Source organism: Spirosoma montaniterrae, from assembly GCF_001988955.1.
GTDB classification, from domain to species: domain Bacteria; phylum Bacteroidota; class Bacteroidia; order Cytophagales; family Spirosomataceae; genus Spirosoma; species Spirosoma montaniterrae.
Window position 1 is genome coordinate 2,361,846 of record NZ_CP014263.1, and the last position, 230,686, is coordinate 2,592,531.

At 52.8% G+C, this 230,686-nt stretch carries 205 protein-coding genes, 1 other RNA gene and 2 pseudogenes (2 of these 208 only partly in view); 97 read left to right on the forward strand and 111 right to left on the reverse strand.

Going from position 1 to position 230,686, the window contains the following annotated elements:
* The 6 genes from AWR27_RS10300 to AWR27_RS10325 all read left to right on the forward strand — a co-directional run.
* Nucleotides 1-95 carry the end of a hypothetical protein gene (locus AWR27_RS10300; RefSeq protein ID WP_077131100.1) on the forward strand. Its footprint begins 922 nt before the window's first position, so the window shows 95 of its 1,017 coding nt (coding positions 923-1,017); its start codon lies off the left edge, out of view; its stop codon occupies nt 93-95.
* A gap of 113 nt (nt 96-208) precedes the next feature.
* Nucleotides 209-1,318, forward strand: coding sequence for a glycosyltransferase family 4 protein (locus AWR27_RS10305; RefSeq protein ID WP_077131101.1), 1,110 nt, complete (start codon nt 209-211; stop codon nt 1,316-1,318).
* Nucleotides 1,319-1,325: 7 nt separating this feature from the next.
* A complete protein-coding gene (locus AWR27_RS10310) occupies nt 1,326-2,225 on the forward strand; it encodes a glycosyltransferase family 2 protein (RefSeq protein WP_077131102.1) in 900 nt (299 codons plus the stop codon).
* Nucleotides 2,226-2,262: 37 nt separating this feature from the next.
* Nucleotides 2,263-3,633: a hypothetical protein gene (locus tag AWR27_RS10315; RefSeq protein WP_077131103.1), complete on the forward strand. Its 1,371-nt coding sequence runs from the start codon at nt 2,263-2,265 to the stop codon at nt 3,631-3,633.
* Complete coding sequence (locus tag AWR27_RS10320) at nt 3,633-4,799, forward strand: glycosyltransferase (protein WP_077131104.1); 1,167 nt, start codon at nt 3,633-3,635, stop codon at nt 4,797-4,799. Before AWR27_RS10315 ends, AWR27_RS10320 begins: the two co-directional genes overlap by 1 nt.
* A gap of 20 nt (nt 4,800-4,819) precedes the next feature.
* Complete coding sequence (locus AWR27_RS10325) at nt 4,820-5,968, forward strand: glycosyltransferase (protein ID WP_077131105.1); 1,149 nt, start codon at nt 4,820-4,822, stop codon at nt 5,966-5,968.
* Here AWR27_RS10325 and AWR27_RS10330 read toward each other — a convergent pair.
* The 3 genes from AWR27_RS10330 to AWR27_RS10340 are packed head-to-tail and all read right to left on the reverse strand — an operon-like array spanning nt 5,957 to nt 9,650.
* Entirely contained in the window at nt 5,957-6,814 is an 858-nt protein-coding gene (locus tag AWR27_RS10330; RefSeq protein ID WP_077131106.1) for a polysaccharide deacetylase family protein, read from the reverse strand. The two genes, AWR27_RS10325 and AWR27_RS10330, sit on opposite strands and share 12 nt — an antisense overlap.
* Before the next feature lie 11 nt (nt 6,815-6,825).
* A complete protein-coding gene (locus tag AWR27_RS10335) occupies nt 6,826-7,590 on the reverse strand; it encodes a methionyl-tRNA formyltransferase (RefSeq protein WP_077131107.1) in 765 nt (254 codons plus the stop codon).
* 53 nt (nt 7,591-7,643) lie between these two features.
* Entirely contained in the window at nt 7,644-9,650 is a 2,007-nt protein-coding gene (locus AWR27_RS10340) for a sialate O-acetylesterase (protein ID WP_077131108.1), read from the reverse strand.
* A gap of 145 nt (nt 9,651-9,795) precedes the next feature.
* On the opposite strand from AWR27_RS10340, the gene AWR27_RS10345 reads away from it, so the two are divergent.
* The 4 genes from AWR27_RS10345 to AWR27_RS10360 all read left to right on the forward strand — a co-directional run bounded on the left by AWR27_RS10345 (nt 9,796) and on the right by AWR27_RS10360 (nt 13,446).
* Entirely contained in the window at nt 9,796-10,728 is a 933-nt protein-coding gene (locus AWR27_RS10345) for a glycosyltransferase family 2 protein (RefSeq protein WP_077131109.1), read from the forward strand.
* Nucleotides 10,679-11,293, forward strand: coding sequence for a WcaF family extracellular polysaccharide biosynthesis acetyltransferase (locus AWR27_RS10350; RefSeq protein WP_077131110.1), 615 nt, complete (start codon nt 10,679-10,681; stop codon nt 11,291-11,293). The genes AWR27_RS10345 and AWR27_RS10350 overlap by 50 nt, the downstream gene beginning before the upstream one ends.
* Nucleotides 11,290-12,069, forward strand: coding sequence for a glycosyltransferase family 2 protein (locus AWR27_RS10355; protein WP_077131111.1), 780 nt, complete (start codon nt 11,290-11,292; stop codon nt 12,067-12,069). Before AWR27_RS10350 ends, AWR27_RS10355 begins: the two co-directional genes overlap by 4 nt.
* A 168-nt stretch (nt 12,070-12,237) precedes the next feature.
* Nucleotides 12,238-13,446, forward strand: a complete 1,209-nt coding sequence (locus AWR27_RS10360; protein WP_077131112.1) for a glycosyltransferase family 4 protein — start codon at nt 12,238-12,240, stop codon at nt 13,444-13,446.
* Nucleotides 13,447-13,510: 64 nt separating this feature from the next.
* Here the strand turns inward: AWR27_RS10360 and AWR27_RS10365 are convergent, their stop codons facing one another.
* Both AWR27_RS10365 and AWR27_RS10370 read right to left on the reverse strand, forming a co-directional pair.
* Nucleotides 13,511-14,788: a voltage-gated chloride channel family protein gene (locus AWR27_RS10365; protein ID WP_232326030.1), complete on the reverse strand. Its 1,278-nt coding sequence runs from the start codon at nt 14,786-14,788 to the stop codon at nt 13,511-13,513.
* A gap of 24 nt (nt 14,789-14,812) precedes the next feature.
* Entirely contained in the window at nt 14,813-16,441 is a 1,629-nt protein-coding gene (locus AWR27_RS10370; protein ID WP_077131113.1) for an ABC-F family ATP-binding cassette domain-containing protein, read from the reverse strand.
* A 156-nt stretch (nt 16,442-16,597) separates the two neighbouring features.
* Between AWR27_RS10370 and AWR27_RS10375 the strand changes: the two genes are divergently transcribed.
* Nucleotides 16,598-17,263 (forward strand): DUF2461 domain-containing protein, encoded by a 666-nt coding sequence (locus AWR27_RS10375; protein WP_077131114.1) that lies wholly within the window; start codon nt 16,598-16,600, stop codon nt 17,261-17,263.
* Between the two features lie 107 nt (nt 17,264-17,370).
* Here the strand turns inward: AWR27_RS10375 and AWR27_RS10380 are convergent, their stop codons facing one another.
* From AWR27_RS10380 to AWR27_RS10390, 3 genes are all read right to left on the reverse strand, one after another.
* Nucleotides 17,371-18,873: a S10 family peptidase gene (locus tag AWR27_RS10380; RefSeq protein ID WP_083732812.1), complete on the reverse strand. Its 1,503-nt coding sequence runs from the start codon at nt 18,871-18,873 to the stop codon at nt 17,371-17,373.
* A gap of 104 nt (nt 18,874-18,977) precedes the next feature.
* Nucleotides 18,978-20,459 carry an aminotransferase-like domain-containing protein gene (locus AWR27_RS10385; protein ID WP_077131115.1) on the reverse strand — a complete coding sequence of 494 codons (1,482 nt, stop codon included), beginning with the start codon at nt 20,457-20,459 and terminating at the stop codon, nt 18,978-18,980.
* A gap of 57 nt (nt 20,460-20,516) precedes the next feature.
* A complete protein-coding gene (locus AWR27_RS10390) occupies nt 20,517-22,601 on the reverse strand; it encodes a glycoside hydrolase family 97 protein (RefSeq protein WP_077131116.1) in 2,085 nt (694 codons plus the stop codon).
* A gap of 103 nt (nt 22,602-22,704) precedes the next feature.
* Between AWR27_RS10390 and AWR27_RS10395 the strand changes: the two genes are divergently transcribed.
* The 3 genes from AWR27_RS10395 to AWR27_RS25260 are packed head-to-tail and all read left to right on the forward strand — an operon-like array spanning nt 22,705 to nt 23,989.
* Complete coding sequence (locus AWR27_RS10395; RefSeq protein ID WP_077131117.1) at nt 22,705-23,328, forward strand: pyridoxamine 5'-phosphate oxidase family protein; 624 nt, start codon at nt 22,705-22,707, stop codon at nt 23,326-23,328.
* On the forward strand, nt 23,325-23,852 hold the full coding sequence (locus AWR27_RS10400) for a GNAT family N-acetyltransferase (RefSeq protein WP_077131118.1): 528 nt from the start codon (nt 23,325-23,327) through the stop codon (nt 23,850-23,852). The genes AWR27_RS10395 and AWR27_RS10400 overlap by 4 nt, the downstream gene beginning before the upstream one ends.
* Nucleotides 23,849-23,989, forward strand: a complete 141-nt coding sequence (locus tag AWR27_RS25260; RefSeq protein ID WP_157579190.1) for a hypothetical protein — start codon at nt 23,849-23,851, stop codon at nt 23,987-23,989. Before AWR27_RS10400 ends, AWR27_RS25260 begins: the two co-directional genes overlap by 4 nt.
* Here AWR27_RS25260 and AWR27_RS10405 read toward each other — a convergent pair.
* Nucleotides 23,970-24,656, reverse strand: coding sequence for a hypothetical protein (locus AWR27_RS10405; RefSeq protein ID WP_077131119.1), 687 nt, complete (start codon nt 24,654-24,656; stop codon nt 23,970-23,972). The genes AWR27_RS25260 and AWR27_RS10405 overlap by 20 nt on opposite strands.
* Nucleotides 24,657-24,688: 32 nt before the next feature.
* On the opposite strand from AWR27_RS10405, the gene AWR27_RS10410 reads away from it, so the two are divergent.
* Nucleotides 24,689-25,135, forward strand: a complete 447-nt coding sequence (locus AWR27_RS10410) for a GNAT family N-acetyltransferase (protein WP_077131120.1) — start codon at nt 24,689-24,691, stop codon at nt 25,133-25,135.
* A 4-nt stretch (nt 25,136-25,139) separates the two neighbouring features.
* Here the strand turns inward: AWR27_RS10410 and AWR27_RS10415 are convergent, their stop codons facing one another.
* The 8 genes and pseudogenes from AWR27_RS10415 to AWR27_RS10450 all read right to left on the reverse strand — a co-directional run bounded on the left by AWR27_RS10415 (nt 25,140) and on the right by AWR27_RS10450 (nt 36,021).
* On the reverse strand, nt 25,140-25,991 hold the full coding sequence (locus AWR27_RS10415) for a universal stress protein (protein ID WP_077131121.1): 852 nt from the start codon (nt 25,989-25,991) through the stop codon (nt 25,140-25,142).
* 121 nt (nt 25,992-26,112) lie between these two features.
* Nucleotides 26,113-26,841, reverse strand: coding sequence for a universal stress protein (locus AWR27_RS10420; protein WP_077131122.1), 729 nt, complete (start codon nt 26,839-26,841; stop codon nt 26,113-26,115).
* 72 nt (nt 26,842-26,913) lie between these two features.
* A complete protein-coding gene (locus AWR27_RS10425; protein ID WP_077131123.1) occupies nt 26,914-27,837 on the reverse strand; it encodes an SPFH domain-containing protein in 924 nt (307 codons plus the stop codon).
* 169 nt (nt 27,838-28,006) lie between these two features.
* Nucleotides 28,007-29,470 carry a serine hydrolase gene (locus AWR27_RS10430; protein ID WP_077131124.1) on the reverse strand — a complete coding sequence of 488 codons (1,464 nt, stop codon included), beginning with the start codon at nt 29,468-29,470 and terminating at the stop codon, nt 28,007-28,009.
* Between the two features lie 131 nt (nt 29,471-29,601).
* Nucleotides 29,602-32,717 (reverse strand): annotated as a pseudogene (gene polA, locus AWR27_RS10435) (DNA polymerase I).
* Nucleotides 32,718-32,858: 141 nt separating this feature from the next.
* The gene (locus tag AWR27_RS10440; protein ID WP_077131125.1) at nt 32,859-33,866 is read right to left on the reverse strand and encodes a fasciclin domain-containing protein; all 1,008 of its coding nucleotides are present in this window, start codon (nt 33,864-33,866) and stop codon (nt 32,859-32,861) included.
* 143 nt (nt 33,867-34,009) lie between these two features.
* Nucleotides 34,010-34,978, reverse strand: coding sequence for a fasciclin domain-containing protein (locus AWR27_RS10445; RefSeq protein ID WP_077131126.1), 969 nt, complete (start codon nt 34,976-34,978; stop codon nt 34,010-34,012).
* A gap of 179 nt (nt 34,979-35,157) precedes the next feature.
* Complete coding sequence (locus AWR27_RS10450; protein ID WP_077131127.1) at nt 35,158-36,021, reverse strand: sterol desaturase family protein; 864 nt, start codon at nt 36,019-36,021, stop codon at nt 35,158-35,160.
* A 179-nt stretch (nt 36,022-36,200) separates the two neighbouring features.
* On the opposite strand from AWR27_RS10450, the gene AWR27_RS10455 reads away from it, so the two are divergent.
* On the forward strand, nt 36,201-36,719 hold the full coding sequence (locus AWR27_RS10455) for an acyl-CoA thioesterase (protein WP_077131128.1): 519 nt from the start codon (nt 36,201-36,203) through the stop codon (nt 36,717-36,719).
* Nucleotides 36,720-36,827: 108 nt separating this feature from the next.
* Here AWR27_RS10455 and AWR27_RS10460 read toward each other — a convergent pair whose 3' ends face one another.
* From AWR27_RS10460 to AWR27_RS10480, 5 genes are all read right to left on the reverse strand, one after another.
* On the reverse strand, nt 36,828-37,253 hold the full coding sequence (locus tag AWR27_RS10460; protein WP_077133917.1) for a nuclear transport factor 2 family protein: 426 nt from the start codon (nt 37,251-37,253) through the stop codon (nt 36,828-36,830).
* A 127-nt stretch (nt 37,254-37,380) separates the two neighbouring features.
* Nucleotides 37,381-38,703 (reverse strand): serine hydrolase domain-containing protein, encoded by a 1,323-nt coding sequence (locus tag AWR27_RS10465; protein ID WP_077131129.1) that lies wholly within the window; start codon nt 38,701-38,703, stop codon nt 37,381-37,383.
* 37 nt (nt 38,704-38,740) lie between these two features.
* Entirely contained in the window at nt 38,741-39,235 is a 495-nt protein-coding gene (locus AWR27_RS10470; RefSeq protein ID WP_077133918.1) for a hypothetical protein, read from the reverse strand.
* A 192-nt stretch (nt 39,236-39,427) separates the two neighbouring features.
* On the reverse strand, nt 39,428-40,129 hold the full coding sequence (locus AWR27_RS10475; protein WP_077131130.1) for a class I SAM-dependent methyltransferase: 702 nt from the start codon (nt 40,127-40,129) through the stop codon (nt 39,428-39,430).
* A gap of 101 nt (nt 40,130-40,230) precedes the next feature.
* Nucleotides 40,231-41,388, reverse strand: coding sequence for a glycosyltransferase family 87 protein (locus AWR27_RS10480; RefSeq protein ID WP_077131131.1), 1,158 nt, complete (start codon nt 41,386-41,388; stop codon nt 40,231-40,233).
* 152 nt (nt 41,389-41,540) lie between these two features.
* On the opposite strand from AWR27_RS10480, the gene AWR27_RS10485 reads away from it, so the two are divergent.
* From AWR27_RS10485 to AWR27_RS10495, 3 genes are all read left to right on the forward strand, one after another.
* Complete coding sequence (locus tag AWR27_RS10485; RefSeq protein ID WP_077133919.1) at nt 41,541-42,158, forward strand: LEA/WHy family protein; 618 nt, start codon at nt 41,541-41,543, stop codon at nt 42,156-42,158.
* A 90-nt stretch (nt 42,159-42,248) separates the two neighbouring features.
* Nucleotides 42,249-43,319 (forward strand): DUF6807 domain-containing protein, encoded by a 1,071-nt coding sequence (locus AWR27_RS10490; protein WP_077131132.1) that lies wholly within the window; start codon nt 42,249-42,251, stop codon nt 43,317-43,319.
* 113 nt (nt 43,320-43,432) lie between these two features.
* Nucleotides 43,433-45,004, forward strand: a complete 1,572-nt coding sequence (locus AWR27_RS10495; RefSeq protein ID WP_077131133.1) for a hypothetical protein — start codon at nt 43,433-43,435, stop codon at nt 45,002-45,004.
* Between the two features lie 101 nt (nt 45,005-45,105).
* Here AWR27_RS10495 and AWR27_RS10500 read toward each other — a convergent pair whose 3' ends face one another.
* Entirely contained in the window at nt 45,106-45,501 is a 396-nt protein-coding gene (locus AWR27_RS10500; RefSeq protein WP_077131134.1) for a hypothetical protein, read from the reverse strand.
* 284 nt (nt 45,502-45,785) lie between these two features.
* On the opposite strand from AWR27_RS10500, the gene AWR27_RS10505 reads away from it, so the two are divergent.
* A complete protein-coding gene (locus AWR27_RS10505) occupies nt 45,786-46,478 on the forward strand; it encodes a type 1 glutamine amidotransferase domain-containing protein (RefSeq protein ID WP_077131135.1) in 693 nt (230 codons plus the stop codon).
* Between the two features lie 45 nt (nt 46,479-46,523).
* Here AWR27_RS10505 and rfbC read toward each other — a convergent pair whose 3' ends face one another.
* Complete coding sequence (gene rfbC / locus AWR27_RS10510; protein WP_077131136.1) at nt 46,524-47,069, reverse strand: dTDP-4-dehydrorhamnose 3,5-epimerase; 546 nt, start codon at nt 47,067-47,069, stop codon at nt 46,524-46,526.
* Nucleotides 47,070-47,178: 109 nt separating this feature from the next.
* Here rfbC and pyrF point away from each other — a divergent pair, with 109 nt between their 5' ends.
* The 3 genes from pyrF to AWR27_RS10525 all read left to right on the forward strand — a co-directional run bounded on the left by pyrF (nt 47,179) and on the right by AWR27_RS10525 (nt 50,825).
* Entirely contained in the window at nt 47,179-48,012 is an 834-nt protein-coding gene (gene pyrF, locus AWR27_RS10515) for an orotidine-5'-phosphate decarboxylase (protein WP_077131137.1), read from the forward strand.
* A gap of 62 nt (nt 48,013-48,074) precedes the next feature.
* Nucleotides 48,075-49,370, forward strand: coding sequence for a DUF2851 family protein (locus AWR27_RS10520; RefSeq protein WP_077131138.1), 1,296 nt, complete (start codon nt 48,075-48,077; stop codon nt 49,368-49,370).
* Between the two features lie 108 nt (nt 49,371-49,478).
* Nucleotides 49,479-50,825 (forward strand): transposase, encoded by a 1,347-nt coding sequence (locus AWR27_RS10525; RefSeq protein WP_077130382.1) that lies wholly within the window; start codon nt 49,479-49,481, stop codon nt 50,823-50,825.
* Between the two features lie 11 nt (nt 50,826-50,836).
* Here AWR27_RS10525 and AWR27_RS10530 read toward each other — a convergent pair whose 3' ends face one another.
* The 5 genes from AWR27_RS10530 to AWR27_RS10550 all read right to left on the reverse strand — a co-directional run bounded on the left by AWR27_RS10530 (nt 50,837) and on the right by AWR27_RS10550 (nt 55,644).
* Nucleotides 50,837-52,177, reverse strand: a complete 1,341-nt coding sequence (locus tag AWR27_RS10530) for a Gfo/Idh/MocA family protein (RefSeq protein WP_077131139.1) — start codon at nt 52,175-52,177, stop codon at nt 50,837-50,839.
* 42 nt (nt 52,178-52,219) lie between these two features.
* The gene (locus tag AWR27_RS10535; protein WP_077131140.1) at nt 52,220-52,951 is read right to left on the reverse strand and encodes a 3-keto-disaccharide hydrolase; all 732 of its coding nucleotides are present in this window, start codon (nt 52,949-52,951) and stop codon (nt 52,220-52,222) included.
* 27 nt (nt 52,952-52,978) lie between these two features.
* The gene (locus tag AWR27_RS10540; protein ID WP_077131141.1) at nt 52,979-53,902 is read right to left on the reverse strand and encodes a sugar phosphate isomerase/epimerase family protein; all 924 of its coding nucleotides are present in this window, start codon (nt 53,900-53,902) and stop codon (nt 52,979-52,981) included.
* A gap of 102 nt (nt 53,903-54,004) precedes the next feature.
* The gene (locus tag AWR27_RS10545) at nt 54,005-54,817 is read right to left on the reverse strand and encodes a FecR family protein (protein ID WP_077131142.1); all 813 of its coding nucleotides are present in this window, start codon (nt 54,815-54,817) and stop codon (nt 54,005-54,007) included.
* Nucleotides 54,818-54,984: 167 nt separating this feature from the next.
* The gene (locus AWR27_RS10550) at nt 54,985-55,644 is read right to left on the reverse strand and encodes an acetoacetate decarboxylase family protein (protein ID WP_077131143.1); all 660 of its coding nucleotides are present in this window, start codon (nt 55,642-55,644) and stop codon (nt 54,985-54,987) included.
* 151 nt (nt 55,645-55,795) lie between these two features.
* Between AWR27_RS10550 and AWR27_RS10555 the strand changes: the two genes are divergently transcribed.
* Entirely contained in the window at nt 55,796-56,524 is a 729-nt protein-coding gene (locus tag AWR27_RS10555; protein ID WP_232326031.1) for a cytochrome P450, read from the forward strand.
* Nucleotides 56,525-56,557: 33 nt separating this feature from the next.
* Here the strand turns inward: AWR27_RS10555 and AWR27_RS10560 are convergent, their stop codons facing one another.
* From AWR27_RS10560 to AWR27_RS10570, 3 genes are all read right to left on the reverse strand, one after another.
* A complete protein-coding gene (locus AWR27_RS10560) occupies nt 56,558-57,616 on the reverse strand; it encodes a HaeII family restriction endonuclease (protein ID WP_077131145.1) in 1,059 nt (352 codons plus the stop codon).
* Entirely contained in the window at nt 57,613-58,578 is a 966-nt protein-coding gene (dcm, locus tag AWR27_RS10565; protein ID WP_077131146.1) for a DNA cytosine methyltransferase, read from the reverse strand. The genes AWR27_RS10560 and dcm overlap by 4 nt, the downstream gene beginning before the upstream one ends.
* Nucleotides 58,579-58,657: 79 nt before the next feature.
* Nucleotides 58,658-59,611 carry an alpha/beta fold hydrolase gene (locus tag AWR27_RS10570; protein WP_077131147.1) on the reverse strand — a complete coding sequence of 318 codons (954 nt, stop codon included), beginning with the start codon at nt 59,609-59,611 and terminating at the stop codon, nt 58,658-58,660.
* Nucleotides 59,612-59,682: 71 nt separating this feature from the next.
* Between AWR27_RS10570 and AWR27_RS10575 the strand changes: the two genes are divergently transcribed.
* Nucleotides 59,683-61,374 (forward strand): AMP-binding protein, encoded by a 1,692-nt coding sequence (locus tag AWR27_RS10575; RefSeq protein WP_077131148.1) that lies wholly within the window; start codon nt 59,683-59,685, stop codon nt 61,372-61,374.
* Here AWR27_RS10575 and msrB read toward each other — a convergent pair.
* The 4 genes from msrB to prmC form a co-directional block, all read right to left on the reverse strand.
* Nucleotides 61,358-61,876 carry a peptide-methionine (R)-S-oxide reductase MsrB gene (gene msrB / locus AWR27_RS10580; protein WP_077133920.1) on the reverse strand — a complete coding sequence of 173 codons (519 nt, stop codon included), beginning with the start codon at nt 61,874-61,876 and terminating at the stop codon, nt 61,358-61,360. The genes AWR27_RS10575 and msrB overlap by 17 nt on opposite strands.
* 13 nt (nt 61,877-61,889) lie before the next feature.
* The gene (locus AWR27_RS10585; RefSeq protein ID WP_077131149.1) at nt 61,890-62,864 is read right to left on the reverse strand and encodes an AAA family ATPase; all 975 of its coding nucleotides are present in this window, start codon (nt 62,862-62,864) and stop codon (nt 61,890-61,892) included.
* Nucleotides 62,865-62,915: 51 nt separating this feature from the next.
* Complete coding sequence (locus tag AWR27_RS10590) at nt 62,916-63,335, reverse strand: four helix bundle protein (RefSeq protein WP_077131150.1); 420 nt, start codon at nt 63,333-63,335, stop codon at nt 62,916-62,918.
* Nucleotides 63,336-63,449: 114 nt separating this feature from the next.
* Nucleotides 63,450-64,298, reverse strand: coding sequence for a peptide chain release factor N(5)-glutamine methyltransferase (gene prmC, locus AWR27_RS10595; RefSeq protein WP_077131151.1), 849 nt, complete (start codon nt 64,296-64,298; stop codon nt 63,450-63,452).
* Nucleotides 64,299-64,447: 149 nt separating this feature from the next.
* Here prmC and AWR27_RS10600 point away from each other — a divergent pair, with 149 nt between their 5' ends.
* Nucleotides 64,448-64,828 carry a hypothetical protein gene (locus AWR27_RS10600; RefSeq protein ID WP_077131152.1) on the forward strand — a complete coding sequence of 127 codons (381 nt, stop codon included), beginning with the start codon at nt 64,448-64,450 and terminating at the stop codon, nt 64,826-64,828.
* A gap of 79 nt (nt 64,829-64,907) precedes the next feature.
* Complete coding sequence (gene ribD / locus AWR27_RS10605) at nt 64,908-65,969, forward strand: bifunctional diaminohydroxyphosphoribosylaminopyrimidine deaminase/5-amino-6-(5-phosphoribosylamino)uracil reductase RibD (protein WP_077131153.1); 1,062 nt, start codon at nt 64,908-64,910, stop codon at nt 65,967-65,969.
* On the opposite strand, the gene AWR27_RS10610 is transcribed toward ribD, so the two are convergent.
* Nucleotides 65,942-67,207: an N-acetylglucosamine-6-phosphate deacetylase gene (locus AWR27_RS10610; RefSeq protein WP_077131154.1), complete on the reverse strand. Its 1,266-nt coding sequence runs from the start codon at nt 67,205-67,207 to the stop codon at nt 65,942-65,944. The two genes, ribD and AWR27_RS10610, sit on opposite strands and share 28 nt — an antisense overlap.
* 200 nt (nt 67,208-67,407) lie before the next feature.
* On the opposite strand from AWR27_RS10610, the gene AWR27_RS10615 reads away from it, so the two are divergent.
* Nucleotides 67,408-68,673 carry a 3-phosphoshikimate 1-carboxyvinyltransferase gene (locus tag AWR27_RS10615; protein WP_077131155.1) on the forward strand — a complete coding sequence of 422 codons (1,266 nt, stop codon included), beginning with the start codon at nt 67,408-67,410 and terminating at the stop codon, nt 68,671-68,673.
* Nucleotides 68,674-68,705: 32 nt separating this feature from the next.
* On the forward strand, nt 68,706-69,503 hold the full coding sequence (locus AWR27_RS10620) for a phytanoyl-CoA dioxygenase family protein (RefSeq protein WP_077131156.1): 798 nt from the start codon (nt 68,706-68,708) through the stop codon (nt 69,501-69,503).
* Nucleotides 69,504-69,692: 189 nt separating this feature from the next.
* On the opposite strand, the gene AWR27_RS10630 is transcribed toward AWR27_RS10620, so the two are convergent.
* The 4 genes from AWR27_RS10630 to AWR27_RS10645 form a co-directional block, all read right to left on the reverse strand.
* Nucleotides 69,693-71,000 (reverse strand): site-specific DNA-methyltransferase, encoded by a 1,308-nt coding sequence (locus AWR27_RS10630; RefSeq protein WP_077131158.1) that lies wholly within the window; start codon nt 70,998-71,000, stop codon nt 69,693-69,695.
* Nucleotides 71,001-71,011: 11 nt separating this feature from the next.
* Complete coding sequence (locus tag AWR27_RS10635; RefSeq protein ID WP_077131159.1) at nt 71,012-71,884, reverse strand: bstEII; 873 nt, start codon at nt 71,882-71,884, stop codon at nt 71,012-71,014.
* Nucleotides 71,885-72,059: 175 nt separating this feature from the next.
* An RNA gene (gene rnpB / locus AWR27_RS10640) (RNase P RNA component class A) lies at nt 72,060-72,549 on the reverse strand.
* Between the two features lie 21 nt (nt 72,550-72,570).
* A complete protein-coding gene (locus tag AWR27_RS10645; protein WP_232326032.1) occupies nt 72,571-74,001 on the reverse strand; it encodes a DUF4403 family protein in 1,431 nt (476 codons plus the stop codon).
* Between the two features lie 172 nt (nt 74,002-74,173).
* Between AWR27_RS10645 and AWR27_RS10650 the strand changes: the two genes are divergently transcribed.
* From AWR27_RS10650 to AWR27_RS10660, 3 genes are all read left to right on the forward strand, one after another.
* Complete coding sequence (locus AWR27_RS10650) at nt 74,174-75,538, forward strand: TrpB-like pyridoxal phosphate-dependent enzyme (RefSeq protein ID WP_077133921.1); 1,365 nt, start codon at nt 74,174-74,176, stop codon at nt 75,536-75,538.
* 51 nt (nt 75,539-75,589) lie between these two features.
* The gene (locus tag AWR27_RS10655) at nt 75,590-75,817 is read left to right on the forward strand and encodes a DUF433 domain-containing protein (RefSeq protein ID WP_077131161.1); all 228 of its coding nucleotides are present in this window, start codon (nt 75,590-75,592) and stop codon (nt 75,815-75,817) included.
* A 185-nt stretch (nt 75,818-76,002) separates the two neighbouring features.
* On the forward strand, nt 76,003-77,148 hold the full coding sequence (locus tag AWR27_RS10660) for a hypothetical protein (protein ID WP_157579191.1): 1,146 nt from the start codon (nt 76,003-76,005) through the stop codon (nt 77,146-77,148).
* A 62-nt stretch (nt 77,149-77,210) separates the two neighbouring features.
* On the opposite strand, the gene AWR27_RS25265 is transcribed toward AWR27_RS10660, so the two are convergent.
* Entirely contained in the window at nt 77,211-77,378 is a 168-nt protein-coding gene (locus AWR27_RS25265; RefSeq protein WP_157579192.1) for a hypothetical protein, read from the reverse strand.
* Nucleotides 77,379-77,483: 105 nt separating this feature from the next.
* On the opposite strand from AWR27_RS25265, the gene AWR27_RS10665 reads away from it, so the two are divergent.
* Complete coding sequence (locus AWR27_RS10665) at nt 77,484-77,903, forward strand: Rpn family recombination-promoting nuclease/putative transposase (RefSeq protein ID WP_232326033.1); 420 nt, start codon at nt 77,484-77,486, stop codon at nt 77,901-77,903.
* A gap of 75 nt (nt 77,904-77,978) precedes the next feature.
* On the opposite strand, the gene AWR27_RS10670 is transcribed toward AWR27_RS10665, so the two are convergent.
* On the reverse strand, nt 77,979-79,034 hold the full coding sequence (locus AWR27_RS10670) for a Smr/MutS family protein (protein ID WP_077131163.1): 1,056 nt from the start codon (nt 79,032-79,034) through the stop codon (nt 77,979-77,981).
* 188 nt (nt 79,035-79,222) lie between these two features.
* Here AWR27_RS10670 and AWR27_RS10675 point away from each other — a divergent pair, with 188 nt between their 5' ends.
* The 3 genes from AWR27_RS10675 to AWR27_RS10685 are packed head-to-tail and all read left to right on the forward strand — an operon-like array spanning nt 79,223 to nt 83,099.
* Nucleotides 79,223-81,325, forward strand: coding sequence for an HRDC domain-containing protein (locus AWR27_RS10675; RefSeq protein WP_083732814.1), 2,103 nt, complete (start codon nt 79,223-79,225; stop codon nt 81,323-81,325).
* Nucleotides 81,326-81,331: 6 nt separating this feature from the next.
* Entirely contained in the window at nt 81,332-82,450 is a 1,119-nt protein-coding gene (locus tag AWR27_RS10680) for a trans-sulfuration enzyme family protein (protein ID WP_077131164.1), read from the forward strand.
* 49 nt (nt 82,451-82,499) lie between these two features.
* Complete coding sequence (locus AWR27_RS10685; protein ID WP_077131165.1) at nt 82,500-83,099, forward strand: NAD(P)H-dependent oxidoreductase; 600 nt, start codon at nt 82,500-82,502, stop codon at nt 83,097-83,099.
* Nucleotides 83,100-83,117: 18 nt separating this feature from the next.
* On the opposite strand, the gene AWR27_RS10690 is transcribed toward AWR27_RS10685, so the two are convergent.
* A complete protein-coding gene (locus tag AWR27_RS10690; protein WP_077131166.1) occupies nt 83,118-87,089 on the reverse strand; it encodes a PAS domain S-box protein in 3,972 nt (1,323 codons plus the stop codon).
* 69 nt (nt 87,090-87,158) lie between these two features.
* On the reverse strand, nt 87,159-88,343 hold the full coding sequence (locus AWR27_RS10695; protein ID WP_077131167.1) for a cysteine desulfurase family protein: 1,185 nt from the start codon (nt 88,341-88,343) through the stop codon (nt 87,159-87,161).
* Nucleotides 88,344-88,443: 100 nt separating this feature from the next.
* On the opposite strand from AWR27_RS10695, the gene AWR27_RS10700 reads away from it, so the two are divergent.
* Nucleotides 88,444-89,316 (forward strand): mechanosensitive ion channel family protein, encoded by an 873-nt coding sequence (locus AWR27_RS10700; RefSeq protein WP_077131168.1) that lies wholly within the window; start codon nt 88,444-88,446, stop codon nt 89,314-89,316.
* A 115-nt stretch (nt 89,317-89,431) separates the two neighbouring features.
* The gene (locus AWR27_RS10705; RefSeq protein ID WP_198045128.1) at nt 89,432-91,393 is read left to right on the forward strand and encodes a PAS domain-containing sensor histidine kinase; all 1,962 of its coding nucleotides are present in this window, start codon (nt 89,432-89,434) and stop codon (nt 91,391-91,393) included.
* A 62-nt stretch (nt 91,394-91,455) separates the two neighbouring features.
* Here the strand turns inward: AWR27_RS10705 and AWR27_RS10710 are convergent, their stop codons facing one another.
* On the reverse strand, nt 91,456-92,820 hold the full coding sequence (locus AWR27_RS10710; protein WP_077131170.1) for an enolase C-terminal domain-like protein: 1,365 nt from the start codon (nt 92,818-92,820) through the stop codon (nt 91,456-91,458).
* A gap of 92 nt (nt 92,821-92,912) precedes the next feature.
* On the opposite strand from AWR27_RS10710, the gene AWR27_RS10715 reads away from it, so the two are divergent.
* Nucleotides 92,913-93,749, forward strand: coding sequence for a DUF2490 domain-containing protein (locus AWR27_RS10715; protein ID WP_077131171.1), 837 nt, complete (start codon nt 92,913-92,915; stop codon nt 93,747-93,749).
* A gap of 128 nt (nt 93,750-93,877) precedes the next feature.
* On the opposite strand, the gene AWR27_RS10720 is transcribed toward AWR27_RS10715, so the two are convergent.
* The 4 genes from AWR27_RS10720 to AWR27_RS10735 form a co-directional block, all read right to left on the reverse strand.
* On the reverse strand, nt 93,878-95,281 hold the full coding sequence (locus AWR27_RS10720) for a tetratricopeptide repeat protein (protein WP_077131172.1): 1,404 nt from the start codon (nt 95,279-95,281) through the stop codon (nt 93,878-93,880).
* Nucleotides 95,282-95,396: 115 nt separating this feature from the next.
* The gene (locus AWR27_RS10725) at nt 95,397-96,422 is read right to left on the reverse strand and encodes an NAD-dependent epimerase/dehydratase family protein (RefSeq protein WP_077131173.1); all 1,026 of its coding nucleotides are present in this window, start codon (nt 96,420-96,422) and stop codon (nt 95,397-95,399) included.
* The gene (locus AWR27_RS10730; RefSeq protein WP_077131174.1) at nt 96,403-96,936 is read right to left on the reverse strand and encodes a hypothetical protein; all 534 of its coding nucleotides are present in this window, start codon (nt 96,934-96,936) and stop codon (nt 96,403-96,405) included. Before AWR27_RS10730 ends, AWR27_RS10725 begins: the two co-directional genes overlap by 20 nt.
* Complete coding sequence (locus AWR27_RS10735; protein ID WP_077131175.1) at nt 96,929-97,999, reverse strand: AAA family ATPase; 1,071 nt, start codon at nt 97,997-97,999, stop codon at nt 96,929-96,931. Before AWR27_RS10735 ends, AWR27_RS10730 begins: the two co-directional genes overlap by 8 nt.
* Before the next feature lie 329 nt (nt 98,000-98,328).
* Here AWR27_RS10735 and metG point away from each other — a divergent pair, with 329 nt between their 5' ends.
* The 4 genes from metG (at nt 98,329) to AWR27_RS10755 (ending at nt 103,992) form a co-directional block, all read left to right on the forward strand.
* On the forward strand, nt 98,329-100,380 hold the full coding sequence (metG, locus tag AWR27_RS10740) for a methionine--tRNA ligase (protein ID WP_077131176.1): 2,052 nt from the start codon (nt 98,329-98,331) through the stop codon (nt 100,378-100,380).
* 256 nt (nt 100,381-100,636) lie between these two features.
* A complete protein-coding gene (locus AWR27_RS10745) occupies nt 100,637-101,374 on the forward strand; it encodes a hypothetical protein (protein WP_077131177.1) in 738 nt (245 codons plus the stop codon).
* A gap of 70 nt (nt 101,375-101,444) precedes the next feature.
* A complete protein-coding gene (locus AWR27_RS10750; protein ID WP_077131178.1) occupies nt 101,445-103,205 on the forward strand; it encodes an ABC transporter ATP-binding protein in 1,761 nt (586 codons plus the stop codon).
* Between the two features lie 16 nt (nt 103,206-103,221).
* Nucleotides 103,222-103,992, forward strand: coding sequence for a zinc ribbon domain-containing protein (locus tag AWR27_RS10755; protein ID WP_083732997.1), 771 nt, complete (start codon nt 103,222-103,224; stop codon nt 103,990-103,992).
* Nucleotides 103,993-104,034: 42 nt separating this feature from the next.
* On the opposite strand, the gene AWR27_RS10760 is transcribed toward AWR27_RS10755, so the two are convergent.
* Complete coding sequence (locus AWR27_RS10760) at nt 104,035-104,346, reverse strand: hypothetical protein (RefSeq protein WP_077131179.1); 312 nt, start codon at nt 104,344-104,346, stop codon at nt 104,035-104,037.
* A gap of 52 nt (nt 104,347-104,398) precedes the next feature.
* Nucleotides 104,399-105,688, reverse strand: a complete 1,290-nt coding sequence (locus tag AWR27_RS10765; protein WP_077131180.1) for a hemolysin family protein — start codon at nt 105,686-105,688, stop codon at nt 104,399-104,401.
* 111 nt (nt 105,689-105,799) lie between these two features.
* On the opposite strand from AWR27_RS10765, the gene AWR27_RS10770 reads away from it, so the two are divergent.
* Together AWR27_RS10770 and AWR27_RS25270 are read left to right on the forward strand one after the other, a co-directional pair.
* Nucleotides 105,800-106,555, forward strand: coding sequence for an NUDIX hydrolase (locus AWR27_RS10770; protein WP_077131181.1), 756 nt, complete (start codon nt 105,800-105,802; stop codon nt 106,553-106,555).
* Between the two features lie 150 nt (nt 106,556-106,705).
* Nucleotides 106,706-107,872: a hypothetical protein gene (locus AWR27_RS25270; protein WP_157579193.1), complete on the forward strand. Its 1,167-nt coding sequence runs from the start codon at nt 106,706-106,708 to the stop codon at nt 107,870-107,872.
* On the opposite strand, the gene coaD is transcribed toward AWR27_RS25270, so the two are convergent.
* The 7 genes from coaD to AWR27_RS10815 all read right to left on the reverse strand — a co-directional run bounded on the left by coaD (nt 107,866) and on the right by AWR27_RS10815 (nt 114,221).
* The gene (gene coaD, locus AWR27_RS10785; RefSeq protein WP_077131184.1) at nt 107,866-108,330 is read right to left on the reverse strand and encodes a pantetheine-phosphate adenylyltransferase; all 465 of its coding nucleotides are present in this window, start codon (nt 108,328-108,330) and stop codon (nt 107,866-107,868) included. The genes AWR27_RS25270 and coaD overlap by 7 nt on opposite strands.
* 48 nt (nt 108,331-108,378) lie before the next feature.
* Nucleotides 108,379-109,635: a peptidase T gene (pepT, locus tag AWR27_RS10790; RefSeq protein ID WP_077131185.1), complete on the reverse strand. Its 1,257-nt coding sequence runs from the start codon at nt 109,633-109,635 to the stop codon at nt 108,379-108,381.
* A 92-nt stretch (nt 109,636-109,727) separates the two neighbouring features.
* Nucleotides 109,728-110,195 (reverse strand): pyrophosphohydrolase domain-containing protein, encoded by a 468-nt coding sequence (locus tag AWR27_RS10795; RefSeq protein ID WP_077131186.1) that lies wholly within the window; start codon nt 110,193-110,195, stop codon nt 109,728-109,730.
* A gap of 18 nt (nt 110,196-110,213) precedes the next feature.
* The gene (locus AWR27_RS10800) at nt 110,214-111,467 is read right to left on the reverse strand and encodes a vWA domain-containing protein (protein WP_077131187.1); all 1,254 of its coding nucleotides are present in this window, start codon (nt 111,465-111,467) and stop codon (nt 110,214-110,216) included.
* Nucleotides 111,468-111,575: 108 nt separating this feature from the next.
* The gene (locus tag AWR27_RS10805; protein ID WP_077131188.1) at nt 111,576-112,421 is read right to left on the reverse strand and encodes an AAA family ATPase; all 846 of its coding nucleotides are present in this window, start codon (nt 112,419-112,421) and stop codon (nt 111,576-111,578) included.
* A 3-nt stretch (nt 112,422-112,424) separates the two neighbouring features.
* Entirely contained in the window at nt 112,425-112,985 is a 561-nt protein-coding gene (locus tag AWR27_RS10810) for a hypothetical protein (protein WP_077131189.1), read from the reverse strand.
* A 78-nt stretch (nt 112,986-113,063) separates the two neighbouring features.
* The gene (locus tag AWR27_RS10815) at nt 113,064-114,221 is read right to left on the reverse strand and encodes a M28 family metallopeptidase (RefSeq protein WP_077133923.1); all 1,158 of its coding nucleotides are present in this window, start codon (nt 114,219-114,221) and stop codon (nt 113,064-113,066) included.
* A gap of 171 nt (nt 114,222-114,392) precedes the next feature.
* Between AWR27_RS10815 and AWR27_RS10820 the strand changes: the two genes are divergently transcribed.
* Together AWR27_RS10820 and AWR27_RS10825 are read left to right on the forward strand one after the other, a co-directional pair.
* Complete coding sequence (locus AWR27_RS10820; RefSeq protein WP_077133924.1) at nt 114,393-114,971, forward strand: cupin domain-containing protein; 579 nt, start codon at nt 114,393-114,395, stop codon at nt 114,969-114,971.
* Between the two features lie 122 nt (nt 114,972-115,093).
* Nucleotides 115,094-115,516 (forward strand): OsmC family protein, encoded by a 423-nt coding sequence (locus AWR27_RS10825; RefSeq protein WP_077131190.1) that lies wholly within the window; start codon nt 115,094-115,096, stop codon nt 115,514-115,516.
* Nucleotides 115,517-115,629: 113 nt separating this feature from the next.
* On the opposite strand, the gene AWR27_RS10830 is transcribed toward AWR27_RS10825, so the two are convergent.
* Both AWR27_RS10830 and AWR27_RS10835 read right to left on the reverse strand, forming a co-directional pair.
* Nucleotides 115,630-117,819 (reverse strand): glutamine synthetase III family protein, encoded by a 2,190-nt coding sequence (locus AWR27_RS10830; RefSeq protein ID WP_077131191.1) that lies wholly within the window; start codon nt 117,817-117,819, stop codon nt 115,630-115,632.
* Between the two features lie 120 nt (nt 117,820-117,939).
* Complete coding sequence (locus tag AWR27_RS10835; protein ID WP_077131192.1) at nt 117,940-118,968, reverse strand: glutamine synthetase beta-grasp domain-containing protein; 1,029 nt, start codon at nt 118,966-118,968, stop codon at nt 117,940-117,942.
* Between the two features lie 369 nt (nt 118,969-119,337).
* On the opposite strand from AWR27_RS10835, the gene mtaB reads away from it, so the two are divergent.
* Nucleotides 119,338-120,720 carry a tRNA (N(6)-L-threonylcarbamoyladenosine(37)-C(2))-methylthiotransferase MtaB gene (gene mtaB / locus AWR27_RS10840; protein WP_232326034.1) on the forward strand — a complete coding sequence of 461 codons (1,383 nt, stop codon included), beginning with the start codon at nt 119,338-119,340 and terminating at the stop codon, nt 120,718-120,720.
* A 170-nt stretch (nt 120,721-120,890) separates the two neighbouring features.
* Here the strand turns inward: mtaB and AWR27_RS10845 are convergent, their stop codons facing one another.
* Nucleotides 120,891-123,080, reverse strand: a complete 2,190-nt coding sequence (locus AWR27_RS10845; protein ID WP_077131193.1) for a hypothetical protein — start codon at nt 123,078-123,080, stop codon at nt 120,891-120,893.
* 91 nt (nt 123,081-123,171) lie between these two features.
* On the reverse strand, nt 123,172-123,918 hold the full coding sequence (gene fabG / locus AWR27_RS10850) for a 3-oxoacyl-[acyl-carrier-protein] reductase (RefSeq protein ID WP_077131194.1): 747 nt from the start codon (nt 123,916-123,918) through the stop codon (nt 123,172-123,174).
* 268 nt (nt 123,919-124,186) lie between these two features.
* Between fabG and AWR27_RS10855 the strand changes: the two genes are divergently transcribed.
* Nucleotides 124,187-124,939, forward strand: a complete 753-nt coding sequence (locus AWR27_RS10855) for a phosphatidylinositol-specific phospholipase C/glycerophosphodiester phosphodiesterase family protein (protein ID WP_077133926.1) — start codon at nt 124,187-124,189, stop codon at nt 124,937-124,939.
* Nucleotides 124,940-124,941: 2 nt separating this feature from the next.
* Here AWR27_RS10855 and AWR27_RS10860 read toward each other — a convergent pair whose 3' ends face one another.
* Complete coding sequence (locus AWR27_RS10860; protein WP_077131195.1) at nt 124,942-125,772, reverse strand: DUF2306 domain-containing protein; 831 nt, start codon at nt 125,770-125,772, stop codon at nt 124,942-124,944.
* Nucleotides 125,773-125,874: 102 nt separating this feature from the next.
* Nucleotides 125,875-126,459, reverse strand: a complete 585-nt coding sequence (locus AWR27_RS10865; RefSeq protein WP_077131196.1) for a Crp/Fnr family transcriptional regulator — start codon at nt 126,457-126,459, stop codon at nt 125,875-125,877.
* Between the two features lie 230 nt (nt 126,460-126,689).
* Between AWR27_RS10865 and AWR27_RS25080 the strand changes: the two genes are divergently transcribed.
* The 8 genes from AWR27_RS25080 (at nt 126,690) to AWR27_RS25775 (ending at nt 131,133) form a co-directional block, all read left to right on the forward strand.
* Nucleotides 126,690-126,908, forward strand: a complete 219-nt coding sequence (locus AWR27_RS25080) for a hypothetical protein (protein ID WP_083732815.1) — start codon at nt 126,690-126,692, stop codon at nt 126,906-126,908.
* A 48-nt stretch (nt 126,909-126,956) separates the two neighbouring features.
* Nucleotides 126,957-128,711 carry a GMC oxidoreductase gene (locus AWR27_RS10875; RefSeq protein WP_077131197.1) on the forward strand — a complete coding sequence of 585 codons (1,755 nt, stop codon included), beginning with the start codon at nt 126,957-126,959 and terminating at the stop codon, nt 128,709-128,711.
* A gap of 141 nt (nt 128,712-128,852) precedes the next feature.
* On the forward strand, nt 128,853-129,092 hold the full coding sequence (locus AWR27_RS10880) for a hypothetical protein (protein WP_077131198.1): 240 nt from the start codon (nt 128,853-128,855) through the stop codon (nt 129,090-129,092).
* Nucleotides 129,082-129,411 (forward strand): type II toxin-antitoxin system RelE/ParE family toxin, encoded by a 330-nt coding sequence (locus AWR27_RS10885; protein WP_077131199.1) that lies wholly within the window; start codon nt 129,082-129,084, stop codon nt 129,409-129,411. The genes AWR27_RS10880 and AWR27_RS10885 overlap by 11 nt, the downstream gene beginning before the upstream one ends.
* Nucleotides 129,412-129,425: 14 nt before the next feature.
* On the forward strand, nt 129,426-129,584 hold the full coding sequence (locus AWR27_RS25275; protein WP_157579194.1) for a GMC oxidoreductase: 159 nt from the start codon (nt 129,426-129,428) through the stop codon (nt 129,582-129,584).
* A 235-nt stretch (nt 129,585-129,819) separates the two neighbouring features.
* A complete protein-coding gene (locus AWR27_RS10890; RefSeq protein ID WP_077131200.1) occupies nt 129,820-130,170 on the forward strand; it encodes an iron chaperone in 351 nt (116 codons plus the stop codon).
* Between the two features lie 88 nt (nt 130,171-130,258).
* Nucleotides 130,259-130,561: a PD-(D/E)XK nuclease family transposase gene (locus AWR27_RS25770; protein ID WP_232326035.1), complete on the forward strand. Its 303-nt coding sequence runs from the start codon at nt 130,259-130,261 to the stop codon at nt 130,559-130,561.
* Between the two features lie 248 nt (nt 130,562-130,809).
* Nucleotides 130,810-131,133, forward strand: coding sequence for a hypothetical protein (locus tag AWR27_RS25775; protein ID WP_232326036.1), 324 nt, complete (start codon nt 130,810-130,812; stop codon nt 131,131-131,133).
* A 230-nt stretch (nt 131,134-131,363) separates the two neighbouring features.
* Here the strand turns inward: AWR27_RS25775 and AWR27_RS10900 are convergent, their stop codons facing one another.
* Nucleotides 131,364-133,892, reverse strand: coding sequence for an ATP-dependent Clp protease ATP-binding subunit (locus tag AWR27_RS10900; protein ID WP_077131201.1), 2,529 nt, complete (start codon nt 133,890-133,892; stop codon nt 131,364-131,366).
* 38 nt (nt 133,893-133,930) lie between these two features.
* Nucleotides 133,931-134,614, reverse strand: coding sequence for a WbqC family protein (locus AWR27_RS10905; RefSeq protein WP_077131202.1), 684 nt, complete (start codon nt 134,612-134,614; stop codon nt 133,931-133,933).
* A gap of 134 nt (nt 134,615-134,748) precedes the next feature.
* On the opposite strand from AWR27_RS10905, the gene AWR27_RS10910 reads away from it, so the two are divergent.
* The 5 genes from AWR27_RS10910 to AWR27_RS10930 all read left to right on the forward strand — a co-directional run bounded on the left by AWR27_RS10910 (nt 134,749) and on the right by AWR27_RS10930 (nt 139,092).
* The gene (locus tag AWR27_RS10910; protein ID WP_077131203.1) at nt 134,749-135,621 is read left to right on the forward strand and encodes a lysophospholipid acyltransferase family protein; all 873 of its coding nucleotides are present in this window, start codon (nt 134,749-134,751) and stop codon (nt 135,619-135,621) included.
* A gap of 160 nt (nt 135,622-135,781) precedes the next feature.
* Entirely contained in the window at nt 135,782-137,779 is a 1,998-nt protein-coding gene (gene ispG / locus AWR27_RS10915) for a (E)-4-hydroxy-3-methylbut-2-enyl-diphosphate synthase (protein ID WP_077131204.1), read from the forward strand.
* 108 nt (nt 137,780-137,887) lie between these two features.
* Nucleotides 137,888-138,076, forward strand: coding sequence for a DUF6728 family protein (locus AWR27_RS10920; protein WP_077131205.1), 189 nt, complete (start codon nt 137,888-137,890; stop codon nt 138,074-138,076).
* Nucleotides 138,073-138,429 (forward strand): MmcQ/YjbR family DNA-binding protein, encoded by a 357-nt coding sequence (locus tag AWR27_RS10925; RefSeq protein WP_077131206.1) that lies wholly within the window; start codon nt 138,073-138,075, stop codon nt 138,427-138,429. The genes AWR27_RS10920 and AWR27_RS10925 overlap by 4 nt, the downstream gene beginning before the upstream one ends.
* Nucleotides 138,430-138,537: 108 nt before the next feature.
* Nucleotides 138,538-139,092, forward strand: a complete 555-nt coding sequence (locus AWR27_RS10930) for a tetratricopeptide repeat protein (RefSeq protein ID WP_077131207.1) — start codon at nt 138,538-138,540, stop codon at nt 139,090-139,092.
* A gap of 98 nt (nt 139,093-139,190) precedes the next feature.
* Here the strand turns inward: AWR27_RS10930 and AWR27_RS10935 are convergent, their stop codons facing one another.
* From AWR27_RS10935 to AWR27_RS10975, 10 genes are all read right to left on the reverse strand, one after another.
* Complete coding sequence (locus AWR27_RS10935) at nt 139,191-140,849, reverse strand: FAD-dependent oxidoreductase (RefSeq protein WP_077131208.1); 1,659 nt, start codon at nt 140,847-140,849, stop codon at nt 139,191-139,193.
* A gap of 149 nt (nt 140,850-140,998) precedes the next feature.
* A complete protein-coding gene (locus tag AWR27_RS10940; protein ID WP_077131209.1) occupies nt 140,999-142,141 on the reverse strand; it encodes a thioredoxin family protein in 1,143 nt (380 codons plus the stop codon).
* A gap of 109 nt (nt 142,142-142,250) precedes the next feature.
* Nucleotides 142,251-142,601 (reverse strand): gliding motility protein GldC, encoded by a 351-nt coding sequence (gene gldC, locus AWR27_RS10945; RefSeq protein ID WP_077131210.1) that lies wholly within the window; start codon nt 142,599-142,601, stop codon nt 142,251-142,253.
* 32 nt (nt 142,602-142,633) lie between these two features.
* Nucleotides 142,634-143,848 carry a hypothetical protein gene (locus AWR27_RS10950; protein WP_077131211.1) on the reverse strand — a complete coding sequence of 405 codons (1,215 nt, stop codon included), beginning with the start codon at nt 143,846-143,848 and terminating at the stop codon, nt 142,634-142,636.
* Nucleotides 143,849-144,030: 182 nt separating this feature from the next.
* Nucleotides 144,031-145,329, reverse strand: a complete 1,299-nt coding sequence (locus AWR27_RS10955; protein WP_077131212.1) for a putative HlyD family type I secretion protein — start codon at nt 145,327-145,329, stop codon at nt 144,031-144,033.
* A gap of 2 nt (nt 145,330-145,331) precedes the next feature.
* Entirely contained in the window at nt 145,332-146,354 is a 1,023-nt protein-coding gene (locus tag AWR27_RS26030; protein ID WP_335695419.1) for a peptidase domain-containing ABC transporter, read from the reverse strand.
* A 93-nt stretch (nt 146,355-146,447) separates the two neighbouring features.
* Complete coding sequence (locus tag AWR27_RS26035; protein WP_335695420.1) at nt 146,448-147,536, reverse strand: cysteine peptidase family C39 domain-containing protein; 1,089 nt, start codon at nt 147,534-147,536, stop codon at nt 146,448-146,450.
* Nucleotides 147,537-147,544: 8 nt separating this feature from the next.
* Nucleotides 147,545-147,997, reverse strand: a complete 453-nt coding sequence (locus AWR27_RS10965) for a hypothetical protein (protein WP_077131213.1) — start codon at nt 147,995-147,997, stop codon at nt 147,545-147,547.
* Between the two features lie 214 nt (nt 147,998-148,211).
* Nucleotides 148,212-149,099: an amidohydrolase family protein gene (locus AWR27_RS10970; protein WP_157579195.1), complete on the reverse strand. Its 888-nt coding sequence runs from the start codon at nt 149,097-149,099 to the stop codon at nt 148,212-148,214.
* 94 nt (nt 149,100-149,193) lie between these two features.
* A complete protein-coding gene (locus tag AWR27_RS10975; RefSeq protein ID WP_077131215.1) occupies nt 149,194-150,408 on the reverse strand; it encodes a hypothetical protein in 1,215 nt (404 codons plus the stop codon).
* Between the two features lie 454 nt (nt 150,409-150,862).
* On the opposite strand from AWR27_RS10975, the gene AWR27_RS10980 reads away from it, so the two are divergent.
* Entirely contained in the window at nt 150,863-151,210 is a 348-nt protein-coding gene (locus AWR27_RS10980) for a helix-turn-helix domain-containing protein (RefSeq protein WP_198045129.1), read from the forward strand.
* Nucleotides 151,211-151,228: 18 nt separating this feature from the next.
* Here the strand turns inward: AWR27_RS10980 and AWR27_RS10985 are convergent, their stop codons facing one another.
* Entirely contained in the window at nt 151,229-152,026 is a 798-nt protein-coding gene (locus tag AWR27_RS10985; RefSeq protein ID WP_077131217.1) for a DUF4197 domain-containing protein, read from the reverse strand.
* 115 nt (nt 152,027-152,141) lie between these two features.
* Between AWR27_RS10985 and AWR27_RS10990 the strand changes: the two genes are divergently transcribed.
* The 15 genes from AWR27_RS10990 (at nt 152,142) to AWR27_RS11060 (ending at nt 169,554) form a co-directional block, all read left to right on the forward strand.
* Nucleotides 152,142-153,401, forward strand: coding sequence for a competence/damage-inducible protein A (locus AWR27_RS10990; protein ID WP_077131218.1), 1,260 nt, complete (start codon nt 152,142-152,144; stop codon nt 153,399-153,401).
* 94 nt (nt 153,402-153,495) lie between these two features.
* Nucleotides 153,496-155,139, forward strand: coding sequence for a TldD/PmbA family protein (locus AWR27_RS10995; RefSeq protein WP_077131219.1), 1,644 nt, complete (start codon nt 153,496-153,498; stop codon nt 155,137-155,139).
* Between the two features lie 109 nt (nt 155,140-155,248).
* Nucleotides 155,249-156,604 (forward strand): TldD/PmbA family protein, encoded by a 1,356-nt coding sequence (locus tag AWR27_RS11000; RefSeq protein WP_077131220.1) that lies wholly within the window; start codon nt 155,249-155,251, stop codon nt 156,602-156,604.
* A gap of 15 nt (nt 156,605-156,619) precedes the next feature.
* Nucleotides 156,620-157,033 carry a GxxExxY protein gene (locus AWR27_RS11005; RefSeq protein WP_077131221.1) on the forward strand — a complete coding sequence of 138 codons (414 nt, stop codon included), beginning with the start codon at nt 156,620-156,622 and terminating at the stop codon, nt 157,031-157,033.
* 35 nt (nt 157,034-157,068) lie between these two features.
* The gene (locus tag AWR27_RS11010) at nt 157,069-158,709 is read left to right on the forward strand and encodes a TldD/PmbA family protein (protein ID WP_077131222.1); all 1,641 of its coding nucleotides are present in this window, start codon (nt 157,069-157,071) and stop codon (nt 158,707-158,709) included.
* 111 nt (nt 158,710-158,820) lie between these two features.
* A complete protein-coding gene (locus tag AWR27_RS11015; RefSeq protein ID WP_077131223.1) occupies nt 158,821-160,158 on the forward strand; it encodes a TldD/PmbA family protein in 1,338 nt (445 codons plus the stop codon).
* Between the two features lie 229 nt (nt 160,159-160,387).
* The gene (locus AWR27_RS11020) at nt 160,388-160,615 is read left to right on the forward strand and encodes a hypothetical protein (RefSeq protein ID WP_077131224.1); all 228 of its coding nucleotides are present in this window, start codon (nt 160,388-160,390) and stop codon (nt 160,613-160,615) included.
* Nucleotides 160,612-161,289 (forward strand): Uma2 family endonuclease, encoded by a 678-nt coding sequence (locus tag AWR27_RS11025; RefSeq protein ID WP_232326038.1) that lies wholly within the window; start codon nt 160,612-160,614, stop codon nt 161,287-161,289. Before AWR27_RS11020 ends, AWR27_RS11025 begins: the two co-directional genes overlap by 4 nt.
* A gap of 15 nt (nt 161,290-161,304) precedes the next feature.
* A complete protein-coding gene (locus AWR27_RS11030; RefSeq protein WP_077131226.1) occupies nt 161,305-161,808 on the forward strand; it encodes a GNAT family N-acetyltransferase in 504 nt (167 codons plus the stop codon).
* Nucleotides 161,805-162,422 (forward strand): DUF4159 domain-containing protein, encoded by a 618-nt coding sequence (locus tag AWR27_RS11035; protein ID WP_077131227.1) that lies wholly within the window; start codon nt 161,805-161,807, stop codon nt 162,420-162,422. The genes AWR27_RS11030 and AWR27_RS11035 overlap by 4 nt, the downstream gene beginning before the upstream one ends.
* Before the next feature lie 97 nt (nt 162,423-162,519).
* Complete coding sequence (locus AWR27_RS11040; RefSeq protein WP_157579196.1) at nt 162,520-163,494, forward strand: AAA family ATPase; 975 nt, start codon at nt 162,520-162,522, stop codon at nt 163,492-163,494.
* A 133-nt stretch (nt 163,495-163,627) separates the two neighbouring features.
* A complete protein-coding gene (locus tag AWR27_RS11045) occupies nt 163,628-164,470 on the forward strand; it encodes a DUF58 domain-containing protein (protein ID WP_077131228.1) in 843 nt (280 codons plus the stop codon).
* A gap of 109 nt (nt 164,471-164,579) precedes the next feature.
* Nucleotides 164,580-165,722: a BatA domain-containing protein gene (locus AWR27_RS11050; RefSeq protein WP_077131229.1), complete on the forward strand. Its 1,143-nt coding sequence runs from the start codon at nt 164,580-164,582 to the stop codon at nt 165,720-165,722.
* Complete coding sequence (locus tag AWR27_RS11055; RefSeq protein WP_077131230.1) at nt 165,719-167,959, forward strand: hypothetical protein; 2,241 nt, start codon at nt 165,719-165,721, stop codon at nt 167,957-167,959. The genes AWR27_RS11050 and AWR27_RS11055 overlap by 4 nt, the downstream gene beginning before the upstream one ends.
* 2 nt (nt 167,960-167,961) lie before the next feature.
* A complete protein-coding gene (locus tag AWR27_RS11060; RefSeq protein WP_077131231.1) occupies nt 167,962-169,554 on the forward strand; it encodes a hypothetical protein in 1,593 nt (530 codons plus the stop codon).
* A gap of 29 nt (nt 169,555-169,583) precedes the next feature.
* On the opposite strand, the gene AWR27_RS11065 is transcribed toward AWR27_RS11060, so the two are convergent.
* The 3 genes and pseudogenes from AWR27_RS11065 to bshA all read right to left on the reverse strand — a co-directional run bounded on the left by AWR27_RS11065 (nt 169,584) and on the right by bshA (nt 172,871).
* Nucleotides 169,584-170,231 (reverse strand): sterol desaturase family protein, encoded by a 648-nt coding sequence (locus AWR27_RS11065; protein ID WP_077131232.1) that lies wholly within the window; start codon nt 170,229-170,231, stop codon nt 169,584-169,586.
* Nucleotides 170,232-170,308: 77 nt separating this feature from the next.
* Nucleotides 170,309-171,654, reverse strand: a pseudogene (locus AWR27_RS11070) (NAD(P)/FAD-dependent oxidoreductase).
* Between the two features lie 80 nt (nt 171,655-171,734).
* Complete coding sequence (bshA, locus tag AWR27_RS11075) at nt 171,735-172,871, reverse strand: N-acetyl-alpha-D-glucosaminyl L-malate synthase BshA (protein ID WP_077131233.1); 1,137 nt, start codon at nt 172,869-172,871, stop codon at nt 171,735-171,737.
* Nucleotides 172,872-172,958: 87 nt separating this feature from the next.
* Between bshA and AWR27_RS11080 the strand changes: the two genes are divergently transcribed.
* Nucleotides 172,959-173,834 (forward strand): geranylgeranylglycerol-phosphate geranylgeranyltransferase, encoded by an 876-nt coding sequence (locus AWR27_RS11080; RefSeq protein ID WP_077131234.1) that lies wholly within the window; start codon nt 172,959-172,961, stop codon nt 173,832-173,834.
* Between the two features lie 118 nt (nt 173,835-173,952).
* Nucleotides 173,953-174,324 carry a MerC domain-containing protein gene (locus AWR27_RS11085; RefSeq protein ID WP_077133928.1) on the forward strand — a complete coding sequence of 124 codons (372 nt, stop codon included), beginning with the start codon at nt 173,953-173,955 and terminating at the stop codon, nt 174,322-174,324.
* 99 nt (nt 174,325-174,423) lie between these two features.
* On the opposite strand, the gene AWR27_RS11090 is transcribed toward AWR27_RS11085, so the two are convergent.
* The 19 genes from AWR27_RS11090 to AWR27_RS11180 all read right to left on the reverse strand — a co-directional run bounded on the left by AWR27_RS11090 (nt 174,424) and on the right by AWR27_RS11180 (nt 194,479).
* Nucleotides 174,424-175,527 (reverse strand): cytochrome-c peroxidase, encoded by a 1,104-nt coding sequence (locus AWR27_RS11090; RefSeq protein WP_077131235.1) that lies wholly within the window; start codon nt 175,525-175,527, stop codon nt 174,424-174,426.
* A gap of 14 nt (nt 175,528-175,541) precedes the next feature.
* A complete protein-coding gene (locus tag AWR27_RS11095; protein WP_077133929.1) occupies nt 175,542-176,366 on the reverse strand; it encodes an MbnP family protein in 825 nt (274 codons plus the stop codon).
* A gap of 13 nt (nt 176,367-176,379) precedes the next feature.
* Nucleotides 176,380-176,583 (reverse strand): hypothetical protein, encoded by a 204-nt coding sequence (locus AWR27_RS11100; protein ID WP_077131236.1) that lies wholly within the window; start codon nt 176,581-176,583, stop codon nt 176,380-176,382.
* Between the two features lie 3 nt (nt 176,584-176,586).
* The gene (locus AWR27_RS11105) at nt 176,587-177,960 is read right to left on the reverse strand and encodes a monooxygenase (RefSeq protein WP_077131237.1); all 1,374 of its coding nucleotides are present in this window, start codon (nt 177,958-177,960) and stop codon (nt 176,587-176,589) included.
* A gap of 36 nt (nt 177,961-177,996) precedes the next feature.
* A complete protein-coding gene (nhaA, locus tag AWR27_RS11110; protein WP_077131238.1) occupies nt 177,997-179,310 on the reverse strand; it encodes a Na+/H+ antiporter NhaA in 1,314 nt (437 codons plus the stop codon).
* 13 nt (nt 179,311-179,323) lie between these two features.
* Nucleotides 179,324-179,950: an SCO family protein gene (locus tag AWR27_RS11115; RefSeq protein ID WP_077131239.1), complete on the reverse strand. Its 627-nt coding sequence runs from the start codon at nt 179,948-179,950 to the stop codon at nt 179,324-179,326.
* Between the two features lie 106 nt (nt 179,951-180,056).
* The gene (locus AWR27_RS11120) at nt 180,057-180,512 is read right to left on the reverse strand and encodes a hypothetical protein (protein WP_077131240.1); all 456 of its coding nucleotides are present in this window, start codon (nt 180,510-180,512) and stop codon (nt 180,057-180,059) included.
* 57 nt (nt 180,513-180,569) lie between these two features.
* Nucleotides 180,570-181,481 (reverse strand): hypothetical protein, encoded by a 912-nt coding sequence (locus AWR27_RS11125; protein ID WP_077131241.1) that lies wholly within the window; start codon nt 181,479-181,481, stop codon nt 180,570-180,572.
* A 13-nt stretch (nt 181,482-181,494) separates the two neighbouring features.
* Entirely contained in the window at nt 181,495-182,532 is a 1,038-nt protein-coding gene (locus AWR27_RS11130; protein WP_077131242.1) for a cytochrome-c peroxidase, read from the reverse strand.
* Nucleotides 182,510-183,340 carry an MbnP family protein gene (locus AWR27_RS11135; protein ID WP_077131243.1) on the reverse strand — a complete coding sequence of 277 codons (831 nt, stop codon included), beginning with the start codon at nt 183,338-183,340 and terminating at the stop codon, nt 182,510-182,512. Before AWR27_RS11135 ends, AWR27_RS11130 begins: the two co-directional genes overlap by 23 nt.
* 237 nt (nt 183,341-183,577) lie before the next feature.
* The gene (locus AWR27_RS11140) at nt 183,578-183,955 is read right to left on the reverse strand and encodes a hypothetical protein (RefSeq protein WP_077133930.1); all 378 of its coding nucleotides are present in this window, start codon (nt 183,953-183,955) and stop codon (nt 183,578-183,580) included.
* Nucleotides 183,956-184,056: 101 nt separating this feature from the next.
* Entirely contained in the window at nt 184,057-184,596 is a 540-nt protein-coding gene (locus AWR27_RS11145) for a ferritin (RefSeq protein WP_077131244.1), read from the reverse strand.
* Between the two features lie 121 nt (nt 184,597-184,717).
* Nucleotides 184,718-185,074: a hypothetical protein gene (locus AWR27_RS11150; protein ID WP_232326039.1), complete on the reverse strand. Its 357-nt coding sequence runs from the start codon at nt 185,072-185,074 to the stop codon at nt 184,718-184,720.
* 167 nt (nt 185,075-185,241) lie between these two features.
* Nucleotides 185,242-186,306, reverse strand: coding sequence for a PepSY-associated TM helix domain-containing protein (locus AWR27_RS11155; protein WP_077131246.1), 1,065 nt, complete (start codon nt 186,304-186,306; stop codon nt 185,242-185,244).
* A 132-nt stretch (nt 186,307-186,438) separates the two neighbouring features.
* Nucleotides 186,439-188,769, reverse strand: a complete 2,331-nt coding sequence (locus AWR27_RS11160) for a TonB-dependent receptor (protein ID WP_077131247.1) — start codon at nt 188,767-188,769, stop codon at nt 186,439-186,441.
* A gap of 168 nt (nt 188,770-188,937) precedes the next feature.
* Nucleotides 188,938-191,148, reverse strand: coding sequence for a TonB-dependent receptor (locus tag AWR27_RS11165; RefSeq protein WP_077131248.1), 2,211 nt, complete (start codon nt 191,146-191,148; stop codon nt 188,938-188,940).
* Nucleotides 191,149-191,297: 149 nt separating this feature from the next.
* The gene (locus AWR27_RS11170; protein ID WP_077131249.1) at nt 191,298-191,642 is read right to left on the reverse strand and encodes a hypothetical protein; all 345 of its coding nucleotides are present in this window, start codon (nt 191,640-191,642) and stop codon (nt 191,298-191,300) included.
* A 78-nt stretch (nt 191,643-191,720) separates the two neighbouring features.
* A complete protein-coding gene (locus AWR27_RS11175; RefSeq protein ID WP_077131250.1) occupies nt 191,721-192,365 on the reverse strand; it encodes an HmuY family protein in 645 nt (214 codons plus the stop codon).
* Between the two features lie 2 nt (nt 192,366-192,367).
* Nucleotides 192,368-194,479: a TonB-dependent receptor plug domain-containing protein gene (locus AWR27_RS11180; RefSeq protein WP_077131251.1), complete on the reverse strand. Its 2,112-nt coding sequence runs from the start codon at nt 194,477-194,479 to the stop codon at nt 192,368-192,370.
* 136 nt (nt 194,480-194,615) lie between these two features.
* Between AWR27_RS11180 and AWR27_RS11185 the strand changes: the two genes are divergently transcribed.
* Nucleotides 194,616-195,530, forward strand: a complete 915-nt coding sequence (locus tag AWR27_RS11185; protein WP_077131252.1) for a DUF6607 family protein — start codon at nt 194,616-194,618, stop codon at nt 195,528-195,530.
* A gap of 144 nt (nt 195,531-195,674) precedes the next feature.
* A complete protein-coding gene (locus AWR27_RS11190; RefSeq protein WP_077131253.1) occupies nt 195,675-196,703 on the forward strand; it encodes a hypothetical protein in 1,029 nt (342 codons plus the stop codon).
* Nucleotides 196,704-196,780: 77 nt separating this feature from the next.
* On the opposite strand, the gene AWR27_RS11195 is transcribed toward AWR27_RS11190, so the two are convergent.
* From AWR27_RS11195 to AWR27_RS11220, 6 genes are all read right to left on the reverse strand, one after another.
* Complete coding sequence (locus AWR27_RS11195; protein WP_077131254.1) at nt 196,781-197,962, reverse strand: Nramp family divalent metal transporter; 1,182 nt, start codon at nt 197,960-197,962, stop codon at nt 196,781-196,783.
* 88 nt (nt 197,963-198,050) lie between these two features.
* The gene (locus tag AWR27_RS11200; protein WP_077131255.1) at nt 198,051-198,575 is read right to left on the reverse strand and encodes a Dps family protein; all 525 of its coding nucleotides are present in this window, start codon (nt 198,573-198,575) and stop codon (nt 198,051-198,053) included.
* A gap of 69 nt (nt 198,576-198,644) precedes the next feature.
* Nucleotides 198,645-199,583 carry a sugar phosphate isomerase/epimerase family protein gene (locus tag AWR27_RS11205; RefSeq protein WP_077131256.1) on the reverse strand — a complete coding sequence of 313 codons (939 nt, stop codon included), beginning with the start codon at nt 199,581-199,583 and terminating at the stop codon, nt 198,645-198,647.
* A gap of 60 nt (nt 199,584-199,643) precedes the next feature.
* Nucleotides 199,644-200,102: an META domain-containing protein gene (locus tag AWR27_RS11210; protein WP_077131257.1), complete on the reverse strand. Its 459-nt coding sequence runs from the start codon at nt 200,100-200,102 to the stop codon at nt 199,644-199,646.
* A 43-nt stretch (nt 200,103-200,145) separates the two neighbouring features.
* Complete coding sequence (locus tag AWR27_RS11215; protein WP_077131258.1) at nt 200,146-203,955, reverse strand: hydantoinase B/oxoprolinase family protein; 3,810 nt, start codon at nt 203,953-203,955, stop codon at nt 200,146-200,148.
* 3 nt (nt 203,956-203,958) lie between these two features.
* Nucleotides 203,959-204,711 (reverse strand): DeoR/GlpR family DNA-binding transcription regulator, encoded by a 753-nt coding sequence (locus tag AWR27_RS11220; RefSeq protein ID WP_077131259.1) that lies wholly within the window; start codon nt 204,709-204,711, stop codon nt 203,959-203,961.
* Nucleotides 204,712-204,765: 54 nt separating this feature from the next.
* Here AWR27_RS11220 and nudK point away from each other — a divergent pair, with 54 nt between their 5' ends.
* From nudK to AWR27_RS11265, 9 genes are all read left to right on the forward strand, one after another.
* Nucleotides 204,766-205,359 carry a GDP-mannose pyrophosphatase NudK gene (gene nudK, locus AWR27_RS11225; RefSeq protein ID WP_077133931.1) on the forward strand — a complete coding sequence of 198 codons (594 nt, stop codon included), beginning with the start codon at nt 204,766-204,768 and terminating at the stop codon, nt 205,357-205,359.
* A 60-nt stretch (nt 205,360-205,419) separates the two neighbouring features.
* Nucleotides 205,420-206,814, forward strand: coding sequence for a glycoside hydrolase family 88 protein (locus AWR27_RS11230; protein ID WP_077131260.1), 1,395 nt, complete (start codon nt 205,420-205,422; stop codon nt 206,812-206,814).
* A 49-nt stretch (nt 206,815-206,863) separates the two neighbouring features.
* Nucleotides 206,864-208,303 carry an oxidoreductase gene (locus AWR27_RS11235; protein ID WP_077131261.1) on the forward strand — a complete coding sequence of 480 codons (1,440 nt, stop codon included), beginning with the start codon at nt 206,864-206,866 and terminating at the stop codon, nt 208,301-208,303.
* A 71-nt stretch (nt 208,304-208,374) separates the two neighbouring features.
* Entirely contained in the window at nt 208,375-209,145 is a 771-nt protein-coding gene (locus AWR27_RS11240) for a 3-ketoacyl-ACP reductase (protein ID WP_077131262.1), read from the forward strand.
* Nucleotides 209,146-209,249: 104 nt separating this feature from the next.
* Nucleotides 209,250-210,497: an MFS transporter gene (locus AWR27_RS11245; protein ID WP_077131263.1), complete on the forward strand. Its 1,248-nt coding sequence runs from the start codon at nt 209,250-209,252 to the stop codon at nt 210,495-210,497.
* Between the two features lie 12 nt (nt 210,498-210,509).
* Nucleotides 210,510-211,415 carry a sugar phosphate isomerase/epimerase family protein gene (locus tag AWR27_RS11250; RefSeq protein ID WP_077131264.1) on the forward strand — a complete coding sequence of 302 codons (906 nt, stop codon included), beginning with the start codon at nt 210,510-210,512 and terminating at the stop codon, nt 211,413-211,415.
* Nucleotides 211,415-213,121, forward strand: a complete 1,707-nt coding sequence (locus AWR27_RS11255; protein WP_077131265.1) for a PQQ-dependent sugar dehydrogenase — start codon at nt 211,415-211,417, stop codon at nt 213,119-213,121. Before AWR27_RS11250 ends, AWR27_RS11255 begins: the two co-directional genes overlap by 1 nt.
* 86 nt (nt 213,122-213,207) lie before the next feature.
* Nucleotides 213,208-213,936: a carbohydrate-binding family 9-like protein gene (locus AWR27_RS11260; protein WP_232326040.1), complete on the forward strand. Its 729-nt coding sequence runs from the start codon at nt 213,208-213,210 to the stop codon at nt 213,934-213,936.
* A gap of 45 nt (nt 213,937-213,981) precedes the next feature.
* Nucleotides 213,982-215,811 carry a PQQ-dependent sugar dehydrogenase gene (locus AWR27_RS11265; RefSeq protein WP_077131266.1) on the forward strand — a complete coding sequence of 610 codons (1,830 nt, stop codon included), beginning with the start codon at nt 213,982-213,984 and terminating at the stop codon, nt 215,809-215,811.
* Here the strand turns inward: AWR27_RS11265 and AWR27_RS11270 are convergent.
* On the reverse strand, nt 215,705-216,361 hold the full coding sequence (locus AWR27_RS11270; protein WP_083732816.1) for an RNA polymerase sigma factor: 657 nt from the start codon (nt 216,359-216,361) through the stop codon (nt 215,705-215,707). The two genes, AWR27_RS11265 and AWR27_RS11270, sit on opposite strands and share 107 nt — an antisense overlap.
* A 172-nt stretch (nt 216,362-216,533) precedes the next feature.
* Between AWR27_RS11270 and AWR27_RS11275 the strand changes: the two genes are divergently transcribed.
* The 6 genes from AWR27_RS11275 to AWR27_RS11300 all read left to right on the forward strand — a co-directional run bounded on the left by AWR27_RS11275 (nt 216,534) and on the right by AWR27_RS11300 (nt 225,903).
* A complete protein-coding gene (locus tag AWR27_RS11275) occupies nt 216,534-217,649 on the forward strand; it encodes a FecR family protein (protein WP_077131267.1) in 1,116 nt (371 codons plus the stop codon).
* 185 nt (nt 217,650-217,834) lie between these two features.
* Complete coding sequence (locus AWR27_RS11280; protein ID WP_077131268.1) at nt 217,835-221,308, forward strand: SusC/RagA family TonB-linked outer membrane protein; 3,474 nt, start codon at nt 217,835-217,837, stop codon at nt 221,306-221,308.
* A gap of 18 nt (nt 221,309-221,326) precedes the next feature.
* On the forward strand, nt 221,327-222,886 hold the full coding sequence (locus tag AWR27_RS11285) for a SusD/RagB family nutrient-binding outer membrane lipoprotein (RefSeq protein ID WP_077131269.1): 1,560 nt from the start codon (nt 221,327-221,329) through the stop codon (nt 222,884-222,886).
* A gap of 64 nt (nt 222,887-222,950) precedes the next feature.
* Entirely contained in the window at nt 222,951-224,174 is a 1,224-nt protein-coding gene (locus AWR27_RS11290; RefSeq protein ID WP_077131270.1) for a PLP-dependent transferase, read from the forward strand.
* 13 nt (nt 224,175-224,187) lie between these two features.
* Nucleotides 224,188-225,429, forward strand: coding sequence for an amidohydrolase/deacetylase family metallohydrolase (locus AWR27_RS11295; protein WP_077131271.1), 1,242 nt, complete (start codon nt 224,188-224,190; stop codon nt 225,427-225,429).
* Between the two features lie 15 nt (nt 225,430-225,444).
* Entirely contained in the window at nt 225,445-225,903 is a 459-nt protein-coding gene (locus AWR27_RS11300; protein WP_077131272.1) for a RidA family protein, read from the forward strand.
* Nucleotides 225,904-226,011: 108 nt separating this feature from the next.
* Here AWR27_RS11300 and AWR27_RS11305 read toward each other — a convergent pair whose 3' ends face one another.
* The 4 genes from AWR27_RS11305 to AWR27_RS11320 all read right to left on the reverse strand — a co-directional run.
* Entirely contained in the window at nt 226,012-227,274 is a 1,263-nt protein-coding gene (locus AWR27_RS11305) for an MFS transporter (protein WP_083732817.1), read from the reverse strand.
* An 84-nt stretch (nt 227,275-227,358) separates the two neighbouring features.
* Nucleotides 227,359-228,009 (reverse strand): bifunctional 4-hydroxy-2-oxoglutarate aldolase/2-dehydro-3-deoxy-phosphogluconate aldolase, encoded by a 651-nt coding sequence (locus AWR27_RS11310; RefSeq protein ID WP_077131274.1) that lies wholly within the window; start codon nt 228,007-228,009, stop codon nt 227,359-227,361.
* Complete coding sequence (locus AWR27_RS11315; protein WP_077133933.1) at nt 228,009-229,013, reverse strand: 2-dehydro-3-deoxygalactonokinase; 1,005 nt, start codon at nt 229,011-229,013, stop codon at nt 228,009-228,011. Before AWR27_RS11315 ends, AWR27_RS11310 begins: the two co-directional genes overlap by 1 nt.
* Nucleotides 229,014-229,041: 28 nt before the next feature.
* A protein-coding gene (locus AWR27_RS11320; RefSeq protein WP_077131275.1) for an outer membrane protein assembly factor BamB family protein crosses the window boundary here: on the reverse strand, nt 229,042-230,686 show its 3' portion. The gene runs 581 nt beyond the window's last position; the window shows 1,645 of its 2,226 coding nt (coding positions 582-2,226); the start codon falls outside the window, past its right edge — the gene reads right to left on this strand; the stop codon is at nt 229,042-229,044.

Here is a 230,686-nt window from a genome sequence, read left to right on the forward strand (position 1 = left end):
CCGTGATCTTACGCGGCTGGCGGCATACGCTCGTGCGCTCGTTACGAAACATGGTAAAGTACGTAAATCAGGTTCCCCTTCCTGCCGTTCGGTAAGAGGTTGACGCGGAAGTCAGGAGCGTATCTGGGTTTTATTAATAAAAATCGTACTTTTGCAGACACGATTCTATGAAAAATACAAACGTTACTGTTTGTAGGTTTTCTTTTTCATGAAAGTACTTTACGACCATCAATCGTTCACGGGACTCAGTTACGGGGGCGTTTCCCGGTATTTTTTTGAACTGATGCGTTCGTTCTCGAAACGATCCGACATTGCCTTTGAGTTATCGTTACGATTATCAAACAACGAGTACCTCGATCAGGTATCGTTCAGCAGGCATATGCGCTACCGCAGCCTTGCCCGTTCAATGAATGTTAATCGACTGGCTTCGGCCCTTAATCGGCAGTATAGTCTGAGCCGAATTCGGTCGGGGAATTTCGATGTTTTTCATCCCACCTATTACCACCGTTATTTCCTGAAAGCCATTGGCAATAAGCCATTTGCGGTTACGTTTCACGATGCCACGAGCGAACGCTACGGCGAATTGTATCCCGACCTCGGCGAAGGCTTATACGACGTAAAAAAACAACTAATGCGTCGGGCCGACTGCATTATCTCGGTGTCGGAGTTTTCCAAGCAGGAGATTCTGCGCTACTTCCCTATCGAACCCGAAAAAATCCACGTCATTCATCTCGGCACAAGTCTGGCCGAACAGGCCGCTTCAGTAAATTCAGATCCGGCGTTGGTGCCTTTTTCGTATTTGCTTTACGTTGGCAAACGACCTTTGTACAAAAACTTTAACGGGTTTTTCCGGGCTGTTCAGCCTGTGTTGCAGCAGCACCCCGATTTGCATTTGGTCTGTGCTGGCGGTGGGCCTTTTAGCCGCGACGAGCAGGGTTTGTTTCATGCGGCCCGCTTAGCCAATCGCGTCCATTACCGCCCCGTTACCGATACCGGGCTGATGAATCTGTATAAACATGCCGAGGCATTCGTTTTTCCGTCATTGAATGAAGGATTTGGCATTCCTGTTCTCGAAGCGTTTAGTGGCGGGTGCCCGGTTATTTTGAGCGACCGCAGCTCACTGCCCGAAGTAGCGGGCGATGCTGCCGTTTATTTCGACCCGGAAAACGACGATTCGATAGCGCAGGCCGTTGAACGTGTATTGACTGATAAAGCACTTCAGGATCAATTGCGTCGGCGCGGCACCGAGCGACTTTCGCATTTTTCGTGTGAGAAAACCGCCCGGCAAACGCTGGAGGTCTATCAATCCCTCTGCTAATTCATCCATGACCTCAACTCACGCATCGCTCCAGGCGTTTGTTACGCAGCCCTATCAGCCACAGCCAGCCCTGTCGGCCAACGGGCAGTCGTTCCCGAAACTGACAGTCGTAACGCCCTCGTATAATCAGGCAGTTTATCTGGAACGAACGATCCTGAGCGTATTGAATCAGCAGTATCCGAACATAGAATATTTTATCATAGACGGCGGTTCGACTGATGGGAGCGTCGATATTATCAGGAAGTACGAGCCTTATCTGGCCGGGTGGGTGAGCGAAAAAGACAAAGGACAGACCGATGCTATTAATAAAGGCTTTCGGCTGGCTACCGGCGATTTTGTAGCATTTCAGAATTCCGACGATGTGTATGCGCCCGGAGCCTTCCACCGCGTAGCCGACGCCTGGCGCATGGCTCCCGAAACCGATGTTTTTTTCGGCGATATGTACATTACCGACGAAGAAGACGTTGTTCTGGAAGAAATGCGGGCACCGTCGTTCTGCGCCGAATGCCAGATCTATGAGGGTATGCAGGTGTTTAATCAGTCGTTGTTTATTCGCCGAAGTCGTTTGGAGCAGTTTGGGCTGCTTGACGAGAGTCTGCGTTTTGTGATTGATTATGAGATTATTGCCCGGCTGGGCGTTCAGGCGGGTGTCCGGTTTCGGCATGTTGATGGCTTCTGGGGCGGTTTTCGCATACAACCCGATGCCAAATCGTCGAACATTGCCGCCACGGTGGGCATTCAGGAGCATCAACGCGTGAAAGAACGCTACGAGCCTATGCTTCGCACATCGCTTGGTGCATCGTTCTGGCAGCGATATTGCCGTATCCGTAAATTAATGACATTTGTATTGAAGGGTGAATTTGGCTACGTCCGGCATCGGCTGCAACTGCGGCAGGGGCGGTCGTAACCAACGCGCTTCGCTTCGTTAACCATATTGACTACGCATGAAAAACCTGATCCGAATCCTGCAAGACCTTGACTATATGCGGATGGTAGTAGGCATCTGCATCCTGGTCGATGGGTATCCGCTGATTTTCTTTTTCCGCGAAACGCTCAAGCTGGCTCCGGGTAGTACGGCGTTTACGGCGGCTGTGTTTGCGATGGGCTTAGTGCTGATGATACCTTTTACGGCACTGCGACGGCTCTACCGGCCCAACCTGACGATGTTCTGGATGAGCATTACGTTTCTATCGCTCAGCATTTTCTATATGTACGCCTACAACGGCGTTCCAGGCTTTGAAGATCATGACCGGGAGATGATTTATTATGCCTACACGCTCATTTTCCTTCTGCTGCTCATTAATATTCCGAACGATATTATTCGGGTTTTTATACCGGTAGTAGTTATATTCACCCTATTCTCGAATCTCGGCCTGATTTACGCGCTCATCACTGACCCGACCTGGGCCATTGGGCAGCGGGCCACCATTACGCTCAACAACGGTGATGCTGGTTCAGGCAACCCGCACGCATTCTCCCGGAATGCGTTTATGGGCTTCATCGCCTGCGCTATCTGGCTGGTTCAGCCCAATACTAACGTTCTTTTTCGGCTATTATCGGTATTTGCTGGGGCTATTAATCTGGCGGTTCTGGTACTGACGCAAACCCGGTCGGCTATTGTGGCTCTGATTCTGGCCGCTGTATTCTTTTTTGCGTTCAACGTCAGAGCGGCCCAAATCCGTACCGCCGTTCGGAATTTGGTAAAACCCATTCCGATTTTGATGATGGTTGTGGCGGTTGTCGTCATTATTATGTTCTTCCGAAGGTATTATAGTGTTTATGCTATTCTGGAAGGATACATCGTCGCCTTCGCCGAGCGAAACTTAGAAAATATCTATGCACTGGTCGGAGTAGGCACCAAAGAAGGCTTCCGGGCTACCCTCGATGACTCGGCGGCCAACCGGTCTGTTAGTGCGCAATTTTTTTCCAATGTGCTCGGCGGCCACCTGCACCGGCTGATACTCGGTTATGGATACAAATTTCTGTATCTGGACGTACCGGTTATGGAAGCTTTTGTTGATTTGGGTATTCTGGGTTTTGTGCTGTTCGGGGGCGTAAATCTGCTCACCATGTATTACGCACTCGGTATTATGCGCCGAAATCCGAACCCGCTCTGCACGTTTCTGGCCTACTTCTACATGCTGATTCTGGTGCAGCTATTTACCAATGGCCGACCGTTCGAGATTTCGTTCTGGTTCCCGCTGGCTCTGATGATTCGGTTTATGGGCGTCGATCATTTGTTCCCGGCCCACCTTCAAAATCACCCCGTTCCGGCTCCCACCGAATCTTTTGACGTTGTTCCAAAACCCGCCTGATGCGCATTCTGATTGTTCATAACATCCTGTGGGCGCATTATAAATCGAGCGTTTTTCAGGCACTTCAACAACGTATCGATCAACAGCCCAAAGCGTCGCTGATGGTGTTGCAGATTGCCCGTAACGAACGGTCGCGGGCAGGTTTGGAAACCGCTACCGACAGCTCAACCCCGACGTACTCTTATCGATACGAACTGCTTTTCGACCGGTTTATAGAAGACGTGCCGCTCCGCGAACGAGCGTTGGCACTGCTTGGCCGGGTGCAGGCGCATCGGCCCACGGTGATATTACTGACAGGTTATTACGACCCGGCGCAGTTGCTACTACTATTATGGGCGAAGGCAATGGGCATTCGGGTGATTATGCAGAACGAAAGCACAGCCGCCGACCAGCAACGGGGTGGCTGGAAAGAGCAGTTTAAACGCTGGATTCTGCAACGCTGCGACGGTTTTTTCTGTTTCGGCAACCAGTCGGCTAATTACCTGCTGAAGTTGGGTGTGCAGGCCGATAAAATTCTGCTTCGCAAAAACGCGGTCGATAACCACGCGCTTCGACGTGCTTATGAAAAGGCACTCGTCAGCCGGACAGAACAACAACAACTGTTGGGCCTGCGAGCCAGTAACTTCGTGTTTGTTGGCCGACTGATTCCCGTTAAAAATCTACCTGCTTTAGTCACGGCCTTTGCCGATGCCCTCCAGAAAACCCAGCACTCGGCAAACTGGGGTTTGGTACTGCTGGGTGATGGCCCCGACGCCGATACACTGGCTAAACAGATCAGCGCGCTTGGCCTGGCCAACGCCGTAAAACTCCTGCCCGGTCGGCCCTGGCATCAGGTGCCCAACATACTGGCGTTGAGCAACGTATTGGTGTTGCCAAGTTTGTCGGAACCCTGGGGATTAGTCGTCAACGAAGCGATGGCGTGTGGCCTGCCCGTTGTGGTATCTGACCGCTGCGGCTGCGTACCCGATCTGGTGCTGCCCAACCAAACCGGTTTTGTGTTTGACCCGGCTCAGCCCGAACAGCTAACCCGGCATATGCTGGCTTTTATGAACAACGAGATCGACATAAGCCGGATGAGCCGGGCCGCCCAGGAACGCATTGCGCCCTATGCGCCCGAAGCCGTAGCGCAGGAAATGCTGGCCGGTTTTATGAAAGTCTCAAACTAAGCGGTTATTTCGCGTCAGTTATGCGAATTCTGAATATCTGCGCCTATACCTGGCAAACGGGTGGCCCCCCTAAAATCATCTTCGATCACACGCAGGTTGTGCTGCGGTACGGTCACTCGGTCACGATTCTTAGCCCGATTTCGCCCGGTGAAACGCCCTATCCCGTGCCCGACGGAGCTAATCTTGTGCTTTGTCAGCGAACGCCGGTCATCAGCCAGTATTTTCGGGAGTTTTCGGGCGAACTCTACCGGTATCTGCAACAGCATATCCACGAGTTCGATGTTATTCACTGCCACGGCCTTTGGCATTTCGGTACACTTGCGCCGTTTATGCTCGACCGGCGGGTTGCGAAAGTAATCACTATCCATGGCGTACTCGACCGCTGGACCTACGCCCACAACAACTGGAAAAAGCGCATCATCGATACGCTGGCGCAGAAAGCGTTTTTGCGCCGGGCCGACCTCGTGCAAATCAACAACACCGACGAGCGCGAAGACCTGCTGCGGTATCTCGGCTATCAGCACCCCAACGTCGCAATTATTCCGAACGGGGTGAAAATGAGCGATTTTGTTCAGCTACCGGCAAAAGGTACGTTCCGGCAAAAGTTTGGTTTGCCCGCCAGCAAAAAGCTGGTGTTGTTTATGAGCCGCCTGAACGAGAAAAAGGGTCTGGATTTATTACTGCCCGGCTTCCGCGATTACGTTCGGCAACACCCCGACACGGTACTGGCTCTGGCCGGTTCTGACGATGGCTATAAAGCGGCCACGGAGCAGTTTATTGCCCAGCATAACCTCGGCAACTCTATCAAACTGGTCGGTATGCTCACGGGCGACGATAAAAAAGCTGCCCTCGCCGATGCTGACCTGTTTACATTGCCGTCGTACTCGGAAGGATTTTCAATGGCTGTGCTGGAAGCAATGGCGGCTGGTACGCCCGCGCTGGTATCAGACCGGGTTGGTTTTGGCGAAACTATTCGGCAACACGAAGCCGCCGGATTAGTAGAGTTAACGCCCGAAGGCGTCCGGGCGGGTCTTGAACGAATGCTGGGCGACGATGCCCTGCGGCAGCGTGTCAGTCAGAATGCTACGGCCTTGCTGCGGGCGCAGTACGACATCGACATTGTTGCCAAACAGTTGCTCGACGAATACGAAAAGGTATTACGTTCGTAGAACTTCCCGTTTCGGCACCCGGCTCCAGTCGACGCGCCGGTCGGCTTCGGCCAGGTCGATAAACGGAAACTCGGTGAGCAATTGTTTGAGTTTGGGCCAGCACCCTTTCAGCCCGTAATACGATTTGAACTGCCGCGCACGGCTCAGGCCCGGAATCATCGGCTGGTCGGCGTCGAAATCGCGGGGGTGAAAATACGTCATCACGTAAGGCGACCGGCGCGTGAGTTCGCGAATGGCATGGTATGGCAGCAACCGGAAGTAGCCCCCGCCCGAAAAAATCAAATCCTGCCCCAGAATGCCAGTCGTATTGATCGGAAATTCTTTCAGCAGCGTCCCATCGATGTTAAGCAGTCCGGGTTCAAAGAGGGCCATCGACGCATCGCCCCCGTGTGCGCGTCGGGCCGAAAACACGGAGCAGTCGATTTCGATGCCCTGTTCAAGTAAAATAGGAAACACCCATCGATTGTAGGCTTTAACGGAAAAGCCTGGTGCGCGATACGACCGAATACGCTTGCCGGTCAAATCCTGCAAGTGCTTGATCGACCGCGCCAGATCGTCCTGAAACTCGGCGGGTGTTTGCTCATAAGCCAATTGGTGGGCGTAGGAGTGCGTTGCCACTTCATAACCAGCCGCGTCGATTCGGCGGATTACGTCGGGGTGTTTGTCAGCGACCCAGCCTAAGCAAAAAAACGTAGCCCGGCTATTGGTTTCGTCCAGAAGCTGGAAAATACGGTCCATATTCCGATAAATCCGCGTTTCGTATTGGCCCCACTCCGCTTCGGTGCGTGTTGACGCGTTATCGAGAATATGAAACCACTCTTCTATATCGAATGTGAGAATGTTCACGCGAGGTATATTTAATAAAATTTCTTCCCGGCTTTCAGGAAAGCCTGTACGTCGGCTTTGGTCGGGAAGGTAAAATAGGTCATTTGGGCAGCATCGTTTTCGATGAGTTCGTAGTTGCCCGAATGAATTTTTTCGATAGACTCCAGAATGGCGTCCATGCCCATTTTTTTGGTCACGTCGATAAGTTCGGCCTGACTCCGGTTGCCGATTTCGAGTTTTTTCTGGACCAGAATCGGGCCACTGTCAATGCCCTCATCCACAAAGAAAACCGACACGCCCGTGTGCGTTTCGCCGTTTTTCAACACCCAGAACGACGGCATCAGCCCCCGATATTTGGGCAACAGGGCCGTGTGGAGATTGATGCAACCGTGCGTGGCTACATCTAATAATTTGCGCTTAAAAATCTGATTACCAGCAATTGACACCAGCAAATCGGGTTTATACGCCCGCAGTTTTTCGAGGTTTTCGTCTTTGTTGATGTTGCCCTCAATCTGAATCAGCGGAATATTTCGGTCGGCCAGTGTTTTCCGAACGTTGTTGCGGCTGTCTAATTTCGATAGTACGAATTTGAACCCGTACCGCACAAAAAACGGCAAGCCGAAGATGTCGTAGGTTTTTTTCATCTTCTGACTGAACGTCTCGCGTTTGCCAAACGGCGACACGTCGAAAACCACCGTAGCCACCACTTCGGCGTAGGGCGGTAGCTTTTTCAGCAGATAATCAATATTTTGGGCAAGATAGAACGGGTCGTCCTGCGTCAGAATCACAAGGCGCATAAACAGTCAGAGAGCGATGATGATGGGACAAAGCTACGCAATCTGTCGCAAAGCTACCGAACCAATACTTTTTGGTGCAGCGTTTGTCCGTCGTCGGTTTGCAGATCAGCCATATATAGTCCAGCTTCCAGGTCGGGCAATGGAATCGTCAGCTTCCGCTGCGCTGTACCCTGCCAGCTTTTTACAGCCCGCCCCATCAGGTCGCGCACAACCAACGAAGTGAACATGGCTTTATCGGCCTCGATGTACAACACCCGGTCGGGGGCCAGCGGATTCGGGTACAGCCGCACCAGCGGGGCCACCGGCTCGATTCCCAACACCAGCGGGCGGGCCGTCACCACATTGCTGTAGACCGATTCAGACACGTTACTGAACGACCGAAGCCGGTAAAAGTACGTGCCGAACATATTTGGAATATTCGTATCTGAAAATGAGTTGGCCGTTCCGTTCAGGTTGGCTATCAGCCGAAAATTGGTGGCCGTGCTGTCGGCACGTTCGAGCAGTTGTGTTTGCGCCCCCGCCGATGCCGTCCAGGTCAACTGAATCTGCTTCTCAGACAAAGGCCGGGCAACCAGCGTCGTTACGGTGGCAATGGCGTCGGCTATGGGGACGTTATCGAACGAAAACGCCCGCATCCCACGCGTATTGCGTAGTGTTGGACCGTTGTAGTAGTCATATCGAATGTCAGAAAAATAAGCGGGCAGATAGCGCAATTTGGTGGCCGTAGCGGGTTGTTTCAGCCCCAGCAGCACCCGATTCTGCCGAACCATTCCGCCCGACACCCAATCGGCCTGCCCATCTAAATAGAACACGTCTTTCAGAAAACGCTTAGCCCGAATCGACCCGTCGTTGAAATTATAGAACGTAGTGTCGTTGACCCAGACCATCTGCATCTGCGGCTCGTATTCTATAGTAATCGAATCTTTTCGGGCGTTATAAAACACCTTTCGTATGTCGGGTGAGTTGATTTGCTCGGTATCGGTGGAGCCGTATATATCGCGGGCAATCAGCCGAAACTGTTCATACGCCATTCGCTGATGCGCCAACGGGTCATAGTGTACGCCATCGTAGCCTGGTGTTCCGACGGTAGCAATGGTTTCAACGTTCGGGTAGAGATATTTTGTGCGTCGCTGGAAATCGCGCAGAGCAGCCGCCCCGTCGACGGGAACGTTCAGAATATTGATCTGCCCGACATACATCCGGGCATTCCCGTAATCCTGACGAAACTGATTATACAAGGTCGTGAACTTCGTATCGTATCCTTCGGGTTTGTCGCCAGCTTCGGCTTCGCCCTGTTTCCAGATAATTGCTTTAGCGTGTTTGGCAATGCCGGCCCACTGAGCACGCAGTAGCAACTGCCCGTAAATAGTGGTTGCATCGGCAGGGTTGAGCGGATTACGGGCCGACAGAGCCGCAATACCCGTGCCACCCATGGCTCCGTTTAGTACTACCGTTGGGATGCCATACGTTTGGAGAATGTACCGTTGGAGCGATAAACCCAGCCCACCAACGCTGGCGAACGGCTGCTTGGCCGGATACCAGCGCATCTCGGCTTCCGGGTTCGATGCGCCGAACGGATACATCACGTTTCGCAGGTACTTATCATCGAATGTCCAGGAATAATAATCATCCAGACCGGGCAGAGCCAGCGCGTTCGACTGTCCATGAATGATGTATACGTCGCCACAAACAACCCGCTGTCGCTGCACCACCAGAGTTGAATCGGTGGTGGTATACGCCCAGACTTTGAACTCATACTCAGCAGGTTCAGCTTTGATGACAGTCGACAGGCTGAACGGTTTTTCAGTAGTAGCCTGACTCGTTCCAGTTGGTGTAAGTGTTTGGCTAACCGTGGCCGTAAGAACGCCTTCACGGAATACCTGCACACCTACCCGAACAAGACCGGGTGCCGTAGCTTGTCCGGCAATAACAACCGGAGCCTGTCCGCTGTCATTGCGGGGGTATAATTGTAAATCGCGGGGCAGTTGATTAAATGAAATTTGTCCAACTGCTTCGAAATAACAGAAAAACAATATCAGACAACCGTAAAATCGTTCCACGGGCTTTCCCTCATCTAAAAAAAGTTATATTATTGCATCGCTTTTCAGTTATGTCTTAGTTACGGTAGTAAGTGCACGAATTTAAGATTCCGGCTATACTATACCGAATTAATTGATTTAATGGTTTAACTGGAGAGATAAGCTTATGGCCGACGTATCCGTTATCATCCTGACATTCAACGAAGAGAAACACATTGCCCGCTGTTTAAACAGTTTGTTGCCCTTTACGGATAAACTATTCATTGTAGATTCTTTTTCGACGGATAAAACCGTTGACATAGCTCGTTCAATGGGGGCAGTTGTTGTGCAGAACGCTTGGGTCAATTACGCTACGCAATTCAACTACGGAATTACCCATACGCCGTTTCAGACAACCTGGCTCATGCGGATGGACGCCGATGAATACGTTCTACCTGAACTGGCCGACGAAATCAACCGGCGGGTTGCCGACCTCCCCGCCGACGTTGGGGGCGTGTATATCAAACGGCGGGTAATTTTCTTAGACCGGTGGATGCGCCACGGCAGCTACTACCCTATCTGGCTGCTACGCATCTGGCGACGGGGCGACGGTTTCTGCGAGCAGGTCTGGCACGATGAGCATATCAAACTCTCGAAAGGCAGCTCTATTGAGTTTCAGCACGATTTGGTCGATCACAACCTGAACAACCTGACGTGGTGGACACAAAAACACAATCACTACACCATTCTGGAAGCCATTAACCTGCTCAATTACCAGTATCGTTTCGACAACGCCGAGACGGTGCAGGCCCGGCTTTTCGGTACGCAGGAGCAGCGGATGCGTTTTCTGAAGGAGCGGTATGCGTCGCTGCCGTTATTTACGCGGCCTGTGTTGTATTTTATCTACCGGTATTTTATACGGCTGGGTTTTCTCGACGGCAAAGCAGGGTTGGTCTGGAGCGCGTTGCAGGCACTGTGGTATCGATTTCTGGTCGATGCCAAACTGATGGAAGTTTACCTGCGTGCCGGGCGCGACAAAGAAGCGATTATTGACTATTTTATGAAGGAATATGGCAAAGACCTCAGAGCCATCCGGCCCGCTCCGGTCAAGCAGTCCTGACACAACAACGAGCCGGGGCCGCACCGACCTGTCGCAGTTCGATAACAGTTGGTATCACCCCGGCCCGCGCTGGAAAGTGCTGTTGTGGTTTTTGGTGAATCCAATCACACTGAATAGCTACCTGCCTATACCGGTAGCTGTTAAAGTACTTATTCTTAAGCTTTTCGGCGCAAAAATTGGCCGGGGAGTTATGATCAAACCTGCCGTAAACGTCAAGTATCCGTGGCGGCTTCGGGTGGGCGATTACGTCTGGATTGGTGAAAAAGTCTGGATTGACAACCTCAGCGACGTGACCATTGGCAACCATGTGTGTCTATCACAAGGGGCTATGCTTGAAACAGGTAATCACAATTATCGCCGGTCGGCATTCGATCTCACCACGCAACCCATTACGCTCGACGATGGCGTCTGGATTGGTGCCCGGTCGGTGGTTTGTTCGGGGGTTCAGTGTGCGTCACATGCCGTGCTGGCGGTTAATTCAGTTGCCACCCGTTCGCTGAACGCCTACGGCATTTATCAGGGAAACCCGGCCACTTTGGTCCGACAACGAGACATCAACGCGTGAAAGTATCCATTATAACCGTCGTTTACAACGGAGCCGAACACATTCGGGATTGCATAGAGTCGGTGTTGAATCAGACGCATCCAACTATCGAATATATTATTATCGATGGAAAATCGACTGACGGGACCGTTGACATTGTTCAATCTTACGGCACGAAAGTTGCGCGATTTATCTCGGAGCCGGACAAGGGTCTATACGATGCCATGAACAAAGGCATCCGAATGGCAACCGGCGATGTGGTTGGCCTGCTGAATGCCGACGATTTTTATCGGCATAATCGTGTGATCGCAAACATGGTCGCTTTGTTCGAAAAAACGGGCAGCGACGCTGTTTACGGGGATATGCTCTACGTAGACCGGACCGACACGCAGAAGCTGAAACGCTACTGGCGGTCGGGTTGGTATCGGGAAGGCGCGTTCAAGTGGGGGTGGATGCCCGGCCATTTATCGTTCTTTGCCAAGCGATGGCTTTATGAACAATATGGCCTGTTCCGACTCGATATGAAGAGCGCAGCCGACTACGAATTGCTCCTTCGATTCATCCACAAAAATAAGGCCAAACTGTCTTATATGAATGAAGTAACAATAGTGATGCGGGCTGGCGGAATTAGTAACAGCAGTGTTAAGAACCGTTTACGAGCCAATCGCGATGACAGGTTAGCCTGGGAACTAAATGGGGTAAAACCGTACTTCTTTACGTTATGGCTCAAGCCTTTACGTAAACTAACGCAGTATATTACCAAGCCTCCTGAGTTGCATCAGCGCGATGATCTGTAGCGACAAGGCCGTTTACTCAAATTATGCTTGCCAGTTAGTCAAAACCAGTGATTTTTACGACGAACACACCACAAAACCGCAAATACGAATAGTGTGCGGCTTCGTTCGTGCGATAATCTTCCTGACAAAGCTCTACGGAGCATAGTCGGGCTTTAATCAGCCAACCCTATGAATATAGATCTCTTCATCGCCTTTTTACAAAATAAGTTCACGAGTGATCTGTTTACCCTGAGTTTATACCAGTGTATCTTATCGTTTCTTGTGGCTTGCTTTATATCGGTCGTCGCCATTCCGGTTGTCATCAAGATTTCTGAACTGAAGTCGCTGATGGAGAAACCCGGCGAACGACGTGCCCACACAACCCCAACGCCCACGTTTGGGGGGATAGCGATTTATGCTGCTATCCTGATTGCGTATTTCCTCTGGCCCAGTATCGACCAAACAGACGTGTACCGCACCAATCTATCGGTGGCCGGTATGACGATCCTGTTTTTCATCGGTATCAAAGACGATTTGGTTGGCCTCGATCCGAACAAAAAAATACTGTTTCAGGTCATGGCCGCCATGATTCTGATTTTCTTCGGCAACCTGCGCGTCGATTACCTCTACGGTATCATGGGTTTCCACCATATCGAAGAGGTAATCAGCATTCTGCTCACCTGCTTTATCTTCATTGCGCTAACCAATGCCATTAATCTCATCGACGGTATCGACGGTTTGGCGGGCGGCATTGCTACTATTGCCAGTGCTACTTTCGGCGGCTGGTTTCTGCTGACCGACCATTTCACAATGGCCTGTTTAGCCTTTACAATGGCTGGCGCATTAGTTGGCTTCCTTCGGTTCAACTTCTCGAAGACCAGCAAAATTTTCATGGGCAACACGGGTTCGCTGATTATTGGCTTTATGCTGGCGTTTTTTGCCGTGCGCTTTGTGAACCTGAATGCTTCGTTCCGTTATGAACCAACGGCCTTTTTCAACGCGCCTATTATAGCTATCGTTATCCTGATCGTTCCTATTTTCGACACACTGCGGGTGTTTCTGGTGCGTATTCTGGCCGGGCGGTCTCCTTTTTCGGCTGACCGGAATCACATGCACCACATTCTGCTCGATAACGGTCTGTCGCACGCGGGGGCTACGGCGGTCCTGTGCGGGGTTTCGTTAGTGAATACCGTCTTGTTTCTGCTTTTCCATCGCAACATTTCCAACACGCAGTCGCTGCTGATTCTGGGCGGGCTGTTTGGCCTTTACATGGTTGTCAGCTTTACGCTCAAGATGCGGGTAAAAATCGTGAGTACGCATCCGCGCCGACGCAGAGCCGTACTACGCCGGGAGTTACAAAGCGGCCTGATTGGCAAACGAATCGTCGATTATTTATAGGCATTGACCCTCTCCCGCAGTTGGGTTATTGTGTGTCAGCGGTTAAGAGCCGGTCTGTTTTCATCTACAGGTCGGATAACTTCCGCCCCTGCTGACGCCCCCAGAAAAGGTGTTTGGACTGACCGACGACCTGTGAGCCATAAATACCCCGATGCCCTGAACACAAATAGGCCATTATGCAGGCAATGGCAACATAGGGGCCACAAGCCACACCGAAGAGTTCAAGTGCCATAAGTATGCAGGCTAATGGTGTATTGGCAGCCCCCGCAAAAACGGCGACAAATCCCATCCCTGCCAGCAGGGCTATTGGCAGCGGTATCCAGCAGGCCAGGGCGTTGCCTAATGTAGCGCCCATAAAAAATAACGGTGTTACCTCCCCTCCTTTAAATCCCGCCCCCAACGTCAAAGCGGTAAACAGCAGTTTCATGGCAAAGTCGGGCGGTGGCAGCGGCTGCTCAAAAGCCTGAACAATAACGGGTATGCCCAAACCTATATAACGGGTAGTTCCGATAACCCACACGAACCCGGCTACCACAGCCCCTCCCACTAACGGGCGCAAGGGGGGGAAAGCAATCCAGCGTTTAAATGTGAGGCTCGTAACGTGCGTCAATTTGCCGAATACTATGGCACACCCGCCAAAAGCCACACCCGCCAACGCGGCATAGAAGGCATATTCGGGCGTAAGTGGAGGCACTGTATCGATGTGATAATGGGTATGTCCAACCTGCCACCACCGTGTCACATAATCGGCACCCAAAGCGGCCCCAAAAGCGGGCAGAATGGCTTCATAGCTGATGCGGCCAATTAAAAATACTTCCAGGCCGAACACGGCTCCAGCCAGTGGAGTGCCAAACACAGCCCCAAAACCAGCACTGATTCCGGCAATCAGCACCAACCGGCGGTCGCGGGGGCGCAAACGAAATAATGCGGTGAACTGGTCGGCGATGGCACCGCCCATTTGCAGAGCCGTACCTTCCCGACCAGCCGAACCGCCGAACAAATGTGTACCCAGCGTTCCGGCCAGCACGAGCGGAGCCATGCGGAAACGAATGCGCGTTGCAGGCCGGTGAATGTTGTCTAACAGCAGGTTGTTCCCTCCTTCAACGGAACTACCTACGTAGTGATACAGCAACCCAATCAGGAACCCGCCAACAGGCAGTAATGCAATGACCCAGCTATTCGCTTCCCGCCAGGAAGTCACCCAATCGAGCGATACCAGAAAAAAAGCTGATGCAGAGCCAACGCTAACGGAAATCAGCGCGGTCAGCATCAGCCATTTTGCCACAAAAAAGGGCAATGGAAACAGGCGAATCAGCCGGGCAAGCTGACGATAACGAGCCACTGTGAGAAGCGCGGCAGCCATCATTCAGGCAACCGCATACAACTCCTCACGTTGCTGTTTCACACGAGCGTCGGCAATGAATTCGTCGTAGGTCATCAGTTTGTCGAGGATGCCCGCCGGGGTAATTTCAATCACGCGATTGGCAACGGTCTGAGCAAACTGATGGTCGTGGCTGGTGAACAACACAGGACCTTTGAAGTCGATCAGGCCATTGTTGAGCGATTCGATGGATTCAAGGTCGAGGTGGTTGGTTGGCTCATCAAGGATCAATACGTTTGCTCCCGACAGCATCATTCTGCTCAGCATACAGCGCACTTTTTCGCCCCCGCTCAGTACGCTCGCTTTCTTCAGCGACTCCTCGCCCGAAAACAGCATCCGGCCCAGAAAACCCCGGATGAAACTCTCGTCTTTTTCTACCGAATATTGCCGCAGCCAGTCGACTAAGTTGAGGTCGGTCTGGAAGAATTTATCTTTTTCCGCATCGGTCGGGAAGTACGACATGGTAATGGTAACGCCCCAGCGGAACGTACCCGAATCAGCTTTGCGCTCGCCCGCCAGAATATCGAATAATGCCGACACGGCCAGTCCGTCGCGGCTGTAGAAGAAAATCTTATCGTTCCTGTTTACTGTAAACGACAGGTTATCAAACAGTTTCGTGCCGTCTTCTGCCGTGTAGGTCAGGTTTTCGACACTCAGAATCTGATCGCCGGGTTCACGTTCGGGCTTAAAATTGACGTATGGATATTTCCGCGACGAGGGTTGAATATCTTCAATCGTCAGTTTTTCGAGCAACTTGGCCCGGCTCGTAGCCTGTTTCGACTTCGACGCGTTGGCCGAGAACCGGCGGATAAACTCTTCCAGTTCTTTCCGCTTATCTTCGGTTTTCTTGTTCTGATCCTGCCGTTGTTTCAGGGCCAATTGACTCGATTCGTACCAGAACGAGTAGTTCCCGGCAAAGAGCTTCACTTTCGCAAAGTCAACGTCTACAATTTGCGTACAAACCTGATCTAAGAAGTGCCGGTCGTGCGAGACCACGATCACAGTGTTGTCGAAATTGGCTAAGAAATTCTCAAGCCAAAGACTCGACTCCACGTCGAGGTTGTTGGTTGGCTCGTCGAGCAGCAGAATGTCGGGGTTGCCAAACAGAGCCTGCGCCAGCAGTACGCGTACTTTTTCGGAGCCGTTGAGGTCGGCCATCTGAGCGTAGTGCTGATCTTCTTTGATGCCCAGACCCGATAGCAGCGCAGCCGCGTCCGACTCGGCGTCCCAGCCGTTCATTTCGGCGAATTCGGCTTCGAGTTCGGCTGCCCGTTCGCCATCGGCATCGGTAAAGTCGGCTTTAGCGTAAAGCAGGTCTTTTTCCTGCATGATGTCATACAGGCGTTGGTTGCCCATAATCACCGTTTGCAGTACCGGAAATTCATCGTAAGCCGATTGGTTCTGATTTAGCGCCGACATCCGTTCGCCGGGGCTGATGCTGACAGTACCCGTTTGCGGCTCAATTTCACCCGACAGAATTTTCAGGAACGTTGATTTACCGGCTCCGTTAGCCCCAATAACGCCATAGCAATTGCCCGACGTAAATTTTATATTGACGTCATCGAACAATACCCGCTTACCATAGCGGAGCGAGACGTTTTGTACCGTAATCATGGTGTTGTTTCTCCTTCAGATTGAGCCGCAAAGGTACAAAATTTTACCGGGAAAGGCGAGACGATACGTTGTTCGGCCAACAAATCATATGTCAACAATAGACCACTATTCTTTTGTTGAAATATATTAACTTCGGCTTATCAAACCCATTCGCTCATGCTCCAGCCGACAACACTCCGGTTCCTGACCGACCTCAAAGCCAATAACGAAAAGCCGTGGTTCGATGCCAACCGGCGCACGTATGAAGCCGCCCGCGCCGACGTTGTGCAGCTTACAACGACGCTAATCGACGGCCTCAACGCCAGCGACCCCGACATTGCGGGGGCATCGTTACAACCGAAAAAGTGTATCTTCCGCATCAACCGCGACGTGCGTTTTTCGGCCAACAAATCGCCCTATAAAACCAATTTTGGCGCGTGGTTCAGCAAAGGCAGCAAACACGTAAATGCTGCCGGATATTACCTGAACATTGAACCGGGCGGTAGTTTTGTGGCCGGTGGTTTGTATATGCCCGACGCGCCCCTGCTGGCGGCTATTCGGCAGGAAATCGATTACACAGTTGACGAATTCAATCAAATTCTGACAGCACCAACGTTCACTGCTTATTACGATGGGCTGAACCGCGACGACGTGCTACAACGCCCGCCCAAAGGTTACGCGGCTGATAATCCGGCCATCGAATACCTTAAATTAAAAAGCTTTACGGCCTGGCACCGCCTGCCCGACGACGCCCTGACCCAACCCAATCTGGCTCAACACGTACTGGCAGCCTTCGCAGCCCTACAACCGTTAGTGACCTATCTGAACCGGGCCGTTTCATGAGTGATAAGTGGGCAAACTCATCACTCATCACTCATCACTCATCACTCATCACTCATCACTCATCACTCATCACTCATCACTCATCACTCATCACTCATCACTCATCACTACCTACCGGCTGACTTATAAAAATCGGCAATCACGCGGGTCATCTGTATCAGTGCGGGTTTGTCGATATACATCATGTGGCCGGCCTCGTAGAACGACTGCGTAACGTTCGCTTTCAGGGCTGGGTCGAGCATCATGTGCGCGAAGGTATAGTCGGTAGCGAAGTAGGGTGTTGCCATGTCATAATAGCCGTTACAGACGTGAACTTTCAGATACGGGTTCTTGGTCATGGCCTGCCGCAGCGTTTCGGCGGTGTTCAGGAACTGGTTCTGTACGTTGGCGTAGCTCCAGGGCCGCACCCGCCCGGTCAGGATTTCGTAAGGCAGGTCGTTTTTTACTTTCAGTACCCGGTGCAGGTGGTCGTTGACGGCGGTGGTAAATGGGCCGTAGATCGTGGCGTTGTAGCTGGGGTCGAACTCGTAGGTTTCGCCTGCCCGGTCGTAGTCGGAAGCGATAAATCGACCATCGAGCCGACCTACGGTTTTGCCTTGTTTACGGAGCAACTCTTTCGTAAAGCGGTCGTCGCGGATGCGCAGATTGCAGCGTTGCAGATAATCGGTCGAAAGGCCCGTAAACTTGCTCAATTGGGCGGCCACGGTTTGCCGTTCGGCGGGGGTCAGGCGGTCGCCTTTCATCAGCGCGAGTGTGTAGTCGCCTATGGCGTATTTTTCGACCTCGGCCAGTAGCGTTTTGAGGTCGCTGTAGGCAGGCACCTGTTTGTGATACCAGGCCATCGCTGCATAAGTGGGCAGAAACAGGCTATAGGGCAGTTCGTTGCCGCTGATAAAAAAGTCGCCGGTAGCGAAATCGAGTACCGCCGAGATCAGCACAATCCCATTCAGAAACAGTCCGTGCCGGTCCTGCAAATACCCCGATAGCCCCGCCGAGCGCGTGGTGCCGTAACTTTCGCCCGATAAGAATTTGGGCGACGCCCATCGGTCGTAGCGGGTAGTGTAGAGCCGTATAAAATCGCCAACTGACTGAATATCTTCTGTATAGCCCGTAAATTCTTTTTTATCGATGCCTTCTGCCGGGCGGCTATAGCCGGTCATAACGGGGTCGATGAACACTAAATCGGTAAAGGCCAGCCACGTAAACTCGTTGTCGGCAACGGTATACGGCGGAGCCAGCATCCGGCCATCGTCGCCCATCAGAATGCGTTTGGGTCCGAGCGCGCCCATGTGCAACCACACCGAAGCCGACCCTGGCCCGCCGTTGTAGGTATATGTAATGGGGCGCGTGGCGGGGTTCAGAACGCCATCGCGGGTGTAGGCAACAAAGAAAATATTGCCTTTCACTTTGCCCGTTTCATCACGTTGAGGCAGGTAGCCCGCTGTGGCCGTGTAGTTAATCTTTTCCCCATTCAGGGTAATGGTGTGTTTCGTTATCGACAGGTCTGGGTCGGGCGCATTACCGGAAATAACGGGTTGTTCGGGTCTCTGGGCGAAGACCCAGCCAGCAAAAACACACAGCAGGCAAAGGGTGAGGAATGATGTTTTCATGCAGGTTCTGGAGAAAAACAAATGTACGGAATAAACCCCACCCCAACCCCTCCCCGTTAGGGAGGAGCTTACTCGCGTAAGCTTCTTCAGAAGTAAGTCCCTCCCTAACGGGGAGGGGTTGGGGTGGGGTAAAGCACCCGTTTCAGCACAGCCACGGCCTGTTCCAACTCCTGTTCTGTGCTCGATGCGAAACCAAGCCGCGTGCCATTAAGTTGGCGACCCGGTGGGTTGTGGGTCAGGCCCGATGACAGAAACAACCCGGCCTGACCGGCTCGTTCGACCATTTTCGGCATATCGATGTTCGGGTCGAACTGCGCCCATACGGCCATGCCACCGTCGGGTTTCTGGAATGTCAGCCTGTCAGATAGTTCGGTAGAGAGCAGGTTGCAGAAATAATTGCGCCGGGCATGGTAGGTGCGCAGTGCTTTCCGGAAATGGCGTTTCATGTCGCCATCCTTAAACAGTTGCGCAACGGCAAATTCAAGAATCTGGTCGCCCTGCCGGTCGATGATGCGCCGAAGCCGGGCCAGTTCATCGATCAGAGCCGTGGGTGCTACCACATACCCCACCCGAAAGGCCGGTGCCACCGACTTCGTGAGCGACCCCACATACACCACCATGCCGTTTCGGTCGGCACTTGCCAGTGGCAGAATGGGGCGGCTCAGGTAGTGAAAATCATAATCATAGTCATCCTCCAGAATTGCAAAGCCGTATTGTTCAGCCAGTTGCAACAACCGAACGCGTCGGTCGGCCCGCAGCGTAACGGTGGTGGGGTAATGATGGTGGGGCGTTACATACACCAGCCGCACAGTCTGACGCGCACACAACGCAGCCAACGCTTCTACGTCCAGCCCGTGTTCATCGACTGCCACGGTCAGCAGCGTGGCTCCAGTCTGCCGAATGTTCATAGTGGCTCCGGCCCAAGTGGTTTCGCCCGTTACGGCCACGTCGCAGGGGCGCAACAGCGTTTGGCAGGTCAGATAAAGCCCCATAATACTCCCCCGCCCCACCAGCACATTATCGGGTGTGGTTTGCAGCCCGCGTGTTTCGTTGAGGTGCCGCGACAGTTGTTCGCGCAGGAGCGGGTGGCCTTTCGTATCGGCATAACCAAAATGCTGTTGCGGATTACCCCACCGGAAATAGGACCGGTAGGCACGCGCCAACTCGGCCATCGGTGCCAGCCGAACGTCAGGAAAGCCATCATCTAACGTCAGCCCGCCGGAGTTTATCAGCAATGGCCGGTGCAGCGCGGGGTGGGTTTCGACTGTATAGCCGGGTTGTTGATTAATGGCTGTTTCCGTTTCCGCCAACGGTTGCGGTTTTACCTCCGGCAGGTGCATTGCCACAAACGTCCCACTCCCCGACCGACTTTCGAGCCAGCCCTGTACCAGTCCTTCGTCGTAAGCAGCGACAATAGTTTGCCGGTTTACGCCCAATAAGTTAGCCAACTGGCGCGTACCCGGTAACCGCTGCCCCGCCGATAGCGTACCGGCCTGAATCAACTGATGCAGTTGATCACTGATCTGCACAAACACGGGTGTAGCCGTTGTTTTGTCGACGGTCAGAAGCGTGGCGTAAGGAAGCATGGCTTTAGTGAAAAGTGAAAAAGTGAAAAGTGAGTCAGTATCTGTACTTTTAACTTTTCATTTTTCACTTTTAACTTTTTTAAACCGAATCGCGCAGCCGCCCCCTTTTGTCAGCTTCAAATTCAATACTGACTTACGGGTAACGCGCTGTTTGTCAATTTTATACGCTTCGGGATTTGTATCCCAACCCGCATTGTCAGCATCACGGTAAATGGTAGCTTTGTAGGTATCTCCTGTATTCAGAAACGTGAGCGGAATGGGCAAAACACGGGCATTTTCATCGGTGATGGCCCCCAGAAACCAGTCGTCGGAACCTTTGCCCCGACGAGCTACGGCCACGTAATCGCCCGGCTCGGCGGCAATGTACTGCGTATCGTCCCAATCAACCGGCACGTCGCGGATAAACTGGAACGCGTCCATATACTTCAGGTAATTTTCGGGCAGGTCGGCGGCCATTTGCAGCGGGCTGTAGATTGTTACGAACAGGGCCAACTGCTTTGCCAGTGTGGTCTGAACGCGCTGCCTGCGAGTACTATCGAACTGATTGAGCCGCAGCCGAAACAGGCCGGGGGTAAAGTCCATCGGCCCACCGAGCAGGCGCGTAAAGGGCAGAATAGTGGTGTGTTCGGGGTTGATGCCCAACGTGGGGGCGTTGTTGAACTCGCTGCCCCGCGCGGCCTCGCTCGCCAGCCAGTTCGGATACGTTCGGTGCAGGCCCGTTGGGCGGCTCGACTCGTGCGAAGCGACCATGAGTTTGTACTGTGCAGCTTTCTCGGCCACGCGTTCGTAATGTTTGTTCATCCACTGCCCGTCGTGGTGTTCGCCACGCGGAATAATGCGGCCTACATAGCCCGTTTTCACAGTGTTGATGTTTTTGCTGACCATGTACCGGTACGCATCGTCCATGCGCCGTTCATAGTTCGTGACTGCGCCGGACGTTTCGTGGTGCATAATCAGTCGAACGCCTTTCTGTTTGGCGTAGGCTGTCAGCGCGTCGATGTCGTAGTCTGGATACGGTGTTACAAAATCAAACACATCTTCTTTCCAGTTTCCAAACCAGTCTTCCCACCCTACATTCCAGCCTTCGACCAGCACCCCGTCGAAGCCGTATTGCGCGGCAAAGTCTATGTAGCGTTTTACGTTGGTGGTATTGGCTCCGTGTTTACCACTCGCCAGCGGCCAATCGGCTTTGCCGACATGCATCTCCCACCACATCCCCACAAATTTCTGCGGTTTAATCCACGATGGATCGGCAATGCGGCTCGGCTCGTTTAGATTCAGAATCAGTTTCGACGCCAGCAAATCGGTCGCTTTGTTGCTCACCAATACCGTGCGCCAGGGCGTTTTTGCTGGCGTTTGCAGATACGCTTTATTACCCACCGCATCGGGCACCAACTGCGACCGGAACGTAAGCCGGGCTTTATCGAGCCGCAGGTGCATAACCGGGTAGTTCAGCAAAGCAGCTTCAAAAATGCTGATATACAATCCGTTGGTCGTTTTCATCAACAACGGCGATTGCACGGCATCAGGGCCGATGAGCGATTGCAGGGCAATATCTTTTTCTTTTGCCGCTGCCGGAAGCGGGTCGATTTCGCTGAATTTGGTGGTGTTGTAGAGGTATTCGTTGGTGTCGTAATCGCCCGGAATCCAGAACGTAGTGTGGTCGGCAGTGAGCCGGAACTGCGTGTTTTCATCGGCTACCACAAAATGTTTCAGATGCGGCTGTTCGGGAAATTCGTAGCGGAAACCCAGCCCGTCGTTGAACACCCGGAACCGCACCACCATCTGCACGTTCGAGCCAGCTTTGTCAGCCACGCGCACGGCCAATTCGGTGTATTGATTGCGAATCTGCGCGACCTCGCCCCAGACGGGTTTCCAGGTTTCATCAGCCTTCGCGGAATCGACCGAAACGACCGCGAATCGGTTCAACGTAACGGCGGGTCTGCTGAAGACAAAGCCTAACGACGACGGTGCAATAACCGCTTGATTCTGAAACGTCAGCGCGTAGGTCAACTCCCCAGCCGCATCGGTTTGCACAGTCAGCCGAATGCGCTTATCGGGCGATGATGCGTAGTGGAGCGATTGCGCCTGCACGGCAAACGCGCCAAGACAAAACAGAGCGGTCAGGAAAATGCCTTTCATGAAAGGTTAACTGGTCTATTGGGTTTATCAAAATCGGATGAGTTGACTCGTCCGGCAAGATAAGACATTTGGCAGGCTAACGATTAATGAACGAACCGAAAAAATGACCAGCAACCGCACAACACCCAGCCGGCTTGCCAAACGCGCCAGCTACGAAACCGACACCATCAACGCCATTTTAGACGAAGCCCTATTCTGCACGGTTAGTTATGTGCAAGATAATCAGCCGATGGCAATACCAACCGCTTTTGCCCGAAACGGCGATAAGCTGTACATTCACGGCTCGGTGGGTAGCCACTTTATCCGCAGTATAGAAGATGGTGCGCCCGTCTGCATCACGGTCATGCTGGCCGATGGGCTGGTACTGGCAAAATCGGCTTTTCATCACTCGGTTAATTATCGCTCTGTTGTGATTTTCGCCAACGCCGAAAAAGTGACCGACGATGCCGAACGAATGAACGTCCTCGCGCTTATTACCGACCACCTGATTCCGGGCCGCTGGAACGACCTTCGTCCAACTACCGATTCGGAACTGCGGAAAACCACCGTACTGGCTTTTTCGCTGGCCGAAGCATCGGCTAAAATCCGAACCGGCGGGCCAAACGACGACCCCGAAGACGCGCATTTGCCAACGTGGTCGGGCGTGGTGCCGTTGCATACGGTGCGTGGCACACCTATTCCGCGCGAAGGAGGGGAACATGTATCTTTGCCAAATTATTTACCATGAATTTGACTATTCGCCGGGCTACCTTAGCCGACGCCGAACACATTGGTCTGTTAGGCCGCGTAACTTTTCGGGAAACATTCGGGCCATATTTTGAAAAATGGCCCGACTTAGAAGTTTATCTGAATCAGACATTTAACGTTGCCAAGCTGCGAGGAAGCCTCCAAAAAGAAAACAACGCATTTTGGCTCGCGCTGGCCGATGATCTGCCCGTTGGTTTTGCCAAGCTGAAACGATTTTCGCCCAACCACGCGCTATCGGGTGAGCACCCGGCGCAGTTGCAGAAAATTTACGTTCTTAGCGATTTTCTGGCTCAGAAAGTAGGCATTGCGCTGTACGACGCTCTGCTGAATGAAGCCCAAAATAGCCCGGCCACTGACCTATGGCTGATGTCGTTGAGCGCAAACGAACGCGCCATTCGGTTTTACGAGCGCACGGGCTTTACGGTGGTTCAGCCCGCAAAATTCACTATCGGCAGCCAAATGTTCGATTTTTCGTTGATGAATAAACCGTTGGCAGTAATTTGAACGCTCGTGTTTTCTACTCTACGGCTGGTACGGCTGGTCGGGACATTCGTCCCGACCAGCCGTACCACGACGAGGAACAGATGGCCCTTTGCGTATTCTCTGGTACAGCCCTGATGCTCACCTGCTACGTATTTTGACATCAGCGAAGTAGCCTTCTGTTCCTACGTCGACCCAGAGACCAATGGCTCCTGACGCGTTGCTCCCGTGCTTGAGATCAGTCACGACTAAAGAGGGCTGTTTGGCATCGTTGATAAACAGCTTAGCTTCTTTTCCCATCACTTCGATGCGTAGTTTAATCCATTCGTTCAGGCCCATGTCAGCGTAAGACTCAAATTGGCCCGGTGCTTCTTTCCGCAGGCGGTCAAATTTGTAGTCCGGGTACGAAAAATACTGAATCGAACGATTACGGCGGAGCTGATCGTTGGCCCGTGCGTTGGTCGGGCGCACGTAAATACCTTCAAACTTTGAATTATCCGCGTTGACACGAAAGGCCACGCCAATAAATCCTCGTGCCAATTCGGGGGCATTTTTTAGCAGGCGACTCAAGACGTTCACTTCAATGATCCCGTCTTTGACATCAACGCCAGCAAGTTTTACAAACGTTGGTTCATCAACCGCTTCAATGGTCGAATCTTTGATGACTTTTAGAGCCTGCTTACTGTTAAAGCGTTCGATTGACATCGACACCTGAACCGGTTGAAGCCGGTGTGACGGATCGTTTCGTTTTTTAAATGAAATAGTCTGAGCATAACCCGACATACCGGGCAGCAAACAACTGAGCAGGGTAATGACCGCAATTTTCATCGAAAAAATTAATTCATAAAAGCAAAAAAGTTATGCTTATACGCCCTTATGAACCCACCGATACCGAAGCTCTGATGGGCGTTTTCCGCAAGAACGTACCCCATGCATTTGGCGAAGAAGAAACCGCCGACTATATACAGTTTTTGCAGGATATGCCAGTCAGCTACGTTGTGGCCGAACACGCAGGGCAGCTTGTGGGAGCCTGCGGGTATTTTATTCCTAACGACGGTACGCCCGCCCGCCTTGTCTGGATTTTCAGCGACCCCAATGCCAAAGGATTAGGCACAGGCAGTGCTTTAGTGCGGTACTGTCTCAACGCTATTCGGCAGCAGGCTCCTAACCGGCTCATCGAGTGTCGCACCTCTCAGGTAGCGTATCGGTTCTTCGAGCGGTTTGGTTTCGTACTTCACTATACCAGACCCGACTACTGGGTGCCGGGTCTGGATTTATACTACATGACATTGCCGCCCGTACTGTAGGGCTTCACAGATCGCCCTTCGCCTGATATACCAGCAACGGAATGTGCGAGAGTACCACCATGCGGCCCGTCAGGCTGGGGTTGAGCAGTCCCGACAGAAAATCGCGTTCGCGGGTGGTCATCACCAGCAGGTCGGCGGGATGTTTATCGAGATACTTTTCAATACCGCCCGTTACGGTGTTCGATTTCACGGTATCGACGGGTAGCGGCTCCGGCCCGTACACGGCCTGCAACTGACTGATAATCTCGGCATCGTCGGTTAGGTTAGGCTGGTTTTCGGCCTGCACGTGCAGCACGCGTAGCGACGCCCCGAAAACCCGCGCTAACGCAACAACCTGCCCAAAAACAACCTCTTCATCAAACTCCAGCGGGCTGCTGTATACAATTGTTTTCAGATCCGCCGAGGGCGTTACGTCGTCTTCGCTCGTTGGCACTACCAGCACCGGGCAATGGGCGAATCGGGCTACCCCCGTAGCCGACGTGCCCATGAGTCGGTCGAAAAAACCACTCATCTGGCTGCGGCCCATCACGATCAGATCCGCTTTATGTTCATCGGCAGCGGCCAGAATGGTATCGTTTATGGCCCCGCGTCGCAGGTCAGTGCGGCAACTGACGCCTTCGGTCTGTAGTGTGTCGGCAAGTTCGTTTAGCTGCTCGTGATGCACAGCCGCCGTATCAGCCGCTACCGTTCCCAAACCCAGATCGCCTATTACGGGCATCGACGCATCGGGAACGGGTATAGCCTGTACGTGCAGCGCGACGATATTGGCTCCATACTGTTTTGCCAGCATTTTAGCCCAAACCAGCGCGTCTTTAGACGCATCTGAAAAGTCGGCAGCGAAAAGAATGGTTTTCATGATTGGCAGGATTTTTCGTTAGAAGTCGCCAATATACGCTCCTTACCCGCTCACGATGTTGTGCGTATGTTAACTGTGCAGTTGATTGTGGTCAGTCCTGTTTTGTACAACCACAAGCGCGTTACTTCGGCTGATGATACACGAGTACCGGCACGTCCGATTTTTCGATGAGCGCAGCCGCCCGGTTGGGGTGCAGGAGGCTATCTAAAAAGCCGCCCTGCGGGTAAAGTTCCAGCACGATCATATCGGCAGCCGGGCGTTCCAGTTGATCTTCTGTCAGGTAGATGCGGTGCGCGTCGAAAGCGTCGACAATCGAATCGGTCTGTGTCATCACGTCGTCGCGGGTTGTGCGCGATTGCATGGCGTAGGCCACCGTCCGAATCTGCGCGGGCTTCATTGGCTCGCCTTCGGCGGGCGTCGGTACAATCAGCACGGGGCAGGGCGAACCATCGGCCACGTCGGTAACGGCACTGCCCGCCAACCGGTCGAAAAACGTACTCAGGTCACTACGGCCCATCACAATCAGGTCGGCGGGCAGCAGGCGGGCTACGTCCAGAATCTCGTCTTCAACCGAGCCAATGCGCCAGTCGGTCTGCACCGATAAGCCTTCGTGTTGCAGGCTGGTGGCTACTTGTTCGAGCCGTTCCTGACCAATGCGTTCAACTTCGAGCGAAGCCGTAACGCCTAAGCCGGGGTCGCCAATCGTAGGCAGCGTGGTATCGGGCAAAATGGGCTGATAAACGTGCAGCAGCGTGATGGTAGCCCCGGTTTTACGGGCGAACAGCCGCGCCCAGTTCAGGGCGTGGGTAGCGTTGGTAGAAAAATCGGTTGGGAAAAGTAAGTTGGTCATAACGATAAGTGAAAAATGAAAAGTGAAAAGTTGCTTCCAGAACAATCATTTTTCACTTTTCACTCTTAACTGTTAATTACCAACTGTGTTTAATTTTTGCAGGGCCATGAGCTGTTGCATGTTTTTTTCCATGCTTTCGGTCGAGCCGTCGAGGAAAATAACGTTGCCTTTGCCGTTCTCAGCGAAGTGTTTGATAGCTTCGGTCCAAATCGAAAACAGAATCAGCGACGCATCTAAATTGGCTTCGTTCATCACTTTTGCCGACTCGGCCATACCCTTTGCTACTTCCTCGCGGAACAACGCCACGCCCTGCCCACGCAGTTGCGATGCCGTTTTTTCGGCTTCGGCAGAAATCTTGATGGCGTTTCCTTCGGCTTCGGCGGCTTTGGTTTTGGTGATAAGCAACGCCTGTCCTTCGTTTTCGGCAGCCGCCCGCAGATTGGAAGAAGCTACCACCTGCGCCATCGACCGCATAATTACCTCATCGAACGCAATGTCGTTCAGTTGCAGGTCAGTCAGGTGATACCCCCAGCTTTCGAGGAGCGTATCGAGCTGCGATTTTACGTGTTCGATGATTTCTGAGCGCAGAGCCAGAATTTCGGATTGCCGTTTGGTGGCGACAAAGCTGCGAATCGAGCCTTCGATGGTGCGGGTCAGAGCCTGCATAAACGAGGCTTCGTCGATGAATTTGAAGGCCACGTTTTTAATAGTCTCTTCGCCCTGATTCAGCACCGAATAAACCAGCATGGCTTTGAAATTTACGTTGGCCTGATCGGCGGTGATTGCCTGAAACGCCAGTTCGACCGAGCGGTTTTGAATCGAGATGCGCCGGTACACGGTTTCGATAAACGGAATCTTGAAGTTCAGCCCCGGCCCCATCACCCGCGCATATTTGCCAAAAATGGTAATAACGGCTACCGTACCCTGCTGTACAATTACGACCGACAAAAAGACGAGGACAACCAGCAGAAAGAATAAAATGGATAGGGTAATCATAGTTTTATTTTGTTGAAACGATGGGAAATAATCAGGACACCAACCTACGAAGAAGAATGATGCCCTGCACAAAAACTGTATAATCGGTCAAGAGACCACAACGTATTCAGAACGGGGACGCTACTCAACATCTCCGCCCGGCAAGGCAATCTCAACAGCACATTGCTGCCTATTTCGGCACACCAGCGATCTCGCCCAGTTCCTTTAATTTGGCAAAGCCGTTGGCGTTTTGCGGGTTTAATTCAACTGATTTTTTGTAGTTCTGAATAGCCATCGACTTGTTACCGGCTACCATGTGAGCTTCACCCCGGCTGTCATATACGTTATAGGAGGCAGGGAAAGCCTCAACGTTCAAATCGAAAATAACCAACGCTTCGGTCAGTTTCCCATCGCGCATCAGTTCATAACCGAGGCTGTTGATCTCGTTTTCATTAACGCTGTATGTTTTATCGGCACGCCAGGCGTTAAATTTCTGCTGCGTTTTAGCCACCGGCTCCGACATGACCGATTGCCGTAGCAAATCAGTAATCGGCTTCTTTGGTGGTGCAACGGGCTGGTCATACAGAATGTTGACGATGTTCATCTTAATGGCATCGAGCGGAGCACTACCCGTGTTGTTGAGCAGAACAATCAATTGCCGGTCTTTGGGCATCCGGCTAATTACGGTGTTAAAGCCGTTGATACCCCCTCCGTGCTCAATCACGAGCAGACTATCTTTCAATTGCCCAACGTTAGTTTTCCCAACGCCCCAACCATAGGCATAGTGTGACAGGAAGGGCGTAAACATAATGGCTTTCGACTTGGCCGACAGCAGTTTATCGCCGTAAAGTCCCTGATCCCACAGGTATAAATTTTCTACGGTCGAGTACATCGAACCGGCTGCATACGGAATCGACATATCCAGATACGGCGCGTTCACATAGCCACCATTCCGTTTTTCGTAGCCTGCTGCCCGTTTAGCAAGGAGCGGACTCGCTAAATCATAACCCGTATCGGTCATTTTCAGTGGCGTAAGGATGTTCTCTTTCAGCACTTCGGCGTATGGTTTACCCGTTACCTTCTCGATAATAACGCCCAACAGAAAATAGCCGGAGTTGTTGTAAGCAAACTTTGAACCCGGCTCGAATTCGAGCGGCAGACTGGCAAATTTTTTCGTGAAGGCTTCGGGGGTATACGGGTCCCGGCTGTCTTCTTCAAAAAACTTCGGGAAACCTGTGTAGCTCGGAACGCCGGAGGTGTGAGTCAGCAGATGATGAATAGTGATTTTGTCGCCCGTTGCTTTCGGATAATCCGGCAAATAATCCGTGATTTTCCCATCTATCTTTAGCTTGCCCTGCTCAGCCAACTGCATAATAAGCATAGCAGTGAATTGCTTGGTAATTGAACCGAGCCGAAATTTCGTATCAGGCGTGTTGGCAATGCCCCACTCTATGTTAGCCATCCCATAGCCTTTCTTAAAAATCACCTGCCCTTTTTCGGCCACCAGCACCGCGCCGTTAAACTGACGGTTGGCGAGATATTGGCTGACGAGGGCGTCGATTTTAGCGGCTTTATTCTGCGCCAGCAGCGACGGAGCCAGCACGCACAGCATAATAAAGAGTCCGGCAGACCGGAGAAGAATAGATAGGTTCATCGGTACGTCTGGGAGTTGGTGAAACAAAAAATGGATGCTGCGCCAAGGTACAGCATCCGTTTTGAGATGGATCAAACTATTGTATAATCGGGCTTATTACTGTTTAGAGTGCCTTATAAGCCCGGCAGTGGTCAGTGGGCCAGCAGCCAGTTTTCACCGGTGCCGATGCCGGTTTCCATCTTCACGGCCATTGGAATGGCGTTCTGCATGATGTCGTTGACACGCTCGCGCAATAGCTCGATTTCGTCGCGGTGGGCGTCGAAGACGAGTTCGTCGTGAACGGTCAGAATCATTTTCGATTTTAGCCGCTCCTGAAGCATGAACTCGTGAATCCGAATCATAGCAATTTTCAGCATGTCGGCGGCACTGCCCTGAATAGGCGCGTTCACAGCATTGCGTTCGGCAAACATCCGGTCGGTGACGTTGCGCGAGTTGATGTCGCGCAAATACCGCCGACGGCCCAGAATGGTTTCGGCGTATCCAAAGCCCCGTGCCTTCTCGATGCTTTGGTCAATGAAACCCTTCACCGCCGGGAATTCGGCGAAATAATCGTCAATAATCTGGGCGGCTTCTTTGCGCGGGATTTTGAGCCGCTGCGCCAGCCCGAACGACGAAATTCCGTAAATAATGCCAAAATTGATGGTTTTGGCCTTCCGGCGCATGTCGCCCGTTACCTCGCTCAGCCCAACGTGAAATACTTTACTGGCCGTTTGGGTATGAATATCGACGTTGTTGTTAAACGCATCGAGCATGGTTTGGTCGCCACTGAAGGCGGCCATAATACGAAGTTCAATCTGCGAATAATCGGCAGACATAATGAGAAACTCCGGCCCGCGCGGTACAAACGCTTTCCGGATTTCCTGCCCGCGTGGGGTACGAATCGGAATGTTTTGCAGGTTCGGATTAGCCGACGAAAGCCGCCCCGTTGCCGCTACGGCCTGATTGAACGACGTATGAATACGCCCCGTGCGCTTGCTGATTAGTTGCGGCAGCGCGTCGACGTAGGTGTTTTTGAGTTTAATTAACTCGCGGTAGTCCAGAATCTTACGGGCTATTTCGTGTTCTTCTTCGAGCTTCGACAAAATCTCTTCACCCGTTGCATACTGCCCCGTGCGGGTCTTCTTGGCGTTTTTGTCGAGTTTGAGCTTATCGAACAAAACTTCGCCCAACTGCTTCGGCGAACCAATATTGAACGACTCGCCTGCAATCTCGAAAATCTCCTGCTGCACCTGCCGCATATCGACGTCGAGCGTGGCCGAAAGTTCGGCCAGCGCGCCGGTATCGATGGTGATACCTTCAAGTTCGAGGTCGGTCAGTACGCGCACGAGCGGCATTTCGACCTGATCGAATAGTTTGGTCAGACCATCTTTTTCCAATTTGGGCGCGAAGGCTTGTTTGAGTTGCAGGGTAATGTCGGCGTCTTCGGCGGCATAATCGACCACCTTCTGCATATCGACCTGCCGCATCGTTAGCTGCCCTTTGCCTTTCTTGCCAATAAGTGCCTCAATCTCAACAGGCTGATAATTCAGATACGTCATCGCCATCATGTCCATATTGTGGCGCATTTCCGGCTCGATGAGGTAATGGGCCAGCATGGTATCGAACAGTTTGCCCTGCACCTCCACGCCGTACTTTTTCAGCATCAGCAGGTCATATTTCAGGTTCTGTCCAATTTTTTCGATGTTCGGATTCTCGAATACGGGCTTGAACTCATCAACCACCGCCTGCGCTTCGGTGCGGTCTTCGGGAATGGGTACGTAAAATGCTTCGCCAGACCGGTAGGCAAACGACAAGCCCACTAAATCGGCTTCAACGGGGTCGAGGGCCGTAGTCTCCGAATCGAAACAAAGACTTTCCTGCAAGCTCAGGTAATGCACCAAACTGGCCCGCAGTTCGGGCGTATCGACCAACCGGTAATCGTGCTTGGTCGTCAGAATGGTTTTGCGCCGTTCGGGCTGTACCTCGTCAATTTCATAGTCGGGATACACGTCGAGGTATGCCGGTGATTCGGCAACTTCGGTGCCTGTTGCATCGTCCGTTGTGACGATTTCCGTTGCGGCATCGGGCGTGGCCGCTGGAACCCTCACCCCCGGCCCCTCTCCCTTAGGGCGAGGGGTGCGTCGAGTAGCTGGGCGGCTTCCCCCTCGCCCCCTGGGAGAGGGGCCGGGGGTGAGGGAGAGGAACTATCAAAATCGAACGGCAAATCGTCGGCACCCGATGGTTGCAACGCACCCATATTCGGGAAGGGCAGAAAGGCCGGAGTTTCGTCGCCGGGCGAATCCACGCCGGGCGAGTCGAAGAGGTTCATCTGCGCCGGTGCCGGTGCGCCATTCTGGAACGAAGCGGGTAGCGGCTTTTCATCGTAACCCGCGCCGAGGAGCCGACTTTTCATCTGCCGGAACTCCAGTTCATCGAGCAGTGCTGATAGCCGGGGTTTGTCGTATTCCGTGTGCCGGAGCCGGTCTTCGTCGAAGTCTACCGGCACATCGAGGTGAATGGTTGCCAGTTGCTTCGACAATAGCCCCTGATCAGCAAAATTGATGACGTTTTCTTTGAGTTTTCCCTTGAGCTGATCGGCGTTGGCAATCAGGTTTTCGACGCTGCCGAAGTCGGCGATGAGTTTCTGCGCCGTTTTTTCGCCGATACCCGGAATACCGGGGATGTTATCGACCGAATCACCTACTAAGCCGAGCATATCTGTCACCTGCTCGATGTGTTCGATTTGCCAGCGTTCGCAAACTTCTTTTACTCCCTGCTTCTCAGCGGGTTTGCCCATAAACGCGGGCTTGTAAATATGAATGTGTTCTTCAACCAACTGCCCGTAATCTTTATCAGGCGTCATCATATAGACCTCAAAATCAGCCGCTGCGGCTTTCTTGGCAATCGTCCCGATAATGTCGTCGGCTTCGTATCCATCCATAATCAGGATCGGAATATGCATAGCCTCGATGATCTGCTTGATGTAGGGCGTGGCTACGCTGATGTCTTCGGGCTGCGACTGCCGGGTGGCCTTGTACATCGGAAACTGCTCGTGCCGAAAGGTCTTTTTCGAAGAGTCGAAAGCAACGCCGATATGGGTAGGTTTTTCCTTCTGCAAAACCTCGATCATGGCGTTCATAAAGCCAAAAATAGCCGAGGTGTTTACCCCCCGCGATGAGATGCGGGGCGACTTGCTGAAGGCAAAATGCGCGCGGTAAATGAGGGCCAGCGCGTCTAATAAAAACAGTTTTTTCTGTGGTTTAGCCATTCGCTATAGAGCAGTAATCAATCGGCCAAAGGTCGCGAGTCAGGGGCAAAAACCCTACCCGAAACTTGTTTTCTGACCAAAAAAACGGGGCTGTTGTCTATAAACACAACAGCCCCGCCGGGGTTTTGATTCCTGATTAGCTTATGGTAACAACACCCGGTCGATTTTGTGAATTACCCCGTTGGTGGCGTTGATATCCCGATTTTGCACCAGCGTATTTCCCGAAATGACGCCATTTGACAGCACACGCGATGCATTAGCACCGTTTCCTCGGCTAAGTATGGTAACGTCCTCGCCACTACCCGTTGCTACCGTGAGCGAACCACCACCGAACGTAGTAATGGGGCCGCTCGCCAGCGTGGGCGAGAAAACGCGGGCATTAGCCACAACGTGATTTGTTAGAATAGCCGTCAGCGTAGCTATGTTAGCCGCGTTGATGGCTGCCACGTCGCGGAAACCAGCGGCAACAAAAGCGTCATTTGTTGGGGCAAAAACCGTTAGTGGCGTTGTGCCGCCCAGCGCACCCGTTACGGCAGCCCCACCCCGCACAGCCGCTGCTGCTAAAAGTGACAGTTGCGGATCGTTAGAAGCTAACGCCAAAATGTTCCCTGCCGGTGGCAGCAATACGCGGTCAATGACGTGAATGACGCCGTTTGTAGCCTGTACGTCAGCCGTAACAACGCGGGCGTTATTGACCGACACCGAACCCGAACTGGCTTTAGTGACATAAATCGGCGCACTGCCCGACACCGATGTAGGTACCGCCGTTTGACCAGCCGCAATAGCCGAGGCCGGAATCGAGCCACTCGCTACGTGATAGAGCAGAATACTGGTCAGCGTAGCTACATTAGCCGCGTTAATGGCTGCTATATCACCCAAACCGGCCCGCCGAAAGGCATCGTCGGTTGGCGCAAAGACCGTGAACGGCCCTGTACCCGATAATGTGCTGCCTAAGTTGGCCCGCGTAATGGCGGCTTCGAGAAGAGTGAACTGCTGACCCGACGTAACAACCTGTGCAATGTTTTGTGGGGGCGGAATAGTTGGATTTTCCTCGTCCCAGCAGCCGGAAAGAGTCAGTGAGAGCGTTGCCGCAACAACAGCCAGCAGAGACACTTTGCGCCGAGTCAGCGCGGAGATGTTGGTTAGCATAAGTGTACTTATATGGTTTAATGAAGGAAGTAATAACCAGCAGGCCATTACGGTATTGTTGGCAAAACAGAATCGGGCATTTTTTGTTCAAAATACCCGATTCTGTCTGGAGCGACCCATTACAAATTGAGTCAATGCAGTTATCAGGGCAACAACACCCGGTCGACTACGTGAACAACACCGTTTGTAGCCGATACGTCGGGCAGAATCACCCGCGACGCCGTGCCGCCGTTGCCCCGGCCCGTTACGGTTACGCCCGTACCGCTAACGCCCATCGTTACAGTACCCGTCTGTAAGGTCGTTAGCGACTGTCCGTTTGTCAGTAGCGGTGAATACCCGCGTGCGCTAACAACGTGATAGGTCAGGATATTAGCCAGCGCGGTTGGCGCAGTCCCCTGAACTGTCGACAAAGGGAAACCAGCCGATACGAACGCAGCATCGGTCGGAGCAAAGACCGTTAATGGCCCCGCACCTGTCAGCGCACCACCTAAGCCAGCCCGCGTAACGGCGGCATTCAGAATGGTAAACGTAGCCGTTGGGAACAACGTCGAGACTGTTGTGAGCATAGCTGGTATGTTTCCAAGCGATGGAATCAGAATCCGGTCGATTACGTGAACGACGCCATTGCTGGCCGGCACATTGGCCTGCACCACCCGCGCACCATTGATCGACACCGAACCCGAACTGGTTTTGGTGATGAACGCACTACTGCCCGCCGACGTTTGCACCGACGTGTTAACCGCCGTTGGAATAGCTCCCGACTCGGTTCTGCCCGCCAGCACGTGGTACTGCAAAATAGCACCTACCACACCCGGATCTAAGGCATTAATCGCGGCAGCATTGAAGCCAGCCGCAGCAAAGGCGGCATCGTTAGGAGCGAATACGGTGAAGGGACCGTTGCCCGATAGCGTACCACTCAGCCCGGCCCGCGCTACTGCTGCCCGCAGTATGGTAAACTGACTGTTTGTACTAATTAGTTGGTCTATCGTTTGTAGCGGCTCTGTGGTGTCTTCGTCTTTTTTGCAGGAAGCTACGGTGAGCAGCAAGACAGTGAAAAGCAGCGGAGCCAATACCAGCCAATGGCCCGTCCGAATGGTTTTGATTGTGTACATAAGTCGTTAAACGATTGATTAAGTAAGGCAACTCGCCCAATACGCGACCAAAGGGTGCGTTTCATCCAAACGAGTTGCGTTTTTCTTTTGTTTAACTCATAGTACACAACGCTCAACAAATCTCACGGCTTTCACCGAAAAATCCGCTGAACGGTATAATTCTCATTCCCAAACGCACCTCACGCGGTTTCAGGTTCGGGGCGTTTTTCGCCAACGGGTTCGCGGTATTTCTGGAACGGTATTTTCAGCAGACTGCCGATGTGCGAATGTTCGCGTGGTTCGGGGTGGGTGTCGATGCCGTAGATCAGGTCTTTGCCGGGCATTTCGTGATAGGTGCCAAAGAGCCGGTCCCAGTACGGAAAAATATTGCCATAGTTGGTGTTCGTAACAGGCAACACGTAGTGGTGATGTACGTGGTGCATGTTGGGCGTTACGATAAACCAGCTTAACACCCGGTCGGCCCAGCGGGGCAGTTCGATGTTGGCGTGGTTGAACTGCGATAAAGCCACTGAAATGGCCTGATACATGAAAACCAGCCACATCGGTGCGCCCGTCAATAGCACGCCTACAGTAGTGAACGCGAACCGAATCACGCTTTCGCCGGGGTGGTGCCGGTTGGCGGTAGTAGTGTCTACGTAAGCGTCGGTATGGTGAATCAAGTGAAAACGCCACAGAAACTTCACTTTGTGTTCAACGAAATGCGGCAACCACGCGCCCACCAGATCGAGAAACAGCAGCCCTATAATGGCTTCGGCCCAAAGCGGCAACCGAGCGTCGGACCGTTCAAGCCACTGCAAGAGTCCGACGTTATTCTGCACGGCCCAGTCGCTGGTTCGCAGCAGGATAAACGCCAGCGCAAAATTGACCACGATGGTTGTGAGCGTAAAGAAAATATTGATGCCTGCATGGTGCCATTTTCGGTAACTAAACCGAATCAGCGGCACGGCACTTTCAATCAGCCAGAATACCGTAATGCCGCCCACCAGAATCAAACTGCGGTGCGACGACGGGATATGTTCAAAGTAATTGACGATACGCTCCATGTTTCGCCCTATTTTTTGTGGTTATTCTACAAAGATAACAACACAGCCGTAGCATTGGGTTTGGGCATTTAAATTTTCGGTCGTTGGTTTGTACAGTGAACAACCAACAGCCAACAACCAACATTTCTTGTTGGCCCATTAACTGTTGGTTGTTGGCTGTTAACTGCTAACTGAAAAAGATGCCTCAACCAAAATTTGCCCGCGAGTCAATGACGGTGATGACCGAAATGGTCTTGCCCAATGATACCAATACGCTCAACAATCTGATGGGCGGGCGACTGCTGCACTTCATGGACATTGCGGCTGCCATTGCCGCCCAGAAACACTCGAACCGGATCGTGGTCACGGCTTCGGTCGATAACGTATCGTTTGCCGAACCGATCCGACTCGGCAACATCGTGACAATGAAAGCGCAGGTAACGCGGGCGTTCAGTTCGTCGATGGAAGTATTCATCGAAGTCTGGGCCGAAGACATCCCGGCTGGCGTTCGGGTCAGCACCAACAGCGCGTTCTACACGTTTGTGGCCGTTGATCAGAGCGGCAGGCCCATCGAAGTCCCCGCCGTTGTGCCCGAAACCGATGAAGAGAAAGCCCGCTACGACAGTGCGTTGCGCCGTCGGCAGCTTCGGCTCGTGCTGGCCGGGCGCATGAAAGCGCAGGACGCTACGGAGCTTAAAAGTTTTCTGAACCAGGATTAGCCAAGATTCGCGGGATTAAACAGGATTTTACGCTGCGCTTACCTAATGACATCAAATAAGCGCAGCGTAGAATCCTGTTTAATCTCGTAAATCCTGGCTAATCCTGGTTCAGATAATTCTCAACGACTGCCAGCTTACCAACTGCCATTGTCCGTTTTTCTTCACGTACACGTCGGTATAGCGGAGCTTGAATTCGGTTGGCTTGTTGTCGTTGTTCATTTTCACGGCGCAGATGCCGTTCACAACCGCGGTATTGCCATACAATCGCACATGCTGCTCCAGCGGATCAAGGGCAACGTAGTTCGATTTACCCTCCACGATGTCCTGAATATACGTCTGTTTGCCTTCTGTTTTCCCGTTGGAATGGGTATACACCAGATCATCGGCCAGCAGCCGATTCATTACCTCAGCGTTTTTGCTGACCTGTGCAGCAAAGCGGGCTTTTTCAACGTCCAGAACAGCCTGTTTGTCTGCCGATTGCGCCCAAACGAATTGAGCCAGTAAGCATAGAAAAAAGGAGAGGAAAGTTTTCATCAGAATCATCAGAACCAGGATTAGCCAGGGTTTACGGGATTAAAACAAGATTTTACGCTTCGCTTACTGTTTTCGCAGAAAACAATCTTGTTTTAATCCCGCGAATCCTGCCGGGCCAGCGTTCTGGCTAATCCTGGTTCTGATTGGTAATAGCCTGATACACTAATACTTTGAACTTGTCGGACAGATCGCCGTAGCTGTTTGGGAATTTCTGGGTGTAAATCAGTGCCACGATACCTTCTTTAGGGTCGACCCAGTAAGTAGTGCCAAAGATACCACCCCAGTCAAAACTCCCCTCCGACACGGGCAACCGCGCCGACCCGCGTTCGGTGGTGAGGCCGAAACCCAGCCCAAACTTGTTTTGGCCCTGATATAAATCGCCGATTTGGTTGGTCGTAATCAGCCGCACAGTGGTTGGACTAAGAATTCGTCGGCCATTATACTCGCCCCCGTTTAGCAGCATTTGCAGAAAAACGGCGTAATCCAGCAACGTTGACGACAGCCCTGCCCCGCCCGAAAAATACGAGCCGCTTTGTTTCGGAAAATCGGGGGAAAGGCCGCCCTGCGCGGGTTGCCGCCGGAGTGTTCGGGTGGTATCTTCGGTGTACAGCGTCGTTAAACGGCTGTGTTTGCTGGCAGGCAGGTAAAAGTAGGTATCGTTCATACCCAGCGGCTCAAACAGGCGCGTCCGAAGAAACACATCGAACGACTGCCCCGACCAGATTTCAATCAATCGGCCCAGCAGGTCGTCGTTCAGGCCGTAGGTCCAGCGTTCGCCGGGCTGGTGGGCCAGTGGCAGTGCGGCCAGCGCGGTCATGGCTTCGTCGAGTTTGCGGTCGGGCGTGCCAATGCCGCTTGGAATGCGGTACTTGGCGTAAATGGCGTTCATTTCTTTCGAGCCAATTACCGGGTAGCCAATGCCCGACGTATGCGTGAGCAGTTGCCGAATCGTAATCTCGCGCCGGGCCGGAACAGTTGTGAACGTGGTGTCTTTGTCGTTGAATTTATCGAGTACTTTCGGGTTTTTGAAAGCGGGCAGGTATTTCGAGACGGGGTCATCGAGCAGAAATTTGCCTTCTTCAAACAATATCATGGCTCCAATGCTGGTAATGGCTTTGGTTTGCGAGGCAATGCGGAAGATGGCGTCGCGTTTGAGGGGCGTTTTGGCCTCAACGTCGTCTTTGCCGTAGCCTTTGTGGTAAACAATTCGGCCATTACGGGCAATCAGCACGGCCACACCGGCCTGTTTACCCGTGGCGATGTAGTCGTTCACAACAGCATCGACGCGTTGCAGCCGTTCGGTGCTCATGCCAACGGTTTCGGCAGAGGCTTCGCGCAAGGGCGATGTTGGGGCTAAGCGTCCATTTTTCTGGTATAAAACAGGGGCTACCTGCGCGGTTGCGCCACAAAAAAAACCGGCCATCAGGCCGGTCAGAACAAATACTTTCATGTTGTTACCGGGGGTTTGGAACTGGCACGAAGATACATTATTTCTTAGTTCCAGAAATTTGCTCGGTACGTTTTACAACAGCACCTGTACGCAGCCCCTCAGTAGTGGCAGTAATGGCAACCTGATTTTTCTCCAGCACGCCCGTTGCTTTAAACTCCCCTTCTACCGTTACGCCCAGCACGTTCATCTGGTCTTTGTTGCGGTCAATTACCCTGAACGTAGACCCTTCCAGTTCTGCCGTAACTTTAAGCGGGGTAGGTCGCCCCAGCGACATTTGCGTGTCAATGAGAATTTCTTTCGGATTCGAGCCTTTTGTAATGATGATGGTAGAGGTGCCGGTCTGCGAAGTGCCTTCAAAACCGCCCACATTCAGCGACGACGCAATGCCGCCTTCATACGTACCGACATACTGATCGCGGGGGTCAACGTCGTCGGAGCCGCCCGATTTTTTACAGGCCGTTGTCAGCGTACCAACAACAAGCAGTGCCAATAGCCCGCGATATAGCGACCGACTGGCAGTTGATATAGTCATGGTTGAAATGGTAAATGGGTTATGATTCATGATTTGTCTATCAAACGCCGTGCCGGTTTTTTAAGTATACTGATGAAACACGGATTTGACAGGGGACCACAGATTGAACAGAGTAGACGGATAAACACAGATGTTTGCTTTTGCTCTCCAAAACAGAAATCCGTGTTAATCCGTATAATCTGTGTTCCTCTATCAAAACTCAATCAGCAGGTTTTTACGCTCCTGCTGCAATGTCAGCGGCTCAGGCACAAACCGGGCGTTCATATTCAGGCGTTTGCACATTGCCAGCCAGTCGCGTTCGGGAACGATAAGAAAGCCGTTCTGCTGTCGAATTTTATAGTAGTCCGAAAAACGAAGCCGCACCAGCAGCCGCAGCATCGACAGTAGTTTGCCCTGCCGCAGCGACCGCCCCAGAATACTTAGCACGTCGCCCAGTACGCCTTCTTCCACAATCAGGTCACAGACAAGAGCTTTGGCACCCGGCGCGGCCAACGATTTTATGTTTGCCAGCAGTTGCTCAACTTCAGCGGCATTGCGATAATACTGCACCACGCTCATCACGATAATAGCATCAAACTGCCGCCCGGCCACGGGGCTGAAATCCAAATAATCATCTGCCGAAATATCGTGGAAAAACACGTTTGAGTGTTGCGCGTGTTTAGCGCGGGCAATTTCGTTGTATCGCGTCGAAATGTCCAGACCGTGAATTTCGCCCACCCGATTATACCAGGCGTCTTCGAGATTACCCGGCCCCGAGCCAATGTCGAGTACACGCATCGTTTTCGACAACGGAATATACTGTTCGACCCTATCCAGGAAATAAGCGTAATTGGTCGTCATCGAGTCGTCGAACTCGTTCTTGTTTTGCCAGAAATCCAGCCAGGTTGCAGACATGTCGTTTATTTTTTGAAGAGGAACACAGATTGGGCGGATTGGGCGGATGCACACAGATAGTTGCTTCTGTTCTCCGAAACAGAAATCCGTGTTGATCTGTATCATCCGTACAAGCTGTGTTCCTCTTTAAAATCCGTGTTCCTCTGTAGCATCAAATACAGTACTCGAAACCAGATCAGTACGCAGGGCAGTGCCTTCAGCGCGTAGGGCAACACAAACTCATTCCGCAAAAAGGGCGGAAATACGTCGCTCGGCGACAGTACGGTTAGCACAAAACACGCCACGAGCAATGCCCGGTCGAGGGCGGTTTGCGGGCAAACGAACCACCAGCACAACACACCCGTCACGGCGGTGATGTAGGTTGGCGACTCGGCCACGGGGTTAAAAATTACCTGAAAAATCAGTACCGACGCCAGCAGCAACAGCCGGAACGTCCGTTCATGAAACCGCCGAATGTTCGCATAGACCGTGCAAAACAGCAATACGCCCGCTCCAATTATAGCTGTGCCCGGTATGTCAGGCGAAACAAATACGTGCATAAGTCGATGAATCGAGGTGTTTGCCCACTTATCGTGGTCTGACTTTATCAGCAGTTGTTTCACCCACAGGTCATATTGCCAGAGTAGTTTTTCGGGCGAAGTCAGCAGCAATGGTAGCAGCCCCAACACAACGGCCCAGAGCAGCAGGCTTAGCAGGAACCGGCCTTTCTGCGGATACAGGAGGAATAAGCCACCCGCTACGGCACTGTAAATCTTGATATTAAACCCCAATACGATAAAAAAAGCGGCCCAAAGCGGTTGTCGTTTCTCGAAACTCAGGTAGGCAAAAATCGGTACGGCGGCAATGAGCGGGTTGGTTTGGCTATTGACCAGCGATGTAAACAACTCCTGCAACCCGAACCAGTAGGCAAATACTTTTTGCGAATGCGTTAGCGGCAACCGATATACGGCATACACCCAAACTCCGGCAAACAGAAAATGCCAGAAAAACAGCCCAGCGGAATACGGCAAAGCAAAAACTGGAGCGAATAGCGCAGCAAACGTAGGAGCGTAATGATAATGGTCGGAGTACTCAGCCGGATAGGTTGCGTAGAGACTTTTCCCGTCGAGGAGATGGTAGAGCGAGTGGTAAAAAATCGAATAATTGTTCGATCCTTCCCACCCCACAATCCGAACGCTGGCAAACAGCGTGGCAAGGAAATAAATACCAAAAATCAGCCGATAGTCGCTGAAAATCGACTTTTTGAAAACAGGTAGCATACGGCGTGTACAAGTCCGAATCCGACAGTGATTCAGGAACTTGTCGGCGGGTTCACAAATATACGACTGCTCATAAAAACAACGGCACTGGCTTAAACCAAACTCTTTAGGCTCTGTCTGACGTTTACAGAAAAATGAATCACCCGATTACCATGAAAAAAGGAATTGTTTTGCTGCTGGCCCTGATGCCGCTGTTGTTTAGCCAATGTGGTGTTAACAAGCAAATTTCGCAGGCCAAAGCACTCGGCGATTGCCGGTATACCATTGCTTCGGCAGACAGTGTTTATCTGGCTGGCACCGACATCCGCGAATTTCGGAAAATAGAAGACTTCAACCCCGCCCGCTTTCCACGCATAGCCGCCGGGTTGCTTACCCGCAACATCCCGCTCGACGCCCGAGTTAACATCGACATCACGAATCCAACCAGTCGGCTGGCCGGTATCAATCAGTTGGAATACCGGATTTTGCTGGCCGGGCAGGAGTTGTTCAACGGGTTTCTGAATCAGCGCATCGAAGTGCAGCCCGGTGGCGGGCGTACCCGCGTACCGGTTCGACTCAATACCAATGCCTATCAACTTATCAGCGACCCCAAAACCCGCGATGCGTTTACGCGGCTGGTGCAGAACCTGTCGGGTTCTGATAACGCCCAACCATCGCGACTGACGATTAAAATCAAGCCAACGCTCGATTTGGGCAACAAACAAATCAATTACCCCGGCTATATCACCATCGATCAGGACGTGACCAACAAAATATTGCTCGGAAATTAATCGTAGACAAACGATTACTTACACGCCCAACCCGGTAGAAGTCTACTTGGTTGGGCTTTTTTGGGCGTTTCACTTAAGCAATCGTCGGTTATGCGCGTCGTTTTAGTTTCCGTTCGTTTCGTTGTTTTCCTGCTGCTGGCATCGGCGGCTTCTGCACTGGCTCAGTCGGGTCGCATCGAACTTGTTCACACCGAATCTGCCAAACGCGTTGATGTCTTAGTTGATGGAAAGCCCTTTACGGCTTATATCTATCCCGGCCCCGACGTATTGAAAAAAGCGGTGCTGTATCCAATTCGGTCGGCGGGCGGAAACTTCATTACGCGCGGCTGGCCGCTCGACCCACGACCGGGCGAGCGTGTCGACCACCCGCACCATGTAGGCATGTGGTTTAATTACGGCGATGTAAACGGCCACGACTTCTGGAATAACTCAACCGCTATAGAACCTGGTCATAAAGGTCCATTCGGAACTATTGTTCACACGGGCATTTCGGCTATGAAAAACGGCGCGGGGGCGTCTCCTGCCGAGTTAACGGTAACAGCTAACTGGCTCGACAAAGACGGCAAGGTGATGCTCCAGGAAACCACTACGTTCCGGTTTGGGGCCGGGCCTGACCGGCGTATTATCGACCGCATCACAACCCTTAAGGCCGCAAGCAAAGACGTTGTGTTTAAAGACAACAAAGAGGGCATGATTGCTTTACGCATGGCCCGACAACTCGAACAGCCTTCTAATAAACCCGAAGTATTTACGGACTCGAAAGGAGTAACTACGAACGTGCCAACCATGAATAACGAAGGCGTAACAGGTCAGTATCAGAGCAGTATCGGAACAACGGGCGATGCCGTTTGGGGAACCCGTGCGCCCTGGATGAATCTGACCGGTAGATTGAACAACGAACGCGTTTCGGTTATCCTTATCGACCACCCGCAAAACGTAGGATACCCAACCTATTGGCATGCAAGAGGTTATGGGTTATACGCAGCTAATCCGCTTGGCCCTGCCGTATTTAGTAATGGAAAAGAACAGGCCATGAACTACACGTTGGCTGCTGGCAAAGAAGTAACATTTCGTTACCGGCTTCTGGTACAATCAGGGTCGACCAATACCCAGCAAATTGCAGCAGAAGTTCAACAATTTGCTACCAAAAACAAAAATTAGGTAACATGTAGAATTTGGCATGTTATTTGTCGGCAGAGGAGTTAGGTACACCGATCACGTATCATATCCATATGCCTCTTACAAATTCAACTGCTCATCGCCCGTATCACCTGATGATTATCGTTCTGTTCATCTGTAGTATGGCTGATGGACTCGCACAACCCCGCACCAATATCAATCCGTTAACCTACCGGGCATCGCAGATAGCCGCCCGCCGGGCAGCCGCCATCCCTGACCACCAGATTATTGAGAACGATAAGATACGGGCCGGCATAAACCTGCGCTACGGAGGGTCTATCACCTATTTAGCCTTCAAAGATAATCGGGGCGGGCTGGCAAGCACCGAGAATATGGTCAACAATAATGACCTTGGTCGGCAGGTGCAGATTGCTCTGTACAGCGGCCCATCCGATTATTCGCAACGGGGTGCCTCGGCCTGGGTTGGCTTAGGCTGGAACCCCATTCAGGCAGGCGACACCTGGGGCAACCCGGCCCGCATACTCGACTTCAGAAAAGAAGATAATCTGCTGTATGTCAAATCAGTACCAATGCAGTTTGCCATTAACAACGAACCCGGCGAGGCTACTATCGAACACTGGATTCGGCTGGATGGTAATGCAGTGAAGGTACATTGCCGGGTCGTTATGTTCCGGTCCGACAAAACGCAGTACGAAGCGCGGGGGCAGGAAATGCCCTGCGTATATCTGAACGGTGGCTATCGAAACATTCATTACTACGCAGGCCGGCAACCATTTACGAACGACGGCTTACAAATTGACCGCTATAATGTTCAGACCGAGCGCGATGGTACGCGGGCCGAATTTGGCAACGTTTTCCCAAGCGAACCCTGGATGGCCTCCGTGAACGACAATCAATACGGGGTAGGCTTGTACTACCCGAACATGTATGACTGGACGCGCGGCTACTTCGGCTTCGATTACGGCGGTAATGAACTGGGTGGCGACGCTTCCTACATCGCTGTCAGCAATTTTGAAGTGCTCGACCACAACATTGTTCACGAGTGGGACTATGAACTGATTCTGGGTAGCGTGAGCGAGATTCGGTCCTATGTTTATTCAAAACCGCGTCCGGCAGCAGGGCCTAATTATCGGTTTCTGGCTTCGCGGCAAGGCTGGCATTACTACAAAACGTTTGATACCGGCTGGCCTATCCAGAACAAACTGCACATTCGACTCGACAATCCGAGAAGCAACGAAATTAAATCGCCCTCCGTACTCTGGCGCGGTGCCAGTAATCAGCAGCTTTATCTGCGGGCGGCTTTCAAAACCCAGCAAAAGCGATTTCGCCTAAGCTGGCGCAATCTTGAAGACCGGGCCATCCGAGTCAACGACCCAAACCGGTATCATGAATTTCCGATTGAAAACGATGGGCAGATGCGAACCTACCGAATCGATCTGAGCCAGAACGACAACTGGAAATCGGCACTCGTCAATCAGATTGCCCTGAAAGCCGTAGATGGTGAAACCAACACCGATGGCTGGGTTGAAATCGAGTGGATGGCTCGGTCGGAGAATGGCCCTACCTCCGAAACGCAACAACCCGAACAACCCCCAGTTGTTGTTGGACCACCCATTACAGACGGGCCGGTCGATGAGGGTTGTAAGCCAGGTTGCGTACCGATCAAAGTTGAACGCATCCGCTACGCCCGCGCCGTTCCCAGATAAATCCTACTTATCCTAACCTGTAAAAATCTCAACCGGCTGGCTGACGCTACAAATCTTCGTGCGTTGCCAGCCGGTTGGACGTTATCACCCTAATGAGATTATCAATTCAAATGAACGAGTGCCGAGCGATATACCCGCGCTTCGGTGGCTTCGACCCACGACCGAAGATTGTCGTTTTCCAGCGTTGCCCGGTTCAACTCCGTATCGATCTGACGCAGTAGAAAAAACAATTGATGTACGTGTAACCACTGCTGACGGAGCCGGTTGGCATCAGGCGTGGTTCGGACTTGCTGGCGGGCTTCGCTGGTAAGTTGGCGCAGGCTCATTTTCAAGTGATACCGAAGCATCATCAACCGGCTTGCCATTGGTAGTTCAGACACATGGCGTTCCATATGCGAAATGCCTTTGGCTAACAGGTTGTTGCGATGCTGAAGTTGGTCGGAAACAATCATCCAGGCTTGCTCGGCCCGGAGTGATTCATAGCTTACGGTTTGCATGGCGGTTAGAACGAGTACGGTTGCCGAACAAATATATTCTACTTATCAATACGATAATCTGCCAAACAGTAAATAAAGCAAATATAAATTTGCCCGATTACGTATTTGCCAACTATTCGACAAGTTATTTCTAAATAGGTTTAATATTCTTCCAGCCCAGTTTAAAATAGGTTACGACGCAGGATGTAGTGACGGATGAGCGGTTAACCGGAAACACGCTATATTCGTACCCGATGGCCGGCAGCCACGGCCAAATTGCCCACTCAAAACACGCCGTCGAAAACATGGACCCGATTTATCGCGCGCTCATCGTTTGTACCAATCATACCGACTACCCAACAAAGTCACATAAAACAGGCTTGTGGTTAAGTGAGGCAACGCACTTCTACGATGAACTGGCCGACCGTAACCTGCCTTACGACATTGCCAGTCCTGAAGGCGGTTTTATACCAATCGATGAGAAAAGCCGGGACCGGCGCGATACGGTCGATGAGAAATGGTATAATAACCCTACGTTCCGACATAAGCTTGAACACTCATTACGGCTCGATGAGGTAAACCCTGACGAGTATCAAATTATTTATCTGGCAGGAGGACATGGCACCATGTGGGATTTCCCTGAAAATCAGGTATTGCAAACCCTAACGCGCCGAATCTACGAGAAAGGTGGTATGGTAGCCGCCGTTTGCCACGGCGTCAGCGGATTACTGAACGTAAAGTTATCGGACGGGTCGTTATTAATCGCCAATCGGCAGATAACGGGCTTTTCGACTATGGAAGAAAAATTAATGCGGCTTGATGATGAAGTGCCTTTCCTGCTCGAAGACGCACTCCGTCAGAAAAATGCGCTGTATAGCAAGAGCCTGATTCCGTTTCTGCCGCATATCGAAGTTGATGAACGGCTGATAACGGGGCAAAATCCGCTGTCGGCCCGTAAAGTGGGCCAAAAGGTCATGGAAGAAATGTACGAGAAATAAGGTTCTACGTACTAAGGTACATGTTCTGAGTACGTAGAACAGAATTCAGACAACTTGTTGCGGAAATACCTCGCGCAGATACTTCAGTTCCTGATCTTTATCTGAAACAATCGGACTGTCGATGCCCCAGTTGATATTCAGGTCGGGATCGTCCCAGCGAATGCCCGATTCCGAAGCTTTGTTGTATACGTTCGTGCATTTATAGCTAAAAACGCTGTCTTCTAACGTAACAAATCCGTGGGCAAAGCCTTCGGGAATGTAAGCCATGTTGGCGAGTTTGGCATCGAGCAAAAACGTCTCATACTGACCAAAGGTGGGCGAATCAGGGCGTAGGTCAACGGCTACATCGAGTACTTGCCCGGTAATAACCCGCACCAATTTACCCTGTGCGAAAGGTTCGTTCTGCATGTGCAGCCCGCGTAGGACGCCTTTCACTGAAAACGACTGATTATCCTGCACAAAGTCCATTGGCAGGCCCAGCGACGTGAACAGCGGTTTGTTATACGATTCAAAAAAGTAGCCGCGTTCGTCTTCAAAGACACGGGGAATCAGTTCAATCAGGCCCTTGATGGCCGTTTCCCGAAGTTGCATAAAACAGAGTTAGTCTGTAAACTGTTGGACTTATCGGCAAATTTATGAAACCGCTTTGGTAGTTCGTACTTTTGGGGGTAGCCATTTTTAGTTGGTTCCCGTTTTTGGTATGACGTACTCTGAATTAAGCGAACTTATTTTCCGTAAACAATCGTATCTCTGTGTTGGCTTAGACACCGATCCGCGTAAGCTTCCAACCCATCTGCTCGGCGAATCTGACCCGGTTTTTACGTTCAATAAAGCCATTATCGATGCCACTGCCGACCTCACCGTGGCCTATAAACCTAACCTTGCCTTCTACGAAGCCCAGGGGCCGCGTGGCTGGGAAAGCCTCCAGAAAACGCTCGACTATCTTCCTGCTGACTGTTTTACCATCGCCGATGCCAAACGGGGCGACATTGGCAACACGTCGGGCCTATACGCACGCACTTTTTTCGACCCAACTGCCGCCGGTTTACATTTCGACTCAGTCACGGTTGCGCCCTACATGGGGCAAGACTCCGTGATGCCGTTCTTAGACTATAACCACAAATGGGTTATTCTGCTGGCTTTGACCTCAAACCCCGGCAGTGCTGATTTTCAGCGGCAACCCGTGGCCGAACAGGAGTTGTTCGAGGTAGTTATCGAGACCGCTCAGACCTGGGTTGGCCCTGACCACCACGAACGGCTGATGTTCGTAGTGGGTGCCACACAGGCCGACGAACTGACGCGCATCCGCGCATTGGCTCCGAAAAATTTTCTGTTAGTGCCCGGCGTAGGTGCCCAGGGCGGTTCGCTAACCGACGTGTCGCGCTACGGTCTGACACCCGATGGCGGGCTGTTGGTCAATGCGTCGCGCAACATTTTGTATGCATCGTCGGGTGCAGATTTTGCCGAACGGGCGCGGGCTGAAGCACAATCTTTGCAACGCCAAATGGCCGAACACCTGGCAACCTTACCGTAAACGGTGACTTTGTACACATCGGCTCGTCACAGACAGCAACAGCCTGCTATCTGTTTACCCCTGTGACCGAATCGTTTTTGTACTTCCTGTGGCAATTTCAATATTTCAATACAATTCGGCTGACTACTACCGATGGAGAAGCCGTGCAGGTGTTGCATCCAGGTTTTCGGAACTATGATTCCGGACCCGATTTCACCAATGCACGGTTGCTGATTGGCGGGCAAACCTGGGGCGGTACGGTCGAGATGCATCTGAAAACGTCGGATTGGCTGGCTCATCGCCATCAGCACGACCGCGCTTACGACAATGTGATTCTGCACGTTGTCTGGCAGAACGACCAGCCCACGCTAAGCCAGCGGATCGAACGTACAAACGGCACAATACTGCCTACGCTCGAACTCCACCCGATTACCGACACGGCCCTGATTGACCGGTACGCGCTACTGACCGACTCGCCCGATAGCATACCCTGCGCCGGGCAGTTGCAACGCGTGTCGCCCCTGCGGCTTACGGCTATGCTCGACAAAGCGATGCTGCAACGGCTGGAGCGCAAAGCGGCTGGGGTGCGGGCTGTTCACAACCATACCAACAACGACTGGGAAGAAACAGCTTACCGCTTGTTAGCCAGCAACATGGGCTTCAAAATTAACGCCGAACCCATGACCCAACTGAGCCGGGCCGTTCCGTTGAAAGCCCTGCTGAAACACCGCGACGTGCTCTATCAGTCCGAGGCCATGTTATTTGGCACAGCGGGTTTGCTCGATGCTATAAGCGAACCCGACGAGTATGTAAACAGGCTTCGTCGCGAGTACCGATTCTTTTCAACAAAGTATCAACTGGCCGACCGGCAGCTATCGGCTGTGGCCTGGAAGTGGGGCCGTTTGCGACCCGCCAATTTCCCGACGCTTCGGCTGGCCCAGTTTGCCCGGCTTGTGACAAAGCACGCCAGCCTTTTTTCTTTATTCGTTGGTTCTTCCGACGCTGAAATGCTGTTGAACAGCCTGCAAATCAGCCCATCAGACTATTGGCATACTCATTATCGCTTCGGTAAAGCAACCCTCAAAGGTGCCCCCGCCCTGGGCCGCGCTGCCGCCGAAAACATTGTGATTAACACAGTAGTGCCGCTGCTCGCTGCGTATGCCCACCACCGCGAACAACCCGCCTACCTCGACCGGGCCGTGGCACTGCTCGAACAGCTTCCCGCCGAACATAACCGCCTGACTAAGCAGTGGGAATCGCTTGGTTTAGGTATCCGAACCGCCTTCGACTCGCAGGCGGCCATTGAATTATACAATGAGTTTTGCACACAGAAAAAATGCCTGAACTGCCAGATTGGAGTCGGGTTGATGAAGGGATAAAAATCAAACATGAGTCATCCCGAATTTTAGGGACACTCTGAAAAAAGAACCTCCTTTCTTAGCTTTGAGCATCACCACAACGCCAAAGCCAGAAAGGAGGTCTTTTTTATGGCAACGCCATGCACACAAAATAACAATACGACGCGCGTAAAGTCAACCGCGAATGACTTTCTACAAGCCCGAATACAGCACTATCTCCAACCCATTCAAGACCAGCTACTCCAGCAAATCGACAAGCGACTCGTAGCTACCTTTGCGACCTTGTTTAGCAGCATTCTGCTCTTTCGTAACACGAAGATGGGACTGCTACTGAGTGAGTTAGGAGGCTATATCGCTGGGCATGCCCACGCCCCGGCAGGTACCAAACGCCTAAGCAACCTCTTACGATGCGCCTATTGGGACGCTGCTGTTATCGAGGAGTTTTTCTGGGCCAAGACCCAACGACGCATTGCCCAACTGGCGACTATGGGCAAACGGCCTTTGCTGGTGTGGGATGATAGTCGCATCGAGAAGCCAGAAAGTTGGTTTGTCGAAGGACTTTGTTCAGTCGAAAGTAGCAAGGGGAAACGACTCACCAAGATCAAGAAAGGCTTCTACAAGCCCCCTTCAGCCCGCATCTGCGTGCCGGGCTTTCACTGGACGGGTGTATTACTGGCCGCGCTGGGCGAAACACCCAGTGTGTGCCAGATGAGTTGGTGGACGACGCGGGGCAAGCATAAAGAGGTGGGTACCAACATCATGTTCCGTCTGCTTAGGCAGTTACAGGCCCATCTGCCAGCTTCCGTGCTGCATGTGCTGGATCGGGGCTATGCCAGTAGCTGGACGATTGAGTGGATGAGCCACTTCAAACAGGACTTTCTGGTGCGCTGGAAAAAGAATCACCTACTGACTCACGGCGAAAAAGGCACCAAACAGACCCATCTGCTGGCCCGTAGTTGTGCGCCCCAGAGCCGTAAGCTCCTGCGCGACAAGGAACGTAAGATTACCAAACAGGTCAGTGTGGGTTGGCTGGCCGTTCGTCATGCGGAGCATGAGCTATTGCCTTTATGGTTGCTGGTGGTCCGGGATCGCAGGCATCAGCAACCGCCCATGTACCTGCTCACATCCGTACCCGTCCGGGATGTGCATCAGGCTTGGCTACTGGTACACAGTTACATGCACCGTTGGCAGATTGAACAGGCTTTTCGAGCGGGCAAGGCCGAGTTCGGCCTGGAGTCGCCCCGGCTGTGGTTCTGGGAGAACCGGCTAAAGCTGTTGGGCATAGTCAGTTTAGTGTATGACTTTCTGTTATCGCTGTTACGCCACTGGCCGGATTGGATACCCCTATTTTTGAAACGGTGGGTACCCCGAACAGGCAATCGGCACCGATGCTCGTCGGTGCCGATTTACAGACTGCGGTTAGCCATCTCAAACGCTTTAATGGTGGCCTTCGCCCTCACTCAAAATTCGGGATGACTCATGTTTGATTAACTCACAACCACATCCTGCTTCGTACCGTCCCATGTTACGCGTTTGCCGGTGTGCTGAGCCATTGTCGCCATAATGTTGGCAACTGAGTGGTTGAAACCGGCGCGGGCGGGTGCGTTGGGTTCCTGACGGCTCCGAACACACTCCATCCAGTTACGCATGTGCAGCGAGGTCATCGGGTCGGAGCCGGTGTTGGCACTGGTTTCCATCTTTCCCATTGACTTTAACTCGGTGTCGGCCAGCAGATTCGGCTTCATACCCATCTCTTTGGCAGCCCACTCTTTCAGCCCGCCTTCCGACGTAATCTTATTGGTATCGAGGTTAATCATGCCACCATTCGAGTAGTAGTACTCTTTGGTGCCGCCCGCTTCATTGTGCATCCGGCTCGAATAAAGCACCTGAAACCCTTTGGCTTTGTCATTGTCAGGACCGTAGTCGAATACCGCCGTGAACGTGTCGGGGTTAACCCGGCCATCTTTCCAGACGTATACGCCCCCGTTGGCAACTACCGAACGCGGATGTTCTAACCCGCTGAACCAGTGTACGGTATCAATCTGGTGCGACATCCACTGCCCCGGTATTCCTGACGAATACGGATAAAACAGCCGATATTCCAGATACTTGCGCGGGTCCCATTCTACTTTCGGGCGGTTGAGCAGGTAGCGATTCCAGTCGGTGTCTTCTTTCCGAATTTCGGCCACTAACTTGGGCCGACGCCACCGACCCGGCTGGTTAACGTTCCACGTCATTTCAACCATGCTGATATCGCCAAACTTACCCGACCGGATAAATTCATTGGCCGCGTGGTAATTCGGTGCCGACCGACGCTGCGAACCAACCTGCACAATTTTCTTTGACTTCTCTACGGCTTTCAGGGCCTTACGAGCGTCTTCGAGCGATTCGGCGAATGGTTTTTCAACGTACACGTCGCGGCCCGATTCAACGGCATCGACGCAGTGTAGCGCGTGCTGAAAATCGGCGGTGCTGATAATTACGGCGTCAATGTCTTTGCGTTCGAGCAGTTCGTCGTTGTTGCGAGCCTTGAAAAAGTTGCTGTCGTTCCAGCCTTTGCCTTTCAAAAACGCATCGGCCTCATCGCGACGACGGCTCCAGATGTCTGACACGCCTACAAACGCAAAGTTCATGTCTTTGGCGTGGTTCATAAACGACGGAGCCAGCGACTGCCGGAACCGGTCCGAAAACCCGATAATGCCCACCCGAACGCGCTCGTTGGCACCCACAATACGGGCGTAGCTGCTGGCCGAAAAGCTCATGCCCGGCACGGCCATGCCCAAACCGGCAAGCGCAGATTTTTTAATAAACTCACGACGATTTTCCATGTTGGGAATGTTCTTTTGCCTGAAAAGCAATTGGTTAGAAAATTATAACGTTCTGATTTTCATATTCCTGTAGTACACCCGGTTGCCGTGGTCCTGTAAAAGAATGTGACCTTTGGGAGCTTCCCCAAACCGACCGTGTGCATTATAATCGGGTGCGCTGTATTTGCTCATGGCAACCAGTTCACGAAACTTTTCGCTGCCGCGCTCGTAGTCTACTACTTTCTTGCCGTTGAGCCAGTGTTCAACGTGTGTTCCTTTGGAGATGATACGGCCCGTGTTCCACTCTCCGATAGCGTTGGCCTGCTTGCCCGTGGCCGGAATCAGGTCGTATAGCGAACCGACCGTGCGATTTCCATCACGTCCTTTTTTGGCATCGGGGTGTTTGTCGTCGTCCAGCACCTGAAATTCCAGCCCAAACGCCGACCCCGCCGGTTTCGGCTGATGCTCGACCACAAAATATTTAAGGCCACTATTGGCTCCTTCAGTCAATTTAAAATCAAACGTTATCTCAAAATCAGCATACTCGCCAGTCGTGACAATGTCGCCAAAGCTTTGCGATTCTGAGCCATCAGATTGTTGAATCGTGAGCATACCATCCTGCACCGACCAGCCGCGTTCGGGAAATTTATCGGCATAGGCTCCGCGCCAGCCATTGGTCGTTTTACCATCGAACAGCAGTTTCCAGCCTGCCCGTTTTTCTTTATCGGTCAGCGTGTTTGGCGTCGGGGGTGTATCAACTACAACCAGAAAGAACAAGAACAGGAAAATAGGCATAAGCAAACAGTGTACTATTTACCTCTGTTACAGAAGATGTTTTAGTGTCTTGGTGATGTAATCTTTATTGATTTGCGCGCATTGAGCGGGCGTTTTGTCTTTCTCCGGCACGCCGTCTAATTCAATTACGCCCCAACCGGCAAACCCAATGTCGTCCAACGCGTTAAATACCGCCGGAACATTTACATTACCCCGACCCAGTTCTACGAATCGGTATGCTTTCGGGTCGTTAGGCTTGTCGGGCAGGGGCGACATCGTGTCTTTCAGGTGCAACGCATATAACATGTCTTTGTACTGCCGCACAGCATTTTCGGGCAAGCCGCCCCCCTGCCGGTAATGGGCAATATCGAGCAGCAATTTGCAATACTTGGGGTTCATGGCCTGCACAATCACATCGACTTCTTCGGGCGTTTCGCCAAGCTGATTCATGTGGTTGTGGTAGGCGGCCTGTATGCCCATGTCGGCAGTTTGCCTGCCAATTTCGTTCATCACAGCCGCCAGCCGTTTCAGTTCGTCGGTGGTAGGAGGCCGGTCTTTGGGTCGCACGCTGTTGGTCAACTGAATGGCCGACCCGCCTAATGCTTTTACAAAACTGGCATGGGCCACGTGCATGTCGATGGTACTCTGCTCTTTAGCCGGGTCGATTTCAACATTGCCACTCGAAAACATCGCCAGTTTAAGTTTGTGCTGATCGAGCAGTGCTTTCAGTTCCGACGGTTTGGCTTTGTATGGCCCGAAGGTGTTGGCCCGAAGTTGAATGCCCCGGTAGCCCAGAGCGGCCAGGTCGGCAATGGCCTGCGCGTCGTTGCCGCCCCAGGTAATAGCTGAGTAGGCAATCTGGAGTCCTGATTTTTTGGTTAATCCGGCCCAGCCATCGACACCGGCTGCAAGAGCCAGCGCCGACAGGCCGGTGGTTCGGAGAAACTGTCGTCGGTTTACAGTCTCGTTCATAGAAAAGAAGGGGAGGAATAATCAGTATAAGCCGCTGGCTTACTGATAAATAAGGTTTGCAATGATGTTGAGTTGTACATATAAGCCCGTCGTTTTCGGTTTCTACTTACGCTTGCTGGCGGTAGGTAACTCAAACCGCTGCACCAAACCGGCCATCACCTCTACCGAGTCGCCGGGTTCGAGCCGGATGGGTTTGTGTTGTTTCAACAACAGATTTGCCTGACCTGATTTCAGGCAGACGTGCGTACATTCCGGGCGTTGCCGCACCCGAAAGGCTGTACCAACGGCTTCAATAGTAAGGTCGGGCGTATGCACGCGAAACAGCCGAGCCGATGCTGTGTCGTTGCGATGTTTTACGGAGAAGTCGGCGGTGCCTTCGAGCCACACGGCTCTCGGCGTTTCGTCGCCCCACTGCCGGGCGTAGCGCATTGAACTGTTGCCGTAGAGTGTCACCTGCGAATTGTCGGGTAATCGCAGGTTGCGGGTTTGGCCCGTGGCCGTGCTAACGGTTCGCACCGATTGGTCGGGTCCAAATTGCATCCAGAACGCCCAGCCAATGAGTGAAACAACCCCTACCGTAGCCGCTACGGTTCGCAGGAAGTACCACCAGCCAATAAACCGGCGCAGGTCAGGCTGAAGTGGGCGGATGTCTTCCAGCCCCTGTAACGATTCGCGAATACGCCCCCACACGGTCGATGACTCATGCAAAGAAAGGTCTGTTACCGTCGATTGGGAAGCTGTTAGAATCAGTTGGCGGGCCAGATCGACCGTTTCGGCACGACCGGGATTGTTATGAAGCCACATTTGCCAGTACGCCGATACCTCTTCATCGTCAGGATGCTGAATCCATCGGACAAACAGGTCGTCGAGGGCTAATTCCTCGACCGAGTAGTTCGCGTAGGGCTTTTGGGGCACGGTTTAGGTGTGTTGGAATCTCAGCGTCAAAAACCCGAAAACAACGGGTTCTACTTATTCTACCGGTAGTCACATAAGCCAATAACAATGGTTTTTTGGGCTGCATACGCATCGATTATGCCTTTTCAGCCGTTTATGTCCACATTTTCAGCCATGTAGAATGTTAGTCAGCGGGCTTCCGGCACTGGAAACGTCATCCGAAAATTTTCGACCGACAACACCGCCAACGGTTTGATCTGGCTCAAATCCGGAAAAAATCGTATGTCGGTTTCTACTCCCGACAGTGTCGATAGCCGGGCCGCACCCGACGCCGATGGTCGCGTTAGCAACAGGCCCGGCGGCTCATAACCGGGCCGGTCGAGCCGCTCCTGCATGACCCGGAAGCCGGGCATCAGTTTGGTGGTAATCGGAAAACGTGGCCCCCAGGGTTTGGCCCGCAGGCTCAAAAACGACTGTCCGTTCTGGCTCACCGTTATGGAGCGGCTCCCGTCGGCATTAGTCTCGAACGAAAAATCGGCAAATTCTTTCGGAATGCCCCAGTTCTGGCGTCCGTTCCAGACGCTGTCTTCGCTCGACACGTAGATTTTTGAGATCGAAAAGCTGGTGGTATCGCCAAACCGGAACAGGCCGGGAATAAACAGCAGTTCGCGATACGGCCCCACCGCCGAGGTTTTATAGTCGACCAGCATAACCGTTCCGATCCAGCCCCGGTAAGCGGTCTGCTGATATGGAGCCAGAAACCCCTGCGCCCGCACAAACGGTTCAGGAAAATGCGCGATCAGAATCAGGCCATCGCCGGTTAGAGTCCAGGGTGGAGGAGCAATCATTTTCAGTAAACAGATAGCCGTTAGTAGGCAGTAAAGACGGGTATTGGCGCGGATTACTATAACCGAGGGGTGGGCAGACGGGTTATGTGTATGTCAACGTTAGTCAGGCATGATGAGAATAGGGTTCGTTTGTTGGATAGTTTTGGCATGGATGTCAATCGGCAGACCGGTTTGGGCGCAACAGACCGCCCGGCTTATGGTTTCGCCCGACTCTACTCCGGCCCAACGCCCTACCTCACTGACATTTTCGGCCCAGACCGACCAGCGATTTTTCTATTTTAACGACACCCGCAACAGCGACGACAGACGTGTACCCGTTAATGTTTGGGGTGTTCAGGCCGGTTTTCTATTTCCGCTGAAACGTCCCCGCCCCGGCCTCACCAACGGACGACCGGTGGGTTTTCGGGCGGGCGTCGGTTTTTTCTTCACCAACCAAACCATCGATCAGCCCGGTCTGCTGCCCAACACGTCGGAGTCGATTACGCGCCGATTACGTTATGCCACGCTGAATTATGAGCCGTTTGTGTTCCGCCACAAAACGTTTGAAGTGAGTTTGCCGCTCGAAATTGGCTACGGCTGGTCGCGCTACGAACACACGCACGAACGCCCCAACGAACCCGAACTGGCGAAGGGCCATTTCATTCCGGCGGGCGTGGGCGTCGGGCTGTCGTATATGTTTCCGCATCCGCGCTGGTTTCGGCCTTTGCGCTGGTTTGGCGTCAATTTTCTGGCGGGCCATCGCTTCACGCTCAAACGCGACATTCCGGCCAGCCAGATCAATTACAACGGCTGGTACATGTCAGTAGGCCCGGCGTTTTTTCTGGAAAACTTCACCGCCGATTACAAACGCTGGCGGCAGAAACGGAAGAAGAAGGAGTGAGGGTAATTACCAGAAATCTGCCTACACGAGTGCTTAAACCCAAGCGTCGTCTGTTAGCAGGTTGTAATTCCGCCCTTCATAAAACTGTGTAAACTCAGCGTTATTTGACGCCGGAAACTCGGCTATTATCTGTTCTTTGAGCGTCAGTAACATCTTGTCACCGATTTCCTGACCAAATTTGCCCCTCAATGCTCGTTCGTACCAGATTTCAAGATCATTTTCGGTAATGATACTTTGAATACGGGCTTTCCATCCTATCTGATTGAGAAGCGACACAATCAACGCTTTCTCTCCTGCTTTGCATACAATTACAATACGGTCCGCCGTGACAGAACCCACAATATTTTCTGCCAACTCAGGGGTCAATGACAAGTGTTTTATTTGTATTGCCATTCCAAAGTTGGCATACATATCAAGGCCACGGTCAGCCGCATTTGTAACGCCAACCCGGTAGATTCGGGCAGGAGTGTGCAACAGCCTGTTGTCTGATGACAAACCAACAACCATTTTAGTGAAGTCTTCAAACTCCGCCAAAACATCAGCTTTCTCCTCGTTGATGCTAATAGTTACCGACACTTCCAACGCTTCGACAAGAACCGAAAAAAGAGAATAAACAACCACTTCGTAAATTTTGTCGATGCTTCGCCGTAAGCCGGGGTTGTGCCAAAACAGATTGATAAACTCGAGTATGCTGAATGTACCGCGATCATTTTCGTCGCTGTATTGCAAAGCAGATGACATTTGCGAAAAGCGGTCTGTAAAACGCCGATAAATATACGCTTCGACAATCCCCCCTTTAGCTGCGTTTTCCGCGCCTAAAACAGACAAAACGTGGGGTGGGATGGCATTTTCGTTAAAAATATCATCCTGATAACGGGCTGATGAGGTACTACTGCGGCCTACAAATCTGTTTGTAATCGCATCGCGCCATGCTTTCGACCCATTACGATAACTATTGAGGTTTTGTAGATCGATGTCTTTATGTACCCTATCGCGATGTAGTATTTCTGCTATCTGAATCGGTTTGTACAAATGAACGCGACTTTTTTTGATTAGACTGTCAAGCGCGGCTTTGGCTTCTGCGATGTTCATGCGTCGATTACCTCCAATAAGTTTAGCTGTTTATATTGGGCAGTCCGTTTTTTCAGTTTCCTATTCTTAATAGCTGCCATCATTTGACCGGCTACCGCTTCCATAACCGGAACGGCTACGCTATTTCCGGTCAGCTTTCTCATTGCCTGATAACCGACGACAATTTTAAACGTCTCTGGAAACCCCTGCAATCGTAGCATTTCCCTTGATGTAAGGCGCCTTTTTCCATTCACAAGCAAGTAATTGTATGATGCTCCTGCACGCAACGCACACGAGTACGGCAAAGCCGATATGTTACCTCCTTTGTTTTCATGCCAAATAGATGGCGTTATGAACGTTTTTCTTACTTTCTCGAATCGACTATTTGCTATTTTTTCAGACGCAAAGTAGGAGGTATCTACAGTTTCATCCGGCTCCAAAACAGACGAAAGCGGCTTGTAATACCCTAATGGCTTAGGGAATGTAAACTCTAAATCGTCTTTAAATCCGACAATGATAGTACGTTCTCGTTTCTGTGGAACGCCAAAATCAAGAGCGTTCAAGACTTTGATATGTACAAAATACCCAAGTTCTTCTAATTTCTCTTTTATTACGGTCAGCGTCCGGCCTTTGTCGTGTGATTGTAACTGTTTAACATTTTCCAGCATGAAAGCGTATGGCTTCTTGACACGTAAAATTTCCTCAATGTTAAAAAATAACGTACCCCTTGTGTCAGCAAAACCAAGCGATTTTCCAATAATGCTAAACGGCTGGCAGGGAAATCCACCGAGCAAAATGTCATGATCTGGTATTTCGTCAGGAGCAATTTTGGTAATGTCTCCGTGCGGTAAATGACCGTAGTTGGCTTCATACATTTTCTGCGCGTCGCTGTCCCACTCTGACGTAAAAACACAGTCGCAACCATGAGCCTCAAATCCTAACCTTATTCCGCCAATACCTGCGAACAGATCAATAATTCTCATCTGAATAACCCTAAAACGTTACTTGATCTCATGGCATGTTCTACGTCATGAAGCAGTAAATATAAACCTAAATAAGTAGTTATCGGAGAATCTTCAAAAACGCCCGCACAATCCGGGCCGATTCGTGGGGGCGTTCTTCCATCGGGACGTGGCCCGCGTTGGGCATGATGACGAGCGTGTCGTTGGGCAGGTCGCGCTGAAAGCGGTAGGCGTTTTGAACTGGAATTAACCGGTCCTGCTGCCCCCAGAGAATGAGCGTCGGTTGCCGGATTTGGCCGATGCGCTGCCAGGCCGAATCGGGCGGGGCGGTCATCCGGCTCACAAACGCCCGCCGATTGCCCGTTCGCAGGGCCATGTCCATGTATTGATCGACTAACTGGGGCGTCACGCGGCTGTCGTCGGCATACACGTTTTTCAGGCTTTGTTCAACAATTGAGCGGGGCGTCAGAAACGCAATGAATCGGTTTATGACCGGAATGCGGGCCAGCTGAAACGCCAGCGGTACACTTTTTGACACTGCCGGATAGCCACCCGCATCGACCAGTACCAACCGCCGAACCCGGCCAGGGTGGGCCAGCGCGAACCGCCACGCCACGGCCCCACCCAGTGAATTGCCACCGAGGTCGCACTGCCGAACGCCGGTTTTATCTAAAAATTCGGTCAGAAACCGCACGTAATAATCGCCCGAATAGCTGTTGGTGGCGTTCGGACCGGTCAGGCCATGGGCGGGCAGATCGAGCCGGATCATGCGCCGGTCAGTGCCGAGATCACGCACCCAACCATCCCACGTGAGCAAGCTGGCACCCGTGCCGTGCAGCAACACCAGTGGCACCGAATCGCGGGCGGGCGTTCCTTCGGCGCGGTAATGAACCGATAAGCCATCGACCGTAACGAAGCGGGAAGCCGCGTTGGCGTATTTTGCTTTTAGTTCATTAACTGGAATGTCGCGCCGGTAAAACGCCACCGTTCCAACCACAATCAGAATAACTATACTTGTTAGTAGAATCTGTCCAAGTCTGATGAGTAGATTCATACTACTTTTCTAATTTTCAGTTTAACTATTTCGTTAGCAATTTATAAAATTCGTTTAAAACCAAGTGCGTCATGGAAACGGTCGTTCGTCAGCAGTCGGGCGTAAAAACGCTCGTTGAGTCCTTTTATCAGTGGGAGCAGCAGCGGCCCACGAACGTTTACCTGCGCCAGCCGGTCGGCGACAGTTATATTGACTTCACCTGGGGCGAAGTAGGTCAGCAGGCCCGCCGATTAGCCACCTACATCAACTCGCTCGGCCTGCCGCCCCACAGCAACATCGGGCTGATTTCTAAAAACTGCGCCCACTGGATCATTGCCGACATTGCCATTCTCATTAGCGGCCACGTGTCGGTGCCGTTTTATCCCACTCTTACCGCCGATCAACTACGACAGGTTCTCGACCATAGCGGATGCCAGGTGCTGTTCGTGGGTAAAATCGACAACTGGGAGGCTGTTAAACCGGGCGTTCCCGATGGCGTTCAGGGCATTGCGTTTCCCGATTATCGCCCCAACTCGTCGGCCCCTGATCCCGACTGTAGACAGTGGGACGATATTATGGCAACCTACGAGCCGCAAACCGAAAGCCCCCTCCCCGACCCCGACGACCTGTACACAATCATTTATACTTCCGGCACTACGGGCAATCCGAAGGGCGTAATGATGGATTATGCCTCCATGCGTAACGCCATTGCCGGCACCAAATCCCGCCTGCATCACGACCTGCCCGAAACGCGCTTTTTCTCGTACCTGCCGCTTTGCCACGTAGCCGAACGTAATATTGTGGAAGCCACCAGTTTAGCTACGGGCGGCACCGTTTATTTTACCGAATCGCTCGATACGTTCGCCAAAAATCTGCAAGCCGCCCGGCCTACGCATTTTCTGGCCGTACCGCGCATCTGGACCAAGTTGCAGCAGGGCGTTCTGGCGAAGCTGCCCCAGGAAAAATTAGACCGGCTACTAAAAATACCCATCATATCGGGCCTGGTCAAGAAGAAAATCCGCAAGGGCCTGGGTTTGAACGACGCCAGACTGATTTTGACCGGAGCCGCCCCCATGCCCGCATCGCTGATTCGGTGGTTCCGGCGTATTGGCATTACCATTCAGGAAGCCTACGGCATGACCGAAAACACCGGAGCCGTGTCGATGATGCCGTCCGATCAGATCAAGGATGGCACGGTAGGCAAACTCTACGACGGTGTAGAGGTAAAAATCGACCCAAAAACAGGCGAAGTGTCGACCCGCTGCGGCTGGCTCATGCGGGGCTACTACCGCGAACCCGCCCTTACCGACGCCGTGCTGAAAGACGGTTGGTTAGCCACCGGCGACGTGGGCGAACTCGACAGCGAAGGTTACCTGCGCATCACTGGCCGGGTGAAAGAAATGTACAAAAGCCCCAAAGGCGAGTTTATTGCGCCCGCACAAATCGAATTCGGTTTCGCCGACAATACTTACATCGAGCAGATTTGCGTAGGCGGTCAGCACCTTCCCCAGCCTGTTGCGCTGGTTGTACTGTCCGAGACAGGCCGCACGACCGACCGGCAGCTTGTGAGCCAAAGCTTGGAGCAAACACTGCGCCACCTGAACCCTAAACTGCACACCTACGAACACGTCAAAAAAGTGGTTGTGGTGAAAGAAACCTGGACGGTAGACAACAACCTGATGACGCCGACTATGAAGATTAAACGGAATGTAATCGAAGCTCGCTACGAGCCAAAAATGGAGCCGTGGTTTCAGCAGCCCGAAGCCGTTATCTGGGAGGAGTAGCTGGCACAAACGCCATTGCTACGCCATTCATGCAGTACCGCAGGCCGGTTGGGTCGGGACCGTCGCTGAAAACATGCCCGAGGTGCGCGTCGCAGACCGAACAGCGCACTTCGGTACGGTTGCCATCGGGTTCGGTATAAACGGCATTGGGTACAACAGGGTCGTAGAAACTCGGCCAGCCTGTGCCGGATTCAAACTTGGTTTTGCTGGAAAACAATGGATTACGACATCCGGCGCAAACGAACGTGCCGGGGCGATGTTCGTGATTGAGCGGGCTGCTGTTGGGCCATTCGGTGCTGCGTTCGCGCATAACCCGATACTGCGCCCAGGTGAGTTGACTCCGCCACGCAACATCGGTTTTTTCGACGCGCCGGTTGCCGGGCGAGGTGGTGCCGGGCGGTCGGCGGTGGGGCGGACGCGATGTGCCGAAATAGATACCGTACAGCCAAATTCCCCCACATAACAGCAATGCAGCCAGCAGAAAAACGGCAGTTGGCTTCATCATTGACATCATCTCATCGCCCAATCGCGACTTTGCGAAGAATAGAGTCGATCACCTGCAAGGTCGTAACGCCGTCGGCTTCAGCTTCGTAGTTGAGCATAATACGGTGATTGAACACGTCGGGGGCCACTTCTTTAATATCTTCGGGCAACACATAATCGCGCCGGTCGAAATAGGCCAATGCTTTGGCTGCCAGATTCAGATTGATACTGGCGCGGGGCGACACACCAAACTGAATATAGCGGGCTTCGTCGCGCAGGTTGTACTCCATCGGTCGGCGGGTGGCAAATACGAGTTCAATGATGTAACGTTCGAGCGTTTCCGAAATCGTGATACCGTTGATTTCATTGCGAATGGCAACCAGGTCATCTTTATCCAGAACGGGCCGAACTTCGTAGTCGAAATTCATATTCGACATCCGGCGCATCACCTCCAGTTCATCGTCTTTGCTCAGGTAATCGACAAAAACTTTCATCATAAACCGGTCGACCTGCGCTTCGGGCAGCGGATATGTTCCCTCCTGCTCAACAGGGTTTTGCGTTGCCAGCACTAAAAAAGGCCGATCTAATATAAATGTTTCGTCGCCGATAGTTACCTGCCGTTCCTGCATGGCTTCGAGCAGGGCCGCCTGTACTTTGGCGGGCGACCGATTCACCTCGTCGGCCAGAATCAGATTGGCGAAAATTGGTCCCTGTTTGACTTCAAAGTCGGCGGTTTTCTGGTTGAAAATCATCGTACCGATCAGGTCGGCGGGCAGCAAATCGGGCGTAAACTGAATCCGCTGAAAATCAAGCTCCAGCACCTTCGCCAGCGTATTGATTGTCAGCGTTTTGGCCAGCCCCGGCACCCCTTCGAGCAAGATATGGCCGCCCGTAAAAAGACCAATCAGGAGCCGGTTCAGGAGCCGATCCTGCCCCACCACAACCTGACTCATCTCGGCGAACACATCGCGAATTTTAGTATGATATGTGAATGATGTTGCCTGCATCCTTGCGGAAGTTGTAAGGTTATAAAGTTGTAGGGTTGTAAAGTTGTAAGGCTATCGCTCATCGTCGGTCTTTTCGGCTCCTTTTGAATAACGCCTTCCTTTGTTAGAAGAATTATTTAAATAGAGCAACAACCCGTCAATCATGCGCCCAACCTCCGAAGCCTGAGTATATAGTTCATCAAATACCAAACGGTCGAAACAGCCATTATCCAACGAGCGGTATAACTGCGATTTTACTTCAGTAAGCGATCCCCGAGCAATTCCCAAAAACTGAACGAAGTCTCCCCGACTTCCGCGTCCAAATCCTTCTGCAATGTTATCCATTACAGAGCCACCCGCCCTTCGAATCTGTCGTCTCAAATCATAATCGTCCTGAAACGCCTTGTCGCGGGTAGCCTGATGAATAGCTTTCGATAGTGTTCGGGCCTTTTGCCAGGCTTGCAAATCTTCAAATTGGTTAACGGTAGGCATATAGTTATAGAGTTGTAAAGTTGGATAGTTATAGGGTTGTAATGTTATAGAGTTTGCGCAGGTGCGGGTTCGCTCCCCAACTTTATAACTCTACAACCTTACAACTCTATAACTTCAAAATGTTGCCCGTACACTCCGGTCTTTGCCGTGAATGTCTTTATAGACCTGAATATTGGTGAACCCGCGTTCGGCGAAAACGGCGCGGGTAGCCTCGCCGAAGCGTTCGTTTATTTCAACGTAACAAGCCCCGTTTTTGGTCAGGTATTTCACGCAGAAGTCCGCTACGGCTTTGTAGAATACCAACGGGTCATTGTCTTCAACAAACAAAGCAAGGCCGGGTTCGTAGTCCAGCACGTTGCGGTCCATGTCGGCAGCTTCGGAACGCGTCACGTAAGGCGGGTTGCTCACCACTACGTCGAAAAACTGGCTGAAGCCGGTCGGCACGTTCAGAATGTCCTGAATGGCAAACGTAACGTCGGCGTTAAGGTTATCGGCGTTGTGACGGGCCAGTGCGAGGGCGTTTTCCGAAACGTCCCAGCCCATCACGACCGACTGTGGCAGAAAACGCGCCAGTGTAACGGCGATGCAGCCACTGCCCGTGCCGATGTCTACGATGGGAACATTGTCGGTACGGTCGGCGAAATCGTGCATTATCAACCGCACGAGGTCTTCAGTCTCAGGTCGGGGAATAAGCACGTCGGGCGAGACCTCAAACTCCAGGCCGCAGAAAATGGTAGTGCCGATGACGTGCTGAATGGGTTCCTGCCGATTGAGCCGCTCCAGAACCTTAAACCAGTCGGGTTCAGTACGATTGGGAGGCAGGGGCTTATCGGTCAGCACGTCGGTTTTGCGCAGACCAAAATAATGGTCGAGCAGCATAAAGGCCATTTCGCGGGCTTCTTCGGGCGGATAGGCCGTAATGTTCTTCTGAAGTCGTTCGTATAGAGGTTTGGCGGTAGCCATGCCAGCAGGTTCTTAGTTAGGCGTAAAACTACCAAGATTTCAGTTCTAATGGGTTTCTAATCCATTTCTAACTCCTTTTTCAGACCGCTGCCGGACATTTGTGACATACCAATCAGCAAGCGATTGGGAATACAAACAGACCATAGATCATGAAAACGTCCCTTTTTATAACGACTCTGCTGCTCACGAGCGGTATGGCTCTTGCCCAGAATACCAACGCCCGCTACGATGCTACTTACTCGACGGGCAACTACAAACACGCCAACAAAGCCGCACAGGCCCGCCAGTGGGAACAAAAAAACGGAGCTTCGGTAGTGGCACCCAACGCGCAGGGTGTGGCAACCAACTATAAGCAGCCCAAGCCCGGCGTTGCGCCAGCGGGCGGGGTCGAAGCTCCTGTATACGGCCCGGCTTCCATTGCCAGCCGTAATTACAAAGCCAACCATTCGACTACATCTCAGGCGTCAGAACAGCGCATGGCAAATCGCCCTGGTCGCGACAGCAAAGGAACAACCACCGGCGAGGAATAACCCCTGGAGCCTTGCCTTTACCAGCCAGACGGCCCGGAAATCCTCCGGGTCGTTTTGGTTTTTAACGCAACTTTGCCGCATGAACGAACTCTATATGCGCCGGGCACTCGAACTGGCCGCGCTGGGCCGGGGGCATGTCAGCCCGAACCCAATGGTGGGCTGCGTGATTGTGCATGACGCCACGGAGCGCATCATCGGCGAAGGCTGGCACCAACGCTATGGCGAAGCCCACGCCGAACGCAACGCCATCGCTTCGGTGCGTCCCGACGACCTGCCGCTGTTACCCGAAAGCACGGCATACGTGACGCTCGAACCCTGTTCGCATTTCGGCAAGCAACCGCCCTGCGCCGATTTGCTGGTAGAGAAGCGAATTGGCCGGGTCATTTGCTGCAACGACGACCCGTTTCCGCTGGTGGCGGGCACCGGCTTTGCCAAACTGCGGGCGGCCAACATTCCGGTCGGGGTGGGGTTACTGGCCGACGAAGGGCGGCAACTGAACGCCCGCTTTTTTACGGCAGTCGAGAAAAAGCGGCCTTACCTTATTCTGAAATGGGCCGAAACGGCAGATGGGTTTATTGGAGCTGAAGGCGGTCGGCCCGCGCAAATTAGTGGTGCGTTGGCGCAGCGGCTCGTGCATCGGTGGCGGGCCGAAGAAGACGCGATTATGGTTGGCACCAACACCGCCCGCGCCGATAATCCGCGCCTGAACGTGCGGCTCTGGGCAGGCGGGCGCAACCCTACGCGCATTGTTTTCGACCGAAACCTCTTGCTGCCGCCCAACCTGCACCTCTTCGACGGGTCGCAGCCGACGCTCGTTCTGTACAACGAAACCTACCCCGCCCCTGCAGACGCGCCAAATCTCAACTACATCCCCATTCAATCAACCTCCGTTGCGGCATTCAATCAGTCAATCGGTCAACTGCACGCCCGGCGCATTCAGTCGATATTGGTGGAGGGTGGCACAACGCTGCTTAACGCCTTTATAGACAGCGGCTTATGGGATGAGATGCGTGTGTTTCGTGCGCCGAAGTTGTTGGGCGCAGGTGTAAAAGCCCCAACTGTTCGGGGGCAAATCATAAGCCGCGAACGCATTGGTGACGACGAATTGAGCATTTACAAACCACTCCGCCAAACGCTCTGAACCGCCAGCGATTTAGTTAACCGCACCACATTGGCCGCATAGCCGGGCCGAATGCGCCCAATCTGATCGTGCAACCCAACCACCTCCGCCGGAATCACCGTCGCCATTTGCAACGCGTCGGTTAAGGACAGACCCACTTTTTCGACGCAGACCCGCACACAGTCGAGCAACGTCAGGGCTGATCCAGCTAATTTGCCCTCGTTGTTGACATACCGGCCCGGCGTGGATTCGCCCGGCGTGGATTCGCCCGGCGTGGATTCGCCCGGCGTGGATTCGCCCGGCGTGGATTCGCCCGGCGTGGATTCGCCCGGTTCGTGATGTACGATAAATTCACCTAATGAAAACTCGGCGCGTGGCCCCGGCTGGCCGGGCGAACTGGCAAACAGCGCGTCCGAAATCAGGAATAACCGGCCCGGTTCGTCTTCGCTGCCGTTCAGCAATTTATGGGCGATGCGAATCGTAGCCGGGTCGCAGTGGTAGCCGTCGGCGATGATACTTGCCCGCACGGTCGGATGGTCGAACACGGCTCCAACCACGCCCGGTTCGCGGCTCTCAAACCCGCGCATAGCGTTGTAGAGGTGCGTAGCCAGTGGTACTTGCCCTGAGTTGAAGGCATCCGTCGCCTGCCGGTAGGTTGCGTTCGAGTGGCCCAGCGACAGCCGCGTGTTAGTGTGTTTAAGCGAAACAATTTTCTGAAACTGCTCAGGCGTCAGAATTTCGGGCGCGAGTGTCAGAATCAGAATCACGTCGGCGTTGGTGGCAAACAAGGTTTCAAGTTCACCTTCGGCGGGTGTTCGCACGTAAGCCGCGCTGTGCGCCCCGCGCTTGATTGGGTTAAAATACGGGCCTTCGACATGAATACCCGGCACACCCAGCGGCATCTCGGCCCGTACTGTCTGCACGGCAGCTATGGCCTGCTGCATCACATCGAGCGACGTCGAGTGAATGGTGGGCAGCAGCGTGGTAGTGCCGTTGCGGGCGTGGGTTTCGTAGATATGCCGAACGGTTGCGGGCGTGGGCTGATCGTTCAAAAAAAGTTGCGAACCGCCGTACAGTTGCAGGTCGATCAACCCCGGCACGAGGTAGTCGCCCTCGCAGTCGATCACGTCCGACGACCGGACGAAATCATACACGGGCGCGTTGGTCACTTCGCGAATACGGCCATGCTCGATGCGTACCGACGCGCCGTTCAGCCACGTATCGCCCGTAAAAACAGTAGCGTTGGTTAAGAGAATCATGCCCGAATCTACCCGGAATTTCGTTTTTTGCGAAAGTTTTTTTGGGACGAGTTGTTACACTGAGTTGTTACACAGAGATGCACAGAGGTAATAGAGACACACAGAGGTATCTGCGAATCTCTTTTTTTACTTTGTGCATCTCTGTGTAATAATTCTCTGTGTAATAACTCTCCGTGCAACAACCCGCGCACTATACCATCTTGAACGCCGTTCGATTAACCCCGCCAACCCGCCCCGTTCGGGCTACGATTCCGCTTGCTTCGTCGAAGAGCGAAAGCAACCGCGCCCTGATTATCAACGCCCTGACCGGCTTTGCGGGTGATCTGAAAAACCTCTCGACCGCCCGCGATACGCAGACGATGATTCGGCTGCTAAAAGCAGAAGACCCGGTTGCCGATGTACTCGATGCCGGTACGACGATGCGGTTTCTGACGGCCTACTTTGCCGTAACAGGCCAGCGCAAAACCATGACCGGCACCCCGCGCATGTGTGAGCGACCCATCGGAATCCTGACCGATGCGCTGCGCTCGCTCGGTGCCGATATTACGCACCTCAACCAGGATGGCTATCCGCCCCTGCAACTGAACGGTTTTTCGTATTCAGGGAACAATCAACTGAGCATCCGGGGCGACGTGAGCAGCCAGTACATTTCGGCCCTGCTGATGATTGCCCCTACCCTGCCCGATGGGTTGGTACTGAACCTGACCGGTGCTATCGGCTCGCGGCCTTATATCGAAATGACCATCGAACAGATGCGCCACTTCGGAGCCGACGTTACCGCCGACTGGGGTGCACGGAGTATCCACGTTTCGCCAAAACCCTACATACCAACGAGTTATACCATCGAATCTGATTGGTCGGGCGCGAGTTACTGGTACAGTGTGGTGGCCCTCTCACCCGATGCTGACACCGAAATTGAGTTGCTGGGTCTGAAAGCGCGGTCGTTGCAGGGCGACAGTGCCATTGCTGACATCATGCGTCCACTGGGCGTAGAAAGCACGTTTACTGAAACAGGTGTGCGTCTGACCAAACGACCGGCCCAGCCTGCCCTGTCGTGGGATTTTACCGACTGCCCCGACCTGGCCCAGACCGTAGCCGTGTGTGCGGCCATGACCGGCACCGCCCTGACGCTGACGGGCATCGAAAGTCTGAAAATTAAAGAAACCGACCGCGTACTGGCCCTGCAAACCGAGTTGCAAAAAATTGGCGCGGAGCTGGTGGAGGTAATTCCGAACACTGAATATCGAATAACGAACCATTTATCACTCATCGCTCATCACTCATCACTCATCACTACCTACGACGATCACCGGATGGCGATGGCGTTTGCGCCGGTAGCCATGCAGCGCGAAATTTTGATTGAGGAGCCGGGCGTAGTAGCAAAATCATATCCGAGCTTCTGGGACGATATGGCCCGGATTGTTCGGGTCGAAACCATCACTGATGGCACAAAACATCTGGCTTAGAACGTTACGTAAAGAAACCACAGCATAGCATCATGACACGCCGGGAAGAGTTTCAGCAACAGGGTTTTCTGATCGTTCGTAACGTGTTTACCCCCGACGAAGTGGCGCAGCTTCGGCAGGCCGCCTACCGCCACCGCGACGAACAGCAGCAGCGCGGCTTAGTGACGCAGGTAAAACAGGCATCGTCGGTGAAGGGCGATTTGCTGAGCAAAGACGGCCTCGGCTGGGTTATTTACGACCCGCGCATTGTTGCCATCGCCACCGAAATTCTCGGTGATACGCCTACCTATTTTGGCGACAGCACCTATCAGATTGGCACTGGCACTCGCGGCTTCCACCGCGATAACCTCGACCGCAACCAATACGGACAGGGTGCCGACTGGGACGACAGCTACCGCATGATTCGGTTTGGGGTGTATTTGCAGAACCACGACACCTACAGCGGGGGCATCCGGTTCAAAGCCGCCAGCAACCGGCAGAACGATGGCTCCGACGTGTTTGCTGATACCCGCGCAGGCGACGTGGTGCTGTGGGATTTGCGAACCCTGCACAGCGGCAACGCCCGCCGACTCAAAGGTTTGACGAATCTTCCGCTACACGTTGGCTTAGAAAATCGCCTGCCTGCCCTCCTGTTTCGCGAACAGCAGGGCGAGCGCGTCTCGCTCTTTTTCAGCTATGGCGTAGCAAACCACCACCTTGACCGCTACGTGCGCGAACACATGGTGAAACGCATGGCCGAGAACGTGCGACTGTCTGACTACACACCCGAAACGTTAGAGAAAGCCGCACAAAACCACGTTAACGTACTGGACGTGAAGGAGCGGTTATGAGTTGATTCTTTTGTATTATATTTGACTACATCAAACCGAAGCAGGCATGACTCCATTCGACACAGATACAGCCCTGGTTGATGGCTATTATAAGCTTCTTGCCAACCTCAGCGCGGCTGATAAACTTGATTTGATTTCTAAACTGACACAATCGGTAAAGACCGATTTAACGGCTAAAGAGCAGCGATTTTATAACGCTTTCGGTGCCTGGAGTTCAGATGAAAGTGCCGAATCGTTAATCGAAGTTATTAAATTCTCTAAAACATCATCAAATGAACTTTCTAAACCTGTTGGTATGTAAAAAGAGAAGTTATTTATCACGTTGTGGCCGTTGCTGTTCCGTTTTGGATTTACAGAACCGCCGTATAGCCCATCAAATAAGTCAGCATTTTTTTTAGAAGATTTCTGTACGTAGTCGCCCATCGGCTTTGACCCATACTTAAATCTGTTCAGAATAGTTCTGATCGCGGTTTCGCTGCAATCGACCCCGATCCATCTGCGTCCTAACTCAGATGCTACAGTAAGGGTCGTCCCTGATCCAGCGAAACAATCTAAAACTAAGTCGCCCTCGTTACTTGACGCTTCGATAATACGCTTCAAAATGAGTGGATTTTTCTCTGTTGGATAGCCTGTGATGACGGTATTTTGGTTGGCGGCATCTATACAATCCAACCAAATGTCCTGAATGGGAATTCCCCCATTAGCGTCCCAATAGACCTTGCGCCGAGGGTTGCCATTGGCCGACCAATAAATTTCTCCGCGAGCATCAAATTCGTCTAACTTTTCTGGAGTGTATTGCCAATGTTTTCCCGGCGGGGGCATCATACCACGCCATTCAGTACCAGTGCTACCGTTTCGCACACCTGGAGCGTGAATAGGTACTTTTTTGTACCGGCGACCCTTCTCATCAACGCACTGATACTCTTTAAGCATCTTTTCGTCCGTCCATTCCGCTAAGGGGCGGTTCCAAATTGGATTTACTGATTTGGAATAGTACAGAATATAGTCTGATATATTACCGAACGTCTTTTTTGTATAATTCTTAGGGCGACATTTTTGGCGGGTAATCATACCCCGAAAATTTCCCCTCCCAAAAATATCGTCCATTAAGACTTTGACATGAAAAACCATGTTTGCGTCCAAATGCACGAAAATAGAACCTTCTTCCGATAGTAATTCACGCATTAATTGGAGCCTATCACCCATGAAGGAAACATAGTCGTCTCCCTGCAATAAATCGGTATAAGCATCCTCTTGCTGCCGCGTCTGAAATATTGTATTCGTGCTATACGGTGGGTCAATATAGATCAAACTCACTTTTTCACGAATGCTTTCATCTGCAACTAAGTCACGCAGAACGGAAAGATTTTCACCATAAAACAATCTGTTACTATGGTCGGATCTGTTCGACCAAACGGGATAAAAATCGTCTGGTAAAAATGTTTCTACCGAAGCCGCTTCTTTTGCCCAAAACGTTTTTGAAATGCCTGTTGCCATTATTTTTCTACCTACGAATAAAGCCACTCCCGTGTAATGCGATCTTGAACCATTCGCAGAGTAGCAACCATAATACGCCCTTTCCAACTGGATTCCAGTTTAGTATAGTCGTTCCACATGCTACCGAGTAGAAGCCCCGGCCCATCGTTGATGAAAATAACTTTTGTGTTCAAACCATATTGACGAGCATAAGCCGCAAATTCGTTAGCACAGTTTGCATAACCACCTGTGCGGTCATCCTCTTGTGCGCCACCACGGTCACTATCATATCGAGCCAGCCCAATAGCCAGAATATGGTCTTGCTCTTTTATTACAAAATCAATAGGCCGGTCTTGATTAGGGTAATCTGAAAATACTTCCTTCATCAGAATATCACGTCCAGCACGTTTTGGGCCGATAACGGTCAATTCTGGATGAATCTCTTTCAACAAAGAAAACATCTTTTCTGTGAGATCATATCCTTTTTTGCCCCGGTCCTTATATTCCCAAAGGATAGCGCAAATGGCCTCATCTGGAATGGGCCTTGAACTATATCGAGCCTGCACAACATTGATGGGCCTAAATCCATCGCCAAACCGCTCTACGATCAATTGTGCCTGAGTTTTCTTTTTCAACATTTCGACGGGTGTTTCGGGACTGACATACTTCCGAAATACTCGTGAAAGCTGAATACGCATCCACTGTTCCTTGATAGATGCAATATTTAGGAAAAAACTTTTGGAACTCTCAGACTCGCGCAGAATCTGTCCGAACAATACCAAAACAGGTTTATAAAGCTCACAAGCATCAAACAGAATATCAGGATAATACTCTCCACTGGCTAATGTTATCCAGTTATGGGCATCATCTTTATACTCCCCAAAAGAATTGGGTAACGTTGTCATCTAAATGGTAATTGCTGAGGTTAAAAACGGCAAGATAATCTAAAAACCATACTTTTGGGCGAAGATTTTTATGTTTAGGCTGTAGCCATGTCTTGCCCACTCAATAACGGGTATTATGTAGGAGACTGGGCAAACTAAACAGTATTTATCTTGCTTTCACTGTAAAAATTCCCAAAGCCAACCCAAACCTATAAGCCGGGTTCTGTCCTCCGTTGCCTGTGCGGCCCAACCGGATGGCTTATCATTTATCTGGGATGCCGGTCACCCGAACACCTCGTTCGACCTACCCGCATCGGTGTTGGCCCTTACAGGCCGCTGGCGACGAGCAGCCGCACGTCCGATGCTTATTTGGTCTTTCAGCCCCTAAGGGTTGCCGTGCCCCACTGGTCGCCCATTGAGCGGTAGGCTCTTACCCCACCGGTTCGCCCTTACCCTTTTTTAGTGATGAGTGATGAACGATAAGTGATGAGTATATTGCGTCAGCCACTCATCACTTATCGTTCATCACTCATCACTAAAAAAGGGCGGTATATTTTCTGTTGCCCTGTCTGTCAGCCGGTCGTTCCCAACCGGCTGCCTTCCCGTTAGGAAGTAGGGTGCTCTGCGCTGCCCGGACTTTCCTCATCCCGCACAAGCGTGCAGAACGCGATAAGCCAGTTTGGATTAGTTTTGGGAACACAAAGATACTACAATCCTTCCACCTTCACATCCACGCGTCCTCTGGCGTTTACGACGGCAAGCAGGGCGGTGGGCGTCAGATAAACCTGGTCGGGCCGGATTTCGTCGATGCGCCCGTTGATAGTCACGCCTTTAACGGGGCGGTTATTGGTGAGTTGCTGTTGTAGCAGTTTCTGCATGTCTGCAATATAGCTGCCAACCGGAATCGTCAGATTTTTTTCGAGCGTTCGCGTAAACGTACCCTGCAAGAGCCAGTTTGCCGAGCGTTGCAGGATGTTTTTGGTGTCGAGGTCGTATTTCAGGTCTTTGAGCGAGATAGTCTGCGTTTCAGCGTCGTAGTAGGGCCGACCGCGCAGGTAGATGTCGCCGTTAATGGTGCCGCTCAGACCCGCTTTGATAATCAGCGCATCGTTTTGGCCGTACAAACCCATGCTCGTAATGGTCACGCTGTAGGTGTCGTTGCTGAAGTTGAAGGTTTTACCAACAAACTCCTCAGCGGCCAATCTGGCGGCTTCTTCGTAGCTGGCTTCGCTGAGCAGACCAATCTGAAAATCGTCTTTGATTTGCGGCACTACCGTCAGGTCGGGCAACGACACGGCGGGTCGCACGTCGGGTTTGGCTCCGGTGGTGGTGAGCGTAAACGCTTCAATACCAATGGTTGACCGAATCACGCGCCCCTCAAACCGCAGCGGTGTGATAAGAATGCGTTTTGGCACAATCTGCAAGTACGTCCGGTATTTTTCGGAGAGCAGATAGGGCGTTCGGAGCGTATTCCAGGCTTGCAGCACGGGCGTTTTCAGGTCCACTTCCCGGCGCACCTGCTGATCGAGCGTTTTGGTAATACTGCCCATGTTTTTATCAATCATCCGGGCCACGAGGCTGGTAATCGGGACATTCAGCCCAATCACGCTGACCGTTGGCCGACGTACCCAGCCGTAACCGTCGGCAGTCGTCTGCGTCTGCACCGACCAGTCACGGTCGAGGTCGAACCGGGTTTTAAAACGCAGGTCTATCTCGAACTCAGTTTCTTTATACTGCATGAACCCCAGCACCGACACGCCCGCTTTCGCCCAAATCCGCAAGGGTACGGTAAACTGAAACAGGCTGTCTTCAGCACTGACCAGGATGGTGCCGCGCTTCCAGACCTTCGTCATGAAGTTATCATTGTTATTGTCTGTCAGGCTGTTGTCTTCGTAAATCAGGCCGTTGACCTGCGCGTTGATTTGCCGTTCTACGTCGCTCAGAGCGATGGATACGGGAATGTGGACGGTTGATAGAAAGCGGTCGTTGCGGACTTCCATAGCGGTGGTGGTATAGGATTCTTTAGGAGCTTTCGGGTCGATGCGATTGGTGGAGGTACAGCCTATGAAGTTGTAACACAGAGATACACAGAGGAGACACAGAGATACACGGAGTTTGTTGATGAAGTAGCGGCTCATTTTGGGGAAATAGTTCTTGCGGATTATAACGCGGATTTGCTCGGATTACGTCGGCGAAAAATCTGCATATAAATCTGAGCAAATCCGCGAGAAATAAATCGGTAGCTGGCTGATTGTGCAAAAGTAAATCGGGTTCATGGCAAACTTTTGCTATAGCAAAAAATTACCCATCATGGCACAAAAGAAAATAAACCTGCCCGAATCCGACATTCCCGAAAGCTGGTACAACATCGTGGCCGACATGCCCAATAAGCCGCTGCCACCGCTCCACCCCGGCACCCACGAACCCATCGGCCCGGAGATGCTGGCCCCGCTGTTTCCGATGGAACTGATTAAACAGGAAGTCACGTCCGATACGTGGGTGCCAATCCCCGACGAAGTGCGTGAAGTCTATAAAATCTGGCGACCCACGCCTATGTTCCGGGCCTACGGGCTGGAAAAATTGTTGGACACGCCCGCCAAAATCTATTATAAATACGAGGGTGTTAGCCCCGCCGGGTCGCACAAGCCCAACACGGCTGTGCCACAGGCGTACTATAACAAACAGGCTGGTGTTAAGCGTATTACGACCGAAACCGGCGCGGGGCAATGGGGCAGCGCGCTGAGTTTTGCGTGCCAGTTGTTCGGTATCGAGTGCGAGGTGTATATGGTGCGGGCGAGCTACGATGGCAAACCCTACCGCAAAATCATGATGAACACCTGGGGAGCTACGGTCTATCCATCGCCGTCGGAGCGCACGGCGGCTGGTCGGCAGATTCTGAGTCAGAACCCCCACTCGCCGGGCAGTTTAGGCATCGCCATCTCCGAAGCGGTTGAACTGGCGATGCAGGACGACGACACGAAATACGCTCTCGGGTCGGTGCTGAACCACGTGCTGATGCACCAAACTGTAATCGGTCTGGAAGCGATTAAACAACTCGAACTGGCGGGCGACTTTCCCGACATTGTAGTAGCTCCGTTCGGGGGCGGCTCCAACTTCGCGGGCATTGCGTTCCCGTTCCTGCGCCACAACCTGACCGAAGGCAAACAGGTGCGCTGCATTGCCGCCGAACCGGCCTCCTGCCCCAAACTGACGCGGGGCGTGTTCCGCTACGACCTCGGCGACACCATCGGCATGACGCCCCTGCTGCCAATGTACACGCTGGGCCACAACTTCATTCCAGCACCCATCCACGCGGGCGGGCTGCGCTACCACGGTGCGGGGGCCATTGTGAGTCAGTTGCTGAAAGACGGGCTGATTGAAGCGCAGGCGTTTAAACAATTGGAGTGTTTTGAAGCCGGGATTCAGTTTGCCCGCTCGGAGGGCATCATTCCCGCGCCCGAAGCCACCCACGCCATCGCGACGGTGATTCGCGAAGCCAAACAGGCGAAGGAAGAAGGCAAAGCCAAAACCATCCTGTTCAACCTCTGCGGTCACGGCCACTTCGACATGGGAGCTTACGAGCAGTATCTGAGCGGCAAACTCGTTGAACACGAAGTTACTGCCGAAGAAATCCGCGAGTCGCTGGCCGAGTTGAACACCCCGGAGATTGCGTAGACACAGATAATGGCCGGGTTTTGGTATCTCTGGTAAAAGACGCTCATACAGATGAATACGTACAGCAACTACATCAGCCTGAACCCGGCCATCCGTTTCGGAAAACCCCGTATAAAAGGTACTCGCATTACCGGGCAGGACATCCTGAACTGGCTGGCATCGGGTATGACAAACGAAGAGATTCTGGAAGACTTCCCGGAACTAACACTTGAGCATATCCGGGCAGGACTGGCCTTTGCCGCTGACAGCGAACGGCGTACCCGGCTGATTGCCGCCTGATGAATGCAAGCTTTTTAACCAGCACTACTGATGAACCCTGAACACCACACCACCGCCCTCGTTAAAGCCAACTCCTCCCCCGCCTTAGCCCGCACTACCGTTTAATTAATTCACGCTTTCGGCTGTTGCAGGCGTGTTGCAAATCCCGTTTTTTTGCTCTGTTGATTGACTTTGTCTAAGCCAAAATGATGCAGACGCTTAATATCAACCCACTGATTTTGAACGAATTGATATTAAGTGGTTTTGCGTACAATGATTTGTTGGGTGCTCGTCTATGCAGGGCTTCAAAGTTCAGCATCCGGGCGACAAGGGAGCCGCCCCAGCAGGCAGTTTGGGGCTCGTTAGGCGGTTTCTGTCGACACCAGAAACGCCCCGGTTTGCCACTTTGTAGCAAAAAAGCAGGAAAATCATTAAACCAGTTCATGATGAGAAACCATACCAATACCATAAAATCCATCATTATAACTATTGGATTTATAGTCGTATTATTAAAACCTAAAGTCGCGATAGCCCAATGCAGGAATTTTACTTTAAAAGAGCTGGAAAAATTTAGCACTATAGATCCAAATATAGATGCAGTATTCAGAGAGGCAGGTTATAAGCTTGTGACGACCAGCAAAAAAAACATGGTTGGATGGTGTGGTAAGGATGAAGGATCAATGGGGATAATTGTACCATTAGTTGGAAACCCCAAAGTGGCACTGATGAATGTTTCCCATAGTTACTTGGACGAACTTAGCACACAAATGGCAGAAAGAAACTACAGAAGATTGGGTGGCAGTTCAGGTGTATATTTCTATGCCAATGATAGATTTAAAATTTCCGAACTGATAATCTCTAAAGAGAAGAAACTTTACAGAATAAGTATTCAATACAATTTGTCAACTGCACAACCAGATTCTAAAAATTCATTCTATACATTTATTGCAGGTTTTCGTGAATATGTAGAGGTTTCCAACCAAATCATTAAAAATGATTTAAGTTCTGTTTACTCTAGTTATTCTGCAAAGATTCCTAATAAAGTTGATGAACTTTCGGAAAGTGATTTTTACACCATCGCAACAAATGTACTTGGCTCTGTTTGGTTTGATAATTTGTATGACATAAAGCTACTTATCAAGAAAGGCGTTAATCCTACAACTGGTAAGGAGGAGCTTACAGACCGGGCCAAGCTAGCTATTATAGCCTTGAATGAGATTCGTCCGAGGGGCATCTCCATTGTGAGGTTTGTTCAAATGATTCAAGAAATTGCGGACCAAACCGCGAGCGTCCGTGCTAAATTTAGAGAAGAACGCCTTAAAGAGGATGGTAATAAAGCGGAGGGCAATTAGTGGCATATACACATATATTGCGAGTTGGCGGGCGACAGGCAGCAGGCCGCGAGGTAAGTCGTTCAGCCCAACCAAACGGGTGTGTAAAGGTCGTAGGTACGTGCGTTCGGTGGAGTTTTGCGCCCACCATCAACACCCGTTGGCGTTGGGTGCAAGTCCATAAAGTGCTTCCATTTTCGGGTTTCGGTCGACAGGCCCCACGTCCCGCATGGGCAAATTTGGGCTTCCATTTCGGGGTTCTGTGCGACAATTTAAACGCCCCGATTGGCTAGGCTAAAAGGTAGGCCAGCGTCTCGCTTTTGAGGAGCGAAGCCGGTGAAATCATTGACAGCCAAATGTCGTTTATTATCGTAGAGCTCGCTAAATTTACCAAGCAGGTAGCTGAGATAGAGACCGATTTAGAAAAACTGGTTTATACGATGAAGACGCTCCATACGACCAAACCCACGCAGTACCCGGCCTTCTGGAATGAGGAGTGGCTACGCCGGGCCATTGACGAGTTGGATACGCGAAAAATGACTCCTGAAGAACGGGCTTATTTTGCCCGTGTGACAGCCGCCAATGCTGAAGCGGTCAAGGCAGAAAAGCAGAAAATTCGGGAGGCTGTAGAGCAGAATGAGGTTGCAATAAAAACTGAGGCTGTTGCTAAAGCTATAAAGCGGGGCAAACTAACAATTGAGGAAATCGCCGAAGACAGCGGAGTTAGCGTTGATTTTGTGCTTGAAATTCAGCGAAGCCTTACCAGTAACTCGTAAGGCAGGCTCCCGGCGACAGGCAGCACGTCCTGGAAGCATCAGAATAACAACCTCTTTGCCCACTTCCCTATAACCCTACTTAATCGTCACTTTCGTGGCTCCGTAGCCAAACTTCTGCTTCTGGGCATCCTCGAAAAACCGAACATTGGGGTGCTGACCAAGCCGTTTGTGCAACTCCTGTCGCAACGCCCCGCTGCCAACGCCGTGAATGAACGTGATGTCGCTCATGCCACTGGCAATGGCGTTCTCCAACGCTTTCTCGAATGTGTCGAGTTGTACTTTGAGCAGGTCGGCGGGGGTGCGCTGACGCAGATCGCCGGGCAATAACGCTTCGATGTGCAAATCAACGACCGACGAAGGCCGCTCAACCGAAATCGGCGACACATCGGATTTGGGTTTGAGCATTTCGGCTTTCAGTTCGTCGGGGCGGATGGGCTGCGGGCGGGTTTGGGCTGCGCGGTTGCTGGTTGGCACCGGCTGCACGTTGCCTTCTACGTTGTCGGCGTCTAACTGCGTCAGGAAACCGGGCTGGTTCAGGATTGGCACCGTTACCTTTTCCTTGAAGAACGAAGCCGCCCGCGCCCGGAAGCGTTTCACAAATGGCGGTCGCAGGTTCGACTTGCCGGGCCGAAACCACAAGCCCTGCACCACAAACGTAGGCCAGTTCTCGAAGGTAGCGTGGGTGTAGTGGTCGTTTAGTTTCTGCTGCGATTTGGCTTTCAACACGCCACTGTGCAGCCCCCGAAACTGAACCCCACCCGTTGGTGCGGCAGATTCTTCGCCAATCGTGTACGGAAACTCCCAGTCGGTATTGTTCACTACATGCAGCGAATATTCGCGGTCGTTGACGGACACGAAGCCGAGGTAAATGCCCTGATTGGCAAGTATTTGTCCCGGTGTGGATGCACCTGTGGTCGTATTTCCCGGCGTAGTGGTTTTCTGGGGCGCGTAGGCGTCGGTCTTCAGCAGCCGCTCGGCTTCGAGGGGCGATACAACGACCAATTCCGACCGCATCACCGGAATACGGAATCCGTCTTCAATTTCAATCTCGACTATGTTGCCCGGCAAAAACCGCGACACCACGCCCTGTTCTTTCGCCCGCAGCATACGGACTCTATCGCCAATGTTCATATCGTTTGGGTTGTGACACAGATTAGTTGTGACACAGAGATGCACAGAGAAGACACGGAGACACACGGAGATGTTTGTTGATACTTAAAATTTCTCTGTGTCTTCTCTGTGCATCTCTGTGTCCCAAAAATTTTAGTTTTCAAATTTACATACAATAACTTTGCTGATTCCAACTATCCCGTAACGCCATGCCCGAACCCGTTAATGAAAAACTCGAACTGGCCCATCAGTTTGTTCTGCATACCAACCGAAACGTATTTCTGACGGGGAAAGCCGGAACGGGCAAAACCACCTTTCTGCATCAGGTTAAGCAACTGAGTGCCAAGCGGCTGGCGGTGGTGGCTCCAACGGGCGTAGCGGCTATCAACGCGGGGGGCGTTACCATTCATTCACTGTTTCAGTTGCCGTTTGGGCCGCTTGCACCGGGCGTAGTGCAGCGCGAAGGTCGCAAGTTTACCCGCGAAAAAATCAATCTCCTTCGCACCCTCGACCTGCTTGTCATCGACGAAATCAGTATGGTCCGGGCCGACGTACTCGATGGTATCGATGAGGTGTTGCGCCGGTATCGACCTGGCTCACAGCCATTTGGCGGAGTGCAGTTGCTCCTTATCGGCGATATGCAGCAGTTGCCGCCCGTAATTCGCGACGAAGAATGGGCCTTGCTGCGCGACCACTACGATACGGGTTATTTTTTTGGCAGCCGGGCGTTGCAGCGGGTTCCGTATGTGGCTATTGAACTGACGCATATCTACCGGCAATCGGATACGCGCTTTATCGACCTGCTCAACGGCATCCGCGAGAAGACCGTGACGCGGGCGCAGTTGGAGGAACTTAACGAACGCTACATCCCCGATTTTCAGCCCAGCGACGATGAAGGCTACATCACGCTCTCGACGCACAACACAACAGTGCTGCAAATCAACAGTCAGAAGTTGAGCGCATTACGCACGAAGCTGCGAAAATTCAAGGCTACCATCGAAGGTGATTTCCCGGCCCACGCCTACCCTACCGAAGCCGAACTCGAACTAAAAATTGGGGCGCAGGTGATGTTTATCAAGAACGACATTTCGCGCGACAAACTCTACTACAACGGTAAAATCGGGCGCATCGTTGACATTGACGACGACCTGATTACGGTGAAAAGTGGCGACGAACACATTGAGGTTTCGCCCGTTGACTGGACCAATATTCGCTATACAATCAACCCGGCCACGAAAGAAATCAAAGGCGAACCCATCGGCACGTTCCGGCAAATACCGCTCAAATTAGCCTGGGCCATTACCATCCATAAAAGTCAGGGCCTGACGTTCGAGCGGGCCATCATCGACGCGTCGGCGGCTTTCGCGCACGGGCAGGTGTATGTGGCCCTCAGCCGCTGCAAAACCCTCAACGGCCTGGTGCTGCGAACACCCATTCCGTCGCACAGCATTAAGACGGAGCAGACGCTCGAAGAATTTCACGAACAGGTGCAGCAGCAAACCCCCACCGAACAACACCTGTACGACGCCAAACGCACCAATCAGGAAGAGTTGCTGCGCGAACTGGTTTCGTTCGAGCGGGCGTCGTCGCTGCTCTACCGCTGTCGGCGGGTAGCCAACGAACATGCTGCCGCCCTGCCCGACGATCTGCTGCCACTCCTCGGCCAACTTACTGATTTACTGCGCGATAAAGCCCGCGACATTACCCAGCGGTTTGAGCAGCAACTGCCCCACTACTTCGCACAATCTGCCCTGCCCGAAGCGAACACGGCGTTGCAGGAGCGCATCCGAAAGGCCGCATCCTATTTTCAAACCTTGCTGGCCGATGAGTTGCTGCCGCTGTTGCGCGGTTGTCCTACCACCTGCGACAACAAGCAGATTCGGGAGAGCCTGCTCGAAGCGATGGACGAATTAGAGAAAGAGTTGTTCAGCAAGTTGCGTAGTTTCGAGAGCAGCCGAGAGGGGTTTATAGCCCTGTCGTATTTACAGGCCCGCAACCGCGCCGAACTCGATTTTAAACCCGAACGCAAGAAGCTTGAGCCGCCCGCCAAACAGGCTTCTGCTGGCGGGAAAGACCTGTATTATGAACTAATCCGGTGGCGCAACAACCTCGCTGGCGAGAACGATATGGAAGGCTATCGCGTATTGCCGCACAAGACAATCAGCGAGTTAGCCAACCAACAACCTGCCAGCATGGCCGAGTTGCTGAAGGTAAAAGGTTTCGGCAAAACCAAAGCCAAACAGTTTGGCGAAGATGTCTTAGCGATCATTCGGGAACACACCGGGCGCGCAGCGGGTTCTACAGCCAAATAGCTGCCTATGCATTTCGATACGCTCGCTCTCCGCGCCACGCACCAGCCCGACTCAGTCACCGGGGCTGTTGTGTCGCCGATTCATCTGTCTACAACATTCGCCCGCGACGAGCACCACAACTTGCCGGGGCCGTACATCTATACCCGCGCCAACAACCCGAACCGAGAAGCGTTGGAACAGGCATTGGCGACGCTCGAAGGCGGGGCTGTGGGCATGGCATTTGCGTCGGGGCAGGCCGCTACGATGGCCCTTTTTCAGGCGCTGCGGCCCGGCGACCACGTGCTGCTCGGCACCGATGCCTACTACGGCACGCCCGCCCTGCTCGAACAGGTGTTTCACCCGTGGGGATTAACGTATACCCGCGTCGATATGCGCGATTTGGACGCCGTACAGGCATCGCTGCACGAGAACACGCGTATCGTCTGGTGCGAAACGCCGGGTAATCCGATGCTGACCATTACCGATTTGCTGACCGTTTCGCGGCTGGCTCACGAAGCCGGTGCTATTACTGTTTGTGATAATACGTGGGCCACGCCCGTGCTACAACGCCCGCTCGATCTGAACTGCGACGTAGTGCTGCATTCAACGACCAAATACATCAGCGGCCACAGCGACATGCTGGGCGGGGCGCTGGTTTTCAAACGTGACAATGACTTTACGCAGCGTGTACGCGCCATTCAGAGCTTGTCGGGGGGCGTACCATCGCCGTTCGATTGCTGGCTGGCGAGCCGGGGCTTGAAAACATTAGGCGTCAGGATGCGGGCGCAAATGGCTACGGCACAGGCGGTTGCGGAGTTTTTAAACGGCCATCCAGCCATTGAGCAGGTACATTACCCCGGTCTGAAAACCCACCCCGACTACGCGCTGATTCAGCAGCAGATGAACGAGCCGGGAGCCATGCTGTCGGTGCAGGTAAAGGGCGATGCTGCCGATGCCATCCGGTTTATTTCTAAACTACACATCTTCACGCGGGCCACGAGTCTGGGCGGAGTCGAAAGCCTGATCGAACACCGGGCGAGCGTAGAAGGGCCGAACACGAAGACGCCCCAGAACCTGCTCCGGCTCTCGATTGGCCTCGAACACGCCGAAGATTTGATTTCCGATTTGGCGCGGGCGTTGGGCTGAGAAACTTTACCCATATACCCTTAGTTACTATGCCATACTGTACTTGTAAATGAATATCCTTCTGATTTCCACCTCGTCGCGCAAAAACAGCAATACATTGCGCTTTGTCAACTACCTGAACCGGCTGTTTGCCGAAAATGGCACTCACGATATTTCAGTCATCAACTACGAGCAATACGATCTGCCATTTTCGGGACAGGGCTACGTGAAGCGCGAAACCCTGACGCCCTTCCAGCACGAACTCGTGAGCGCGTGGGAAGCCGCCGATTTGGTAGTTTTCGCGATGCCCGAATACAACTGGACGGCCCCACCGCAGGCTACCAACACCATTCACCAGCTCGGCGGTCCGGCTTTTAAGAATCTGTTCGAGAACAAAGTGTTCGCGATGGCCGGCACCTCGAACGGGCGTGGCGGTCGGCAACCGGCCCTCGACATGACGACGGTGGTGAACAAGATTATCAGCTTCACCAACAGCTACTCCATCATCTCGCCCAAACTTTACGAATCGCACGAGACGGATAAAAATTTGGATGAAACCGGGCAGTTTGTAGGTCATGAGGTATACGAACGCACGGCCCGCGCGTTTGTGCAGTACACGCTAAATGTGGCCCAACGCTGGTTGCAGGGGAGTTTGGAAGAAGCAAAATAACACCCGCTTACGGCGATTTTACACTGGCAAATAAATGCTGAATGTGGCACCCTGCCCCAGCTGACTGGTGGCCGTAATGGCCCCACCGTGGTTAGCCACTACTTTTTCGCAGATCGCTAATCCGATACCTGTACCAGCAAATTCGCTTTTGCCGTGCAGTCGCTGAAATACCTGAAAAATACGGTCGAGGTATTTCGTATCGAAGCCAATACCATTATCGGCTACGTCGATGCGGTAGTAAACAGTAGCCAGGCGAGTGGGCCTGACCGTAGCAGGTAGTTCGTTGGCCGACACCTGCTCGGCCTCAAGCCGAATAACAGGCGTAACGGGTTGCCCCGATGCGGTAGTACGCCGGAATTTGAGCGCGTTGCTGATCAGATTCTGAAACAATTGCCCCAGTTGCGACCTATCGCCCAATATAGTCGGCAACGCGCCAACCTCGACAACGGCTCCGGTTTCCTGAATAGTTAGTTCCAGATCAGACAAGGTAGTGTTGGCAACCTCCGCCAGCGACACTTCGGTAGCATCTTCCTGTTGCGTTGATATGCGCGAAAAGGTCAACAAGTCTTTTATAAGTGTCGACATTCGATTGGATGCCGTTTGCATCCGGCTCAGGAAATCAACGCCATCGCCCAGTTGAGCGGCATACTGGCTTTTAAGCAAATCGCCGAACGACTGAATCTTGCGTAGCGGCTCCTGTAAATCATGGCTGGCAACGTAGGCAAACTGCTGAAGGTTTCGATTCGAGCGTTCCAGATCCAGTACCAGCATCTGCAATTGCTGCGTTCGTTCGGCGACCTGTCGTTCCAGTTCCTGCTGAACGCGCCGTTGTTCCGTGACATCCTGGGCCGTGCCGTTCAGGAAGGCCGGATTTCCGTTAGCGTCGTAAACCAATCGTGCCTGTGCGTGAATAATGCGCATCTGGCCCGTGAGCCGATTTACAACTGGGTGTTCGTTGTCATAAAAGCCCGATGAGCCGGGTTGCCAGGTAGCTTCCAGCGCACGGGCCACCGATTTGCGATAATCGTCGGGCACCGGATTAAAGGCTTCATCGAGCGTAGCGGTGTCTGTTGAAAAGCCCAGCCAATCCATAAAACGGGGCGAGTATGAAACCGTGCCCTGCTTAATATTCAGTCGCCACGTAACTAACTCGGCCAGTTCAACAGCGGCCCGCAAATTGGCTTCGGCTTCTTCAACCTGTTGTTTCGCCATAACCAGATCGGTTATCTCGGCAGCCGTATTCATGACGCCGTAAATCTGCCCACTGGCGTCATACATGGGCGTGAAGCTATAGTTGAAATAAAACGGCTGTAGAACCCCATCTACCACTATATCGACCCGCTGGTTTTTGGCATGAAACGGCACCCCGGTCAGGTAAACGCGGTCTAACTGCTCGTAAATTTGTTGATTTTTCAGTTCGGGCAAGATCTCCGCATAACGTTTGCCTATCACATCATTGCCTTTTCCCCATACGTCAATAATCGATTGATTCGCCAGTTGTATGCGCATTTCCCGGCCCACGTAAACGCCGATAGGGAACGGCGCACTCTCAACAATACTACGCAGGTTCTGTTCGCTTTTCTCGATGGCCTGCCGGGCCTGAATTTGTGCCGTTACGTTCTCAATGATACCAATGATCGATTTAGTCTCGCCATCAGCGTCCTGCATCTTGCCGAGACTGCGAAGATAGACAAGTTCATCTTCAGACGACCCAATAACCCGGTACACAAAATCGTGCTGCGTTTCGTCATTACCCCCTTTAGCCTGATTGATAATTTTCCGCACTAAGTGCCGATCATCGGGGTGCACTTTATCGATAATTACCTCCATCGGGGCCATTGTTGACGGAAGGCCAAACCAACGCTGAATGTTTTCAGAATACGTACCCGTATTTGTCGAGACATCGACGGCAAACGTACCCAGGTCGGCAATAGCGAGGGCATTTTGCAGGTACGTTTTCTGCCGTTCCAGTTCCTGCTGGGTCAGTATCTGCCCCGTAACGTCAACAGCAACGTCTAAAATAGCGTAGATTTCGCCAGTTTCATCGCGTAGGGGTGAGTACGTAATGTTGTAATAGTTGTGCGTCATTACCCCCTGCTGCACAATCTTCACCATCGAACCAAAACTTTGAAAGGGCTGGCCGGTGGTGTAAACATCATCCAGAATCTGAAGAAAGGGCTGATTTTCGGTAAGCAGTTCCGGCATTACCTCGCGTAGAGGTTTACCGGCAATGTCGGGTCCTTTACCAACAATGTCGATGAAGGTTTTATTCGGCATGTCGATAATCAGGTCACGGCCTACAAACAAACCAATAGCAACGGGCGCGGCTTCTATCAGCGACCGCATTTTGGTCTCGCTGGCTTCAACCTGCCGCCGTGACCGAACCTGCTGGGTTACGTCGGTACAAACCACCAATACACTTGATACTACTTCTTTGTCATCGGCTTGGGCTGTTCCCCAATGAGGCTGATAGGTGAAATCAACATATATGGTTTCTAACTGATTATTACGAACAAAATCGACGGGTATTTCTTTGGCGATAAATGGAATACCGGTGGTAAACACGTTTTGCAGGAGTACGTCAAAACCTTGTCCGCGCAGTTCGGGCAAAGCCTCAAGCAGTGGTTTACCAACCAATTGGTCTGCCGAACGGCCAACCAGTTCGCAGTAGAATGGGTTGGTCATCCGAAATGTCAGGTTGTCCTCACTAATGATAGCGATAGCTACCGGCGACTGCTCGAACAACGCCAGTAACTGTTGCTGGCTCTGTTCGATGCGCTGCCTTGCCAGCACCTGTTCGGTTACGTCAACGGCCATGCTCAGGATGCCGTATACGGCCCCGCTAAGGTCGAAAATAGGCTTATACGTAAAGTCGAAATAGTACGTAGCCGATATGCCATTCATACACAGTTCGCCCGGCATTGCTTTGGCTTCATAGACCTCTCCGGAAGCAAAAACAGTGTTTAGCAGGTTCAGATACGACTGAGCAGCCAGTCCGGGGATAGCTTCGATAGCTGGCTTACCGAGAATAGCGGTGCCTTTGCCCAGCATCTGAATCATGCGCTCATTTGCCAGTTCAATCACATGATCCGGGCCTGTCAGGAGCATAGTAGCTATCGGTGCCTCCTGAATCAGTGCCCTGAACATGGCATCGCTGGCTTGTTGCGCTTCTTCGGCCCGTTTGCGTTCGGTAATATCCTGAAGCGTTCCATTGAAGCGAATCACCAACTGGTCAGGGCCAAACTGGGCTTTACCTTTAGCCCGCACAACCCGCTCTTGCCCGGTAGCCGGGTGAACAATGGTATACTCGGTCTCATACTGCCCACCCGATTCATATTGCAACGCCTGCCAGATAGCCTCTGTTACGCGTAGCTGATCGTGTTTGGCAATTGCATCAATCGCTAACGACAACGGAATTTCGTCGTCGGGTTGCAGGCCGAACCAGTCTTTCAGACGAGCATTACCCCTCACGGTGTTCGTTTGCGGATTCAGTTCCCAGACACCCAGTTCGGCTGCGTCGATGGCAAAAGCCAGCTCCATCTCGCTTTCCCGCGCTTTGCGCTGGGCCATTACGGCGTCTATTTCTTCGGTAACGTCCATGGCAATGCCCGCAAACCGGTATACGTCGCCCGTTGTATTGAAATAGCTACGGCCCGTGAAACGCACCCAGCGCAACACCCCATCGGCGGCTCCAAGAGTGCGGTAGGTGGCGTCGTAATAGCCGTCCGAGCGCGGATTCATGGCTTGTCGCACGGCCTCATCAACCCGGCTAACGTCGTCGGGATGAATGTAGCGAATCGCCTGTTCGTAAGGCAATTGATTGTCTTTCACCAGACCGAACAGTTCGCGGCATCGGTCGTCCCAGTTAATAATTTTTGTTACGGGATCAAGTTCCCAGACGCCTAACTGAGCCGCTTTTAAGGCAAACGAAACGTCTAATCGCTCTGTAAGCGGACTGTTGGTTGTAGAGGGCGTAGAATTGCCGTTCATTGGGTGCAGTAACGTTGACTTTGCAAGTTAACAATGTTACTGCACATAATGATTTGCCGCTTAATCAGCTTAGGCCACTGCCACACGCTCCTTTCGGTATAAATTTATAAGCGTGTCGACAGCGTAGTCAATTTCTTCGGGCGTGTTGTATTTCCCGAACGAGAAGCGCACATAGCCACGTTCAGAGTCTATGCCGGGCAGGGCCGCCAGCACGTGCGAACCGACGTTCGAGCCGCTCGAACAGGCCGAGCCACCCGACGCCGAAATTTTGGCAATGTCTAAGTTGAACAGCAGCATATCGCTCATCTCAGATGGCGGCAGGCTCACGTTCAGCACCGTGTACAGACTATTTTCTACATCGGCAGAGTCGCCATTGAAACGGACTTCAGGTAGTTTCTCGCAGAGTTGGTCAATCATCCGGCGTTTCAGGGATGTAATATGGCGTCGGTGCGCGTCCATGTCGCGGTAGGCAATTTCGAGTGCTTTGGCTAAGCCTACAATGCCGTACACGTTTTCGGTGCCGCCCCGCATGTTGCGCTCCTGCGAACCGCCATAAATGAACGGGTGAATTTTGGCCCGCTCTGCATTGACGTACAGAAAACCGACGCCCTTCGGCCCGTGAAATTTATGGCCCGCGCCCACAATGAAATCAACCGGCAGTTGTTGCAGATCGTGCCGGAAATGGCCCATCGTCTGCACCGTATCGGAGTGAAAAATAGCCTTGTATTCCCGACAGAGTTCGCCCACCCGGACCAAATCGAGCAGGTTGCCGATTTCATTGTTGCCGTGCATGAGCGAAACCAGGGAGCGGGGCGTTCCGGCGTTCCGGTTAGTCTGTAACAGCGTCTCCAGATGCGCCAGATCGATGTGACCTTTCTCGTCAACGTTTACAAGACTCAACTTTACAAGCCCCTGTTTAGCAAGGTGTTCGAGCGTATGCAACACGGCATGGTGTTCGAGGGGCGACGTGATGGCGTGGGTCAGGCCGTAGGTTTCGATGCTGCCCCGAATGGCCGTATTATCAGCTTCGGTGCCGCCCGACGTGAAGAAAATTTCGGCGGGTGAGGTGTTCAGCAACGAGGCAACTGTTTTGCGGGCTTTCTCGATAGCCGTTCTGACTTGCCGCCCGTGGCTATGAATAGACGACGGATTGCCGAACTGCTCGGTCATGAGGGGTAGCATGGCGTCAAGCACTTCAGGGTCGAGCCGGGTGGTAGCGGCATTATCGAGATAAACAGGAGCAACGACAGACATAGTCAACTGATTTGTTGGTGCAAAGGTACGGTGATTCGCCCTATCCCGGAAACACTCTATTGGCTTATGGCGTTCTGCAAACACCAGTCTATCTGTTACAATGACGCCTTCGCAGCTTACAGACTTTCTATACGCCGATTTTTTGGAATGGCTTCGAGTGGGACTTCGCTTCCTGCCACGAATCGCCATTGCCATACTTATCCTATTCATTTTCACCTTTTTATCCCGCCGAATCAGCCGGTTAGTAGTACGCGGCTTCGACCGGTTCAGCGACAACATGTCGGTCATCAACCTGACCGGGGCCGTGGTGCGGGTGGTCATTATGGCGGTGGGCCTGTTCACGGCACTGAGCGTATTAGGGCTCGACAAGGCCGTTACGTCATTACTGGCCGGAGCTGGCGTAATTGCGCTGGCACTGGGGTTTGCCTTCCAGGATTTGACGGCCAACTTTATTTCAGGCACTATGATTGCACTCGCCCGCCCCATTCAGGTAGGCGACACTATTGAAACCAACGGCTTCACAGGGGTTGTACTCGACATAAAACTGCGCTCGATTGTTCTCGACAACGGGCAGGGACAGACCGTTGAACTACCCAGCAAAGACGTATTTCAAAAGCCAATTATCAACTTTTCGCGCATCGGGTACCGGCGTATCGAACTGCTGGCGGGCATTTCGTATCTCGATGATCTGGCGTTGGCACAACGAGTGGCGGTGGAGGCCGTGCGGCAGTTACCATTTGTATTGCAAAGCCCATCTACCGAGTTATACTACCGGAATTTCGGCGACAACAATCTGCAATTTGCGCTGTGGTTCTGGATCAATCCAACTCAAACCGGCCCGGCTCTGGCCCTGAGCGAAGCCATCAAAGCTGTAAAAACAGCCTTCACCGAACATCAGATTCTCTTCGTTTTCGCGGGCCACACCTTCGACCTTAAACAGAAGCTGGCCCCACCTACTCCAGCAAACGAGTAGGTAAACGCTTGCCAAAATGCTTCTCAGCGCGTACTTTTACCCAATCTGCCAACTGGTTATTACGCGTTATTACTCTCAATCGACCAGTTTTTTTGTAAACTCATTTGTCCTTACATTGACTATCGACTCTTCTTCCGCGCTGCTCGATGGTTTGCTTAACCATGCCAATCATGCCATCTGCATTGTGGAGGGTGTCCGCAATGCAGCCGATGAGCTTATTGATTTCCGCTATGTGAAGGTGAACCCAATGGCTTACGTACTCAACAAACGCTCGTTTGGCGACATGGTGGGCAGAACCATGCTGGAGCTTTTCCCAGGTATGGATCAGGTAAACGTACCGGGTACGGAAGAAACTCTATTCCGGCGGTTTGTGCGACAGATGCACGAAGACGACAAGCTAACGTATGAGGTTGGCTATCATCAGGACGGCTTCGATGGATACTACGCGGTAACAGCGAGCCGGTTGACCAATTGCCTGATTATTTCCGTAACCGACGTAACCGAACTGCACCGAACCCGCCAGGAAAAACAACAGGCCGATCAACAGCTACGCGAACAGGCCGATCTGTTTACGGCTCTGATGCGGGTAGCGAATCTCGGCCTCAACATACTCGATGTTGTTCGCGATGATACCGGTCAACTAACCGACCTGCACTATCGGCACATTAGCCAGCGTGTGCTCGACGATACGGGCATGACCATTGAGCAGTATCGTAACGCCAGTATGCGCACGTTGTTTCCCGGTATCGAACACAGCCGATTCTGGCAGGGTTTTCAGGATTTATTACGCACGGGTCAACCCCAGCGGTTCGAGGTTAATTACAAGTTTAATGACTGTGAAAACTACTTAGACGTTAGTTACGTACTTCTGGACGAGCGCACTATTTTATCCTCGTACATTATTCTGAACGACGTTCGGCAGGCGCAGCAACGCGCCGAGCAGCAGGCGCAACTGATGTCGTCGATTCTACAAAACACCCAGGCCAACCTGACGTTGCTCGAACCGGTTTACGCGCCCACAGGCAAGCTTGTTAACTTCCGCTATATTTTCACCAACGACAGCAACGCCCGCATCACCCGGCGAACGGTCGAAGAAATGACCGGGAGTCTGTTTTTCGACCTGTTCCCAGGTATTATCACAACGGAGTTTTACGACCGGCTGCTTCATACCGCACAAACGGGTGAGCCAAACCGGTTTCTATTTCCGTACCATGCCGATGGGTTGCAGGGCTGGTTCGACGTTTGGTTTACCCGGCATGGTAATCAGGTGCTGTTTACATCCATCGATGTCACAGAGAGTTACCAGAACCGCCAGCAGCTCGAACGTGCCAACCGCGAGTTGCAACGCTCCAACGAACACCTGCAACAATTCGCCTACGTTGCCAGTCACGACCTTCAGGAGCCGCTCCGTAAAATTCAGTCATTCGGCGATTTGCTCAGAAAGCAATATAGTTACGGTCTCGATGAGCAGGCACAGGATATTTTGGGCCGGATGCAGAACGCGGCCAGTCGCATGTCGGAGTTAGTACGCGATTTACTGGCTTATTCGCGGCTTAATACGCCCCGGCGAGCGTTTGAATCCGTGTCGCTCACGGCCCTGCTCAATGAAGTGCTGACCGACCTTGATCTGATTAGCCAGGCCAGGAAAGCGCACATCGTTGTCGGCAACCTGCCTGCGGTTCCGGGCGATGCCGGGCAACTTCGGCAGTTGTTTCAGAATCTGCTGAGCAACGCCCTGAAATACACTGCTCCCGACCGCCAGCCGCTTATTCGGGTAACGAGCCGGGCCGCCCAATGGCCCAAACTACCCGAAGTTGTTCAGCATGCGCTGCCTCCAATGGCCGACAATCGCCCGATCTGGGAAATCAGTATTCATGACAATGGCATCGGTTTCGACGAAAAGTATCTCGATCAGATGTTCCAGATGTTTCAGCGGCTGCATGGACGCAGTCAGTTTGAAGGCAGCGGCATGGGCTTAGCTATCTGCAAACGGGTAGTCGATAACCATTCGGGTTACATTACAGCCCGCTCCCACCCCGACGCGGGGTCTACGTTTATAGTGTATTTGCCGGGCTGACCGCCGTGTCCCCGTATCGATGGTCGAGTACTTCGGCGTGGTCAGCGGCTATACCAGACTACTCAGGGTCGTATCACCGTTCCGTCTTTCTTACGCGTTGCTCCCCACGAGTAATCAAAAGTTGGGCCGTCGGGAAAGGGGAATTTGGCCGCTAATTTCTCGTTGATATCGATGCCGTGGCCGGGCGTTTCCTGCGCATACATATACCCATCTTTCGTAGTAGGGCAACCAGGAAAAACCTCCTGCGTTTCAGGTGGGAACACGTAGCCCTCGTGAATACCGAAATTATAACTGCACAGTTCGAGTGCGAGTTGCACGGCATGAGCCACGGGCGAGGCATCGCCGGGGCCGTGCCAGGCTGTTTTTACGCCAAAATATTCGCTCAGAGCCTGTACTTTCCGGGCGGGCGTAAGCCCACCGATCTGCGAGATGTGAATACGAATGTAGTCGATGAGCCGGTCTTTGATAAGCGGCAAATACTCCTGCTGTGTGTTGAATAGTTCGCCCATTGCCAGCGGAACAACGGTTTGCTGCCGCAGAATTTTGAAATGTTCGTTGTCTTCGGGCGGAAACGGGTCTTCGATGAAAAACGGACGATACGGCTCCACGGCCTTGCAAAGTTGCACGGCCTGATTCAGGCTGATGCGCTCGTGAATGTCGTGCAGCAGTTCAACCTCATCGCCGAGCTTAACGCGTAGATGCTCAAACAGTTTCGGCACCGAGCGAGCGTAGGCCGTTGGGTCGAAAATAAGTTTGGGGTTGGTTGGTCCGGCTACGTCAGCCTTCGCACCGAGCGAACTGGCGGGGGTTCCGGTGGCTCCGCGTGCGCCATAAACGGCATTACCTTTTATCCCCATCTGCACCCGCACATGCCGATAGCCGCGTTCCATAGCCGCCCGCGCCGAATCTTCTACCTCCTGCAAACTGCTGCCCTGCGCGTGGAAATATAAATCGGCCCCGGCCCGCACCTTACCACCCAGCAACTGATAGAGCGGCATGTTGGCTCGCTTGGCCTTGATGTCCCACAGCGCCATATCGACCCCGCTCATGGCGTTGAACAACACCGGCCCATTGCGCCAGTACGACGACACATACGACGACTGCCAGATGTCTTCGATTTCGTCGGCGTTGCGGCCAATCAAAAAGGGTTTCAGGTACTTATCGACGGCAGTTTGCACCACATAAGCCCGTTGCGTAAACGTAGCACAGCCGATCCCGTACAAACCCGGCTCGCTGGTTTCCACTTTCACGACCACCAATCGAATACCGTTGGGCGAGGTGAGAATGGTTTTCACATCGGTTATGCTAATCGGCGGCAGGCCGTTTGGTCGAGCCGGTACAACGGGTTTAGCGAGATTGTCGGCGAAGGGCACAGCCGTGAGCGCGGCCCCGGCAGATAGATTACGGAGTAGATGTCGGCGGTTCATGCAGGAAGTAGGAAACGGGTTTCCGACAAAAGACCCGCGAAACTTTCCTCTACTGTGCAGGGTTAGCGTTTCACTTTACCCATTCATCACTCATGCGCCACTCGGTTTTTGTCATTGTTTTTTTACTATTTGGCTTCACGGCATCGGCACAGTCGTATCAGAATGTGGTGCGGCATCGGCCCGTGTTCTGGTCGGAGATGAATCTTGTTTTCAAAACAAAAGGGAAATGGTCGTTTCAACTCGATCACCAATACCGCCGACAGGCCGAAGACACCCAATTTCGTGATCTGAACATCTTCCGATTACCACTACAACAGGTATTTCGCCCCTGGATCAGCTACCAGCTAACTAAGCCCGTCCGGTTGTCGCTCTCGCCCATTGGCCTGTGGTGGACCTGGAACCGCCCCAGCGAATTCCAGCCGACCACGTTTTTTCAGGAAATCCGGGTGATTCCGCAATTGACTATTACCAAACCTGCTGGCGACGGCGAGTTGGTGTATCGTTTTCGGTCAGAACTCCGCTGGCCCTCGCGTACCGATACGCTCGCCAACGAGTATGTATTTCTGTCGGATGGCGAATCGCAACAGGTGCTGGCCGACCGCTTCAACGTGCGGCTGCGGGCCATGCTGCGCTGGATTAAACCGATTCGGGGTAAAGAATCGGGCTGGTACGTGCAGAGCAGTGTTGAGCCAATGATGGTCGTGTCGCGCTCTGTCCGGCGTTTCGACCAGAACAGAACGTACCTCGCGATTGGCCGACGACTTCGCGAGAACATGCGTGTTGAGTTGGGGTATCTGAACCAGTTTTCAATTCAGAACAACGAGGTCGAACGCATCCGCACGTTCCGGTTCAACCACGCCCTGCACGTTTATTTTTATTTGGAAAACCGGCGCACATCGAAAGCCAGCAGCGATTCGGGGCCGGAGTAGCGCGGCAGGAAAGCGGCCCGCCCAAATACCCAAACGAAATCGTTAAAACAGTGGCTCAATTCAACCAAAAACCCCACCATTGTTACATGGAGGGGTTTTTGGTATGGACGGGCGGCTTTTCAGCCGCGTTATTTTGGTTTGTATTGCTGAATAATTTTGTACAGTGCTTTCTGCTTTTCGAGTTCGGGGAAGAACTCGAAAAGCTGTACGTGCGCGTCGAAGTCAAGCGTTAGGGCAGCTTCTAACTGAATCAGTGCTTCGCGGTAATGTCCGGCATGAATCAGGTACACGGCAGAGCGATAGTACAGATCAGCCTCTTCGGGCATGTCGTTGACACCCAGATGAATAATATCGTTTGCTTTCAGGAAATCGCCCTGATCGAACGGCACCAGCGACCAGGTCAGGTACACGTCGGGGTTGGCTGAATCTACTTCGGCGGCTTTCTCGAACGACTCGATGCTCGACAGCACATTCCCGATTTTATACTCGGTTTCGGCTACGGCCAGATGGTATTCTCCGTTTTGGTCGTTGAGTTTTACGGCTTTCTGCAAAAACGGCAACGATTCGTACCACTTGCCCGAGTCGCTCAGGCAAACGCCAATGCCATACCAGGCTTCGTCCCACTGCGCGTCGAGTTTGATAGCCTGCCGATATTCGGCGATAGCTTCCAGCAGTTTATCCTGCTTTTCCAGACTCGCACCGAGGTGGCAGTAGGTATCGGCAGTTGGGTCTTCGTATTTCAGCGTTTCGCGGTAACAGGCTTCGGCCTTCTCAAACAGGCCGAGGTTCATGTACGTGTTGCCGAGGTTGAAATGCGCCGACGAGAAATCTTCTTTAATGATTACGGCATAGTCGTAGGCTTCGGCGGCTTCGGCGTACCGGGCTAATTTACTGTAGGCGATGCCGATGTTGTACCAGGCGTTGTACGAATACGGGTCAGCATCGATTAGTTGCTGATAATATTCGAGACTATTTTCTAATTCGCCCGTTACGTCGAGGCAAAACGCCAGTTCATACAGCGCGTTTTCATTGTTGATATTCAGCGCAATCGACTTTTTATATTGGCTGATGGCCTCGTCGTATTTACCCCAGTTCTGGTAGCTCTGCCCAATCTGAAACAGAATATCCTCTTTGTCGTCGGCGCGGTCGAGCAACTCTTCCAGTACCTGAATCGACTCTTCGTACCGCCCGGCCATGTTTAGCACCGAACCTTGCATAAACGGCACGTCGAGGTCGCCGGGGTTAAACAACGAAGCCCGTTCCAGTAACTCCAGCGACTCGTCGAACCGTTGGAAATTAGCCAGAATCTGGGCTTTATCGAGCATTAATTCCAGTGCGTAGGGAAAGTTTTCCAGACCAGCCTCGGCGGCTTTGAACGCTTTTTCGAGATCACCCTGATTGAGATAATGCTCAACCATTTGTTCGTACACGTCCAGATCAAAAAACTGACTCTCATCCTGGTCCAGCATCTGCTCAAAACGCCGGATAGATTCTTTTATGTCGTCTGCTCGTTCTTCGAACTCTTGCTCCATGCTATTGCCTTACGAAATGTGGGGCGGATAGGGGCCGCAGCCATTGGCTCGGTTTATCCTTTGGCAGTGAAATTTAATGCAAAAAAGCATAACTCCAACACCCCCCGTGAAATATTTATGCACCGCTTTGTGCTACGCCAAACGCCCCCGCAATGCGCCGTAACGTCTCACTCAACGGTCGGTACTGATTACCAGTCACCTCCGTAATGCTGCGCCCATCGAGCGCGTAAAACGAACTCGCCGAGCGGGCTGTTTCGCGGGTTATGAGCGGGGCATTACCCGTTAACCACGCCCGAACGGCCTCCAGCGGCCACAACACCCGCGTCAGAGCAGGTGGTATGCGTAGCGTTGGCGGACGTTTGTTCAGCGCGGTTGCCATCTGTTCTAACAACGAGCGGTACGGAATAGTGCCTGCACTCAGAATGAACCGCCGGGCCGTAACGTCCGACTGCATCAGGGTGTACAGAGCCTCTGTCACGTCGAGCACATCAACATAATTGACTAAGCCAGCGGGATAAAACGGGCGTTCGTCGTGTACGTACTTCACCAATTGCAGGCTGCTCCGGCTCCAGTCGCCCACACCGAAAACAAGGCTGGGGCACACCATTACGGCGTTTAATCCTTCGGCCACGCCCCGCCACACCTCCAGTTCGGCCCGGTATTTCGACTTGGCGTAGGCCGAGTTCATCGGCGATTCTTCCCACTTCTGGTTTTCATCGATAAGCATCGGCTCGTCGGGCCGCGTGTTTTTCGCTACCGGACGTCCCAGCGCGGCCACCGAACTGACGTAGCCCAGTTTACGCACCCCCGCGTTCAGGCAAACGTTCACGACGTTGGCCGTGCCTTCTACGTTAATTCGATCCATACGGTCGCGGTCTTTCGGCGCAAACGACACCACCGCAGCCGCATGTATTACGTCTGTTCCGGGACCGATAGCCGTTTCGAGGGAAGGAATATCAACAATATCGCCTTCGTGCCACGTCAGTTGGTCGGCCACGTCGGCCAGCATTCCATAGCCGCTGTTGCTCCGGTGCAGCACCGATACGGCGTGCCCCTGCGCGAGGTAGTGCCGGGCAATGTGGGAGCCGATAAAGCCGGTGGCACCTGTGATAAAGACGGGGTTACGAAGCGAGGAAGTCATGCAGAATTCGTTCGAGGGTGAGGAAGCCGGGAGCTTTTAGGGTGTACAGGTCGGTCAGGAGTCGGTGGTATTCAGGGTCGGTTTCGATAGTTGGTGGTTTTGTTTGGCTTTTCAACTTCCTTACATTATCGTTGAAGCCGTATTGACCAATGTCGATTTTCTTCTCTGCTGCATTCCACAAGAGAAAACTTTCAATTGCTTTATCAACAATTATGATGTGCTGATTGGTATCAGGATTCCGTTTTAAAAACAGTTTGTTTTCCTGTCTCACCAACTCAAAATTGCTAAAGAAGCCTTTTCTATTGAAAGAGTCTTTGCAACGCTCATTTAAATCATCATCGTTATCGACAATTCCGATTAATGTATATTTGCTATATTGAGAAGACAACATAGCGTTTGCTACTTCTGTACAACCTCCCATACGGATACTCAATTTTTTGTCAGGAACGAGAAAGCGAATGAGAGCAATGTCTGCGTGACCCTCAACAAGAAATCGAACAGGTAAATCAGGCATTCGGCTCGTAGCGGCTAAGGTTGTAAAACAAGTCGATGCTCAAATCACGGGCCTCCTCCAACTCCTCGGCTGTTAGCTGCCGCACCTGCGTTTGATAATCTTTGTAATAGGTGATATAAACTGCAAGTTCAGACTCGTCTAACTCATCGATTAAGGTTTGCAGTAAGTAGGGGCTATGGGTAGCGATGAAAAATTGATTCTGTTCGCTGTAAGCAATCCGCTGCGCCATAGCCTTCACATAAGGCGGAAACGAATGCACTTCCGGTTCTTCAAAAATGATGACCGAGTTTTTGTTGGATTCAATGGCCGTGACGTAAAACATGTACCGCCGGAAGGTATCAGCAATGGAGAAGTAGGGGTATTGAATGACGTAAAAGCCGCTTTTTCTTTGTAATTCTATTGATTGGTCGTCACGAGAGAGTACAAAATCCAGTCCTTGTTGCTGAAACAATTTTCCAAACTCATTTTTCAACTCATCACTCTGGTCAATTACCTCGAATAAGTTTGACCCATTAGGTGATGAAAGCGTATCACTAAATAAGCTCACGAACGTATCAACATTAGCGAATTCATACTTTTTGACGCTTGATTGCACTTTAGAATTTGAGTGAGATTTGACAACTCGCCCATCTCTTAAAAGATCGTATCTATCGGCAAGCAGAGGGCTTGTCACGTTGACAGATTCTTCTAATAAACCACCATTTGATCTTGTGGTGATAGAATAAATATAGTCTGCCCCATCGCCCACAGCTTTTTTCTCCAAATCAAACCTATGCTTTTCGGTGCCTACTATAATAGATTTCCGCCAATCATTATTATGGAATAGCTGTTTTAAATCTTTGTACCTAACAGACGCATCTGACAACTTATCGTAGCTCTGCATTCCCAGCAACCCCAGCCCTTCCAAAATATTCGACTTGCCGACGTTGGGTTTGCCGATGAAAATATTGACCCGCTTGCAGTCGAGCCGCAGGTCTTTGATGGATTTGAAATTCTTGATTTCGACCCAGTTCAGAAAATTGCTCGTGTCCGGCGTGGATACGCCCGGCGTTTCGTTTTCCATTGTTGCTTGTTGCGTACCTACGGCACGCTGATATGGGGCTGAATACTTGTAGCTACCGACGCTGCGCTGTTACGACCCTACGGGTATTTGGAGGACCGATTTGTCTCGACCTCCGCAACGCTAACCAGCCGAAATGCGAGGCAGGTTTCCCGTAAACATAACAACGTTCGGGCCGGAAATGCTAATTTTGTGGAAATTCGGGACACAGAGATGCACCAAGACGCACGGAGATGCACAAAGTTAGCTACGACAAAAATTTATAAATTTTTCTCTGTGTATCTCCGTGCGTCTTGGTGCATCTCTGTGTCCCCCCCCTTTTCTCCAGCACGATGCCTTTAGAAAATCCCCAGCGATATACCGTTACGGCGGCCCTGATCTACGCGAACGGTCCAATCCACATCGGCCACTTAGCCGGATGCTACCTGCCCGCCGACATTTATGTGCGCTACCTGCGCTCGACCGGCAAAGACGTGGCCTTTATCAGCGGCACCGACGAACACGGCGTTCCCATCACCATCCGGGCCAAAAAAGAAGGACTGACGCCCCAACAGGTAGTCGATAAATATTACGGACAGATTAAACAAGCGTTCAGCGACTTTGGCATCTCGTTCGATATCTACTCGCGCACGTCGAACCCGGTGCATCACGAAACCTCGCAGGCGTTTTTCACGAAACTCTATGAGCAGGGCGATTTTGACGAGGAAGTGACCGAGCAGTATTACGACGAAGTAGCCGGGCAGTTTCTGGCCGACCGCTACATTGTGGGCACCTGCCCCGTGTGCGGCAATCCAAACGCTTATGGCGATCAGTGCGAACGCTGCGGCACGGCACTAAGCCCGCTCGAACTCATCGACCCGCACAGTACGCTCTCCGGCTCGAAACCTGTGCTGCGGCAAACCAAAAACTGGAACCTGCCCCTCGACCGGATGCAGCCGAAAGTAGAGGCTTATGTCAACAGCCATACCGAATGGAAAACCAACGTATTTGGGCAGTGTCAGTCGTGGCTGAAAGAGGGGTTACGCCCCCGCGCCATGACCCGCGACCTCGATTGGGGGATTAAAGTGCCGTTGCCCGATGCCGAGGGTAAAGTGCTGTATGTCTGGTTCGACGCGCCCATTGGCTATATTTCGATGACCAAAGAATGGGCCGCTGAACAGGGGCGCGACTGGGAACTGTACTGGCGCGACGAACACACCAAGTTGGTGCATTTCATCGGGAAAGACAACATCGTGTTCCACTGCATTATTTTTCCGGCGATGCTGATGGCCGAAGGCAGTTTTATTCTGGCCGACAACGTTCCCGCCAACGAGTTTATGAACCTCGAAGGCGACAAAATCAGCACCTCGCGCAACTGGGCCGTATGGCTGCACGAGTACCTCGACGAAATGCCCGATAAGCAGGACGTGCTGCGGTACGTGCTGGCCGCCAACGCGCCCGAAACCAAAGACTCGGAGTTTACCTGGAAGGATTTTCAGACCCGCAACAACGCCGAACTGGTTGGTATCTTTGGCAACTTCGTGAATCGGGCGGTGGTGCTGACACAGAAATTCTGCGACAACCGCGTACCCGTCCGGGGCGACCTGACCAATGTTGACCGCGCCGTTCTGGATGAACTGGCTCAGTTTCCGGGTCGCATCGGACAGGCCATCGAGCAGTACCGCTTCCGCGAAGCGTTGAGTTTGCTGATGGATTTGGCACGGTCAGGCAACAAGTACTTAGCCGAAACAGAACCGTGGAAAGCCGTCAAAACCGATCCACAACGGGCCAATACCATTCTGAACATTGCCCTGCAAATTTCGGCCAATCTCGCCATCGTCTGCGAACCGTTTTTGCCCTTCACAGCGCGAAAACTCTGCGATCAGTTGCAGATTCGCGACCGCTTGGATTGGCAGAATGCGGGCCGCGCCGATTTGCTGGTCGAAGGCCACGAGTTAGGTAAGGGTGAGTTGCTATTCGCCAAGATTGAAGACGCTGAAATTGATAAACAGATTCAGAAATTGCTGAATGCCAAACGCATGAATGAGTTAGCCACCAAAGAAGTACCGCCCCTGCGCGACGAAATAGCCTACGATGATTTCGCCAAAATGGACATCCGTATCGGTACCATTACCGAAGCCGAGCGCGTACCGAAAAGCGATAAACTGCTGAAACTGAAAGTAGATGATGGTTTTGGCGGTCGGCAGATTTTGAGCGGCATTGCCAAACACTTCGCGCCCGAAGACATCATCGGCAAACAGGTAACGTTTCTGGCAAACCTCGCCCCGCGCAAGATGATGGGCCACGAATCGCAGGGTATGATTCTGATGGCCGAAGACCGCGACGGTAAACTGTCGCTCATTCAGCCCGGCGACGCCGTCTGGAATGGTGGCACGGTAAGTTAGTCTAAACTTTGATTTGTCGGATTGAGCTGATTAGCATGATTTATTTAGAGCCGGGGGCGGGTGCTTCCGGCTTTTTTTGAACGGAATCGAATCGCATTGAAGCCCCGGCGTAGGCTACCCTGACTCAACTTACTCTCCTTCTTTTCGCCTACTGCACTGTAAAGATTTATAACCCCGAACAAACTGACTCCCCGTTAGCGGTTTAAACGCGGCTGTCATCTTTACCTTTGACCCTCAATTGGTGTAAACAAAAACTATGAAAACATACCTGTTCTTCTTTTTAACAGTTCTGGTTGGGCAGGCAACAGCGCAGTCGAATATGACACCGGTTCGGCGTAATGTGGTGAGCTACAACCCTACCCCTCAGTTATTGTGGGGCGGAAAAAACCTAACGCTGGTGTATGAACGATTGATTACACGCAATCAATCAGTAGTAGTAACTGGGGGTTATTTTAGCTTTCCAGCACTTATTAAGGCTGATATTCCGGGAACGGTTACGTTCGGTGCGCGGCAAAGTTCGGGTTATACGGCGGGTATTGATTACCGGTTTTATCTTACCAAACGAAACCGATACCCGGCACCCGATGGTCTCTATCTTGGTCCCTACTACAGCCGTATTCAGACCAAATTCACGAATGAACTGACAACCTACCAGAATAATGCTCCCCTCTTTTCAGGAAGACTCAACGGTCAGGTGCAGATAAATAATATTGGCGTGCAGTTAGGCTACCAATTCCTGTTTTTTGACCGGCTTTCGCTCGATTTAGTCTTGTTAGGACCGTCGTATGCCGCCTACGATTTCCGGCTGAAATTGGATGATGCAGTAGGTACCGACGAAGCGAGAGAACTTTTTACTGACTTCCGTCAACGCATTACGGAACGCTACGGCTGGGCAGATGAGCTGTTTACCAATACCGAATTTGAACAAAGCGGACGGCTCAACAGGCGTCTTTTCGGCTTTCGCTACTCAATTCGGGTAGGTTTTGCTTTCTGAAAGCCGGCCTGAACCGTTCGGGGTGGAAATACTGTTACGCTGACAGACGCTCCCCAATGTCAGTTTTCCTGTGAACGAAGAAACCAAATCCGGTCGCATTTTCGACTGGGCCATTCTCCGCCGACTGTATAGTTTCGTTAAACCCTATCAGGGTCGTTTCTACGCGCTCGTCGGTATCATCATGCTGGCGGCCTGTATAGCTCCCATCCAGCCACTACTCATTCGCTATACCATTGATAATGTGATTGCTACGGGCGATGGCAGCCGCCTGACAGTCATGCTCATTATCATGATTGGCGTGCTGGTGGTACAGGCTATCGTGCAGTTTTCCAACACCTACCTGTCGGGCTGGCTGGGACAGTACGTTATCCGCGACATTCGGGTGCAGTTGTACCGCAAGATTCTTCAACTACGACTCAAATTCTTCGACAACACGCCCATTGGCCGATTGGTTACGCGCTCGATTTCGGACGTGGAAACGCTGGCCGACGTATTCAGCGAAGGCATGGCGGCTATTGCGGGCGATATTTTGCAGTTGGTGCTGGTCATTGCCGTGATGTTTTATACCGACTGGCGGCTGGCCCTGATTAGTCTCTCCACCATCCCGCTGATGCTGTTCAGCACGTATGTGTTCAAGGAGAAAATCAAGAAATCGTTCAATGAAGTCCGAACGGCGGTGGCAAACCTGAACTCGTTTGTGCAGGAACACATCACGGGCATGAACATCGTGCAGATTTTCGGGAGTGAAAAAATCGAAGCCGAGAAGTTCCGGGCCATCAACGACGAGCACCGCAAGGCCAATATCCGGTCGATTCTGTACTATTCTGTTTACTACCCCGTCGCCGATATTATTTCAGCCGTGGCGGTGGGCATGGTGGTCTGGTACGGAGCGCGTCAGATTATACAGGCCGACGTGTCGTTCGGGACGGTTACGGCCTTCGTGATGTTTATCAACCTGTTTTTCCGGCCTATTCGGATGCTGGCCGACCGTTTCAACACCCTGCAAATGGGTATTGTCAGCACCGACCGGATTATCAAACTCTTAGATAGCGATGAATTTACGGTCAACAATGGTACGCACAAGCCTGCCACGTTACGCGGTGAAGTTGACTTTGAAAACGTCTGGTTTGCCTACAACAACGAGGACTGGGTGCTGCGCGACATCAGTTTCCGGGTAAACGCTGGCGAGACAGTTGCGTTCGTCGGTGCAACGGGCGCGGGCAAATCGTCTATTATCAACCTGCTGAGTCGGTTTTACGATATTAATAAAGGCGAAATCCGGGTCGATGGTATCCCTGCCGACCAGTACGAACTCGGCCACCTGCGCCGAAACATTGGCGTAGTGTTACAAGACGTTTTCCTATTTTCGGATACCATCGAAAACAATATCACGCTGGGCGACAAACGCATCAGCCGCGAAAAAATGATTGAAGCGGCTAAACTCGTTGGCGTTCACGACTTTATCGAACGCTTGCCGGGTGGCTACGACTACAACGTAATGGAGCGCGGGGCCACGCTGTCGGTGGGGCAGCGGCAATTGATTTCGTTCGTGCGGGCAATGGTGCAGGACCCTAAAATTATTGTACTTGATGAAGCCACGTCGTCGGTCGATACCGAGACGGAAGAAATGATTCAGGATGCTATCGGCAAGCTGATGAAGGGGCGAACAGCCATTGTGATTGCCCACCGACTCAGCACGATTCAGAAAGCCAACAACATTATCGTAGTCGATAAGGGCCGGATTGTGGAACAGGGCAACCACGAAGAACTGCTGCAACACGAAGGCTTTTATGCTAATTTATATCGGATGCAGTATAAGGAAGTGGTATAATGGTTATTTTTGGTATATGACTACCGTACAGCCCGAAACGCAGGGATTGGCCGACCAGCCTGTGGTTTGTAGAAATTGTGGTGCCGAAGTGACGCAAAATTATTGTCCTAACTGCGGACAGCCCGTTCAACTCAAACGGATTGACGGCCACTACATCGCGCATGAAATCCAGCATGTCCTCCATTTTGAAAAAGGTATACTATACACAGTTCGTGAACTTCTTATCAACCCAGGCAGAAACGTCAGGCACTTTTTAACTGATAACAGAAGTCGGCTGGTAAAGCCCGTTATTTTTATAATCGTTACCTCACTGATTTACACGCTCGTCCTGCACTTTTTTCACATCGAAGACGCCTACATAAAGTTTAGAGGGGGAGAGGGAGAACGAAAGTCTATAACTCTTACATTTTTTAAATGGGTTACGGAACACTACGGCTACGCCAACATCATGATGGGTGTTTTGATTGCTCTTTTTCTAAAACTTTTCTTCCGAAAAGCTGATTACAACTTTTTTGAAATCCTGATACTGCTGTGCTTTACAATGGGCATGAACATGCTGATTCTGGCTGTTTTCGCCCTTATTCAGGGAATAGTTCATGCCAACCTGATGGGGGTTGGGGCTATACTTGGCTTTGCCTACTGCACATGGGCCATTGGTCAGTTTTTTGGTAAAGGAACAGCGGTGAACTATCTAAAAGCATTTGCCGCCTACCTGTTAGGCTTCATGATCTTTATTTTTATGATACTTGGCGTAGGCTTGTCCCTTGACAATCTACTCAATCGCTAAAATGACAGCGGCCACTATCGGGTTGCACTACCAAAGATTCCCTCACGCTCCCATCGCGTCTTCCTCTTCATCCAGATTTGCGCCTGTTACACCTTCCGTAACTGTTTTGTGGCCCGACACATTGGGCGTATCGCCGGTGGGGCCGGGGCCTGTGCCGTCGAGGGCATAGGCAATGGAATCGGCCAGATTATCAGGAGCCGTCTTACCCGTGTCGGCGGTTTGTTCGACCGAGTGCGGGTAGTCTTCGCCGTTTTGTTGATTAATCACCGTTTCGTCGGCGTTGGGGTCAGTTTCTAAGCCGGTCGGAACGTGGGCCGAGCCAGGCTGGTCGGGGTCGGGATGGTAAAAGCGCATGGCAGTCGTTGCGTTTGGTATGTTTCTATAACTTACGCAATACCCGTGCTGTTTACTCCTCTTCCAGTTTCCGCACCAGCATTTTGTCAATTCGACTTTTATCCATGTCCACAATCTCGAACCGGTACGACTGCCAGATAAAGGTTTCGCCGGTTTGGGGAATATCTTTCAAGACATGTAGTGCGAATCCACCGAGCGTATCGAAGCCAGTTAAATCGCGTCGGGTCTGGGCAGAAACGGTAATCTCAAAATGCGAAAGAAAGTCTTCAAAAGGCAACTGAGCATCAATTAAATAGCTGCCGTCTTCGCGCTCGCGGATTTCATAGTCAGGGTAAGCATCGTCGGTAATATCGCCTACCAGTACATCTAAAATATCGTTGAGTGTCACCACACCCAAAACGCCACCATACTCGTCTACGATAATGCCGACATATTGTTTACGTTCACGGAAGCGTTCGAGCACCTGATACGCCCGGTTATTTTCGGGAATAAACAGCACGTCGCGCTTGATGTCGTTCAGGCGCAATAGTTCATCATCGAGGTCTTTGCCTAAGAAATCTTTGCTGTAAATCAGGCCCACTACCTCATCGACGCTGCCATTGCAGAGCGGATATATTGAATGCCTGTATTCCAGCACTTTAGCCCGATTCTCTTGCGGATCATCTTCCAGGTCGAGGTACACAATTTCCTGCCGGTTGGTCATCAGCGACGTAATCTTGCGGTCGCCAAGCTGAAAGACGTTCTGCACAATTTCCTGCTCGATCTCCTCAATGGCTCCGCCTGACGTACCTTCCTGGATCAGACTTTTGATTTCTTCTTCGGTCACAGCACTGTCGTTAGGTTTGATACCCAGCACCTTAATCAGCAAATCGCTCGAAAAGGTAAGTAGTGCAATAAACGGCGACGTAATTCGGGAGAGCACGTTCATTGGCGCGGCCATCGTTTTGGCAATGCCTTCGGGGTTAGAGAGACCGATGCGCTTCGGCACTAACTCGCCCAGCACGAGCGAGACATACGTTAACATCAGCAGCACCAGCACAACGGCAATAGAATGGGCGTAGGGTTGCAGCGGCTCGATTTGCGCAATGTAGCCCTGCACGTCGGACGTGAGTTTATCGCCCGAAAAAATACCAAGCAGAATACCAATGAGCGTAATCCCAATCTGCACGGTCGATAAAAATCGGTTGGGCGAATTCGACAAATCGAGGGCAACCTGCGCCCGGCGGTCTCCGTTTTTGGCGGCTGTTTCTAATTTCGATCTTCGGGAAGAAACCAGAGCGATTTCCGACATGGAGAACACCCCGTTCAGAATCGTCAGTAATAAAATTATCAGAATTTCCACAAAGGGAGTAAGTTGATTAGCGCAAAAATAGTAAACTGAACGGGTTTGTAGCTGATTTAGACTGTTGATACAGCGGCTTTTCGTAGTTTTGTGTCCTACTGCTCCAAACGCATGATCGTTTTTCTCAATGACCGCCCGATACGGCTGGTAGGCCCGAAGGCCGCTGCCCGTCTGGCTCACCCTTCGCTGGCGAATGCCAAAAACGCGAAACGCACATCATTTAGTCAGCCTATTCAACCAGAAACAGACTACGACCAGATTGTAGATGCCCGGCTCGAAGCGTTAAAAGAAGACGCCCTACACGGTCATCTGCTCATTTTAAATGCCACACCGGCCACAGTCGAGAAACTACTCGTTTTGTTACAGAAAGCTGATGCCAACCGGCTTTTATCGGTCACGCTCGGTTGTTTAAACAAAGACGACTGCGAAACGGCTATGAAAAAACCGTTTAAGGTGATCAAAGCCGCTGGGGGTGTAGTATTGAAAGCCGATAAACTGCTGCTGATGTTTCGGCGGGGTGTCTGGGATTTACCAAAAGGAAAATTAGACGACGGCGAGTCGTCGCGGCAGGGGGCAGCCCGCGAGGTGGAAGAAGAAACCGGCGTTCGGGTGGCCGTTGGCGAGCGCATTTGCACGACCTGGCACACCTATATACAGAATGGCAATCGCATTCTGAAACGCACGAAATGGTATCGAATGACGGTACTCGACGACCGGCACATGGCTCCTCAGGAAGATGAAGGTATTGAAAAATTAGCCTGGCTCGACCGGCGCGATACTCAATTAGCCCTTACCAATTCGTTTAGTTCCATTCGGTATGTGATTAATACGGCACTGAATGAAACCTTGACGCAGCGATTTGAGTAGTAGGCAAACTTTCATATATTCATATGTTCCATTAGGTAAATTGATACACTAAGACGGCACACTGTTGCTACATAGTCCAGCATTTGTATAAATTTGGCGCGAATAATAACTTTCACCATCCATCGCCCATCGGTGGTTCCCTACACTCGTATGACATCCAACTACCTTTACTCGCTGCTTATCGCCTGTTTGCTCACTGTATGGCAGAGTTCCATAGTTTCGGCGCAAACGTTCACAGAAAATTTTGAAACGCGCAACGCACAGAACAATTGCGACCGCTCTATTTATCAGGGTCGCTGCTGGGTATTTAGTTCTTTTGATGTTACTTCAACCGACGCCATTAGTGGCTGTAGTGCCCGCAGTAGTCAGCTCTCCAGTTCCTCGACCACTGTCGTAGCGGGCGGAAATCGTGCCAGATTTCCATTTGAAACAACATTGCCCGCTCTGCGGGTAGGATCGCCATCGAGCCTTACGTTCAGTGCCCGGATCAACGGCACTTCCTCGAACCCAACCTTGTTCGTAATCGCCGATCCGCTGAGCACAACGGCCAATTCGTTCACGCTGGCAACGATTCCCACCTCAAGTACGGGTCTGGCAACTACCGCGCGGTCTTTTTCTGCGGCTCTACCCTCATCAGGGAGCTTTAGAATTCGGTTTGGCATGATAGGCACAGGTGGCACCTCGCGAATAATTTTAGATAATTTGTTCGTGTCGAACGTAATCTCGCAGGTAGCAGGCCCGTCCTGCAGTACAGATGCATTACCCGTTACACTAACTGAGTTCAGTGCCACACAGTCGCCGAATGATTGTTCCGTACAACTTAACTGGGCCACCAGTCTGGAGTTGACTAACGAAAAGTTTATTGTCGAACGCAGCAGTAACGCACAGTCGTTCGAGGGTATCGGTAGCGTAGCTGGCAGGGGTACTACCAATGCCAACCAACGCTACTCATTTGTTGATTCCAGCCCGCTCCCAACAGCCTATTATCGGCTCAAGCAGGTCGACGCCGATCAGACTTCTACGTACTCGAAAATTATCGCCGTGGTCAACCGCTGTTCGGCGGGAGCCATTGTGCTGCAATACAGCCAGCAAACGGCCCGGTTAGATGTACTGCTGAATCAGATAGACGCCCAGTTTCCGGTATCGCTTGATGTATATGACAGTTCAGGCCGACGATTGCACCACCTCAACGTGGCCGAATCGCAATCTATTGCCAGCATCGATACCACGCCGTTTGGCAGTCGTTTTATAATCGTTCGCATTGCCGACAGCGGGGGGAATGTACTGCGTTCGCAACGGTTATTCCTGCCTCAATAAGCGGAAGGCAACGGGTACGGCAGAAACTCATCGACGTTTTGGCCGTACCTGTGCAGATCGCGAATAATGCTCGAACTGATGGGAGCCAGGTGGGGCGATGTGATCAGAAATACAGTTTCAACTTCTTCATAAACAGCCCGATTGACCTGCGAGATGCCATTTTCGTACTCAAAATCGGTTGTGTTACGCAGCCCCCGCAGTAAGAATCGCGCTCCTTCATTTCGGGCAACTTTAGCGGTCAGGTCATCATAGCTGATTACCCGAACACCTGTTTGGTCGCGGAAGGCGTCTTCAATCAGTTGCGTCATCAGTTCGAGCGGGAAGTAACGTTCTTTGCGGGTGTTGCGGCCAATGCCGATGATAACCTCATCGAATAAACGTAGCCCGCGCAAAACAATGTCTTCGTGGCCTTTGGTAAATGGGTCGAACGAGCCGGGAAACAGGGCAGTGCGTTGCATACAGTGTAGTTTTAAGTGGGCAAAATAGGATGATTGCGCGAGAATCCGTCAGCTACGTTCCTCCCAAACCTGCGCCACGTTCACAATCACGTCTACGGCCCGTTGCATATCCTGCACCGATACCCACTCCTGCCGCGAGTGAAAGGCGTGTTCGCCCGCGAAAATATTCGGGCACGGCAATCCCATAAACGACAATCTCGAACCGTCGGTACCGCCCCGGATGCTCCGACGATTGGCAGATAGACCGGCCCGCCGGATGGCTTCGAGCGCGTTTTCGACCACGGCAGGGTGCTTGTCGAGCACCTCTTTCATGTTGCGGTATTGCTGTTTCACCACAAACTCCGCTTTTGAACCGGGGTAATTTTCCAGCACGGCATCAATTTGTTGTTGCAGATACGCTTCTTTCTCGTGCAGGCCCGCTTCGGTGAAGTCACGAATGATAAATTCCAGTATAGCCTGATCCTGATTGCCCTCCAGCCGGGTTGGGTGAACAAACCCTTCTTTTCCTTCGGTCGTTTCGGGCGAGAGCGTGTGTTTGGGTAACGATGCTAACAGGTCGGCGGCAATTTTCAGCGCGTTTTCGAGTTTGCCCTTCGCAAAACCGGGGTGCGTACTAACGCCCTGAATGGTAATCTTAACGGCATCGGCAGAGAAGGTTTCATCTTCGAGCGTACCCAATGATTCGCCGTCGATGGTGTAGCCAAAATCGGCTCCCAGCTTCTGCAAATCTACTTTTTCGGTACCACGCCCTACTTCTTCGTCGGGCGTAAACAACAGCCGGATTCGACCATGTTTCACTTCCGGGTGAGTCAGCAGAAACTGGGCTGCATCCATAATTTCGGCGAGACCCGCTTTATTGTCGGCTCCGAGCAGCGTGATGCCGCTTGCCGTAACGATGTCGTTGCCAAGCTGCTCACGCAGGTCGGGGTGGTCGGCTACGCGGATGATTTGGGCCGGGTCGTCGGCGGTCCGGCGTTCGGGAAGAACAATATCGGAACCGTCCCAACGCTCATGTACAATGGGCTTCACGCCCGCGCCAGTCACGTCGGGCGAGGTATCGACGTGCGAGCAGAAGCAAATCGTTGGCACGTTAGGCTTGTCGGTGTTGGCGGGAATGGTGGCATAGACGTAGCCCCATTCATCTACTTCAGCGTCGGAAACGCCCATTTCGTGCAACTCCTGCACCAGCAACCGGCTCAGGTCTTTTTGCTTTTCGGTGCTGGGATTCGTGTTCGATTGCGGGTCCGACTGTGTGTCGATCTGCACGTAGCGGAGAAAGCGGGCGAGAACGGTGTAATTTTTCATAATGAGTTTTTAAACGCAGAGAGAACAGAGGTTTTCGCAGAGAGCGCAAAGAAACTCTGTTCTCTCTGCGAAAACCTCTGTTCTCTCTGCGTTTATTTGTACAAAATGCCTTCCAAGTCGGCTGGTGAGTAGTTCACGCTTTTGAGCGTCTTCCGGTCGGCATCTCTGAAAACCAGATATTTACCTTCTGACTCCATGTAATGACAGGCCACGCCCTTCGCTGTGTACTGCCCTACGGTGGCTTCGGCTTCTTCAACGGTCAGGCAGGCTTTGCTCATGTTCGAGCGTTGCACTTCATCGAATAAGGCTTTAAACTGATGCCCCAGCCCGAACTCCAGCACGGCCCCGCTCAGTACGTATTGCAGGTCGCAAAGAGCGTCGGCTACGGCCACAATGTCGCGTTCGGCGATGGCGTCGCGGAGTTCGTCTAATTCCTCGGCCAGTAACGAGACGCGCAACTGACAACGGGCTTCTGACGGAATTTGGGGCGTTTCTAAAACGGGGGCATGAAAGGTACGGTGGAACTCAGCCACCTGGTTCAGCGAATCAGGTTGTTGCATAAAAAATGGTTCAACAAATCAGTCAGTAAACGTTAGTTTTGGATTTTTCAGGCATTTCATGGCTGCTTCGAGGCCGTTAAGCGTGAGCGGGAACATGCGGTTGCCCGACCATTCGCGGATGAGGGCGGTGCTGTGGGTGTATTTCCAGTAAGCAGCCACGTTTGGGTTCAGCCAGACCAAATTTGGGTATTGAGTTTTGAAGCGATTAAGCCACACAATGCCCGCTTCTTCGTTATAATGCTCCACACTGCCCTTCGGCGTCGTGATTTCGTGGGGCGACATGGCCGCATCGCCCACAAAAATCACTTTGTAATCTTTGTTGTATTTGTGCAGCACTTCGTAGGTCGGTACGCGCTCCCGGCGACGGGTCGGTCCGTCGCCACGGTTGTCTTTCCAGAGCGTTTCGTACACGCAGTTGTGGAAGTACATGAATTCCAGATGCTTAAACTGATAGCGGGCCGCCGAAAACAGGTGCGAACACAGTTCGATATGCTCATCCATCGACCCGCCCACGTCGAACAACATCAGCACTTTTACGCGATTTTTGCGCGAGGGCTGCATCCGAATGTCCAAGTACCCGGCGTTGCGGCTCGTTCCGTCGATGGTTCCGTCGATATCTAATTCATCCTCAACGCCTTCACGGGTTAAAATCCGCAACCGGCGCAGGGCCATTTTCAGGTTGCGCGTGTTGAGTTCAAGGCTGTCGTCAAGGTTCCGGTACGCCCGCTGTTCCCAAACCTTGACGCCGGTACGGTTGCCATTCGACTGGCTTTTATCGCCCGGATTCATCTTGAACCCTTCTGGCGGTCCGTCGTTACGGTTAAACCCCTTCTCGCCAAACGGCGACGTGCCGCCTGTACCTATCCATTTGTTGCCACCTTCATGGCGTTCGTCCTGCTCATCAAGTAGTTCGCGGAGCCGCGCCCAGAGGGCATCTAAACCGCCAATCGATTCGATTTCGGCTTTTTCCTCGTCAGTAAGTTGTTTTTCGAGCGCGTCACGCAGCCAGTCGGGTGGCACGTCGGGCCAATCCAGGCCGGGCAGAATCTCGATGGTGGCAGCCTGCCTGTCCGTCACGTATTCGCCGAAAAGCCGGTCGAACAAATCGAGGTGCTGTTCGTGCTTGACAAGCGTCGTCTTGCTCAAAAAATAAAAATCCTCGACCGACGTGCCGCCTACGTCACTTCGCAGTGCCGACAATAGCGTAAGGTACTCCGGCAGCGTTACCGGCAGTGCGTGTTGGCGGAGAAGAAGGAAGAAATCGAGAAACATAGTTTTTTAAGTGATGAGTGATGAGCGATAAGTGATGAGTTTGCTGCCGCATGAACAACTGACTGGCGTTAGTAAACTCATCACTTATCGCTCATCACTCATCGTTAATCAATACGGTCTTGCCCCTTTCCGACGCAGGGCTACCATCAGGTCGGTATCCTGTTCATTTTTAAGGAGTGCGCCCAGGTATGGGGGTAACTCGTTGAGTGCGTCGAGGTCGTTGAGATCGTCGTGCGTAACGCCCGCCACGAGCAGTAGTCGAATCCAGTCGATGAGTTCGCTGGTGGAAGGCTTCTTTTTCAGGGCCCTCACGTCGCGAATGGCGTAGAAGGTCGATATGGATTTCGCCAGCAACTCCTGCGGCAGACCGGGGTAATGCACCGTTACGATCTGCTGCATGGTGTCGCGGTCGGGAAAACGAATGAAGTGAAAGAAACACCGGCGCAGAAACGCGTCGGGGAGTTCCTTCTCATTGTTCGACGTGATGATGACAACGGGCCGATGCCGCGCCGTGATCGTGCGCTGCAATTCGTAGCAATAGAATTCCATCCGGTCGAGTTCCTGCAACAAATCGTTCGGAAACTCAATGTCGGCTTTGTCGATTTCGTCGATTAACAAAACCGCCTGCTCATCCGACGCAAAGGCTTCCCAGAGCTTACCTTTTTTGATGTAGTTCTCCATATCACCGATGCGCTCGGAGCCAAGCTGCGAATCGCGCAGCCGTGATACGGCATCGTATTCATACAGTCCCTGCTGCGCCGACGTAGTCGATTTTACGTGCCAGGTGTACAACGGTTTACCCAGCGACTGCGCAATTTCGTAGGCCAGCAGGGTTTTGCCCGTGCCGGGTTCGCCCTTAATCAACAAGGGCTTTTGCAACTGGATGGCCGCGTTGACCGCCGTGCTCAGTTCGCGGGTGGCAACGTAAGTAGCTGTACCTGAGAAGCTGTTCATTAATTATTCCTCGCTTTCGCTGGTGAACGAATATAGCGTATTATCTAACCGAAGCGTGTTGGACTGATAAGCGCGGATGAAGTTTTCGATTACCTCATCGGTGATTTCTTCAACGTTCAGACACACATCGAGTGCAATGCCGTAATCTGCTTCGAGATCAACCTCAACGTGTTCCTGTACTTTAACCGTCTCGGTTTCTTCGATTTCGTCGATGATTTCTGTCAGCGCGGTTTCAGCTTCCTCCTCCAGTTCGGGCGATATTTTATAGTTTGCCGGGCGGTCTTCAGGCGGTACGTATTCAGGATATGTTTTCCTGATTTGCTCAACGGCCATTTCGTACACCAAACTGCTGTGGTGCAGCCGCAGCGTGTACACCAGCGCATCGAACACAACCTCCTGACCGTCATATAGGCCCGGAAATTGTATGTGTACGCATTCGCCCGTTTCCAGCACGTCCATATCGTCGTCTTCAACGTAAACAAACGACTGACCTTCCTGCCGACACTCGTCTTTCAGGGCGTTGATTTCTTCAGGGTCAAACCCCTCATTTTTGTAAGTTGCCATAGAGCAAAGGTAGCTTTTTTAGTGATGAGTGATGAACGATGAGTGATGAGTGTTTATCCTGCGCCAGCCACTCATCACTTATCGTTCATCACTCATCACTAAAATGACCGCTTCGGCCAAATCTATGGCGTCGTGCATGGGCTTAAAATCAACGGCATCGAGCGTGTCGGTGGGTTGATGAATGCGCGGCATTTGGCCGTTTTCGTCCAGCGCACAGAGGGCCAGCACCGGAATGCGGTGGCGCACAAACCACGCGCTATCAAAGTCGGCGGTATGCCAACGGCCCGTTTGGGCGCGGTTTTGGTATGCTTCGGTTTGCAGGAGCTGGCGGGCAATTTGGGTAAGTTCGTTGTTGTAGCGCAGGGTTTCGAGGGTGCCGGTTTGCTCAACAACGGTAAGTTTTCCGGCTCCGAGGGTATCGAAATTAATGGCAACCGTGCGGGCTGGGTTCCAGCTTTTCCGGTGTGCTTCAACGTAGTGGTACGCGCCAATCATCCCGGCTTCTTCGGCATCGGTCAGCACCACTTCGAGGTCGAGGTTCGGGTCGTGCCGGAGTCGGTCGGCGGTGGCAAGGGCGGCAGCAACACCCGTAGCATTATCGCTCGCGCCGTTGGTATAACCGGTCAGGAAATAACCCGCCGTGCCGGTCAGGGCCTGCAACACAAAATAGGCCATCAGCGCGTATCGGGCATACGTGATGTACGGCAACCCCGCGCCCGCAGCTTCGGCAGTGGCTACCACACCAGCCAGTGCCATCAGCATCAGCGAGATAATCAACGACGTTCGGAAACCAGCCTGTTGTTTCGGACTATACAGCAACGACACCGGTGCCGTGTCGTAATGCGCCATCAGAATCACTTTCAGCGGCTTCTCCCCTGCCATCTGTGCGGGCCAGTGCCCAATCACGTTATGGCCCGTGTGCTGCACCGGAAATCGCGTAACGAACGAATACCGCCAGTTGAAATACCGCCACGCCAGCCAGACAAAATACCACACCAACCCTACCGCCACACCCGAAACCGGCACTAACGCCAGACTGACGAGCAGGCCGCCGATGAGCCAGCCAACCACCGTTACATAGGTCCGGGGCGTTTGAAACGACTCGGTTCTGACGGCTGCGCCGAGTTCGGTCAGGTAGGTTTGCAGCAACCGGGCGGCTTCGGTGCTTTGGGGTCTGGCAGTTCCCCGATGCGGCAGACGGCACAGGTCACGCAAAAAGGATTTGGGTGAGAACATAAAGTAATTGTCGGCTAAATTCCTGTCAATCAAGAATTGACCGTAAAGTAAAAACCCGTTCGATTCAATACAAGCTTAACCTATTTTTAAAGTATACGCCACTAACATACCTATCCTATAGGCAAATTTTACAACTATGAATAAACTTTTCACTACTCTGATATGAATACTATGAAACGAACCAAATTTTTCCAAGCCTGTCTGACGGCCAGTATACTACTGGCCACTCCTTTTCGATCACTGGCCCACACCGTGCGGACGCTTAGGGTCTCGAAAGGCTTTAAAGTGGATGCGGGTAAAGACCGCTTCGACAAACCCATTTCGCTTTTGGAGGGAGATACTTTCTCAACTAAAGTGTCGACGAAGGACACCGACGGGGACCTTTATATGTTTGAATCGATTCGGGTTAAAGAAGGTGGTCCCTCACATCACGTTCATTTCGAGCAAGATGAATGGTGGTATGTATTACAAGGTCAGTTTCTGATTAAAGTAGGAGACGAGATTCACCAGGCAAAAGCGGGCGACAGCGTGTTCGGCCCCCGGAACATACCCCATAGCTTTGCTAAGGTGGGTGAAGGCGAAGGACGCCTGCTGATGTTTTTTCAGCCAGCGGGCAAAATGGAAGAATTCTTCACAAAACTTAGTGAAGGCGTGTCCAAAAACATGACTGAACCGGAACAGGATGCATTCCGAGAAGCACATGGGTTCAAGCGGGTCGGCCCACCTATCAAAAATTTTAAGAAGTGGTAAACAGGGTGGGCAGTGCTGGATAGCTGCGGCTACTTTTCATCTGTTGAAACCAGTCACCCCTCATAGCCGTTGTGCTATGGCAACGACTTGACCGTTGCTCACAACACAAACCCAATAAAACCATGCAGATTAAACGCAACGCCACCGCCAACTGGACTGGCTCGGGCAAAGACGGTAAAGGAACCATCACCACGGCCAGCACCGTACTGAACCAAACGCAGTACTCGTTCAACACCCGCTTTGCCGACGGCGTAGGCACCAACCCCGAAGAACTAATTGCCGCTGCTCACGCGGGCTGCTTTGCCATGAAGTTGGCGTTCAACCTGCAAGGGGCCGGTTTCACACCCGACTCACTCGACGCCCAGGCCACCGTTACGCTCGACACCGACAGCGGCTCGGTTACGGCCTCGCACATTGTGCTGAAAGCCAGCATCCCCAACATCGACAAAGCCAAATTTGACGAACTGGTAGCCGACGCCGAAGCCAACTGCCCCATCTCCAAATTGCTGAACGCGCAGATTAGCGTTGACGCTACGCTGGCGTAGGGAACAGTCTTAAACTGTGATTCGTCGGATTATACTGATTTACTGTGATTCCGCCTTCGGCAATGAATTTATAGAAATCAGAGTCGGTCAGCCAAATCCGACGAATCTGAGTCCTACTTCACAAACAACAACTCGCGGTACTTGATTAGCGGCCAGTCTTCGTCGTCAACGATTTGCTCAAGTTTATCGACCTCATAACGAATTATGTCGAAATGGTCTTTCACGTCGGTTGCGTAGAGCCGGGCGCGGTCGGCAGTATCTTCCACGTTGTTGGCTCGTTTGCGGGCTTCGATCATCGACTCGGTTTGCCGCTTGATCACAATGACCCGGCTCGAAATTTCGCGCAGAATATCTTTAATCGGCTCGGCTTCGGCAATCATACCTAATTCAACCAGATTACGGGCCGTTTGCGAGAGTTTATGCTGGTACTTCAGGGCCGTTGAAACCACGTGATTCATGGCTAAGTCGCCCATCACCCGCGACTCAATCTGCACGGTTTTGATATATTTCTCCAATTCAATTTCATACCGCGATTCAACTTCGGCATGGCTCATGACACCTGTTCGCTCAAACAGGGCCAGCGATTCGGGCTGTACGTACACAGCCAGCGCATCGGGCGATGACTTGATGTTCGACAGGCCGCGCCGGGCCGCTTCTTCTACCCATTCGTCTGAGTAGCCGTTGCCTTCAAACAGAATCCGCTTTGCCTGGGCGTAGTACTCTTTCAGGATGTCGACAATGGCGAGTTCTTTCTTCTCGCCCCGCGCCAGGCGGTTGTCGAGATCGGTTTTGAACTGATTGAGTTGGTTTGCCACAATGGTGTTCAGCACGGTCATGGTTGAGGCCGAGTTGGCCGAACTGCCCACTGCCCGGAACTCGAATTTGTTGCCCGTGAAGGCAAACGGCGAGGTGCGGTTGCGGTCGGTATTGTCGCGCATCAGGCTCGGAATGCGCGTTAGGCCGAGTTTGTAATACACGTTGTCGCCTTTGTTAAGCAGGATTTCGCTCTTGGTTTCCAGGTCGCCTAATGCCTTCGTTAGTGTATCGCCCAGAAAAATCGACATAATAGCAGGCGGAGCTTCGTTGGCCCCCAGCCGATACTCGTTCCCTGCCGAGGCAATGCTGGCCCGCAACAAATCGGCGTTGTCGTGAACGGCTTTCACGACATTCACCAAAAACGTCAGAAAACGCAGATTTTCTTTGGGTTTGGTGGTCGGGGCCAGCAGATTGACGCCCGTATTAGTGCCCATGCTCCAGTTGTTGTGCTTACCGGAGCCGTTGATACCCGCAAACGGCTTCTCGTGGAAGAGTACTTTCAGGTTATGCCGCTCGGCAATTTTCTCCATCAAATCCATCAGCAGGGCGTTGTGGTCGATAGCGAGGTTCACCTCTTCAAACGTCGGCGCGACTTCAAACTGCCCCGGTGCCACTTCGTTGTGCCGCGTTCGGACGGGCATACCGAGTTTCATGGACTCGAATTCGAAATCGACCATGAACGCATTGACGCGGGGCGGAATGGAGCCAAAATAATGGTCTTCGAGTTGCTGCCCCCGCGCAGGCTGATGCCCGAACACGGTGCGACCCGCCAGCACCAGATCGGGCCGGGCGTAGAACAGGGCGCGGTCCACCACAAAATACTCCTGCTCCGGGCCGAGTGTGGGCGTCACTTTCGTGATGCTCCGGTCGAAGAACTGGCATACCGACGTAGCAGCCCGGTCGAGCGCGTTGAGCGACTTCAGCAGGGGCGTTTTATAATCGAGAGCCTCACCGGTGTAGCTGATGAATACAGACGGTATGCAGAGCGTTTTGCCGCCCGCGCCGTTATCCATCAGAAATGCGGGCGACGAAGGGTCCCAGCCAGTGTAGCCGCGAGCCTCGAAGGTATTCCGCAGCCCCCCGCTCGGAAACGACGATGCGTCGGGTTCCTGCTGCACGAGTGCGCTGCCTTTGAACTTCTCCATTGCCTTGCCATCGGACGTAATGTCGAAGAAGGCGTCGTGTTTTTCGGCGGTTTCGCCCGTCAGTGGCTGAAACCAGTGGGTGTAGTGCGTGGCCCCTTTCGAGGTCGCCCACGACTTCATGGCCCCGGCTACCTCATCGGCGATGCTGCGGTCGATGGTGCCGTTGGTCTGAATGGCTTCTGTAACTTTTATGTAGGCTTCGGGCGAAAGTAAGGCCCGCATTACTTCGTTGTTGAACGTATTGGAGCCAAAAAAATCGGCAACTCGGTCGGCGGGGGCAGCAACGGCAACGGCCTGACGGCTTTGGGCAATTTCAAGAGCTTTGAATCGAAACTTCGACATAACAACAAGTTAGGTGGTTTGGGAATGAAATGGTTACTCAAACATACGTGCCAGCCGGGACAAACAAAAAACCGCCCCCTTTCGAGAGCGGTTTTTTATATTCTATTTACAGTATACGCCTTACGCGGCTACTAACTCGCTGGCTGATTTCACGGTTTTGATAATCCGGGCCGCTACTTTGTACGGATCGGCAGCCGAGTTGGGCCGACGGTCTTCGAGCCAGCCTTTCCAGCCGCGCTCTACCGTAGCAATAGGAATACGAATCGACGCGCCCCGGTCCGAAATACCATACGAGAACTGGTCGATTGACTGGGTTTCATGCTTTCCGGTCAGACGGAGGTGGTTGTCGGCACCGTAAACGGCGATGTGTTCTTTCACTACCGGCGCAAATGACTGACAGATAGCGTCGTACACGTCTTTGCTGCCTGCCGTGCGGAGGGCCGTATTCGAGAAGTTGGCGTGCATGCCCGAACCGTTCCAGTCGGCATCGACGCCGAGCGGCTTGCAGTGCCAGTTGATGGCAACGTCGTAGCTTTCGCCGATGCGCTCCAGCAGGTAGCGGGCCACCCAAATCTGATCGCCGGCTTCCTGAGCACCTTTGGCAAAAATCTGGAATTCCCATTGGCCGGGAGCTACTTCGGCATTGATACCTTCTACGTTCAGACCGGCATCGAGACACACGTCGAGGTGTTCTTCGATGATGTTACGGCCAAACGCATTTTTCGCCCCTACCGAGCAGTAGTAAGGTCCTTGCGGAGCCGGTTCGCCTTCGGCAGGGAAGCCCAGCGGCTTGTTGGTTTCGGGGTCCCAGAGGAAGTATTCCTGCTCAAAACCGAACCAGAAGTCATTATCGTCATCGTCGATGGTAGCGCGGCCATTGGTCTCGTGGGGTGTTCCGTCGGCGTTCAACACTTCGCACATAACTAAGTAGCCATTTTTACGCTGCGGATCAGGGCAGATAAAAACCGGCTTCAACAGACAGTCTGACGAGCCGCCCGGTGCCTGCTCGGTCGATGAGCCATCAAACGACCACATCGGGCAATCTTCGAGTTTGCCAGAGAAATCGCCTTCAATCTTAGTTTTGGAACGCAGACTTTGGGTGGGCTTGTAGCCATCGAGCCAAATGTACTCTAACTTCGACTTTGCCATAATTACTGGTGGATTGAATTGGAATTGGGTTTTGTTCAATATGATTGACAAATATATAGAGTGTTTGGCATAACATTAAAAGGTGTTTTAGGGTTTTAACCATATTTTTAATGGTTTTTACGGAAATGTTATAATAAAAATTTGCTTAGTGCATAATTCCACAATATTACCAGTATGTTATCCGCTAATTAATTTATTCGACTGATTCGCCAGTCAAATACCTATCTTATGGCCACATTGGTTTAAAACAAAACAGAAATCGCGCCAATCAATACATTAATTGACGAAAACAATTGTTTCATGCGAATCAGGTCTGCGTGCCGAGTCGGGCAAGTGTAGCGGAACCCGTAGCCCCGTTTTTTTGTACTTTTGCAGGATATTTGCCTGATCGTGAAAAAAGTAGCTTTCTATACACTCGGCTGTAAACTGAACTTTTCCGAAACGTCGACCCTTGCCCGCCTGATGGAGCAGCAGGGCTACGAGCGCGTGGAGTTCAACCAGCAGCCCGATATTTTTATCATCAACACCTGCTCTGTGACCGACAACGCCGACAAAAAATGCCGGAAAATTGTTCGGGAAGCGCAGAAGATTAATCCCGATGGCTACGTAGCCATTCTGGGTTGTTATGCCCAACTGAAGCCGCAGGAAATTGCGGAGATTCCGGGCGTTGATGCGGTGTTGGGAGCCGCCGAAAAATTCCGGCTGCACGAGTTGATGCCAACGTTCGAGAAAGTGCCGACCGGCCAGCCCGCGCAGGTGTTCAACTCGCCCATCGAACACGCCATTGATTATCACGCCAGCTACTCGCTTAACGACCGCACCCGCACGTTCCTGAAAGTGCAGGACGGCTGCGATTACCCCTGTGCCTATTGTACAATTCCGCTGGCTCGGGGCAAAAGCCGTTCCGATACGGTTGCCAACGTCGTGGCAGCCGCCCGCGAAATTGCAGCTCGTGGGCGGTCCGCCGGTGCGGTAAAGGAAATTGTACTCACGGGCGTTAACATTGGCGATTTTGGCCTGATTAATGGCGAAAGACAGGAAACGTTTTTTGACCTGATTCGGGCTTTAGACGACGTACAGGGCATTGAACGGTTCCGCATTTCGAGCATTGAGCCAAATTTGCTCACCGACGAAATCATTGCCTTTGTGGCGCAATCGAAGCGATTTGTGCCGCATTTTCATGTGCCGCTACAATCAGGTAGCAATAAAGTGCTGAGCCTGATGCGCCGACGCTACAAACGCGAACTCTACGCCGAGCGCGTTGCCAAAATCAAGGAACTGATGCCTCATGCCTGCATTGGCGTTGATGTGATTGTGGGCCACCCCGGCGAAACAAACGAGCTTTTCTTAGAAACATACCAGTTCCTGAACGAACTACCCGTATCGTATCTGCACGTGTTTACCTACTCCGAACGTGCCAACACAACCGCCCTGACTATCAAGCCCGTTGTACCCGGCAACGTCCGTGCGGACCGCAGTAAAATGCTGCACATCTTATCGGACAAAAAACGCCGGGCCTTCTACGAATCGCAGGTAGGCCGCGACGCCGTTGTGCTGTTTGAAGAGGATATTCAGGACGGCGAGCGTCGCACCGGATTGATGCAGGGTTTCACCGAAAACTACGTTCGTGTGGTTGCCAAATACGACCCGTTGCTTATTAATGAAACCCTACCCGTGCATCTGTCGGCAGTAAACGCCGATGGGCTAATGGAAGTGGAAGAACTGCACCCCACCCCAACCCCTCCCCGTTAGGGAGGGGCTTATCCACTGCTGTTCGGGACTTGAGTCCCGAACCGTTTGATTGCGGACATTCGTCCGCCCACGAACGGGTGAATACCCGTTGTTAACAGGTTCAGGATACACATCCTGAACAGCCTCTCAAGTAAGCCCCTCCCTAACGGGGAGGGGTTGGGGTGGGGTTTTCAATACCCGCCAAAGTACTTCCTTGCCCCCCATTCGATGGCGGCTAAGGCCAGCACGGCGAAGAAAAGCCACCGCCAGTTAATAAGTTCATTCATTTCTTCGGTACTCGTCAGGCGGGCGGGGCGGGGCTTCTCGGTCAGGTTTTTGACTAACGCATCAACCGCGTTGGCTTTATAAAACTGCCCGCCCGTTTGCCCGGAAAGTTGCCGTAAAAGCCCGTGGTCGGCAGTGGTGTTCAGGGCTTCGAGTTGCAGGTCACGCACTACAAACTGCCCCGACGATTGCTCGGCGCGGTTGTTGACGGTCACAGCCGCCCGAAATCGGTACGCGCCCTGCGGCAGTCGGCTGATTTCGAACCGGCTGTTGGCTTCGGTGGGCGTGTAGGTAAATGTCCGCACGATGCCCTTCTCATCGGTCAGGTCGAGTCGCACGAGTTTGTCGTACAGCCGTTCGTAGATGTCGTTGTAGAGTTCGGTCTCGAAAATGACTTTCTCACCCGCAACGAACTCATTCCGAATTGGATACACGCGCAGTTTGCGCCGATCTTCTTTGACCGAAATCAGTTGCACGACTTTCTGAAATAGCTCATCGACCACGTCCTGTTTGTCGGTCAGGGCGTATTCTTCGAGCCGCCACTGCCAAAGTCCCTCACCTGCCAGCACGGCGGTTTTGCGGGGGCCAGTTACGTTCAAGGCCAGCAGCGGTTTGGTAGTGCGAACACTGCCCACCTGCTGCCACAGCACGACATCGCTGCCGGGCTGTAGGCGAAAATCGCCGTAGGGAGCCAGCAGGGGTGGTAGTTTGGTGAGGATTTCGAGCCGGGCGGGATCGAGGTTGAGTTGCTTAAATTCGGGGTTGAACACGCCCGTTACCCTGTCTCCCTGATTGGTCTGCTGAGCAATCTGCACCACCGGGTTCGAGGTGTTGAACGCTCCTATTGCCGACTGATTGCCCAGCACAAACAGCACGGGTGTATTTTTAGCCAGATACTTCTGCATCTGAGCAATGCCCACGCCCCCGTTATCGGGAATCTGGTGCAGAATAATCAGGTCGTAAGCTTTGTCGGCAGGAACGGCATCGGGCGGAGTGCCGGTCAACATACGAATATCGACTTCGTAGTTCTGATTCTTCTCTAAGATAGACCGGATGGCCTTCAGGTCGGGATGTGGGGCGAGGGCAAGCAGTAATACTTTTTCTTTCCCGTCGATTACGTCGATATACACGTCCTGCCGGTTGTTGCGGGTGCTGAACTCGCCCGGCTGCGGTAGCACTTCTACCTCGTAATGCTGAACGCCTTTTTGCGTAGCCGTTGTCTGAAACGTAGTCTGAGCAAAGCGGGATGCCGGACCAGCATCGGCTTTCGTAAAGTTCACCAACTGCCGACCCAGTTCGCGCCCGCCCTGCCGTAGCACAACGGTTGCGCTGCGTCCCTGAAACCCGTTACTCACGATTTCGGCCTGTACCGGAAACTGATTGCCGAGGTAAGCGATGCGGTTGGCAACCACGCCTTTCAGCAAAATATCGCGCTTCGGAATGGTGTCGCCCAGCCCGATGGTATGCACGGCAAACGGGTACTGACCAAACGTAGGCGATAAACCCTGATTGAAAATACCATCTGATACCAGCACCACGTCGGTCAGGTTACGGCCTTCGTAGTCGGCCCGCACAGCCGCCAGCAGCCCCGACAGGTCGGTGGTACGGCGGGTAAACGGAATCTGCGTGAGGTCGGCTCCGGCGTCGAGTGCTGCCGTATCGCCCAGCGTTCGTACCGATACGTCGAGACCTTTTTCGGCCAGCCGGTCGCGCAGTTGTTGCAGCCCCGCCAGCGATTGATTGAGGGCCGGGCGTCCGGCTGCCGCCACCGATTCGGAGTTATCGACGGCCAGCACGACCTTCGGCTTTTCGGTGAGCGTTCGGGTACTGCGAATGAGCGGATTGAGTAGCAGAAAGCACAGCAGAGTAACCACCACAAACCGCACAGCCGCCAGCATATAGGCCGTTCGTTTATCGAATCCGCCCACCGTTGTTCCACTGCCCGAACCCGATTGGCCCGACCGAACAAAGCGCGGCAACGCCACTCCAGGCCGGGCCAATCCAGGCCGGGGCTGATACAGCGCAAACGCATAAGCGGCACCAACCAGTAAACAAACCAAAATCCACCAGGGCGAGGATTGAAAAACGAAATTCATAATTTAGTGATGAACGATGAGTGATGAACGATGAGTGATGAGCAGTGCTGTATGCGCCAGCTACTCATCACTCATCGTTCATCACTCATCACTATGTGAGCATTCCGCCATCGACCTGCAACACTTGGCCGGTGATGTAGCGGGAGAGATCGGAAGCTAAGAAAACGGCGCAGTCGGCAACTTCGTCGGGTTGGCCCCCGCGTTTCATCGGAATCTGTTGCTTCCATTCGTCAATGGCTTTTTCATTGATTTCGCCGGTCATTTCGGTTTCGATAAAGCCCGGTGCAATGGCATTGGAGCGGATGTTTCGCGAGCCAAGTTCCAGTGCCACCGACTTGGTGAAACCGATAATACCCGCTTTAGAAGCCGCGTAATTGGCCTGCCCCGCGTTGCCGCGAATACCAACCACCGACGTCAGGTTGATAATCGACCCGGCTTTGGCTTTCATCATCGGTTTGATGGCCGCCTTAGTCAGGTTGAAGACCGACTTTAAGTTAACGTTGATAACGGCGTCCCATTGTTCTTCCGTCATTCGCATCAGCAGACCATCTTTGGTAATACCGGCGTTATTGATAAGCACGTCGAGTTTGCCGAAGTCGGCTACGACCTGCGTAATAAGGTCTTCGGCGGCTTTATGGTCGGAGGCATCGGAGCGGTAGCCTTTTGCCTGACCACCAAACGACCGGAGTTCTTCTTCGAGTGCCTGCCCTTTTTCAACGCTCGACAAGTAGGTAAACGCTACAGTGGACCCTTCCTGCGCGAATTTCTGCGCCATTGCCCGGCCAATCCCGCGCGACGCCCCCGTAATCAGGGCAACTTTTCCTTTCAGTAAATCCATTTTTTGGTTAGTGAAAAATGCTAAGTGAAAAATGAAAAGTGGTTTGCTGTGAATGATACCGAGCGGTCATTTTTCACTATTCACTTTTCATTTTTCACTTTTTTTGCGGTCAAAAATAGCGGTTTGGGGGCAAACGCCAACATTAGCGGGGGCGGTTCAGCACGTAACGCAGGGTAAAAATTCCCTGATCCTGTTTTTCTACAGACAGACAATAACCCAGTTGTACTGCGTAACTTTCTGCCACTTTACGACTATGCTATTTCACGCTATGAATCGCTTATTTCTATTCATCACCAGTTTGGCTCTGACAACCAGCCTGTTTGCGCAGAAAATACACGCCCATAACGACTACGCACAACCGCAGCCATTTCTAAACGCCTACGAGCAACGCGCCGATTATATCGAAGCCGACGTGTGGTTACAGGATGGCAAACTCGTGGTCTCGCACGATAAGCCGCAAGCCAACGCCCCCACGCTCGACTCACTCTACCTGCGCCCGATTGCCCAACGGTTCAAACAATACAACGACAAAGTCAGCCCCGACCGGACGTATACCTTCGCGCTCATGATCGACGTGAAAGACAACCCCGCCGACGTACTGCCCAAACTAATTACGGCTTTGCAGGAGAATATCGGCTGTTTCAACCGGTCGGCCAACCCGAAGGCTATCCAGGTGATTGTTAGCGGCAACCGCCCTAAAGTGGAGACCTACTTAGATTACCCGCTATTGCTGCAATTCGACGGGCGGCCCAACGAAATTTATGATAAAGAAACGCTCCAACGGGTGGCTCTCATCAGCGATAATTTCCGGGGCTACAGCCGCTGGGACGGCACCGGCGACCTGCCCGACCTCGACCGCGAAAAGCTCAAACGCGTAATCAAACGCGCCCACAACGACGATAAGCCCATCCGGTTCTGGGCCATTCCCGACACGCCCAACGCCTGGAAACAGTTCAAAAAATTAGGCGTCGATATCATCAATACCGACAAAGTAGCCGAAGCCGTGCAGGCTATGCGTTGATGTTACACCCTCGGCCACCACATTCCCATTGTCGCACCCATTACGCCGATAGCCGTAACGACGGTGCAAAGCGCAATCACGATTGTTGTAGCCAACGTAAGCATCCGGCTTTGCCTGCGCTGGGCGTAGAAGTATAACTCCAGCACCAGCAGCGAGAGCGGCATAAGGTACGTAACGAGCGACAGCACCGTTAGAAACGGCCCCGTGAACGTTTTGTAATCGAACCCTACCGGACCACGGTTTATCAATAGCCAGGCCATCAGCCCGACGCGGAAAAACCACACGCCATTCACAACCATAAACAGCCGCAAAGTCCAGAGCCGGTGCCGGTCAAACTGACGGGCTTTGGCATACCGGACCGAGAGCAGCGCAAATGAAATGATGTAGAGAGCCTGTATGCTGTTGCTCACGTGCATGAATGTATCGCCTACCGTGCCCCGCGTCCAGATAAGCACAACCCCGGCTGTACTCACAACGATAGCGGTTAGTACGTAGAGTTTTCCAAGCCGGCGGTGAAACGTGCGGAAGCGGTCGCGCACGACGGGCATCAATTGCAACGGCCCGCCGATGACCAGAATAGCCGCCAGCAGTATATGTATTCCGATGAGCAGATTACCAGACCAGTCGCCTGCTACGTAGCCACGCGGCAATACCTTGTTCCACCGCTCGAAGTCGCCCGCGAGGGTGCTACGTCCGTAGAAGAAGAGAATATACGCGCCGAATAGCCATTGACCGACGGTGGCGACCACAAACCATGTAGTAGCGGCAATAGTCAGGGGTTTGCTGGAATGAGGAGCTTTTACAGATTGAGCAGAAAGGACATCCGTTATCATAGCCGAAAGGGGTTTTGTTCGGCTCTAAAGTAGCGCACGTCCGTAGCGGGGGGCTTAGACAAATGTCCAATCAGGATGAGCGGTCATACAACGCGCTGAACGTCATGTCGTACTCTCCCGGCGCAATCGGCTCAGATGCCGCTGCGTAATGCCCAGATACGACGCTACATAGCCCAGCGGCACGTGCCGGATGATGCCCGGCTTCTCACGCAGGAACCTCCGGTAGCGTTCTTCGGCGGTGAGCGTTGCCATGTCGGTGATGCGTTGTTTATCTTCCTGAAGGTGACGTTGCAGAATCTGGATGGTATAATCTTTCTGCGTTTGGCTGCGTTCGGCAGTTCGGTCTACGTCGTCGCGGCTGATGCGGAGCAGTTCGCAGTCGGTGATGCAGTGCAAATTTTCGTTCGATACGCTGCGGTGCATAAAGTGAAAATACGACGTAAAGAAGCGGGGACCGTCGTTGAGGTCGGTGGTAACCTGGTTCCCGTCAGCGTCGTGGTAGAAGTTGCGCATATAGCCCGACACGATGAAATTGTGATGCTGCGGCACCGCTCCGGCAGCCTCAAGAATCGTATCTTTCGGCACAAACACGGGCTGAAACGTTTGCCGAATGCTGGCTTTGTCGGAGTCGGGCAGTGTCAGGATCTGCGCTACATAGTCGAAGAACGTCTGGTAATAGTGTTCCATAGGGCGGGGCGTTACGTTGCCAGGCCACTAAAATACAACGGTTTAGCTCTCACTCAAACCATGACCATAAGCCCCCGAAAACTCTTTCTGATCGATGGCATCGGCGCGTTGATGTCGGCTTTCTTAGTGGGGATCGTCCTCGCTACGTTCGAGCCCGTCTTCGGGATGCCGCGAACAGCAACGTATTGGCTGGCCCTCCTACCCTGTCTGTTTGCCTTCTACTCCTTTACGTGCTCCTGCTGGTCAAACAAAGCTGGAAACCCTATCTGCGCCTGATTGCTATTGCCAACCTGCTTTACTGCGGACTGACAGCGGGTTTGATGATCTATTTTTACCAACGCTTAACCGTTTGGGGTTTAGCCTATTTCGTTGCCGAGATTATCGTGGTCGCTGGCCTGGCGTTGGTTGAGCTGAAAACGGCTGTTAACTTACCTCCTCACGGCAAGTAAACTCCCCTACTTTGCGTCTTACTACTATCAGCGTTGACTATTACTCTGATGGATAATCCACAATTGAAAAAAGCCCCGCTCGTGTACGATGTCGCTATCGTTGGTTCGGGAGCAGGCGGAGGTATGGCCGCCTATATGCTGGCAAAAGCCGGGGCAAAAGTCGTGCTGCTCGAAGCGGGCGGCTACTATGACCCCGCCGACCCCAAATACATTACGCAAATGAAATGGCCCTGGGAGTCGCCCCGGCGCGGAGCCGCTACAGAGTTCCGGTCGGGTGGTGATTTCGACGCGGCCTGGGGCGGCTGGGCCATCGACGGCGAACCCTATTCATCGAAAGACGGCACCGAATTTCACTGGTTTCGGTCACGGATGCTGGGTGGGCGCACCAACCACTGGGGGCGCATCTCCCTGCGCTTCGGTCCCGACGACTTCCGGCGCAAATCCATGACCGGCGTGGGCGAAGACTGGCCCATCGGCTACGACGACATCAAACCCTTCTACGACCGGGTCGATAAACTGATCGGCGTGTTTGGCTCGGTAGAGAATTTCCCCAACGAACCCGACGGTATTTTTCTACCCCCGCCCAAGCCTCGTCTGCACGAGCTGATGATTCGGAAAGGGGCCACGAGCATTGGCATCCCGGTGATTCCCTCGCGGCTGAGCATTCTGACGAAACCCGTAAACAACGAGCGGGGGCAGTGTTTCTATTGTCGGCAGTGCAACCGGGGCTGTCAGGCATACGCCGATTTTTCGTCGTCGTCGGTATTGTGTATTCCGGCGGTAAAAACCGGCAACGTCACGCTCATCAACGGTGCGATGGCCCGCGAAGTGCTGACCGATCCGCAAACGGGTTTAGCTACGGGCGTGAGCTACGTAGACACGCGCACGTTGCAGGAAATTACGGTGCGGGCCAAAGCCGTGATGCTCGGCGCAAGTGCCTGCGAATCGGCCCGAATTCTGCTCAACTCTAAATCGAGTCGCTTCCCCAACGGCCTTGCCAACAGCAGTGGCGTAGTCGGCAAATACCTGAACGACTCTACCGGAGCCAGCCGGTCGGCGTTTGTACCGGCCCTGATGGACCGCAAACGCTACAATGAAGACGGCGTGGGCGGAATGCACGTGTTCACGCCCTGGTGGTTAGATAACAGCAAGTTAGACTTCCCACGCGGCTACCACATCGAGTACGGCGGGGGCATGGGAATGCCCGGTTATGGTTTCGGCGGGGGCATTGAAGCGATGCATAGATTAGTGCCGGGCCGCGACGGAAAAATGAAGCAGCCGGGTGGCTACGGTGCCGGTTTCAAAGACGACCAACGCCGGTTCTACGGCGCGTACATCAGCATGTCGGGGCGCGGTGAGCCGGTGCCGCTCGAAAGCAACTACTGCGAAATCGACCCCGATAAGGTTGATAAATACGGCATTCCGGTACTACGGTTCCGCTACAAGTGGTCTGATTATGAGGTGAAGCAGGCCAAACACATGCAGGACACCTTTGAGGAAATCATTCACGCGATGGGCGGTATCGCGCTCGGCCCCAAACCCGGCCCCGACGATGCCCACGGCTACGGATTAGCCGCGCCCGGCAGAATCATCCACGAAGTCGGCACCGTTCGCATGGGCAACGACCCCAAAACCTCGGCCTTGAACAAGTATCAGCAGGCCCACGAGGTCAAAAACCTGTTCGTCGTCGATGCGGCCCCGTTCCCATCACAGGGCGACAAAAACGTAACCTGGACCATCTTAGCCTCCGCCATGCGCACGTCAGAATATTTTATTGAGCAGGTGAAGCAGAAGAGTTTGTGAGGTAGTGGCGGGTGAGCGCAATATAGTGTTGCGGCTCCTTTTTTTTCCTATTTTTGTTTGTAAGCAAACAGACGGCAATGGTTATCATTGACGAATAAGCGATTGCTACCATCTGTAGTGCTGAGGAAAAACTGCGTCAATATGAGCGTCAATCTGCAATTCAATACAAGTCTGACTGTCGCTGAGCTGGCGGGTATTCTACGTAGTCAGTTACAGCCGCAGGAACGGCAGGAATTGGTTTCGCTACTCCTTGCAGACGATGCTCCGGTCACGAAAGAGCAACTAAAAGCCGATTTACAGGAAGCGATTGAGGAGGTTAATCTGTATAAGCGGGGTAGAAAACAATTGCGCTCGGCCTGGGAGGTATTGAATGAATTATAGCATTCTAAGCACCGAAAAGTTCGATAAGCTACTCAAGCGATTAGCCAGGAAACACCCTTCCATCAAATCCGATTTAACCGCTCTACTTACATCTTTACAGACTGACCCCACGCAGGGCGCATCGTTGGGACGTAATTGCTATAAGGTAAGGCTTGCAATTAAAAGCAAAGCCAAAGGGAAAAGTGGGGGTGCCAGGGTAATTACACATTTGCATATCTCCGAAACAACCGTCATTCTGCTGACTATTTACGACAAAGCCGAAAAAGAAGACCTGACTCCGAACGAATTGGAAGAATTACTGGCAGCACTTGCGCTTTGACAGACAGCAACGTGATGATAATTGATACCAAAGATGAGGTGAAAAACCTGTTCGTGGTCGATGCGGCCCCGTTCCCCTCACAAGGCGACAAAAACGTAACCTGGACGATTTTGGCCTCCGCCATGCGCACGTCAGAGTATTTTATTGAGCAGGTGAAGCAGAAGAGTTTGTAGGTGAAGCCAGCGTTCCAACCACTTAATCTAATTAAGCTTGGCGACAGCATTTTGTAATTAAGTCAGTTTGCGTGTAATTGTGTATTGAGTCAAAGAGTCCAAGTAGCACTTCAAATTCCGAACTGCGAACGACGGAAGATATGGTTCGCGAGAGCAGCTTTGGGCTTCATGGTTCGGGTTTCGGGCGACACTACAAACGCCCCGGTTAGGACAATTGGACAAAAAGGTAAACTGTATGAATAAAGAAACAAAAACGGTTGACGATTACATTGCCAGTTTCTCGGAAGAAGTCAGAGAGAGACTTCAACGTATTCGTCAGCTAATAAAAGACAATGCCCCACAAGCTAAGGAAAGCGTTGCCTACGGGATAGCTGCCTACAAGATTAACAAAAAACCGTTGGTCTATTTCGGTGGCTTCAATAACCATACAAGTTTTCATGCCACTCCCGTCGGCCACGAGCAGTTTAGAGATAAGCTTTCTGTTTATAAGCAAGGTAAAGGTTCTGTGCAGTTTCCACATACCCAGCCTTTGCCAGTGGAATTGATTGTTGAAATCATAAAATTTAGAGTGGCAGAAAACACCTGAAGCGGTTTTCATTTTTGGTATTTTGCTCCTCATGGGCGGCTGTCTGGCGACGGGCCGTACATGCTGTTGTTTCTAATACCTTTGTCGGATGGAGACAGGCATTTACATTCCCATCATTTCAGACTATGGCTTCAAAGCCACCTTCGGTAACGAAGCCGACAGTTTATTCCTTCGCACGGCGTTACAGGCACTCATCAAGTTGGAAACGCCCATCCGGGCGGTACATTTTGATAAGAATGCGTTTGACGCTTTGACTGTTGATAGTCGAAGCGGCATTTTTGATGTCTCTCGTACCGATGAGCAGGGCAATCACTTCATCGTGGAGATGCCAGTTGGGACAGGCTCCGCACTTTGTACAGCGGATGAAATTCTATGCCCTGCACAAGTTTAATACAGTTGTAGAACGGGGAGAATTTGATTATGCCAATCTGCCTAAAATTTATGCTATTGCTCTATTGGAAAGGAACATTTTGGCGACGGCTCAATATCATACCATCGCTAATCTGCGAAGCGAACACAGTGAAATCATTGACAGCCAAATGACCGCAACGGCGGACCGTGTTCATCATCGTAGAATTGGCTAAATTTACGAAGCGGGTAGCCGAAATTGAGACTGATTTAGAAAAGCTTGTTTTTACGATGAAGACACTTCACACGACCGAACCTACGCAATATCCCGCTTTCTGGAACGAAGAATGGTTACGTCGGGCTATTGACGAGTTGGATACGCGGAAGATGACCCCGGAGGAGCGGGCGCATTTTGCCCGCGTGACAGCGGCCAACGCCGAAGCGGTCAAAGCTGAAAAGCAAAAAATTCGAGAAGCTGTAGAGCAAAAAGAAATAGAAACTGTCACCAGAGCATTAAAACGCGGCAAACTCACAATCGAAGAAATTGCTGAAGACAGCGGAGTTAGCGTTGATTTCGTTCTTGAAATTCAGCATCGGTTAACCCAAAACCCGTAAGGCAGCTTTCCGTCGATAAGGAGCACGTCCCGAAGGAGCGTCTGCATTTCAACCGTTCATGTGTGTAAAAGCTCGTTCTTCGCCATAAGGCCCCTGGGCCGTTGGGACGTACAAATTAGCGCAAACTTCACGTACTCCAAACCAAAACAGCCGAACGTCTCCGCTCGGCTGTCTTTGTATGTAGGCGATAGCAACTCTACAACTATCTGACCTTACAACTTTATAACTTCCTATTCTACTACCGCTTCGGGCTTCTTCACCGTGATGGTGAGCGTTTCGCCTTCGCCAGCGTAATCGGCCAGGATTACATCGCCTTCCTTCAGTTCGCCTTTCAGGATTTCTTCAGCAACGGGGTCTTCGAGATAACGCTGAATGGCGCGGCTCAACGGACGGGCACCGTACTGCTGATCGTAGCCCTTCTCCGACAGAAAGTCTTTCGCTTTGTCGGTCAGTTCCACGTTGTAGCCCAAGCTCGTAATGCGGCCCAGCAACTTATTCAGCATCAGGTCAATGATCTTGTGCAGGTCTTCGCGTTGCAGCGAGTTGAACACAATCACATCGTCTAAGCGGTTGAGGAACTCCGGCGAGAATGCCTTCCGCAGCGCACTCTGAATCGTGCTTTTCATCAACTCATCCTGACTTTCAGCCGATTTTTTGGTCGCGAAACCAATGCCCGCACCGAAGTCTTTCAGGTCGCGAACACCAATGTTCGAGGTCATGATGATGATGGTGTTGCGGAAGTCGACCCGGCGACCTAAGCCGTCGGTCAGAATGCCGTCGTCCAGCACTTGCAGCAGGATGTTGAACACGTCGGGGTGCGCTTTTTCGATTTCATCGAGCAGCACTACGCTGTATGGCTTTCGGCGAATTTTCTCGGTCAGTTGGCCGCCTTCTTCGTAGCCGACGTAGCCCGGAGGAGCACCCACCAACCGGCTCACGCTGAACTTCTCCATGTATTCCGACATGTCGATACGTACCAGCGCATCGTCTTTATCGAAGAGGTAGGTTGCCAGCACTTTCGCCAGTTCGGTTTTGCCCACGCCCGTGGGGCCGAGGAAGATAAACGAACCAATCGGCTTTTTGGGGTCTTTCAGGCCCACGCGGGTCCGCTGAATGGCTTTCACCAGCTTTTCGATAGCAGACTCCTGCCCAATAACCCGACCCTTTAGTTCCTCGCCCATGTTGACGAGTTTCTTGCCTTCGTCGTTCGAGACGCTCGTTACCGGAATACCCGTCATCATTGCCACTACTTCGGCAACGTTGTCTTCTGTAACCGTGTACCGACGCTTCTTGGTATCTTCTTCCCACGCCTGTTTAGCGCGTTCGAGCTGGTCGATGAGTCGTTTTTCCTTGTCGCGGAGTTGAGCCGCTTCTTCGTACTTCTGACTCTTGACAACCTGGTTTTTCTCTTTCTTGATATTCTCGATCTGCTCTTCCAGCTTCAGAATGTCTTCTGGAACTGTGATGTTCGAGATGTGGACGCGGGCACCTACTTCGTCCATCACGTCGATGGCCTTATCGGGCAGGAACCGATCCGAGATATACCGCTCCGACAGCTTCACCGCAGCTTCGATGGCTTCTTTAGTGTAGTTGACGTGGTGGTGATCTTCGTACTTATCCTTGATGTTGTTCAGGATTTCGATGGTTTCGTCAATCGATGTAGCATCGACCATTACCATCTGGAATCGACGGGCCAATGCACCGTCTTTCTCAATATACTGGCGGTATTCGTCCAGCGTAGTAGCCCCGATGCATTGAATGTCGCCACGGGCCAATGCTGGTTTGAACATGTTCGAGGCATCGAGCGAACCCGACGCGCCACCCGCCCCAACGATGGTATGCAACTCATCGATGAACAGAATCACTTCGGGCGATTTTTCCAGCTCGTTCATCACGGCCTTCATACGCTCCTCAAACTGACCCCGGTATTTTGTACCGGCCACAAGCGATGCCAGATCGAGCGTAACGACACGCTTGCCGAACAGCACCCGCGACACTTTTTTCTGCACAATCCGCAGCGCAAGCCCTTCAGCGATGGCGGTTTTACCGACGCCCGGCTCACCGATCAGAATCGGGTTATTTTTCTTCCGGCGGCTCAGAATCTGGGCCACGCGCTCAATTTCTTTCTCGCGACCAACAATGGGGTCGAGCTTGCCTACTTCGGCGAGTTTGGTGAGGTCACGACCAAAGTTGTCGAGTACGGGCGTCCGCGATTTCTCGGAGCCTTTCTGCTCTTTTCCTGAACTCGTGCTGCCACCGCCGAACATGCCCCGGTCATTGTCGTCGTCGTCGGTATCCGACGCCATCGTGGGCCGTGTACCTGTCGATTGATATTCCAGCATCTCCTTAATGACTTCGTAATTCACGTTAAACTTATTGAGAATCTGCGTGGCAACATTGTCTTCGTCGCGCAGAATAGACAGCAGCAGGTGTTCGGTGCCGATGAGCGGGCTTTTGAATATTTTAGCCTCCAGATAGGTGATTTTCAGCGTTTTTTCCGACTGACGGGTCAGCGGAATGTTAGCCAGATTTTTCACATTATTGGTGGCTGTTCCTTTCGTTGCCTGTTCGATAGTGACCCGGAGTTCGTCGAGGGCGAGGCCGAGTTTTTTGAGTAGCCCAACCGCCACCCCTTCACCTTCACGTATCATACCGAGCAACAGATGTTCTGTGCCGATATAATCGTGGCCTAAACGTAAGGCTTCCTCCCGACTGAGCGAGATGACTTCCTTGACGCGGTTTGAGAATTTTGCTTCCATTCGATTTGGGGTCCCTTACAATATGCGGTAATACTGGCTTAACGCAGCGTTTTGTTGATTTGTTCGCCTGGGTCAAAGAGCGAAAGAGTTAAAACTTCTCTCGCCATTGGCCCCTGGCAAAACAGCAAATCAAGTACGCTGAGGTTTGGTACAAATTCCTGACCAAAGTTCTGCTGATATGGCACCGAACGCCCGAATACATACGATTCAGCCTCATTCGGCGGATTTATGGCCGACCGGGCGTCAAAAATACCCGGTGAAACCTCTTTTCTATAGCAATCTGTCAGGTTTATGGACGGGGCTGCGCCTAAAAGTCTCAGACAAATTGTCAGCAATTCCTGGTTTAACTCAAATAGATACGTCCAGCTTTTCCGATAAACAGGCTCCAGTTCGGGGGCGTAGTACTCGAAAAATGGAGCTTTACCGTAGGCTCCCTGCAAACACCGCCAATGATGCGCCTGCCACCGCTGGTCGTTATCGATACGAAGGTCACGGATGGGTTGGTGGCGCGTTCCTTTCTGCACCGGCACCGTTAGCGTATCTACTTTGTTCGCCGTCAAGACATAACAGCGATTTCTGTAACTTTGCTTCTGGTAATGCTCGTTTGCTTCCAGCCATACCCGCTCGAATTGCAACAAACCCGTCATGTAATCGAAGCATGGCAGGTAGTGTAACTCGATCAATAACGAAGCTGACGACGACTCTAATTGGTACTTTTCCAATAACTCCAACACGTATCTGCTACCAATTAACGCAAAAAAGCAATACCGACAACCGATTTCCAAAAATTTTAATTTTCAGGTATCCATCGGGTAAAATCAATTGTTTTATTCATTAAGAATCTGTTTCGTACCGAATGTTCTTCCTGCGTTTGTTATCACGTTTGCCGCTCCCGGCACTCTACGGATTGGCTAACTTCCTGTATTTTATTCTGTTGCACGTAGTTCGCTACCGACGGGCCGTCGTGATTGAAAACCTGCAACGGTCATTTCCAGAAAAATCGACTGCCGAAATTAACCAGATTGCACGCGGTTTTTACCGGAATCTGACCGACATTCTGGTTGAAACGGTGAAGATGCCCACACTTTCGTCCGACGAATTGCAACGACGATTTCGGTACACAAACCCTGAACAGGCATTTGCCTTTCTCAACGCCGGGCAAACCATTATCTGTAGCGGGTCGCATCAGGGCAACTGGGAGTGGGTGCCATCGGCAGCGGTGTCGATTGGGATTCCGGTCGATAGTGTGTATAAGCCGCTGACCAACGAAACGATGGAACACTATATGCAGGAAGTGCGGGCGAGTCATGGAGCCGTGCCAACGCCGATGAACCTGCTGCCCCGGCAGTTGGTGGCCCGTAAAGACGTGCCGCGTGTGATTGCGCTGGTAGCCGATCAGGTGCCCGACGTGCCCGAGCAGGCGCACTGGATGGATTTTCTGCACCGCGACACGCCCTTCTACCCCGGCACCGAACGGCTGGCCCGCAGCCGTAACTTTCCGGTGTTTTACGTGGAAGTGGTGCGCGTTCGGCGCGGTCATTACGAAGCAAGGTTCGACCTGATTGCCAAGCCGCCCTACAACGACCTGCCGCAGGGCGCAATTCTGGAACGCTACCGCGATAAACTGGAAGAAACCATTCGCAGGCATCCGTCCGACTGGCTGTGGTCGCACAAACGCTGGAAACACTGGCGGGAGAAATACGCCAAAGTCGGCGCGAAATTAGAGTGATAGATGGAACACGGATTAAACAGATTGGACGGATTTACACGGATGCGTATCGCTGATTGCGAGGACAAAAATCTGTGTTCATCTGTGACATCCGTATTATCCGTGTTCCATCCAGCCGTATCTTTGTATAGTAGCAAACCGGCCCTGTGCCGAAACTGATATGCTCGATTCAATGCCCTCCCCTGCTGCTTCGCCCGTTCTTTACACGCCTTCGCTGACCGAATACGTTCGGCGGAAAACTATTACCGTTCCCATTGGCGACGTGCCGATGGGGTCCGACTACCCGATTCGGGTTCAGTCGATGACCACCGTCGATACGATGGATACGCTCGGTTCGGTCGAGCAGTCGATTCGGATGATCGAAGCGGGTTGCGAATTGGTGCGCATCACGGCTCCGAGCGTGAAGGAAGCGCAGAACTTAGAAAATATTCGGAACGAACTGCGGGTGCGGGGCTACACCACACCGCTCGTGGCCGATATTCACTTTACGCCCAACGCTGCCGAACTGGCCGCCCGCATCGTAGAGAAAGTACGCATCAACCCCGGCAACTACGCCGACCGCAAACGCTTTGAACACATCGACTACACCGATGCCAGTTATGCATCCGAATTAGAGCGGATTCGCGATAAGTTTTTGCCGTTGGTTCGCATCTGCAAGGAATACGGCACGGCCATGCGGATTGGCACCAATCACGGTTCACTGTCAGACCGGATTTTGAGCCGCTACGGCGATACGCCCGTCGGTATGGTGGAATCGGCACTGGAGTTTCTGCGTATCTGCGAAGACGAGAACTATTACAACATCGTGCTGTCGATGAAATCGAGCAACCCGCAGGTGATGGTGCAGGCGTACCGGCTGCTGGTGCAACGGCTGGACGAGGAGGGGCTGAAACCCTATCCGCTGCACCTCGGCGTGACCGAAGCGGGCGAGGCCGAAGATGGACGCATCAAGTCGGCATTGGGTATTGGCACGCTGCTCGAAGATGGTATCGGCGATACGGTGCGGGTGTCGCTCACCGAAGAACCGGAGTTTGAAGCCCCCGTAGCCAAAGCCTTGATTGACCGCTACACGAACCGGTCGGCTCTGAGTCAGCCGATTCCAGCAATTAATTCCTACCCAATCAATCCCTTTCAGTATACGCGCCGGACAACGCACGAGGTCGCCAATTTTGGCGGGCAAAATGTGCCGCGCGTGATTGCAGACTTTAGTCGGGTTCTGGTTTCGGAACACGACGTGCTGCATCCCATCGGGCATTTTTACCTGCCCGTGCCCGATAAGTGGCGCATGAACGACCTCGGTGCCGATTACATCTATACGGGTTCGCAGCCCGCGCAGTTTATGCTGCCCAACGGCCTGAAAGAAATTCAGGACTACGCCGTTTGGCAAACCAATGCCGACCGAATCAACACTTTCCCACTGCTGACGGTTGATGAGTATCTGCACACACCGACGGGTCAGTTAAGTAAACGCCTGAATTTTGTACGGGCATCGTTGTCCGACATGTCGGTTCTGTTTATGGAGTCATTGAAGCATCGGGACGTAGAAGCCGTACTGGTAATTCGTACCGACAACGCCCATGCCATGCCCGAACTGCGCCGGTTGTTCGTTGAACTCATTAACCGGGGCATCACGACGCCCGTTGTGATTCAGCGCAGCTACGCCGATGTTCCTGACACCGACGTACCGCTGTTTGCCGCTACCGACGCGGGCGGGCTGCTCATCGACGGCTTAGGCGACGGCATTATGCTCTCGGCACCGGCTCAACCGGATTCGGACGAACTGAAAAAACTCAACAGTCTGGCGTTCGGGATTTTACAGGCTGCCCGCACGCGCATCACCAAAACTGAATATATTTCGTGCCCGTCGTGTGGCCGCACGCTGTTCGATTTGCAGGAAACTACGGCTATGATTCGGCAACGCACCGATCATTTGAAGGGCGTGAAAATTGGCATTATGGGCTGCATCGTGAACGGCCCCGGCGAAATGGCCGACGCCGACTATGGCTATGTAGGTATCGGGCGCGATAAGATTGCGCTGTATCGGGGGCAGCAGGTGATTAAGAAGTCGGTGCCAGCCGAGCGAGCCGTTGATGAGCTAATCGAATTGATTCGCGAAGATAGCCGCTGGATTGAGCCGGAAAAAGTCGAAACATTTTAGATGAACAGGGTTTTTAATTCGCTCAGGCCCGCTTCATCTTATTTTAACAATTGGGATTCTTCGGGCTGGCAATCGTGTTATTAATGTAGACACCTGTTCTTGTTACTGATGAATCGCATCCTGAATTATCTCAAAATAGGGCCGGTTTTTGCCTACTTTTTTCGCGTCTTTCGCAAGCCCGACCCCAACCACCCGACAAGCGTAAACCTGCGTATGATGCACGGCATCAACCGGATTTCGATTGTGATGTTTCTCTTTTGTATCTGTGTCATGATTTTTCGGGCCTGTTTCCGATGAACCCTGAAAGCCTGCGAGACTATTGCCTGACCAAACCCGGCGTCACGGAGTCGTTTCCGTTTGATGAGGTGACGCTCGTATTTAAAGTTGGTGGTAAGATATTCGCGCTGCTGGATACCGAGAGCCGCCCCACTACCATTAACCTGAAATGCGACCCGGAGCGTGCCGCACAACTCCGCGAAGAGTTTGACGCGGTGCAACCCGGTTACCACATGAATAAAACCCACTGGAATACCGTACTGCTGAACGGCAGCGTTCGTACTTCAGACGTACAGGAGTGGATCGACCACTCGTATGAACTGGTGCGAAGCCGACTCCCCAAAGCCGTTCGGGAGAGCTTAGAAAATGAGTGATGTGTAAAAGCAAGTAAAGGTTTGCGTAGACGAAGCCTGTCGCTCATTTTACAGTTTACGCTATTCATTTATGAGATATATTAGAGGCTTGTAAAGCCAGACTGTGTTATGGAAGTTGCGCTGTTGAGTCTGTTATTCATTCTGTATTTGACCATCCGCTACTACGTCGTTGATCACGATACCCCGACCGATAAAGATCAGAAACGGTTCCAGAAAGGTATCGAAATGGTCAACAAACGGCAGTTTGATGAAGCGCATCGTTATTTTGACGAAGCCATCCGGCAGCACCCCAAATCGGCGGTGGCTTATGCGTACCGGGGCAAGTGCCAATTGGTGCAGGAGAATTATTATTCAGCCATTTATGATCTGACGCAGGCCATTAGCCGCGATAATACGCTGGCCGATTGTTACCTCGACCGGGGCATTGCCTACTACAAAACCGAAGAATATACCAACGCCTTCCGCGAGTTCGATAAAGCCGTTTGGCACTTCCGCGACGAACAGCCCGACGCCTACCGATGGCGTGCCCTCGCCCGCATTCAGGTTCGGCAACTGCCACAGGCCGAAAGCGACCTCCGCCGGGCCGTTGCCCTCGGCGACGAAAATTCGTTTCACATCCTGATGCAGCCGCCGTTTACGAGACCGGTGTATAATAAGTTGTAAAGTTGAAGGGTTGTAGGGTTGTAAAGTTGGCTGCCGCACCCACATTGAGGGCGGAGCAACTTTACAACCCTATAACCCTTCAACTTTATAACTCTATGTCAATTCTCAAGCCGTTGGCCGTCTTTTAACAAGGCGGCTTTCAGCGTTTCATAAGGCAGCTTCTGCGGGCTTACATTGGTTTGAATTGCCAGCACAGCCGCCGTAGCCGCCGATTGGCCCAGAATCATAAAGACCGGCTCCATCCGAATCGAGCCGTAGGCAATGTGGCTGGCCGATACGCATACCGGCACGAGCAGGTTGCGGCACTCGGCTTCTTTGGGCAGAATAGACCCGTAGGCAATGGAATACGGCCTGTCGGGATGCACGCCGATATCACCCTCGTTTTGCACGTAACCGTCGTATTTTACGTACCGCTGGGCGTTGTGCGAATCGAGCGCGTATGACCCCATACCAACAGAGTTAGGAACGTTGGTTTTACCCAGCGCATCAGCTTCCTTCATCACAAACGAACCAATCATACGCCGGGCTTCGCGAACGTAGATTTGGTGAGGCCAGCCGCCATTGTCTTTGAACTCATCTTTGGGCAGACCCCACTGCTGCATCTTCTCGTGTACGTCGGCAGGAACGCGCGGGTCGTTCTGGAGAAAATACATCAGCCCCTTCTGATACAGTTCGTGATCGCGGATAATCTCGCGACGGCGTTCGTAGCTGGCTTCGGGATAGTCGTAGTTTTTACCGATGTAATCGGTATTGAACGGGCCGTGGTTGTTGGTGTCGGTTTTCCGGTTTGGAATCAGGTCGTATTTGTTGAACGTGTCTTTATAGCCATTGGCATAGACCCGCGCAAAGAGTTCGTAGCGGGCCGGGTCGTAGCCTTCAGGTTTAGGAAACGGAACGCGGTTGTCGGGGTGATTGCTCAGGCACATGCGGAAACAGTACGCCTGAATCCGCTTATCGCCCGATCCTTTTACCCCCGGCGACTGATTCGACACTTCGGGCAGCAGACCACTGCTGGGATTGCCGGGTATTTTGAACGGGCTAACGTTGGTTTTAAAGTGATGCCCGTGGTGAAACACCTCCGTCTGTACGCCATTGAACTGCTCACCATACACGCTATTGGCTTCGCGCCCAACGTGGTAGCTCACCCCCGCCAGAGCCATTAAATCGCCTTCGTAGGTAGCGTCGATGAACATCTTTCCCCGGTATTCGTTGCCACGCAGCGTTCTGAACGCCTGAATGGCGTTGCCCTGCTTACGAATACCTTTTTTGGTTCGGTCGAGCCACTCATCGCGGTAAACGGTGAGTTGATTTTCCCGAACGAAGTCTTCAAAAACGGCTTCGGCAGCGTGGGGTTCAAAAATCCACATGGTTCGGTTGGCTCCGTCGATGGCGGGCGTTCCCTGCCCTTTGTTGCCAAACTGTTCGCGTTTTTCCCATTGCCAGTTTTCGGGCTTCTGGTAGTGGTCGTACAGCCGCCCGTAAAACGCCCGCGACAACCCGCCGATCACCTCTTTGTTACCCGTATCGGTAAAGCCCAGCCCACCCGACGACAGCCCGCCGAGATGTTTATCGGGCGACACGACGATAACCGATTTGCCCATCTTTTTGACCTGCACAGCCGCTATCACTGCCGCCGACGTACCGCCGTAAATAATCACGTCGGCAGAGCGAATAGTAGGTTTCTGTCCATAGACTAAGGGTATAAATGCCGCCGAACACAGTAAAAGGATCGATGAGCAGCGATGAATTAGCTTCATAAGGGTGTATTGATTGATTCGAGAAAGAACTTTTGCCCATGCAAGTCAATTAATCGGGAAAAATAATGGTCGTGAACTATACAGAATGTAAAACGCCCGCCCTGTAGTTGTTTAGAGAGCGGACGTTTTGCTTAAATACGAGTAAAAATTTATCGGCGGGCCTGCGCCATGTCTTTTGCTTTTTGGGCGGCCTTCTGGGCGTCGTCGGGCTTGCCGCTACGCTTGTAGGCGGTGGCCAATTCGGTATATAAATCGGCCTGCTCTTTCGGGCTGGGTTTAAGCGCGAGGGCTTTATTTAACCATTTTATCACTGTCGGCGCGTCGGACGCGTCGGGGCTGGCGCGATTGAAAAGCCGCGAAATATACAGGTATTCCGGCACGGTTAACTGATTGCTGTTCACCTGGTTATCCATGCGCTCGGTGGCTTTGGCCGTTTGGCGGGCGCGGAAATAGGCACTCACTTCGGGCAGCAACGTGCGGTTGGCCGCTACGCGCTGGTCGATGCCGATTTTGACCAGCCCCTGCCGAATCTCCAGAATATCGGCTGCGGGCAACTGCGCCCCACGACTGCTGTACAACGACGACATCAGGACATTTTCGGCAACCTGCTTCGTAGGTTCGGCACCGTAGGCTTTACGGTACTGATCGAGGTGGCCGAGCATGTACTGAAACATGGGATTTTTGTAGTCGAGTACTAATTTTTGCAGAGCGAGCCAGTTGGTTTGGTTCGCGTAGGTGTTGGGTTGCTGCTGCCGGGCGTAGTCGTTCATGGCGGCAATGTTGGCGGCTGTGTCTTTTGTGACCCGGCCAAACATGGCGTAATCAATCAGAAAGCCCGATGAGCGTTCGCCCTGCTGATACCGCGATTTCATGGTTTGGCTGCGGGCCTGCGGGTTCAGGGCGTTGGTGCCGTGCCGAATTACCTCGTCGGTCGAGTTGGTGCTCATGGCGAAATGCACGAGATTCTGCTGCGGGTCGAAATACAGAAACAGCGGCAGTGATGGCACAAACAACCGGTTCTTCTCTAAAAACTGCCGCGTGGCGGGTTGCCCAATATCGGCTTTTGTACTGATAAACTTGTCGTTGTAGAATTTGCCGACCCGCGCGTCGGCCAATGTGGGAATGAAGCTCTCACAGACATGGCAGGTTGGCGAAAAAATTTCTACAAACACGGGCTTACCGGCCCGGCGAGCCTCCTGAAACGTTTTTTCGAGCGACGTTTGCCGGAATTGAATGCCTTTCTGCGCCAGTGAGGCATGGGCAATCAGCAAAAGAAACAGTAGTTTTTTCATTCAGGATATGAAATATGTTCTGGCCTGATCAGACCTACAGCAAAATAACGGCCAAAATGCATGAATTTATTGCAAAGTAAAGCCGACCGGAGTGGTCGGCTTTACATACTTACTGCTGTTTGTTCTGCTCTTTGATCTCTTCTTCCAGACGCTTGCTTAGAATGCGGCAGGTATTCTCAATGTCGGTTGCCATTTTTTTATCGCCCGTCGCATTTACAGCCGTGTCGGCTAAGCCACTCATCATTTCGATAATGAAGCGTTTCATATCGACCACTTCCATCTCTTTGGTCCAAAGGTCGATTTTGAGCGTGCTGTTGTGGTAGTGATCCCAGAGGGCAATAGCAATAGCGCGGGTATCGCTCAAGCCTTCGTTGGGGTTATCAGTAGCATCCCAGTAGATTTTTTCAGGAACGTTTTCGTGATCTAACTCGACGGAGAAATTGATATCGGACTTCTTCATCCCACAAAGGTAAAAGTTGTGAGACAGAGATACTAATGCCCCTCTTCGTCAACCTGCGCGCCAAATACGGTGATTTTGGCTGGGCGACCGGTTGTTTTGATCGACTCCTGCGTGGTTAGCGTACCACGTTTGATAGCCCGAATTTCGCGCTGATCGGGCTGGGTGATGTATATGAAGCGTTTCGAGATTGCTATGTCGGGCTTCACTTTGGCGGCTGGGTCGAGGGCGGGCATCACCTTTGCCGACGTGCGCTCAGCGTTGGTTTTGCCATCGAAAACCCGCAATGTACCATCGGTCATGAGTGCGAAAACGTCTTTCCCTTCATTATCGACACGGAACAAAACAACCTGATCGCTGGCGAGCAACGGACTAATCTGGTTCTGAACCGGGTCGATGCGATATACGCCACCTTTGGCACTCGATCCGTAGAACGAATCCGAGATTTTGTCGTGGTAAATAGTGCCCAACCAGTTGGCTCCAACGCTGGCCGGATAGTCGATATTACGCTGCGAACCGTCTTTACCGACAACCAGAATACCGCCCGAATGCCCGAACAGGACAATATTGCCGTTGCCTGCCTCGCCGTGAATGCCGCGTGTTGCAATCGTAGACGCTTTTAATTCCCTGCCATCCATATCGATAATCCGCACCCGCTCCGGGAGTGTTCCGCTTACCGAGCCGTCTTTTTGCGTTACGGCAAAAGTGTTGTTGTTAAAAGCCGCAATAGCTCCGTGGTGGGGCGTGGCTACTTTGACCATCTTCGCCTTCGCGGCCGTCCCGATTTCGTAATCATTTGTTAATGAAATCGTTCCGTCACCGTCGTTGAATACAAGGGCATGATAGCCCTGCTGTTCCCAAAAATACGTATGTGCCGGTCTTGGGCCGGTAGCTTCCATTGGTGCCCATTTCGGATTACCAACCTTATGGGCGTGGTCGTCGTGGCTTTCAATACCACTATCGAAAAACTGCACCAGATTGTTCGCATAATTGACCAATGCCACAAACCGCCCACTTTTGGTGGCATACAGGCTGGAACCGGGGAAACGTCCCTCAAACGCTTGTACCGTACCCTCGTGCGGGTCAACAAGCGAAACCGACGCTCCGTCGGCATCCGACACCAGCAGGCGGGTGTAGGTAGCTTCTTTTTCGTTGGGCGCAATATCCTGCTCGTCGTTCCGGTTACAGGCTCCGGTCAGCAACAACAAACCGACAAGCGCAAATGGCTTAAGTTGAGTAATGTTTATCATAGTAATAGGGGTTTTATATTTGCAACAATGTTGCAAATATAAAACCCCTACGCTGAATAATGCAACAATGTTGCAAATATGTTTTACCGGCTCCCAAACACTCTCCGCAAAATATCCGATACGCGGGCGGCTGGGTTATGCTGTTCAACTACAAACATGTATAGTTTTCCAATCCACTGTTTTCAATGATCTGGAGCGATCAGTTTACGCAAGCCGAATAAAACTCGCTGAAGCAGTGAGAGGTCTTCCGTAATTACTTCGGCGGTACCGGGCATTTCATACCGATAAGCCAGTTTCTTATGGTACGATGAGATGAGTTGGTTGGGCAGCGTGATGGCAATTCGGCATCGGGTACGGCTTGAAGATTGGTGGATGGTTTCTACCTTGCCGCGAAGCACCCCATATTCCGTAAATGGATAATCAGTCAATCGAATAATCACCTTCTGCCCTACCTGCAACTTACCCCGATTGGCAGCCGAAAGCGATGCCATACCGACAATGGGTCTGTGCTGAGGTACGATAGCGAACAAACTGTCACCTGCCCGAATCGCCTGCAACTCCTCAAGGGTCTGCAGGTAGTGTAATCTGCCCGCAGCCGGAGCCGTTAGCAGGTAGGTTTGCTGCCATGTCTGCAACAGATTTTCGATATTTTGCAGTGCCTGTCGGATATTGTCGGACGTGGTACGGATTTGCTGGGTCTGCTGCTGTTGCAGTTCAAGTTGCTCTTTTTCTTTGGCCGCTAACTGTAGCTTGTTCTGAATCAGCACCTTCTGATACTCTTCCGCTTCGCGCTTACGACGCAGGTACTCATTCTCGGAGGCCAATAGTTCGGCTTGTGAATACACCTTTTCATTAAACAGGCGTTTATCCATACGGTATTTTTTCTCCGCGTTTTCTAACTCCAAACCGTTGAGTTGAGCCTGTTTTGAATTAACCGCAATCAGTTGCTGGTACTGCTTTATTTCGCGGTTGAGTAGTGCCAGCCGTTCGGACACGTAGCCATCAGACACTAAACGATGGTACTGTCGGCAAGCTACGGTAAGCGTATTTACTTCGGGTTGAATGTCACCAAACGTGGTTGTATCCGTAGCGTTTTTTAACGGCACTCGTGGGTTTCGCAGAAACCGATAAGCGGCTGCTTTCAGTTGATGAAGCCGGGAAACATTAACTAACCGGGTTGTATTCTCGATTTCAGCTAACGGATATCCTTTCTTAACTACCTGATTGTCTTTAGCTATTATTCGCCCCAGCCGACCGTTTATTCTGACGATAACGGGCTGTGAGTGTGGCGTAGTAGTAAGCACAACCGGGCCAGTTAAGGTATCGGGGTAGCGAATCCAGGAAGCCGTACCGACCAATAAGCCGACAACTAAAACAACTAAGCCCGTGCCGCGCCGAATCAGGCCCGATGGTGGCCGGGTCAGTACGTCGCGTACCTGTTCGCTGTAATCGGCCAATTCATCGATACGGTCGGTTATCATGATTATTCGCTCAGTTCCAACTGATTTTTTACCAGTATAAAATAGGCTCCCTGCTGATTAACAAGGTCTTCGTGAGTCCCCTGCTCAACAACGCGGCCTTTTTCCAGCACAACGATGTTATCGGCATTACGAACCGTGCTGAGCCGATGCGCAATAATCAATACCGTTCGACCCTCGAAAAACCGATCTAAATTATCCTGAATGGTTCGCTCGTTGTTGGCATCCAGCGCGCTCGTGGCTTCATCGAAAAACAAATAATCGGGGTCTTTGTAAATCGCTCTGGCAATAAGCAACCGTTGCTTTTGCCCACCACTGACGTTCATACCGCTACTGCCTACGCGCGTGTTGAAGCCAGTGGGTAACTCATCGACAAACGTTTCAAGATTAGCCAGACGCACGGCATCCAATAAACGGCCTTTATCGATCAGCCCATCAGAAGCCGATTCGGTAATGTTTCGGGCAATACTATCGGCAAACAGATACCCATCCTGCATCACGCATCCGCAACATGACCGCCAGAATGAACTATTCAGATTTTTCAGATTCCGATTGCCAACCCGAACAGCCCCTGCCGAGGGTTCATAAAACTTGAGCAGCAGTTTAAGCAGCGTGGTTTTTCCGCTGCCGCTCGTGCCAACCAGAGCCGTTACTTTTCCTGCCGGAATCTGCACCGAAACGTCGTCGAGTACGAGTGGCGAGGTGCTGCTGCCGTATCGAAACGACAGATTTTCGATACAAATCGATTTGGCGGTAGGCAACTCCCGCAGTTGGTCGGGCTGGTCTTCGTCGGGTTTGTTGTAAACCTCCGAAATTCGTTCCAGACTCAGGAGCGCGTCTTGACCACTCTGGATAAACAGAATCAGATCGTTGAGCGGCACGTTCAACTGCCCCAGCATAAACTGTACCGACAGCATCATGCCGAGCGTAATTTGCCCGTCGAGTACGGCTTTGGCAGCAACAAACGTGATAAGAATATTGGTCAACTGGTTAATGACCGACCCGCCCAGCGTTTGGGTTTGGTTCAAAGCCAGCGCGTTCAGGTTGATGCGAAAGAGTCGAATCTGAATTGCTTCCCATTCCCAGCGTCGGCGTCGTTCGGAGCCATTGAGCTTTATCTCCTACATTCCGTTAATAAGCTGTACTAAGCTGCTTTGCTGGCCCGACCCTTCATCAAAATAGCGGTAGTCGATTAATCGCCGACGTTCCAAAAACAAAAACGTCCAGCCAACGTAGAGTACTGCCCCCGCCAGAAACAGACTGAAAATGGTGAGATTGTAAAGAGCCAGAATGCTGCCAAACACTAGAATTTCGATTACCGAGAACACCGCACGCAACGTAATGGCCGACATGAAATTTTGAATACGGGCATGGTCGCGCTGAATGCGCTGGAGCAGATCACCGATATTTTTAGAGTCAAAAAAACCAACCGACAGCCGCATTAGCTTAATGAGGTAGTCGGCCTGCATTCGAATGTTGATGCGGCTGGTCATGTGAATCAGGAGCCAGTCTCGAAAAATTTGTACCAGTGTCTGGGCTGCAAAAAGAAACAACTGCGCCAGCAGAATCAGGTAGATAAAACTCCGGTTGTTAAAGTTGATACCATAATCAATGAGCGACTGCGTCAGAAACGGAAACACGACCTGTAGCACACTGCCCAAGCCCAAGCCCAGCAGCAGTTGCAGCATCAGGTGCCGGTAGGGCATGAAGTAACGTAGCCAAAATGAAGCACTTAGGCGTTTGGCCGTACCGTTGTCGTTGGTCTGGTCATAAAAGGCGGGGGCAGGTTCCAGCACCAGCACAATTCCCTCATCGCCCGGTTTTGGGTGCTTACTGTTGAGCCACCCCCGGCAAAATTCATCGGGCGCGTAATCCAGCAAACCATAGCCCGGATCGGCCACGTGAATACGGCCTTTTTTGATGGCATGTATCACAACAAAGTGCCGCTGCCGCCAATAGGCAATACAAGGCAGCGGCACGTCCTGCTGTAGCGTTTCGAGCGGCACACTTACGGCCAGCGATTGTAGGCCAATGGTTTCGGCGGCTTCGGCCAGCCCACCCAGCGACACACCCTCGCGACTAAGCGACGTTTTTTCGCGCAGGTACTCCTGCGATAGCGTTCGCCCATAATGCTGCGCCACCATCCGCAAACAGGTGGGCCCACAGTCACGCTGATCTAACTGTTTATAAAAAGGGAATTTGACGGGCATAAAGCATTCTAAGCCGTTAGGTCGGCCATAGACAGGAACTGCTGAATCGGATTTACCCGTTGAAAATGTTCGTAGCTAAACTCATCGGGTTGGTTTGACAACTCAAAAACACCTTTCAAGTCGCGCACCCGCTCAATTTCCTGCCCGCAAATTTGATCTATAAGCGTATATACCTCGATCCCTTTTGGCGTAAATATGTTGTGCAGGTTCATGAGTTCAAGACCAGTATGATAGCGCTTCTCCAAATCGGCCAGTCGGCCAAGAAATTCATGCTTTTGCAATCCCTCAAATACATTTAGTTCTTTCAGAAGCCGGAACGCTTCATATCGTTTAGCTACCGTATAAAGCCCGTGAACCGCCGACAAAACCGTTCTCTGTTCCAGCGGTCGGCCAATCAAATCACCGAGGATGGTTTGTTCGGGATCGGAGATGAAAAATTTCTCCCGCTTAAACAGTATCATATTGAGCGTATTATGCGAACATTGATGAATTAATTCCTCCAGAAAGAAAATTTCATCATTTGTCGGAATAGCACTAATGAACGTACAACCGTGCAGGCTGATATTGACAGAGCATAGTACCTGCGGATTATGAAAAACTGAAATACTACGATTAGTAAACTTGATCTCCTGATAGAGTTCGGGCAGGTAGGTTTTTAGAATATCAAATGCCTTCTCAATGTGATTCTGGGTACAGACGTTTTAGTACCTCCAGTTTGTGTAGCACATACTGATTTTCGGCCACCTGTTCTTTGCGTAGGCTGTCGGGGTGTTTTCGGGCCTGTTGGCTTAGGTAATTCTCCATAGTCTGATTCCAGCTTTGGAGTAAAGCCGTAGGCAAGCGGTCTAACCCACGCCGACGCTTTAGCGAATCGAGCGTAATTTGTGTATAGTTGACAAAGTACCAATCTAAGGTTGGGCAATTGTACACCTTATTTGCCAGTGTTCGTTGTACGGCTTCGTCAAAGTCAGGCTTATCAATGGGTAATGTTTCATAACCACCCAGGTGTTCGATGCAACCAATTCCCTGACCCAGGGCTTTGGCAAACAGAACCCCGGCAGGTGCATGACCGGCCAGCCGAATATTCTCTTTTCGGGCAATTTGCGTCAGCGTATCATACCACGTTACCGACGGGATGCTCAACACTTTAAGCAGTTGAAACCCGCTTGATTTATACTGCCGAACCAGTCGCGTGAGCGAATCGGACGATAGCCAATAGCGGGCCGAAAATGGTGGAGCCGATATATACAAATCAGGAGCCAGTTTCTTACCCTCTCCGATTAAACGTTGTAATTCAGGGTCAGCTTCATCGCCCCGCATAGAACGTAACGTTGTTATACCTGCTGCCAGATGCAATTGAAAAAACTGATCAAGGCCATAGCCGAACTGATCTTTTCGGGGTAAGTGTACATGCATATCAGCCAGCCCCGGCATCAAGTATTTACCTGATGCGTCGATGACAGTGGCATTGGCATACTTGTTTCGGGCGGTTGGCTTTATAGTCTTAATCAGACCATTTTCAACAACCACGTCCTGATGCGGCAAAATTTTGGTCGTGTTCATTGGTAATACCGCTACGTCACTGAACACGACCGTAGTTTGGGCCAATGTTGACGATACGACACTAATTAACGCCAACCCAATGAACCATAAACGCTTATTGTGCATGTTTTTTTAATTCATCGTGGATAAAACGATTCAGATTCTCACGTTTAACGCCGAGTATGTCTTCGATAGCTTTATACAATAGTTCGTCTGAATTACTTACTTTAAACAAACGATTTATTCCCAAAAATCCATATTTTTCATATACTAATTTACAAACTAAACCTCCGATAATATACACCAAATTTGCATCCTCTTTACCAACTCCAACTGAGTTATCGAGCAGGTTTGTAAAATCAAATTTGTATGTATTTGACTTTGTCTCCTTGTAAAGTTGTCCAAGAAGATAATTAAGAGATTTACCCGTAGTTCCTCCTAAATAAGTTGACAGACCTTCATTCAAAAAATTGTGATAAGGCAGATATTCGGTATTATTACCAAAAGACCTGTAAGTATATATATGACATAACTCATGTGCAAAATTTTCTGTGGTATTCAACGAGCCATTAAAAATCAAATTATTAGCCATTTCCGATAAGGCACCTTGTTGAGGTTTTCCATCAGAGGTCGACATAAACATAGTTAACTCATAATCGTATCCTCTTAGTCGTTGATAATCATCAATAGAATTTGTAGCACAATACTTTACATTCAATGGAGACATATTATAAAAAGTTGACACAGCTAAATTTATAGAATCTAATCCCTTCAGTATGTACTTATCAATACTATTTAGAGAGTAGATCTCCAAATGATCGGTTTTTTGACAGACCATTCTTTTCAAATTGTTCAGAAAATCACTTTGCAAAACAAGCCTGCCGTCTTCTACAACGACCCAATTATTAACTATATCCGTTATGTACGGCACATCACTATTATTCTCTATTCTGTAAAATGCGGTTTTAATTTTAAATTGTGAGCCATATTTAGTAATAGACAGAACAACTGGTTTGTAATAATTATACAAATTCCTGCTAGCACTATAGTCAATATATTTAAAACGTAAGCTACACTGCGCTCCTATAAAATCTTGTTCTTCTTTCGACCAATTAAATTTTATAAAATTGTCATTTGATTTGTTTAGCAGGTAGTTATCCCACACCAATAAGGCTTGTTTAGTTAGTGTATCTAATTTTGAATAAGAAATACTTCTATTCAACTTAATAAGTTGAAAGCCTTGAGCCGGCTGACCTTTAGCGAAATGGACAAACGAAAAGAAGAGCGTGATCAAACAATTGAGAAAAATATAGAACAAAATTTTTTTCATGATTTATTCAGAACCACGCCTTCTAACAACTACTTCTGCGGTGTTTGTCCTGCTACAGTATGTGTACTCGTTGGGCTAGACACAGTGGCACCATGGCAATTATCCAAATTCCCACCTTTGATAGCCTCTACATTAGCTACCACATTTGCTTTTGCCTTCAGTTCGGCGAGCGATAAACGATTCATAAAGTTTTATCCTCTGCATTCCGCAACCTTATCGACAGGTTGCTTCGCTTTGGTGTTACAAAAGTGATAACCGAATCGCCAAAGCCTTTTTCAGAATTTGAAAATCATTTTCATTTGATGAAAATATAACGAAATTTCTTTTCGGGTTAAATGTATATACAAGCAATTGTAACAGTTCAAAATTTTCAATACCTACCTGTTGTAAAAAAAAAGAAACTTACCTGTAGTTTTGCGAGGAATCTCCATACTCACTTATCCAGCTTATGAACATGCTGACCCTTTTGGAAAATATCCGCCAGCTACGGCTACACAAAAATTTCAAACAAGAATACATGGCCGAACAATTAGGTATCAGCACTGCCACGTACTCAAAAATCGAAAATGGCAAAATTAAGCTCTCCACCGAGCGGCTACACCGAATTGCGGCTACACTGGGCCTGGCGTCAACACCATTAACTATAGCGCAACTGAACACTTACCAGAATGGGTCAAATCAGAGCGAAATCAGCAATCTTAAACACCAAATTACCAAACTTGAACACGAACGCACACAAGCTATAGAACGCGAAAAAAGCCTGTTAGCTTATATTCGCGTTCTGGAAACAACCGCTCCTTAGGCACTCGCATAGTTGTACTCACCGGCTCCCAAACACTCTCCGCAAAATATCCGATACGCGGGCGGCTGGGTCTTCGCGAATCTGTTTTTCTTCCTGCGCCACCAGAATAAACAAACCATCGACAGCCTTATTCGTCGCGTATTCGGTCAGGTTTGGATTTACGCGTTGAACACCGGGCAACCGATTGTACATATTGGCTAAGTTGCCATACATGCGCGTGGCGTTGTTCTTTCGCAGGGTGCTGTCGATAATAGGCGTGAACTCCGTTACCAATTGCTGGCCCGACGTCCGACGCAGGTATTGCGTGGCGGCATCTTCAGAACCGCGTAAAATACCTACAGCATCGCCAATACTCATCGACGTAATAGCTTTAATAAACACAGGTTTCGCTACTTTAGCCGCATCTTCGGCGGCCCGGTTCAACGATAATTCAAACTGATCGACCTGCCGGTTGAAACCAAGTTGACGCAACTGCGTCGCTACACGCTGTGCTTCGGGTGGGAAGGCAATGCGCAACAGCGGATTTTTAAAGTAGCCATCCGTAGCCGACGCCTGATCGGCTCCTTTGCTGATACCTACGCGCAAAGCTTCGCGCAGACCCGTGGCTATGTCGCTGTTGGTCAGGCCGCTGCCGGTTGTACCTGTGCTGCCAGCAGACAGTACCCTTTCCAACAATTGCCCAAAACCACCACGTCGGGCGGGCTGTTGCGTAGGCGTTTGTTGTTGCGTAGGCTGCTGTTGAGTGGAATCTTGTCCTAAAACAGGTTGGATAAATAGTGGGGCCGCGTAAACCGCCAGCCAAATCATCTTGTTCATGTGGGAAATCGTTTTCACGTACATTCGACTAAAATCAGTGAAAAATGTAAAGTGAAAAGTGAAAAGATTTTAGGCTAATTCATTTTTCACTTTACATTTTTCACTTTTCACTTCTATGATCAATACCATCCGTGCCGAAGTGATTACCATCGGCGACGAAATTTTGTTCGGGCAAATCACCGACACCAACACCCAATGGATCAGCACCGAACTTACCAACATCGGCATCCGCACCGTTCGTAAATCGTCTGTCGGCGATCAGGCCGACGCCATTCTGGAGATTCTGCGGGAAGCCCACCAACGCGCAGACGTGATTATTCTTACCGGTGGACTCGGCCCCACCAAAGACGATATCACCAAGAAAACCCTCTGTACGTACTTCGGCGTAGAACTGGTTCGCAATGCCGATGCGCTGGCGTTGGTTACGAGCTTTTTTGAGAAACGAGGCCGCGAAATGACCGACCTCAACCGGGGTCAGGCCGACTTGCCCGCCAATGCCGTGTACATCCAGAACGACTGGGGCACAGCCCCCGGTATGTGGTTTGAACATAATCAGTGCGTATATGTTTCGCTGCCGGGTGTACCGTTCGAGATGAAACAGTTGATGACGAACCGGATTCTGCCCCGGCTGCGTCAACATTTTGAGACACCCGTTATCAAGCACAAAATGATTCGGACGGTCGGCATTGGCGAGTCGTTTCTGGCCGAGCGTATCGAAGCCTGGGAAGATGCCCTGCCCGCGCATATCAAATTAGCCTACCTCCCCCACTTCGGACAGGTTCGTCTGCGCCTGACGGCCACTGGCACCGACGAATCGGCCCTCGACCGCGAACTGGCCGAACAGGTTGCCATAGTGATGCCGCTCATTGACAAACATGTTTTCGGCTTCGATAACGACGAATTAGAAACGGTGGTTGGGCAGTTGCTGAAAACAAAAAATCTAACGCTGGGCATTGCCGAAAGCTGTACGGGTGGCTACGTATCGAGCCGGATCACGAGCGTACCGGGATCGTCGGCTTATTTTCTGGGCAGCATCGTCAGCTATGCCAATGAGCTCAAGGTGAAGCAGTTGGGCGTGTCGCCCGATACGCTGGCACGGCACGGGGCGGTGAGCGAGGAAACGATCCGGCAAATGGCTGAGGGCGTCCGCCGAACGCTTGGCACCGACGTAGGCATTGCCACGAGCGGCATTGCCGGTCCCGACGGCGGCACCCCCGATAAGCCCGTTGGCACCATCTGGATTGCCGTAGCGACACCAGAGCGCATTGCTACGCGCCTGCTCAAACTCGGCCAGTACCGCGACCAGAATATTCAGATTACAACGACGTATGTGCTGAATCTGCTGCGGGAGGTTTTGAAATGGAACACGGATTAATCCGTGTTCCATTTTTTTCGCCATATTAGCGGTTTCTGATTCGTTCATATAACAAACTCAATCATCGGTTGGGCTTCTGCCTGGCCTTGTTTACATGAGAAGAAGAGACTTTCTACAGCTATCGGGCGCGGGGATTGGAGGGCTGATGCTCAGTTCGATACCCGTGCTGGGCAACCCCATTTCAGTTGAGCAGTTGCTGGAACCACGCGCCGATGCTGCCACAAAAAAAAGGCTGGCCGACATTGCCCTGAATGCGGCCCGCAGCAAAGGTGCCACCTACACCGACGTGCGTATTGGCCGTTATCTGCAACAGTATCTGTTTACGCGTGAGCAAAAAGTGCAAAACGTGGTCAATGCCGAAAGTTACGGTGTAGGCATTCGGGTACTGGCAAATGGCACCTGGGGTTTTGCCGCTACCAGCACACTCACGCCCGATGGCATTGCCCGCTGCGCCGAAACCGCCGTTGCCATTGCCAAAGCCAACGCCCGGCTCCAAACCGAACCCGTACAACTGGCTCCGCAAAAGGGCGTAGGCGAGGTGACGTGGAAAACGCCGATCCAGAAAAACGCATTCGAGATTCCGGTTGGGCAGAAAATTGATCTGCTCATGAAGGTCAACAAAGCGGCTATGGACAACGGCGCGGCCTTCGTGACCTCGAACCTGTTCTTTGTGAACGAACAGAAATACTTAGCCTCGTCCGATGGTTCGTACATCGATCAGGACATTCACCGGGTGTGGCCTACGTTCACGGCGTCGGCGGTTGACCGGACTACGGGCAAGTTCAAAACCCGCGACGCGCTGTCGTCACCGATGGGTATGGGCTACGAGTACCTCGACGGGCTGGCATCGGAGAAGATTCAGGCACCGGGTGGCTTAGTGGGCTACCGCAACGCCTACGACATGGTCGAAGATGCGACGCTGGCGGCTAAGCAGGTAAAACAAAAACTTACGGCCAAAAGCGTTCAGCCTGGCAAATACGACCTTGTGCTGGACCCCAACCACCTCGGCCTGACTATCCACGAATCAGTCGGCCACCCGCTCGAACTCGACCGGGTGCTGGGTTACGAAGCCAACTACGCTGGCACCAGTTTCGCCACCCTCGACAAGTGGAAAGCCAAAAACTTCAACTACGGCAGCAAGTTGGTCAATATCGTGGCCGACAAAACCCAGCCTTACACGCTCGGCACAGTCGGTTATGATGATGAGGGTGTTCCGGCCAAACAGTGGGATTTGATTAAAGATGGCGTTTTGGTGAATTACCAGGCCATTCGCGATCAGGTACACATCATTGGCGAAAAAGAGTCGCAGGGCTGCTGCTACGCCGACAACTGGAGTTCGGTGCAGTTTCAGCGGATGCCGAATGTGTCATTAAAAGCAGGCACCGAAAAACGCTCGGTCTTCGACATGATTAAAGGCGTTGAAAAAGGCATCTACATCATTGGGCGAGGCTCATATTCCATCGATCAGCAGCGGTATAATTTCCAGTTTGGCGGTCAGTTGTTCTACGAAATCAAAAACGGCGAACTCGTCGGGATGCTCGACGACGTGGCCTACCAGTCGAACACGCAGGAATTCTGGAACTCGTGCGCTCAGCTTTGCGATCAGGACGATTACCGCACATTCGGCTCGTTTTTCGATGGCAAAGGCCAGCCTGCTCAGGTCAGTGCCGTGTCGCACGGTTCGCCCACCACACGCTTCAACGGCGTCAATGTGATTAATACCGGACGGAAGATATGAGCTATTACACAGAGATTCACAGAGGGAGGAGAGATACACGGAGTTAAAAAATATCTCTCTGTGAATCTCCCTTCCCTCTGTGAATCTCTGTGTTACAACAAAAAAAATCATGCTAACCAAAGAAGAAGCCAAACGCATTATTGATAAAGTGCTGGCCTACGCCAAAGCCGACGAAACGGCGGTGTCGCTGACGGGCGGGCGCACGGGCAACATCCGCTACGCCCGCAACGCCGTATCGACCTCCGGCGAATCAGAAAACATGAGTCTGGCCGTAACATCGGTGTTCGGCAAACGGTCGGGGTCGGCCACCATCAACGAGTTCGATGATGCGTCGCTCGAAAAGACCGTGCGTCGGGCCGAGGAAATTGCCCGGCTGGCCCCCGAAAATTCTGAATACATGCCGATGCTGGGGCCACAGACGTACTTAGACACCAAAACGTATGCCGAAAGTACGGCCAAAATCGCCCCTGAATACCGCGCCAAAGCCGCTTTCGACAGCATTATGCCGTGCCGTGAGAAAAACCTGACCGCAGCGGGCTACATGGAAGATACCGCCGGTTTCACGGCCATCGGCAATAGTAAAGGGCTGTTTGGCTATAACCGGGAAACGAGCGTCGAATTCTCCGTGACGGTTCGCACCGACGACGGTTTAGGCTCCGGCTATGCCACCCGCGACGTGACCGACGTTAGCCTGCTCAACACCAAAAGCGCGACCGAAGTAGCCATGCAGAAAGCACGGGCGTCATCGGCTGCGCGGGCACTGGAGCCGGGCAAATACACCGTCATTCTCGAACCGGCGGCTTTGGTCTCGAACACCGATGCGTCGCTGCTGGCGGCTATGATGGGGTCGATGGACGCCCGCAACGCCGACGAAGGTCGCTCGTTTCTGAGCAAGAAGGGCGGTGGCACCCGGCTCGGCGAGAAGCTGTTCGATGAGCGCGTAACTATCTATTCTGACCCAACCAACGCGCTGATTCCGAGTGCGCCGTTTGGGGGCGGAGGTGGTCGTTTTGGCGGGGGCGGTTCTGACGGTCGCCCGCAGGAAAAGATTACGTGGATTGAGAAAGGCGTGGTCAAAAACCTGTACTATTCGCGCTATTGGGCCGATAAGAAAGGCGTTCGGGCGGTTCCGGCTCCGGCGAGTTTTATCATGGAGGGCGGTACGCAGTCGTTGGCTGAGTTGATTAAAAGCACCGACAAGGGTATTTTAGTAACGCGGTTCTGGTACATCCGCCCCGTTGACCCGCAAACGCTGCTCTATACCGGTCTCACCCGCGACGGCACGTTTTACATTGAAAACGGGCAGATCAAATTTCCGGTCAAGAACTTCCGGTTTAACGAAAGCCCGGTTATTATGCTGAATAATCTGGAGGCTATGGGTCGCCCTGAGCGCATCGGGGGTAATTTGGTGCCGCCATTGAAAATTCGTGACTTTACGTTTACGTCGCTGTCTGATGCTGTGTAAACTTATTACACAGAGATGCACAAAGAAAAGGAGAGATACGCAGAGAGTAATTTGACAGCTATTATCATTGGCAGAGCCATTGAGGTTCACAGGGCATTAGGGCCGGGACTGCTGGAATCAGCTTATCGTGACTGTTTAGCGTATGAACTCCAACTGGCAGGATTATATGTAGAACGCGAGAAAGCCCTGCCAATCGTTTACAAAGAAGTTCGGCTGGAACACGGCTACCGGCTTGATCTGCTCGTTGAAGGTGAGTTGGTAGTCGAGTTAAAGACAGTAGAAACGCTGACAGATGTTCATGCGGCCCAACTATTGACCTACCTGCGACTGGGACAGTTTCCGCTTGGTTTGCTCATCAACTTCCAGGTAAAAATGCTCCGCGATGGCATCAAACGCTTTTCTAATTTTTCTCTCCGAGAACCTCAATAAACCTCTGTGAATCTCTGTGTAACAACTTTAACTCTATGAACCGCCGAGACTTTAATCAACTCCTTAGCATGGGCACCGCCGGGCTGCTGCTCCCATCGCTGCCTGCCTTTTCCAGACCCGTTGCGCCCGAAGCACTGCTCGAAACGGGCGTCGATATAGCCATCAAAAAACGCCTTGCCGATGCGGGCCTGAATGCAGCCAAAAGCCGGGGGGCAACCTATACCGACGTCCGTATTGGCCGCTACCTCAACCAGTTTGTTGTTACCCGCGAAGACAAGGTGCAGAACATTGTCAACACCGAATCGTATGGTGTGGGCGTTCGGGTAATTGCCGATGGCTGCTGGGGCTTTGCCGCCGTAGTCGATGCCAAAAACGAAGCCGACGTAGCTAAAGCCGCCGATAAGGCCGTAGCCATTGCCAAAGCCAACGCCAAACTTATGAAAGAGCCGGTACAACTGGCTCCGCAAAAAGGCTTTGGCGACGTGTCGTGGAAGGCCCCTATTCAGAAAAACGCATTTGAGGTGCCCATCAAAGAAAAGGTCGATTTGTTGATGAGCGTCAACAGCGCGGCCTTGAAAAACGGTGCCAACTACATCAACTCGATTCTGTTCATGGTCAACGAGCAGAAATACATCGCCACCAGCGATGGCACGTATGCCGACCAGGACATTCACCGGATGTGGCCCCTCTTCAATGTTACGGCCATCGACCCAAAAACGGGCAAATTTGAAACGCGACAGGCTCTGAGCGCACCAATGGGCATGGGCTACGAATACCTGCAAGCCAACCCCACCGACAAAGTTACGGGCGTTACAACCCGCTACAACCGGGGCTACGACATGCTCGAAGACGCCATTGCAGCCGCCAAACAGGCCCGCACCAAACATTCGGCCAAGTCGGTCGAAGCGGGTAAGTATGATTTGGTACTCGACCCCAGTCACCTCTGGCTCACCATTCACGAATCGGTCGGCCACCCGCTCGAACTCGACCGGGTGCTGGGCTACGAAGCCAACTTTGCCGGCACCAGTTTCGCTACGCTCGACAAGTGGCAAACCAAAAATTTCAACTACGGCAGTAAGCTCGTAAATCTCTTCGCCGACAAAACGCAGGTTGGTTCGCTGGGGGCCGTGGGCTACGACGACGAGGGCGTGAAATGCAAGCAATGGGATCTGGTGAAAGACGGAACGCTGGTGAACTACCAGGCCATCCGCGATCAGGTACACATCATTGGCGAGAACGAATCGCAGGGCTGCTGCTACGCCGATAACTGGAGTTCGGTCCAGTTCCAGCGCATGGCAAACGTGTCGCTGGCGGCTGGCAAAACGCCCCTCAGCGTACAGCAGATGATTAAAGACGTGCAAAAAGGCATCTACATCATCGGCGACGGTTCGTTCAGCATCGATCAGCAGCGGTACAATTTCCAGTTTGGCGGACAGTTGTTTTACGAAATCAAAAACGGCGAAATCGTCGGGATGCTCAAAGACGTAGCCTACCAGTCGAACACGCAGGAATTCTGGAACTCGTGCGTTGCCATCTGCGACGAAAAAGACTACCGGCTCGGCGGCAGTTTCTTCGATGGAAAGGGCCAGCCCGCCCAATCGAGCGCGGTCTCGCACGGCTCCAGTACGACCCGGTTCAATGGGGTAAATGTGATCAATACAGCGAGAAAGATTTGATTTTAAGAGCGTTGTTACACAGAGATACACGGAGAAGAAAGAGATTCACAGAGGTCTCTACGCATCTCTTCTTAGCTCTGTGAATCTCTGCGTAACAACTCCTGACTATCTATGGCAACTATATTCACTGAAGCAGAAGCCAAAGCCCTGCTTACCAAAGTGCTCAGCTACTCGAAAGCCGACGAGTGCGAAGCCAACCTATTGGGCGAGGAGCGCGGCAACATCCGCTACGCCCGCAACGACGTGAGCACGAGCGGAGAAATCGTTAACAAAAACCTCGTGGTGCAGTCGGCATTTGGCAAAAAAGTTGGTACGGCTACGATTGACGAGTTTGACGATGCCTCGCTTGAGAAGGTAGTGCGTCGGTCGGAAGAGCTGGCCCGGCTGGCTCCCGAAAACCCCGAACACGTGGGCGTTCTGGGGCCGCAGACGTACCTGAAAAGTGTAGGCTTTTTCGACAGCACGGCCAACCTTTCGCCCGACGCCCGCGCCGAAGCGGTTCAAAAAAGCCTGCAACTAACCCGCGACGCCAAATTAGTTGCTGCCGGGTTTATGGAAGACCGGCGCGGCTATTCGGCCATGATGAACTCGAAAGGGTTGTTTGCCTATTATCCCAGCACGAACGTCAATTTCTCGCTGACCGTCCGCACCGACGACGGCAAGGGGTCGGGCTACGTGGCGCGGGGCTACAGCGACGTTTCTAAACTCGACACCGCAGCCGCTACGAACATCGCCATTCAGAAAGCACGCGGCTCAGCCGATGCGCGGGCGTTGGAACCGGGCAAATACACCGTCATTCTGGAACCGACCGCAGCCGCCGTTCTGCTCGAAAACATTTTCTTCAACATGGACGCCCGCTCTGCCGACGAGGGCCGGTCGTATTTCAGCAAGAAAGGTGGATTAAGCCGGATGGGCGATAAGATTGTGGACGAGCGCGTAACCATTTATTCCGACCCCACCAACATCGACCTGCCCGCGTCGCCGTGGTCGGGCGATGGCCGGGCGCAGGAGAAAACGATGTGGATTGAAAAGGGCGTGGTAAAAAACCTGTCGTACTCGCGGTTCTGGGCGCAGAAAAAGGGCAAAAAAGCCCTCCCCAGCCCCAATAACGTGATTATGGCCGGTGGTACAGCTTCGCTCGATGAGATGATTCGAAGTACGCAACGCGGTATTTTGGTCACGAAACTCTGGTACATACGCGAGGTTGATCCGCAGACGATTCTGCTCACGGGCCTCACCCGCGACGGTACGTTTTACATCGAAAACGGAAAAATCAAACATCCGGTCAAGAATTTCCGGTTCAACGAAAGCCCGATTATCATGCTCAACAACCTCGAAGCGTTGGGCAAGCCGGAGCGCGTAGTCAGCACCGAATCGGACCAGAACTATTTGATTCCGCCGATGAAAATCCGGGAGTTTACGTTCACGAGCTTGTCGGATGCGGTGTGAGGTTTTGGGGATACAGAGATGTTTTTGGGACACAGAGATGCACCAAGAAGCACGGAGATACACGGAGGGTTTTGTGTATCTCCGTGTTACGTCGAGTTAGTTCCCCGTGCTCTCGACTCGCGTTAACGAACTGCTCGAAGCCCCACGACGCTAAACTCGTCATCGAGCGGGCGCAGGCAAACGCAAACCAGTCCAGTTCCGTTATTGAGTTGAGTCAATCAATCACATTATGAACACATTAACCATCGACCAGATAAAAGCACAATACCCGGATGAATGGGTACTGGTGGGCAATCCGAGTTTGTCGGGGGCTACGGTTTTGGGCGGCATTGTCATCGACCACAGCAAAGACAAACGGGAGATTGCATACCGCCAGCCTAACTGGCGGGCGCAGTTTCAGTCTGCCATCACCGTATTCACGGGCGATAAACCCAAAAACCGTAAGTTCTGGCTTTGACAAATCCAATGCTCTCGACCCGCGTACATGACCTGCTCGAAGCCCCCGACGCCAAACTCGTCATCGAGCGGGCACAGGCTATTTTGGCCGATGAAGCCAACCGTCGCCGAGCATTCCGTGAATGGCTACGCGACGATGTAAAAGCCGAATTCATCAACGGCGAAATCATTATGCACTCGCCCGTCAAACGGCGGCATTTAGACGCTACTCAAAATTTATTGATACTCCTTCGGGTTTATGTTCACAAACATGACCTGGGAGCGGTCGATTCCGAGAAAGCTCTTGTGGGGCTAACCCGCAACGATTACGAACCGGACATCTGCTTCTGGAACGCCGAAACAGCCGCTTCGTTTCAGGACGACCAAATGGAACACCCCGCCCCCGATTTGATTGTTGAAGTACTATCGAAAAGTACCACGGGCCGCGACCGAGGAATAAAGTTTGAAGATTATGCAGCCCACGGCGTGCTGGAATACTGGATTATCGACCCGGTTCGCAAATCAGTAGAGCAATACCAGTTAGACGAACCGACAATGGCGTTTGCATCGGCGGCAGTGCTGTACGATGACGATACGCTATCGGCTCTCACTGTACCCGGCTTTCAGATTCCGGTGCGGGCCATTTTCGAGAAACAAGCCAATATGGATGCGCTACAGGCCATTCTGGCTGCATAGCTACCAACTTCCTCAATGCTCAACATAACCCCCGCAGCCCTCGATCACCTGCCCGTTATCCGCGATATTGCCTACCGTACCTGGCCCGCTACGTTCGGCGAAATTCTGTCGCCCGAACAGATTGCGTATATGCTGGAAATGATGTACAGCCTCGATGCGCTGCGGGAACAGGTAAACGAAAAGCAGCACGTTTTTCTGCTGGCTACCGAACCTGATAGCGATCAGTTTTTGGGCTACGCATCCTACGAACTGAATTATCAAAATCAGCCCATCACGAAGATTCACAAAATCTATATTCTGCCCGAAAGTCAGGGCAAAGGCGTAGGCAACGCGCTGATTAGTGCCGTAACCGACGTGGCCCGGCAGCACGGCAACACGGCTCTGTCGCTGAATGTGAATAAACACAACAAAGCCGTCCGCTTTTACGAACGCATCGGCTTTGCCATCGCCAAAACCGAAACTATCGACATCGGAAACGGCTTTATTATGGATGACCTGGTAATGATAAAACCGCTTTGAAACCGTTCGTATTCACCCGCATCCAATACACCTCCGGCGACTGGGACACCGATCAGCGAATGCCGAGCAATCTGCTGCATTCGCTGGTGGAGTACACAACCCTGCCCGTCGACCAGAAGGAGCGAGTGGTGCGGCTGAACAGCCCTGATTTGTTTAAGAGCCAGTTTTGTTACCTGAGCGGGCACAAATTGGTGGAGTTTTCGCAGCAGGAGCGCGACTATGTCAAACGGTACGTGCAGAATGGCGGGTTCATATTCGCCGACGATTGCAACCACGACGTGGACGGACTATTTGCGAAGTCATTCGAGCAGGAAATGGGGCGCACATTCGGGCCGAAGGCGTTGCAGAAAATCCCGAATACGCACCCGATTTATAGCTGCTTTTTCAAGTTCCCCGACGGCCCGCCAACGACCTCGTTCGAGTTGAACGGCTGGGGCGACGACCTCGTGCATGATTACCTGAAGGCCATCATCGTAAACGGGCGCATCGGTGTGTTGTACAGCAACAAAGACTACGGCTGCGAGTGGGATTATGACTTCCGAAACAAACGCTTCCTGGCCGAAGACAACACGAAATTCGGAGTGAACATTGTCATGTATGCATTAACTGTCTAATGAGTTGTTACACAGAGATTCGCAGAGAAAAAAGAGATGCACAGAGTCTCTGCGAATCTCTTTTTTCTCTGCGAATCTCTGTGTAACAATCTCTAACTTGGAAACACAACACTACAAAACACTCGTCGGCAAGCTGCCGCTCCTGAAACAGGAAATTGGCAAGGTAATTATCGGGCAGGAAGAAGCCGTGAGCGAGGTATTGACGGCTCTGCTGGCAGGTGGGCATTGCCTGCTCGAAGGTGTACCGGGCCTGGCAAAAACGCTGATGGTCAGAACAATGGCCGATGCACTGGCGATGCACTTCAAACGGATTCAGTTTACGCCCGACCTGATGCCGGGCGATATTGTTGGCACCGAAGTACTCGAAGAAGACCATCAGACGGGCAAAAAATTCTTCCAGTTTAACCGGGGGCCGATTTTTGCCAACGTGGTGCTGGCCGACGAAATCAACCGAACCCCGCCCAAAACGCAGGCCGCTCTGCTCGAAGCCATGCAGGAATACAAAGTGACCTACGGCGGTACGGATTATCCGCTGCCTCGTCCGTTTCTGCTGATTGCCACGCAAAATCCTATCGAACAGGCCGGCACCTACCCCCTGCCCGAAGCCCAGCTCGACCGGTTTCTGTTGTACATTAAACTCAGCTACCCCTCTGAGCCAGAAGAACTCGACGTACTGCGTAGCACTACCGGCACTGCCCGCCCCGACCTGCAAACCATCCTGACCGATCAGGACGTACTCGACCTACAGCACCTGACCCGGCAAGTCCACATCAGCGACGACCTGCTGGCATATATTAATCGACTTGTTCGGGCCAGCCGCCCGCAGGAGTCGCCGGTGCCGTTTGTAAAACAGTGGGTTGAGTGGGGAGCCGGGCCACGCGCCGGGCAGGCGTTGGTGCTGTGTGCCAAAGCCCGCGCCGTGTTGCACGAACGCTTCTCGGTTATTCCCGACGATATTCAGACACTGGCCTACCCAGTACTGCGCCACCGTATTGCCTTGAACTTCAGAGCCGAAGGCGAGGGTATAACAACGGATAAAGTGATTGATGAATTAGTGTCTAAAAAGTTTTGACTCAGAGATGTTCTGTAACACAGAGATGCACCGAGAAAAAGAAGATACGTAGAGACATTGTCAATAATCTCTGTGAAACTCTTTATTGTCTCTGTGTATCTCTGTGTCACAAAATGTATCAGTACCCCAAAAAATGCTCAACTTAATCAAACTCAACAACCTTCACCTCGCTGGCAAACTCGTCAGCGATGAACTGCTGCTGGGTATTCAGCATAGCCGCCGGTCGGGTGTAGGGACCGAGTTCGAGCAGTTTCGGCATTACGTGGTGGGCGACGACCCGAAGCGCATCGACTACAAACGGCTGGCGCAAACGGGGCAGTACTACGTCCGCGAATCGGCTACGGAAAGTAATCAGCACATTCGGCTGCTGCTCGATTTGTCGGGGTCCATGAACTACGCCGAAGCGGGTATTGCGCGACTTGATTACGCCAAAATTCTGCTGGCGTCGCTGGCCTACCTTGCCAACCGGCAGGGCGACCAATTGAGCTTGTACGGCCTGCAACACGGAGTTGTTCAGCCGTTGGTGCCAGCAGGAAAACAGTCCTTTCAGCGGATTGTGGCAACGCTCGAAACAGCGCAGGCATCGGGCGAATGGCAAAATAAAGAAACAAAATTCCCGGAGTTCAGCCGTAAACAAAGCGAGATGCTTATACTGGCCTCCGATTTTTTGCAGGCTGACGACGAATGGCTTAACCTGATACGAAGCCTGGCCGGGCCACGTCGGGAGATTGTGATTTTCCAACTGCTGGGCAATCAGGAACTGGATTTTAACTTAACGGGCTTTTACCGGTTCCAGGACCTGGAAACGGGCCGCGAAGTTGAGTTGCAGGCCGAGTCGGTGCGGTCTGAGGTGCAGATGCGGGCGTCGGCATATCTGGCGATGCTCGATGAAGCGTTGCGACTGCCGCACGTTCGGCTCATCCGGGCACGGCTGAGCGAGCCAATAGCATTAGTACTACGGAAGTTTTTGAATTGATTTTTTGTTACACAGAGATACACCAAGAAGCACGGAGATACACAGAGAAATTTTAAACAAAACTCCGTGTATCTCTGTGTCTCCTCTGTGCATCTCTGTGTCATAATTTATGTTTATTGAACCAGCTTTTTTGTGGGCCAGTCTTGCCGTTGTGATTCCGATTGCGATTCACTTCTGGCACCAGAAGCGGGGCAAGCCCCTGCCCTGGGCGGCTATGCGCTGGCTCGCCGAACGCGAACAGCAACAAAGCCGGGGACTTCGGCTCGATAACCTATGGCTGTTGCTCCTGCGCTGTCTGCTGCTGATTGTGCTGGCGATTATGCTGGCACAACCACTACTGAACTGGCTGAACCAGCGCAAAACTGTTGAGCAAATTCATTTAGTTCAGCCAAACGCTGCCGTACTGAATGCGTTTCGGTTTGAGTTGGAACAGGCCCGCCAACAAAACGAGCGCGTCGTTGACACCGAATCGTTTACGAACCCGCTGGCTCTGCAAACGGCCATCAACGCACTGCCCACCACCGACGCCCAACTGCATCTGTACCTCGTTAATGACCCAATCTGGGCCGACGCACCAGCCATTACTGTGCCGAAACGGTTTCAGTTGCACACCGTTGTTGATTCAGCCCCGCAGCCGAAAGCCTACCTGATTGGTCAGGCATCTAAACGCCTGTTTGTAGCCCATAACGGGCAACTCATGAGCCAAACCGGACCTAATCAGGGTATTCGTTTTCAGACACAACCGGCGCACACAGGTCCAATTCGTGTGTTGCTCAACTATATTAAAGCTGCTGAACATCAGAGCGTTCGGGCTGCGTTGCAAGCCTTAACCGATGTGTATGGATTCGATTTTGCTACAGATGACAAACCCCAGCCTAACGTGTCTTACGACCTGATGCTGACCGACCACCTTCCCGTGTCTGCGAACCCGCAAACGCTTTACATCGTTTCGGACATAGTGGCATCGCCGACCACAGATAACGTGATTGTTACGAACGAAACGCTAATACCTCAAACATCGGAGCGAGTGGCTGCCGGGCAACTACCCGAATGGCTGGGCGAACAGATTTTACGACATTACGGTGTGTGGCAAAACCGGCAACCGCTCAGCCAACGCGCCCTGAAGACGCTGTTTGTACCGACAACTAAACCCGAACCGGCCCGGCAGGCGGGGCTGCAACACGCGCTAACCCTCTTTTTTATCGTTGTACTGATACTTGAACGCTGGCTGGCCCTCACTAAAAACGCATGAATGAACTCCAACGCGCCCTTTCGTCGGTTACGTATCGGCTCCATGCCAACGCCCTGCTACGCAGTCTGCTGCTCGGCGGAGCGGCTTATCTGCTGGTAGCTGCGTTTGGGGGGCCGTGGGGCTGGCCCGTGGGCGCGGGCGTGGCAGGACTGGCGGTTGGCGCATGGGTGACGAAGTTGTTTGAATCAAAAAAACCACTGGCTGTTCAATACATTCACCAAACCGTAGGCGACGCCGAATACAGCCTGCCACTGCTCGACAAAAGTGATCTAAACATCGCCGAACAACTACAACTCGAACGGCTGGCCGGGCGAATCCACGCCGGGCAAATTCGCGATAGTCGGGTGCCGGGCGTGTTGTGGCAACAAATCGGGCCGTATGCGCTGGCGTTGGGAATCGGGTTGCTGGCTTTTCTGGGACTTCCGTACCTGAAAACCACCCCCACCAACAACCCGATGAAACAGATGCTTTTCGTTGAGAAACAACTCCCCGAAAAGCCCGATGAGCCACCAGCCTTTCGGTCGGCTACGTTACAGATTCAGCCGCCTGCTTACACCCGCCTGCCGCAGCGCAACACCCGCGACCTCAACGCTACTGCCCTCGTCGGCTCGGTGCTAACGTGGCAGGTTCGGTTTAGCCGTGTTGAAAACCTGTCGGTAAAATTGGTGAATAGCCGGGGTCAGGAAATACCATTTCGGAAAACGGGCGATGGCTTCTCGTATAAAGACCAACTCCTGAACTCCGGCCTGTATGCCATAAAAGCGTATTGGCAAATGTCATCTAAACGAGATTCGCTTGTTTATCAGTCAGACTTTTACCGACTCGAAGCCACGCCCGATCTGGCTCCTAAAATTGAACCCGGCTCCAAAGAACTGTACACGTTTCATTATCTGCGTGACCCGAAAACGCTGACTATTGCAGCCAAAATCTCCGACGATTTCAGCGTATCACAGGCGTTTATTGTGGCAACGGTGGCGCGGGGTTCGGGCGAGAATGTGAAATTTCGCGAGGTCAGGATGCCGGTTGGCCGGGCTAACTTCCGGGAAGCGCGGCTGTCGAAAACTATTGACCTGAACGCACTCAATTTCGCTCCGGGCGATGAGTTGTATTATTACTGGGCCGCGTTCGATAATCGACAGCCGGAGCCGAATTTTACCAAGTCAGACACGTATTTTGTGGTCTATAAAGACACAACGATATTGGACGAAACCGAGCTGGCAACGATGGCCGTGAACATTATGCCAGAGTATTTTCGGAGTCAGCGACAGATTATCATCGACACCGAAAAGCTGATTGCGGGTCGTAAACGCATTCCAGAAAAAGCGTTCAAGAGTTCGTCCAATGAAATTGGCTTCGACCAGAAAGCCCTGCGGCTGCGCTACGGACAGTTTCTGGGCGAAGAATTTGAAAAATCCATCGGCGGGGGCGATGCCCTGCCCACCGACCGCGACGGCGACGTGGTGGTTGGCTTCGCGGCTATGCAGCAGTACATGCACAAGCACGACGAGGGCGAAGGCGATCATAGCACACCGACAGGTAGCCACGCCGGACACGACCACGGGCATAGCCACGGCGGTGGGCCATCGGCAGACGACAAAGACCCTGTAGCTGCCCTGATGGAGCAATATGTACACAGCCACGACGATGCCGAAACGAATACGTTTCATGAGCAATCGACGCGGTCTCTGCTGAAAATGGCCCTCGAAAACATGTGGCAATCAGAGTTGCATCTGCGGCTTTACGAACCCGAAAAAGCCCTGCCCTTTGAGCGTAAAGCTCTGGAATATCTGAAATTGTCGCAGCAAAAAGCCCGGTCGTATGTTCGCAAAACTGGCTTCGACCCGCCCCCTATCAAAGAAAAAGAAATCCGGCTGACGGGCGAACTCATCAACGTTGACCCGACTACCAAACAAACCCGCTCGTTCACGCAGCAACGCATCGAATCAATGGCGTCGGCAGTGCTGGGTTTCGTTGACCTACCCCAACTGACTGCCGGGCAGCGGCAAACGGTTCAGCAACTCGGCAATGCGCTCGCAAATCCGGTGCTCAACAGCGGGTTGCCGAACTGGTCGGTGCTGGCGTCGCTGCAAAAATTAGTCGGCGGCAAAGCGTTGTCAGTTCCCGAAAAAACGAGCTTGAAAACCAAACTCTACACGCTGGCGGGTTCGTCGGAACGCAGCCGGTCGGGCTACGACAGCAACCGAAAACTGGAGCAGGCATTTTGGCGTAACTTGTAAACATGCTTCTAACCATTTCCCTCGCTCTACTCCTTCTCCTGCAAATTACGCTGCTGGTTCGGAACAAAACGCTGCCAACAGGCCGAAAATGGCTGCGGTCAGGATTGAACGTGCTGCTGTGGCTGGTAGTGATGGCCTACGTCTGGCAACCGGCCTGGCCTGTGAGTCACCCTGCCAAACACGCGTTGCTGGTGGGCGATGAGGTGCCGGGAGCAGTAGTCTCGCAGGTCAAAGACAGTCTCGGCATTCAGGCTGATTTTACGGCCCGGACGTTTAAAGCCGGTTACGACTCTGTTACGCTGCTGGGGCAGGATTTTCCGACCGAAACCCTGACCGGCCTGAGCAACGTAACCCTGCGGTGGGTGCCCTACAACGCGCCCGGCAAGCCATTCGATGTACGCTGGAAAGCCGTGTTGCGCGAGGGCGAACTACAGCGACTTACGGGCCGGGTCGTGGTTCCTGAAAAACAGGGACTGGCCGTTCGTTTTGGCAACCGCACGATAGACAGTCTGCTATTGCAGGCAGGCGAAAATGCATTTGCGCTGCAATTTCCGGCATTTGCGCGGGGAAGAACAGCGGTCGAGTTGGCCGTAAACGGAACCGTTGTCGATACAATTCGCTTTTTTGGTCGTCCGCTGAAACCACTGACCGTTCAATTTTTGCTTAACAACCCTGATTTTGAAAGCAAAACGCTGGCCGACTGGCTGGGGCGACACGGGCACACCGTTCAACTAATAACTACCTTGTCCAAAAACATCAGCCGCGACCTTCGCATCAATCCGAACGAAACGAACGCAACGCCAGACATCCTCATAACTGACCCTGCCAACGCTACTAATTCAGCCATACGCAAAGCCGTAGCCGACGGGCGGGCCGTATTATTCATTAACCTGACCAATGCTGAAGCGGATTGTCGAACCATTGGCCGTGCTACCGGAAGCCGCTGGACCGTGCGCCGAATCTCGACGGAACCGGCCATACCGGCTGGCAACGGACTAACGGCCCTGCCCTATCGCTTTGCAGATGCTCCGAATCAATTTATGAGTTCAGGCTACCCGGTTGCTGTTCAACAAACCCCAACGGGCCGTGTAGGCATCAGCTTAGTCAACGAGACCTACCCACTCGCGCTCAGTGGTGACAGTTTGACTTATGCCAGCATCTGGACGGCTGTGCTGGCCCGGCTGTATCCGAACGAGACAAACGCCTTGTTTGCCAACGCGCCATTTTACAATCGTATGGCTCAGCCGATACGACTAACATACGCTGGTAAAACGTCCTTGACAACACTGCGAACGGGGCCCGACACACTTGCGCTAAACCCAGTTCCGCTTAACGAGATAACCTTTGCGGGTACATATTTGCCAGGGAAAGCCGGTTGGCAAACCGTTGCTGATTCGGTGGAGGCATTTAGCAACGGGCGGTTAACAGACCCTGCTTTTCAGCGCGAGACCGTGCGCCGGTTTGTGCATGCCCACGCTCATTCAAACAGTAAGGCCAGCCAGAAACCAGTGGCACAAACAGTACCGAACTGGCTTTGGCTGACTTTACTACTGATCGTTTTTAGTGCGCTGTGGATTGAACCAAAGCTGGGCTGAAGTTTAATCAGAGAAACGACTTACAGGCACTATTTCTGAAATGACCTGAACACGTAATCCCACAGGGGCGATGATACGCCGTAGTTACTTTCGGGATTTTTGTAATGATGAACGCTGTGGTTAACCCACAACTGCTTGAAAAAATTCTTCGGCGGAGCGTAGGCATGTACAATGAAATGCACAGCCAGATAGCCCGAATAGCCTACCAGAAAGCCCGGAAAGAACGCGTAGGCAGCCTCGCCCATCATCAGAAAAAACAAACCAAAAAACGCAGCCGCCACAATAATTGCCAACGCCGGGGGCATTGCCAAACGAGTTTTGTCTTTCGGATACTCGTGGTGAACGCCGTGAAACGTGTATTGAATTTTGGCCCGCTGGGGCGTAGTTGGAGCCAAATGATACAGGTAGCGGTGCAATATGTACTCAAATAACGTAAACACGAATAGCCCCGACCCAAACAAAGCCGCAATGGTAGCGTAGTTCATGTCTGTATGGGTGAAAGCGTACCAGCCTAAAAAGGCCGAAAGCGTTAGCCACATGCTAATGGGCACCATGATGTGCGTGCGCGAAAGAGCTTCCAGAATTGGATTATCAAAAAGTTGTTTCGTACCGCTGTTCCTGGGCCGGGTCTTACCATGACCAGCCATTGTTTGCAGTTGTTCCGTTGACGATTTCATACTGTTGTATTCTATAGCACTGCCGCGAAATTACGGGGAAAATTGATTTTTAACACTGATTTAGTAAAAGGAGTTGACTAAGCCTGAACCGGTTGCCGGACTTCCATCTGGTCAGACAGCTTTTCCTGCATGTGCGCCATATTGCCCTTCGGCATTTTGGGCCGGATAATCAGCCGCAGCGAATTATTGTATGTCAGGTAGTTAAGCATCCAGTTAATGAAAATGAACAGCCGGTTTTTTACGCCCACAATTGCCATCAGGTGTACGAACAGCCACGTTAGCCAGGCCAGTACGCCCTGAAATTTCAACCAGGGTAAATCGACAACCGCCAGCCCACGCCCAATGGTTGCCATTGTGCCGAGGTCGCGGTAAACAAACTCTTTGGCAGGCTCTCCGCGAACCCACCGGGTCAGGTTTGCTGCCAGGTGCCGCCCCTGCTGAATGGCAGGCTGCGCTACCTGCGGGTGTCCATTCGGCCATTTCTCCTCGGTCATCAGCGCCACATCGCCAATAGCAAACACATCAGTGAAACCCTGCACCTGACTGTAGCGGTTTACCAGCACCCGCCCACCGCGCCCCAACACCTCTGGCGGCAAACCATTCAGCGGGTTGGCTTTCACGCCAGCCGCCCAAATCAGGTTATTGGTCCGTAGTGTTGACCCGTCGTTCATGGTTACGATCTTTCCGTCGAAGTCTTTGACACGTGTATTGAGCTTTACCACTACGCCCAGTTCCTGTAAATAATTCAGCGAATGCTCCTGCGACTGCTTCGACATCGGCCCCAGCAACTCCCCCCCGACTCGACCAGGTAAATATCCATCTTCATGAAATCGAGTTCAGGGTAATCGCGGGGCAACACCGTTCGGCGCATTTCGGCCAGCGTACCACAAAGCTCAACACCCGTTGGCCCACCGCCCACCACCACCACGTCCATCAGCCCCTCGCGCTCGTCTTCGGTTTCAACGCCGAGCGCATCTTCAAAGTTTTGGAGCATTCGGTTGCGCAGGGCAATGGCCTCGGCCACCGATTTCATCGGCAACGCTTTTTCAATGATGTTCTGCTGATTAAAAAAATTAGTGTCGGCCCCCGTTGCCACCACTAAATAATCGTAAGCAATCGGGCCCAACTCAGTATCCACGATTTTATCAGCCGGTCGAACACCTGTTACGTTCGTGACGCGGATATGCACGTTTTTGCAATTACCAAAAACGGCCCGCAGCGGAAACAGAATCGAATTGGCCTCCAGCCCGGCAGTAGCCACCTGATAATATAGCGGCTGAAACTCATGGTAATTATAGCGGTTAAGCAGCACCACCTGAAACTCTTTGCGGTCGGCTAATTTCCGGGCCAGTTTAAGGCCACCAAACCCCGCGCCTACAATGACTACGCGTTTCCGGTCGGTTTGAGGTATGTTTGGGTTCATAGGTTTGGAGTGATGAGTGATGAACGATGAGTGATGAGTTCTTTCGCGTCAGCGAACCGCTACGGCGGACCGTTCATCACTCATCGTTCATCACTCATCGCTAATATAACTCGTTCGTAGTGTGCTTCGTAGCGGGGCAAAACGCGCGACAGTTCAAATTCTTTGGCACGGGCAAGAGCATTCTCCTGAAAGATTGGCAACTGCTCGTCCGACAATACAAACAGGGCGTTACGTACCATATCGTCAACGTCGCCTACGTTGCTCATAAAACCCGTTACACCCTGTATATTCAACTCTGGCAAGCCACCGACGTTCGACGAAATAACCGGCACCTGACAGGCCATTGCTTCGAGGGCTGCCAGGCCAAAGCTCTCATTCTCAGAAGGCATCAGAAACAAATCGGCTACCGACAGCACCTCCTCTACGGCGTCTAACTTCCCCAGAAACCGCACCTGATCGTAGATACTCAGATCGCGCACGAGCCGTTCGATGCGGGCGCGTTCGGGACCGTCGCCCACGAGCAGGAGTTTGGCAGGGATTTGTTGCTGCACATGATAGAATGTCATCACGGCGTCGTCTATACGCTTCACACGTCTGAAATTTGACGTATGCACAATCAGTTTTTCGCCGTTAGGACAGATCGCTTTCTTAAAATGATCTTTCTGTTGTCGTTTAAACCGATTCAGGTCAATGAAGTTTGGAATTACCTCAATCTCGCGATGGACGTTGAAATGCTTGTACGTATCCCGCCGTAAATCTTCAGATACCGACGTAACCCCGTCCGATTCGTTAATGCTGAACGTTACAACCGGCTCATACGACGCATCTTTGCCGACGAGTGTAATATCAGTTCCGTGCAGCGTAGTAACAACCGGCACATTACGCCCCTGCGACCGCAGAATCATTTTCGCCATATAAGCTGCCGATGCGTGCGGAATAGCGTAGTGAACGTGCAGAAGGTCAACATCTTCATTCAGAACCACATTTACCATCTCGCTGGTCAGGGCCGATTCGTAAGGCGCGTACTGAAACAGCGGATACGACGGAATGTTGACTTCGTGGTAGTAAACGTTTTCGTTGAAAAAATCGAGCCGGGGCGGCTGCTGATAGGTAATAAAGTGAATTTGGTGGCCGTTTTTCGCTAACGCTTTGCCGAGTTCAGTAGCAACAACGCCACTTCCCCCAAACGTAGGATAGCACACAATACCGATTTTCATACAGAAGAGCCTGATGGCAGGGGCGGTTTGGTATAGCAACACCAAATCGGGCTGAAAAGAATCCCTTACCTTTGTCAAAAAACAAGCATGGTCGTGCGTCAGCCCGTTTCGTTTCCGATGTTTGCCCTGGGCTTTTTGCGGCTCATCCGGGTGCAAAACCTGCTGATTGTGGTGCTGACGCAATTTCTGGCGCGTATTTTTCTGGTTGGCCCGAAAGAAGACTGGCTCCGACTTCTCACCGACCGTACCATCTGGCTGCTATCGTTTGCAACGGTTTGTATTGCCGCAGCGGGGTACATTATCAACGATTACTTCGATATCAAGATCGATTTGGTCAATAAGCCCAAACGGGTCGTGATTGGCCGGTATCTGAAACGTCGGGTGGCTTTGGTTGCCCATCAGGCATTGAACGTACTTGGCTGTTTAATTGGGCTTTATCTAAGCAAATGGGTTTTTCTGGTCAACATACTGTCGGCGGGGTTGCTCTGGTTTTATTCAGCTAATTTTAAGCGGCAGCCGGTGGTTGGCAATCTGGTAATCTCGCTCCTGACGGCACTATCGCTGATTGTGCTGGCTGTATATTATCGCCAAAATGCCGACATGCTGCTGATTTACGCGCTGTTTTCGTTTGGTATTACACTCGTGCGCGAGATTATCAAAGACATGGAAGACGTTCGGGGCGACGCCCGGTTTGGTTGTCGCACCCTGCCCATTGTGTGGGGGCTACGCCGGACCAAGTACCTGCTCTACGTACTGATTGGTTCGTTTGTTATGACTCTTTTTCTGACTGCGGGTTCGCTCAATAACCCAAAACTCGACGTTATTTTTCTCATTCTCCTCGCTCCTGTTTCCTACCTGACCTACCGGCTTGTTTACGCCGATACCCGACGTGCGTTCGGGTATTTGAGCAACCTCTGCAAGATCATCATGCTCATGGGGGTTTTGAGCATGATTTGGGCCTGACGTTGGCCTCACACGCTGGCAGCACACTGCCGTTTTGTAAGAATTCGCAACTTTGTTGCAAAAAAGTTGGTTGGTGTGGAATACGATAACCGAGCGCATCGTATTTTTGCATTGGCTTATGAAAACAGAAATCCTCTCCCGCAAAGCCGACTATATCGGCATCACCGGCTCCGTCCTGTGCGTTGTTCACTGTTTGATCACCCCTGTTTTGCTGATGACAACGGCATTGCTACAAAATGAGCAATTGCGCTTTGGCTATCTGAGTTTAGATTATGTTTTCATCGGCGTTAACGTCATCGCCGTTTATTTTGCCACCCGGCACCACGCATCGCCCGCTATCAAACGCGCGCTGTGGAGTTTTCTGCTGATTTTTGCCGCAGCTATTGTGCTTGAAGACGTAAACGAAGCGTTTGAATACCTCGGCTACGCAGCATCAGCCGGTTTGGTTATTACCCACCTGATAAACATTCGGCAGCATCAAAAGGTCTGAACTGTGATTCGTCGGATTATGCTGATCGACTCTGATTGCCGCCTTCGGCGGTAAATCAATAAAATCAGAGTCGATCAGCATAATCCGACGAATCATGGTTCAGAATGTAGGTGGCCCCAGCCGTCTGTCTGAAATGTACTCTGTATCCGTCAGCGTTCGGAGAAAGGCGATAATCTGTTGTTTTTCAGTGACCGTGAGCGAAATGCCCGGTTTGCCCGTTTGGTTTTGACGCAGCAGCGGATCGAGTTCGGGAACGTCCTGTAGGTTTGTTGTATAGTGATCGAGCACCTGATCGAGCGTCCAGAATCGGCCATCGTGCATGTAGGGCGGAGTGCGGTCAACATTCCGCAGACTCGGTACTCTGAACATGTATTTGTCTTCGGGTCGAAGCGTGACCAGCGAACGGCCTTCGTCTTTGTTGAGGTCGCGGCTCAGGCCATTGTTCCGAAAGCGTTGGTCGGTAAACAACTCACCCGCGTGGCAACCCGCGCACTTCTGTTTGAACAACGTCAGGCCGCTCAGTTCGCCCGGCGTCAACTCGCCCCCGGCTTCTTTTCGCACGTACTTATCGTACCGGCTGTTGGCCGACACCATCGTCAGCATGAACTGCGACATAGCTTTCAGGAATCGCGCCGATGTAATGGAATCCGAACCGAAGGCAGCCTGAAACAAAGGTCTATATCTATTACCTTTCCGCAGCGCATTCAGTAGAGCGGGCATGTTATGACCCATTTCGACCGGGTTTTCGATAGGATTGATTGGCAGCAAATCGAGATCGACAACGCCCCCATCCCAGAAGAATGAACTGTAAAAAGCTGCGTTCTGTACTGCGGGTACGTTACGGGTGCCGATTTTATCGTTAATACCGTGGCTCAGTGCATGATCGGTATGCCCGAAGGCCGCACTTTGCTGATGGCAAAATGCACAGCTAACGGTGCCGTTGGCCGATAACGCGTCGTCGTAAAACAACGCCCGGCCCAGTGCTACACCTTCAACCGTGAGCGGGTTATTCGAAAATTTATAGATCGGCTCCGGGAAGTTAGCCGGTTTTTTCCACGGAAATGGTGTGGGCTTATACTCAACGGGCTGCGACGGGTCGGGCTTAACCGGCCCTACCCCACCCGATTCATTAGGCTGGCACGACACCACACAGGCAAACAGGCCCGCACTTGCCAATAGTCCGATGAGCTTCCAGCGGTGCATAAGCTAACGTCTGCTTAATTTGTTGCGGTAGTGATACGTTTGTAGGTCATCATCTGCGCGTAGTTGTTGGCAACATCAGCCGACAGCAGCGACACCATAATTTCGGAATTAGCGTTGATACTCATCCGTTTAACCCCATCGAAAACCTTCAGCACGTCGGCTTGCAGCGTTACAACAGGCACACGACCGGGAGCAATCGTGGCTACGTCACTACCAAAGGGTATGCGAATAGTTTTCAGGTTATTGATAGTACGGGTGCTATAACCACCGAAGAAGCCGATGTGATACCGGAAGTTGCGGTTACCCGTTGCGTTGACGGGCGCACTTGGCGACGTTCCCTCAAGTTTCAGAAAAATATACCCCGAATTCCACGACCAGTACATACCGCTCGCGCTCGTATGGTCGCCTGCCGGGTCGAGAACGCCCGTTCGGCGGCTGATGTCCATCGTACTCCGCAGGCTATCGACGCCGAGCACAAACGACATGGCTTTATAATCGCCAAACGGCACGTTGCGGAGCGTGATACGCTGCGTGGCCGGAACGTCTTCTTTAATCAGAAAGTAGCTACTGTCCTGCGGTACCACATACTGACTACCATCGGCCCGCGTCAGCGTGATATTGCTAACGAAGTAGTTGAATGCCGTTGGCGTAAACGATTCGCCAGCTCCGTTCTGATACACGCCTGTGGCGAGCTTTAAATCCTGATTACCAACCACGTTGTCAAACACAAACGAGACAGGACCGCTCGTTGCCGAAGCCGGATTATCGGATTTACAGGCCATAAAGCCCCCCGTTAGCGTCGCGACAAGAAGCAGAGATGTGATAGCGGTTGTACGCATTATGTTGTCTTGTTTAATCAGTTCGGCTACGGGCATAGAGCGTAATTAGCCCGATGATACCGCCACTAACCAGCATCAGAAACAGCCAGACAATGGCATTGGTGGCACTGAAGGGCTGTTGCATAAATTCGTTTGCCAGGCCCACTACCGTGCCAATGCAAATACCAATCATGCTTACGAATACAAAGGCAACAATAGGTGGCAGTCGTCGAAGCATACGTTATTGTTCGTAATAATAGCCAAAAATGATGTCCATCTCATCTTCGCTTGTTAGACCAAAACGAACGGTTTTGGTGGTGGTGTTATTATACGTCACCTGCGAGGTCAGGCCCTCTCCTTTCTGAAAAACAAGCGGTTGCGCGAACGTTTTAATGAGCGGGTGTTCCCAGTCAGTGCTTTCATACACCACTTCGCCATCGCGCGGGCCGCCAGCAATTTTAACGATGAACTTTTCGCCCAGTTTGTGGGTGTGCGACGTCAGCATCAGCACTTTCGTGTTATTGCCAAACCGAAACGTTTTGCTTATGACCGTGCGCTGACCCGCTGGCAGGGAGAAGCTTTCATTGCCCAGATTAAGCGCGTTTGCCACAATCTTCACCTGCTCTTTGGGCATCTTGTACAGGTTCACGTACACCTCGCCTGGAATCTTACCCGCCGTTTTATTAACGTAGTGCGAGTTAAAATCGAACGAATAATTGGCCGGAATACGTAGGGCAATACCTTCTGGAAAACGGTAGTCGTACTCCTGCGTTTGCGTCCCGGCCCAGAAAACGTGATTCTGCATACTCAGGAATGTAAGTAGATTATTGCTGCCGTCCGGGTTTCGCAGATCGCGAATCTGATTCAGAGGTGGCAGCGAGTTTGGGTTTTTCCAGTCGTACAGAATAAAATGATGACTACCGGGCCGCATCCGCGACTGCACGCGGTTGATATACAACTCCGTTGCGTTACCAACAGCTTTCCGCACAAACAGTTCGCGCTCGTAGGTATTCGCCACCTCGAATGGTTCCAGGTGGAGTTGCAGCCCTTCGTCAGTTTTTGGCGGCTCAAGGGCGGCAAATGGGCCACTAAATACAGAACCACACAACGGTATGTTATTGGCAATGAGTGCAGCATCGACCGGGCCTCCCGAACGGGGCGCACCGGCCTCAATCCATTTACGTACAAAATCGATCTGTCCCGATGTTAGCCCTTCTGCTCCCAGTGGCATTGGATTACCGTATTGCTTACCCGCCAGCAGCGACGCACCCGTACAGTTGATTTTGCTGAACAGAAAACTATTCGCTACGTTACCCGGCGCAACCAACTGCATACCGTTGGCTTTAGCGGCTGTATTTTTGGGCAATTTACCGATCAGGTTATCGTACGATTTCCCGGCAGAGAGTACCAGTCCGTGTTGCCGAAAATCGGCATCCTGTTCTGACGCGTGGCAACCCGAGGTAGCGCACGATTTGTCGAAAATCTGCGTCTGAATGAGCTTATAGGCTCCTTCTTCCAGCACGGCATCGGTCTCCGATTCAGGTTGACACGAGCCAGCCAGCAAAGCCGTCATTACGGCCAGCAAGCCACTAAATGTAAGCGTAGTCGTTCGCATAATCGTCTGGATGAGAGAGCAGTACTGTACAATTTTTCAGCGGTTGGCCGTGCGTAACAGCCCGTACCCAAAGCCACCCGCCAGCAACGACGCTACCAGGATCGCCAGTTTAGCCACACTTTGCATATCGGTGCTGTTAGGAAAGGCCAGCAGTGTGATAAAGATCGACATCGTAAAGCCGATGCCCGCCAGCAGCGATACGCCAATAAGTTGCCGCCACGAAACGTCGGCGGGCAAACTCGCCACCTTCAGCCGAATTGCCAGCCAGGCCGCCAGCGTAATGCCCAGCGATTTACCCAGCAATAACCCGGTCATGATGCCAACGGCCAAAGGTTCAGTCAACTGACTTACTGTGCTAACGTCGATAACCAAACTGGTATTGCAGAACGCAAATAAAGGAACGATAACAAAGGCTACAGGGCTATGCAGGTAGTGTTCGAGCCGTTGCGCGGGCGAACTAATCTGCGCATTAAGGGCTTCAAGTTCTTCGCTCACTTCACGGGCCGACGCGCCGGGCGTTGCGACGGTGTCGGCTACCGCGTTGAGCCGTTCTTCGACCAGCATCACCAACTCCTGGCGTCTGTATGGAATCTTGAACGGTATGGCTATAGCCAGCAGCACGCCGGCAATAGTTGCATGTATACCCGATTTCAGGGTGACGTACCACAGCACCACGCCCAGCACCAGATAAATGGGCAAGCTGCGAACGCGCAGGTAATTGAGCAGTAGTAACCCAAGCCAGATGCCACCCGCCATGCCGAGGTAGGAAAGCTGTAAATCCTGCGTGTAAAAAATAGCGATAACCAGCACGGCTCCGAGGTCATCGACAATGGCTAAGGCCGTCAGAAATACCCGGAGCGACAGCGGCACCCGGTCGCCCAGCAGGCTCACAACGGCTAATGCAAAGGCAATATCGGTCGCCATAGGAATGCCCCAACCATCCACCGTTGGCGTTCCGACGTTGAACGCGGCAAACAATAACGCAGGCACCACCATGCCTCCTACAGCGCACACCAACGGCAATGCCGCCTGCTGCATCGACGAAAGTTCGCCCTCCAGCACTTCGCGCTTGATTTCCAGGCCGATAATAAGGAAAAACAGGGCCATTAGCCCGTCGTTGATCCAATGCGACAGCGTTTTTTCAAGCCGGAACTCGTTGACCGACAAGCTCAGGGTATTTTCCCATAAATCAGGGAAATACCGGGCAATGCCCCAATCGCTATTGGCCAGCAGCAACGCAACAAGGCTGCTAACCATCAGTACGATACCACTCGACGCTTCGCGCTGAAAAAATTCAGCAAACGGACGAACGATGGGTTTTGTCAGTCGAAGCAATGGGCTTTCAGTCATAGCATAGCGTTGATTATTCTTCAGACTGCAAGATTTTAATATCGGCAATCAGTTTGTCTACATCCTCTTTTTTAGTGCCGTCGTACATGCCCCGGATGTGGCGTTGTTTATCGATTAGCACAAACGCTCCACTGTGGATATAGCCGCCGGGAGCCGTAGAATCTTTACCCGCCGTAACGAGATAATGTTTTTCGCCAATCTCATAGATTTTTTCCCGGTCGCCAGTCAGGAACTGCCAGTTTTGGCCCGTCACTCCGAGGTCGTTGGCATAGGCTTTCAGCACAGCGGGCGTGTCGTGGTCGGGGTCGATGGTGTGCGACACAAACCGCACGTCGGGCGCGTCTTTGTAGACATCCCAAACGAGTTTCAGGTTACGGCTCATGACCGGGCAAATAGTTGGACATGTAGCAAAAAAGAAGTCGGCCACGTAGATTTTGCCAGTCAAATCGCGCTCGGTCACGGGTTTACCATCCTGGTTGGTAAACTGAAACGGCGGAATAACGGGATATTTCGGTTCTGTAACCTCTTTTCCATCAACCACTTTCGTAACCGTTTCGGGTTCGCCCAGATACGGCAGTTTTTCGCCCGGCCCACACGCCCATAGCAGCGTGAGAAGGGCCACAGAAATATATTTTTTCATAGTTGTACGAACCCCACCCCACCCCCTCCCCGTTAGGGAGGGGCTAAGCATAGATGCTTCCAGCGGAAGCCCCTCCCTAACGGGGAGGGGTTGGGGTGGGGTATTTTCAAAGAGCCTTTGCATTAGCGATGCTTTGGCGCATCTGATCGCGAACGCTGTTGACTTTCCGTTGCTCATCTTTCAGGTAATCTATCGCTTTGGCTTCGTCTAACTTAGCGAGCGTGTCGCCGTTGTACTGATGCATCCAGTCCATCATGGCTTTGTCGGCGTCGCCGAGTTGGCGGCTCAGGGTCATATATCGTTCCTTTGCCATCGGGTCGGTAGCGGCATCGGCTTTGGTGAGCATCTCTTTTTTGAGCTTCATCAGGTCGCTCATCAGCGGCATCACGCTATCGTGGGTTGCCATAATCTGCTGCTCTAATTTAGCAACGGGCGTAGTAGTGGCCGATTCGGAATCGTGAGCGTGCTGCTCATGACCCTCGTGGTTGTGTTCGCTCGTTTTCGACTGGCAGGCCGTACTGACCAGAACCACTGCCAGCAGGTATAATGCAATGCGAATCATGATTGTGATGGGAGTTTAATGGTAAAACGGAAATAATGAAATGGAGTTCGGTTTTGTTCAGAACAAAAACGTAAGATGCGTGCTTAGTTGAGCGTTAGCCCGGATTTCGCCGTTTGCCAGCTTCTGCGCCAGCGGGTGCCGGTAGCTAACTCCCAGCGACAGTTTGTTCAGATACACTTCCGTACCCGCGCTCAGGTAAGTTGCGTAGCCACCTGTGCGACTGTTTTGGATACCATGCTGCCGATCACGTTGCGCCTGTTCAACAAACACGCCCACGTTGGGCATAATGGCTTTCGGCCCCACGCTGCTCAGATAAAACGCCGATAGTGAGCCAGTTAGCCGATTCCCGAAGCGATAGCCATTGCTGTTTGTACCCGCCAGCCGATACGACAGGTCGGTGTTCAGGCCCCACTGTTTGTAGCGCACCGTATGAATGGCCGTGAACAGATAATCAACGCTACCCGTGCCCAACTGAAAGTTTGGATTCGCTACTTCGGCGTTGCTATTGGCGTCGTACCGGTATCGGCCTGTCGGTAATTTAACGCCCCCGCCAATCAGCAGATTATGGTCGATGGTTCGCGCGGCAGAATCCTGCATGAACGTATTCAGCAGATTGTACTGCGCCATTGCCGACACATCGCCTAAACCTTGTAACGGCGTTACACTTCCTGTTTTAAGCATCGTTTGCTGACCGAACTGATATGGCACGAAACCAAGCACCTGAAGCCGTTTGGTGGGGTAAAACCGTCCCCATAATTCAGCCGTTCGAAATTGTTCGCGGGTTTGCAGATTCAGGCTCCCGATGTGCGAATCGAACGAAGCATAGCGATACCGAACCCCCAGAAAACGCCGGTGCCCCTGTGGCAAAATACCAAAAAATGAACTTCCGTTTCCGCAGCCACAGATGTCGCAGGCCAACGTGGACAGGGCAGATAGGGTAAGAAACAGGAAGAAGACGTATTTTTTCATGCCGGGAGTACATCTAATTAAATTGTGGGTTTTTCAAAAACTCCTCATCCGTCAGCGTCTTCAGGAAAGCGATGATTTGTTGCTTTTCCACATCGGTCAGCGCGATGCCCAGTCGCCCGTTTTGTTTCAGGAGCGGGTCGAGATTTTCGGTGTTCTGCACGTTCCCGGCGTAGTAATCGAGCACGGCACTGAGCGAATAAAACCGGCCATCGTGCATGTATGGCAGCGTTTTCTCGACATTCCGCAAACTCGGCACCTTAAATTTATAGCGGTCTTCGGCCCGTTCAGTCACGCGGGCGCGGCCTAGGTCGCGACTTCCCTGAATGTACAGCCCGTTATTGCGAAACGAATTGTCGGTAAACAACTCGCCCGCATGACAGCCACTGCACTTCGTCCGAAACACTGCCAGCCCGGCTTGTTCGTCGGGGGTGAGCATGCCGCCCGGCTCTTTTCGCACCCATTTGTCGTAGCGGCTGTTGGCCGATACCAGCGTGAGCATAAACTGCGACAGAGCCTGTAAAAAGCGCGTACCGCTTACCTCGTCGGTGCCAAAAGCAGCTTTAAACATCGGCGGGTATTTTGGATTGTTACGCAGTTTTTGCACCACGTTCGTGGTCGTCTCGTCCATCTCCAGCGGGTTTTCAATAGCTGTTATGGGCGTCAGGTCGAGGTCATGAACGCCCCCATCCCAGAAAAACTGCGTCGACCAGGCCAGATTTTGCAGCGGCAGCGAGTTGCGTTCGCCCAGCCGGTTATCAATGCCGTGGCTCAAATCGTGCTGATGGTGCGTAAACGCATACGCCTGCTGATGGCATTCTGAACAGGCGATGCTGCCATCGCGTGAGAGGTTGCTGTCGTTGAAGAGTGTGCGGCCCAGCAGTACGCCGGCGGACGTAATCTGGTTCTTGTCGAGGGCATACACGGGTTGCGGAAAATTGGCCGGAACGGCAAACAACCGTTCCGGCTCGGCTTCCTGTTTGGGCACACAACCAGCCATGAGCAGCAGGCAAAGCACCCCACCCCACCGTTTACTGATTGTCGTTGTGTACATGATCGACCGCAAACATTTGCTTGTAATTTTCGGCAATAGGCGTGGCAACGCTCGGATTGTGCACATTGTTGGTCGTTGCCAGACTGATGCGGGTCGGGCCGTCGAAAATCTTCTTTACGTCGACCAGTACATGCACGGTTGGCGCAATGTTTCCGCGTACAGTGGCTTTCTGCGCAATTGGGAGTGTAACCGTTCTGAGGTTGTTAGCGGTGCGGGCTGCGCCGTTAAAGCCGCCACCAAACCCACCAACGTGTAGTTGAAACAGCCGCCGACCGTCTGTACGTACCGGTGCTACTGATGAAACGCCTTCAAACTTCATAAAAATGTAGCCCGAATTCCATGACCAGTACATGCCATCATCGCCGTAGCTCGTCACGTCGAGTGCGCCCGTCCGTTCGGTAATTGGGGCCAGGCTTTTCACGCTATCGACGCCGACCGCAAACGAAACTTCGCTGTAATTGCCCGATGGCACATCTTTCAGTTGCACAACCTGCGATTTGGCGTCGGCCTGCCGAATCAGGAAATACTGGTTCGGAATGGCAACCACCGTACCGTCGTCTTTTTTGAGCTTGATGTTGCTCACGAAATAATTGAAGGTTGTGACGGTGAAATCTTCGCCTGCCCAGTTTTTATAGGGCGTTGTGCCGAGAACTAACTTCTGATCGCCCACGCGGTTGTCGAACTCCAGCGTAACTGTGTTCTTTACGTTTGGGTCAATGGCGTCGGCATCATCATTGTTGCACGAGACCAGTACCGACATAGCAAGAACGGCGGCTACAAAGAGCCGAATGGTATTGTTGATAATCATCGGATTAGAGATAAAACGATACTCATTCCATAAGGGGGTGAATTAATTCACCCCCTTATGGAAGAGTTCTGCAAGCGGATGAATTAATTCCGGGACGCGTAGTCATCCGCTTGCAGAAGGGTTAATTATTTATTTCAACTGAGATTGGTGTTGAAGCAGCAACGAAGCCGACCAGCGTCCCGAAAACGCACAAGCGTATGTCAAACTACGCTCAGCACCCGAAAAGCACAGACATAATTACACCCGTGGCGGGCGGAAGAGATCGGCGAGTGGAGCCGAATACGAAGGAAATTGATAGGGAGTCGGTTGAACCGAAAAAAGCGTCAGCCAGATTGGGGTAAACATAAACGCAGTTCCCGATTCGCAGAATAACTGCATCGCAGGCAGGTTCTGAACCCGCTCGGTGGTTTCTTTGTCCTGCCGGTCCTGGCTGGCTTTCAACCGTTTAGCCAGAAAGCATTTCCCGTCGCAATGCAGTTGCGGCTTGTCGCGGTTTTCGCAGAGTACGCGGGCGATGTAATCCTTGTTGGCATGGTAATACGCAATGACACCCCACTGACTGACCGAAGGCAACAGCGTTGCGACAAGCAGCAGATAAAGCAGCGCGTTTTTCATACCGGCAGCAAAGGTAACGCGCAAACACGTACCAGACCAGTTAAAAACGCAAAAACGGCACCCCGTTAGGAATGCCGTTTGCAACGAAATCAGGAAAAGGCTTATTCGCCGTCTTCAAACGGATTGCCATCATACGTAATCTGCGACAGAGCTTTGTCGAGTTTATAAATTTGATCGGCAGGGAACTGATCGAACAGCTCGAGCGCACGCCGGGCAATGTACTCTTCTTCCACCTGCTCTTTTACGAACCAGCGCATCAGTTCTTCGGTTGCGAAGTCGCTCTCGCGCCGACACACCGCTACGATGCGGTTGATTGAATCAGTGACAGAAATTTCCTGCTCCAGCGCACCTTCGTACACCGACCGCAGCGAGTCGAACTCCTGCCCAACGGCGGGCACTTCGGGCGAGAAAGCCGTGCCGCCCTGATCGGTCAGGTAGTGGAACAGTTTCATGGCGTGTTTCCGCTCCTCTTCCGATTGGTTGTAGAAGAAGCCCGCGCTATAGTCGAACCCGTTACGGTCGCACCAGCCCGCCATCGCCAAATATTTCGACGACGAAACCATCTCCATCTGAATTTGCTGGTTTAGCACCAGTTCAACGGCTTCTTTGACCGACGAGCGCATTCTCATTAAATCTTTCATATCTGTTTACGGCCTCACGGCTAAAAATTCGGTGGAACATTGTCACACCAAATTAACACAATAAAACCAGCCCCTGTTCTACGACCGGCTGGTTTTCAGGAAATTTAGAAGTAGTCTATGTTTAAGCCGCTATCACAGAACAGCCACATTCGCGCAGCATACTGTTGAGTTCGAGCATGGCTGTGGCTCCGTTCAGCAGTTCGCGCAGGTGTATTACTTCGCAGAGTGTCAGCACATAACAACGGTCGGCTTTGGGCAGGGCCAGAATTTCAACGTCATGGGCCGCGTCGGTGCTAAGTGCCATCTGCCGAACGTCGATGGTTCGCACCATGCGCCGAAACTGCACAAAATCGCGGGGCGACATAGGCGTAAACGAATCCCAGAACTCCAGAACAATCCGGCTGGTTGCATCGCACTGATAAACAGATCCTTTATCGGTACGATATAGCTCCTGGTAAGAAGTGGGGATAGTGTTCACAGTACAACTCAAGTGATGTTGGGACAAATATATTATTTAGACCAGTTTTAAACAAGTGATTTTAAAATTATTACACAGAGGTACACGGAGAAAGTACAGAGCTTGACTGAGTTTTTATTTCGCTCTACTTATCTCCTTTTCCTTTGCGTGTCTCTGTGTAATAGCTTTTATACTACTGCCTGCTTTCTAACAATTTTTCTGGTAACAACCCTTTTTCTTCGGCGGTTGCGCCACATCAGGAAACCCGTAACGGGCAGGCTGGCGGCTATCAGCCCCACAACAAATGCCAAACATTTGCCGAATAAACCCAGAATACGACCCGTGTGCAGTTCGTAATCCGATTTCCAGAAGCGGGCCGCGAAGCTCATTTTCTCATACGGCTTAGCTTCCAGCAACGTTCCATTGGCCGGGTCGAAGCTAAACGTGCTTTCTTTGCGCAGGCCAGACGTTGGATACATCACCACCACCCGCAACGGGTTTAAACTGTCTTTCGGTACATTAACCCGCACCGTTTCAAACGCATCGTTGGCTAATGCCGATGAAACGGCTTTGTCAATCACCTGCGCTGAAGCAAGTTTCTGATATACAACAGGTTTCTCTTTTTTCTTATCACCATGTGAAGCCATGTCGATGCCTGTTGCCACGATCAGCAGCAGGAACGGAACGGCGTAGAAACCCAGCACCGAGTGTAGGTCGTAGGTACGTTTGGCAGCTTTGGCATTCCGTTTTATGGTCAGTGCCGCCCGCAACTGCCGCAGCCGCGCCGGAAGCCACAAAACAAAACCCGATACCAGCATCAGGCCGAAGAGCCAGGCATTCCAGTAGATGATTTTCTTACCCACGTCGCCGAGCAGCAGCGTCCGGTGCAATTTCAGGTTGATGAGGAGCCAGTCGGTTTCCTGATCGCGCTTTGCCAGCAGTTGAGCGGTATAGGGGTTTACGGTCAACAGCCGTTTGTCTTTGGTGAAGACCTGAACAGCCCGTGTCGGGTCGCCAAATAACCGCACCTGACTGATACCGACAGAGGGTTCAGCCTTCTTCACTGTTTCTATAACCCGACTCACAGAAACGCGGGGGCTACCTTGTGCCGACACAAACAACTGATCGGGCTGGGTCAGGTAGCGAATTTCTTCCTCAAATGCCCACACGCAGCCCGTTAGAGCCACAACCAGCACAACCACGCCCGACGATAGACCAATCAGCAAATGCAATTTATGAATCAACGTTCTCATAGGGATGGGACACGGATTATACGGATGCAACAGATTGACACGAATTTTTGATACTACATAGTTGATAAGAAACCCGTGTTGATCTGTCGCATCCGTCCAATCCGTGTTCCCCTTTCAAAAATCTGTGCTCCATTACCAGCGGTAGTTTAGCGTCAGCATGGCTCTGCGACCAGGACCTTTGATATAGTCGGCAGCACGAGCGGCCCACTGCGAAATGGCCGGGTAATAGTCGGTGTTCAGCAGATTTTCAACGCCCAGACTAATACCCGCTTTGCGCGTCAACTGATACGACCCGCTGAAATTCAGCAACGTGTAGGCCATCACAGGCCCCTGTGCATAAGCATACGTGCCGTTGGCTGCCGGACTGAACCGGCTGCGGTTACCCGCCCGTAACGCGTTCACGTTCAGGCTCAGGCGATTGTTGGGCTGAACACGCACGTAGACCGTTGTTTTCGGAGCCGAAATACGGTCGCCCCCGAGGTAGGTTTCGTAATCGCCGTTGTTGTTATTGTCTGATTTGCCTTCGAGATAGGTATACGATCCGCCCACAGCCAGAAACCGGACCGGCGTCAGGTCAAGAGCGGCTTCATACCCCCACACACGTTCGGGTGCCCGCACAATCTCGAACACGCCACTGGGCAGTGTCCGGTACGATGCCCCCAGTTCAGAGCGGCTTTCGTAGAGCGCGAAATCGTAATGCACAAACCGGCCCACCTGCCCCGAAACGCCTGCTTCGTAGTTATTTACGATGATTGGTCTGGTCTCCAACTGCGACACTATCGACCGTTGCGACGTCCGCAGAATCCGACCAAGTTCGTTGATCGAAAATGCCTGCGAGAAGCTCACAAACGGCTGAAAGGCTGCCGAACCCGAATACCGCAGACCCACATTGCCGACCAACGCCTGATACGTCAGCGTACCGCCCTGTACAGCAATGCCACCGTCGTATTTTTTGGTCGTCGCGTTATACGTTTTCAGGGTCGTAAAATCAGACACCACTACGCCGATATTTTCGTATCGGGCACCCGCTTTGAGTGTGAGATTCTGGAAAAAATCTAATTTGAGTTGTGCGAACGGAGCCAGATTGGTCATGTTCATGTCGGGCGTCCAGAAACGGCCATCCTGTAATTTTTGCGCCGTTTGGTCGTTGAGCAGGTCAACGCCGTACACCCACTCGCCCGCCAGCGATTTCCCCAGCGCAAACGGTGTGTTCAGGTTCAGCCGAACGCCTTTTTTGTTCGAGACAACGTTCGATTGCCCGCCATTCTCGAAGAACTGCGCGTCGTAGCCATACACGGTGCGGAAACGTTGCATGTAGCCTACTACTTCAAGGCTTGTACCGCCCAGCAGCCGGTCATAACTGTAGCGAAGGGTAGCGTTGTGGTTATAAGGCGTTCCCTGCGGAGTGCCGGGTTGTTCGCCCGACGCCGGGACGCCAATGGTGGGCGTTTTACCGTACACACCCAACTGCTCAACAAACTGTAAATCAGAGCGTGAGCTATAATAATTGTACATACCTTCGATGCGCTGCCGGTCGGTGAGCGTATAGCCCACTTTTGCCAGCACATTATACGAATTCATCTGCCCGGTGTTGTAAAAGGGCGAAATCGGGACACCCGTTGCGTCGCGTTGCAGGCCCGTGCGCTCGAAGGTGCCGTTCAGCACATAGTCGATTTTGTTGGTGCGGCCCGTAAACTGCTGACTGAACCGGTAGCCCATTGTTTGGTCGGCGTTACCGATCTGCCCCGACAGCCCTGCCCACGTTTGCGCGGTGAACGGCTGGTCGACCGACGCTTTCTTTGTGATATAATTGATAATACCGCCGTCGGCTCCGTTGCCGTAAATCGACGTGGCTCCTTTAATAACTTCGATGCGTTCGATGGCCGACGGGTCGATAATACGCAGGTCGCGCCCGCCGTTACGAAGCGGTGTCGATTGCGGGATACCATCGATCATCACCAGCACTTGCCGACCGCGCAGGGTTTGGCCGGTGTTGGAGGTGCGTCCGGTGGTGAATGCCAGCCCCGGCACGGTATATTGAAGAATATTCGTGATGTCTGGGTTCATAGCGGCCTGTTCCTGAATCTGCCGCTGCCCCACAATGGTCATCGCCGAAGGTACTTCTTTTACATTCTCCGGTTTCCGGCTTGCCGTAACGACAACCTCTTCCAGATAAGCCGCGCTGTGGGTCAGTTTTATCGCTACCGAGGTAGTTTCGCCCGCCCGCACGGTCACTGGCTGCGTGGCATCAGCAAAGCCTACCGCGCTGATTTTCAGTCTATAATTACCCGCCGGAACGGCAGACAAACTAAACGTACCCGACGCATCAGACTGAACGCCGAGCCGGGTTTTCAACAAAGAGACGTTAGCAAATGGCGTGGTGGTGCCACTGATCTGCCCTGTTTGGGCCAGAGCGGGTAAGCTGAAGAGAATGAAAAGAATTGTTCCTGTAAACTGACGCATAGGTGAAGCCAAACCCGTTAGTAGTTTGGTCTCGCAAAGGTCAGTCTTGTTTAGACAGATTCCAAAGAAACTTCAAGATTATTTTTAATGTTTCTAAATTAGCACGCTACTGGTGCGAACCGACCCGGCGTATCGGTTGGCTCGTGCCAGTAGCGTGCTAATCATACATTACAACCGCAACTTTAACCCACCGTTGATAATCCGGCCATCGGTGGGCGCGTAAATATCCGTCACGAAAACGGGCTGTAATGCCGAACCCGATACCAGCGGCTCGAAGCGTGACTGGCGCACGTCTGTGAAGTTTTCAAAGTTGATAAACAGGCTACCTTTCAACACGTTAGCAATTACCCACTTCCACTCGGCCATGTAGCCCATTGTTACATACGAGCGCGTGGATGAACCGTCGGAGCGTTGCTGCTGACCGGTGTAAAACACCTCGAAGCCGGTTTTTACGCGCTCGGTCTCGTAGAGCGTTGTCAGGTAAAGCCGGTGCCGGGCGGTGAGCGGAATGGGGCCGGTCAGGTTGTCGTACCGGCGGTGCGTATCGATGAGCGAATAGCCCAGAAAGCCGTGAATAGCTTTGTGAACCAGCCTGATATTAGTTTCCAAACCCCGCGTAAAGAGAAAACCATTCGCCGTTTGAAACGACAGCAACGCGCTGCCCGGCGTGGATTCGCCGGGCATAGTGCTCAGTACAAGCGGATTATTGAGCCGGGTTGCAAAAAACAGTTGGTTAATCGACAGCGTAGTTTCATCGCCGAGTTCGGTGCGGTAGTTCACATCCCAGTTCAGGCCGAGCGATTGCTCAACTCCTGTACTCATCGACGTTAAATCAACGTTTCGGAACGAGAGCCGTTCGGCATCTTCTGTGAAGATCGTTGGTGCCTTGTAGCCCAAACCGCCACCCAACCGACTCGTCCACCGTTCCGACGCCCGATAGAGCAGCGAAAAACGCGGCAGAGCCAGCAGTCGCGCCGACGTGCGCCCGGTGGCATCGATGCGTGTCTGTACCCAATCGGTGCGAAGGCCAGTTTCCAGGCTAAACTGCTCCGACAGCATGAGCGTATTTTGCACGAACAGCCCCGCCGTTAGTTGATTATATATCATCTGATTACCAGCGGATACCGGCTGACGAAAAGCATCTGTCCATACGTTCAGGCCCACAATCCAGTCCGTTTTAGGCCGATGCCTGAACGCACTAACTTCGCTGAATGACGATTGCTGCACCCCATCGAAACGGTAATTCTGAATAGGCTGGGTAATGGTTCGGCGAAACGTACTATAACTGTTTTTCACGGTCAGCGACCAGTCGTTACGAAACCGACTGTCGAGCCGAAACTGCGTTGCCAGCCGATTTGATTGGTTTTCCTCCGTAAAACCCGCTGTGTTTTCGGTCCGCAATGTGGGCATGTAGCCGCCCGTCCGGTCTTCGCCTACCCAGATAAGCCCCGCCGATACGGTTGTGGTTTCGGTCGGATACCAGAACAGTTTGGGTTGCACAGTGGTACGGCTCGTTTGCGGCAGGTCCGAAAAGTTGTCGCGGTTGGGGTCGAAGGCGCGTTGCGTGTTCCGGGTGGCGTAAAGGGTCAGACCGATTTTTTCGTTTCGGTGGGCGTAATAACCGTTCAGATCCAACCCGCCCGCCGACGTGCCGTTGCCCATGAACGATAATTCGCGCTCGCGGGTCGGGTCTTTCGTGACCAAATTCACGAGTCCGGCAATGGCTCCGCTGCCATAGAGCGTTGACTGACAGCCTTTCAGCACTTCCACCTGCCTCAGATTCAGGGGCGGTATCTGCATGATACTCAGGCCACTCGAAAAGCCACTGTATAACGGCAATCCATCCTGCAAGAGTTGCGTGTAGCGACCGTCCAAACCCTGAATTCGAATGGTGGCGTTGGCCGACATTACCGACGTTTGCTGCACCTGAATACCTGTGCTTTCGCGCAGAATCATCGAAATATTGCCCGGTTGCATGTTGGCTTTTTCGTCTAACTCCTCGCCGTCGATCACCTCTACACGCGTCGGCTCATCGGCTACGGTGCGGCCTGTGCGCGTGGTTGTTACAGTGACTTCGTCGAGTTCTTCCTCTGCCGGTTTGAGCGCGATTTGCAGTGTATCGACAGATGGTAGCATTACCGTTTCAGCAGCCGTTTCAAAGCCAACTGCCGATATTTTCAGGCGAACCGGGCCAGTGTTTGGCACACTAATCCGGGCAAAACCAGTGCTGTCGGTAATGCTGCCAGTGTTGCCACCCACTACGCGAACCGTGGCACCGGCGATGGGCTGTTTGGTGTCTGCATGGCGAACACCAACGCCAATAGTTTGTTGCCCTAACGCTGTAGTCGTCAGGAGTAAAAAGTATAGTATGAATTTCATGATGGCTTATGGAATTGTTCTGACGCGAGCCGGTCCGACATATCGGTTGGCCCGCGTCTTTGATATAGCCAGCGTTCGCTGGCGTGAGCAAATGCTTACTCAGTAAACAGCACGAGCTAACCGATACATCGGACTGTCTCGCGCCAAAGCTACACTTTGGGTGGTTGCCAGATAGTGAGCAGCACGTCGTCGGGGCGCAACGCAGCATAGGCAAAGCGGACGGGCTGGCGGGAAAGGTATAAGCTACTTGGCGGCTGTAAGTAGATAATCGCAGGGGTAAGGGTAAATCCGAGGCAAGTGGCGCAGTGGCAAAACGGACTACACGGCGCGTGATGATCGTCGGCGTCGCTGGCGGGAGCGTCGGTATGGTGGCTGGCGGGTGCCGACCCGGTATAGGCGCAGCAGTCGCCGTCGGGGCAGGGTAAAGCCGACAGCAGCACAACACAAACAGCCCAAATGGTAATCAGCCACTTCATGCCATAAAAGTACGGCATAGTTTTATGCAACGGGTAGTCAAAAAAAAAGCAACCCACTACGGAGTCGCTATTTTCTTACAGGTATAAACATATTCTTCAATTCAACTTCATCGAGCCATCAGGTTGGTACACGTACCGGAATGTATAGAATCGTGCCCGGTCGCGGTTGGCGTCTATCTGCGTAGGAGCGTTTTCGTAGTAGCTTAGAATTTCCATTTTAGCATACTTACCATCGCCTGTCCGAATCACCAGCACCCGGCCCGGAATAGGTGTAATCAGGTTGAGTTGGGGGTTGTAGTTGTACCACCCCGCGCCCGAACGCACCGGAATCGCCAGATTGGTGGCACTCTGATCCTGCGCAAACGTGGCCGATGTGGGTATGGTCGTCAGTTCATCGAATGTGCCGGTATGGATGTACGCTCCACCCTGCCCGGAACGAATGGCCCCGCCGTTGACAATGATGGATTGCCCCCGAAAGCCTACGTCCCACTTGTTGGTGGCCGAGTCGGTATTGGCAATGATCTGGTTATCGCGCAGGTTGTAAAACGTAAATCGCCCCGTTGTCCCCAGCGGTTGCCCGGTTTGCGGATTAACGCCCGTGGTTGGGTCGGCGGCAAGGTTGCGCACGGTTTCGGCCCGAACGGGTACAGGCGCGGGCGTCTCGTTTTTGTCGGAACAGGCGAATTGCAGTGCGGCCAGACTCAGCACAAAGGCCGCTGTTTTTGCTTGGTTCGTATTCATAATCAATTGGTTGTATACTTTTTTGCCCAGACCCACCGGGCCGACACGTACCAGATGCGCCCCGGCAGGTTCGGGATAAATTGCGGATCAGTGTGGCCGAGCAGGTTGTCGATACCCGCCTGCATCGTGAGCGACCGGAACGTTTTGGCCGCCGACAGGTTCCAGAGTACGTAACCGCGCACGTACTCGCTGTCGTCGTCAAGAATCAGGTTGCCGTTGCGGTCAGCAAATCCGTAGCGGCTGCGATAAATGCCCCGCAACGTAGCCGAATAACCGCGTTTGGTATTCTCGTAGAACAGTCGTGCGTTTGCCATGTGCCGCGACCGGTTCAGCAGCCCGCCGTAATCGCTCCGCCGAACCCGCTCGCTCACCAATGTTTCGGGGTTGCGTTTAAACAGTTGTCCGGCATCGATTTGGTCCAGTACGGCTTTGTCGCGGGCATCCAGAAACTGATAACCGGCAGAGAACATTAACTGTCCGCCTGCTCCCACCGCCCACCGAAACTGCGCTTCCAGTTCGGCTCCCTGCGTGAAAACGCGGCTGAGGTTAAAATAGCTGAACACGGCCTGCCCATTGATGCGACGAGCTACGGGCTGCGTCTCGATCAGGTCGCGCACGTCGTTGCGGAACAGGTTCAGGCTCAGGCTCGTCAGTGTTTTCGTACCACCGTCGGGCCGTAGCTGAAAACCAATGTTGTATGCCGTTGAACTTTCGGGTCGTATAGCACCAATCTGCGCCGGGTCGAGCAGGATTTCGGCGATTTGGCCGCTTTGCTGCAACCGGGCCAGGCCAGCCGCCAATTCTTCGGTGCCAAAGACACTATAACCCGCTACGGCATTGTCGAAATTCAGGTACAACTGCCGAAAATCGGGTGCTTTGAAGCCCACACCCACACTGCCGCGTAGCGCCAGTGAGCGCGTCAGTTCATACCGCCCCGATAGCTTCGGACTAAACTGCCCTGCATATTGGCTGTGAACATCAACCCGACCGCCCGCAATCAGATTCAGCCGGGTTGTGGGGAGCCATTCGTACTGAAAAAAGCCGTAGCGCGTACCGAATCGCTGCGTTTGCGTGTAGCGGGTAGCTTCTACGCTCTCGGCAATGTAGCCCGCGCCCAGCGTTAGGATATGCTTCTGACGAATGTAATGATCGACCTGCACTTCGGGGCGGTTAAACGTTTGCCGAAAAAACTGACTGTCGTACAGCCGGTTTTCGCCGGGTTTAATCGCACCCTCATACGCTAAATCCGTATTCGTCTGGTACGTAGTATGATAGAACCGGTACGTCAGTTTCCAGGCATCGGTAGGGCGGTGCATGAGCGTCGGATTCAGATTTACGTCGCTGATGCGGCCCGGCCCGGTTACGATGCGGCTGTCGGGCAGAGCCAGGCGGTTATCCTGCCGCTCGGTGAAGTAGCGGCCCGACACGTTCAGTTTCCAGCGGCTCGACAAATCTGCCGTGATGCGTCCGCTGCCGGTGTAGTTCACAAAGGGCGAAACGGTCTGCCCAGTCACATCGGGTGTCAGGTCAAAACCAGCCGACGATAGCCGATTGCCGAACGCATACAGCCCAACTTTTCCCTGTTTCAACGACACGTCGCCAGATAGATCACTGGTTTGGTTGGCCCCGTAGCGAGCTGATACAGAGCCTCTTGTTTGCCCTGGATTCTCGGTGATGATGTTGATAACGCCCGCCAATGCTTCAGAGCCATACAGACTTGACGACGGGCCTTTTACAATTTCAATGCGCTTGATATTACCCACCGCCAGCCTCGACAGTTCGAGCGTTCCGGCAGTGCGGCCTACCAGCGGCTCACCATCGATCAGAATAAGCGTGTAGTCAGGATTGAAACCCTGCATTTGAACGCCCTGCCCGTGATTGGTCACGATAGCCAGCCCGGTTTGTTCGCCCAGCACGTCGTTGAGCCGCAGGCTACCCATCTGCCGAATCTGCTTGCCTTCAATTACCGTCACAGGCATGGGCAGCGCACCCATTGGCCGCTCGGTGCGCGTAGCCGTCACAACCACTTCTTCCAGCGACCGGCTACGAACGGTATCGGTGGCAGGTGTGGCAGTCAGGCTGAACAGGCCAGTAAGCAGCGTGGTGAGGAGCATCTTGAGGACTATATTGACGATGCAAACGTAGACCTTGTTTAGACTTATTCCAAATTATTTTCGTTTTTATTTTGAAAATTCTAAATAAGCTAAACCCTTGCTGACGAAACGAACGCACTAACTCTGTACGATTTCTATGAAAACTCCCTTCTTAACAACCTGTCTGACAGCCATCTCTGTGTTGGCACTCGCTCAAACTACGCCCAAACCCGCCGACGTAGCCGCTATAAAAGCGCAATGTGGGTGCCACGACGTTGATTTCGTATATGCCGAAACCTTTGCCCCCGATAAAGCCTACCAATTCAAAGACCGCTATCAGGCGAAAGGCACCGAATTGGTGTTTGTGGATGAAGAACGTCCGGGTAAACTTGTTATTCAGCACCTGCTCGTTATGGGCGATTCGCTGGTAATCAAGCACTGGCGCGAAGACTGGCTGTTTGAGAACACGAGCCTGCTGGCCTTCGATCAGAACGCCACCTGGAAACGCGTCAAAAAAAGCCCTGCCGACGTGCGCGGGCAGTGGACACAGCAGGTGTTTGAAGTAGACGACAGCCCGCGCTACGAAGCTTCGGCAACCTGGATTCACGCCGATGGAAAAACTTACTGGGAAAGCACCGTCGATGCGCCCCTGCCCCGGCGTGAATACACCAAACGCCACGACTACAACGTAATGCGCCGAACCAACCGCCACCGAATTATGCCCGATGGGTACGTTCATGAGCAGGACAACGACAAAATCATGCGCTCGGAAGCGGGCGACCAACTGCTGGCGTCGGAGAAGGGGCTGAATACGTATCGCCGAACCGATGAAAAAAAGTGTCAGGCGGGTAAAGTATGGTGGGCCAAACACCGCGCCTACTGGGTCGATGTGCGGACCGTCTGGAACGAAGTACTGGCAACCCGCAGCGACGTGGCCCTGCGTGGGCAGGTGAAAGGCATGGTGCTTGGCCGCGAACTCGAAGACCTCGGCAAAACTGCCTTAGCTTCTACCTACGACTCGAAAACTACCCGCCCGCTCATTCGGCAGACAATTGAGAAATATTTGAAATAAACCCTGTTGTGTATCCATCAGGAAGGAATTTTCTGTTTCCGATAGACTTCTATTTGGTCATATATCATAAATGTAGGGACGCAAGTTGGTAATGAAGTTGCTGGTTGCTACCTTAACGTCAAAATAGAAACATAATCGGTTTTCATGAAAATTTCTACCTTATTCACTATTGGCACGTTGACGCTGCCACTGCTTGGCTACGGCCAGGGCCAAATCATAACTCCCGACAACCAGACGATTACTATCCATTCGGTTGGGGGGAGCTACAATCTGTTTATCGGGCAGAGCACCAGCCCGGCGAACGGCACGGTATCGCCCGCCAACAGCGGCACGGCCAACACCTTCATGGGTAATCAGGCTGGACAGGGGAACACTACCGGCAGCAACAACACCTACTACGGCTACAAAACCGGTTCTCCGGGCACAACCGGCAGTAACAACACCCTCGTGGGCGTAGAGGCCGGCAAGCTCAATATTACGGGCAACGACAACGTGTTTATGGGCTGGAATTCGGGCCGCAACAATCGCAATGGCAACCGTAACGTAATTATGGGCATCGGCGCAGGCTTTGGTGAGGCCGACGGCAATGATAACACGCTGCTGGGTGCCAATGCCATAGCTGCCGGAGAAAATCTATCCAACGCCACGGCCATTGGTGCCAACGCCCGTGTGCTGACCAGTAACGCACTCGTACTGGGGAACAACGTTAATGTTGGCATTGGTAATTCGGCTCCGCAAAACCGGCTCGAACTTACCGCCGGTATTGACGGACGCAGCGGTCTCCGCCTGACCAACCTGACGGCAAATTCTCCGACCGAGGGTACAGCCGCCAAATTTCTGACCGTGACCGACAAAGGCGACGTAATGCTATCGGGGCAGCTTTCGGCAACGGCCATGCGCGTACAGCCCCGCAGCGAAGGTCAATGGGCCGATTTCGTGTTTGCCCCCAGCTATCAACTCCCATCGCTGACGGAGGTAGAACGATATATCAGGCAGCATAAACACCTGCCCGGCCTGCCCAGTGCTGCCAACATGGTGAAAGAAGGCACTGATTTGACTACGTTACTGGCAACGCTCGTTCAGAAAAACGAAGAGTTGACGCTCCATCTGATTGAACAGCAGAAGCGCATCGAGCGATTAGAGCAGCAAAATCGGGAGTTGCAGAAGAAATAATACGAAATTAATTTGGTGTAGCTGGCACGGTAGAGACGCAACCCTTTGCGTCTCTACCGTTGACCATCTGTTGCTTGTCAAAACACTGCCAGCCACAAATTCCGCAATCCCAGAAAGGCTGTAACAACTACCACAAACAGCATGGCGACGGTTTGCCACGGGCGGTTCCGATAGGCAACGGGTAATATAGCTTTGTTGGTAACGGCAACTAGCAAAAACACAGCGACCAACGGCAGCAGCAAGCCGTTGGTTGCCTGTGCCAGAACAATAACAGGCACAGGTTTTACCTCTAACATGCCAAACGTCAGGCCAACAATCATCACGCTGAGCCACGTAGCCCGGTAGGCCCATGAGCCTTCGCGCCAGCCCAGCAAACTTCGTCCTGTGACGGCTGCGGCCAGCGGGGCCGTAAGGGCAGAGGTGAAGCCAGCCGCAAACAGACCGAATGAAAACAGACTACCTGCCCACCTACCCAGCCTGTTTTCCAGCGTTTGGGCCACCGTCTGAAACGAAAACTCGCCCGATACGAGCGTTCCCGATAGTAGGATAGCCATCGAAATTAAGCCGCCAATCAGTACGGCTAAACCAATGCCCCACCGCATTTCGGCCAGCGACTGCCCCTGTCCAATACCCGATCCGAGAAACAAATTGTATGGCACAATGGTCGTACCAATCAGGCCGATAACCAGTACGGTCGAATCGGGCGGTAAGGTTGGAGTAACCAACGACCGGATAAGTTCAGCAGGATCGGGAGACGCGCTTGTGGCAACATAGGCGAAAGCAATGCCCATCCCGAACACGACCAAACCTAACATATTGGCAATAAACCGGGTAGACCCTTGCCACAATAGTGTGATGCACACCAGCCCGGTCAGTGCAGTTAAAACGGGCGTTGACAGACCCGTTAGTAACCCCAGACCCGACACGGCACCCAGAATGTTGCCGGCCTGATAGGCTGCACAGCCCAGCGTGACGGTCCCAAACAGCAACACCATCAGCCAGCGAATACGCGGACCGTAGATTTGTGTGAGCAGTTCGCCCAAACTCAATCCCGATGCAATAGTGACGCGGGCGGCTGCTTCCTGCAATAAAACAGTACCCAGGGTAGAAAACATTAATGTCCACAGCAGACTAACACCAAACCGCGACCCGGCCATTGCACAGGTAGTAACGGTGCCGGGACCAATAAATGCAGCCGAGATAACCGACCAGAATAAGACACTGCCAAGTCCGGCACGAAGCGAAAGAGATTTGGGCACTGGTAGTTAGTGAAAAGTGAAGAGTGTAAAGTTATTGCGGTCAAGCTACAACATTTTTCACTCTTCACTCTTCATTTTTCACTCATCTCTACGAAAGGTACTTGCGGAGCATCCACGCCATTTTTTCGTGTTCCTCCATCAGTCCCGTCAGGAAGTCTGCCGTACCGGCGTCGTTCAGTTCTTCGTCGCAGGTTTCTACATCATCGCGCAGTTCGCGCACTACCTGCTCATGGTCGCTCAGGAGCCGCTCGAACATGTTGAGGGTCTTCACTTCGCCACTGTGGTCTTCCTCAAGGCTCGTGTTCTTGATGTAATCGGCCATTGTCGACAAAGGCTTACCGCCCAGCGTTCGGATGCGCTCAGCTACCTGATCGATGATCTCTTCGAGTTGATTATACTGCTCTTCAAAGAATTCGTGGTATTCTTTGAAGCTTGGCCCGGCCACGTTCCAGTGGTACTTGCGGGTTTTGATGTATAATACGTGGAGATCGGCAAGGTATGCGTTCAGCAACTCATTGTCCTTTTTCAGAACATCTTTATCAAGGCCAATGTTGGGCTGAACATTCTTCGGCTCTTTAGTTTGTGTTTCCGGCTTATTCAAATCAGTAGTCATAACATGAGAATGTAAGTGCTGCCTAAATAACCCGACCAACCCGAAATTGTTGCAATACCGATTTACCGTTCACAGCAGTTCGGCGAACACATCGCGGGCGTAAGCAATGTCTTGCCGGTGCGCTTCGACCGGTCCCATTGAGTTAGGCGAACCCTTTTCCAAGCACTGTTCCAGCACCAGCAGAGGCCGCACGTTCTGCCCCTTCAAATCGGCCACCAGCCGCCGGTAGTCAATGTCGCCGTCGGAGAGAATTTCCTGCCAGACCCCATTTTTCGACTGCCTGATGTGCAGCTCGACGATACGTTTGCCGTAAAGCTTCACTACATCGAACAGAGCTACCTGGGAGTTGCCGGAACCGCGATAGACCCAGTGCGAATCTAAACAGAGCGATACGTTTTTAGGGTCGGATGCCAGCAGCATGTGGTGAAATTCGCGGGCGGCCTGCCGGTGTTCGGGCGCGTGGGTGTGGTAGGCCAGCACAAGGCCGCGCTGCCGGAGTTCGGCACCCAGCCGGTCAAGGTTACGCGCCTGCTCGGTCAGTTGGGCATCGGTTTTGTCGTCGTCGCTACCCCACTTGATCGGGTTCGGATTCGTGACCACAAACCGCGCACCCAATGGTTTGGCTGCTGTAGCAATCTGCACAACCGACTCGATGGATTTTTGCGCATCGGCGGCTTCATGCAGCGAACTGTTGACGTATACCGATGGCATCGCCAGCTTGTATTTTGCCAAATACGGGGCCAGCTTTTTTACGTCATCGGCGTTATTGAACGATGGTTCGTAGGCGGTCAATCCGGTTTTTACGTACTCCGTCAGCGAGGCATCGGGGTCGGCCATCCACTGTTTTTTTTCGCGCCCGTAGAAGGTATTCCAGGTGTAAGCGTTGCAGGAAAGCGGCTGCGTATTGGGCGGTACAGTTCCGGCCTGCGCGGGTTGCGAATCGGGCAGGAGCGCGGCTCCGGTCAGGGCCGTGAGCGAGGTCAGGAAATGGCGTCGGGTCGTAGACATAGGGCATTGTGTTGTCCCAGAAAAAGCACAACACAATGCGCTCATACTGACACAGCCCGTCTACTTCACCGCGTCGCCCCGGAACTTCGCCACGGTGCTGCCATCTTTGGTGAGCGATAACGCTTTGTCGGCTACGCTGAAGCCATTCACCTGACCCAGCATCGCTGTGAACTCATTTTCTACATTCGGTTCCGGGCAGGCCATGCGGGTTGTGGCTCCTGGCTTGAACGTCAGTTTGTTGTTGGCTTCTACCGTAAAGCCGCCTGTAAGCCGGTTGCAACTTGTTGAACCCACTACGCGTCCGCCATCTTCGGGGGTGAACAGCAGATGGGCATCCCGGTCGTTGCCAGCGGGCGTTACGGACTTGCCGCCGAGTTCAACCAGCGTCCATTTGTACTTGTACAAGCTTTCGCTGCCTCCGGTTGCAGCCGTTGTTGCGGTGTTCACAGTCGTTTTTGCCGATTTGCAGCCGATGCTGATCGCACCCAGCAGCGCAATTGAGACAAGTAAAATTTTCATTGTTGTAGTGATTTATTGGTCAGCGAAGTACTACAAAAAAATATCATTCACCAACTCCCCCACCCCCCGGCGTTTCGATTCGGATACGCTCGCCCGCCTGCATGGCCCGCGTGAAAATTCCTGGCAATGTTTCTTCACGGCCATCGGCCCGAATAAGCGTTTGCCGCCCCACCGCACCCGGTTCACCACCGTTCAGCCCGTAGGGAGCCACCACGCGGTGCTGACTGAGTAGAGTTGCCTGCACAGGTTCGAGAAATTCGATTTCGCGCACGATGCCATCGCCCCCACGCCACCGCCCGGCCCCGCCCGAGCCGGTTCGAATGCTAAATTGATGTAGCCGTACCGGATACCGTCGTTCAAGTTCTTCAGGATCAGTCAGTTTGGTATTGGTCATGTGCTGATGCACCGCCGACCGCCCATCGGCACCCGTGGTAGCACCGGTTCCACCGCCGATAGTTTCGTAATAACCGAATTGGGAATTCCCGAACAGAAAATTATTCATTGTTCCCTGACTACAGGCCGCTAACCCCAACGCTTTGAGCAGCGTATCGACCAATCGCTGACTTACTTCCGTATTGCCACCCACCACTGCCGGGCACTGGGTTTCATCGTCGGGAAAAATCGGATTTAGAAATGATTCACCGGGCAGGATCAGCTCGACCGGAGTCATCAGCCCCTCGTTCAGCGGAATGTCTTTATCAACCCAAAGCCGCAATACGTACAAAATGGCACTATGCAGAATCGACACGTTGGCGTTCAGGTTGTTGGGATGCACGCCCGACGTACCAGTGAAGTCGAAGGTTACGCGCCCCTCGTTCACCCCAACGCTGACGCGAATCGTGTGTCCGTCATCGAGCGATTCTTCGGCGCAAAACGTTTGGCCGCTCAACGGTTGCAGCACGTCCATAATAGCTTCTGTGGCAGACTGTTGCAGTTGCCGCATATAGTGTTGCACCGTCTCGATGCCGTGTTGCCGAACGAGGTTACGCAAAGCCGCTTCGCCCGCCCGGAGCGAGGCCAAAGCCGCTTCGATGTCGGCTCGGTTCTCGGCTATGGCACGGGTTGGGTACGGAGCCTGTGTGAAACGCGCTTCCAGGCCGTTATCGGTTCTGTCAGCGTTGGTTTTCCACAAAAACTGCCCGGCTTTCACAACATATTGCGGCTCCAGCACTACGCCTTCTTCAGTCAGCGAAACGGCATCGGGCGGCATCGAACCCGGCACTTTACCGCCAATTTCAGCGTGGTGCGCCCGGTTGATGACGTAGCCAATCAATTGCTCATCATCAGTGAAAACGCCTTGTAACAGTGTTACATCGGGCAAGTGCGACCCGCCAAATTTTGGGTGATTCGTAATCAGCACGTCGCCGGGGCCGAGCGGTAGTTTGTTGAGACACAGCCGTGCGCACACACCCAAACTACCCAGATGCACCGGAATGTGCGGGGCATTGGCAACCAGTTCGGCGTTGGCGTCGAGCAGGGCACACGAGAAGTCGAGCCGTTCTTTGACGTTAGTCGAGAAGGCGGTTCGCTGCAATTGTGCGCCCATTTCTTCGGCAATAGCCCGAAATCGCTGCGTGAACAGTTCGAGCTGAACCAGTTCGTTTGTGACCGTATCGGGCCTTGCGTCTATGTCGGCAATGTAGTCGGCTACTACGTCACGATTGCCCTGCACCACCACCCGCCAGCCGGGTTCGATAAAGGCCGAGGAGGTGGTGTTGAGCAGGAGAGCCGGACCGCGAAAGGTGTCGCCTTCCTGCAAGCGTGTCCAGTCGTAGGCCGGATACGCACCCGCCTGAAACGACGGCACCGCGTGGCGATGACTGACCGGCGGGCCACTCACCACCGATGCTTCGGCCACAGTACTGACCACCACCCGGACGCTCTCGACCTCCACGGCGCGGCTTTCGGGGTAATGGCCGTAGAGATGCCGGTACTTATCCTGAAAATCAGCCATAAGCTGCTGACTTAGTGGCACATCGACAGTAGCTTCCTGCCCTTGAAAACGCAGAAAAACCGTAACTGACTTTAGGACAATACTTGTTTTTCTGCCCACGTCCTGTTGCAGGTCAGCTTTTGCCTGTTCGGCCAGCGCATCGGCCATTTCTGCCAGTTGCGTTTCTATGTCAGCTAAGGGCTGCAATACCGACCGCGATGCTATCCGCTCAATCTGTGCCTGTCCGATGCCGTAAGCACTGAGCAAGCCACCATCGAATGGCAACAGAATTTGTTCCATATTCAGCAGCCGCGCAATGGCGCAACCGTGAAGCCCCCCCGCCCCGCCAAATACCAGCAGGCTGTACTGAGCCGGATCGAACCCCCGCGAGACGGATATTTTGCGGATAGCCCCAGCCATTGTCTCGTTGGCAATGTGCTCGAAGCCCCGCAGCAACGTCAGGCCATCGGGCCGCTGACCGGTTTTGCTGAAAATGTGTTCCACCAACTGTGCGAGAGCTTCCCGCGCTTTTTCGGGAAACACGGGGATTCCAAACTGCTGCGGGTGCAGTTTTTCTAAGAGCAAATTCACGTCGGTAATCGTCAACAGCAACGGCTGACCGGGGGCAGTAGCTCCGTAACAGGCCGGGCCGGGGCTGGCACCCGCACTCTGCGGCCCCACGCGTAGTTGGCTCCCATCGAACCAGCAAACCGACCCACCCCCAGCCGCCACGGTTTCGATTGCCAGCGAAGGCAATTGCAGCACAAACGGCCCGATGGTGGTTTCAAATCGATAATCCGGCTCGCCATCGATACGGGCCACATCAGTACTTGTGCCGCCCATGTCGAGCGTGAGCAATGGCGGCAACCGCCGTGAACTGGTTGCCGGGAGCCGGTCACTGCCAACCGCTGCCGCACCGATCACACCACCGGCAGGCCCGCTAAGCAGACTGTCTTTGGGTCGAAACAGATCGGCGCGGACGAGTCCTCCCGCACTGCTCATAACGCGAACGGAATGCCCACCGAGTTGAGTTTGCACATTGTCGAGGTAGGAACGCAGTACAGGCGTCAGATAAGCATCGACAACGGCGGTCTGAGTACGCGATACGTAGCCTGGCGCAGATGAAACGTCTGTAGAACAGGTCACGAACGGTAATCCGGCAGCCATTAGTGCATCACGCAGTTGTTGTTCATGAACTGGATTTCGGTATGCATTCAGCAACGAAATCGCCACGGCATCAGGTGTTTCTTCGCGCAGTCGCGCCAGCAGCAAATTAAGCGTTTCGGCGGCTAACGGCGTCAGAATATCCCCATTGGCAGCAATACGCTCATTTATTTCTATAACACTGTTGTATACAGTATCGGCTGGGGGAATAGCTAACTGAAACAGGCTGGGCCGCTGCTGCGTGCCAATTTTCAGTAGATCGGCAAAACCGCGCGTTACGAGCAGTGCCACGCGCCCGCCTTTGCGTTCGAGCAGCGCGTTGGTGCCTTTGGTGGTGCCGAGCCGCATCTCCAACGGCGGAAAGGGTTTTCCCAATGGCGTCTGTGTCAGCAGCCTGGCCGCCAGAACGGGAGCTTCTTCACCCGTAAAAAGTTCAATGGTTCGGGGTCGGTTATCGGTTCGGCTTCGGTTATCGTTTCCGTAAGCGGGCGAATTAATTCGCCCGCTTACGGAAACGACAATGAAACCATCCAAGCTACACGACTCCACTACAAACTCTTCACCCGTTTCAACGATTCGGGCCTGATAGCCATCAAAGATGGGCGCGGTTAGCCACGGGGCCACGATCTTTCCGTTGATAAGCTGACCGCGTAGTCGGCTGCTACTCAACACTTTGGTACGATGCAGATTTCCCTGCGGATCAAGGGCAAGGCCATCGGTGAAAGTGCCGCCAGTGTCGATCCAGATTTTACACATGAGTTAGTTCAGAACAGTGAGGCCCGCCTGTCGATATGCGTCGATAACAGCCGGATTTGCTTCGTTGTCGGTAATCAGCGCGTCGAACAATGTTAAGGGGGCGAAGTAAAGATATTTGTCGGTTTCCAACTTTGATGAATCGCAGAGCAGATACGTTTTTTCAGCTTGCCGGGCCATCGCCACTGCCGTACTGGCTTCCTTTTCGCTGTTGGCACTCAGGCCGTTTTGCAGCGAAATACCATCGACGCCAATAAACGCCCGATTGGCGCGATACCGGGCAATGTGTTCGTCGGCCATCAGCCCATGCACGGCCTGACGGTCTTTATCGACCTCGCCCCCAATCAGATTCACCGACACGTCGGACCCCATCAGTTCGACCACCACAGGCAGTGAATTGGTAATGACCGTGACGCGTCGGTGCCGGATAAATGCGCATAGCCGGAATACCGTACTGCCGCAGTCCATAAAAATCACGTCGCCCTCCTGAATCTGCCGGGCGGCAATCTGACAGATATAATCTTTCTGCCCGGCATTGACGGCGGCTTTGTTGGCGAACCGGAACGAGTCGGTAGCGGCACTGACTTTCATGGCCCCGCCCCGCGTGCGATACAATAACCCCGAAGCCGCCAATTGCCCCAAATCACGCCGAACGGTCATGTCTGAGGTATTAAGCAAGCCCACCAGATCGGCCACATCCACCGAGCCACGTTCATCGAGTGTTTGTAAAATTTTCTGCTTACGCTGTTGAAAATTCATCGCTATTATGTTCCTTTGCTCAAAATTAAACAAAATCAAACATTTTCAAACAACATGCAGCCTGAACGAGTGCAAATAACTGAAGAGAAGCTACTTTCGGATAACTGGTATGTGCTGAAACGGTATACATTCAACATCTTAGGCAAGAATGGGCAGTGGACAACCCAGCAGCGCGAAGCTTACGACCGGGGCAACGGAGCTACCATTCTGCTACACAACCCACACACCGATACAGTGATTCTGACCCGGCAGTTTCGGTTGCCCACCTACGTCAATGGCAATCCCGACGGACTGCTTATCGAAGCCTGCGCCGGGCTTTTAGACAACGACGACCCCGAAATGGCCATCCGACGCGAAACCGAGGAAGAAACCGGCTTCCGGCTCACCGCCGTACAGAAAGTGCTGGAAGCCTATATGAGTCCGGGTTCGGTGACCGAAAAGCTGTTTTTCTACCTCGCCGAATATACCGCCGACACCGAGCGCAATGCCGGGGGCGGGGTCGATGAAGAAGAGATCGACACGCTCGAATTACCGCTTCAGCAGGCTATGACCATGATTGAAACGGGCGAAATCTGCGACGGAAAGACCATTATGCTGCTGCAACACCTGCGTTTACAGCAAATCGCAAAAGCTTTCACCCAAAATTGAGTATGTGAATACCCTTCACTTCTTACGTAAGCAAACCCCAACGACCGGCTCTGCTTACGCATGATTCAGATCAACACTGACCTCAAACTCACTCATTTTTCGGCTAAACTCACCCGTTTCTGGGCAATTTCGGCGCAAAAGATTCGCCTGATCGACGAACAGTATGACCCGGCGCAGGGGTCGCCTGTGTTTACGGTGCAGGGTCAATATACCACACGCGGCTGGACCGAATGGACGCAGGGATTTCAGTTTGGTTCGGCTATTCTCCAGTTCGACGCAACAGGCGATTCGTATTTTTTAGAAGTAGGACGCGAAAAAACGGTGGACGTGATGGCCCCGCACATCAGCCACATCGGCGTTCATGATCACGGATTCAATAACGTCAGCACCTATGGCAATTTGCTTCGGCTGATGCGCGAAGGCAAACTGCCACACAATACGCAGGAGCGGAATTTCTATGAACTCGCGCTGAAGATTTCGGGAGCCGTTCAGGCCAGCCGCTGGACAACCATTGCACAGGGCCGGGATGCCGGAGCGGGCTTTATTCATTCGTTCAACGGGCCGCATTCGCTCTTTGTCGATACCATTCGGTCGTGCCGGGCATTGGTGCTAAGCTACAGCCTGCGCCATGCGTTTCAGGCTGAGAGCGACGAAAAAATCAACCTGCTCGAACGCGCCATCCAGCATATACGCGCCACCGCCGACTACTCCGTTTTCTACGGCGAAGGCCGCGACAGCTACGACCTGTGGGGACGCACGGCCCACGAAAGCATTTTCAATACGAAAAATGGGCATTTCCGCTGCCCCAACTCGCAACAGGGCTATTCGGGATTCACAACCTGGACACGCGGCCTGGCCTGGGCTATGTGCGGCTTTCCCGAACAATTGGAATACCTCGCTACGCTCCCCGACAGTGCATTGGAACCCCTCGGTGGACGGGCATCCATCGAAGCCTTTATGCTGAAAGCCGCCCGTGCCACCTGCGATTTTTACATCGACCACACCCCCACCGATGGCGTACCGTACTGGGATACGGGCGCACCCAACCTGCACCGGCTCGGCAATTACCTCGACCGGCCCGCCGACCCCTTCAATGCCTTCGAGCCAGTCGATAGTTCGGCGGCTGCCATCGGCGCACAGGGTCTGCTGCGATTGGGCAACTACCTCACGAATCGGGGGGAAGCTGAAGCCGGGCAACGCTACTGGCAAGCCGGGCTGACCGTGCTGAATACGCTGCTCGATGCGCCCTATTTAAGCACCGACCCAGATCATCAGGGCCTGCTCCTACACTCGATTTACCATCGCCCGAACGGTTGGGATTACATACCCGACGGTAGCCCAATTCCCTACGGCGAGTCGAGCATGTGGGGCGACTATCACCTGCGCGAAGTGGCTCTGTACCTGCAACGCATCATGAACAACGAGCCGTACTACACTTTTTTTAATTGCCTGTAGTAAAATCCGTGTCAATCCGTCTCATCCGTACAATCCGTGTGCCATCCCCATGAGCGCGAAAAATAAACCCCGATACCCACGCATGGCGCAGTTGAAAACAACGGACGACCTGCGTAATTACCTGCAAACCAACGCCATAGACCTCCCGTTCGACGATGCGCTGCTGCCACCCGACAACAGCCCGTTCAGTCGGCCCATACAACTCAAATCGGGCAAAACCATTGGCAACAGTCTGTGTATTCTGCCGATGGAAGGCTGGGACGGTACGCTCGATGGACGCCCGTCGGATTTTACGCGCAACCGCTGGACGAAATTCGCCGTAAGCGGAGCTAAACTGTTGTTCGGCTGCGAGGCCGTAGCGGTTTGTCACGGTGGCAAGGCCAACCCGAATCAATTAGTACTCAACACCGATACGTTTTCTGATTTCGTTGCCCTTCGTGAACAGCTTCTTCGGCAGCACGCCGAACAGTTTGGGAATACACACGATCTGGTAATTGGCCTGCAACTGACGCATTCGGGGCGGTTCTGCAAACCCAACAGCCACAAAAAATTCGAGTCGAAAATTCTTTACGCCCACCCCTACCTGAACGCTCGCTTCGGCATGGCCGACGACTACCCCGTACTGACCGACGACGAAATCGACCGGATTATTGGGCAGTATGTCGATGCGGCTGTGCTGGCGCAAAAAGCCGGATTCGATTTCGTAGACATCAAACACTGTCACGGCTACCTCGGCCACGAGTTCCTGAGCGCGGTAAGTCGGCCCGGCAAATACGGCGGCTCGTTCGAGAATCGAACCCGTTATCTACGTACCATCGTGGCCGGTATTCGGCAAGCCGCGCCGGGGCTGGAGATGGGCATTCGCCTGAGTGCGTTCGACTTTCTGCCGTTCAAAAAAGGCCCCGACGACGTAGGCATTCCCGAACCAGCCGACCAGTATCCCTTTGCCTTTGGCGGACAAACGAGCGGACAGGGCGTTGACCTGACCGAGTCGAAGGCGTTGCTGGCGTTGATTGAGTCGCTGGGCATTCAGTTGGTGTGCATCACCGGCGGCAGTCCGTACTACAACCCGCATCTGATGCGGCCCGCGCTATTTCCACCCTCGGATGGCTACCTACCGCCCGAAGACCCGCTGTTGGGCGTAAAACGGCAAATCGACGTGACGCACGAACTCAAAAAAGCATTTCCCGAACTCGTCATTATCGGGTCGGGCTATTCGTACTTGCAGGAGTGGTTGCCCAACGTAGCGCAGTCTGTGCTACAGGCGGGCATGGCCGACAGCATAGGCTTTGGCCGGATGGTACTCTCCTACCCGACCATGCCCGCCGATATGCTCGCTGGCCGACCACTAACCCGCAATCAGATTTGCCGGACGTTTTCCGACTGCACCACCGCCCCGCGTAACGGCCTGATTTCGGGCTGCTACCCGCTCGACCCAGCCTACAAAAAACTACCACAAGCCGAGGAATTGAAAGAGTTGAAAGTGTAGCTGTAGTTAGTTACGTGATAAGCTGGCGCGAGCCGGTCCGATGTATCGGTTGGCTCGCGCCAGATAAACCCATGAAACAGGTAGCTTTTATTACAGGTGGAAGCCGGGGCATTGGCTACGGCATTGCCCAGCACCTTGCCAACGCCGGTTTCGATCTGGCAATCAATGGAATGCGCCCCGAAGCCGCCGTTCAGGATGCGCTGAATGGGCTGCGGGCATTGGGCGCAGATGTTGTGTACTGCCCCGGCGACGTGGCTTTGCAGGAAGCCCGAACGGCGATGCTGGAACGAATTCGGGCCTATTTTGGCCGCTTGAACGTGCTGGTCAACAACGCGGGCGTGGCCCCCGCCGAACGGCGCGACATCCTCGAAGCCACCGAAGATAGTTTTCAGCGCGTGCTGACAACCAATTTGCAGGGCGCGTATTTTCTGACCCAGGCAGCCGCCAACTGGATGCTTGAGCAACGCGCCGAACAGCCTGATTTTGCGGGCTGCATCATAAACATCACCTCGATTTCGGCCACCGTAGCGTCAGTAAATCGGGGTGAATATTGCGTGGCAAAAGCTGGTCTGAGCATGGCAACCCAGTTGTTTGCCGCCCGGCTCGGCGAGTTTGGTATTCCAGTCTACGAAGTACGGCCCGGCATTATTCGCACCGACATGACGGCGGGCGTGACCGACAAATACGACGCACTTATCGAAAACGGCCTGTGCGTGCAAAAACGCTGGGGGCTGCCCGACGATGTTGGCCGGGCTGTTGCCGCCCTCGCCCGTGGCGATTTCCCCTACTCGACGGGGCAGGTAATTTTAGTGGATGGTGGCCTGACGCTGCCGCGATTATGATTTTATTAAACGAAGAGAAACAGAGGCTACGCAGAGTACACAGAGTTTTCTCAGCGACCTCCGCGTAAACCTCTTTTCCCTCTGCGTTTAAACCCCAAAACAGCATGATACAGCAACCGAAAATGGCTCCGCCTTCGCTTCTTCGCCAACTGCTTCAATTGCCGGTGCTGGTAGCCGCGCTGGGTTATTTAGTCGATATGTACGACCTGTTTCTGTTCAGCGTGGTACGCGTACCCAGCCTGAACGCGCTCGGCGTTACTGCCGACCGGATGCTACCCGATGGCATTATGCTGTTGAATATGCAGATGGCCGGGATGCTGCTGGGTGGCATTTTCTGGGGCGTACTGGGCGACAAGCGCGGACGGCTGTCGGTGTTGTTCGGCTCGATTCTGATTTATTCGCTGGCAAACATTGGCAACGGTTTCGTTACCAGCGTGACCCAATACGCCGTGCTGCGGTTCATCGCGGGCGTGGGGCTGGCGGGCGAATTGGGCGCAGGCGTTACGCTCGTGACCGAAGTGCTGCCAACCAAAATTCGCGGCTACGGCACCACCATTGTTGCCACGATGGGCGTTCTGGGTGCTATTCTGGCGTATTTTGTAGCCGACTGGTTCGCGTGGCGCAACGCCTATTTCGTTGGCGGTGGGCTGGGGCTGCTGCTGCTCGTGCTGCGGGTCAACGTGTTTGAGTCGCGCATTTTTGAAACGCTGAAAGAACGTCAGGTGAAGCGGGGCGACTTGCTGATGCTGTTTTCCGATAAAGCGCGTTTTCTGAAATACCTGCAATGTATTCTGGTTGGTCTGCCGATCTGGTTTGTGGTCGGTATTCTGATTACGTTCTCGCCGGAGTTCGGGCAGGCCATTGGCCTATCGGCCCCGGTGGTGGCGGGTAAAGCCGTGATGCTCACCTTTGTTGGGCAAACGGTTGGCGACGTGGCGAGTGGGCTGCTGAGTCAGCGGTTGCAGAGCCGGAAACGCGCCATTCGTCTATTCATTCTGCTCTCGCTGACGTTCGTGCTGATCTACCTGCTGGCTCCCCTGCGCGACCTCAGCTTATTTTATGCCGTGTGTGTGCTGCTTGGTTTTGCCAATGGCTACTGGGCGTTGTTCGTGACCATTGCCGCCGAACTGTTTGGCACTAACCTCCGCGCTACGGTTGCCACCACCGTGCCGAACTTTGTGCGGGGTGCCGTTATTCCGCTCACGTCGCTATTTGTGCTGGGTAAGGCCCAGTTCGGCGTGTTATACAGTGCGCTCGGCGTGGGTTTGCTGACAGTTGGACTGGCACTGCTGGCACTGTACGCGCTGGAAGAAACCTTCCACAAGGACCTCAATTACGTAGAAACCGATTAATCTCCTACCCCTATGCCGAATCGCCGAACGTTTCTGACTACCACGGCCAAAGCCACTGCGCTGGCCCTTTCTGCCCGGTTCTCAACTGTTCCGCCGGCAAAACCATTGCTGTCGTTTTCAACGCTGGGGTGCCCGCGCTGGTCGCTCGACCAAATACTGGCCTGCGCCAGTACAAACGGCTATAAAGGGCTGGAACTGCGCGGCTTGCAGGGCGAACTCGACCTGCCCAAATGCCCGGAGTTCAGTACACCGGAGCGCATCAAAGCTACCCGGCGCATCGTTGAGGACAAAGGCGTTCGGATCATCAATCTGGGCACATCGACGCAACTGCATCACGCCGACGCCACCAAACGCCGGGAGCAGTTAGACCACGCCAAACGTTTCATCGACCTGGCGGCCCAACTCAACTGCCCTTACGTGCGCGTGTTTCCGAACGATCTGCCCGCCAATCAGGACCGGCAGCAAACCATTGACCTTATCATCGGCGGGCTGGTTGACCTGGGCACGTTTGTCGGTAACGGGCCGGTCAGCATTTTGCTGGAATCGCACGGGAAGGTAATCGAGAGCGCGTTGCTGAACCAGATTATGACCTCGGCCAACCGCTCCAACGTGGGGCTGATCTGGGACGTGGTGAACATGTGGTCGGTGACGAAAGAGCCGCCCATCGAGGTGTACCGGGTGCTGAAACCGCACATCCGGCACGTACACCTGAAAGACGCCAAACTCACGGGCGACAAGCTCCAGTATACGCTGCTGGGCGAGGGCGAAGCTCCCCTTGCCGAGGCCATTGGTGCGCTCACCAAAGGCGGCTATTCCGGTTATTACAGTTTCGAGTGGGAAAAGCTCTGGCACCCCGAACTGCCTGATCCTGAGATTGCCATGCCGCACTTTGCCAAAACCGTTCAACGCTATTTTTGATGGACCGCTCTGCTGTGTATTTTCTCCTGTACGTGCTTATAGCCAAAACAATCGTTGCCCAGGCCGCTACGCCTGCCGACAGCGTGTATGCCACTGATAAGCAAACAATTGCAAAAGGCCAGCAACTGTTTGGGCAGAACTGCTCGGCCTGTCATAACTTTTTGCAGAAAGGCATCGGCCCGAATCTGAGTCGGGTTACGGCAGACGTGTCCTACGCATGGCTTCGGAAATTCATTCGCAACGCGCCCGATGTAATTGGGCAGGGCGACGCCCGCGCCACTCGACTTGTGGCCGAATACAACCAGATTATGCCCGCCTTCCCAACGCTGAACGACGCCGACGTTCGGGCGTTGATGGCGTATATCCACCACAATAAAAAGCTGACTACCGATAAAAATGAGTCGTTTGGTACGGCCATTGCCGACCCTGTTCCGGCTAAAATTGCCAAAGGCGGTCTGCGTCTGACGCTTGAAGAAGTGGTTACGGCTCCGGCCAGTGCCACCCAGACACCGGCAGCGCGTATCAATAAAATGCTGGTGCTGCCCGGCCAGACCGAACGTACTTTTGTGGTCGATCTGCGGGGTGCGCTTTACGAGATGGCCGGGGTAACGCTGCAACCTTATTTCCGCCTGCCCGACCACCGTCCCAATTTTATTCACGCGCCGGGTTTAGCGACGGGGTTCGGCAGTTTCGCTTTCCACCCGGCCTTTTACCAGAACGGTCTACTCTATACCACGCACACCGAAAAAGCCCGCACAGCCCCCGCCAATTTTGCCTACGCCGACTCTATCAAAGTAACCTTGCAATGGGTGCTGACCGAGTGGAAAACCACCGCCCCCACCGCAACGACGTTTGTTGGCACGGGCCGCGAGCTGCTGCGTATCGACATGGTTTCAGCCATTCACGGCGTACAGGAAATTACGTTCAACCCGCTGGCGAAGCCCGGCACGCCCGACTATGGATTGCTGTATGTGGGTGTGGGCGATGGCGGCTGCACCGAAAACGGCCATTACGAACTCTGCCAAGATAGCACCCGCCTGTGGGGCAAAGTACTGCGCATCGACCCACGCGGTACGAACAGCCGCAACGGGCAATACGGCATTCCGGTCAGTAATCCGTTGGCCGGGCGGGCCGGGGGCGAAATCTTCTGTCGCGGGTTTCGCAACCCTAATCGCATCTGTTGGGCACCCAACGGCACAATGCTCGTGTCGGACATTGGGCAGGCCAACATGGAAGAAATCAACGCAGTCGTAGCCGGAGCCAATTATGGCTGGCCCGACCGCGAAGGTACGTTTGTGATGAACTACCGGGGGGCTATGGACAAAAGCTACCCGCTGCCCGGCAACGACGCGGCTTATCGGTACGCATACCCGGCTATTCAGTACGACCACGACGAAGGCAAGGCCGTTTCGGGCGGATTTGTGTATACGGGCAACATCGCGTTGCTGACCGGAAAATATCTGTTTGGCGACATTGTGAACGGACGCGTTTTCTACGTCGAAGGTAACCAATTGAAGCCCGGTCAACAGGCGATTATTCAGGAATTTGACCTTGACATAGCCGGGCGACCTGTCACGTTTCAGGCGTTGTGCGGGTCAAAAAAGACCGATTTGCGGTTCGGCATCGGGCCGGGTCAGGGCTTATACCTGTTTACCAAAACAGACGGAAAAATTTACCGTGCCACTGCTTGCGCTTTAGTTCGGTAGCCAAACGGCACAGAGTTTGGTAACAACGGGTTTTCGATAAGTAACGAAACGGACCCTGAGACTTTCCTACACAAATCCGGCGGCTTATGGCGTATCGTTTGTTGGCGTGGCTGATTTTTTGGGAAGTTATGGGCGGTGTCAGAGCAATCGGTCAGACCCAGCCTGCCGACTCGACCAGCCTGACCATCCGCCCAACCGACGACTTTACGGTGAACGGCCTCGGCGATCATCCGGCCTGGGCAAAAACCGACTGGCTGACAATTTCAGCGCAGAAAGCCCGCCCGAAACCGCTGACAACGAGGGCTAAACTGCTGTACTCGACAACGGGCCTGTATGTGCTGTTTCGCTGCGACGACGAAACGCTGACAGCTACGATTGAAACGGATTATGGCCCGCTATACAACGAAGACGTCGTCGAGATTTTTCTCTGGCCCGACACGTCGGTGCCGATTTATTTTGAGTACGAACTGTCGCCGTTAAATTACGAACTGCCGCTGCTGGTGCCCAATCTGAACAACAAATTCATGGGCTGGAAACCCTGGCAGTACGGCCCCCGCGAACGGGTGCAACACGCTACGAGCGCGTGGGGTGGCGACAAACGCAGCCGGGCATCGGTGAGCGGCTGGGTGGCCGAGTTTTTCATTCCGTACCGGCTGCTGAGTCCGATTGTGCAAACCCCGCCGAACCGGGGCACCCGCTGGCGCGGCAACCTGTACCGCATCGACTACGACCGGGGGTATGCGACCTGGGCGTGGCAGAAAACCGGCGGCAGTTTCCACGAATTCGGCAGATTCGGCACACTGATTTTTGAGTGATAAGCCGCAAGGCTCTCAGTTATATCCTGTTACCTTCCTGATTCAATGACTACTTTTCCGATTCGGTTCTGGGCAATGGCGTTGCTGGCCGTTGCCGGTTTTTCGCAACGAGCCACCTACAACGGCTTGCCGCTGCAAACTGCCGACAATGGCGGTCTGTTTCTGCCCGATGGGTTCGAGGCTACTGTGGTAGTCGATAGCCTGCCGGGCCGCGCCCGTCACCTGGCCGTCAATGACAATGGCGACATTTACGTGAAAGCCCGGTTTGTACGCAACAAAGACGAAGCCGTGATTGCCCTGCGCGACACCAACGGCGACGGGCGGGCCGACATCATTAAACGCTTTGGTGGCCTGGAACGCGAACGGGGTTACGGCACGGCCATGCGCATCTATAACGGTTATCTGTATTTTGCGTCGGAACTGTACGTATATCGCTACAAACTAAAACCCGGTCAGTTGGTGCCCGACAGCCCGCAGGAAATCGTGCTTTCCGACGACCACAAACACGGCATTCACGAACACATTGCCAAGCCCATTACATTCGACAACGCAGGGCACATGTACGTGCCGTTTGGGGCAGGGTCGAACACCTGTCAGGAGCAAAACCGGATTCCCAACTCGCCCGGTATCGACCCCTGTCCCATGATGACCGACCACGGCGGCATCTGGCGGTTCGATGCCAACAAAATCGGCCAAACGCAGCGCGACGGTTATCGCTACGCCACGGGCCTGCGTTCGGTTGTAGCTTTGGACTGGAATCCCGTCGATAATCAACTGTATGGTCTACAACACGGGCGCGACGATTTGCTGCGAACCTATGCCGCACAATTTTCACCCTGGCAAAGTGCGGTCTTCCCCTCCGAAGAGTTTTTTCGGATGACCGAAGGCATGGACGGCGGCTGGCCCTACTGCTACTACGATCAGATTCAGGGCAAAAAAGTATTGAACCCCGAATACGGGGGCGACGGTCAGCGGGTGGGCCGCTGTGACCGCTGCGAACAACCCCTGATCGGTTTTCCGGGCCACTGGGCACCCAACGATCTGCTGTTCTACCGGGCCACTGCCGATGCCGCCAACGGGTTTCCGGCCCGGTACATGAACGGCGCATTTGTGGCGTTTCATGGCTCAACCAACCGCGCTCCTTATCCGCAGGCCGGGTATTTTATCGGCTTTATGCCATCGGAAAACGGGCGTCCGTCGCGCAACTGGGAAGTATTTGCCGATGGTTTCGCGGGTGTCGATCCTATCGTAAACGTGAGCGATGCCGCATACCGCCCGATGGGTCTGGCCGTTGGGCCGGATGGGTCGCTGTATGTGGCTGAAACCGAAAAAGGTAAAATCTGGCGCATTCGCTACACCGGCAACAAACAAACGTTTGGCCCGGAACAACTGGCGCAGATGGAAAAACGCAAAACCCTCTCGCACATCCGCACACCCGATCAGCTCACCGACAACCTCGACAAAGACAAGCCCGTTGTGGGCAGCAACATATACGGTGTCTATTGCGCGGCCTGCCACCAGCGCAACGGTCTCGGCGATTCGCAGCGGTTTCCGCCGTTGGCTGGTTCGGAGTGGGTACTGGGCGACAAAAAACGGCTTATCGAGGTGATGTTAAAGGGGCTGGAGGGACCGATTGAAGTCAACGGAAAGCCGTACAACAACGTGATGCCACAACACAGCTTTTTGACAGACGAGGACATTGCCGAAGTACTGACCCACATCCGGCAAAACTTCGGCAACACCGCCAACGCCATCAGTACGGCTGAAGTCAGCGCAGTCCGGCTGGCAACGACGGAGAAAAAAGCAGATAAACGCAGAGGAGCCGTGAAGAGCAGACGATCAACCACCCCAGGCACATCGCCATCTGGCTTTTGAGTGAGCGCAATGCCCTGAATAACAGATTGGCAACCGACTGCCGATTCATGTCCATTACTTTAGCAATCTGCTCGTTTTCCAGACCTTTGTAGAACCGTAGAAACACCACTTCCTGCTGGCGTTTGGGCAGAAGAGCAATAGCCTGCTGTACTTTCTGCTGGTTTTCGGTGTCGCCCTCCCGCTGTTCGATGGCTGTTTCAACGGTTTCCCAGTCGGTCAGGTCGCTGATGTCGGCGGTTTGAAGCGAAGCTACCGGATGAACGGGCCGCCGAAATTCCTGCAAAAGCTGGTTTCGCAGCGATTTAAAGAGGTAAACCGACACAACCTGAATGGTTAACGAGTTGCGTCGTTCCCAGATGTGCAGCAGTACTTCCTGAATGGCATCTTTGATGAGATCGCGATCATCCGAAAAATTGGTCGCGTATCGAAACAACGGTCGGTACTGTGATTCGGCCAACTGGCAAAAAGCGTCCCTGTCTCCGGCCTGAACCTTGTGCCAGAGCTGTATCAACTGATTGTTTTCGTCAAGAAGTTGTTGTTGGGTACGCACGCTCGTGTTGCTACTGAAGCGTAATGTACTACGAATTTATTGGAAAGTACAGCCGAATGATAATTTATCGTTGTTTTCTCCCGGCTAAAAATAAAATTTTGCTAAAGTGAGTATTGCCGGTACATCATTGCATCCTTACGCTGATACGCTACCAATCTGAACCAGCCGACGGATGCAGTCCTACCGCGATTTTGACCCCGAAGAATTAGCCGCCGACCCGTTGTTTCAGCGTTGGAAGTTGCAAAACGACCCCGAAGCCAGCACGTTCTGGACCGAATGGCTCCGGCAAAACCCCGACCGGCAAACGTTGGTCGCCACGGCAACGGCCTTGCTAACAGCCATCGACCAGCATTATGCTGAATCGGTTGATAAACTGATACCGCTGTCAGACCAGGAAATCGGGCTGGAGATGAGCCGCCTGCGCCAGTCGCTGAAGGTTCGGCAGCAGCCATTTCGGTGGATTCAGTACGCGCCCGTGCGGTATGCCGCAGCCGCCAGCGTGCTGTTGCTGCTTGGCTTTTTTGGCTGGTATTGGCTTCGGTCAACGCCTGCCCGGCCCGCCGTTACGTATGAGGAGTTGGTGGCCCGGCAACCAGACCCGCTCGAAGAAATAGTGAATACGGAGGGCAAAGCCATGTTGGTAACGTTGCCGGACCGCAGCACAATTCTGGTGTATCCGAAAAGCCGGATCAGCTACCCGAAACAGTTTGCGGGAGCCAAACGCGAAGTGTTTTTGCAGGGAAAAGCATTTTTCAACGTAACGAAAGACCCGTCGAAACCTTTCTTCGTGTACGCAAACAATTTGATTACCAGAGTTTTAGGGACAAGTTTTAACATACAGACAAACGAACTAAACAGACAGGTTAAGGTGGTTGTGCGCACGGGCCGGGTGTCGGTGTATGCCGCAGACAAGCCCGCTCCCAATCGGAAAGCAGACAGCAGCGGGTCGGGCGTGGTGCTGACGCCGAATCAGCAACTCGTTTTTTCGGCTACCGACAGCCGCCTGACGAAAAGTTTGGTTGCCGAACCGGTTATACTGCCGCAGATCGAATCACAGGCCGGTTTCCGCTTTCACCGCACCCCCATTGCCGACGTGTTTGCCACGCTCGAAAAAGCCTACGGCGTTCGGATCGAGTACAATGCCGCCCTGATGCAAAATTGCTACTTGACAGCCTCGCTGACCAACGAGCCGTTCATGGAAAAGTTAGATTTGATTTGCCGCACCGTGAACGCCGACTACCAGCAGGTCGATGGCAATATCGTGGTTCACGCGCAGGGTTGTGATTAACGCTAAACTGCTCTTTTTAGCCAGACGATGCCTATGATGCAACGCTAAATACCCCTCAACAACGTCGAAGATGCGTCAACATCTTCGACCTGCAATCCCCGTTTTTGTATCGCGCTACAATCTCCGCCTAAAAGCGGAACAGGACTTTCTTGTGCCATTTTTTCAGCCGACAACTCCCCCTAATTATGTCAAGACGACTACTTTCTCAACCTTACAGCCAGAAAATCGTGCGGGCCTGCCTGCACCAGATTTTGCTATCGCTGGCTCTCCTGACGCTGGCCCAGGCTTCTGGCGTTGCCGGGCAGCAGGTGCTCGAGCAAAAAGTGACGCTCCAACTGACCAACGCCGACATCGAAAAAGTACTCGATAAAATCGAAGCCGTCGCGAAGGTGAAGTTTATGTATAACCCGCAGCTTTTCGGTGAGGGGCAGAAACTCAGCTATCGGTTTCAGAACGAACCGCTCTCGGTAGTGCTCGATAAAGTGCTGTCGCCCTACCGGGTGTCGTATGAGGTGGTTCAGCAACAAATTATTCTGAAACGACAACCCGGCCCAACGCATAACCCGACCAATCCGCCTTCACCTGCCGAAGCCCCAAAACGGCGCGTAACAGGCATCGTTCTCGACGAAAAAGGCGATGGCCTGCCGGGCGTGAGCGTGGTGCTGAAAGAAACGACGCCGGGCCAGTCCACCGGCGCGGTCGCTACGCGTGGCACTACCACTGGTGCCGATGGCCGCTTTATTTTAGACGCACCCGACAACGACGCCACACTGATTTTCAGCTTCGTAGGCTACCAGCGACAGGAGGTACTACTGGGCAATCAGACTGACCTTTCGGTGAAAATGCTCCCCGAATCCAGCACGCTCAACGAAGTCGTTGTTACGGCATTGGGCATTTCAAAAGAGAAAAAAGCGTTGGCCTACGCGGTGTCGGAAGTGAAAGGCAGTGAGTTTGTACAGGCCCGCGAAAACAATTTAGCCAACGCCCTGACTGGTAAAATTGCCGGTGTTCAGGTGACGGGCATGGCAACCGGCCCCGGCGGTTCGAGTCGCATCATTATCCGGGGCAACGGCTCGCTCAACGGTAACAATCAGCCGCTGTATGTGATAAACGGTATGCCGATGGACAATAGCATTCCGGGGGGTGGCACCACGGCTGATGGCAACGGCATGAACGTGGACCGGGGCGATGGTATCGGCGGTATCAATCCCGACGACATCGAGAGCATCAGCGTGCTGAAAGGTGGCCCCGCAGCGGCCCTTTATGGAGCGCGGGCCTCCAACGGCGTGATTCTGATAACCACCAAAAAAGGGCGCGGTCAGAAAGGGATTGGCATTGAACTCAACAGCACCACGTCGTTTGAGACTATTGCCGTGATTCCGAACTGGCAGTACGAGTTTGGGCAGGGCGTCGATGGCCGCAAACCTGCCACCGTCACCGAAGCCAAAAGCACGGGTCGGCTCTCGTATGGTGCCCGCATGGACGGTCAGCCAACCATTCAGGTCGACGGGCAACTGCGCCCCTACTCGCCCCAACGCGACAATCTGAAGCACTTTTACCGCACCGGCACCAACTACATCAACTCCATTGCGTTTACGGGCGGCAACGAAACGGTTAACTTCCGGCTCGGTCTGAACAACTCGCAGTCGGGTAGTATCGTGCCAAATTCGTCGTTTACCCGGCGCATCGCCAACCTGAACCTGAACGCCTTTCTGGGCAAAAAACTAAGCATCGAAACGGTGTTTCAGTACAACTGGGAGCAGGGCATCAACCGCCCCAAAGTGGGCTACGCCGACATGAATCCGCACTGGGCTACCTACTTAGTTGCCAACACGGTAGACATTCGCACGCTGGCACCGGGCTACGATCCGGCAACGGGCCGCGAGACCGAATGGAACCCCGTTCCGGCAGCACCGAATCCTTATTTCGTGATTAATAAGTTCAAGAACGACGACGTAAAAAACCGGTTCATCAGCCAGGGTAGTATCCGGTACGATATTCTTGATAACCTCTACGTGAAAGGCAGCGTGAGCCAGGATTTTTATAGCTTCCAGTCGGAATACGTTCAGCCAACAGGCAATGCATTTCAGCCGCTGGGCACCTACGACGCCCGCAAGGTAAGCTCGTCGGAAACCAACGGCATGGTAACGCTGAACTACAACAACACCCGCCTGATCAAGAACCTGACCTTCTCGGCTCTGCTGGGTGCCAACGCGCAACAGGCTATCTACGATCAGACGCAGATTGCGGGCAGCGAGTTTACCATCCCTTTTTTCTACAGCTACACCAACCTCGCAGCGTTGACCACCACACCGACGTATCTGAAAAGTGCGATCAACTCGGTATTCGGGTCGGTCGACGTGGGTTATAAAAACGTGGCTTACCTGACCGTTTCGGGGCGGCAGGACTGGTTCTCGGTGCTGAATCCGAAGAGCAACAGCATTTTCTATCCCTCGGTGGGTGGGTCACTGATTTTGTCGGATGCGTTCCAGATGCCCAAAGCCATCAGTTTTGCCAAGCTGCGGGCGTCGTGGGCGCAGGTGGGCGGAGCCACGGTAAATGCCTACCAGATTTACCAGTATTATTCGATGCAGCAGGGCGGCCACAACGGGCGTCCGGTGCAGGTGCTGTCGTCGTCGCAGATGCCCAACCCCGACCTGAAGCCGCTGACGTCGACTACGTATGAGGGCGGTATTGAAGCCCGGTTTTTCAACAACCGGCTGGGCATCGACCTCACGCTCTACAACCGCAAAACCACCGACGACATCGTAACGACGAACATTGCGCTATCGTCGGGCTATACCTCGGCCCTGCTCAACGTGGGCGAGTTGAGCAACAAAGGCGTTGAACTACTGCTGACCGGCACCCCCATCAGCCGGGGCGGTCTGGTCTGGGACGTCAGTTATAACATGGCCTATAACAGAAGCACGATTGAGCGGCTGGCCGACGGACTTACAGGTATCGACATTGGCACGGGCGTGGGGGGCGGCATTGTCCGCAACGTGCTGGGGCGTCCCTACGGCACCGTCTGGGGCTACAACAAAAAGACCGATGCCAGCGGCAACGTAGTTTTCAACACCGCCAGCGGCTATGCCGTGCGGGGCGATTTGCAGGAAATTGGTCAGGGAACGCCCCCGCTCTCGATGGGCATCACCAATAATTTCCGGTATAAAAACTTTTCGCTCAACGTGCTGGTCGATGGCCGATTCGGCAGCATCGTGTACTCGAATCTGTACCAGTACGCCTACCGGTTCGGCCTGCCACAGGAAACCCTGCCCGGTCGTGAAACGGGCGTAACCGTAAACGGCGTAACGCCCGAAGGTGCCCCGTTTACCAAGTTCTGGAAGAAAGAAGACGTGGACACGTATTACGACAACGACAAGAATTATACGGCCATGTTCATGTTTAACAACGATTTCGTGAAACTCCGGCAGGTGATTCTAAGCTATACCCTGCCCACCGTGGCCGTTCGGCGGATGAAGTTTCAGGGAGCATCAATCTCGTTTGTGGCCCGGAATCTGGCAATTCTGTACAAAGACAAGAAGAACCAGTATTTCGACCCCGAATCGGGCTACACCAGCACCAACGCGCAGGGTTTGGAAGCCTTCGGTGTGCCGCGCACGCGCAGTCTCGGTGTGAATCTGATGGTAAAGTTTTAACCACTTAACGACCTCATCATGAAACGGTTTCTCCCCAATATACTCGGTTTGGCCCTGCTGCTCAGCCAGTCTTCGTGCGACAAAGGCTTCGAGGAAATGAACGTTGACCCCAACAAATTCGCCGAAGTCGTTCCCGGCTACCTCTTCACCCGCGCCCAGCTCGATGGCGTCAGCACCAATTTTGTTGGCGCGGCCTATCTGACCATCGGGCAGTCGATGCAGCACTTTGCCACCTACAAGGAAGTGCCGGCTGCGGGCGATAAGTACTTCAATTTCAGCTACTCCACCGGTAGCTGGAACGCCTACGCCGGCACAGGGGCCGGGCAGGGAGCGGTGATTTCGATTCGGCAGGTCATCGATGCCGTGAAAACCAGCCCCGCTGACGTGAACAAACTCTCGGCGGCCCGTATCTGGAAAGCCTACATCTTCCACCGCCTGACCGACCTCTACGGCGACATTCCCTACTTCGACGCCGGGAAAGCCCTGTCCGACAAGAACTACGCGCCCAAATATGATACGCAACAGGCCATCTACGCCGATTTGCTGAAAGAGTTAGACGAATCGATTGCTGCCTTCGACGCCACCAAGCCGACGTTTGGCAACGCCGATCTGATGTTTAACGGCGACGTGACAAAATGGAAAAAATTCGGCTACTCGCTCATGCTTCGGCTGGGCATGCGCCTGACTCAGGCTGACCCGACACTGGCCCAAACGTGGGTGCAGAAAGCCATTACCGGGGGCGTAATTCTGGACGATGCCGACCGGGCTGTTATTGCCTACGTAGACGGTTCGCAGGTGGCAAGCCGGAATTTTATTGCCAATGGCCTGCTCAGCACCGACTACATCACGCCCGGTGGCGATAACGTAGAAGGCGGCAAGTTTGCCAAAACGCTCATCGACTATCTGAAAACCACCCGCGACCCGCGCCTGAACGTATGGTCGATTGTGTGGACCAGCACCGACGGTAAGACATTTACCGCCGACACCACCACCGCGCTGCAAAGCGGCATGCCCAACGCGGCCTTCAATAGTCTGCCCGCTAACTTCAATACATTCTCGGAGCCGAATCCAAACACGCTGCTCCGCTACAGTGCGCCTTTGCTGGTGCTGGGCAATGCCGAAACAAACCTGTTGCTGGCCGAGGCTGCCGTTCGGGGTTGGTATGCGGGCAGCACAGCCGCCGTGACCTACGCCAATGCAGTTCGGGCGGGTATGCGGCAATGGGCGTTGTTTGGCACGGGCGGGGTAATCTCAGACGCCAAAATCAATGCCTATCTGACCGCCAATCCGTACAGAACGGCGGGTACGGTGGCGCAGCAGATGGAGCAGATTCAGACGCAGAAATGGGTGTCGCTGTTTTTGCAGGACGAATACGAAATTTTTGCCAACTGGCGACGCACCGGCTACCCTGTACTGACACCCACCAACTACCCCGGCAACCTCACCGGCGGCAAAATCCCGACCCGCTTCGTAATTCCCGATTCGGAGGAGACGTACAACAAAACGAACTTCATCGAAGCCCGCACCCGGCAGGGCGGCACCAACACGCTGTCGAGTGTAGTGTGGTGGGATAAGTAGGCCCGATACGCCCGGATGCTTATTATGCTAGTTAAGTCACTGACCCCCAACATTTATTTCTGATATGCTTAGCCGACGTAAAATACTCAAACAGTTATCAACGCTGCCCGTGATGGGTGGCCTGTTCGGCAGCGCGGCCCCGCTGACAACTGCATTAGCCGCGCCCACAGCCGCCCCCCGCAACCTCGTCAAGGAATTGGGAATCCGCACGTTTATCAACGCGGCAGGCACCTACACCGCCATGACCGGCTCGCTCATGGACGACGACGTAGTGAATACTATTCTGGCCTCCTCGAAAGAGTTCATGATGCTCGATGACGTGCAAACCAAAGTGGGCGAAAAAATTGCCGCGCTCACTCATGCCGAATCGGCGGTGGTCACGGCGGGCTGCTTCTCGGCCATGACGCTCGGCCTGGCGGGTGTGCTGACGGGGATGGATCAGAAAAAAGTGGAGCTACTACCGCACCTGGAAGGCTCCGGCATGAAGTCGGAAGTGATTGCGCAGAAAGGGCATAGCGTTGGTTACTCGCACGCGCTGACCAATACGGGCTGTAAAATCGTGCAGGTCGAAACCATCGAGGACGTGGAGCGGGCCATCAACGAAAAAACGGCCATGCTGTGGTTTCTCAACATCCAGGCCGACAAGGGCAAAATCATGCACGAGCAGTGGGTGGCGTTGGGAAAAAAACATAAAATTCCGACCATGATCGACATTGCTGCCGACGTACCGCCGGTCGAAAATCTCTGGAAATTCAACGATATGGGCTTCGATCTGGTGTGCGTATCGGGTGGGAAGGCCATGCGCGGGCCGCAGAGTGCGGGGTTGCTGATGGGCAAAAAAGACCTGATTGCAGCCGCCCGGCTCAGTATGCCCCCGCGTGGCTCCACCATCGGGCGCGGCATGAAGGTGAACAAAGAAGAGGTGCTGGGCATGTACGTAGCCGTTGAAAAATTCATCGCCCGCGACCAAGACAAAGACTGGAAAATGCTTGAGGAACGAGCCGCCACCATTGCCAATGCCGCCCGGAGCGTGAAGGGCGTAACGGTCGAAACCTTCGCGCCCGAACTTGGCAACCATACGCCCACCCTGCGCATCGGCTGGGACCCGGCGCGGGTGAACCTCACGGCCAAAGCCTTGCAGGAAGGGCTTCGCAACGGCAACCCATCCATCGAAATTGTGGTGAACGATACCAACGGCATCAACATGACCGCGTGGATGCTCAAACCCGGCGAAGACAAAATTGTAGCAACCCGTCTCAAAGAAGAACTCACCAAAGCATCGGTCTGACACCTCACCCCGTATGAAAAACGCATACCTCCTTTTCTTCTGCCTGTTTACCAGTTCCGTACTGGCGCAACCGTATACGCTGCTCATCAAGGGCGGACGACTTATCGACCCAAAAAATAACATCGATGCGCTCATGGACATTGCCATCGCTGATGGCAAAATAGCGCGGGTGGCAAAAGACATCGACGCCAAAGACGCCAAACAGGTGGTCGATGCCAAAGGCATGTACGTTACGCCCGGCCTGATCGACATTCACGGACACGTATTTTATGGCACAGCCGCCAACCATTACCTGAGCAACGGCCTGTCGGCGGTGTCGCCGGATGGGTTCACGTTTCGGGTAGGCGTTACCACCATTGTCGATGCGGGGGGTGCGGGCTGGAAATCGTTTCCAATGTTTAAAGAAAACGTGATTCTTACGGCAAAAACGCGGGTATTGTCGCTGATGAACATCGTCGGCGAAGGGATGCGCGGGGGCGTGTTCGAGCAGGATACCGCCGACATGGATGCTAAGATGGCGGCCAAAGTCGCGCTCGAAAACAAGAACGACGTGGTGGGTTTCAAGGTTGCCCATTTTCAGGGACCGAACTGGAAACCCGTTGACCGGGCCGTGGAAGCGGGTACGCTGGCGAATATTCCGGTGATGGTCGATTTTGGCGGTAGTAATCCGCCCCTGCCGCTCGAAGACCTGTTTTTGAAACACCTGCGCCCCGGCGACATTTACACCCATGCCTACACGCTGCTGCCCGGCAACGTGCGCGAAACCATTGTAGACGAAGAAACCGGCACCGTGAAGCCGTTTGTGTGGGAAGCCCGCAAACGCGGCATTGTGTTCGACGTGGGGTATGGCGGGGCCAGTTTCAACTTTTCGCAAGCCATTCCAGCCATCAAAAGCAAGTTTTACCCCACCACCATCAGCACCGACCTGCATACGGGCAGTATGAACGGCTCGATGAAAGACATCCTGAGCATTATGTCGAAATTCGTAGTAATGGGGCAGGACGTGCCGGGTGTGATCCGGGCCAGTACGTGGACGCCCGCGCAGGTAATCAAACGCGAAAACCTGGGCCATCTGTCGGTGGGAGCCATTGCCGACGTAGCCATTTTGAGTATGCGGGAGGGCAATTTCGGCTTCTACGACAAAACCGGCTACAAGGTAAAAGGGAAGCAGAAATTTGAATGCGAAATGACCATCAAAGGCGGCAAAATCGTTTACGACCTCAACGGAATCGTTAGCCCAATGGGTAATAATTAAATCAAACCAATTTTCATGAAAACAGAACGTCGTTCGCTGCTCAAACGCCTTTTCTCGTCCGTGGCCGGTGTTGTTGGCCTCGGAGCCACCGCCAGCGTCATGGCCGAGCCAGCCGCCCGCAAAGAAGTCTTCAACGTTGAAACCCTCGATGACGTACCGCTGTTCTCCGGCTCTACCAAAATGGGCAACTTCGTGTTCGTGGCTGGCAAAGGCTACCACAAAGAAGGCGACATTCGGGTACATACCGACGAAGTGCTGAAAGAACTCGAAAAAGAACTGATCAAAGCCGGTTCGTCGATGGAAAAAGTGCTGAAAGTAAACGTGTATCTGCACGACCTGAACGATTATAAGGCCATGAACGAAGTCTACAAAGGTCGATTCGGCAGCAAACCGCCCGTTCGCACCACCGTGGCCGTCTACGGCGGTGTACCCGGCAGTTCGCTCGTGGAGATGGATTGTATCGCCTACGTTTGAGAGGTTGAATGATGGAGTGATTGAATGGTTGAGTGATTGAATGATTGAATGAGGGCCATTACCTCAGCCAACCCATTCAATCATTCAATCACTCAACCATTCAATAATTCAGCGCGTCAGTCGGTGGATAATTGCCCATGCGACCAGGTATGTGCAGCCGCAGATGGTGAACAGTACGTTGTAGCCGCCCGACAGGTTGTCGGCGGCTTTGTAGCTGTCTAACAAACTGCCTACCAGCATCGGAAACAGGATGCCGCCCACGGCTCCGGCCATGCCGCCAATGCCCACCGCCGAACTGACGATCTCTTTCGGGAACAGATCGGACCCCAGCGTAAAGACGTTGGTAGCCCATGCCTGATGCACTGCTACGGCCAAACTCAGCAGTCCCACCGCTACCCAGACGTTGGTGGCAAACTGCAACAAAATCACCGATAATTCGAGAACGGCAAATACGAGCAGAGCGGTTTTGCGGGCTTTCAGCGTAGGCCAGCCGCGCTTGATGAGCCGCGATGAAAAGTAGCCGCCCGCAATGCTGCCAACGGTGGTGGCGGTGTAAATAATCATCAGTTCCCAACTCGGTTTTTTCAGGTCGAGGGCGAACATGGCCGAGAAATACGACGGGAGCCAGAACAGAAAAAACCAGTAAATAGGGTCGATCAGGCCCTTGCCCACAATCAGCACCCACGTTTGCCGGGAAGCAAACAACTGCGTCCAGCGCACCGACGGCGTAGCGGTGTCGTCGGCTCCCTCCTGCCCGGCCAGAATGTACTCGCGTTCGGTGGCCGACAATCGCCGTTGCCGAATCGGCGTATCATAGAAAATCAGCCAGGCAATCAGCCAGACAAAGCCTAATGCGCCCGTAATCCAGAACACTTCTGGCCAGCCGTATGAGCGCAGCAGCAGCGGCACCAGCAATACCGCCACCACCACGCCGATGCTGGTGCCAGCGTTGAAGAGGCCCGTTGCCAGGCCGCGTTCTTTTTTAGGAAACCACTCGGCCACGGTTTTCATGGCTGCCGGGTAGTTGCCCGCTTCGCCCAGCCCCAGCCCCACCCGCGCCAGGCCAAAGCCAAACGCTGAACGAGCCAGCGCGTGGGCCATACCCGCCAGGCTCCAGATTACAATCGTAACGGCGTAGCCAACCTTTGTTCCTACCCGGTCGATAAACCAGCCCGACACCAGCAGGCCCACAGCATAGGCCGCCGTAAATGCCATCACGATACGGGCGAAGTCGGTCTCCGACCAGTTAAATTCTTTTTCCAGAATTGGCTTCAGGAATCCGATAACCTGCCGGTCGAGGTAATTGATAGTGGTGGCAATGAAAACCAGAAAGATAATAAACCAGCGGTAATGAGTGGTTGGCTTCACGATGTTGTGGGTTATGAGCGAATAGAGTTGTTACACAGAGATTCACAGAGTGGATAGAGATACACAGAGGTCTCTGTGAGGCTCTTCTCACTCCGTGAATCTCTGTGTAACAACCTGACAAACAGCACTAAAATGCATCCGCAGCCCGGCCCAGTCCTTTGCCCGAATCAGCGTTTTGTCGAACAACTGACTGCCCATTCCCACACCATCGGCCCCGGCCTGCATGAATGCCGCTACGTTGTCGAGACCGATACCGCCCGTGGGAAGTAGTTTGACATCATCGAGGGGTGCCTTTACATCGCGAATATAGGTGGGGCCGAGAACGCCCGCCGGATAAACTTTTACCATCGTGGCTCCCAGCGTCCAGGCCCGTTGTATTTCGGTTGGGGTAAACGCGCCCGGAAAGATTGGAACTCCCCGATCAAAGCACTGACGAATGACGGCCTCGTCTACGGTTGGCGTAACAATGAACTGCGCTCCGGCAGTTAGCGCACTGTCTAAGTCGGCCAGCGTTCTGACAGTGCCCGCGCCAATGTTCAACCGCCCGGCATATTCGGCCAGCGCGTCATGAATCAGCTCATCCGCACCGGGGGTATTCATGGTGATTTCGAGAGTAGTCAGACCGCTTTCGACATAAACAGGCAGAATAGCCGCAACCTCGTCGGGGCGGAGGTGCCGAATAATGCCAACAATGGGGGCGCGGGCGAATAAGTCTGAAGAAAACGTAGTGAGTGGCATCAAATGGGTTGTTTTTCGCGCTTTTGCTGATAAACCTGTAATTGTCCCGCCGGAGCAGCGCGGTCAATCAAGTCGGGCGGTACGAGCGTAGTACGGTGCGTGAGCTTAAGTTCATCGATTGCCAGCGTATAGACCGTTGCCAAATTCGGGCTACTGCACAGCCTGATAGGCCAGTCGGTTTTTTGCAGCAGATGGCCCAATTCCGACCCAATCAGCAAACCGCTCAGATACAGCGCGTTTTGCCGTTTGGTCAGTCGGTCGAACAGGTCATTGGTGCGAACCGTAAACAGAGCCGCCAGCATAGGTTTTGTTATTGATTGCCGGACACCCTGCCGGAAAGCGGCTTCGTCGGCTTCCGACAAACTCGTCAGGTCGGCGGTCTCGACCGAATCGGCCAGAATACTGTGTTTTGCCATTAGCCCGAACAGTTCGCCGGTCATAAACGTCTCGAAATGAGTTAGCTGCTCGTTTTCGACGAACAAATGTTTGGCATGTGTACCCGGAAAAATAAATACCGATTTGTCTGGTTGAGCAGCCCAGCTCAGCAGCGACACCGCGCCGATAAGTTGGGTTTCTTCGCCCCGCATCACGTCGTTCGAGCTGGCAACGCCCGAAATCAACCCCAATTCGTGCGGAAAATCGGATTGCGATTCAAAGAACCGGATGCTGGCCTGACTGCCATCGAGGGCGAACGGCAAACCGGCATACGGCACCTCGGTCATACCAATCGACGACGACGCCATGCCTGAGATCAGAACGGGCGTACCGGCCAAACTATGCTGTACCTGCACCGCCAACTGGCCGATGTATGTTTTCAGCCGATGCCGGAAAAAATCTTCCTGCGACACCCGCTTCGGGCGACCGTCTGTTTTCCAGTCGCTAAACGTTCGGGCAATACCCGACTGGGTACGTAGTTCACCTACGCATCGCTGGTCTTCAACGGTCATTAACCGCAGCCGAAAGGCCGTAGTACCCCAATCGCAACATAGTAAAGTAGTTGTCATCAGCGTATTGGTTACGGGTTTACCTAAATCAATCCGGCAAAGCAAAAGCCAGGTACGAACCACCCGGTTTCAGGTTCTGGCGGGTTCCTCCAGCGGCCAGTACAATGTATTGCCGGTTGCCGAGTCGGTACGTTATAGGCGTCGCAAAACCACCAGCGGGTAGTTTATATTCCCACACAACCTTCCCGGTTCGCCGGTCGAACGCCCGCAATTTTTCGTCGTAGGTGGCGGCAATGAACACCAGCCCACCTGCCGTTACGAGCGGCCCGCCGTGGTTTTCGGTGCCAGTGGGCGGAACGCCCTGCTTTGTTAGTTCAGGGTATTCGCCCAGCGGCACCTGCCAGACGTATTCGCCCGTGTTGAGGTCAATGGCATTGAGCGTTCCCCAGGGTGGTTTGATAGCCGGGTAGCCATCGGGATCGCGAAACTGGGTGTAGCCGTTGTTCAGGTATGGCGGCAGGTACGGGAAGTCGTTAGCAGCCGTTGCCGGAGCCACCTCTGCCGACTGGTGTATGTCGTTCGATGCCGTTGCCGGAGCCGCACCGGGTAGTTTGAGCAGAAAATCGACAAGGGCATCCCGGTCTTTCTGTGCGAGGTGCTGAAACGAAGGCATTCGGCCCCGGCCATTTGCCAGTAATTGCTGAATCTGACTGGCATTCAGCCGTTTGCCCACGTTGCTCAGGTCAGGATATGCCTGTGTTGCTTTCGATTCCTTAGCCTGGCGACCGCTAATATCGTGACAGACCGAACAGTTGGTATTGAACAAATTCGCACCCCGCGTCTTAGCTATGCCGCTGGCCTGCATCCGGCTGTCGCGCATCTTCAGCCACCAGAGCATGTTGTTGCTGTTCACATAAAAAATACCATCGGGGTCGGCAGCCGTACCGCCCCATTCGGCACCGCCCCCAACGGCGTAAATCAGTGAACCTTCTTCGCTGGGAGGTGGGTGCGTACCGGCACGTCGGCTATTGCGAAACCGTTCTAAGGCATAGGCCCGCGCTTCGGGTGTCCGGTCAGTAAGAACCGCTTCGTTCAACTCCTGACGGGCAAAGGGCGCGGGTTTTGTCGGCACGGGCTGCGTGGGCCACGGCTGTTCGCCGGGCAGGGCGGGCGAAGTTGCCACGGGTATTTCCCGAACCGGAAACAGCGGCTTGCCCGTATCCCGATCAAACACAAACACGTAACCATCTTTCGTAGCCTGTGCTACGGCATCAATCCGGCGACCGTTGTGCGTGACGGTCAGCAGGTTTGGCGGGCAGGGCAAATCGCGGTCCCAGAGGTCGTGATGCACGGTCTGAAAATGCCACAATCGCTTTCCCATTTGGGCGTCTAAGGCCAGTACGCAGTTGGCAAACAGGTTCTGCCCCTTGCGTGCTCCGCCGTAAAAATCGACCGAGGGCGACCCCGTTCCGGCGTAGACTACGCCCCGTTTCTCATCGACTACCATGCCCGCCCAGCAGTTGGCTCCGCCCAGTTTCCGGTACGAATCCTTCGACCAGGTTTCGTAGCCGTATTCGCCGGGGAGCGGGATGGTGTGAAACGTCCAGACCAACCGGCCCGTGCGCACGTTGAACGCCCGAATGTAGCCCGGCAGCGCATCGCCCCCCTCTGACACGCTCGACCCCATAATCAGCAAATCGCGATAAATCACGCCCGGCGTCGTTGATCGAACG

Bases quoted from the DNA above. Each gene is read 5' to 3' on its own strand.
- AWR27_RS11275 (WP_077131267.1), top strand. From the start codon at position 216,534: ATGCAGTCCTACCGCGATTTTGACCCCGAAGAATTAGCCGCCGACCCG.
- AWR27_RS11185 (WP_077131252.1), top strand. From the start codon at position 194,616: ATGAAAACTCCCTTCTTAACAACCTGTCTGACAGCCATCTCTGTGTTG.
- AWR27_RS10325 (WP_077131105.1), top strand. From the start codon at position 4,820: ATGCGAATTCTGAATATCTGCGCCTATACCTGGCAAACGGGTGGCCCC.
- AWR27_RS11205 (WP_077131256.1), bottom strand. From the start codon at position 199,583: ATGTCTACGACCCGACGCCATTTCCTGACCTCGCTCACGGCCCTGACC.
- AWR27_RS10555 (WP_232326031.1), top strand. From the start codon at position 55,796: ATGTCAATCGGCAGACCGGTTTGGGCGCAACAGACCGCCCGGCTTATG.
- metG (WP_077131176.1), top strand. From the start codon at position 98,329: ATGCCTTTAGAAAATCCCCAGCGATATACCGTTACGGCGGCCCTGATC.
- AWR27_RS10440 (WP_077131125.1), bottom strand. From the start codon at position 33,866: ATGCTAACCAACATCTCCGCGCTGACTCGGCGCAAAGTGTCTCTGCTG.
- AWR27_RS10845 (WP_077131193.1), bottom strand. From the start codon at position 123,080: ATGAATTTCGTTTTTCAATCCTCGCCCTGGTGGATTTTGGTTTGTTTA.
- AWR27_RS10700 (WP_077131168.1), top strand. From the start codon at position 88,444: ATGACGCCTTCGCAGCTTACAGACTTTCTATACGCCGATTTTTTGGAA.
- AWR27_RS10635 (WP_077131159.1), bottom strand. From the start codon at position 71,884: ATGACAACGTTACCCAATTCTTTTGGGGAGTATAAAGATGATGCCCAT.
- pepT (WP_077131185.1), bottom strand. From the start codon at position 109,635: ATGAAAAATTACACCGTTCTCGCCCGCTTTCTCCGCTACGTGCAGATC.
- AWR27_RS10950 (WP_077131211.1), bottom strand. From the start codon at position 143,848: ATGATAAACATTACTCAACTTAAGCCATTTGCGCTTGTCGGTTTGTTG.
- AWR27_RS10875 (WP_077131197.1), top strand. From the start codon at position 126,957: ATGGATAATCCACAATTGAAAAAAGCCCCGCTCGTGTACGATGTCGCT.
- AWR27_RS10710 (WP_077131170.1), bottom strand. From the start codon at position 92,820: ATGAACCGCCGACATCTACTCCGTAATCTATCTGCCGGGGCCGCGCTC.
- AWR27_RS10675 (WP_083732814.1), top strand. From the start codon at position 79,223: ATGCCCGAACCCGTTAATGAAAAACTCGAACTGGCCCATCAGTTTGTT.
- AWR27_RS10955 (WP_077131212.1), bottom strand. From the start codon at position 145,329: ATGATAACCGACCGTATCGATGAATTGGCCGATTACAGCGAACAGGTA.
- AWR27_RS11290 (WP_077131270.1), top strand. From the start codon at position 222,951: ATGCTTAGCCGACGTAAAATACTCAAACAGTTATCAACGCTGCCCGTG.
- AWR27_RS11265 (WP_077131266.1), top strand. From the start codon at position 213,982: ATGACTACTTTTCCGATTCGGTTCTGGGCAATGGCGTTGCTGGCCGTT.
- prmC (WP_077131151.1), bottom strand. From the start codon at position 64,298: ATGGCTACCGCCAAACCTCTATACGAACGACTTCAGAAGAACATTACG.
- AWR27_RS10800 (WP_077131187.1), bottom strand. From the start codon at position 111,467: ATGTTTCTCGATTTCTTCCTTCTTCTCCGCCAACACGCACTGCCGGTA.
- AWR27_RS10805 (WP_077131188.1), bottom strand. From the start codon at position 112,421: ATGAACAGCTTCTCAGGTACAGCTACTTACGTTGCCACCCGCGAACTG.
- AWR27_RS10320 (WP_077131104.1), top strand. From the start codon at position 3,633: ATGCGCATTCTGATTGTTCATAACATCCTGTGGGCGCATTATAAATCG.
- AWR27_RS10910 (WP_077131203.1), top strand. From the start codon at position 134,749: ATGTTCTTCCTGCGTTTGTTATCACGTTTGCCGCTCCCGGCACTCTAC.
- AWR27_RS10990 (WP_077131218.1), top strand. From the start codon at position 152,142: ATGATCAATACCATCCGTGCCGAAGTGATTACCATCGGCGACGAAATT.
- AWR27_RS10745 (WP_077131177.1), top strand. From the start codon at position 100,637: ATGAAAACATACCTGTTCTTCTTTTTAACAGTTCTGGTTGGGCAGGCA.
- AWR27_RS10600 (WP_077131152.1), top strand. From the start codon at position 64,448: ATGAAAACGTCCCTTTTTATAACGACTCTGCTGCTCACGAGCGGTATG.
- AWR27_RS10460 (WP_077133917.1), bottom strand. From the start codon at position 37,253: ATGAAAACTTTCCTCTCCTTTTTTCTATGCTTACTGGCTCAATTCGTT.
- AWR27_RS10575 (WP_077131148.1), top strand. From the start codon at position 59,683: ATGGAAACGGTCGTTCGTCAGCAGTCGGGCGTAAAAACGCTCGTTGAG.
- AWR27_RS10890 (WP_077131200.1), top strand. From the start codon at position 129,820: ATGAATAAAGAAACAAAAACGGTTGACGATTACATTGCCAGTTTCTCG.
- AWR27_RS11155 (WP_077131246.1), bottom strand. From the start codon at position 186,306: ATGAGAACGTTGATTCATAAATTGCATTTGCTGATTGGTCTATCGTCG.
- AWR27_RS10925 (WP_077131206.1), top strand. From the start codon at position 138,073: ATGAACCCTGAAAGCCTGCGAGACTATTGCCTGACCAAACCCGGCGTC.
- AWR27_RS10985 (WP_077131217.1), bottom strand. From the start codon at position 152,026: ATGAACAAGATGATTTGGCTGGCGGTTTACGCGGCCCCACTATTTATC.
- AWR27_RS10505 (WP_077131135.1), top strand. From the start codon at position 45,786: ATGGACCCGATTTATCGCGCGCTCATCGTTTGTACCAATCATACCGAC.
- AWR27_RS11240 (WP_077131262.1), top strand. From the start codon at position 208,375: ATGAAACAGGTAGCTTTTATTACAGGTGGAAGCCGGGGCATTGGCTAC.
- AWR27_RS10980 (WP_198045129.1), top strand. From the start codon at position 150,863: ATGCTGACCCTTTTGGAAAATATCCGCCAGCTACGGCTACACAAAAAT.
- AWR27_RS11170 (WP_077131249.1), bottom strand. From the start codon at position 191,642: ATGCCGTACTTTTATGGCATGAAGTGGCTGATTACCATTTGGGCTGTT.
- AWR27_RS10360 (WP_077131112.1), top strand. From the start codon at position 12,238: ATGAATATAGATCTCTTCATCGCCTTTTTACAAAATAAGTTCACGAGT.
- AWR27_RS10860 (WP_077131195.1), bottom strand. From the start codon at position 125,772: ATGATAACGGATGTCCTTTCTGCTCAATCTGTAAAAGCTCCTCATTCC.
- AWR27_RS10975 (WP_077131215.1), bottom strand. From the start codon at position 150,408: ATGAAAAAAATTTTGTTCTATATTTTTCTCAATTGTTTGATCACGCTC.
- AWR27_RS10865 (WP_077131196.1), bottom strand. From the start codon at position 126,459: ATGGAACACTATTACCAGACGTTCTTCGACTATGTAGCGCAGATCCTG.
- AWR27_RS25275 (WP_157579194.1), top strand. From the start codon at position 129,426: ATGATAATTGATACCAAAGATGAGGTGAAAAACCTGTTCGTGGTCGAT.
- AWR27_RS11120 (WP_077131240.1), bottom strand. From the start codon at position 180,512: ATGATTCGCATTGCATTATACCTGCTGGCAGTGGTTCTGGTCAGTACG.
- AWR27_RS11300 (WP_077131272.1), top strand. From the start codon at position 225,445: ATGAAAACAGAACGTCGTTCGCTGCTCAAACGCCTTTTCTCGTCCGTG.
- AWR27_RS10810 (WP_077131189.1), bottom strand. From the start codon at position 112,985: ATGGCAACTTACAAAAATGAGGGGTTTGACCCTGAAGAAATCAACGCC.
- AWR27_RS10400 (WP_077131118.1), top strand. From the start codon at position 23,325: ATGAATTTGACTATTCGCCGGGCTACCTTAGCCGACGCCGAACACATT.
- AWR27_RS11100 (WP_077131236.1), bottom strand. From the start codon at position 176,583: ATGCTTCGACGACTGCCACCTATTGTTGCCTTTGTATTCGTAAGCATG.
- AWR27_RS10630 (WP_077131158.1), bottom strand. From the start codon at position 71,000: ATGGCAACAGGCATTTCAAAAACGTTTTGGGCAAAAGAAGCGGCTTCG.
- AWR27_RS10680 (WP_077131164.1), top strand. From the start codon at position 81,332: ATGCATTTCGATACGCTCGCTCTCCGCGCCACGCACCAGCCCGACTCA.
- AWR27_RS11055 (WP_077131230.1), top strand. From the start codon at position 165,719: ATGAATGAACTCCAACGCGCCCTTTCGTCGGTTACGTATCGGCTCCAT.
- AWR27_RS11315 (WP_077133933.1), bottom strand. From the start codon at position 229,013: ATGACAACTACTTTACTATGTTGCGATTGGGGTACTACGGCCTTTCGG.
- fabG (WP_077131194.1), bottom strand. From the start codon at position 123,918: ATGGATTTACTGAAAGGAAAAGTTGCCCTGATTACGGGGGCGTCGCGC.
- AWR27_RS10760 (WP_077131179.1), bottom strand. From the start codon at position 104,346: ATGCGCTTTTACCATCCCGACCCCGACCAGCCTGGCTCGGCCCACGTT.
- AWR27_RS10930 (WP_077131207.1), top strand. From the start codon at position 138,538: ATGGAAGTTGCGCTGTTGAGTCTGTTATTCATTCTGTATTTGACCATC.
- AWR27_RS10305 (WP_077131101.1), top strand. From the start codon at position 209: ATGAAAGTACTTTACGACCATCAATCGTTCACGGGACTCAGTTACGGG.
- AWR27_RS10655 (WP_077131161.1), top strand. From the start codon at position 75,590: ATGAATACGTACAGCAACTACATCAGCCTGAACCCGGCCATCCGTTTC.
- AWR27_RS11145 (WP_077131244.1), bottom strand. From the start codon at position 184,596: ATGAAAGATTTAATGAGAATGCGCTCGTCGGTCAAAGAAGCCGTTGAA.
- AWR27_RS11295 (WP_077131271.1), top strand. From the start codon at position 224,188: ATGAAAAACGCATACCTCCTTTTCTTCTGCCTGTTTACCAGTTCCGTA.
- AWR27_RS10670 (WP_077131163.1), bottom strand. From the start codon at position 79,034: ATGAACATTGGCGATAGAGTCCGTATGCTGCGGGCGAAAGAACAGGGC.
- AWR27_RS10375 (WP_077131114.1), top strand. From the start codon at position 16,598: ATGCTCCAGCCGACAACACTCCGGTTCCTGACCGACCTCAAAGCCAAT.
- AWR27_RS11085 (WP_077133928.1), top strand. From the start codon at position 173,953: ATGAAAACAGAAATCCTCTCCCGCAAAGCCGACTATATCGGCATCACC.
- AWR27_RS10480 (WP_077131131.1), bottom strand. From the start codon at position 41,388: ATGCTACCTGTTTTCAAAAAGTCGATTTTCAGCGACTATCGGCTGATT.
- AWR27_RS10410 (WP_077131120.1), top strand. From the start codon at position 24,689: ATGCTTATACGCCCTTATGAACCCACCGATACCGAAGCTCTGATGGGC.
- AWR27_RS10690 (WP_077131166.1), bottom strand. From the start codon at position 87,089: ATGAACGGCAATTCTACGCCCTCTACAACCAACAGTCCGCTTACAGAG.
- AWR27_RS11235 (WP_077131261.1), top strand. From the start codon at position 206,864: ATGAGCGCGAAAAATAAACCCCGATACCCACGCATGGCGCAGTTGAAA.
- bshA (WP_077131233.1), bottom strand. From the start codon at position 172,871: ATGAAAATCGGTATTGTGTGCTATCCTACGTTTGGGGGAAGTGGCGTT.
- AWR27_RS10485 (WP_077133919.1), top strand. From the start codon at position 41,541: ATGAAAAAAGGAATTGTTTTGCTGCTGGCCCTGATGCCGCTGTTGTTT.
- AWR27_RS11030 (WP_077131226.1), top strand. From the start codon at position 161,305: ATGCTCAACATAACCCCCGCAGCCCTCGATCACCTGCCCGTTATCCGC.
- AWR27_RS11260 (WP_232326040.1), top strand. From the start codon at position 213,208: ATGGCGTATCGTTTGTTGGCGTGGCTGATTTTTTGGGAAGTTATGGGC.
- AWR27_RS10825 (WP_077131190.1), top strand. From the start codon at position 115,094: ATGCAGATTAAACGCAACGCCACCGCCAACTGGACTGGCTCGGGCAAA.
- AWR27_RS10540 (WP_077131141.1), bottom strand. From the start codon at position 53,902: ATGAACGAGACTGTAAACCGACGACAGTTTCTCCGAACCACCGGCCTG.
- AWR27_RS10345 (WP_077131109.1), top strand. From the start codon at position 9,796: ATGGCCGACGTATCCGTTATCATCCTGACATTCAACGAAGAGAAACAC.
- AWR27_RS10530 (WP_077131139.1), bottom strand. From the start codon at position 52,177: ATGGAAAATCGTCGTGAGTTTATTAAAAAATCTGCGCTTGCCGGTTTG.
- AWR27_RS11230 (WP_077131260.1), top strand. From the start codon at position 205,420: ATGATTCAGATCAACACTGACCTCAAACTCACTCATTTTTCGGCTAAA.
- AWR27_RS10425 (WP_077131123.1), bottom strand. From the start codon at position 27,837: ATGATTACCCTATCCATTTTATTCTTTCTGCTGGTTGTCCTCGTCTTT.
- AWR27_RS10405 (WP_077131119.1), bottom strand. From the start codon at position 24,656: ATGAAAATTGCGGTCATTACCCTGCTCAGTTGTTTGCTGCCCGGTATG.
- AWR27_RS11080 (WP_077131234.1), top strand. From the start codon at position 172,959: ATGGTCGTGCGTCAGCCCGTTTCGTTTCCGATGTTTGCCCTGGGCTTT.
- AWR27_RS10385 (WP_077131115.1), bottom strand. From the start codon at position 20,459: ATGCTTCCTTACGCCACGCTTCTGACCGTCGACAAAACAACGGCTACA.
- AWR27_RS10475 (WP_077131130.1), bottom strand. From the start codon at position 40,129: ATGTCTGCAACCTGGCTGGATTTCTGGCAAAACAAGAACGAGTTCGAC.
- AWR27_RS10620 (WP_077131156.1), top strand. From the start codon at position 68,706: ATGACACGCCGGGAAGAGTTTCAGCAACAGGGTTTTCTGATCGTTCGT.
- AWR27_RS11020 (WP_077131224.1), top strand. From the start codon at position 160,388: ATGAACACATTAACCATCGACCAGATAAAAGCACAATACCCGGATGAA.
- AWR27_RS10695 (WP_077131167.1), bottom strand. From the start codon at position 88,343: ATGTCTGTCGTTGCTCCTGTTTATCTCGATAATGCCGCTACCACCCGG.
- AWR27_RS10880 (WP_077131198.1), top strand. From the start codon at position 128,853: ATGAGCGTCAATCTGCAATTCAATACAAGTCTGACTGTCGCTGAGCTG.
- AWR27_RS10660 (WP_157579191.1), top strand. From the start codon at position 76,003: ATGATGCAGACGCTTAATATCAACCCACTGATTTTGAACGAATTGATA.
- coaD (WP_077131184.1), bottom strand. From the start codon at position 108,330: ATGCAACGCACTGCCCTGTTTCCCGGCTCGTTCGACCCATTTACCAAA.
- AWR27_RS10560 (WP_077131145.1), bottom strand. From the start codon at position 57,616: ATGAACATCGCAGAAGCCAAAGCCGCGCTTGACAGTCTAATCAAAAAA.
- AWR27_RS11280 (WP_077131268.1), top strand. From the start codon at position 217,835: ATGTCAAGACGACTACTTTCTCAACCTTACAGCCAGAAAATCGTGCGG.
- AWR27_RS10730 (WP_077131174.1), bottom strand. From the start codon at position 96,936: ATGCCTGATTTACCTGTTCGATTTCTTGTTGAGGGTCACGCAGACATT.
- AWR27_RS25265 (WP_157579192.1), bottom strand. From the start codon at position 77,378: ATGGAAGCCCAAATTTGCCCATGCGGGACGTGGGGCCTGTCGACCGAA.
- AWR27_RS10500 (WP_077131134.1), bottom strand. From the start codon at position 45,501: ATGCAAACCGTAAGCTATGAATCACTCCGGGCCGAGCAAGCCTGGATG.
- AWR27_RS10430 (WP_077131124.1), bottom strand. From the start codon at position 29,470: ATGAACCTATCTATTCTTCTCCGGTCTGCCGGACTCTTTATTATGCTG.
- AWR27_RS11060 (WP_077131231.1), top strand. From the start codon at position 167,962: ATGCTTCTAACCATTTCCCTCGCTCTACTCCTTCTCCTGCAAATTACG.
- AWR27_RS10420 (WP_077131122.1), bottom strand. From the start codon at position 26,841: ATGACCAACTTACTTTTCCCAACCGATTTTTCTACCAACGCTACCCAC.
- AWR27_RS11105 (WP_077131237.1), bottom strand. From the start codon at position 177,960: ATGCGAACGACTACGCTTACATTTAGTGGCTTGCTGGCCGTAATGACG.
- AWR27_RS10970 (WP_157579195.1), bottom strand. From the start codon at position 149,099: ATGAACACGACCAAAATTTTGCCGCATCAGGACGTGGTTGTTGAAAAT.
- AWR27_RS26035 (WP_335695420.1), bottom strand. From the start codon at position 147,536: ATGCCCGTCAAATTCCCTTTTTATAAACAGTTAGATCAGCGTGACTGT.
- AWR27_RS10310 (WP_077131102.1), top strand. From the start codon at position 1,326: ATGACCTCAACTCACGCATCGCTCCAGGCGTTTGTTACGCAGCCCTAT.
- AWR27_RS10685 (WP_077131165.1), top strand. From the start codon at position 82,500: ATGAATATCCTTCTGATTTCCACCTCGTCGCGCAAAAACAGCAATACA.
- AWR27_RS10465 (WP_077131129.1), bottom strand. From the start codon at position 38,703: ATGAAAGTATTTGTTCTGACCGGCCTGATGGCCGGTTTTTTTTGTGGC.
- AWR27_RS11190 (WP_077131253.1), top strand. From the start codon at position 195,675: ATGAAAATTTCTACCTTATTCACTATTGGCACGTTGACGCTGCCACTG.
- AWR27_RS10585 (WP_077131149.1), bottom strand. From the start codon at position 62,864: ATGCAGGCAACATCATTCACATATCATACTAAAATTCGCGATGTGTTC.
- AWR27_RS10795 (WP_077131186.1), bottom strand. From the start codon at position 110,195: ATGCAACAACCTGATTCGCTGAACCAGGTGGCTGAGTTCCACCGTACC.
- AWR27_RS11125 (WP_077131241.1), bottom strand. From the start codon at position 181,481: ATGAAAAAATACGTCTTCTTCCTGTTTCTTACCCTATCTGCCCTGTCC.
- AWR27_RS10715 (WP_077131171.1), top strand. From the start codon at position 92,913: ATGCGCCACTCGGTTTTTGTCATTGTTTTTTTACTATTTGGCTTCACG.
- AWR27_RS10350 (WP_077131110.1), top strand. From the start codon at position 10,679: ATGGCAAAGACCTCAGAGCCATCCGGCCCGCTCCGGTCAAGCAGTCCT.
- AWR27_RS10335 (WP_077131107.1), bottom strand. From the start codon at position 7,590: ATGCGCCTTGTGATTCTGACGCAGGACGACCCGTTCTATCTTGCCCAA.
- AWR27_RS10885 (WP_077131199.1), top strand. From the start codon at position 129,082: ATGAATTATAGCATTCTAAGCACCGAAAAGTTCGATAAGCTACTCAAG.
- AWR27_RS10490 (WP_077131132.1), top strand. From the start codon at position 42,249: ATGCGCGTCGTTTTAGTTTCCGTTCGTTTCGTTGTTTTCCTGCTGCTG.
- AWR27_RS11000 (WP_077131220.1), top strand. From the start codon at position 155,249: ATGCTAACCAAAGAAGAAGCCAAACGCATTATTGATAAAGTGCTGGCC.
- AWR27_RS11010 (WP_077131222.1), top strand. From the start codon at position 157,069: ATGAACCGCCGAGACTTTAATCAACTCCTTAGCATGGGCACCGCCGGG.
- nudK (WP_077133931.1), top strand. From the start codon at position 204,766: ATGCAGCCTGAACGAGTGCAAATAACTGAAGAGAAGCTACTTTCGGAT.
- ispG (WP_077131204.1), top strand. From the start codon at position 135,782: ATGCTCGATTCAATGCCCTCCCCTGCTGCTTCGCCCGTTCTTTACACG.
- AWR27_RS10920 (WP_077131205.1), top strand. From the start codon at position 137,888: ATGAATCGCATCCTGAATTATCTCAAAATAGGGCCGGTTTTTGCCTAC.
- AWR27_RS10570 (WP_077131147.1), bottom strand. From the start codon at position 59,611: ATGAATCTACTCATCAGACTTGGACAGATTCTACTAACAAGTATAGTT.
- msrB (WP_077133920.1), bottom strand. From the start codon at position 61,876: ATGAAGCCAACTGCCGTTTTTCTGCTGGCTGCATTGCTGTTATGTGGG.
- AWR27_RS11135 (WP_077131243.1), bottom strand. From the start codon at position 183,340: ATGATTATCAACAATACCATTCGGCTCTTTGTAGCCGCCGTTCTTGCT.
- AWR27_RS10720 (WP_077131172.1), bottom strand. From the start codon at position 95,281: ATGGAGCAAGAGTTCGAAGAACGAGCAGACGACATAAAAGAATCTATC.
- AWR27_RS11245 (WP_077131263.1), top strand. From the start codon at position 209,250: ATGATACAGCAACCGAAAATGGCTCCGCCTTCGCTTCTTCGCCAACTG.
- AWR27_RS10940 (WP_077131209.1), bottom strand. From the start codon at position 142,141: ATGAAAAAACTACTGTTTCTTTTGCTGATTGCCCATGCCTCACTGGCG.
- AWR27_RS10395 (WP_077131117.1), top strand. From the start codon at position 22,705: ATGACCAGCAACCGCACAACACCCAGCCGGCTTGCCAAACGCGCCAGC.
- AWR27_RS10725 (WP_077131173.1), bottom strand. From the start codon at position 96,422: ATGACTTCCTCGCTTCGTAACCCCGTCTTTATCACAGGTGCCACCGGC.
- dcm (WP_077131146.1), bottom strand. From the start codon at position 58,578: ATGAGAATTATTGATCTGTTCGCAGGTATTGGCGGAATAAGGTTAGGA.
- AWR27_RS25775 (WP_232326036.1), top strand. From the start codon at position 130,810: ATGAAGACACTTCACACGACCGAACCTACGCAATATCCCGCTTTCTGG.
- AWR27_RS10525 (WP_077130382.1), top strand. From the start codon at position 49,479: ATGGCAACGCCATGCACACAAAATAACAATACGACGCGCGTAAAGTCA.
- AWR27_RS11250 (WP_077131264.1), top strand. From the start codon at position 210,510: ATGCCGAATCGCCGAACGTTTCTGACTACCACGGCCAAAGCCACTGCG.
- AWR27_RS10995 (WP_077131219.1), top strand. From the start codon at position 153,496: ATGAGAAGAAGAGACTTTCTACAGCTATCGGGCGCGGGGATTGGAGGG.
- AWR27_RS11180 (WP_077131251.1), bottom strand. From the start codon at position 194,479: ATGCTCCTCACCACGCTGCTTACTGGCCTGTTCAGCCTGACTGCCACA.
- AWR27_RS10380 (WP_083732812.1), bottom strand. From the start codon at position 18,873: ATGAAAACATCATTCCTCACCCTTTGCCTGCTGTGTGTTTTTGCTGGC.
- AWR27_RS10650 (WP_077133921.1), top strand. From the start codon at position 74,174: ATGGCACAAAAGAAAATAAACCTGCCCGAATCCGACATTCCCGAAAGC.
- AWR27_RS11090 (WP_077131235.1), bottom strand. From the start codon at position 175,527: ATGCACCGCTGGAAGCTCATCGGACTATTGGCAAGTGCGGGCCTGTTT.
- AWR27_RS11130 (WP_077131242.1), bottom strand. From the start codon at position 182,532: ATGTACACAACGACAATCAGTAAACGGTGGGGTGGGGTGCTTTGCCTG.
- AWR27_RS10315 (WP_077131103.1), top strand. From the start codon at position 2,263: ATGAAAAACCTGATCCGAATCCTGCAAGACCTTGACTATATGCGGATG.
- AWR27_RS10900 (WP_077131201.1), bottom strand. From the start codon at position 133,892: ATGGAAGCAAAATTCTCAAACCGCGTCAAGGAAGTCATCTCGCTCAGT.
- AWR27_RS10770 (WP_077131181.1), top strand. From the start codon at position 105,800: ATGATCGTTTTTCTCAATGACCGCCCGATACGGCTGGTAGGCCCGAAG.
- AWR27_RS10455 (WP_077131128.1), top strand. From the start codon at position 36,201: ATGCCTCAACCAAAATTTGCCCGCGAGTCAATGACGGTGATGACCGAA.
- AWR27_RS11285 (WP_077131269.1), top strand. From the start codon at position 221,327: ATGAAACGGTTTCTCCCCAATATACTCGGTTTGGCCCTGCTGCTCAGC.
- AWR27_RS10390 (WP_077131116.1), bottom strand. From the start codon at position 22,601: ATGAAAGGCATTTTCCTGACCGCTCTGTTTTGTCTTGGCGCGTTTGCC.
- AWR27_RS11005 (WP_077131221.1), top strand. From the start codon at position 156,620: ATGCACAAAGAAAAGGAGAGATACGCAGAGAGTAATTTGACAGCTATT.
- gldC (WP_077131210.1), bottom strand. From the start codon at position 142,601: ATGAAGAAGTCCGATATCAATTTCTCCGTCGAGTTAGATCACGAAAAC.
- AWR27_RS11045 (WP_077131228.1), top strand. From the start codon at position 163,628: ATGCTCAACTTAATCAAACTCAACAACCTTCACCTCGCTGGCAAACTC.
- ribD (WP_077131153.1), top strand. From the start codon at position 64,908: ATGAACGAACTCTATATGCGCCGGGCACTCGAACTGGCCGCGCTGGGC.
- AWR27_RS25270 (WP_157579193.1), top strand. From the start codon at position 106,706: ATGACATCCAACTACCTTTACTCGCTGCTTATCGCCTGTTTGCTCACT.
- AWR27_RS10535 (WP_077131140.1), bottom strand. From the start codon at position 52,951: ATGCCTATTTTCCTGTTCTTGTTCTTTCTGGTTGTAGTTGATACACCC.
- AWR27_RS11220 (WP_077131259.1), bottom strand. From the start codon at position 204,711: ATGAATTTTCAACAGCGTAAGCAGAAAATTTTACAAACACTCGATGAA.
- AWR27_RS10495 (WP_077131133.1), top strand. From the start codon at position 43,433: ATGATTATCGTTCTGTTCATCTGTAGTATGGCTGATGGACTCGCACAA.
- AWR27_RS10830 (WP_077131191.1), bottom strand. From the start codon at position 117,819: ATGTCGAAGTTTCGATTCAAAGCTCTTGAAATTGCCCAAAGCCGTCAG.
- AWR27_RS10815 (WP_077133923.1), bottom strand. From the start codon at position 114,221: ATGTTCTCACCCAAATCCTTTTTGCGTGACCTGTGCCGTCTGCCGCAT.
- AWR27_RS10755 (WP_083732997.1), top strand. From the start codon at position 103,222: ATGACTACCGTACAGCCCGAAACGCAGGGATTGGCCGACCAGCCTGTG.
- AWR27_RS11115 (WP_077131239.1), bottom strand. From the start codon at position 179,950: ATGAAAAAATATATTTCTGTGGCCCTTCTCACGCTGCTATGGGCGTGT.
- AWR27_RS11175 (WP_077131250.1), bottom strand. From the start codon at position 192,365: ATGAATACGAACCAAGCAAAAACAGCGGCCTTTGTGCTGAGTCTGGCC.
- AWR27_RS10470 (WP_077133918.1), bottom strand. From the start codon at position 39,235: ATGACTATATCAACTGCCAGTCGGTCGCTATATCGCGGGCTATTGGCA.
- AWR27_RS10965 (WP_077131213.1), bottom strand. From the start codon at position 147,997: ATGATACTGTTTAAGCGGGAGAAATTTTTCATCTCCGATCCCGAACAA.
- AWR27_RS25770 (WP_232326035.1), top strand. From the start codon at position 130,259: ATGGAGACAGGCATTTACATTCCCATCATTTCAGACTATGGCTTCAAA.
- AWR27_RS10735 (WP_077131175.1), bottom strand. From the start codon at position 97,999: ATGGAAAACGAAACGCCGGGCGTATCCACGCCGGACACGAGCAATTTT.
- rfbC (WP_077131136.1), bottom strand. From the start codon at position 47,069: ATGCAACTTCGGGAAACGGCCATCAAGGGCCTGATTGAACTGATTCCC.
- AWR27_RS11160 (WP_077131247.1), bottom strand. From the start codon at position 188,769: ATGCGTCAGTTTACAGGAACAATTCTTTTCATTCTCTTCAGCTTACCC.
- AWR27_RS11050 (WP_077131229.1), top strand. From the start codon at position 164,580: ATGTTTATTGAACCAGCTTTTTTGTGGGCCAGTCTTGCCGTTGTGATT.
- AWR27_RS10610 (WP_077131154.1), bottom strand. From the start codon at position 67,207: ATGATTCTCTTAACCAACGCTACTGTTTTTACGGGCGATACGTGGCTG.
- pyrF (WP_077131137.1), top strand. From the start codon at position 47,179: ATGACGTACTCTGAATTAAGCGAACTTATTTTCCGTAAACAATCGTAT.
- AWR27_RS10590 (WP_077131150.1), bottom strand. From the start codon at position 63,335: ATGCCTACCGTTAACCAATTTGAAGATTTGCAAGCCTGGCAAAAGGCC.
- AWR27_RS11140 (WP_077133930.1), bottom strand. From the start codon at position 183,955: ATGAAAAACGCGCTGCTTTATCTGCTGCTTGTCGCAACGCTGTTGCCT.
- AWR27_RS11015 (WP_077131223.1), top strand. From the start codon at position 158,821: ATGGCAACTATATTCACTGAAGCAGAAGCCAAAGCCCTGCTTACCAAA.
- AWR27_RS10450 (WP_077131127.1), bottom strand. From the start codon at position 36,021: ATGGAGCGTATCGTCAATTACTTTGAACATATCCCGTCGTCGCACCGC.
- AWR27_RS11215 (WP_077131258.1), bottom strand. From the start codon at position 203,955: ATGTGTAAAATCTGGATCGACACTGGCGGCACTTTCACCGATGGCCTT.
- nhaA (WP_077131238.1), bottom strand. From the start codon at position 179,310: ATGACTGAAAGCCCATTGCTTCGACTGACAAAACCCATCGTTCGTCCG.
- AWR27_RS10550 (WP_077131143.1), bottom strand. From the start codon at position 55,644: ATGATTGCTCCTCCACCCTGGACTCTAACCGGCGATGGCCTGATTCTG.
- AWR27_RS10415 (WP_077131121.1), bottom strand. From the start codon at position 25,991: ATGAAAACCATTCTTTTCGCTGCCGACTTTTCAGATGCGTCTAAAGAC.
- AWR27_RS10835 (WP_077131192.1), bottom strand. From the start codon at position 118,968: ATGGCAAAGTCGAAGTTAGAGTACATTTGGCTCGATGGCTACAAGCCC.
- AWR27_RS11095 (WP_077133929.1), bottom strand. From the start codon at position 176,366: ATGCGTACAACCGCTATCACATCTCTGCTTCTTGTCGCGACGCTAACG.
- AWR27_RS11310 (WP_077131274.1), bottom strand. From the start codon at position 228,009: ATGCCACTCACTACGTTTTCTTCAGACTTATTCGCCCGCGCCCCCATT.
- AWR27_RS10855 (WP_077133926.1), top strand. From the start codon at position 124,187: ATGAATCGCTTATTTCTATTCATCACCAGTTTGGCTCTGACAACCAGC.
- AWR27_RS11255 (WP_077131265.1), top strand. From the start codon at position 211,415: ATGGACCGCTCTGCTGTGTATTTTCTCCTGTACGTGCTTATAGCCAAA.
- AWR27_RS11165 (WP_077131248.1), bottom strand. From the start codon at position 191,148: ATGAAATTCATACTATACTTTTTACTCCTGACGACTACAGCGTTAGGG.
- AWR27_RS10370 (WP_077131113.1), bottom strand. From the start codon at position 16,441: ATGATTACGGTACAAAACGTCTCGCTCCGCTATGGTAAGCGGGTATTG.
- AWR27_RS10665 (WP_232326033.1), top strand. From the start codon at position 77,484: ATGTCGTTTATTATCGTAGAGCTCGCTAAATTTACCAAGCAGGTAGCT.
- AWR27_RS11065 (WP_077131232.1), bottom strand. From the start codon at position 170,231: ATGAAATCGTCAACGGAACAACTGCAAACAATGGCTGGTCATGGTAAG.
- AWR27_RS10935 (WP_077131208.1), bottom strand. From the start codon at position 140,849: ATGAAGCTAATTCATCGCTGCTCATCGATCCTTTTACTGTGTTCGGCG.
- AWR27_RS11200 (WP_077131255.1), bottom strand. From the start codon at position 198,575: ATGACTACTGATTTGAATAAGCCGGAAACACAAACTAAAGAGCCGAAG.
- AWR27_RS10645 (WP_232326032.1), bottom strand. From the start codon at position 74,001: ATGAGCCGCTACTTCATCAACAAACTCCGTGTATCTCTGTGTCTCCTC.
- AWR27_RS10820 (WP_077133924.1), top strand. From the start codon at position 114,393: ATGAAACGAACCAAATTTTTCCAAGCCTGTCTGACGGCCAGTATACTA.
- AWR27_RS11210 (WP_077131257.1), bottom strand. From the start codon at position 200,102: ATGAAAATTTTACTTGTCTCAATTGCGCTGCTGGGTGCGATCAGCATC.
- AWR27_RS10445 (WP_077131126.1), bottom strand. From the start codon at position 34,978: ATGTACACAATCAAAACCATTCGGACGGGCCATTGGCTGGTATTGGCT.